Raw genomic sequence first — 230,686 nt, forward strand, 5'->3', positions numbered from 1 at the left:
CAGGAATTTGTAGATAGTTTGCACCAAGGCGATAACGCTGTGTATCTGGATAAGAGAATAAACGACCTTGTAATAATTTATCTTCAGATGGTTCAATACCATTTACAGTTGCACTCGGAGTAAACGCCGCTTGTTCTACTTCCGCAAAGAAGTTTTTCGGGTTACGATTTAACGTCATTGTCCCTACTTCTATTAATGGGAAGCGATCTTCTGGCCATACTTTCGTTGGATCTAGTGGATCGAAATCTAAAGAATCCGTTTCATCTAGTTGCATTACTTGTACGTGTAAATCCCATTTTGGATAGTTTCCTTTTTCGATTGCATCGAATAAGTCACGAGTAGCATGATTGAAATCTTTCCCTTGTACTTGCTCCACTTCTTTCGCACTCAAGTTACGTACGCCTTGCTGTGGTTTCCAATGATATTTAATGTATACAATTTTACCTTCTGCATTAATCCATTTAAATGAATGTACGCCGAAACCTTCCATTTCACGGTAGTTTGCCGGTGTACCATAATCAGAAAATACCCATGTCATCATATGTGTAGATTCTGGAGTTAACGTCATAAAATCCCAATAACGATCTGGTGTTTGAACGTTTGTATCAGGTGCTGGTTTTAAAGAATGCACCATGTCAGGGAATTTAATTGCATCACGAATGAAGAAAACAGGCAAATGGTTACCTACGATATCGTAGTTTCCTTCTTCTGTATAAAATTTAACAGCGAACCCGCGCGGATCACGTGCTGTTTCTGGAGAGCCTTGACCATGAATAACCGTTGAGAAACGAACGAATACAGGTGTTTCAGTTCCTTCATTTTGTAAAAATGCTGCTTTTGTATATTGCTTCATGCTGTTTTTCGTTACGAATACACCATGGGCACCTGCACCGCGTGCATGCACAACGCGCTCTGGAATACGTTCACGATCAAAATGCGCAAGTTTTTCTACTAAATGATAGTCTTCTAACAATACCGGTCCACGTCGACCTGCTGTACGAGAATTTTGGTTATCTCCAACTGGAGCACCTTGGTTTGTTGTTAAGCGATTATTTGGATTCATCAAGGGAGATCCTCCTCTTTCTTTCATAGTAATTATTATTTATTTAAAATTATTATAAACTAATTATTATTCAAAACTAAATTCTTGTCAACTATTTCCTTCATTTTTTTGGAAACAATTTCAGTTAAACAATCGATAAATGCAGGCTGAGTGTTCGGCATATTTGGTCTAAAGTATGCAACATTTAATTCATCAGTTACAACTTTACATTCATAATCGTTATCATATAAAACTTCTAAATGGAGCAATATGTTTTAACCCTAAGTAACAAACAAATTCATACTCTGTATACATTTTATTCAATGAATCTGTTAATTTATGTGCCTGCTCTTTCGTAATTTTTGCAAGTGGCGAAATTCCTCCAATTGCTTTATAACGCTCAATTAAATCTTGAAGCGCTTCTTCAGACGGCTTACGCCCGTGGCGAATGTGAGTGTAATATCCCTCTACATCATCTAATGATTCTGGCGTTCCATACGCCATTACAAGCAAACCTATTTTCTTTTTCGTCATCTATATAACACCTCAATTTTGGAAATGAGAATCTTTTTCAAGAACGTTTGTTTCAAATTATAACAAGTAATAATAAGTACGTCAAAATAATAATTCTAATTAAGTATTATTTATAATATGATTTTAAATTTTATATGACAATTTATTTAATATTAATTGTCATATTCTCGTATTATTCTTAATCACTGTGGAACTTCACAACAGCTTAAAAAAATCTCAATATTCCGGTTATTATTTCTCAAAATTTGTACTTTACTATTTATCTTAGAAAAGGAAACAGAATTCCGTTGAATTCTAATTAAAGGAACATATAAGGAGGATTTAAAATGACACAGCCTTTTATTAAAAAAGCAGTACTGATTTCTACACTTACCATGAGTACAATCCTATCCACAACAATTCCATTTAACGTTTTAGCAGCACCTAATCCAGCAATACAAATGCAACAAGAAAATCTCACTGACGAAATTATGAAACTATCGTTCGAGGAAAATCTAAATGATAGCTCCGCATCCAATCACATAATTTCATATAAAAATGGTAATCCTTCATTTACAGACGGACGCATAAATAAAGCTCTCAAGTTTAAATCAACCTCACAGAAAAATGCTTCCTATATCGACTTAGGAGATACTTCACAATTAAAATTTGGAGAACGCACAGACTTCACAGTAGCCTTTTGGGTAAAATCTTCCGGAGTAAATGCTGATCCAGCCATCATTTCAAATAAAGATTGGAATAGCGGTGGAAACTTAGGGTGGTTTATCGGTTTAAAGGATAAGGCTCTCCTTTGGAATTTCAAAACATCCGGTAGCTCCCGCCTGGATGCCTCTATTCCAAATATCGCTGATAACGTTTGGCATCATATTGTGATTTCTCATGCCCGCGATGGATATGCAACTATTTATAAAGACGGAAAGCTAGAACAACAAATTGATATTAGTAAAATGGAAGGTACAATCGATACAAATTACACAACAAAAATTGGAGTTGATGGGAAAGGAACTTTATTTGGAAACAACTTTGACGCAACACTAGATGAAGTATCTATCCTAAGAAAAGCAGTAACGGCTACAGATGTTCAAAAAATGTATCAATCCGCTCCTCCGATTGCTGTTACTGACATTTCCATTGACCAACCAACTATTCATTTAAATGTTGATGGTTACACCTATTTACAAGCCAATATCCAGCCTTTAGACGCAACAAATAAAAAAGTAACTTGGACAAGCAGTAATAAAAACATCGCAGACGTTGAAGCGATAGATGGAAAAGTCAAAGTAATTGGAAAAGTCGTTGGGAAAACAACAATTCAAGCCATTTCTGAAGACGGAAAAAAAGCCGCTACAGCAGAACTAACTGTTGGAAATTCTTTAGATATAACACGTGATGGTTTACTTGAACAAAATGATTTAAACTTTGTAAAACAATACATCGGATCAGATGTAAATAGTCAAAACTGGAATGAAATTAAGCGGGCTGATTTAAATGAAGATGGAAAAATTGATGAAAAGGACATACTTCCTCTTCAAGAACAGCTAAAACAATCTACAAACTATCCATACAAACATGTCTTTATTATCGGGTTAGATGGAGCTGGTATTGCTGTTAAAGATGCTAATGCCCCTAATATTAAAAATTTTATCGCTAATGGTGCCAGCACTTATAATGCGCAAGCTCTTTCACCAACGATTAGCGCTCAAAACTGGGGCGGAATCTTACATGGTGTAACACCTGATAAAACAAAACTGGATAATACAATCGCAGGGTCAATAGCATTCCCTGAAAATTCACCTTATCCATCCTTTATGAAAGTACTAAAACAAGAACGACCTTACGCAAAAATGGCTTCATTTGCTGGATGGAGTCCAATTAATAAAGGGATTATCGAACAATCCGTAGGCGCTCACTTAGAGTCTGTCCCGGATGACCAATTGGCACCAAAAATCTCAAATTATATTAAAACGGAAGGAAAAGATACTGCGGTCACATTCATTCATTTTGACGATATTGATGGAGCTGGTCATTCTAAAGGCTACGGCAGCCCCGCATATATGCAACAAATTGAAAAAACAGATAAAAATGTAGGGATTGTATTAGATGCAATTCGTGACGCTGGTTTATTAGAAGATAGCCTTGTTATTATGACAACGGATCATGGAGGAAAAGACTACGGACATGGGGGAGAATCTCCTGAAGAAAAGACAATTTTCTGGGCGGCGAACGGCCCTGGAATTCTAGCAAAATCATCTATTACAGCTCCTATGACGAATATGGATACAGCGGCAGTTGTAGCACAAGCACTACGCTCGAATAAACCTATGACTTGGGATGCAAAAACACCTGAAAATTTACTAGAAACATTCCCTACTAGCCTTACACTTAACAAATCAGAACACTCTTTAAGAGAAAGAGAAACCTTTGAACTCGTTGCGAAGATCACTCCAAACGTTACAAATAAAAAGTTAATTTGGAAAAGTGACAATCCAACTGTTGCAACAATACAAGCAACGGATGAAAAAGCAATTGTCCATGCTGTACAAGCTGGTACTGCAACACTTACTGCAACAACTGCTACTGGCGAATATGTAGCAACATGTCTAGTAACTGTTGAACCAAATCATGTACCTGTTACAGGCATCAAAGTAGACGAACGATCTTTTGAGATCAAGCAAGGAGATGAAAAACTTGTATCTGCCTCCGTTCTTCCAGAAAATGCAACAAATAAAAATATAGTTTGGAAAAGCAGTGACGCAAGCATCATTGCCCTGGAAAACAAAAGTAATACGACTCATGTGAAAGCTTTAAAAACTGGACGCGTTGTTTTAACCGCAACAACAGATGATGGAAAATACAATAGATATATTTATATTCAAGTGAAATAGAAGAAAGGGCGGCTTACACAACATGCAAGCCGCCCTTTCCCTATTCTTTAATATTTACCCCATACTCTTTAAACCAAACATGAATTTGCGCTAAATGAGCTAAAAGTTGTGGCCCTGTCATTAATTGACCGAACCATGGCGTTTGAAATGCACTGCCGCCAGACTCGATCAATCCACTCAGCTGCTCTTTATCGAACAGTTCATGTAAAATTGATCCTTTATCCGTTAATAAATCTTGGAGCCATACTGTTACTGCTTTCGTATAGTGCGGATTATGCGTTTTCGGATACGGGCTTTTCTTTCTATACAATATATCATTTGGAAGTAATCCCTCTAACGCTTTACGCAATAGACCTTTTTCGCGGTTTTTATACATTTTCATTTCCCAAGGAATATTCCAAGCATATTCGACAAGTCGGTGGTCCGCAAACGGAACGCGTACTTCTAAGCTTGCCCCCATACTCATACGGTCTTTTCTGTCTAATAGTGTTGTCATAAACCAAACCATGTTTAAATAAAATAACTGTCGTCTCTTCGCTTCTAGCGCACTTTCCCCTTCTAAGATCGGTACTTCTTGAATGGATTCTTCATAGCGACGCTGTACATATTGTTGCAAATTTAGTTTCCTTCTCCACTCCTTCTTTAGAAGTTGTTCACGCGCTTCTGTAGATCGCATCCATGGAAATGCACTTGATTGTAAATCATCTTCTCTATAAAACCATGGATAACCACCGAATATTTCATCTGCACATTCTCCGGATAAACCAACGACAAAATCTTGTTTTATTTCACGACAAAACCATAATAATGAAGAATCAATATCTGCCATACCAGGCAAATCGCGAACGAGCACTGCTTCTGTTAAATACTGTGCTAGTTGTTCATTTGAAATGACGCAACGATGATGGGTCGTTCGAAACGTTTCCGTCATTAAATTAATAAAAGGTGCGTCTGAATTTGGCTGAAATGCATTCGCCTTAAAATATTTTTCGTTATCTTCATAGTCAATAGAATACGTGTGCAATTGCCCTTTCCCTGATCTTTCATATTCTTTTGCGGCAATTGCTGTTATAGCACTTGAATCTACACCACCCGATAAAAATGTACATAGCGGTACGTCAGAAACTAATTGTCTCGTAATCGCATCCTGTAATAAAAAACGTGTTTTCTCTACTGTTTCTTCAAATGAATCTTCATGTTTTTTACTTTCCACATTCCAATATCTCCATATGCATAAACCGTCTTTTGAGAACGTCATTGCATGGCCCGGGCGCAGTTCTTGAATACCAGCATATATACCGTGACCAGGAGTTCGAGATGGCCCTAAACCGAATATTTCTGACAATCCTTCTAACGTTACTTCAGTCTTTACATCTGGATGTGCCAATATCGCTTTTAACTCTGAACCAAATAATAATCGGCTGCTATCATATTTATAAAATAGTGGCTTTACACCTAATCGATCTCTGGCAATAAAGACTCTTTCATTTTTCTCATCCCATACTGCAAACGCATATATACCGTTTAAATGATCGACACATTCTTCCTTCCATTCAATATAAGATGCCAATAGTACTTCTGTATCAGAATGCCCTTTAAATGTATAACCTCTTCTTAATAACTCTTTCCGAATATCTTCTGTATTATAGAGCTCTCCGTTATAGCAAATCGCATAACTCGTTTCGTCTTTTAAACAAGTCATTGGCTGTTTACCACCTTCAGGATCTACAACGATTAACCGCTTATGCCCAAATGCGACGTTCCCTTTAATCCAAACTTTGTTATCATCTGGTCCGCGTTTCGCTAGCGTTTCCGCCATCTTCGTCACGACGTCCCTTTCCCCTTCTAATGAGCGTTTATAATCCACCCATCCTGTAATCCCGCACATAAGAATCATCCTTCCTAATCTAATATAAGTTTCTGAACGTGCAGTAATCCCCACCCTATGAGTGCGGATACATAAAAACAACAAACTTGACGATAACTAACTATCCATACATGGAATAGCAGTTTCACTGTGTGTAGCGTGTTTTATTGTATGCCCATCTATCTTTAGGTGTGTCTAGTTATAAAGAACGTACGAACTGTCCATAACAAGAATAACTACTTCTATAAAAGGAGAAATGAACTATGGCACAACGCAAACATATTTTGTATAACCAACCGCGCGCCCATACAATCGGTAATGTGGAATATATAAACAATGAATGGGTATTCTTTGATGATGAAAATGATGAAGCTTTTTTATTAGAAGATATCGCCGATGATGGTTTTGAAATTTTATATAACAACAATTGGCTACCAGCGCGTTTTTATGAACAAAACATATTACAAATTGCAAATGAACAACATCCTCTCCAAAACGGGGAAATGATACGAATTCGAAAAAAATTACTTCTTAGCTATAATGAATGGCTTGAGGAGTTACCCGACTCTGTCTTTACATTGTTAACCGACTCATTGCAATCGCTTAATTACTCTTTATATGATTGCATGTATTGTCATAATTATTTATCATTCTTACCGAAAGATGGACCGTGCGAAGGAGTAAATATTCTTTTGTTCGATAACGAAGAAATGATTTGTACATTGCAACATCATTTCGTGCGCTACTCTTCCTCTAATAAGAATATTTTAAGATTTACGAAGGTAAGCGGAGAAGAGCTACATATCGATGCAACATAAAATAAAAAACCACCTTATCTCCCAAATATTTGAGATCATAAGGTGGTTTTATTTTCTTTATTAGAATACTTTCCAGCCCAATGGCAATTTCAGTCCAAGATAAAATACCGCTACAAGCGCGACAATAAATAAGCCCCAAAACGCCCCTGTCGGTTTGTTTTTGCTCATTTTTACAAGAACCATTTCCATTCCACCGATAACTAAAATACCAGCTACCATTTTTAAGCCATACCACATGTGCATGCTACCTGTTGCTGTCTTCATAATACTCATATACAACATGAAACCTGTCACAATAATGATAATATACATAAGGCGAAGCCCCATATGTACACCTTTACCTTTTCTTCCTGCCGAATAAAGTGAATACGCCACGAAGAATAAAATTAATCCTAACGCCCATGCTGTAATATGCATATGTATCATCGTATCCCTACCTCCTCTTTTCACACTTTTTCACTCTATATGATAACATGTTCATTTATTTTCAGGAAATGTTTCGCTTTTTTATATTTAAATGCTATAATATTTAGAGTATTTACAAACTTCTTGTAATAACAAAAGGGGGAACAATCATGATTCAAACTAAGGATATTATCGAACTTACAGACACATACGGAGCAAATAACTATCATCCACTTCCAATCGTTATTTCTAAAGCAGAAGGTGTTTGGGTAGAAGATCCAGAAGGAAACCGCTATATGGACTTACTAAGTGCATATTCTGCAGTTAACCAAGGTCATCGTCACCCGAAAATTATTAACGCTTTAATCGATCAAGCAAATCGCGTTACGTTAACTTCTCGTGCTTTCCATAGCGACCAATTAGGTCCTTGGTACGAAAAAGTTGCGAAACTAACTAATAAAAATATGGTACTTCCTATGAATACAGGTGCAGAAGCTGTTGAAACTGCAATTAAAACAGCTCGTCGCTGGGCTTACGATGTGAAAAAAGTAGAAGCAAACCGTGCAGAAATCATCGTTTGTGAAGATAACTTCCACGGACGTACGATGGGTGCTGTTTCTATGTCATCAAACGAAGAGTACAAGCGTGGATTCGGTCCTATGCTTCCTGGCATTATTGTAATTCCTTACGGTGATTTAGAAGCGTTAAAAGCTGCGATTACACCAAATACAGCTGCATTCATTTTAGAGCCAATCCAAGGTGAAGCAGGAATTAACATTCCACCAGCTGGTTTCTTAAAAGAAGCTTTTGAAGTATGTAAAAAAGAAAACGTTTTATTCGTAGCAGATGAAATCCAAACAGGTTTAGGCCGTACTGGTAAAGTATTTGCTTGCGACTGGGACAATGTAACTCCTGACATGTACATACTTGGTAAAGCACTTGGCGGCGGTGTGTTCCCAATCTCTTGCGTTGCAGCAAACCGCGACATTTTAGGCGTATTCGAGCCAGGTTCTCACGGTTCTACATTCGGTGGTAACCCACTTGCATGTGCTGTTTCTATCGCAGCTCTTGAAGTATTAGAAGAAGAAAAATTAACAGAGCGTTCTCTTCAATTAGGAGAAAAATTAGTTGGGCAATTAAAAGAAATTGATAACCCAATGATTACTGAAGTTCGCGGTAAAGGTTTATTCATCGGTATCGAATTAAACGAGCCAGCTCGTCCTTACTGTGAACAACTAAAAGCAGCTGGTCTATTATGTAAAGAAACACATGAAAACGTAATTCGTATCGCACCACCTCTAGTAATCTCTGAAGAAGATTTAGAGTGGGCATTCCAAAAAATTAAAGCTGTATTATCTTAATAATAGCGAGGCTGTCCTATATTTTAGGACAGCCTCTTTCCTTTTTCAATAATTTAAAGTAAGATAAAATTGAATATTCTGTTTTTTATCAAGAGGAGGACAACTGTATGCTGTTGAAATATGGTAAACACATTAACTATTTAGCTACAATTTTTATTTCTATTACATTCATCGGCTTCATATTATCCACAACGTTACTCAGTCACTATTCAACTCCTCATACATTCACACTACTTAAAGCGTCATTTTGGACTGCTGTTTTTCTTACAATTATCGGTTTTGGTCGCGAAAGAAGCGCACTTGCGGTAATGCTAATTGGGATTTGTACTTTAGCACTAATCGGATTGTATATTTTCGCTATTTTAGATTATTCCAATAATCCACGCCCATAATAAAGAGCTATCTTTTCACAAGATAGCTCTTTTCTTCACTTCACTATATTTCTCAGCGTACCAATTCCTTCTATCGTAATAACAACTTCATCACCAGCATGCAAAAACTTCGGTGGCGTAAAACCTTTCCCAACACCGGCTGGTGTCCCCGTCGCAATAACATCGCCTGGCTCTAATGTCATGCCTTTACTTATAGTCGAAATAATTTCTTCCACTGAAAAAATCATTTCTTTCGTATTTGAAGTTTGTCTTACCTCTCCGTTTACTACTGTTTCAATGTGTAATGCATTCGGCATTTCAATCAATGATTTATGGACTAAATACGGTCCCATCGGACAAAATGTATCGAAACTTTTCCCTAGGAAAAATTGTTTATGTTTCCTTTGAATATCCCGAGCAGTTACATCATTTATAACTGTATATCCAAAAACGTGGTCAAGGGCCTTTTCTTTTTTGATTTGTTTTCCTCGCTTACCAATAATAATTGCTAGTTCTCCTTCGTAATCTAGTTCATTTGTTGCATGAGGATGACCATTAATTTGCTCATCAATTCCAATAACTGTTGTTGGCGCTTTCGTAAAGATCATTATATTTTCTGGGATAGACTCTACTCCTCCCATTTCTACCGCATGCTCGCGATAGTTTTTTCCAACACACAAAATATTCTTTCTCGGCCTTGGAATCGGCGCTAAAATTTTCACCTCTGTTAACGGATAATACGCCGCTCCCGCATTTTTCTTCGCCCAATTTACAATATCACACACTTTTTCAAGACATTCGCTTCCTCTTTCAATGCATTCTAACATTGTAATCGGAATGGTAACTTTTTCACCCTTTTGTCTTTGCGCTTCTCTTAAATGTAATACTCTTTCTTCCTCTTCGTCCACAATACCAACAAATACCTTTTCTTCCTTCTTCGCCGTTACAAAACGCAATATTTCCACTCTCCATCCTAAAACTCATACCCTTTAATTGTATTCGCATCCTTAAGAAAAAAACCTTCTCATGCACGCTAATTTTTACAATATTCCTCCCTTCTTATATTCGTTCCTCATCCGTGATTTGACATAAAATGTAGAAATTATACTTTTTTTAGCGAAGATGTTTCTTTTTTATGGAATTTTTGTATAATATGTACTACATATATAGTTAAAATTTATTGAGAGATGGAGCCGATTTCAATGTTTGAGCAAGCAATCGAAAAAAAACGCGAAAAAATGATCTATTTTGCTGAACGCTACGGAATGACTTCTCAAAAAACAGTGGATTGTAGCCAGGAACTGGACAGGCTCTTAAATGTTATTTGGCATATACATACGGATTACATGCACACTCAAACGCTCGAAACACATACGCAATAACGTGTGTGTTTCTTTTATTTAAAAAAAGTACACATTTTATTGAAAACGCCCATACAATAGTAGAAAAGAAAATTTTAAAAATGAAAGGTGTTTTGTATGCCAGCTATGGTCGGACATATTCGTATCGTTAATATTGGATCAAGTGGTATTTTTCATATTGGAGATGTATTTGCGATTAGACCTATTAGTTATTCACGTGCTTTTGCCGGGGCCGGCTCCTTTAATGTTGGTGATAATATCTCTGTCTACAATTATCAAAGTTCAACGACTGTAAATGATTCCGATGTAATCGATCAAGCAATAATCGGTTCTACCTAAAGGAGGCGATTACATTGAATTTCTATGTAAACCAAAGTATTATCATTAACAGTATTAAAATCGATAGCATTACGACATCTTCTGTTTTCCAAATCGGAACTGCAGGTAGTATTAAGGCTCTTTCTAAATTCTCAAATACCGGCGGGTTTACAGCACCTCTTCGCCCTTTAAATGCAAAAGGACAAATTATTTCCCTTAAGCCTTTCACTAGTTCTTCTTAGGCCATCCTTATCATAAATATATAGCAGTAATATACCCTCCCTATTGAAAAGGAGGTTTCACAAAATGAATCAAGATATATATACTTATTTACACCAACTTCAGCAAGCTCTCCAAATGCAGCAAGAAACCATTCTCAATCTTGAAAATCAAGTTCGCCTATTACAAGAAGAGCTTAATGAATTAAAAAGTCGCCCCTCCTCTTCTATAGGAAAAGTGGAATATAAATTCGATCAATTAAAAGTAGAAAACTTAAATGGTACTTTAAATATTGGCTTGAATCCATTTGCGAAAAAAGGGCAGCAAATTGAAGATTTTGAAGTGGATACAGAAACGCTGAAAGTAAATCCTGAAACAGAAACAAATCCAGACTTTTATCAAGGTATCCTTCAAGAAATGCATCGCTACTTAGATGAAGAAGCATATAATCGAATTCTCCATTTTGAACACGAAGAGCGAACACCACTTGATGAGATGTATCGACAAATGATGATTGATGACATAAAAAAACAGATGGAACATAGACTTCCTTATTATTTATCACAAGTTCAGTCATATGAAGGTATTTCAACAGATCCAGAGTATTTGCGCGAAGTCATTATTCAAGCGATGAAACAAGATATTGACAAAGCCTTCCTATCTTTTATTCAACACATACCGGGCAATTTCCGAAAGGAGTGAGTATGGATGAATTTAAATGTTGTAAACCGTGAGTTAAAAGTAGGGCAAATTAAAATGAACGGGGTTTCTTCTTCCGCATTATTTTTAATTGGAGATGCAAACCTTCTCATCCTTACTTCTATTCTTGATACGCCATTCGAATCCGTTACAGAGGGACCGTTTGTACCATTAGTATCAGCTGTCCCTACGACTCCAGGTTGAGGAGACTCAACATTATGTTACATCATGTTCCAGTTGTCCAAAATGTTTCTATTATTTCTTTGGGGATTGCTGCAGTATTTCAAGTTGGTGATGCAAATCAAATGGAATTAAAAAGCAGGGCGCTTTTGGTTCATCGGGAAATTCCTTATTATTTAAAAGGAGAAGGTCATTTTGATGCTTTTGAAGTTTTCACAGATGAATACATTACTATGCCAAAGCGAACAACAGATGTAAAAGTAAATATTATAAATGAACGTCCTTTTATTGAAGTAAACAACGTTGAAGTGCGAACACTTTTAACTTCTGGTTGCTTTCAAATTGGAAATGTTGATTATGCTTTTAATAACTCTCGTATTATGCAAATTCGACAATACATTACTGACGAACCTTCTTCTAAATAATTCATATAGTAATTAAAAAGCTTAGTGAAGTAGGTGAATGGTATGCCTTCAGTTGTGGGGAATCTCGTCGTTCAAAATAGTAATGGCTCTTTCAATTTAGGGGATTTTTATAACGTATCTCCGAAAGAAAATACGAAAGCTTATAACGGGTCTGGGGCTTCCAATGTTGGATTTGTCGTTAATACTTTTAGCGGCGTTAGTGCAACAAATACATTTGATTCGGACGTTGCAGACCAAGATCAAATTGCAACAGCGTAAAAAAAGTAGGAGAATGCTCTCCTACTTTTTTCTTATTGATATTTCGTTATACTATCCACTATATCACCTTTCATCTAGCTGTTTAAAAAGCCGTTTATATAAACTAATAATCAGTGAAGATGCTAGTCCCCACTGATTACAGTTTCATTTTATTTAAATGATAATCCCTTTTCCTCTAAAGCCATTCTCAATTTAGGCAAAGATGCAGGTCCCATACCGTGCAGTTTCAAAATTTCTTTTTCACTATACTTTGAAAGTTCTTCTACAGTCGTTATCCCATGGTGCTCTAACGCTCGCCTTGCTGGTGCTGAAAGAAAAGAGAGAAAGCCTTCTTTCGGCTTCCTCTCTTTCTCGCAAGTCGGGCAAGTTGGGCAATGGCTACTTTTATAGTACTCGTGTCCTTGATCACAAGTTCTTAACGTTGCCATACTCCATAACCCCTTTCCAAACTCTATTCATCAATATTTACAAGATGATTCCCATCAAAGAAGTATAAACACTTTTCTTTCACAGGATGTTTCAAGCTTTTCTCTAACGCTTTTGCATATAGTGAAAGCTGCACTTTGTATCGGTCTTCTAAGATTGGTTTCGCTTGATCAAATCCGCCTGGGAACTTTCCTTCAATCGTATCTGTTTTAAAGTCGATTAAAGTAATTCCATCTTCCTCTTCAATCATGCAGTCGATAACCCCTTGGACAAGTATTGTTTCTTCGCTCTTACCTTGCCAATCTTGATACGCTTCTTCTGCTGAAAGCATCATCGTAAATGGCACTTCACGCTCAACACTTTTCGCTGCTAATACCCTTTTACCTAAGTCACTGTCAAAGAATGAAATCACTTTTTCGATTGCTATTTCTTCAGCTTGTTCGAATGTTAATAATTCTTTATTTACCATTCCTGCAATTTGTTCCTGAAGAACTTCAATCGAAATCGGTTTCTTCAAATCTACATGTTGCATAACGGCATGGACTGCTGTTCCTCGCTCGGCATACGTTAATCCTTTTTTCTCCATAAAGCGCGGACGTGTTTTAATTGGGGCACGAAGTTTTTTAATAAAGGCGTTATCGCTTCCTTCTTCAGATTGATAATTTCGCTTTATTTCTGTTACAGATTGTTTCGCACGGTGAGATGTTGCTTCCTCATATCCGTACTCCCACATTAATCTGTCGTACACTTCTTCTTTCCGTTCACTTTCTAACGGAACAGCCTTTTTCTCACGAAGTGCTTCTAACAATTCTTGTTTCTCTTCTTGAACTGGTTCTGGTGCAAGTAAATCTTTTCCTTCAACAACTTCTACTTTCCAGTTCGTATCATATTCATAAATTTCAGCTGGAATATTCCCTTGCCCTAACTCAAGAAGCATCTCACTATCACGGTGCCTGTATAGTGAAGGGGCAATCCAATCTAAATAACATGACGCTCCAGCACGTATGTGGTCTGGTAATAACCATTCTCCATGTTCCCGTGCATCAAGCCATTTTTCCATTTCTTTATTGGCATCTTTAACCGTTCCAATTAAAATTAACTTCTCTTTCGCACGGGTTAAAGCTACGTATAGTACACGCATTTCTTCCGCAATTAATTCCATTTTCATTTTACGTTTAATCGCTAGTTGCGATAATGTCGTATATTTAATCCGTTTGCGAGGATCGATAAATTGTGAACCAAAACCGAAATCTTTATGAAGTAAGAAACGCTTCATTAAATCTTGTGTATTAAAACGGCGACCGAGTCCCGCTACAAATACGACAGGGAATTCAAGCCCTTTACTTTTGTGAATCGTCATAATGCGAACTACGTCTTCTTGTTCTCCAAGGGCTCTTGCCGTTCCCATATCATCACCACGTTCTAAAATACGCTCAATAAAACGTAAGAAGCGGAATAATCCTCTAAACGATGTTGCTTCATATTGTCTTGCGCGGTCATATAGTACACGTAAGTTCGCTTGTCGTTGCTTTCCAGCCGGTAAGCCACCAACGAAATCATAATAACCTGTCTCACCGTACACTTTCCAAATTAAATCTGAAAGGGATTGTTGGCGTGCAAATTCACGCCATCCTTGCAGTAAATTATAGAACCATTCTAATTTATCATGTAGTTCTTTCTCTTCTTCAAGTGGTGCTCCTTTTAAGAATGAGCTCATTACTTCATAAAACGAACCTTTCTTTCCATGAGCACGAAGCGTCGCAAGTTCTTCATCATTTAGTCCAACGATCGGCGAACGAAGTACAGCAGCAAGCGGAATATCTTGCATCGGATTATCAATAACGCGGAATACGTTCATCATAATATTTACTTCTGTCGCTTCAAAGTAACCAGTCGCAAGATCAGCATATACCGGTATTCCTTGTAACTTTAACTCTTCCATAATTTGCGGCGCCCATGGCATTGAGCGAAGTAAAATAACGAAGTCGCGGTATTGTACTGGGCGCATACTATCAGTTTTACGGTCATACACTTCATAACCTGAATCGACCATCGCTTTAATTCGCTGCGCCATAAGACGAGCTTCAAGCTGCGCTTTTTCTACTTCTGTACCTTCTTCTCCATCTATTACTTCTTCTTCCGTTTGCTGGATGCATAATAGTTCAGCCGCTACATCCTCACCTTCTGGATAGCTAGCACCTAGCTTTAATTCAGCATCAGCGTCGTAATCGATTTCCCCAACTTCTTCGCCCATAATTTGTTTGAAGATAAAGTTCGTACCAGCTAACACTTCATGACGACTACGGAAGTTTTTCGCTAAATCAATCTTCATTCCGCCGTCTAATCCTTCTGATGTAAAACGTTTATATTTTCCTAAGAATAGGCCTGGTTCTGCTAGTCGGAAACGATAGATCGATTGCTTCACATCACCAACCATGAACAAGTTTCCTTCACTCTCAGAATCTTTCGTTACGAATTTAATAATCGATTCTTGCACAAAGTTCGTATCTTGATATTCATCGACTAATACTTCAGCAAATTTATTACGATATTGAAGTGCTACTGCTGATGGACGCATTTCACCATCTTCATTTGGCTCACTTAAAATTTGTAAACAGAAATGCTCTAAATCTGTGAAATCGACCATTCCTTTATCGCGTTTTATCGCTTGGAAACGACCTGTAAATACTTTTACAAGCTGAACAAGCTTTTCTAATACAGGATGCATATCTTGAAAATCTCGTAAGAAACTTTCTGGTCTGCGGCTAAATAGTTCTTCTTGTAATTTCTTCACTTCATCTTTCGCTTTATTACGAAGAGAATCTACTTGTTTTACAATATCTTCATTATAATCACTTTTCTTAATACGCTTTAACGTTTGCCACGATACATTTTGCATCGCTTCATAAACACCTGTCCACGACTCACGAGCTGCGCCTGATAACGTTCCAAGTAAAGCTAAATCTGCTTGTAAAGTTTCAGTGCGAGGTGCTGGACCGTCAGGAAGCATTGCTAGTTCTGTCGCTTTACGAATATGCTCTTCCGCCGTTTCAAGCTGGAATTTCACATCTTCTAATAAGTAAGAAGCGTACACTAAGTCTTCAATCGTCTTTCCTTCAACGTCGTATGCTTCTACTAATTTATCAAGCCATTTCTCTGGGTTTGGATGCGCTCTTGATTCTGTATGAAGCGCTAAAATCATTCGTTGTAAGTCATCGTCACTACGGTCGCTCGTATAACGATCAACGAGTTCAAAGAAAATATGATTATCTTCGATTCCATACTCTTCTTCTAATATGTCATCTAGCACTTCTTCTTTTAATAACTCATTTTCTGTTTGATTCGCAATACGAAAACGAGGATCGACATCAAGCATGTAATAATATCCTCTAATGACTTGTAAACAAAATGAGTGAATTGTCGAAATGGAAGCTTTATTTAATAAGCTAAGCTGTTTTCTTATGTGCTGCGAGCCTGGCTCATCAATTAATACTTTTTCTAACGCTTCCCCAACTCGGTTTTTCATTTCTTGCGCTGCTGCATTCGTAAACGTTACAACGAGCAGGCGATCGACATCTACCGGACTTTCTTCGTTAATAATCTTTTTAATAATACGTTCAACTAATACCGCTGTTTTCCCTGATCCAGCTGCTGCTGCAACTAAAATATCACGTCCATTCGCTACAACCGCTTTCCACTGGTCATCTGTCCATTGACTACCCTCTGGTTTTTTAGGCCAATTTTCTATCATTCTCCGCCGACCTCCTCTCTTATTTTCTCCATCGCTTCGCTATCTTTCATATCTTTTAACGTACGGAATTGATTATCTTCAAGTGATTCATCAAATTGACAAACAGACTTGAAGTTACAGAATGTACATGCCGCTTTATTCCCCATTTTGTACGGAGCAATATCAATAACACCTTCTGTAATGTCCTTACCGATATTTTCAAACGTATGGTGTACATATTTTTGAAGTACGTTAAACTCTTGCTCACTTGCAATGCTAGAACGCGCACTAAAACTACCGTCTTTTTTCAGACCAGCAGAAATAATATCAGAGCTTCCTGTTGAAAGTTTATTATCCATTAAACGAACAACGTCAGCATCTCCTAGTACAAGTCCTTTCATTTTAAATTTCTTTAAAATTTCTTTTTCAATTTCTTCTTCAGATGCATCGCCTTTCATCTCAACGATCGGGTTATGAATATGGAAATACAATACGCCCGCAGGTGATGCAGTACCACCCTTTTTCATCCACGTATGTGCATTTGAAGTAACAACATCCAAATACGTTAACATTTGAAGTGCTAATCCGTAATACACTTCTGTTAAGTCTAACGCCTTTGAACTTGATTTATAGTCAATAATACGAAGGAACGTACCACTCTCATCTTCCGCCTTATCAACACGGTCAATACGGCCAACTACTTCCATCTTCACACCATTTGGCAATGCGAATTCCATTGGCGGAAGTGATCCAGTACCACCCATACCGAATGGAACTTCTAAATCAACTGGTACAAATCCACTCGACTTCGCATGTTCACGAAGAATAAGTGACGTACGGAAAATGATTTGTTGTAGTTTTTGTTTTAAATAAAAATGACGGTTCGAACTTAATAAAATTTGTCTTTGTAATAACGGTGCAATTTCTTCTATTACTAAAGCAGAAAGGTGCTCGCACTCTTTTATTGATAAATCCGCCCAAGTACGATTTTCACGTAATAGCTTGTCTGCAATTCTCTTCAGCGCCGCATGGAATAGTTCACCAATATCTGGCGCATCAAGTTTGAAAATATCACGCTCTCTTAGCGATAAACCGTGCTGTGCGAAATGAGCGTACGCACAACGATTAAATAGCTCCATACGAGAGACGCTTCCCTTAATTGTATCTCCATATAAATCTCTACTTACATCTGTACTCAATTTCTGTGCACGATTTCGATAGAATAAGCTTGATAACACACGGCTACTTTTTTGCTTCCATTCATCTGAAGTAACGTAGAAGTTATATACGTCCCACCAAAAATCTAAATTGCCTTCAAATCCGTAGCGCTTCCACGTTTGCAGTTGCTGCATTACGTAAGACAACGTTACTTCTGGCGTGGCTACGTATGAGATTTGTTCCGAACGTGATAAGTCATTTACATCATTTGTTATAAACGCTTCTTTCACATCAGGGAATATTCTTTTTATTTTCTTAATAAAGCTAGAAGCAAGTAACGTCTTGCCTTCTTCATCCGCAAGCGGACAAGATATATATAATTTCTCAGACGCTCTCGTCACCATTTGGTACATAACGAACTGTTCTTCTAATAATGTTTGTCTCGTTGTTGGTGCTAATTCGATACCCGCAGCGGTAAGAACATCTCTTTCTTCGTCAGAAAGCATACCTTCATCCATAGGTGCTGCTGGAATCACTCCTTCATTTACGCCAATAACGAATGTCGCTTTAACATTTGATAATCTAGAACGATCAATATTAGCAATTAACACTTGGTCTAGTGACGGTGGAATGTTCGCGAATTGAAGCGCCTCAAGACCTGTCGTCATGACATCAGTAAACATAGAAAGGGACATCTTCTCCTCGCCAAGCATCTCAACGAACGTATCAAGAAGACTCATCACCTCTTCCCACACTTGCTCGTGGTCTGTCGCAAATAAGAAATCTCCGCTTTCTTCTGCACGAATACGTAACTCTTCTAACTTTTTCGGAACGTCAAGCTCCTCTAAAAATAAGTATACTGCTTCGCACATTTGCATAACTGTTCCAGCACGCTTCAGTCTTTTTTGCATACGAATAACTGGCGTTCTTACAATGTCACGAAGGCGATTAATTTTCTCTTCCATTTCACGTTCACTATCTGTTATCATTCCGCTTGCATCATCAAGTGAACGATAACGTCGATACATCCATGGATCTTCAGAAGTCCATCTCTTTCCTTGTATACCGTACGCTAAACAGTAGTTTTCAAATTCATCCATCTCTTCACGCATCGCTTCTTTTCTTACGTCTAATGGATATAAAAGCTCTGTTTTTATGCAGCGAAACACCGCATCATAGCGCCAATTCCCGCTAATGATCTCTAAAGCAGAACGAATGCATTCTACTAGCGGATGATGTGACATCGGGCGTTTTTCATCAATGAAATGCGGGATATTATAATCCATAAATAAAGTTCGCATTACATCGTAATAAATTTCTCCGTTACGAAGAAGTACTGCGATATCTCGGTAACGATAATCTTCATCCGCCACAAGTCTTCGAATTTCACGAGCAACGCCTTCTACTTCAGCTCGTAAATTAGCCGCTGTACTAATCGTTACACTCGCCTCTCCGTGAAACTTTTCATTTGGACGCGCTTCATAATGAGTTTCTAAATGCGCTAATGCTGGCGAATGAAAACGCTGCTGTTCCATAAGTGGAACCGTTTTTTCAATTTCCATTTTCTCTTCACGCGCTACTTGTTTTATTTTTTCATACGTTAACGTCGTTTCATAAAATAAATCCAGTTCATTCACTGGCTGTGCTAGCGTTTTTTCATCCAGCGTTAATGTTATTGTTACTCTAGTTCCTAATCTCATTAACCCTCTAACAATTTCTAGCTCTTGAGGAGAAAATGAATGGAATCCATCTATATAAATTTCCGCGTCTTTTACATACTCAGAGTCTGGAAGCTTCTCAACCAATAATTGTAAGTAGTCTTCTGAATCTAAATATCTTCCAATTAAAGCACGTTCAAAGTCATCATATAATAACTGTAAATCATACACTTTATTCGCGAGCAACTTTTGCTCTGCACTACTGCTGTGCGCATCTAATTGTTGCCACATTTCATATACGTTAGACGGCGTCACATTATAACGTTTAAACTCCGCAATCATACTACCAAGGTGTTCAAAGAAACCGTTTTGCTCTGCTGCTTTTTGAAACACAGATAGTCCATCTTTACGGGATTCTACAATTTTACGAAGTAACATATGCACACCAGCTTCATCAATATGAAGACGACTTGCTCCGCCCACTTCTTGTAGTACCTTCCACGCTAATCGCGAAAAACTAAAAACTTGTGCCCGAATAGAACCTCTTACATCCTCGCTCCCAATTAACGCCTGCTGCGTTTGGAATGTCATCTGTTCTGGCACAAGATATAATATTGTTTTCCCTCGTGGACGCTGTTTTAACTCTTCTTGCACTTCACGTAAACAAAGTGCACTTTTTCCACTTCCAGCTCTACCAATCACAAATCGAAGTGACATGTAACCCCACCTTTCACTTACATAACGAACGTTAGTTTGCTATCATAATTGTATTATAGGACACGAAAAAAGACAAACTGAGCTGTTTGTCTTTTCCTATACTTCTATTTATTATATCAACCTTTCGAAAAATTCGTTTGTACCTCTTGAATTGGCCAATATCGTAAATCAACTTTCCCGACAACTGTATCAGCTTTCACAAAACCAAAATACCTACTATCCCAGCTACCAAGACGATTATCACCGATTACAAAAATATATCCGGGTGGCACAAATTTTTCATTCGTTAATTCTTCTAATGTAAAATCACCTGTTAGTTGCCTTCCATTTACCTCTTTCTTATACTTCTCTAAATAAGGCTCATCAATAAATTGACCATTTATATACAGCTTATCATGCTTATATTCAATATGATCCCCAGGCAAACCGATAATTCGCTTTACATAGTCCTCTTTTTTATTCGCATGAAAAACGACAACATCAAATCGATTCAAGTCCCCTACTTGATAACTCACCTTATTCACAACGAGCATATTGCCATCTTGCAATGTCGGCATCATAGACTTCCCCTCTACAACGTACGTTGAAAAGAAAAACGTTCGAAAAAATACAGCTAATAGTACACCTATTAAGATTGTTCTCATCCACTCTAGGCCTTCTTTTTTCAAAGTTTTCTTCATTCGCTTCTCCCCTCGCCCTTTAATAATGAAGCTTGCCTTTACAAGAAGACTATTCTTAATGTAGTTCTAATTTCACTTCAATTTTTTTACCGACATACCATAAAATAAAAATAACAATCCCAACGATAATTGATTTCACCGGATTATGAATAAACGAAGTTAAATCATGACCGATATAAGTTAAAATAAAGATCATAACAAGCTTTCCAAATGCTAATGCTAGTCCAAACTGTTTCACACTAATACGTGATAAACCCGCTACAACATTAATAAGCGCAGACGGTGTAAATGGAAAACAAAATATGACAAAAATTGGTGCAAACCCTTTCCTTTCAATCCACCCCATTGCTTTTCGTACTCTCTCATGTTTATTTACAAAAGAGAAAAAACGACTTCTTCCAAAGCGGCGGATAATGAAAAATACAAGTAACGCTCCTATTACTGATCCAAGCCATGAATAAAGAAATCCATACCAAAAGCCAAATGCAACAGCATTCGCCAACACAAACACAATGAGTGGCAATGCTGGAATGAGCGCCTCTATCATCGGTAAACCAATACCAAGAAGTGGTCCGAACGCTTTATAACTTTCAACAATATGATCCATATTTTCTGGTGAAAAATACTCTTTGATTGTCTGAAAATCCATTCTACACTTTACCCCTTTACTCTAATTACTCCCTCTACTGTATCATTGCCTATAGGAAAGAGGAAATGGTAGATATGACATATGGAGATGTAATTATTAAGGTTCCATATCTTTCGTTAGAATTCCTTCTTTATTAAACTATAATAATCTTTCAATATTCGACAGGATATGAAGATAATTTAGACACCACGCACAGATTATGAAAAAGAAGAATATATAGAAAGTGATAATCCGTATGTTCCCAAAAAATAACCTTACTACGCGTAAGGTTATTTCTACTAGCTAGTTCTTACAAAAAACTTTTTTAGCAAGCGTATACTATCAATCACGATAAGTATTAATAAATATAAGAAAGATAGTATTAATACTGTACTCTGAATTGGTAACATTCGAAATTTATATAGAAACCTATCAATCATATATATATCTTGCTCATTCTTTATAGTAGTAGGAGTGAATATAAGGTAATCTTTCCAATTATCTATCCAAGTTAAATCAACTGTGGAAAATTTCATCGTTCCTAACCACAAGTAAAGAAAAATTGGTATAAGAATCATATATTGCAAGCTATGTAATATCTTTCTTTGCTTCTTACATTCAATAATTTGAAAGACAATAAGTGTCAGTACGTACACGATCGACAGAAGAAATACTATGGTGACAAATGGTTGAATTGAAAAAGCAAATAGCAATTTATCAATTTCATTAATTTGACTATAGTCTGTTGCATTTTGAGGCGTAAAAACAAAATGCTGTTTAGCACCTATCATTAACTGACTACCAACGAAACCAGTAAACATAAAGGTAATAAATAATATAGGCAAAACAAGAACATATTGCGCCCAAAATAAAATGTTCCTTTTCAACATAACATCCCCCTTTTTTATACAATAAGGAAAGAACTATCATGTCTGCCTTGAATATAAAATGATATGCAATCACACTACATTAATTATATATAGGAAAATAACCTTTATATTGTAATTTTACACCATTTAAAATTATTAGAGAACTAATAATTCAATAATTTGGCAATTAAATGAAATATATAAGGAAATCAAAAAAGGATGAGTCCCCCCATCCCTTTCCTTTTACACCTCCTCTTCCCTAACAAAATACACTTTCTCATAAGCTGGCCTTAATGTTGATTCATCCCTTTTATCAATCTCTTTAAAGCAAGGATTTCCTTGTTTTTTCTTACGATCTTCATACTCTGTTCGCAATTTCGCTGTACGATTTTGCTGATTTTCAAAACTACTTTTTGATATTTCTAATTTCACAGCAAAACCATTAATAAATCTAATAATTAGATTTCCATCCTTTAGCTCTTTATTACTTTCAATATGAAAATGAGACAACCACGCACACTCTTTTCTAGAATAAGAATACGTAGGGAAAAAATAAAGTTGATCTGTCGGGCTAATTGCGATAGGAGCTTTATGTGTAATACGAGTTAACTCCTTCGTTCCTTCTTTTCTACCAAAAAAACTAGAACCATGTTTCCGACAACTTCTTTCTATAATATCAAGTGGCTTTTGAAATACGAAAAAAGAATCTTCCATTTCAACAATTCGCGTAACAACCTTTTTTTCACTTAGAACAACAGGAAGTAAGGCCATCGTATTTTTGCTTACAACATAGTTTTCGACATAACGCTCTACTTTACTTTCCATAGTCTACTGTCTCCTTTTTCATTTTCCATTTATAGTAGCAGCTGCATAAATAATTGTAGCATCTGCAAAAAGGAAATGGTTTACATTCTAAAATTCTTTACAAATACTTATAATTTATCAAACACACTATAAATTCATTAATAATAATATGCAGATAATGACGAAACAACCTATATAAAAAGAGAATTCTATATGTAAAAAAAAAGAATTCATGCCATTTGTAATATGCAATACATTCCTTTTTTCATATAATTACAGCAGTTCTTTTTGCTATAATTGAAGTATAAATTCGATATGTGGAGGTTTCTCATGGAAGAAAAACACAATTATCCAACGATCCAAATGAAAAATAGCAGCATTGTTATCGTAAAAAATTCAGCTAGTATTATATTTGGTTTATTTTTTATATTGCTGCTCTTTGCGAAACCTTTTCGTAAATCTAAATGCCCTGAATGTAAGAAACGTGAAAAGAAAAGAGCTGTAAAAGAACACTAAAAGGCCTTCCTTTATTCACCAGAAGGTTCGTCTTTATTACCAATATAATAGTCACGTACATATATCTCAATAAAAAAAAGGATGGCATAAGCCATCCTTTTTTCCATCATAAACTATAAAATTATAGTTTGATTACGTTTTTAGCTTGAGGTCCACGGTTACCTTCTTCGATTTCGAAGCTAACTTTTTGACCTTCTTCTAAAGATTTGAAACCTTCAGTTTCGATTGCAGAGAAATGTACGAATACATCGTTTTCGCCTGGAACTTCGATGAAACCGAAGCCTTTTTCGTTGTTAAACCATTTTACTTGTCCTGTTACTGCCATGATTATTTCCTCCTAAGAAAATACAATTTTTTTAGTCTTCCTGTATAAAAAAAGAATCCACACATTATCAAACACGAAACATAAACTAGTTCTCACATACTTTTTCTCGTTCGTTTTCGGCACTTGATAATATATGGATTGCTTAATTTAACTATTCAACTGAAATTATCATAGCATATTTAAAATAAAATGTACAAGCTTTTTTGAAAATAAAATTTCAAATTTTTAGTATTTCTTATAAAAAAACTATGCCAATTTCAATAAAATAGAAATAGGTGCCTATAATCGGCACCTATTTCTATCTTTATTTCGTAAACTGCGCTTCTTCCGTAGATCCTTTTAGAGCTGTCGTTGATGAAGTACCGCCTGTAATGACTTGTGCTACTTCATCAAAGTAACCTGTTCCAACTTCGCGTTGATGGCGCGTTGCAGAGTAACCATGTTTTTCTGCTGCGAACTCTGCTTGTTGTAATTCAGAATATGCAGCCATACCACGTTCTTTATAACCGCGCGCTAATTCAAACATGCCGTAGTTTAATGCATGGAATCCAGCAAGCGTTACAAATTGGAATTTATAACCGTATGATGCGATTTCTTTTTGGAAGCTCGCGATTGTTTCTTCATCTAGTTTTTGTTTCCAGTTAAATGAAGGAGAACAGTTGTAAGCAAGTAGCTTTCCTGGATATTTCTTATGAATTGCGTCCGCAAAGCGTTTTGCATCTTCTAAATTCGGCTCAGACGTTTCACACCAAACGAGATCTGCATACGGTGCATACGCTAAACCACGCGCGATTGCTTGATCAAGTCCTGCTTTCGTACGATAAAATCCTTCTGGCGTTCTTTCCCCTGTAATAAACTCTTGATCAACAGGATCGATATCGCTCGTAATTAAATCTGCCGCATCTGCATCTGTTCTTGCGACGATAATTGTCGGTACCCCCATTACATCCGCTGCAAGACGTGCCGAAATTAAATTACGAACTGCCGTTTGTGTCGGTAATAGTACTTTACCGCCTAGATGTCCGCATTTTTTCTCTGAAGATAATTGGTCTTCAAAATGCACGCCTGATGCACCCGCTTCAATCATACCTTTCATTAACTCAAATACGTTTAATTGTCCGCCAAATCCCGCTTCTGCATCAGCCACAATTGGTACGAAATAATCTGTATCACCGCTTCCTTCCATATGTTGAATTTGATCAGCACGTTGAAGTGTTTGGTTAATTCGTTTTACAACAGCTGGTACACTGTTCGCTGGATATAAGCTTTGGTCAGGATACATATGTCCAGAAAGGTTCGCATCTGCCGCTACTTGCCAACCGCTTAAATAAATTGCTTTCAATCCAGCCTTCACTTGTTGCATTGCTTGGTTTCCTGTTAATGCCCCAAGTGCATTAATATAATCTTCTGTATGAAGTGATTGCCAAAGCTTCTCTGCACCGCGGCATGCTAACGTATGTTCAATATCAATAGATCCGCGCAGACGAATTACATCTTCAGCTGAATACGGGCGCGCGATCCCTTTCCAGCGCTCATCTAACTCCCAGCTTTCCTGTAATTTCTCGATTCTTTCGTTTTTCATATGTTCCATCCCCTTTTCTTTTTTTTATAAAATTTCATAACCCGGTAATGTTAAAAACGGTACGAACTCATCGTTACGAACAAGGTTTGTAAACAGTTTTGTAGCTTCTTCAAATCTCCCTTTCTGAAACGCTTCCTTACCAATCTCTCTTTCTATTTTCGCTAATTCTTCTTCTTTCAATTCTTCCATCAATTTAAAAGTAATATTACGGCCATCATTTAGCTTTCCACCCTCATGGCGAATCCACTGCCATACTTGTGCTCTTGAAATCTCCGCTGTTGCCGCATCTTCCATTAAGTTATAAATTGGAGCTGCTCCCCGTTCACTTAACCAAGATGCAATATATTGAATACCGACACTAATATTCATGCGAAGGCCACCTTCTGTAATCGTTCCCACTGGCACTTCTAATAAATCCTTTTCTGTTATACGTATTTCTTCACGTTTTCTAAAAATTTGATTTGGCGTTTTCATAATGTAATTAAATACTTCCATCGCTACCGGTACAAGTCCCGGGTGGGCAACCCAAGTCCCATCATGACCATCTAAAGCTTCGCGCTCCTTATCAGCACGCACTTTTTCAAAAGCTGCTTCATTTGCCTCCGGATCATTTTTAATTGGGATTTGTGCTGCCATCCCTCCGATTGCTGGTGCATTACGACGATGACACGTTTGAATAACTTTCAAAGAATACGCGCGCATAAATGGCGCTGTCATCGTGACTTGCGCTCTATCCGGAAGTAAAAATTCATTATGATTACGGAAGCTTTTTAAGAAACTAAATATATAATCCCATCGTCCACAGTTTAAACCAGCAGAATGATCTCTTAGTTCATACAAAATTTCATCCATTTCAAATGAAGCGTGAATCGTTTCTATTAACACAGTCGCTTTAATCGTTCCATTCGGAATGCCGATATACTTTTGAGCAAATACGAAAACGTCATTCCATAATCTTGCCTCTAAGTAACTTTCCATTTTTGGTAAGTAAAAGTACGGGCCACTTCCTTTTGCTAAAAGCTCCTTCGCATTATGGAAAAAGTACAGACCAAAATCTACTAAACTGCCAGACATGTTCTTCCCGTCAACTTGCATATGTTTTTCCTCTAAATGCCACCCTCTCGGACGCACAATTAATACAGCTGTTTTACTATTTAAATGATATTCTTTTCCATTTTCATTTTTATGTGAGATCGTTCCCTTAGCAGCATCTCGTAAGTTAATTTGACCTTCGACAGCATTTCTCCAAGTCGGTGAATTCGAATCCTCAAAGTCTGCCATAAAAAGATGTGCTCCTGAATTCAAAGCGTTAATGACCATCTTTCTATCTACCGGTCCAGTAATCTCCACACGACGATCCTCTAAATCTTTCGGAAGCTGGGCGATTGTCCAATCCCCTTCACGTATATGCTTTGTTTCTTCTAAAAACTTCGGAAACTCCCCTGCATCAATTCTTTTTTGTTTCTCCACACGTTTTTGCAAAAGTTCCGTGCGGCGTTCATTGAAATTTTCATGTAGTTCCTTTAAAAAACTAAGCGCCTCAGGTGTCAATATTTCGTTGTACGCTGGTAATATTTCTCCGACGAGTGTAACCCGTGAAGTTTGCGTCGACATATTAGCATCCCCTTCTTAAACTGTTTTATAACAGATTTGATTTTATGTTTTATATTATATAACAAATATTCAGAAAAGGAAGGTTTTTTTGAAAATTCAACTCGTTTTTTTGTAAAACTGTCTAACTTCGCTATCATTACATACAAAAAAGCCAGTGTTATACAACACTGGCTCATTTACTAATTATTTGTTTTCTTATTCAAAAATTGTTTTAAATAAGAACTGCGCATATTGTTCGCGTGTTACTTTCATACCTGGAGCAAAGTTACCCTTTCCATCTCCTACTGAAATACCATTTGAACCTACTGCATTAATCGCATTGTATGCCCAATGTCCTTTTGGTACATCTTTAAATCCTGGTATTCCTTTTACTTCTAAATCATATGCTTCTGTAAGAATTTGAGCCATTTCTGCACGTGTTAGCGTGTCTTTCGGTCTAAAGTTCCCAGTTCCATCACCGTTAAAGATACCTAATTCTGTTAATACTAAAATTTCTTCTAGGAACATTGTTGAATTTTCATTAATATCTTTGTACGGGTTCTCAATCATGTCGCCTTCCTCAAACGCTTCGCTAAAATCAATAGTACGATAAATTAAAGCCGCCACCTGCTCACGCGTTATATTATCCCCAAAACCAAATTTTCCATTTCCATAACCATGCATAATTCCTTCTTCTGCTAAAGCTTGGATCGCTTCAGAAGACCAATGTCCTTTCGGTACATCTTTAAATACAACAGAATTTGCTTGTTGTTGCTTCGCAGCTACTTCCGCATTTGCTGTAGTACCTTCTGCACTTAATACAACTCCACCCATAATTGTTAAAGCCGTTGCTACTTTTAAAATCTTTTTCTTCACCGCATTTTCCCCCTGAAAACATACTTTTTTTCTAATATAAAGAATTAATGATAAAGTAACAATATACTTATCTGTATAAATTTTGTCTAATTTATGAACTATATTTCACATACTTCTCTTTACACTTCATTGATAATAAAGTTACTAAATAATATCTATTTATCATAAAATGTCACTTTAACAAACCAAATTTCCCCATCTACAGTCAATTCCTATTTTGCATTAAGGTGAATAAATATACGTAAAATATATAAGAAAAAAGCGCAAAACTTTTGCGCTTTTTCCAAAACAACATATTACTATAATTGAAATATTTCCACCTTACTATTTTCTTTTTTTACCTCTTTTTGATTATATTGAAAACTCCAAAACCTTACAATATTATTCAATTATCAAAATAAATCATGCCTCTGAGTACACTTTCGCTCTTTCATCCCTCGGCTTCCAGAAAGTAAGCGCCATTCCTACAAATATAAGAACAATCCCTACAATTTGCATACTAGTCGGTTTGAATCCAGTAAAGACGGTATCTAATAAAATTGCGACGCCAGGATCTAAAAATACTAATACAGAAATAAGTCTCGTCGGTAACTCTCTTAAACTGTCAAAAAATAAGTAGTATACGAACCCTGTATGTATAAGTCCTGTCGCGAGAATCATTGTCCAGTTAGTTTGTGATAGTCCTTGAAACGCCCCGAAATCTATAAATGGTAATAATAAAAATATACCTAAAAATGTTTGTAAAAATGTCATCGCATATGCACTCGTATGCTTAATTCCTTTTCCTAGCAACGTTGTAAAAGCATAAAATAGCGCTGCAAGAAGTGCCCACACCATTCCAGATGACATTAACTTTTCTAACGATACATTCCCATCTACACCAGCTACTAAAACTGTACCGATAAAACAAATAACGATCGACATAACCGCAAATACTGTTAGCCTCTCTTTAAATACGATACTGCCAATCATTAATACGATGATTGGGGCAAGATGATAGACAGAAATCGCAATTGTAATCGACATTACTTCAAATGCTTTAAATAAAAATACCCAGTTAAAAACGAGAAATACACCACAAGCTAATATTTGTATAATTTCTTTTTTGTTCCATTTCTCACTTTTATATTGCCCTGTTACGAACCAACATAATGTTAAAAATAAAGTCGCACAAATACAGCGAATAAACACTAATTCAAAGGAAGGTAAACCTGTTTGTACTGAAAAAAATCCAATCGATCCGAAAATAGACATCGAAAGAATCATTTTTATAGCCGGCATTGATTTTTTATTAAACAACCTTCTCCTCCTCCAATTGTTTTTTATAAACTAAAAATTCTAAAAACATTACATATTATTATATATTACAATTAAAAAACTGTAAAAAAAGAGAATGTCAAAGGTAGGATCTATAAAAAAATCCCATGAAAGAATCATCCTTTTTTTCTTACAAAGGATGATCTTTTATTATTTATTGAGAGGAGTTTCACCAATATATATACTTAAATACACCACTACTTTTGAAGAGTAAATTGGGAAACAATCTGTTTTAATCCCCCTGCTACGCTGTGCAGATGTTCAATTGAAACCGAGATTTCTTGAACAGATTTTTAGAATTTTATAGCTTATTATTTACAAAATCACAATAAAAAGCAATGATAAATATTCCTAATATCAAACTTATATTTCTATAAAAAAGAAGTAGCATAATCGCTACTTCTTTTTGTTTTGTTTCCCATATTGTTCAAACGTATGAATTCTTTCAAAAATCGGCGGATGCGTGTATAAGAAAAACTTCACTAATGCCGGCGGATTTACTTGGCTTAAACTTGTTTTTGATAAGTATTGAAAAGTTTTCACCCCTGATTTACCATCTTTCGTCATGTCTAAAGCATATTGATCTGCCGCTCGTTCTTCTATACGAGATACGTAATTTGATGCAGGGCTTACCGCAAAAGATAATATAGAAGAAATTAAGAAAAATAAAGGTAAAATTGAGAAACACGCCAATTTTGAAATTTGCAATGTATCTCCCCATTTTCGAATACACATATTTAAAATACGACTAATTAAATACATACCTATAAACGATATCAAGACATAACTCGCAACGCCCCAATATATATGTTTCATCACATAATGTCCCATTTCATGGGCCATTATAAATAAAATCTCTTTATCTTTTAATTGCTGAAGTGTTGTATCCCACATTACAATGCGAGCATTAGGGCCAATTCCTGTTACATATGCATTTAACGCATTCGTTTTTTCCGACATATTTACTTCATATACGTGTTTAGCTGGAATGTCTGCTTTGTCTGCTATAGCTAAAATTTTCGTTTCCAATTCTTTATTTTTCAGCGTCGAGAAGTCGTTATAAAGCGGATCAATAATAACAGGCTGTATGAATGTTAAAAAGATTGTAAATGGTACAGAGAGTGCCCATCCTGCTAACCACCATCTCTTCGGGAATTTACGGATGAGCCATAAAAGAACAGAAACAATGAGTAACATCGTAGCATAATTCACCCAAAAATCGATGACATGATCTTTTATCCAGCTTTGTGTACTTTGCGTTGAAATTCCGTAATCAACAGATACTTTACGCCCGATCCATTGTACTGGTAATGATAGTGCTGTTGTAAGTAACGATAAATAAAAGAAATAAATCGCGACTTGCAAGACGCTTATTTTAGTCGTTTCCTTCGACCATTTCTCAAATCGTCTTGAAATGCCGAGCACGAGCACAAACAGTAAAATAATCCATTCAAGAGGTGTTGCTAAAAAGAAAAGTAAATTTTTCACGCGCGAATAATCTTGGCTTAGCGTAAGCTCCCTTGCATTCATAAATGTTTGTGGATCTGCACTCGTTCCTTTATACATGTCCGGAATAATTTCATGATTCCATCCAAATAAATACCAGTATATAAATAGCGCAAAACCAACGTACAAAAAAAGCGACCACCTAATAACTTTCCTCACGTTATTCCCTCCTCTATGCTGCCTGTCTATTATTATTGTAAGTTCGTACTTTCTAAATTAGAACAAGCTAATCGTTAGAATTGTTCTAGCTCCTTCTATTTACATAAAAAAACTCTTCTATTACAAGAAGAGTTTCACCTATTTTTAGACACTTTCTTCGGTTCATAATCTGGTATAAGAAACGCACTTACAAACCAACATATTAAACCAGCACCTTTTATATAACGTACATATTCATAGTCTTGGAAAAATAGCGTCGTTATAGTAATCGTAATAAAACCGACTAAAACAAATATATATCCTATTTGCTTCTTCGATAACATAGATAATTATCCTCCTTAAGGAAGCACATCTATTAATAAACTAAAATCTTGCAAAGAAAAAGAACTATATTTCATAATACCTTGTACAGCTAAAAGTAAAATAAGACCGGTCACACACATGTAGTTAACACTTTCTTCTTGCTTTTTCTGAGCAACTATTCCACCACTTATACATAAAATCCCTAATAAATGGAGCGCTAAATACATGAAAAAGTAAGCTTCCTCCCAGCGAAGAACAACATTTACTGTCGTAATCAACACTAAACTAAGTAGAATCAAATAAAAAAACTTATTTGACGATATCGTTCCATTCATATAATTTTATACATCCCTTTCAAATTTCGAATTAATGATGCTTTAGTTTTCATAAAATAAAACAAAATGAAAGCCCCCATTACTTTTCAAAAATTTTATGAACCCTAACATACTTCTCTTCATTTTTCACATACTGTCTGAAGATGCGTTTCATCATTTCTTCTACAATAAAATTGACTATTATTAATGTCCCTAAAATAAGACTCCTGAAAGACGATTGTATCTACTACAGGATCTCTTCACAAAAGCTTTTACAATTTCCTTCAATATTTTCTCAAACGTCTGCTTCATCTTATTTATCTCCCACTACGTTTGAAAAACTTCTTGCCTTCTCCGCATATATAGCCGGAACTTCTTTACTCCAATATTTGCGATTAACAAATAAAAAGATGAGTACTAAATTCAATCCCGCTATAAAAATAATTAGTCCCGGAAAGAATGTCGTATAGTTCGAAAAATCTGCAAAACTCATTATCTTTTCTCTGCTTACTAGAAAAGAAGCACCAAGCACAAACGCATTGTTTAACATATGAATAGCAATTGGCATGAGTAAGCTTTTCGTACGAATATATACAATTGATAGTACGATGCTAAACACGACTGCACCGAGGAAATCAACATGTAAGCAAGCAAATAAAAGTGCTACAGCAATCATCGCTATGCTAGTTCCCCATTTTGCTGCAAAACGCTGAAGTAAAAATCCTCGAAAAACAAATTCACCAATAATAGGTGCAATAAATACAACCATAATAACTTGGTATAAATATTCCCCTGTACTATCTATAATTGGTTCATGTAGTGCATTCATAATAAAATCTGGTGTAATCCATGCAAAGCTGTACATGTACAAAATAAGATAGCCGTAACTAAAAGCACATAGCATAATCGCGATATACAAAACTTGTACCAGGTTAAATGCTTCGTTTTTATTAATAAAGTGTACAAATGAAACACGGTGCTTTCTATACTCATAAAAGAGCCACATTATCGGAAGGATATAAAATATAAGAATACTTATAAAAGAAGAATTCTGTATATGAAATGTACTTTCTAGCAATTCATTACTACTTCGTGCTACCAAAATTAATAGTACAAATACAATTAAAAAATATCTAGCTCGCATCGTTTGAAACGGATTCACACTCATCTCCTCCCCATGTTACTTTTATCATATCATTTGAATCTTAATTTTTTGTGAAAGAAAACCTTAAAATTTCCTTAAAAATTCCATAAGTTACAAAAAGATGATATGATATTCGAGGAAATTAGGAGGGATTCATATGTATCATGCAAACATTTTACTCGTTGATGATGAAACAGCAATTTTACAATTACTAACTACCATTCTTGAAAAAGAAGAGTTTTCTCATATTACAACTGCAACATCTGCGGAAATAGCTTTATCTCTCATTGAACAAAATGAATATGATTTAATTATTTTAGATGTAATGCTTCCTGGACAGTCCGGCTTCGATATTTGTCCTATCATTCGCCAAAAGACAGATTGTCCTATCTTCTTCCTAACAGCGAAAACATCTGATTTAGATAAAATATCTGGATTTTCATACGGTGCGGATGATTACATTACGAAGCCATTTAATCCGCTAGAAGTAGTGGCTCGTATGAAAGCCCAACTTAGAAGACATATGAAACAAAGCATACAAGAACAAAAAACACACTCCATTTCATTTGGGAGGTTTGAAATCGATCAACATTCTGCGGAACTAACAGTAGATGGTAGCATTGTCGAATGCTCCGCTCAACTCTTTCAACTACTACTCTTCTTTTGTGAGAATCCGAACTACGTATTTTCGAAGGAAGAAATATATGAAAAAGTTTGGGGAGCGCCTGCCTATAATGGAGATGATAATACTGTTATGGTTCATATTCGAAAACTACGTGAAAAAATTGAACAAGATCCAAGTAAACCAGAATACATAAAAACAGTTCGTGGACTTGGCTATAAGTTCATTACAAAGTAGGTTAACGATATGAATTTTAATAAGCGACTTATAATCCAGTTTATCTTACAACACGTTTTCGTTTTATTTACGCTCCTTATCGCTGTAGTTGCTTCTCTTTCTTATTTAATTTTCCTTCTTACTAGCACTTTATATGCACCTAACATTTCTGATTCTGATAGCTTTACAATTTCCGAATATATTTCTTCCAAAAATAATGACATAACCTTAAAATCTGAGGTGAAAGATTTAATAGTAGAAAAAAATGATTGGCTTCAAATTGTAGGTGAGGATGGAAAGGTCCTTTACAACTTCAATACACCTAGTGATGTTCCGACCTCTTATACAAAGACATCCTTAATTGCATATTTACAAAATAGTATAGAGAATCCTTATAAATTTACTTATTGGGAAATTAAATTAGAAGAGAAACCAGTACTCATTATTTACGGTGCCAAACTAAAAAGTAATACATTACTAAAAACGATACAACAAGGACATCCTTCTTTATCATTAAATGAATTTGCATTAACTGAACAAGAAAAACAATTACTTTCTAAAGAAAAAGCAACACTACAAATATTTAATAACAATGGCGAAGAAGTTTTTTCCTATCCAGATGGAAAGAAAAAAACATTTTCAGCGATAAAAACTGCTCTTAATGAAAAAGAACCGTGGAATCATAAAGAAAGGACATCTAGTTTTTACGATTCAAATAGCAGTCATCTCGCCGTTATATCAGCAAAAAATGATCATTACTATCCAGATGATGAAATAGATGATGTATTTACTAAGAAATTTCTAATCGGATGCAGCTTAATCCTCCTTATTGTGTTTGTTTATTTAGTCATTCTTTCAATTTGGTATGGAAATAAGTTTGGAAAGCCTTTATTACACACGATGCGCTGGCTTAAAAACATAGCCGGAGGAAAATATGAAGAGCCTGTTAGTAAAAAAGGAAAACCTATTCGATTCCGGCGCTCAGGTAAAGAAAAATGGTCGTTCCGCCTATTTAAAGATGTTACAAACTCACTAGAGCACCTTTCTATTACTTTGAAAAAGAACGATGCAATGAGAGAAGTACTGCAACAAACACGTGAAGAATGGATTACTGGTTTGACGCATGATTTAAAAACACCGCTTAGCTCTATATACGGCTATGCATTATTACTAGAATCGAAGCAATACAATTGGACTGATCAAGACATTCAACAATTTGGTCATGTAATGAAAGAAAAATCTCAATATATGACTACATTAATTGACGACTTAAGCTTAACGTATCAACTAAAAAATGATACTCTTCCTGCGCAACACGTAAATGTTGAAATTAATCAGTTCGTCCAAAAAGTACTATTACAATTTATTAATAACCCGACACTACAAAATCAAAACATTGAATTTGTGCCAAGTTCAAGCAAAATCCAATATTTTATTGAAGAAAAATGGTTCCAGCGTATTATCGAAAACTTATTAGCAAACGCTGTAAAACATAATAATGAAACGACAAACGTAATCGTAAAACTTTCGCAAAATGCAAATTCATTTACACTATCTATTTCAGATAACGGAAAAGGAATGGATGATAAAACGAAAGAACTTTTATTCGAAAGATATTACAGAGGAACAAATACAGAAGAAAGCAACATAGGAACCGGGCTTGGCCTAGCCATTACAAAGCAACTCGTTCATGCTCATAACGGAACGATTTCCATTGATAGTGAACTTGGGAAAGGAACGACTATTATACTTGTGTTTCCGTTTCATTCGTAGGAAAAGGTGCTTTTATATAGCACCTTTTTTATATTTTCTCTTTTCAAAGTAGTATGTCGGTAAGTGAAATTATATTAGCGATTTTTCGAATATATCGACCGCAACTCTAAATATATCAGCGATTTTCCGACAAAAGCTGACAATAGCAACCTTCTCCCACACAATAAAAAGCGAACCATCTCTCAATGATTCGCTCTGCTCCTATTATTTCTTCTTCACCGGTATCCAAAGCTCCACTTGAGCGAACTCACTCTTATCTTCATGGCAACGCTCATCGTATAGTTCGAACTCTGTAACTCCGCAATGTTCATATCCTGAATGCGGGAACCATTCTGAGAATACTGCATTCCACGTTTGATGGATAGAAGATACCATTTCTTCATGAGGAACTTTCGGTGTTGTAAATACTGCATATGTTGCTGCCGGGAAAGTGCGCTGTGCAATTGTACTCGGTACATTCTCAAAATCTGTAACTTCCATTCCGATAATATATGTGAAATCCCCTGTTTCTAAATTAAAATCTGTACATAGTCCAAGCTCTACCCATTGGCTCGTATCTTTACGATTCGGAATCGTCGTTCCAAGATCCTTTTGTAAATACTCCTGCCAAAAAACCGGGATATCTTGATGATTTTTCCCTTCTTTACTTGTCGTCTTCAGTTCATAACCTGCCACTAAAAATTCCGGTTTATTTACAATACGATATTCCATTTGTATGCCCCCTAAATATGGATTTAATTTTCGTTGTTTTACATTGACTCTATAATACATCGGTGTTTCAATTTCTTGTTTTCGATACTCACTTGGTGTCATTTGAAATAATTTTTTAAAGGCTCTCGTGAACGTTTCATGAGATTGGAAGCCATGTTCAAATGCGATATCAATAACTTTTTCATCCGTATGAGAAAGTTGATAAGCTGCCCGGGCTAACCTCCTCTTCCGAACATACTCCATTACTGTATCACCTACTAACGCCTGGAATACTCGATGAAAATGCGATTCAGAAAAACCTGCAATACGAGCTAAATTACGCAGCGTTTGTTTTTCCATTACATCTTCTTCAATATAATCAATTGACCTTTGAATTTGTGTTTCATAGCTTTCCATCTCTGTTCACCCGCCTTATATGTATTATGATAAAAGAGAACGTTATCCAATTCTTGACGTTTTTTACTATAATTCCATAAAAAATTGTAACTTTTTTATATGTATTTCGTTGTTATTTATGAAGGGAGGGAAATGTAGTGAAACAAAGTCAAACATTAGAAGAAATTTACTCAGAGCACATGCATGATTTATTTCGCTATCTTCTCTCCCTAACCGGAGATTCCCACTATGCAGAAGATCTCATGCAGGAAACATTTTACCGAATGCTCGTCCACATTGAATATTATAAAGGAGAAGAAATTAGGCCGTGGTTGTTTACAATCGCCTATAACGCCTTTATCGATTGGCACCGAAAAGAGAAAAAATATAAAACAACTACAGTTGAAGAATTCCATTTACCAAACGTGCCAAGTACAGAGCATGCATATTTCATAAAACATAAGATTACTAGTTGGTTACAAAGTTTATCCTCTCTTCCGCTCGAAAGACGAAATGTGTTACTACTACGAGATTACTACGGATTCTCCTATAAGGAAATAGCAGAAATGACAGGTCTCTCCTTAGCGAGAGTAAAAATCGAATTACACCGCGGGCGAAAAGAAACGCGAAGCATAAAGGAGTGATACAGGTGGGTTGTGCAGAGTTTAAAAAACTATGGGAGAAGTATGAAAAAGGAACGCTCACACATGATGAACAAGAACAGTTAGAAAGTCATATTGAGATATGTGAAGAATGTGAAGCTCATTTGGATGAATTGTTAGCAAAAACAGAGCCAGTTAAGAAAAAGTTACCGCCAAAAGATCTTAAAGTTCCTTTTTGGAAAATTAAGTGGAAACATCGTTTGCAAACGTTTGGTTTTATATTATCAATTTGTATCGTTATATATATAATCGGCGGGGTATTATCCGCCTTTTATTTTCAAGCTGATAATGACAAAAGGCTAGAAGAAATTAGAGAGGTTCCTTCTCTTGCACTTGAAGCGACCATTCCAAATAGCCGTGTTATGGGGGGCGGAACAAGTGTAGAAGCTTTCTTTCGCACAAATAGCCACTTTGATTTAGTAAAAACCGTCGGTAAAAAAGAAATGCCACTCGGTACAGTAGAAACAAAAAGCTTCTTATCATCTGTAGATGTCACGAACCAAGCTTGGATGAATCCATTCTATCAACCAAGACTATTCTTTGTTCATCCCAAAACAGAGCAAGGCGATTATTTAAAGGCATCTTCAAAAAAAGTATGGGATACACTTACAAAAGTACATGATGGAACCGTTGCAGAAATAGCAATATCTTTTGATAAAGCTTACACTTTAAAAGAATTAGAACCACTTTTATATAGCGTATTTGAAGCACAAGAACTCTCTCCAACTCCTGTATGGTACGCTTTAGATACTGGACAAGAAAAAACAAATGTAGAAGACTACATCCTACATGGCGGGGAAGCTATAGGGTTTCCAGAACACGTAAGATTCCTGGATAGTGACACAGACAGGAAAAAAACGCCAGAAGATAAAGTAATCGAAATGATGCGTATTCTTTCTACACATAAAAAAACGGTAAGCAAAATAGCTGCGCTTCCTGAGAAAGAACTAAAATTAGATAAACGCTATAAATACGTAAAGGATAACGGAGTAAAAGTATACGGAATTGTCATTACTGGACCGTCGAAAGAGTTATTAAAATTACAAAATTCACCGCACGTACGTTATGCTACTCTTGGAGATATTGAAGTTTGGAATTGGTTTGATCATTAATGAGAAAGAAGTAGCGCATTAAAAAGCGATGTGCTACTTCTTTTTCATTTACTAATAGCTGAGGGCTGTGCTTCCCGAAACCGTAATGATAAACATTCATGCTATATTAGCCAACGTAATACTGACTAATAAAAGTGCCATCATAACTACTCCTATCCTATTATTATATATAATTAAATTTATATAAAATTTATTAAGTAAGTTTGTTCTTTGGCTCGTTAGAATTTCCAGAATTAATAATATATAATGTAAGATAAGACAATTCTAACTATAAATATTGATATTTAATTAATGGAGGTGCCAAGTATGCTTAAAGAAACTATTAAAACATTAAATATCGAATGTATTGGGGGCTTTACTGCGAAATGCGCCGATCCAATCATTGCCCATATAAACCCAAGTGAACTGAGCAAACGTGATATTTTCGTAATAATAAAAAACGATAATACAATATGGGCCACAAAAGCAATCCAAGAAAATATAGATTCAAATAATATTAAGTGGCTAGAAATTACAAAAAACAATATAAAACAAAGAAAAAGTTTTTTAGCAAGAAAGGCATGTTATTTTGAGGTTACAAAGGGTGATTTGTTTGGAGTTTATTTAATTTCCGAAGATTTAATTTTAAACAACCAATTTGTTAATGCTCAGTCTTATATTAAATTTATATCAGTATAGAGACCACCTTTAATAGCAATTCTAAATTCAAATTCCTTATCCATAGGAACAACCTATACAAAAAAAGGTGTCATCGTATTTGATGACACCTTTTCTCTATATAAAAGTAAATTAATTAGAAATTACTTTCACATACATCCCTCTCACCGCTTTTTCATAAGCGATATCACTCATCTGTTTTATTTCTTCTGATATGGCAGACGACTGAACGATTTTCCCTTCACAAAGTAATGGAGGGTCAATGAGACGTACTTTATTTTTCTGTTGTAAATCATAATCATTTCTATCTTCTTTTACGTCTATACTTGGATGAACTTTGCTTAATAAAGCATCGACTTCTTGGTCTTTACATTGCTGTAATTTCGATATAAGCTCATGATCTTCAAGAAGGAAATGATCTGGATGGATTATCTTTTTATGAAGAGCTAATTTTAACGTTTTAGCTAACATATCATTTCCATAAATATTAATTGGCTTCATAAAGAAATCGATTACTTCTTTGTAATACGTCTTCGTAAACCATTCTGCAATTTCAATGTTTTGAAGAACCATTTTCCCATTTACTGCGATTAAGTCCTCTAAAAAATTTTGAGCTTCTTCTAAAGAAATATATCCATATGTATACATATCCCTCAATGTGTAATCAACTCGGTCAGCACATAACTCTGGTGCTGATCTTTCAAGTAATGTCCACTTCGAATCGTCTAACAAAATATCTTCATAGCGATAGCCATGTTTTGAAAGAATCGCTGGAATTTCTGAATTTTTAACGACAGAGCTAAATATCTCTTCATGATAACTTTCATTTTCGTTATCAAAAACGTAATCAATCACATGAGAAAAAGCGGTATGCGATACATCATGTAATAATCCAGCAATCTGTTCTTCTACTGAACCACCAAGTTTTTTAATTAACAACATAACACCAACTGAATGATCAAAACGCGTTACATTCCATTTCTCGTTCATTAAGTAACTCGCTCCGGCCTGATGAATCCCTTTCAGCCTTTGTACAGGTTTACTTAAAATTAATTCTTCTAACACTTGATCTACTTTAAACTCACCGTATATTACATCTGATATGACCACTTATAATCCCCCTTTTTCAAGCAGAGTCTTCTTATAGTATCCCTTTTTCCAGGGAGAGTAAATATAACATTTGGAAATCCCAATACGAACGTTCTGTTATAATTTATAATTAGAAATATAATAATATTACACTTATTTTTTTTATATATTATAAATGTCGGTTATTTATTTTAATTCATTTATTATACTTTTATTGAGCGCTCCATATGTGGAGCCTTTTTTATTTTAAAAAATAGAGAGCACTCAGCTCTCTATTCCATACAACTATTCAAACGTAACTTCCACCTGCACAATCTCAGATCTACTTCCAAGTCTTAGCGGTGGTCCCCAAAATCCGAATCCAGAAGAAACAATGGCGTGGAATGCACCTTTTTGTGCGTATCCCCAGTCTAGTTCGTACATTCTTCTCGTCACAATATGATTCGGCGCCATTTGTCCGCGGTGCGTGTGACCGGATAATAGTAAATCGACGCCGGCATCCGCTGCCTGCTTTAATTCAAATGGCTGGTGATCCATCGCAATAACAGGAAGTGATAAATCCACCATACTCATTAAGTTTTCAAAGCTTTGACGATCACGCTCTGTTTTATCTCTTCTTCCAACGAGATAAAAATGATCTTCGATTGTAATCACTTCATCTAAAAGAATACGAATATCAATCTTATCCATTTCTTGCAAAAATTCAGGAATCGCTCGTCCGTAATATTCATGGTTCCCTAACACACCATATACGCCCAATGGAGCTTTCATTTGTTTCATAATGTGTCCCATGTTTTTTTGAATGAACACACCTGGATGATCATCAATAATATCACCTGGCAGTAAAATAATATCTGGCTTCATTTCATTTACATGGTGGACTAGTCTCTTTAAATGAGAAACACCAGATAGTTTACCGAAATGCATATCAGAAGCCATCGCAATGCGTAAACTTTTACGACCCTCTACTTTTTTCGGTATGTGTACATCATACTTTCTTACAACCGGGCTATATGCATTAAATACCCCATATGCGAAGATCAAGACGAACACGAGTAAAACGACCATTCCTGTCCAAATAATTGCTGTTTCTTTCTCCACTGAAAACTGTAATAATAAGACGGCAATATCGGCTAACGGCAATAACATAAGCGCGTATTGTATAACCGCAAACCAAATGGAACCGATTGTTCGTAGGAATGGAAGAAACTTAAACACTTGTACGAGAATATACGCATATGAAATGAAGCCAACTACGAAAGCGTAATATCCCCAAGCTTCCCAGCCGAATACTGTACTAAGCCAAACCCATCCGTTCCAGCCGATGTAAAACATAAGTAGTGTGTATACTATTAACATGGTAAATATATTGAGATAACGAAGATTTTTCACTGCCAGCCTCCTTATTGATTTCTTCTATTATAACTTGTTATGCACTTATAACGTAAATATTAAGCACTTCAATCTTCACAATAAAAACCCCTAACTGCTAGATGCAAACCTAACAATTAGAGGTGCAATTCAAAACAAAATTACTTTTACATATTATTGATAAACACATTGTTTTTTAATTTTTAGGGGCCGCTGTAATGGGGATTTTAGAATCTTACGTGTTAGAAGAAATTGATAGTGATGTTGAATATGTTGCAACGCAGGCTGGGGAGCTGATGAGGCGGAATATATAGTTTTATTATAACCGTAATAAGGAAAGCCAAACCGCCACTCTATGACGGTTTGGCTTTTATTTAAATCACAAAATCCTCCGGAATAAACACCTTTACTTCTTTCGGATGTACGTATACAGACTCACCCGTTTGAATGTTCAGTTGTCTAAACCGTTCTTTACTAATTTCTGCTTCTAAATATTCCTCTGTTCCCTCTCGTTTTAATTCTATATATACGACAGGGCCAACTACATGAGAATATGTTACTTTCGCCGGGATTGCCTCTACACTTTGCTCCGTACGAGAAATCGATAAATGATGTGGCCTTACATACGCTACTCCGTCTACGTTAGAAACGTGTGTATGCTCTGGTGCTTCTAGTTCTACAGAGCCTAAATCTAGTTTTCCTTTATGAACACGGCCATGAAATAAGTTTACGTTTCCTAAAAAGTCATATACAAACGGGCTTGCTGGATTTTCATACACTTCTTCTGGCGTTCCCATTTGTTCGATTCGCCCTTCATTCATCACAACGATGCGGTCCGCAACGTCTAACGCTTCCTCCTGATCATGTGTTACGAATACGCTCGTAATTTGAAATTCGTCATGTAATTTCCGGAGCCATCTTCGTAATTCTTTCCGTACTTTCGCATCAAGTGCACCAAACGGTTCATCTAGCAATAAAATTTTCGGTTCTACTGCAAGTGCCCGGGCTAATGCAATACGTTGGCGTTGTCCGCCAGATAATTGCGCCGGGTAACGTTTTGCAAAGCCATCCATTTTTACAAGCTTTAATAATTCTGTTACCTTTTCTTCTATTGCTTCTGCTGAAGGCCTTACGCTTTTCTTCCTTACTTTTAAACCGAAAGCGACATTTTCAAACACATTCATATGTTTAAAAAGCGCATAGTGCTGGAAGACGAAACCGACTTGCCGATTTTTCACGTGAATGTCTGTTAAATCTTCCCCATCAAATGAAATAGAACCTCCATCCGCTTCTTCTAGCCCTGCAATAATTCGTAATAACGTCGTTTTTCCAGAACCTGACGGGCCTAATAAGGCAACAAGTTCTCCTTTTGGAATATCTAAACGAATGTCTTTTAACGCTTGAAATGTACCATATTGTTTTGATACGCCGTGAATTTGAATACTCATCGCAATCCCCCCTTATTGTCGTTTTTCCATTCGCCATTCGATCCAGTTTTTTATAACGAGCGTAAGAACTGCGATGAATGACATTAAAGTTGCCACAGCGAACGCAGCTGAAAATTGATATTCATTGTATAAGATTTCAATATGAAGCGGCATCGTATTTGTAACGCCGCGTACGTGACCAGACACAACGGAAACAGCTCCGAACTCACCAATGGCGCGGGCATTACATAAAATCATGCCGTATAAAAGACCCCATTTTATATTCGGAAGCGTAACACGCCAAAACATTTTCCATCCGCTTGCACCAAGTGACAGAGCTGCCTCTTCTTCACTTTTCCCTTGTGCTTGCATAACCGGGATTAATTCACGTGCAACGAACGGGAACGTTACGAATATCGTTGCAATGATAATGCCTGGGACAGAGAAAATAAGTTTCACACCATGTTCCAATAGCCATCCGCCAAATGTGGCTCTCGGTGTGAAAAGTAAAACGAACACTAACCCTGCGATAACCGGTGACACTGCAAACGGCAGTTCAATAAGAGATAATAATAACTGCTTTCCTTTAAACTGAAACTTCGTAATAAGCCATGCTGCTGCTATTCCGAATATCGTATTAAGCGGCACAACGATTAACGCAACGAGAAGCGTTAATCGAATTGCTGAAAATGCTTCTGGATCTGTTACAGCGGCAATGTATACATCTATTCCCCGTTCAAAAGCTTTCATAAAAATTGTCACGAGCGGGAGTAATAGAAAGAGAGATAAAAATAAAACTGTTATCGTAATTAATAGACCCGGTACAAATTTAGATTCTTTTTTAGCCGATATGCTTTTTACTATTTTCTTCTCTAGTAATGTTGGTTCCATTTTCTCCCCTCCTATTCATTTCTCAGTTCATGCCTTCTACTCCAATTTTGAATCATATTAATAAGGAGAAGGAAAAGGAGAGAAATAATAAGCATAACAGCCGCTACAGCTGTTGCCCCTGCATAATCATATTGTTCTAGTTTCGTCATAATCATCAGCGGTGCGATTTCTGTTTTCATCGGCATATTACCAGCGATGAAAACGACAGATCCATATTCCCCTAACGCCCGCGCAAAAGCGAGTGAAAAACCAGCAAGGAGAGCTGGAAATATTTCTGGTAAAATGATTTTCACAAATATTTGGAAGCGTGAGGCTCCTAAACTAGAAGCTGCTTCTTCTACTTCTTTATCAATACTTTGCAGCACTGGTTGCACCATTCGGACGACAAATGGTAAGCCGATAAACGTAAGTGCAACAATAATTCCGAGCGGGGTAAAAGCTACTTTTATATGAAACACACTAAATATTTTTCCGATCCAACCATTTTCCGCATAAAGCGTCGTCAGTGTAATACCAGCTACAGCAGTCGGAAGAGCGAATGGTAAATCAATTAGTCCGTCTAATAATCGTTTCCCTGGAAAGGTGTAGCGAACGAGCACCCATGCAATTAATAAACCGAAAATAGCATTTACAACCGCTGCTACAAGTGAAGTCGTTAAACTCACTTGATAGGAATGCAACACGCGCTCACTCGTTATAACTTGTGCGAACTTCTTCCAGCCTAGCTGCGAAGTTTGAATAAATACGATAGAAAGTGGTATAAGTACGAATAAACTCATATAGAGCATTGTAAATCCAAGAGATAACCCAAACCCTGGTAAAACACGCTTCTTCCTCATATTCTGTCACCTCATCCCCCCTTATTTTTGATAAATTTTATCGAATACGCCTCCGTCATTAAAATGCTTTTCTTGCGCTTTTTTCCAGCCACCAAACAGTTCATCTACTGTAAATAATTGAACTTTCGGAAATTGTGATGCGTACTTTTCCGCTACTTTTTCATTACGAGGGCGATAAAAGTTTTTCGCTGCAATTTCTTGCCCTTTTTCTGAATACAAATATTCAAGATACCCCTCAGCTACTTTTTTCGTTCCTTTTTTATCAACTACTTTATCTACAACAGCTACTGGTGGTTCTGCAAGTATACTAATCGAAGGCGTTACAATTTCGAATTTATCTTTTCCAAGTTCTTTTTGTGATAATAATGCTTCATTTTCCCAAGCAATTAACACATCACCAATTCCTTTTTCAACGAAAGTTGTCGTTGCCCCGCGTGCCCCTGAATCTAGTACTTCTACGTTTTTATAAATTTGACCGACAAACTCTTTCGCTTTATCTTCACTATTGTTATACTTCTTCAGTGCGTATCCCCACGCCCCTAAATAGTTCCAACGTGCTCCTCCAGATGTTTTTGGATTCGGTGTAATGACAGACACACCTTTTTTCGTTAAATCATCCCAATCTTTAATCCCTTTCGGATTTCCTTTTCGAACGAGAAATACAATTGTCGATGTGTAAGGCGTTGAATTATCTGCAAGTCTCTTCTGCCAATCTTCTGCTAACTGTTTTTTCTTACTAATTGCGTCAATATCATAAGCGAGTGCTAGCGTTACAACATCTGCTTCTAGCCCGTCAATAACAGAACGCGCCTGGCTTCCAGATCCGCCGTGTGATTGTTTTACATTTACTGTTTGCCCATGTTTCTCTTTCCAATACTTCGCAAAGTCTTTATTGAAATCTTGATATAACTCACGCGTTGGATCATATGAAACATTTAAAAGTTCGACTGTCTTCTTATCTGCACTTCCTTCAGAATTGTTAGTAGAGGTTGCCGAACCACACCCCGATAAAAGGACAACTGCTGATAATAAAACACCTGTACTTTTCATTAATGCTGTCTTACCCCACTGTTTCATATATAAAGCCCCCTTAGTTTGTACAATAGAAAAAGGCACACAATTCATTCACAAAAGTGAACGTTGTGCGCCTTCAGTTTCTCTGATTAGCTTCTATTGTATTCTATTTGATTTCTTTCCATTTTAATTCTGCAATTCGCATGTGTCAACTTGGAATTTATTTTTTATTACTTCGGAGCTTTATACAAATATCCTCAACAATTCACTTCATCTTTCGCAAGTTAAAACTACTCCTGCTGCTGTAACAAATGAATATATTAATACTCCTTCTACATGATAACCATTATCAATATGTAAGAAAATAAAAAACCATCTATTTTTATTTTCTACATAAGTACGCTTTCCGGTCATTTTTAAACAATAAATAATGTGCTGTATGAACTTTCCTCTCTAAATAATCGATTGAATACGTACTGGATGGATCTACTAAATCCCCGATTGCCCCTGAAAGATGATCAATTACTTGTTGCAATGTTTCTAAATTCTTCTTTTCACTCTCCGCATTCATTTCATCCATAATGTCACAAATCAAATATTGTACGTTCCGTAAGCGCAATTCCTTTTGTTCCATGCATATATCCCTCCGTATTAGTTATATTACGGTTTAAATATATAGGGTTATAGCTTAGTCAATTCTAAAAAACAAAAGATATCCCCCTATTTAGAGGGATACCTTTCTTTTTACACTTGCATCGCTTTCTCTCTCAATGCTCTTCTTAACAACTTACCCGTTGTATTCTTCGGCAGCTCTGTTAAAAACTCGATGCTCTTTGGTACTTTATATTTTGCTAAATGTAACGTGCAGTAATGCATTAGTTCCTCTTCTGTTACGTTCGTTTGCTTCAGAACGACGTAAGCTCGTACCGCTTCTCCTAAGTTTTCATCAGGAACGCCGATTACGACAACTTCAGCTACTGACTCGTGCGTATATAATACTTCCTCTACTTCACGAGGATATACGTTATAACCGCCAACTAAGACGATATCTTTTTTACGATCAACGATATAGAAGTAACCTTCTTCATCCATTTTCGCTAAGTCACCTGTATATAGCCAGCCATCTTTTAGTGTCGCTGCTGTATCTTCTGGAGCATTATAGTATCCTTTCATAACGTTAGGACCGCGAACAATTAATTCACCAACTGCGCCGACAGGTACTTCTTCACCAAGTTCATTCACAATTTTATTTTCGACATGCCAAATATTTGTGCCGATTGATCCTGGTTTACGAGGACGATCTAACGGATTGAAACAAGTAACTGGTGATGCTTCTGATAAACCGTATCCTTCTGAAACAATAACGTCAAAACGTTTTTCAAAGTTTTGCAGAAGGGCAACAGGCATTGACGCACCACCTGAAATACAGAGACGAAGTGTCTTCACGTCTTCCGCGCTTGCTTCTTCAAATAAATATAAGTAATTGTACATCGTCGGTACACCAGCAAAAATCGTCGGCTCATACGTACGACAAATACGGAATACTTCTTTCGGACTAAATTTCGGTAACATTAAAATGGTCGCTCCGTTCACAATCGGTGCATTTACCGCAACTGTTAAACAAAATACATGGAACATCGGTAGTGCCGCAACGACGCGATCATCGGCAGTAAATTGTAAATACGACGCCACATCGTTAGCGTTACTATATAAATTTTTATGCGTTAACATAGCACCTTTTGGCTTTCCAGTTGTACCTGAAGTGTATAAAATAACGGCTACATCTTCTTCGTCTAGTTCAGGACCTTCGTATTGTAAATCTCCAGCCCCCACAAAACTAGTAAACGTTTTCATTTTTTCGGTTTCTATATGGTTAAAATCTGATGAGGTTTCGCATATGATGATGTTTTCTAGTGAAGGAAGTCTTGTTGTAAGAGATTGTATAACAGGTAGAAGGACGTCGAGTACGATGATTGTTTTTACATCTCCATTTTGTAAAATATAATGCATTTCGTCTGCTGTATAAATTGGATTAACCGGTATGACAGTTGCTCCAGCTTTCATTGTTCCGTATAAACCGACCAAAAAATGTGGTGAATTCCCAACAACTAATGCGACATTGTCCCCTTTTCCAATGCCCATTTCTGCTAAATTGCCAGAAAACCTTGTGACCATTTTGTTTAATTGGTCATATGAGACCGACTGATCCATAAAAACATAAGCCGGTTTATCCCCCTTCTTTTTCGCCGTTTCAGCCAAAGATTGAACGAGATTCACATAAATCCCACCTTTATAAAATTTAGAATATTTAAAAATTCTAAATTAATTATATTAAAAGAAAATTAAAGTAGCAAGTGATATTCCATTAACTGAATATACAATAACTACTTTTCCCAGAACACTTTGGAAGGATAAGGGAATTATCTATACAAGAAAAGGGTGCAAGCATATAGTTACGCTATTGCTGAAATCATTTTAGGATAATATGCACTCACTTTTTCAGATATATCGACCGTAACTCAATTTTTATCAGCGATTTCTTAAATATATCGATTTACCGACAAAAGACGACAATCTATACAAAAAGAAAGAGGCTGTCTTTTATGACAGCCCCTTCACTTTTAGAAGAATAAATGTAAGAAATCTTCTGTTGTTATATTACCGAAATAGCGTGCGATATCTACACCTTCTAAAGCTACAGTAAATGCATCTTTATCAAATTGTATGCCTGTTAAACGTTCTTCAATATCATGAACATCTAGTGAGCCAAAGAAATCGCCGTAAATTTTACATTCTGTTACTGTTCCTTTTTTTACTTCAAGACGAACGTCAACTTGTCCAACTGGGAAACGGTGTGAATGTTGCAAGTTGAACTTCGGAGATTTTCCGTAGTTCCAATCCCAATTGCGATAACGCTCTTCAGAAATTTTATGAATTTCTTTCCAATCCGCTTCTGTTAATTCGTACGTTGGAATTTCTGTTTCACCTTCGAAAATTGTCTCTAATAGAAGTTGTCTAAACTCTTCTGTCGTCATTTTTTCGTTTAAGAACTCTGTAATATTCGCAACGCGGCTACGGATTGATTTAATTCCTTTTGATTGAATCTTATCCATCTTCACTTTTAGTGCTGATACGACGTGATCGATTTCAGAGTCAAATAATAGTGTACCGTGACTAAACATACGACCTTTCGTTGAGAACTGCGCGTTACCTGAAATTTTTCTGCCTTCAGCTAGAATGTCATTACGACCACTTAGCTCTGCATTTACACCTAATTTACCAAGCGCCTTCGTTACAGGTTCTGTGAATTTCTTGAAGTTGCTGAAACTATCTCCATCATCTTTCGTAATAAAGCTGAAGTTTAAGTTTCCTAAATCGTGATATACTGCACCTCCACCTGATAGACGACGAACGACGTGAATGCCTTTTTCTTTTACGTAATCAGCATTAATTTCTTCCACCGTATTTTGATTTTTACCAATGATAATGGAAGGTTCGTTAATATAGAACAGTAAATATGTTTCGTTAATATCTAAATTCTTCACACAATATTCTTCAATAGCTAAATTTATAGTAGGATCTGTAATCCCTTTATTATCAATAAATAACATCGTATCACCTCATGAATTCCAAACGTAACCACTATGTGCAAGCGTAATGTGGCCACTGAAAATTTGTTTTGCTTCTGTTACTAAATCAGATGGATTGCCAGTATGCGGCAAGTGCGTTAATAAAAGTTCTTTTACATTCGCATCTTTTGCAATACTTGCTACTTCTGTACTATTCATATGCCCTGCTTTCGCAGCTTCTTGATGTGCATACATATTACACTCACAAATGAAAAGATCAGCATCTTTTGTGAACGGAATAAATTCAGGAATATAACTTGAATCAGCGCTGTATACAACGACACCATCGCCAGCTGTAATACGCATCGCAAAGCATGTAACAGGATGAACAGTTTTTAAGAATGAAATGGAGAATGGTCCAATTTGAAGTGTTTCTTCTGGATTGTATGCGATTCCTTTCGTATGCGGTGCATGCGTTAAAGAATTAAATCCATTCTCATCAAACGGATGACCGTAAATTGGTAATTCCGGTAGTTGTCCTTTCGTTGCACTCGTAATTAATCTCGCATATTGCAACACCCCAATGTCTGCAACATGATCGTGATGATAGTGCGACAGTACAACTGCATCTATATCAGATGGTGTTATATATTTTTGAAGCTGTGCTAGTACACCACTACCACAGTCAACGAGTAAACGAAAACCATCGTGTTCAAACAAATACCCCGACGTTGCTTCTCCCGCTTCTGGGAAGCCGCCCCAAAAGCCGACAACAGTCATTTTCATATGTATCCATCCTTTCTAAAACCGAGTAGCAATGCAGTTTTTCTCCGTACTTGAGAAAGTTTTTTACTTACACCCTACATTGTTAACTATAATCCATTTCCTAAACTTTTTCATTAATTTTCAATTTTGTTATAAAACAGTTATTGACTTTTGTTTTTTGTACTAATACAATGATAGTAAGAAATGGAAATGGAGGGATTGACATGATCGATCAACCAATGGAGTTTTTCAGAAATTTACCGACGAAAACTTGTGCTCATTGCGGGAAGGAAATTGATGAGCAACACGAAGCATACCATAACAAATGTGACGATTGCGTTCACGAAGAATAGTAGTTTGTGAACATAAAAAAACCTAGCAGACATAGTCTACTAGGCTAATAACATCTTATCCTTCATCGTTGAACCTTTCACCAAGAGCTCCAGTTCAAACTCATACAATTCTTTTTTTCGATAATTTTTCGTATGGATTTTATCCATCATTAAGTCGACAACTTTTCGGGCCATTTCATCAATTGGCTGTTCAATTGTCGTAATACCTGGCTCTGTAATCTGCGCTAAAATTTGATTATCAAAACCGATAACAGCGAGATCCTCTGGAATGCTCCAGTTATGGCGTTTCGCCTCTGAGATAATTCCAGCTGCAACCTCGTCGCCTCCTGCCAAAATCGCGGTAGGATTTTTTTTGTCCTTTAATACTTCATGGAATATTCTTTTTCCATCATCCCAAGAGAAAGCGTTTTCAAGAAAATCGATTGCTTCCACTTCTCTACTCTTTTCAGTAATAGCGCGTAAAAAGCCCATTTTTCGCTGTTGGCTCACTACTTTCGTTTCGTTACCACGGCAAAAAATAAGATTACGATATCCTTGTTCTAACACATGATTGGCAGCTATGTATGCTCCTTGCGCATGATCAAATTTCACTGTTGGAACATTTGCTTCCTCAATATATTCATTACATAACACGATTGGACCGTGTTGTAAGTATGGCTCTACATCCTCCCACGGATTTTCTAGTGAACATAGAATAATCCCATCTACTTGTTTCGTAGATAATAATTGTAAATACTCCATCTCTTTTTCTGGTAAATATCTTGTTTGACAAATAATCAGTTTATATTTATGTTCAGAAGCAGCAATCTCGATTGCTTCAATAAATCTACTAAAAAAAGGATTTGTAATCCTTGGAACAAGCACCGCAATTGTTTCTGTTTTTTGTTTACGAAGCCTTCTCGCCGCAGAATTAGGAACGAAGCCTAAATGCTTCATCGCTAATTGAACCCTTTTTTTCTTCTCATCTGAAACATATGGATGATTATTAATCACCCTAGAAACCGTTGTCCTTGATAACCCCGCTAATTTCGCCACGTCCTCGATAGTCGACACGAAATTTTCCCCCTTTGCATGAAAACGTTTTCTTATTTTGATTATATAGTATATTATTGGAAACTGCAATACAGGTTCTTATGATTTTACTATATTAATATTATACATAGGAAAAAGTCTGTTAATTGCAGAAAGATATATACTACTTTTAGAATTTCACAGTACGAATATTTATAAAATAAAGGATGATATTTCATGAATCGGACGGATCGTTTATTAGCTATATTAATTGAATTACAAAGAAAACAAACTGTTACAGCACATAGCTTAGCCGAAAAATTTGAGACAAGTAAAAGAACAATTTATCGAGATATGGACGCACTCAGTGAATCCGGTGTTCCTATTTTTTCAATGCCTGGTCACGGCTATTCCTTAATGGATGGTTATTTCTTGCCACCCATTCGGCTTACGTCCGAAGAAGCCGTTACTCTTTTATTAGGCGTTGATTATATTGAGAAAACTTTCACTTCTTCTTTTTCTATGCATGCGCAATCAGCAAAAGAAAAACTTGAGGTTGTCCTCCCCACTGATCAACAAAAGAAAATTGAAGAGCTGCGAGGAACTTTCCGTTTCCTTTCTCCTATATTTTCACATCAGCAACCTGAGCGAGAAAAATTAGAAAACCTACTTTTCTTATTGCAAGAATCTATTCAGAAAGAGCAAGCTATCTCTTTTTCGTATCTTAAGCCGCGTGAAACTACGAAAATAAAACGAACTGTTCATCCTTATGGCTTAGTCAATATTTCAGGAATTTGGTACATCGTTGCTCATTGTTTACTTCGAAAACAAATACGTAATTTTCGTTTAGATCGTATGGATGAATTGCAACAAGAACAAGCATTCTTTACAAAGCCTGAGAACTTTTCTTTACAAGACTATCAACCTGAAAACAATCGAACTGTTACGATCCATTTATTATTCCCACCCCATATTGCACATAAAATTATTGAATCACGATACTTTTTTATAGATTCATACGAACATCAAGATAATGGTTTTCATGTCTTTTTGAAATCAAGAAATATAGATGAAGTCTTTCAATGGATATTAAGCTGGGGGAGCCAAGTGCAAGTACTAGAGCCAAAAATTCTTTCTGAAAAAATACGTGATGAAGCAAAAAAAATGTTAAAACTTTAATTTTTTTATTTTACTACTGACATAATGTTGTCAGCATCCCTCCTTTATAGTAGGTATTAACAAATACATTTTTATAAAAAGGAGCTAACAATATGAACAGATTTGAGGATTTAGCAACGTATTACATAGGGGAATTAGAAAAGTACTCTCTCGAACAATTTAGAATGAAACCTTCTACAGAAGAATGGTCTCTGGGTCAAATGTATAATCATTTGCTTTCGGCCACATATATGCAGTTAGATGCAATCGTGAAATGTAAAACTGAAACGCCATCTGTAACTAACAAAAAAACGGATATGGGTGAAAAAGTATATATAATGGGAGCTTTCCCTGACATACAAATAAAAGTACCAGATCATCCGAGATATACACCCGAAAATCCAACTAACAAAGAGGAAGTACAAGAACGTTTTCTGGAATTAATTACTGTTGTTAAAAACATTGAGCCAACACTTACTTCTATTCCAAATGATTGTAAAGTAGAGCACCCCGGGCTTGGTTACTTAAATGCGACAGAATGGTTCCAGCTTATTTCTATGCATTTTGCACATCATCTTCGTCAGAAAGAAAGATTGGAGACAAAAGTTTTAGTGTGAAAAATTATAAAGTGAAACTTTAATCAGTGGGGGGTTTTGTTCATCCCCCACTGATTATCAGCCTTCACCAATCGGGCTTTTACGGGCAGTTGATCTCCCACCTAACTTCTTTGCTCCAGCCGAATTTTGAGGTGGGAGTCTTACTGCCCACAAATAGCGGGATAAAAGGTGGTTTGTCCATACCCAAACCACCTTTTTCATACAAGCTTATAATTATACTTCCCACATATCCTTACGGTTTAGATATTTCCTGCATCAATCCAGCCATGCTCGCTAATAAACTAGTGAAAACGAAAAGTACAAGAATAAGAGGAATCAGTTTGTCTTTATTTAAATTAGTTATCGTTTTTAAACCTATTCCCAATAAAACGTAATACCAAATATTAAATATATCTATTCTTTGAGCGATTGTATGTAAAATCATATTATCTGTTGCTATTGCACCTAAACCTGTATAAGATATCTCATATCCACTTAGAAAAAATGCAATTAATCCGTTTAAAATCATCCCTAATCTTAATATAAACGAAGCATAAATAATTATCGGGAATATTTCTTTATAGTTAATATCAACTCCAAAGAAAATCATAATGTTCTTATAGAATATAGGTGCAAAAAGTATAGCTACGATTCCGCTGACTGCTGAAATTCCAAATGTAGTAAAGAAAGTTATGTATTTTGGAACAGTAAATCCCGTTTTATCATGAAACGCACTAAGTGCAGGATTATTTAAAGAATTCCAAGACATTAAGGCACTTGAAATTATAATAAGTACAATTAAAAGAGCTAATGGGAAGAATATATTTCTTTGATTCTTCATCCTTTTGAATTGCAGTGTTGGCGAAGTGAATATCCCAAAAATCGATGGTTTTCCCGAAATCTCTTCATGCATAAGACTACTAGCTTGCAAGAAAATTCCCCTTCCTCATTACATTTATAACTCTTCCCACTTCGTCCACACTTCTCTCTCATTTACACGATACATATTATCCTCGCGATCCATAAACCCATGCACGATAAACTCTCGTCTAATTGTACAAAAATCTTCATGATATTGTTTAATGAATGTATTAATTTCTTTCTCTGTATATTGATTCTCTGTATTTAATTTACTAACTAAATGCTCTAATAGTACTAACTTTTTCTTTTTTTGACCTGGAATCGATTTTAAGCGATCCTCTTTATCAAAAAAGTTACGAATGGTCGTATCTCGAAATTTCATTTCGCTTTCGGTCATTTTGTTACCCTCCATCAGTTTTTATATAATAAAATTTTACTATTTTTCTTTACCGTCTTTCTTTATTCTTTCACTTAAAATATCAATAAAGCAATATCCACTAATTAACACATAGTAGAATGCAAGCATTCCAAATATATCTTTCATACTTATATATTCTTTTTTATGAAACAAGATCGGAGATAGTGTATAAACTAAGAAGCAGACTAGCGAATATATGATGAAATAGAAGTGAGATTTTTGTCTCCTACTATCAACTCACCTGTAATATGATTCTATTCAAATTGTTGTGATTCCTTTCTTTCGTTTAGTCTACACATAAAATATAGTAAAATTAAGGAAAAGATATTCTTTGGAAAGTAATAACAATGCTGCGTAATATTCAAAAGATCATACACCAAATATGCAATGTTGCATATTTGGTGTATGGTCTTTCTTGCTATAATAATATCCATATAGATTGTATTTTAAATAAAAAAGGATTATATGCAATGAATCAAATTTTAGAGGATGTAAAACAATTATTACATCATGAAGAAAACATTTTATCCACTTTAAGATGTTCACTTACTGGCTATATTATTACGCATAATGTCCCTCGTTCCGGATTGTTACTTGCCACTAATAGGAGGGTTATTTTTTATGGACAATCATTCAAATATTGTAAAAATGCATTGATTGCGGAATTTGAATATAAAAAAATTCTATCCATAGAGACGAAAAAAACATTCTTTGATAAAAAACTAATATTTTACTATGAAGACGAATATATAACGGTGGGACAAATTTCAAGCTCGAATATTGAAGGGTTTTTAAATGTAATACAGAGAAAAAGAATTCAATAAAGTGAGACTTTAATCGGTGGGGGTTCATTCATCCCCCACTGATTATTAGCCCACACCAATCGGGCTTTTACGGAATAAAATACTGTTCAGCTAAAAGAGAAGTACAGTTCACCTTTCTTACAACTGTATTTCTTTTTCATTTTTACTCCTCTCATCCACACTTCTCTTAATTTACTTATCACTCTTATGTCTGTAACCTATTATTCAAATTGAAAAATTCCATATGGAAAATTATGTTATAATTAACTTATACATATTTTGGAGGGGAAATAGTGAAAAAAGCTATTATAGTATTAAGCATCCTATATCTTATTTTAACTGTACATACGGGAGCTGTTCTGTTAGGAAAAGAGGATTATAGAGGTGCTATCAATACATTAAAGGAAACGAAGGAAGTCTCTTCCTTTCAATCTGCAAAAGACGGTGTGATCTTATTAAAAGGAACATTAACTACTACACAACCTATTACAGAGGAAAAACTTCAAAATAAAGAATTCGCACTTCTTGAAATTAATACATATAAACGACGAAAGGCAAATTGGAAAAACATTGATACCGAGCAGCATATTGCAAAGCAGCTCTTACTAAACAATGAAGCTCTTCCTGCATTAAAAGAAATCCGCTTCTCAATGGAACCAATTACACTGTCAGGCAAAGATATTTCCGCCGAAGACTACACACTAAAAAAAGATGATACTCAATTAACAATTAAAGGTAAAGGATACCGATACACAGGAATAGAAAACAAATCAGACACTCTTATTTTTGGTATAAAAAAAGGAGATACACTTGAAGGTTATAGTGGCTCTGAAATTCTAATAGGAAAAACAAAAGAGGACATTGCCAGCAACATGAAACTATATACTTTTGCTGAAAGATATGGCCCATTTATTTGGATTGTAGCTACAATTATTCTTATAAGTATTGTTATATACTTGTTCCGTAAAAATAGAAAAACAAATGAACTTTCTCAACCAATAAAACAAGACCAATAAAAAAAGCACCATTTCGGTGCCTTTTTTATTTTCCTTATTTAAGCTTCAACCGATTGATTTTCAGCAATATTTCTAAATTGTCGTTTATGCATCCAAGTTAACGAAGCGATTGTACCGAGTGATAATAAAACGATAAAGATCATTAATATCCCTATATTTTGCCACATGAAGTTAAAATCTCCGCTCGATACTACTGCTTTAAAGCCTGATACAGAGTATGTCATCGGTAACCAGGCATTAAAGTGTTGTAAAAACTTCGGAATTAATTCTAGTGGGAATGTTCCAGCACTTGTTGTAAGCTGCATAATTAATGTTAAGATAGCGATGAAACGCCCTGCGTCACCAAACGCTGTTACTAAACATTGAATTAATGAAATAAATGCTAAACTCGTAACAATACTAAAGAGTATGAAGTATGGAATACTTTGTACTTCTACACCTAATCCGAAAAGTAATATAAAATCTGCCATTAAAGCTTGAATAATCCCTACCGATAGTAAAACCCCAAACTTACTAATAAACCAGCTAAATCCTGATTTCGGAACGCCTACTGTATCACGTAATGGATATACGATAGATAATAGTAGTGCCCCAACGAATAAACCGAGCGATAAGAAGTACGGTGTAAATCCTGTTCCGTAGTTTGGTACTTCCGCCATTTTCTCTGTCTTCACTTTTACTGGGCTTGCAAACATATCATACGTTTTATCCGTTCCTTTTACTTCACCTGTTTTTTCTGCCCCTTCACCAAGTTTCTCAGCAAGTTCACCTGAACCGTCGTTTACTTTTACGAGTCCATCTGTCACTTTTCCTGAACCGTCTGCTAATTGATTTACTCCGTCGATTAGTTGGGTTGAGCCAGTTGATAATGTGCCTAAGCCTGTTGTTACTTGGCCGGAGCCATTTGCTAACTTGCTTACCCCACCAACTAATTGGCCTGTTCCTCCTGATAATGTGCCTAAGCCTGTTGTTACTTGGTCGGAACCGTTTGCTAACTTATTTACTCCATCGACTAATTGGTTTGTTCCTCCTGATAATGTGCCTAAGCCTGCTGTTACTTTGCCGGAGCCTTCTGTGACCTGACTAGATCCCCCCGCTAACTGATTTATCCCCCCTGCCATTTGATTGGTGCCGATAGATAATTCACCTAAGCCACCATTTAGTTTTCCTAAACCACTTGTCACTTTTCCAGAGCCATCTGCTAATTGATTTACACCTGTAATTAATTGATTTGATCCTGTAGATAATTCACCTAAACCACCACTTAGCTTACCTGCTCCATTTTTCAATTCATTAACTCCACTTACAAGCTTCGGCCCATTTTCAGCCAATTTGCTAACTCCATCATTTAATTCTTTACTTCCTTGTGCTACATTATTTGCTCCAAGTTTTGCTACCCCTAACCCTTGACCAAATCCTTGGAAATTTGCAAGAAATTTATTTTGCTCTTTTGCTAATTTTTCGATACCAGCTACTAAACCATTTAGGTTTTCTGGAGTTGATACCTTTATTTGTGCACCCTCTCTCTCTTCATTCATTACACTTTTTAACTGTGATACATTTTTATTTGCTGTATTTGTTGTACCGACAAATTCTGATGATTTCTTTTGAACTGCATCTGTGCTTTTCTTAACATTTGCTATAAATGGTTCTAACTTCTCTTGATATTCTTGTGGTAGACTTGCAATTTGTTCTTTCAAAGCTGCAACATCTTTTGTTGTTTGATTTGCATTCTCTGCATTAGATAGAGAATCTTCTTTTAGTTGTCCAACGCTTGCCACTGTTTTATTTATCTCTGTATTTACTTGTTGTACTGTATTAGACGATTTCTGTTCATTTGATTGATTAGTTACAACACTTTGTACTTGATTGTTTAAATCTTGCAAACCTTGCTGAATTTTTTGCGCCCCTTCTTCTAGTTGATCTTTTGCACCATCTAGTTTCTCTAGACCACTTGAAAGTTCGCCTGTACCTTTTTGTAATTTGTTAGAGCCTGCAGAAGCACTTTTCAAGCCATTATTTAATTCAATAGATTTATCCTCTAAATCTTTTAAACCACCATACAATTGACCTGAGCCATCAGAAAGATTTCCTATCCCTTTTTGTAACTCACCCGATTTATTAACTAGCAAATTTAAACCACTATTAACTTGACTAGAACCACCGTAAAGCTGTCCTGCTCCATTTAATAGCTCAGTAATTCCAATCTTCATTTCTCCTGTTTTACCGTTTAACATATTTAAGCCCTCGGTTACTTTACTTGAACCATCTGTTACCTGATCAGATCCATCTAACAATTTATTAATACCTGTTGTCATCTCTCCTGACTTCCCTTGCAACGTATACAAACCATCTGTTACCTGACCAGATCCATCTAACAATTTATTAATACCAGCTGTCATTTCCCCTGACTTTCCTTGCAACGTATCAAGACCGTCAGTTACTTTTCCAGAGCCCTCTAACAACTGACCAACTCCATCCTTCATCTCCCCAGACTTCCCTAGCAGCGTATGAAGTCCATCCGTCACTTTACTTGAACCGTCATGCAATTCACTAGCTCCGTCATGTAATTTATTTGCTCCCTCCGCCCCATCTGCTAATCCTTTTGAAACATCTTTTATGGAATCAAACATTTTCTCTGCATATGTTTTCGTTAACGTACTTGATACTTCACCTTTAATTTTTTCGATTGCTGTCCCGCCAATTTGCGAAGACAAGAAGTTTAAACTTTCATTTGGAATATATTCTAAGTTTAATGGTTTCGGATCGTCCTTTAATAACGTTGTAGCATTGCTAGAGAAGTTATCAGGAATACGTACTAACATGTAATACTTCCTGTTTTCCATTCCTTCTTTCGCTTCTTTTTCACTTACAAATTCCCATTTAAAACTTTTATTATCTTTTAAGTTATCAACGAGCCCTTTCCCAACTTCAATTGGTTTCCCATCAAATACTGCACCTTTATCTAAATTGACTACCGCGACCGGTAAATCTCCTAACTGTTCATACGGATCCCAAAAAGCCCATAAAAACATACCCGCATATAAAATCGGCACAAATAAAACCGCAATAATTGGGATTAATATTTTTTTGCTTTTTATAATCTCTGCAAATTCTTTACTAAGCAACTTATACCCTCTCATAATTTCTCCCCCTTTTCAAAATGACCAAAATCTTAATTTGGTCATTTTCACGCAAACAAAAAGGCTATATTCTGTTCATACATATGCCTTATCCCCGAATTTATACTATGCACATTTTCATCTACTCAATTATTGTACTTAACTTCCCACCTCCAAAAACCATTGACCATTTTGTTCAATTGGTCATTTTTTTATAATATTAAAAGGATTATCTTAATTTGACAATCCTTTTAGTAAATAAAGTTCAAATAATTCTGCGATTTTTTCTTTTTCTAACGGTTCATGATTCTTTTCCCAATCAAAAATAAGGGATACGTATAAGCGAAGCATAATAAATGCTGTAATTTCTGGATCACATTTGCTAATTTCACCTTTTTCAATCGCAATCTCTAAATAAGATTGAATGACAGAAACGATTTCCACATCTACTTGTTGCATCACTTCTTGTACTTCTTTCGTTCCCATATCACGCTCTTCTTGAATTAGTTTAATCATGAGCTGATGTTCTTTTCTAAATTCTAAAATGCTATATAATGCCTTATGTACATTTTCAAAAAATGAAATATCTGAACGAATTGCGTCTTTTGCAACTTGCTTCATTTCTGTAATTAAATTAGAAATAATTTCGCCAAATAGTTCTTCTTTATTTTTGAAAAAAGTATAAATTGTTCCTTTTCCTACATTCGCTAACTTCGCAACTTGATCCATCGTCGTCGCCTTATAACCGAATGCTGAAAAAGACTTTGTTGCAGCTTCAATAATAGAACGTTTTCGATCTATAGCCACATCGTCACCTCCAAAAATGACCAATTGGATAATATAGTCAACCGGTACATATTTGATATTACCACACGCTTACATTCTATACAAGTTCTCTTTTTAGTTATTCCCAGTATAAAAAAATTCCAGACAATTTATATAACATTGTCCATAGTGTACCAAAAAGAATGCTTGTTTGGAAAGCTAGAATATCCTCATAATATTTTCTAGTTTTTTTACAATTATATTATCTAAATTGCTGGTCAGATTACACTAGAAATCTAAATAAATAGACAGTGTTCTTAAAACCAAAAGTTTAAGAACACTGTCTTTTATTTTGACATAGAAAGTAATATTTTCTCCATCTCTTTCTTAGTTAGCTCATCGTCGATTATTTCTTTGTATATCTTTGTATCTCTTGTAAAAATATCATTCACTATGACAATTTGATATTCACTATTCTTTCCTCGTTCGGGTACAAACATTTTTATCCCTTTTAACTCACCCTCTCCTCGAGGAGATTTAGTAAAGAGCATTTGTTTCCCGTCTAAATTATAACTTTCTAGATTCTCTTCTCCAGGCATCATGTAGTGTAGTGGATCCTTATTACCACCTACATAAATCCTTGACTGGTAAATTGTAAAACCATATTTTCCATTTGTATATTCTGATTTAACAACTAATTCTATATCTCTTCCAAAATATGAATCAGCCCATTCTCTCTTCAACTCATAACCTTCAACCATATAAGACGGGTGCTTAATTTGAAATGGCACATGATCTTTCGCTTCTTCTATAGTATATGTTAAAGACTTCTCTACCTTTTCCGAAAGTGGAATTAATTCCTTCTCAATAATAGCTAGTCTTTCTTGATCAGTTTTATTCAAGCGTTCACGTTTAAATTCCTTTGTATCTCCATCATAATTCTCAGGTACTTTTTTCTTAACCATTGCTTTTTTATGAATTTCTTTAGCTTCCTTAAATAATTGAATATATTGCTCAAATTCTTCTTTTGTAAAATTCTTTTCTGCCAAATACAAAAAATCTGTATCCCTTTTATATGACTTTATTGACATACCCCATTCTCTACTTGCATTCTCTGGTGTACCTAATACTGTTTCTATCGCTTTTTCAAATGCTGCTTTAGATTGTTGTTTTTTTTCTACAACCTGTTCTTTTTGTCTTTCATCTCCCTCAGTTATTCTTGCATTTAATAAAAATCCACCTGCTATAGCAACTATAGCAATGATCCCAAGTAAAGAAAGACGATACGATTTCTTTTGAAACTTTTTAATCATAACGATTCTCCTTTTGAGTGTTCGTTTATTTCTACTTAAATTCGCTAGACTTGGTGCTTGATAGGAATAATGTTCTAAAAGGGTAATAATTGTATGTCCATATGCAATTTGCTCCTCTTTATCTATAAAAGTAAGCGCAAATGCATCACAGGCTAACTCTTGATCTTCTCGCATACAGAAATAGGCGTACCAAAGAATCGGATTGAACCAATTTAACAGGAGCAAACTGTACATAATCCAATTTACAGCTACATCTTTTCTCTTAATGTGTGCTAATTCATGGTAAAAGACATATTGTAATTGTTGTTCATTTAATACTTTCAGATGTTTTTTTGATAGTAATACTTTCGGCCGAAAGAAACTAAAAACAGTTGGACTCGAAATCTTTCCAGCTAGACGTAATGAAACTGCCTTCTTCATTTTCATAGACTGCTTACAACGATTAAACGCTTTAACGACCTGTTCATCCGTAATATCCGGTTGTTTCTTTATGTAAGAATATAAACGTCTATTTGTAATAACGGTTATGGCTGCTAATACGATTACCCCAGCTAGCCAAACATATAAAGCCAGTTTGTATAAAGAAAATGTAGTTTGTTGTTCCGCACTCGCACTTACTTTATGTTCATTATTTTTTGTCACCGTTTCATAATTTGATTCCAATTCTACTGTACGATCGCTTTCTATGTTCACTATATTCTCAGTAGACGTCGTATTTTTTTGAATAACTTCCGATACACTAGAACTATAGGAAAGTAATGAATAAATACTATAAGAGCTATCTGGTGACCATGGCAAAAGAAGTCTTATCATTAATACGATCCACAGCATATATTGCCACCGGGGCGTTAACTTGTTTCTAAATAGAACTTTTATACATAAAATAAATCCAACTAATATACTAGCCATAAGTGACGTTTCTATAAGCCAATCAAAAAAATGAGGAAGGTATACATTTATAAGCATGTCTATCATTTTTATCTATCCTTCCTCTTATTCTCCTCTGTCTTCTCGTCTAAAATACGTTTCAGTTCATTAATATCTTCTGAAGACAATTTTTCTTCTTTTAAGAAATTAACAAGTAATGGCTTAAACGCCGCACCACAAAAACGCTTTAGCAATGATTTCGTTTCAACTTGTAAATAATTATCTTGTGATACTAACGGATAATAGGCGTACATACGCCCTTTATCTTGATGGTAAGAAACGGCTTCCTTTTGCACTAATCGATTAATTAATGTACGGATTGTTTTCGGTTTCCAGTCCATTGCATCTTCCAGTTCCTCTATAATTTCATTCGCTGTTTGTGGAGAATTCGACCATAACACTTTCATAATTTCTAATTCTGCTTCAGATATTTTAGGTAATTTATTTGTCATATTGTTTTCCACCCCTTGTATTACATTTGTAATCTACTTTTCAAGATTACAAATGTAATACTTAATTGTCAACCATATTTTAGAAAAACAAACTTTTGTACTTTTTGCATTTAAACCTTACTTAACAGCACATAAATTTCTCTTTTTCTAATAATCAAATAAAAAAACAAGAAAATCTTTACAATTAATAGTAATATAGAACATAGACATATTTATAAAAATAGTGGAGGCTTTTTCAGTCATGGTGCGTGCGCTTCGTTTAAATATAAAGCAAGCTTTTGGTAATCGTGTTTCTTTAATTATTATGTTTAGTGGATTAGCTCTTATTTCTATTTATCATTATTATTATGTTGTTCGTTATTTAGGAGACGCAGCGAATGGGTCGATAACAACAGCTGTTAAATGGATTGGATTTAGGGATAATGAAATGGATGTTTATTTATTATTAATGCCAGTTATTGCAAGTTTACCATTTAGTACAAGTTATAACTCCGATAAATCCGATGGTTTCAAAGCTTTTATAAGTAAGGAAGTTTCCATCTTCTCGTATTCCTTTACAAAGTATATCGCTACATTTTTCTGTGGGGGATTTCTTTATACTTTACCATTCATTCTTTCTTTATTATTTTGCAAATTAACAATTCCAAATGGAAAACCAGCCGCCGGTACTGGCATGATAAACGACAACGGGATGTTCGCAGAGTTATATTATTCTTCTCCCCTCACTTATATTTCTATATATATTGGGATTAATTTTTTATTCGCTGGTTTAATGGCCCTCTTAGGTTTAGCAGCGTCCACATGGTCACAAAAGGATTATATGGCAATTCTGTTTCCATTTGCAGTTACTTCCATTCCTTACGTCCTAATAAATACAATATTCCCTACAATTGGCGGAGCACCTATTCATTTGTATGATCCGAAACAACCATTACAGGGAATGTCACCGTGTATTTTAATTATGCAATGTGTATTTTTCTTCCTTGTCGGCTTATTCATGTATATAAAAGGTTTACAACGGGACAAAAAAAGGTATATGAGAAGACTTCAAAGGCGAGATCGATGTAGAAAGGCGTTTCAGCCATTATAAAAACCTAGTTTCCTTATGTTACATAGGAAATTAGGTTTTATTATTTTATAAAAGCTAAATGCGATACTGCACTTTTAAGGTGTACCAGCCAAACTCCACAGAATAACAATCGCTGCATAATAAATTGCTCTAGCACCTACTACTAAACATAATAAAATAATTGCGTATTTACTTAATTCCTCTTTAGCACCTAATACAGTAAAGATAACTGCCAAACCAAAGGTTATATAAGAAATTGCGTTGTTTATTGCAAAATACAACGTATCTAAATGCTGCATAAGCCCTGTTATATCTGCTACAAACTGAAACAGTACAACAAGACTGAAAAAAATACCAAGCTGATTCATTAATCTCCCATTTAATCGAGCTAACATCTTTTGTCCCCTCCTCCCACAAAAACTAAATATTCAATCAATTTTATCATAAAACTTACAAAAAAAGGATTTTCTATATATAATCCTAAAAATTAGTTATATACTATTAATTTACTGCTCGGGCCTCTTTCCACAAAATAAAGAACGCTTAGATACCTAAGCGTTCTCTCACTTTAAGAAGCCTTCTTCAAATCAATTTGAGCAAGTACTGGATCGTGGTCACTTACACGTCCATGTTCTTTCATAATGTTTGAATTTAAGTGTACAGGGTCTATAATTGTGTGCGGTGCGATATTATTCGTTACTAAAATATGATCTAGCACTTGTGCGTTCCCCTCATGAATGTACGTGTAGCGGTTCTCTTTCGGCACTGTGTTTAACATATCTTTTAATATCGTTCCTTGCAGTTCCTTTAGTGGTTTTGAGAATTCGAAATCATTCATATCACCTAGGACAACAACTGGCGCATTTGTGTTCTTTTCTTGAATACCTTTTACAAAACGATTCACTTCTTGTGCTAATTGTACTCGCTTCTCTTCACTCTTTAATACGAGCGGCTGTACTTTTCCAAATGGCGTTGCATCTCCTAATTTTGAATTTAAGTGATTTGCAACTACAACGATGTTTTGTCCTTGGAACGTAAATTCTGCCGCTAATGGTTTACGTGTACTTTCAAACAATGCATTTTCGTCTCCGACGCGAACTACATTTTTATCTAGCAACTTCGGTACTGTCGCTAATTTTACACGTGATGGGTTATAGAAGAAACCGACGCGAATGTTCGCTCCAGGCGCTCCTCCGTCTTGATTGTTTTTCGGCGCAACTTCTACATACTCATACTTCGGTCCACGAATTTCTAATACGGCATCAATAATACGTTTTGCACTTAAAGTAGCATCTGTTGTACCGTCATTTATTGTTCCATTATTATCTTGCATTTCCTCTACACCGATAATATCTGGCATTTTTAAATTGTATTTAATAGAATAAGCTAACGCTTTTACTTTCTCATCTGATGTTTCTTTTTTATTCGCTGAGAAGTTTTCAATATTATATGTAGCAACTGTTAACTTATCAAGACGTGGCTGAATATTTGCCCCTACTTGCTTAAATCCACCGTCCGTTACAGATGGTAATTCCGTTACTGGCGAAATGCGGTATGAACCGTAGTCATATCCTACTACTCCTGTTATATCTCCAGTGAAAGTATCTCCTACTTTCGCTACATAATCACGAGGTACCTTTACAGAAAGACGTTCTGGGTTTAATTGGTCTTCATCTAAAAGTGGTGTACCAAATTGTGTTACCACCTTATTGCCACCATTTTTAACCGTTACGTATAAGTTACCATTTTTCTGAGGAGCGATAATTTTTGGTGTTGGCATCGTCACGCGCATACCTTCTAAGCTCTCATAAAAATCAATCGCATCTTCATTCGGATCAAATAAACCAAATCCATCATTATCAATAATTTGATCTGGGATTTTCACTCCGTTTTCTCCTAATACAATCGCTTCTGGCAAAGTTTGATCTTTTGCGATTACACCAATGTGACTCGCCTTAATTTCTGTCGTCGTTAAATCTGTTTCAAATCGTTCTGCATATCCAGGACCAACATATTCTTCTACTTCTCCATCAACTTGGACAAGATCTCCTACCGCTACATTCGCATCTTTTTTGTATACGTAAATACCTTCTGAAGTAGCTGGATCATCGTCTGGCTGATTGTCTTGCATATAAAAACCATTTTTATCGAGCGCTGTTACAATACCTTCAACATTTCGTACCTTTTTCCCATTGTAAGGAGAAATATGTGATTTCCCTTGAATATCATGAATACGAACTTGTTCATTTTTTACTATTATAAATGAAAATGTAGAAACTGCTGAAGAAGTAAGACCGTCTTTTTCTGCAATTGCTTTAATAACACTATTTTCATTCACTACAATCGGTCCATTATAACGAATGCTTTTATTCGTAGGAACGGAACCGTCTAACGTATAATAGATTGTTGCCCCTTCTGTATTCGTCGTTAATGTTACAGCTGTTCCTTTTGCAACTTCCCCGCCATTTGGTGATGCCACTACATCGCTAACGCGGTTTTGTTCTTCTCCTTGAAACTTATGAGCTGTTACTGATTTTAAACCTGGGCTACTAAAATATAATTCAAGTGTCCCTGTTAATTGAACTTTCTTCCCAATATTTTCAGGATGATCCTTCACGTTTACAGCTGTCCTCACATCACCTTTCGGCAATTGAACAGGCATAATTTTATCTGGATTTGTTTCGTTTGGCGAATCAGCAATCGCTACATTTGTGTCGTCAAACTTAGTCGGATCTTTCGTGTATTTAGAAGGACTTTGCGTATACCCGACAATATATCCTTCCACTATCCCCTTCGTTTTCCCTTGCTGCTTAAATACTTGAATTGCATCTTGCACTGACAGAGAAGTATTTCCTTCTGCGCGTGCTAAAGTACTAGTAAATGAAATCAGTAGTATCAATGATAAAAAGATACTTACGACTTTCTTCACAGCCATCTCCCTCTCTTTATTTCATATTTTTTCGGCATTTCTATCATAACAAAGAGTTCTTTATAAAGAACTCTATTTCGACAAGTTTTACAAAAAATTTATTTAATTTACAAGTTTTCAAACTATAATACAAAATAATAATTTTACACCTTCCACGAATGCGATTTATAATATTAAAGAGATAAAAAACAGAAAATATCGAAAGTTCATTGGCATGTAAAATGGATTCATTTGAATAGGAGTGATTGGATGCAAGCACAAACTGAAACATACCGCGCAGCTATGAATGGAACATTAGAACGTCATTTTTCAGATATGATTGCTGTTATACCCACTAGAATTACAATTGATCAGTTAAAACAACGGCTAGAAACTATCTCTACTAAAGTTGATGAGTTAAAAATTGTCTATAGTGATGAGACAAGCCTTATTGTAGAGTTACATCTAGATGAAAAAGTCATACCATATGAGCTACACATAGATGAAACGGATGATCCAGAAGAATATAAAATGTACAATAGACAAGATTCCACAATCGTAGATCGTACTTTTGAAGATGCTGCTTTTGGCACTGAGATTTTCACACGTACACTATTTGTAGGCGATGTACTCAGCTGTTTTTTCCATCAGTTGCAATTTTTATGGCACCTTGCACCGGACTTGTTATTTGTAATCGATTCTAGTGCAGCCATGAAGGTCATATCTAGAAACTATATTGAATATCACGTTGAGAATGAATTATTGCCTGACATTCCTGACTTATACGTTATTCATTCTGTTTATGAAGACGATACAGAAGGCGAGCCTACGCAATATTGGTTTCATACACACGGCCTTTTAAGAACAGGCGTAACAGAAATAGAATTAATTATTCCAAATCGCATTTCTTCCTACTACGGCATTGGCGATCTTTTTCAAACATTTGCTAATAATGCCGTTGAGAATGGCCAAGTCCCAATGAATGAGCCTATCGTTATCGCACATAGTCAGCAAGGTTCCATACATACAGTAGCCGTTCCGTGGGAAAAAGGTTTATCTTACATGGGACATAAAACGAGTATGGATCAATTATCTTCAATTGAGAATGAAGAAGTGAAGCTACAGCCAATCGATGCACAAAACGTATTTCTCGGGGGGATGGATGACCGAGATGAATACCATCAATCTCCATCTGTTCTCTTGTTTAAATGTAATACTACAGAAGAATATATCGAAAGCTTTTTCAAAGAACACGAGGAAGCTACAGGGCTCATGTTCTATAAAACAAATAGTGAAACGGATCGTATGGCTTATAATGCGAAAAATACTTTCGGGTATTTCAGCAACATTTTTCACATTGAGCAATCGAATGAAGATTTTCGTTTTCTCGCTAAGTTTGGTGTCTCCTACGAAGAGGGAAAAAGTGAACATATGTGGTTTGAAATGCAAGACATTACGGAAGATATGATTCAAGGAATACTCATTAATGAACCGTATTTTATTGAAGATATGAACGAAGGTAATTCTTATCATTTAGATTTTGAAAATTTAAATGAGTGGGTTATATATGCTGGAGATGCAGTTATAAAACCAAATAACTTATATATGTTTATTGGCTAACAGGTATTTTATTCAATAAACAAAACGCCTTCAATATAATTGAAGGCGTTTTGTTTGAAATATTTCACTGTGCGACTAATTCAGTCTCCATTACTTTCTCCAAATGAGATAATACATGCTTTGCCGCTAATTCTCCTTGATTAATACACGCAGGAAGACCAGAACCAGCGTAAGAACTTCCGGCTAAGTATACACCTGGTAATTCTTTCTCCATAAATGTTGTGAGCTTTTTCATTCGCTCTTTATGGCCTACTGTATACTGAGGCATCGCTTCTTTCCAGCGGCTCACAATTGTGAATTCTGGATCTGCTGTAATATCCATCGTCTTTTGTAAGTCCTCTAATACGAGCTGCACAATTTCCTCATCCGTTTGTTCGACGATCGCTTCATCACCAGGGCGTCCGACGTAACAGCGAAGGAGTGCTTTTCCTTCTGGTGTTGTATGCGGCCACTTTTTATGAGTCCACGTACATGCTGTAATGGAGAAGTCACTATTACGTGATACGACAAATCCCGTTCCGTTAATGTCACGCTGAATTGCAGACATCGGAAAAGCTAATGCCACATTCGCAACTGATGTAGACGGAATGTTACGGAAGAAACGAAACTGCTTGTACTGCGCAAACATAGACGACAATACTTTATGCGGAGCTGCGACTACAATCGCATCTGCTTCCATTTCTTTTCCGTTACTAAGAGTAATCGTATAGCCATCACCAAGTTTTACAACTTTCTCAATACGCGTTCCCTTCATTATCGTACCTTCATGAATCTTTGCTTCAAGAGATTCTACTAAAGATTCTAAACCGGTTTTTACAGTTTGGAAGATTCCTTTTTTCAGCTCAGCCTTCTCTTCTTTCGGAGCAAGCGTACGCATACCGAGTGAAATACTACGGTGCTCCTGTTCAATTTGATAAATTTGAGGGAATGTTGACATTAAACTCATTTCATCAATATCCCCTGCATAAATACCAGATAATAATGGCTCAATTAAATTTTCAACCACTTCATTTCCTAGACGGTGTCTGAAAAATTGCCCGAGTGATTGATCAGAAACTGGTTTTGATCTAGGCATTAATAAGTCAAAACCAGCTCTTAATTTACCAATTGGGGAGAACAATCCGGAAAATAGAAACGGAGTAATTTGCGTTGGAATTCCCATCATTGATCCGCTCGGCATTTTATGTAACCGATTGTTTACGAGAACGAACGATTGACCGGTCGCATTATTTACAAGTCCATCGCCTAGTCCTAATTCTTTCACTAACCTAGCTGCGCTCTCTTTTCTCGCTAAGAAAGAATCCGGTCCACGTTCAATTGTAAATCCATCTTTTCGAACGGTTTGAATTTTCCCGCCAAGTTTACCCGACGCTTCTATAAGCAATGTATCGAACGGCAAGTTTTTTTCGCGAATTTCTTTTTGTAAGTAATACGCTGTCGATAGGCCTGTAATGCCACCGCCGACGATCACAACCTTTTTCCTCAAAATAGTTTCCCCTTCCCTTTTAGTATTACAATACTTCTTCTTTTTTCTTTAATACAACATCTGTTAAGCAATCAATAAATGCTGCTGATGCGTTTGGCATTTCTGGACGATAATATTTCGCGCCAATTTCGTCTGTTACAACTTTACACTCGAAGTCATTGTCATATAAAACTTCTAAATGTTCAGCAACAAATCCAACTGGTGCATATACGAATGAATTGTAGCCGTACTTTTCATTTAGTTCTCTCGTTAAATCTTGTACATCTGGACCAATCCAAGGATCTGGTGTATTTCCGGCACTTTGCCATCCCACTGCATAATTTGCTATTTCTGCACCACGTGCAATATAGTCAGCTGTTTCATTTAATTGATCTGGATATGGATCGCCGAGTGCGATAATCTTTTCTGGTAAGCTATGTGCAGATACGATTAACACTGCTTTTTCACGTTCTGCTTCTGACATACCGTTATATATACCTTTCACTGCATCGACCCAATACTGAATGAACTTCGGTTCTTTATACCAGCTATCAATGCCGTGAATTGTTAAGTTTCCAAGTTTTTCTGCTTCTTCTTGCGCTCGTCCTACATACGATTTCACGCTAAAAGTAGAATAGTGAGGCGCAAGAACTAATGCGATTGCATCTTCTATTCCATCATTATGCATAGCTTGTACTGCATCTTCAATGAACGGCTCAATATGTTTCAAACCAAGATACATATGGAATTCCACTTCATCCTGCACTCCATTTAAACGCGTCTCTAACTTCTTAGCTTGCTCTAATGTAATAGTAGCTAAAGGAGAAATACCACCAATTGCACGGTAACGCTCTGTTAAATCTTCTAGCATTTCAGGACTTGGCTTTCTTCCTCTACGAATATGTGTATAGTAACGTTCAATATCTTCTTCTTTATACGGCGTTCCGTATGCCATTACAAGCAAACCAATTTTCTTTTTCATACAGCTGTTCTCCTTTACTTCGCTAACTGTTCTTTAGAGTATTCATGAATAAATGTAGTTAAACGTTTTAATGTATCTGGATTTACTTCTGGGAATACACCATGACCTAAGTTAAATACGTAACCTGGTTGTTTCATCCCCTGGTCTAAAATACCTTTTACATGTTCTTCAATGACAGACCAAGGCGCTAGTAAGAACGAAGGGTCCATATTTCCTTGTACCGCCTTATGAACACCGCGTGCGCGTGCTTCTTCGATCGGTAAGCGCCAATCTAAACCTACTACATCAAGAGGTAAGTCGTTCCATTCATTCACTAAGTGTCCTGCACCAACACCGTGCATAATCATTGGAACACCCATCGTGCGAACTTCCGCAAAAATACGCTCCATCGCTGGTTTAATAAATACGCGATAATCTGCTACATTTACTGTTCCAACCCAAGAATCGAAAATTTGAACAGCTTTTGCTCCTGCGTTAATTTGCGCTTTTAAATATGTAATAACCATATCTGCAAGCTTATCCATTAAAGCGAACCAAGCTTTCGGCTCTGCATACATGAACGCTTTCGTATTATGATAGTTACGTGAAGGACCACCTTCAATCATATAGCTCGCTAACGTAAATGGAGCTCCTGAGAAACCGATTAACGGAACATCTAACATTTCTGTCGTTAATAAACGAATTGTATCTAGTATGTACGGTACGTCATCTTCTGGATTGATTTCCCCTAATTTTTCTACATCTTGTAAAGAGCGAATTGGCTTATCGATTACTGGGCCAATACCAGATTTAATTTCAACATCAACACCAATTGCAGGTAGTGGTGACATAATATCTTTATATAGAATTGCTGCGTCTACGTTATATTGATCAACTGGCAATTTTGTAACATAAGCGCACAACTCTGGATTATGTGTAATTTCAAATAAAGAATATTTCTCTTTTATCTTTCTATATTCCGGCTGTGAACGACCTGCTTGACGCATATACCATGCTGGTACATACTCTGTGCGTTCCCCCCTACATGCTTTTAAAAATGTCTCATTTATATTTCTTACCAAGACCCTTGCTCCCTTCCTTACCGATGCTTTTACTTTAAATATGTTCTATTCCGATATTTATCTTTTTTTACTATACAGCTTGTAAAAACAAAATGCATAATATTATGTACGTTGTTCATTAAATTGACACAAACGTTCGTAAAACCGCTTACTATTTTCATAACATTCTTATTATAGCACAGAGAAAAACTACGGTTTAGCTACTTTTGACTTTTCTCCTTCACGATTCGTTTGTGTGTTATATGGCACAACGTAAAAACTCGGTTTTGAGAATATATTAATAAACTTTTCCTCATATTTCCCCGTTCCTTTTACTGTTCCAACATGAGTATGAATTCCTTTTTCCACTTTATAAATTCGATACATAATTCGCTCATCAGGAAGTGGTGTCCAACTTAGTTTCATCGCAAATAAACCGAAAGGACTAAATGATAGTTTTGCTTCCACGTTTTTAATCTTATGTAAGCGAATCGGTAGTCCGATTGTTTCAACGCCTTTTGGCCTTTGAAAACTTGCTGTATCTTGTATGTTGGCTTTCGTTAAAATCTTCTTAAATAACATCGTTGCAGATGCATTTCCATCTTGTAATTGATGCTCTTTATCAGTGCGATCATAGCCAATCCAAACCGCTCCAACTAAATTCGGCGTATATCCAACAAACCACATATCCCTTGCGCCATGATCGTCATTCGGAAGCGAAGTTGTACCCGTCTTTCCTGCTAGCGCTCCGTTATATACACCTGCTTTCGCTGTACCTTCTTTCACAACTCCTTCAAGCATCTTTGTCATATACCATGCCGTTTGCTTTGAAAAGACTTTCGTTTCAGATTTTGATGATTCACCAATGACTGCCCCGTGTCTATTTAGCACTTTATCAATAACGTGCGGTTCGATTATATTCCCATTCGCTAAAAAAGAGCGGTACATTTTAACAAGATCAAATGGAGAAACGCCATTTTTCAAACCGCCAAGTGCTGTGCTTAAACCAGAGTCCGCAATATGAACATTCCCTTTCTCTAAATATTGCTTTCCTTCTTCTACCCCTAGCTCATTTAATAAAGATACAGCTGGTACATTGGCCGATTCTAACACTGCATCATACATCGTCATTTCTTTCGTATATTGATGATTATAGTTTCGAGGTTCATAGCCTTCGAAAGAATTTTTTTCATTCGTTAATAAAGAATACGGATTATATTTTTTCGTCTCTAAAGCTGGTCCATATACGATAAGCGGCTTTAAAACAGAACCAGGTTGCCGCTTTGCAAAGACACGATTAAACCCTCTCGGAACATACTCTCTTCCTCCAATCGCCGCTTTAATTCCTCCAGTCCGATTATCCATTAATAAAAATGCACCTTGCGCCCCATTTTCTTTACCAGGGAAATTACTTACATCTTGAAACTGGTTATATGCTACCTTTTGAACTTTTTCATCCATCGGTACGACAAATGTATATCCTCCGCGCAGTACTTCTTGATGAGACAAACCATATATACGTGCCGCTTCATCGACAACCATATCGATATACGGCATATATGCAAGTTCACGTTCATCTACATTTTTATAAAGAGCGATTGTCTTCCCTTGATAACGAACACTATCTTCCGCTGTTAAATAACCTTGTTTATGCATAAGTGACAAAACAAGATCACGGCGCTCTTTACTCTTTTCCGAAGATAAGTACGGCGAATAGCCATTTGGTGCTTTCGGAAGACCAGCAAGCATCGCCCCTTCTTCTACTGTTAAATCCTCTACATTTTTATTAAAATACAATTTGGCCGCCGCTTGAATACCGTAAGCTCCATGGCCGAAATAAATATGGTTCATATACATTTCAAGAAGTTGCTGTTTCGTATATTTTTGCTCTAACTGAAGAGAAATTGCGACCTCTTTCAATTTGCGCGTAAATGTTTTTTCTCGAGTTAAAAAGACATTTTTAGCTAGTTGCTGCGTAATCGTACTACCACCTTCTACCTTCTCTCCAGCTAACGTGTCTTTATAGAGCGCCCGAAATATAGAAGGATAATCAATTCCTTGATGCTCATAAAAACGAGAATCTTCCACAGCAACAAATGCTTGCTGCACGTACTTTGGAATTTGTTCAATCGGTACGAGTTCTCTATTTTCTACATATAATTTCGTAATTTCTTTTCCTTTCTGGTCAACGATACGTGATGAAGAGTGGAAAACGAGCTGCTTTTCATCCATCATATAGCCACCAGCTAACACAATAAGTTTATAGAGTACAATCGCCACTACAAACGTTGCTATCCCGCCTAATAAAGTCCACTTTACTTTCTTCATACATCGGCCTTCTTTCCAAATGATGGTACATTTATTATTTGAAAAAGGACTATCTTTATGTATATAATCTTCGAAGTTTTTTAAGGGAATTGATATAATAGAGACAAACCAAAAAGGGGGCATTAAAATGAAGGCTATTATTTCATACGAAACACCTCTAGAACAAGCACATTTCACTGCAAAAAATAATGAAAAAGATATGTTTTATAAAGAAAATACAGAAGAATCTGTAGAAGGTTCACTTAAGTATGACGTATTAGACGCTGTTGGAGAATTTAAAGGACAACCTGGCTTTATCGTTTGTAACAACATTTCTGTAACAGACGAAGGTCGCCCTGTATTTGAAAACCGTTTTAAAAACCGCGCAGGCCTTATCGAAAACGAACCTGGTTTCCAGGCAATCCGCGTTCTTCGCCCATTAAGTAATGATACATATGTCATTTTAACGATGTGGGAAACAGAGCAAAACTTTAAAGACTGGACAGAATCACGTTCATTCGAAAATGCTCATAAAAAACGCCCTGCACAAGCAGAAGCGCAGGCGCATCCACATGCCGAACAGCAAAAAAGCATTTTCTCTCGCCCATCTTTCGTGACTACTTTTGATGTGTTAGTTTAGGTTTTGAGTACGTGATTTGGGGTACAGAGACCGCGGTACATGAAATTATATTAGCGATTTTTCGAATATATCGACTTATCAACAAATCACGACACACAAAAAGGAAACACCATTACACACCGGTGTTTCCTTTTTCTTTGTACCAATTATATATACGAAGTGCATCTTCTTTTCGCATATGCTTCACTTCATAACCGCGCCCAGCTACCGCTACGGGAGTTGAACATAATTTATCTTTTCTTTGAAAATACGATTGATTATAGCCTACTGCTTGAACATGTCTTCGTCGCATCATTCCTGTATATTTCGAAAAATCACGGTACACGACCGTTAGTTGATTTTCTCTTATTGCATAACCGCCACTTTTATATCTAGCATACGCAAGTAACGAAAACACGATAAATAACGGTAAAAGAACAAATAACGCAATATATTGTTTAAAATATATACTCACACCGACAATTGGAACAGTGAGCATGATACTTATTAACCAACCCATAATGACATAACGACGCAACGCTGTTTTTGGTAAATGAACGATCTCCTCTTCGATTTCATAAGGTAACTCTAAATATGTGAGCAGGTGCTGTACATATTTTTTCTTCATAAAAGGATGTAGCATCACTTCGTTACTTGCTGCTCCAATACTTTGAATTACTTCCACTTCAACAGCACAATAACCAAATGGCTGGCGAAGAATACCTTCTTTCACAGTAATCGCTTGAATGCGGTGCAATTTTAAGACAAACTCTTTCTTTTCAAATAACCCTTGAACGATACAAATCTCTTCCCCTTTTCGCTCAATTTTAAAGTTTGCATATTTTAACACATATCCAGCCGTAGAAATAATCCATGAAATCGCCATTAAAATTACTGCAATCAAAATTAGTTTATAGACACCATTCCCCATCACATACGCTTCTATTTTATTTGTGAACCTTTCCGGAAGAACATAATCAAACTTTGTGTAAAGAAGTACTAGTCCAGAAAACACTAGTCCGAACCGACCAGATGTAATCGCTGCTGCTAAAACTTCTTTCGATGTTAACTGATAAACCGTCTTGCTTTCTTCCTCTTCTATTTCTTCATTTACGGTAATTTCTTTCTTATGTAATAAAGAGATTAAATGTTTTGCTTCATCTTCCTTAATACCCGCTAACATCACTTCTGGCTCACTACCGCCGCCCGCTACTTCTATATTTAACTTCGTAAGTCCAAGTATTTGATAAATGATGTTAGAAGACGTACTGATATTTTGCACACGGTCTTTATTTAAGTAGCTTTCCTTCTTTACAAAGACACCGTGCTTTATATGTAAAATATTATTCTCAATCCAGTACACTTTAAAATACCATTTAATTGCTGAAAAAATAGCCATAATGCATAAAATAAACAAAAGGAAAAGATAAAATAAATACCAAGGTTCCACTTGTTCATCAGGTTTAAATAAAACAAGAATAATAAGTGGCAACAAACTCGCAACCCTAATACCTAATAGTATCGTGATTGGATGTTGCCTCTTATACATCCTCATCACTCACCTTCGCCAGTTCTCCAATTTGTCTTTTCAACTGTTCTGCTTCTTCTTTCGTTAAACCAGGAATACTATGAGAAGTTGCCGCTGTTGAAATGTGTAATTCTGCTAAATTATACTTTCTCATAATTGGCCCCTGTTCAATCGTAACGTGCTGCACACGAATCATTGGAATAAGTACGCGCTTTACAACGAACATGCCCTTTTGAATTTCAATCTCTTCTTCATTTAACCTATAACTATAATAGCGTTGACGTAAATTTGGAAATACAAAATAATCAAGCGGTATGTATATAATGGCTCCCGTTACTAGCAATCCAAACAACCAGCCCCACCAATGAAAATTAATCATAAAAAAGAAATACGCAATTACGACTGCTAGTATAACTGCAGCTCCAATTAAAGCGTGAATTCTCCACACTTTAAGCATATTAGAATGAATCTCTCTTTCTAACGGTTGCATGACATCACTCCAACTATATGAATTTATTAATTATATATTAGTTGTTATATACATTTTTGTAAATTTACGGTTTTCTACATCGTATCAAGAACTTCTTTAAAATTCCCTTCATTAATGGTATACACTTGAAACTGAATATAATCTATCTCATTCGTATCCGGATTAGCAAATGGTAAAATGGTAAACCTAGCTGCCGACCTTCCTAACATATCTACAATCATAAGAGCAACGTCAATATGCTCAAAGTCTACACGGAATGCTACCGCTTCTCCCGTACATTCGTAATCTTTAATCGCATCATATGACTTATTTGCACTAATCAGCATCACTTTTAATAGTTGGTTTAAATTTTCCGGTTTAAAATTAATCATTTATATAGCTCATTTTTCAATAAAACACTACGAAAACAGTATAATCTTATAATTTCATAGCCTCACACATAAATTATATTAAAAATAAAGCTAGTTTTTTATAATTTTTTTGATATAATTACTTACGGGAAACGGGAAGAACTTTATCTTCCCTTGTGTTTTTATTTGCATCTAGTTCTTTTGCTAGATGCTTTTTTTATATCATTTTACATAACTTATATAGTAAGAGGATGATCCCATTGAAAAAATTTGCCGTTAGTTATTTAACATGCTTACTAGTTTTCTCTATTGTTGTGAATGTTTTACAGTATACACTAATTCCAAATTATGCAGATTCATGGGGGCCGATTTGGGTATCCATTATTATGTATGTCATTCTTGGAAGTATTCCTGTTCTTATTGGTTGTTTATTAGGGGAGTTTTGTTATAGAAAAGTAAAAAGAAGTCACGAATTAAAAGTTGGAATTCCTGTATTTATACTGTTAGGTATTTCCTACAATCATTTATTCTTTATGTGGTTTAACAACAGAGATTTTCTATCCTTTAATTTAGAAGCCTTTTTGGACACCGGCCTTCCTATTACTTTATCATCTTTAATGTTTTACCTTATAAGACGGCGGTAATTCTTTATTCACTAAATAAAAAAATGTTATTACTTCTCTTTATTTAAGTAATAACATTTTTATTTATAAACTACTTAACAAATTTGCTTCCAACTAGCATCCTTTATATCTTCACTAGTCGGTTTTCTAACTAATCCAGCACATCGCTTTTCACAAGCACCAAACACAATGAAATTTTTCTGCGCTTGTCTTAACGAAGCTTCATTTGCGCCGCCTTCAAGGTCAGGATCTTTAAACTGAACAGGATCATCTTCCCAAAAACATATTTTACAAATTTCATATGTACCTGGTGGTTCTTCTCCTAATGTTTTATATCCGCAGCATGGACAAGTGTATTTCATTTGACCACTCCATTATCAACTTATTTTTCCTCCCATATATTCCTACTCACAAAAAATGTAACAGCGCAAATCATAGTTAGCCCCATGAGACACATCACTTGAAAAGTACGAGAATCTTCATATACAGTTGGAATTCCTATCGTTAAGAAACAAAAGATAAAAACAATACTAAAGGCTAAAAGAAGATATAATAGTAAGGATATAATATAGCTTAATTTAAATGGTAAAATGATCCATCTAAATAATAACTCTCCAAGAATACATCCACCTAAAATAATAGGTGCTCCAAAATACAATGTAAGGACTCCCATTTGCGAAGTAGCTTGAATTAAATTTCCAAGTATGGTCGAAGTCTCCTCATTAAATCTTTCCATTCTATCATATAACTGAAGTACCATTATTGAAACGAATAAACTTAATACAGAATATGAATACGGTATTAAAAATTTGCTCAACCTCAACTTCATTCACCTCACTTTTTTGCTTCACATATATTATTAATTATTTTCTTCCATTTTTACATAGAAAAATAACCCGTCTTCCGCGAAAGACGAGCCATTCAATTAACGCTCACTTATTCTCTTCTTATACCAATCTTGCATTCTCTCCGCATCTTCTACTCTTATATGCTCTAATTTATAACTCGATGATGCACTAGAAAACTTGTACGTACATAAATGTGCTCGGCGCTGGAAATATGATTGTGTCTTCTCAATTGATTGAACGTGTCTTCTTCTTACAAGCCCTGTATATTTCCCGACACTACGATACACAATTGTAATTTGCTCTCCGTTGACGCTGTAACCATTTGTTTTAAATGTTGCATATCCAAGTATAAAGATGAGGATAGCGAGCGGTAATAAAGCCCACATAATGACGTACTTTTCAAAGTATATACTTATTCCCGTAATCGGAATTGCCAGCATGGCGAAGAGTAGAAAACTATCTATTAAATAACGACGCAATGCCGCTTTTGGTAATGATGTAATGTTTGTATTCAGTTCATATGGTAATTGTAAATGCGCAAGTAAATCTTGCACACGATCTTTTCGAATAATCGGATGCAGCGTAACCTTTTCCTCTTTTCCCTCACTTTGAATTACTTCTACTTGCACAGCACAGTAACCGAACGGTTGGCGTAAAATACCTTCTCTTATTGTAATCCCTTGAATGCGGTGTAACTTTAGTACAAGTTCTTTCCTTTCAAGCAAACCTTGAGAAATACGGACTTCATCATTTCTTCGATTCACCGTGAAATTCCCATGTTTTAACGCGTAACCGATTGTGGATATAATCCAAGAAACGACGAGGAAAATGGCTACCATGTAAATCCAGCCATATATATCATGATCCATTACATACGACTCTACTCTATTTTTTATCCATTTCGGAATGTACTCATCCACTTGGTTATAAACGAAAAGTATTAAAGAGAATAGTAATCCAAATTGGCCCGATGTAACAGATGCTAACAAAATTTCTTTCCAAGTTAATTTGTATTCTGTCGCTTGTTTTTCCTCTGTAATGATTTCTTTTTCTACTACTTCTTCTGATGTTTCTTCTGTTTCTGCTGTTTTTACTGCCTTAGCTGGCTCATTTAACATCGTAATGAGCTCTGTCGCCTCTTCTATCGTAATACCAGCTAAACTAACTTCCGGATCATTTCCTCCGCCAGCTGTTTCGATTTTAATTTTCTTTAAACCGAGTATTTGATATAAAACGCTCGAACTTGTATTAATCGTTTGAACACGTTCTTTATTTAAGTAACTCTCTTTTTTCACAAAGAGGCCTTGCTTAATGTGCAATACGTTATTTTCGACCCAGTATACTGTGTAATACCATTTTTCAATCACTGAAAAAATCGTAATTAAGGCGAATCCAGCGGGAACTAAATACCAAAATGGGAACTTTCCGTTTAAACTAAACATGAAAATAATTAATGGTAAAAAGTCTGTTACTTTTAATTCTAATAACATCGTGATGGGATGCTGCCTCTTATACATCCTCATCACTCACCTTCGCTAATTCTGCGATTTTCGTTTTTAGCATCTCTGCTTCATACATCGTTAAGCCTGGGATGCTATGAGAAGTTGCCGCCGTTGAAATATGCAGTTCTGCTAATCCGTATTGTCTCATAATTGGCCCTTGCTCAATCGTTACGTGCTGTACACGAATCATCGGAACTAATACACGTTTTACAACGAAAAGACCGTGTTGAATTTCAAGCTCTTCTTCATTTAATTGATAGCTATAATAACGCTGACGCAATTTCGGAAACGTAAAGTAATCAAACGGCGTATACACGATTGTTAATCCGATGAGCACATAGAAAATCCAAGCCCACCAATTAAACTTAATCATAAGGAAAAGATATGCCAAAATGACTATAATACTAATTCCTAGCTCAATTAAGGAACGCGTTTTCCACACCTTGACCATGTCAGGGTGAATTTCATTTTTCAATGGCTGCATGTAACCACTCCAAATCTAGTAATCTAATATATGAATTCTCTCAAGTTACATTTTACATAATTTCACAGAAAATGAGAATGCTATTATTTCCCTTCTTCCTTGTCTTTTTTCTCAGGAATAAAATATCCGAACCAAAGTAGCCAAATGAAACCAATTAACGAAAACCAACCTTTATCACCTTGAAAAGCATCAATCATACTTGGGATTTTATAAACCCCAATAAATCCAAGAAAACCGAGCCACCAATTTTTTTGCATTCTCATCTCTATTCCTCCTTCATTACATTTTTCACATTTTGAATCCAAATTTCTTTATACTTTAAATTGAATCCCATTAACATGTAGTTGTTCATATTATCAATAACGAGCGCTAACGTATGAGCATTCTCTTCTGTTGCATTTTCTGATACAACTCCAAGTTCCACACCTTTTTTCAATAAATCGTGAAATCCATTTAAGAACTCTTCTTGTATTTCAAATAAGCGTTTCTGATACTTTTCATTTCGCGTCGCAGTTACCATAAATTCATTTATAACGCGGAGTATTTCTTGTTCCCCTTCATACTCAGACAACATATGTAAGCCATCTGCAATTAACTTTTCTTCAAATTTTTCTTTCGTATATTGTTCTTTATCGAAGTAATTGGCGAAATGATACCCAGAAAAAATCTCTTCAAATAAAAAGTCTACTAACGCCTCTTTAGATGAAAAATGATAATAAATAGCTGGCTTTGATATGCCAACTTCTTTCGCAATCATTGAAAGACTCATCTTCTCGATTCCATGCTCTGCCATTAGTTTAAATGATGCATCTACAATGCTCTGCGATGTTTGTAAATTTTTTGTCATAACGTACCTCTCTTTTTTACTTATCGGTCGGTAAGTAAATTGTAAAATGAACATGAATGATTTGCAAGTTAATCAGAGTTTTAAAAGGAACTTCTTGATGAGCCTAGAAAATTATAAAGTAAAAACAACATATAACAATAAGGGGGACATTCATATGGGATATGGCGGTGAAGATGGCAAAGATGGTAAGAGCGGTGGTAGCGGATTTATATTACTCATTGTGCCCTTTATCGTATTAATCATAATTGGAGCCAGCTATAGCGGACTTAGTTTCTAAGAAAAGACACAATTCAGTTAGTTATAACAACAAAAAAGAAGGCATCCTAAATTACATATTTAAGGTGCCTTCTTTTTGTAAAGCAAATCAATTCCTATTAATCAACCGCATACGATAACAATTCACCGTCACTTCCCCAAGCCTTTGCAATAATTGATAATTTGCATATGCTCCGACTGGGGCACCGATGATTGGGACGAGCTGGAGCATTTTTGCTAAATCAATATAGTCTCGGTACTCTGTTTGGAACCTTTCCCAGTCCATATGATTTTCTTCTTTTGTATCCCACGTTTCAATTGCTTTCCATATTTCTTTTCTATGATCATCACTAGAAAAAGCAAGTTGGAAAACGTGAAGAATAAAGAGGCGTTCTTCTTTTTTACTCGTATCAAATCCGTACAATGTTGCCGCATCAAATAAAAACTTAATTTTAATGCTGAGGAGTAGCGGAAAATCAGCAAGGCCAAGGAGAATACCACCTGCTCCTGTTCCTGCCCCTTCTGCCGCTGCGACTTTTTTATATTCATCTAATTTTTTACGTACTTCATCGTCTCGTCTTTGCAGTGACCAGTTCGTTTCTTTTAGCTTCGGTTTTATGAAGTTTGATCCAGCACTAATAGTTTGCACCATCATCCGAATCGTTTCTGTTAGTACCTTTTGCACTTTCGCGGGTACTAGCTGTTGCACTTTCACCTGCACTTTTTTAGAGAACCGTGTCATCATAGAAGAATCTTTCATGAATGTAGCTTTCCACTGCTCCAATTCTTTTATAACCTTCTCTTCATATGTAATCATAGGTTCATTCCTTTCAGTTTAAACGCTCAATGCGTTTCGCCCCGTACTGGTAAACGAAACCGATACTAAATAATATGCTTGCGACAAATAAAATGACTGTCATCATGAAATCTTTCGTCGCAAGTGCAAATGTAATTGTAAATACACCGCTACCAATGATGAGAATCGCATTTAATAAAGTAAGAAAATCTTTCTTCTTCTCCTCTACCCCTACTGGATATAAATCAAGCCAAATTTTCATGCGGTGATGTTTCCAAAGAGTTAATAGCTGGTAACCGATTAAGTATAAGAAAACAAGACTTACGATAAAGCGTCCATATAAAAATGGGATAAAGTAAAGAATGACTCCTCCAAGAACGAGTAAGCGCATATATAATCCGAAATAGTTACCCGATCTTAAAAACGTTCTCGTATATAAGTATAAATATGTACGTTTCTCACCGATCATCGAAAGAATGAAATCAAGCCATTTTCGGCGTGATACTCTCTCTTTTAATGCTGGTACATCAACGAACATATTCGCGATGCGGTATAATAGCATCATTTTTTTACCTTCTTCAGAAATTAAATACTCCCAGTTCAGCGGCTTTCCTTTTACTTTTTGATGCATAACAGCAAGGTATAGCACCATTAAAAAGACAATTACGCCGATAAAAATGATTGAAGTACGTTCTATAAGGAAGTACACGAATAAGCCGTTTAAGATAAAACGAACGAACCAATCTGCTTTTTGAACAGTTTGATCTGTTAAAAATGATTTTTCCCACGCTACGAATAAATTCCACGCTTTTACAATGACAAACGCGATTACAATCCATATGTAAGCCGCTCCTGTTTGCTTCATTTGCTGGAAGTATAACGGGGCAAGCGCAGCTGCTACGATTGCGATTATGTATAACTGAATCATAAACGTAAAGAGAAATGCCTTTGTAAAATAAGGCTTTAACTTTTCTTCAACTGGCAGCAAATAAACGAGATCCGCTTCTTTTAATAACGTTTGTATGGATCCGGCTGTTAATACGAGACCAAGTAAGACTGCCATAACGATCGCCGTAGGAAACGAAGGTGTTAACGTTTGTAACCATTGCTGGTAATAATACGCTCCTGCACCGATGATAAATACGAAAATAAATTTCAAATGATCGTTAAATACGTATTTACTATATGTACGAACTTCTTTTAGAAAGTGCCGGAATCGTTCTTTCCATAACGCTGTGCTATTCATAATCTTCTTCCTTTGTTAACGCAATGTAAATATCATCTAACGTTGCACCAGGCATGTTAAATTGTGATTGCAGTTCAGATAACGTTCCGTTCGCTCTTACTTCACCTTGATGCAGAATAATGAACGAATCACAATAGCGCTCTGCTGTCGCTAAAATATGTGTACTCATTAATATGCCTGCACCGCTCTTTTTCATTTGATCCATCATTTGAAGAAGTGATTGAATCGCTAAAGGATCAAGCCCAACGAAAGGTTCGTCCACAATGTAAAGAGATGGTTCAACGAGAAATGCACTCATAATCATTACTTTTTGTTTCATCCCTTTTGAGAAATGAGACGGAAACCATTTCAAACGATTTTTCATGCGAAACTCTTGTAATAGTTGTCCTACGCGTTCTTCATATTGTTTTTCATCTACACCGTACGCCATCGCTGTTAATTTCAAATGTTCTTCTAACGTTAACTCATCATATAATACTGGCGTTTCTGGAATGAAGGAGAAACTAGAACGGTACGCTGTCATATCATCACGTATTGTTTTCCCGTTAATTGTGACAGTTCCTTTTTTCGGTTCCATTAAACCGATGATATGTTTAATTGTCGTACTTTTACCAGCTCCATTTAAACCGATTAAGCCAACAAGTTCGCCTTTATTAACGGAGAACGAAACATTTTGCAGTACAGGTCGTTTCGTATATCCTCCTGTAACATTTTCTACACGCAATAACTCGCTCATACGACACCACTTTCTTCATTTATATTCATTCTCTTTTCTAAGAAATGTATATATTCATCTTACCAAAAATCATCGTGCACTACATAGTATCGATGTTTTCAAAAAAAAATTAAATTTCTTGGCATATATTTTTACGAAAGCGGACATCATAATTAGTGAAGAAGGAACACATTGAAAAAGCAACCACCAATTGATGAGTATAACAACATAGTGAAGTCATCATGAAATGGGGTGTCCATGTTGGACAAAGAAATTTACACATAACCAGATTATTTGTTTCATTTTCGAAACGGGGTGTCTCCGAAAGAGCATATACTGTTTTAAAAAATAAACAATTTCATTTTAAAAAAGATTGCAATATCATTTCACTTGAAAATGGGGTGTCTACGGCAGAAACTTTAGCCGATTTACCATGCATTTCTTAAATAAATGAGGTGTCTGCGAACCGTAAATTATAAAAAATGCTTTTTCAATCCCTCTTCAGAAAACAGGAAGCTGAGTCAGCTTCCTGTTTTTCGTGTTTGTTCTCCTATGTAATTATGGTAAAATACGGCTAAGGCTATTTGAAAGGATGAGATCGATGAATCATACAGCGGACAATTGTATTTTTTGTAAAATCATTGACGGGCAAATCCCTTGCTCAAAAGTATACGAAGATGAACATGTACTTGCATTTTTAGATATTAGTCAAGTAACAAAAGGACATACTCTTGTTATTCCAAAAGTACACAAACAAGACATTTTTGCGTTAACGCCAGAAATCGCATCACATATTTTTGCTGTCGTTCCAAAAATCGCAAATGCAATGAAAGCAGAATTTAATCCAGTTGGCTTTAACCTACTTAACAATAACGGTGAAAAAGCTGGACAAACTGTATTCCACTTCCACCTTCATTTAATTCCACGCTACGGTGAAAACGATGGTTTCGGTGCTGTTTGGAAATCACACCAAAATGAATACACAATGGAAAATTTACAAAACATCGCAAGCACAATTGCAAATAGTGTGAAATAGTGCCACTATAAAAAGACGTAAAACATAACTGTACATAACAAGCTAATTCCTCCGAAAGAAATATATTGCATAGCTTGTTTCTTCATCCAAAATGCCGGAGGATATAACCTTTTCTGTTTTACGAAAAAAAGTAAATGCATAGCATGTACAAGGAAGAAAAGAATTACGATAAAAATAAATTATCGCTAATAACCTCCTTGTCTTAAGCATATGCACACTTTTATACATCATGAATACGAACGAAAAATAAGGAGGTTTCCTTTTATGTCAAAAGCTAAATCCTTTATTACAGGTGTAATTTGCGGCGGAGCAGTTGCTGGACTAGCCGTTCTTTTCTCAACTCCTTCTTCTGGTAAAGATATGCGCGGTAAGCTGAAAGAAAAAGGAACTGATATTAAAAAGACTTTAGCTGATATTACAGCTGATACAAAGTTATTAAAGCGTCAAATCGTTGAAACTGCTTCAGAAGGTAAAGAAGTATTTCAAGAGCTAAAAGATGATATGCACGACACTCTTTCTAACTGGAAACAAGATATTTCTCAAAATAAGCGTCATATTGAACAAGAAATTTTAGACATTCAAAAGTCAATTGAGAAACTACAAGATGCTGTTCCAGAAAAAGCGTAAACATATTCACGCTTAGTTTTTTGCATATAACAAATATTTTTCATACGAATTGACCTTAACACGGCATATCACATAGATATGCCGTGTTTTTATGCATTTACAATATATGTTATCCCTTAACATGTACAGACAACACATGTATTCTCGACTCATAAAACGTTTCCATAGATATGCATGATTTGTATAGAATGTCATTTTTCCGAAAAATTTTCACAATTCTCACAAAAAGACTTTATTAATTTTTATTTTACTGGCATAATAGATAGTAATGAAAAAGAATGTTAAAGTGGGTGAGTAAATGAAAAGTGGAGAAAAAGATTACTCGGTAAAAGAAGCGATGATTTTCAGCCAACGCATTGCTCAATTATCGAAAGCGTTATGGAAATGTGTAGAGAAAGATTGGCAACAGTGGATTAAACCTTACGATTTAAACATTAATGAACATCATATTTTATCAATCGCTTATCATTTAAAAGGGGCTTCTATTTCTGAGATTGCTAAGTTTGGAGTTATGCACGTATCAACGGCGTTTAACTTCTCTAAAAAGCTAGAAGAACGCGGCTATCTTGTATTTTCTAAAAAAGAAGATGATAAACGAAATACGTACATTGAAATTACAGACAAAGGGGAAGAATTACTACTTCGCTTAATGGAGGAGTATGAACCTGAAAATAATTCTGTATTTAATGGGGCACTTGCTCTTCGTAATTTTTACGGTAAGTTCCCAGAAAATATCGAACTTATTGCGATCCTGCGCAATATTTACGGACAAGACTTCATCGATATTTTTGAGAAATCATTAGACAATATTGAGGAGAACTTTACGGAGTCCGATCAAAAATTAGTTAAGAAATAATCTATTTATCCTTTCGCAATCATGCCTAAGAATTCATTCATAAGTGGCACAAATAAGCCTTGTTTTGCTAGCGCTTCCGCAGTTTCGTTTACTTCGAGCTGATGTGGAAGCGCTTTTTCAAATTGATCTAACAGCGCATCGAACAATAGAAGGCCTTCTGCTTTCTCCGTTACGTATTGTTCGTTCAGCTTTTCACAAAGATTTAGTATACGTTCAATATCTTTTTTACGAGCTTTTTTCTTTATGATTAAAGAATAAAATGGACACTTTTCTTCATCAATCATTTTAAATAGTAGGTCTACGTAATATTCAGCTTGTTCTAGTCTTCTTACAACGTCCATTTTCTCCCTCGCTTTCTAACACAAAGTCTTCTATTTCTGAATTTTGTAACACGAACAAAATATCGTATGATACAATATATAAAGTATATGTATTTTAGCCAAAAGGAGGTCTCGCCTCATGACTCTTATAACCGTTGTTTTTGTCGCATTCGCACTTCTTGTTATATTTTACACGAATTTCATGACACATACACTGTGCGAGCGAAAACAAATATCTGCGAGCCGCCAGCCCGGTGTCTTTCGAGTTATTAATGTATGTATTACCATTCTATTAATTTCTAGTTATATAGAAATTATATTTCATGGAAAGTGAGGAAGGAAAGCCCCTTCCTCATTTTTTTCCTCTATAAACAAATTATACCTACAATAACTAATAAAATAAACAGTACAAGTAATAAAATAAGTTTTGAATTCATCCCCCATCCCCTCCTCTTTTCTGTATATGCGACATGCGCCCAATATGGTACCCTTTCAAAATCTGACACTAACTGGTTAAATTTTCTTTATCAATAGGAAAACAAGTCGAAATATGATATATTAAATTTTGTACATATTGCTTATACTATGAAATAAACGACACGCATCTAAACTTTATCTCCAAGCCTCGGTAAGCCCTGTTAAGCGTGCTTTTACATATTAAAAAGCAAAGACATCAGTGAGACTTAATCGGGCTCTTATGAACGAAAATAACCTATCATAAGGCGTTTCTTCATTAGTGCGGGATAAATTAAAAATACATAATAGTAGGAGTGTTTATTGAATGAAGAAAGCTATGCTTGCCTTAGCCGCAACAAGTGTAATCGCATTATCAGCATGTGGAACATCATCATCAGACAAAATTGTTACATCTAAAGCTGGTGACATCACTAAAGAAGAGTTTTACAATCAAATGAAGACACAAGCTGGTAAACAAGTACTAAATAACATGGTTATGGAAAAAGTACTTATTAAAAACTACAAAGTTGACGACAAAGAAGTAGATAAAAAGTACGATGAAATGAAAAAACAATACGGTGATCAATTCGATACACTATTAAAACAACAAGGTATTAAAGAAGAAACTTTAAAAAGCGGTGTTCGTGCTTCATTAGCTCAAGAAAAAGCTGTTGAAAAAACAATCACTGATAAAGAATTAAAAGACAACTACAAGCCTGAAATTAAAGCAAGCCACATTCTTGTAAAAGATGAAGCTACTGCGAAAAAGGTTAAAGACGAGCTTGCACAAGGTAAATCTTTCGAAGATTTAGCGAAACAATACTCTGAAGATACTGGTTCAAAAGAAAAAGGCGGAGACCTTGGCTACTTTACAGCTGGTAAAATGGTTAAAGAATTCGAAGATGCTGCTTATAAGCTGAAGAAAGATGAAATCAGCGAACCTGTAAAATCACAATTCGGTTACCACATCATTAAAGTAACAGACATTAAAGAACAAAAACCATTTGATGAAGTAAAAGGCGACATCAAAAAAGATCTTGTTCAGAAGAAAATGCAAGATGGACAATTTATGAACGATCTTATGATGAAAGAAATCAAATCTGCTGACGTAAAAGTTGACGATAAAGATTTAAAAGATCTTTTCGCAGAACCAAAAGCTGATGCTAAAAAAGACGAAAAGAAATAATGAAAAGCTCGGGCTAAGCCCGAGCTTTTTTTGTACTACCTGTGCGGTAACTAAAATTATATCGGCGATTTTTCGAATATATGATTACAATCCCCTCCTAAAAAACAAAAAACCTCGATTCCACCACACGGAACCAAGGTTTATCTTATTATCATTGATTAAATTAAAAAACTATGTTAAATTAGTACAGAAACACGTTTTCTAAAATACAAAGAACGTATTTATCCTTATCTTAATTGTACACCAAAACATATCTTCAGTCAACCTCTATTTTTCACTTTTAAAGGAGTGCTTACGTATGAACAAAAAATTAGATCAAGAGCAAAAACGATTGGATAGCGTAATAGAAACTATTACGGAGCAAATTGATAAACTTGAAAACGAAACTGGCAGACGCCGAGCAGAAGTAATCAACATCCGTAAACACTTCTGGGATGATGTGAAAGTTAACACTGATACTTTTGACGATTATCTCGAAACAGTTATCAACTTAAGACAACAAGCTCAGTCACTAGCCGTAACACAAATCACCCATAAACATACCTTCAACCGACTTGCCGCACTACGACGTATGCATAAAGCACCTTACTTCGGGCGAATTGATTTCAAAGAAGAAGGAGAAACAGGCGCAGAGCAAATTTATATCGGCGTCGCTACCCTCACCGATGCAAGCGGAGAAAACTTTCTTATATACGATTGGCGCGCACCAATTTCAAGTGTCTACTACGATTATCCACCAGGCCCTGCCGAGTACAGTACACCAGGAGGCGTAATCCGCGGCAATGTAGAAAAGAAATTACAATATATTATTCAAGGCGGCGTTATCGATTCAATGTTCGATACGAGCTTAACGATTGGAGATGAAATTTTACAACAAGCGCTCGGAAAAGGTACAAACAAACATATGCAAAGTATAGTTGCTACTATCCAACGTGAGCAAAATGAAATTATCCGTCACGACGAAGGGCGACTACTTATCGTTCAAGGAGCTGCTGGTAGTGGTAAAACATCGGCTGCCTTACAGCGAATCGCCTACTTACTATATAAATATCGCGAATGGCTAAAAGCTGATCAAATCATTCTCTTCTCCCCTAACTCCATGTTCAATAGCTACGTATCTAACGTATTGCCAGAACTCGGTGAAGAAAATATGCAGCAAGTTACATTCCAAGAGTACTTAAACCACAGATTAAGTAAGTCATTTGACGTTGAAGATCCTTATGAGCAATTAGAATATATGCTAACCGAAACGAATAGCCCTGCCTATAAAACTAGAAATGCGAGCATTCGATTTAAAGCATCAACTCACTTTTTCGAGACCATTCAAACGTACAGACAATCTCTCGAAACGTCCGGTATGTTATTTAAAGGAATGAAATTTAGAGGAAAACCAATTGTCTCTGCTAAACAAATTGCAGAACAATTTTATAATACTGATACCTCCCTCCGCTTCCATAATAGAATTGAAAAATTAACGGAGTGGCTAAATAAACAAATAGATGAAATCGAAAAAACAGAACTGAAAAAACCTTGGGTAGAAGAAGAAATTGAATTACTTAGTAAAGATGAATATCAAAAAGCCTATAAGTATTTACAGAAAAAAGGTGAGTTTGACGAAAACTCCTTTACTGATTATGAGAAAGAAACGAAAGTACTCGGACGTATGATTGTCCGTAAAAAATTGAAGCCGTTGCGTAAAGGTGTTCAAACGCTACGCTTCATCAATTTCACAGGAATATATAAACAACTCTTCACAGGTGCATCATGGGTTACGGGAGAAAAACCGAAAGAATGGGACGATATTTGCTCACTAACGGTGAACATATTAGATGAAGGAAAACTATATTACGAGGATGCTACTCCATTTTTACTTTTAAAAGAATTAATTGAAGGGTTCCAAACAAACAGATCAATTAAACATATACTCGTAGATGAAGCACAAGATTATTCTCCGTTTCAGTTCGAGTTTTTAAAACGTCTCTTCCCTGCCGCAAAAATGACGGTACTCGGAGACTTTAACCAAGCGATATTCGCTCACGCAAGTGAAACAGTTGATTTCCATACACTCACTAGCTTATATGGACCTGATGAAACATACGGTATTAACTTAACTCGTAGCTATCGCTCAACAAAACCGATCATTGAATTTACACGTAATCTGGTACCGGAAGGCAAGAATATTAACGCCTTTGAACGAGGCGGCGAGAAACCTACATTGACTAAGGTTTCTGATTACAGCGAACTGCATGACCATATCACTTCCAAAGTCGCTGAATTACAAAAACAAAAGCACAATACGATCGCAATTATATGTAAATCCGCAGCTGAAAGCGCCGCTGCGTACGAAGCACTCAGCCATATCGAGAATATTAAACTCGTGAAAAGTAACTCAGCCGAGTACGAGCAAGGTATCGTCATCATACCTGCTTACTTAGCGAAGGGTATCGAATTTGACGCTGTCATTATTTACAATGCAAATAATGAAGTATATAGCGATGAGAGCGTTCGTAGATTGTTTTACACTGCTTGTACGCGCGCGATGCATGAATTGCATATGTATAGCGTTGGTGAAATTAGCCCTTTTGTAACCGGGGCTGATTTGGAGAGTTTTGAACTTATTACACCTTGATATGAATCAAGGTGTTTTTTTACAACAAGAGGGTTATTTTTCATAACCCTCTACATACTATCTATTTACGTTTTTGAAATAAAACAATTAAGACTGGTAATATTGTTAAAGCGCAGAATAAAGAAAGCGTTGTATCAATAACAGTTGTAATACCAAATTCACGTAAAACCGGGAAGCCAAATAAAAGTTTATTGTTTGATTGATTTCCACATGAATATCCGATTTAGATGTTTTTAATATCAAATTAAAAATTGTTGTTTTCCACACAAAAATCCGAATACCCTAAATGTTTAACTAACCAGCCCGTTAATTCAATAGCAAAAACAGCCACCAAAATGGCAGCTGTACAGGATTGGCCTTCGTCTTTATTCTTACTACCATTATGTTTACTAATCCGTTTCGAGTGTTGATTCGATTTTAATGAATCTATCTTTATGCTTTTCACCCCAGTCTTTCATGAGTAAAATAATAGGTTCCAAAGTTCTTCCAAACTCAGTTAATGAGTATTCTACTTTTGGAGGAACCTCTTTATAAACCTCACGATGAATCACACCATCCCGTTCCAGTTCTCTTAATTGTAAAGTAAGCATACGTTGAGTAATTCCAGGATATAGCTTTCGAAATTCATTAAATCTCTTTTTCCCGTCAATGAGATGATAAAGAAGAATACCTTTCCATTTACCACCAATCACATCCAATGTTGTCTCCACTGGACATCCTTCCTTGTGAGAAGGATAATCAAATCCAACTTTTCGATTCCTCATGTCTTTCACTCCCATTAGTATATTTTTTGATACTATATATAATTAATGTGCGTACTTTTCATTATACATAATACAATATAAGATAAATTCATGCGAAACATATTATATGAGTAGTAAGCAAAAACTAGATGGAGAGTGAAATCATGAAGAAGAATATTATGATTGTTTATGCGCATCCCGAACCAACGTCGTTGACCCGTGAACTCGTTGAGGTGTCTGTGCAGACGCTTCAGGAGCAAGGGCATGAAGTCACGTTGTCGGACCTGTACGGTATGGATTGGAAGGCAGTGTTCGATGAACGCGACTTCCCGGCCAGAGCTAATCCCGGTCGACTGTCCTTCGTAACAGAGTCGGGGCACGCCTACTCAACTGGCCAACAGACAGCAGATGTTACATCTGAGCAGCAAAAGCTGCTTGCCGCTGACGCCGTGATATTCCATTTTCCGCTTTGGTGGTATAGCATGCCAGCCATCCTCAAGGGCTGGGTGGACCGGGTGTTCGCTTACGGGTTGGCTTATGGTTACAAAGATGAAGGGAATCGCTATCGCTACGGCGACGGTGGCTTGAAAGGAAAGCGGGCAATGCTGTCAGTGACCGTCGGAGGACCGGAGATAGACTATTCGCCGAGAGGCATCAACGGGCCACTAGAACAACTATTGTTCCCTATCACCCACGGTACTCTCTTCTTCTCCGGCATGAATGTGCTACCTACCCATGCGGTCTATGGAACAGGTCGAATCACGGCAGCCGATGTAGACACAGCGAAGGCAGCTTGGCGCTTACGTCTCGAGAATCTCTTTGAGGACGAGACCATCCCCTTCCGGCGTCAAAATGGCGGGGACTATCCGGATCACCACGTACTCGCAGACCATGTCGCTGTTGGAAAGACTGGATTGTTGGCTCACATTGCAGAATAGCGTAGTGCCCTCGAGAAAGAGAGTAATGACGATTTTTAAACAAATTTAATTTCGTTTTAAAAAGAGCACAACACCACTAAGAAGTCGAATTATAGAGGTTACAAATAAACCCACTTGTCGGTTGACAAGTGGGTTTGACTTTGGAGATTCTTGTAAAAATAGTAGATTGGATCAAGGCACAAGAATATACTCATGTTCCAATGGAGAGGCCAGAGTTCCCTGCACTTTATTTTTCATTTTTTTCTCCTCAGATTTTAAGTGTTACCTAATGTCAGATGAAAGAGAATTACAGATCCCCACTTCCCACCAATTATCTCCAAGGTTGCTTCTACCGCCGTGCTGTAAATCTTTTGAGAATCCTTCATTACACACCTCCCCCTACTTTTATAAATATTTCAACACATGTACTGGTAAATATCCAATGAATCGGATCCATTTTTACTATACATGCTCTAGAGGATTGATTTGATAGGCATCAGAAAGAATTGAATTTAATCTGGGATTGATCGAAAATTCGTAATCATCAATACTTGACACTGCTTGCGAGCCTATTGAAGAATTAGTAATAAATGCAGATTTAAAATCCAGTAAATCTTTAGGATAAATTTCACACGTAACTGTCTTAATGTTATTTTTATCTAAACCTGCTTGAATAAGTTGCATGGCTATACCAGGGAGAATTTCAGCCTTAGGCCAAATAATTCGATCTCCATCGAAGAAACCAATATTCCATATTGATCCTTCCGAAATGCGTCCTAATGAATCTAAAAAAAGAACATCATCGAATCCATTCATTCTTGCCATACGACCACGGTAAATTTGTCCAAATGACCCTACGTTTTTCACCTGGGGGATATCCCGTTCAAACTCAGTTATTTGTAAACGTAACGAAGATAATGTTGGAATTTGGGCTTTCATTATCGTTACTAAAATGTCTGGTTCTATGGTTTTGCCTACATTCACTAAATCGGTTTCACGAGAAAACACATTAACTCTTACAATTACTGTTTCATTAATATTTTTCATAGCGTGTCTTATGTATTCACGAATGCGCTGTTTATCAATACCATATCCAAACAACAAACGAGAACTCTTATGAAGTCTTTCTAAATGAAAGTCTATTCCTCTAATCTTTCCATTCATTGCAATTGTAGAGGTAAAGTGACCATAATTAAACAGACTAAGAATTTGAAATTCTTCAATCTGGGCAGGACGTCCATTGACTTCCACGCTTAAAATATTTTCCATATTATAACATCCCCCTTTATAAATTTAAAGAACTAATTCCAATATTAAAAAACATTATAATCTTGAAGTATTAAAGCCAAATAATCTTACTCATACAATACCATCGAACGAACAATTTTACTTAATTATAGGTAGATGGCTTAGAAGAAAAATGTGAGATTAATACTAGTTATTTAAGAAATTCAATTGAAATTTGGATAGCTTAGCAAGAAAGCATTAAATAAACTACCATAAATGGTGAATTCGCTACCTATAAGTCACCATTTGTGTGGAGTAATAACAAGAATTGATAAATGTGTATTTGAAAAAAGACACGATGTTTCTAAAAAATACGATGCTTTATCTCTTGAATCAAAGACTCCTATATGAGTTTTGATCAAACTTTATTCAAAATGCGTGGGTTTCTTCTATTATAAAATCAATGTTTGCAGTGTCCTCTACTAAACGGTCTCTTTTTTCAATTATTTAAACCCTGCTGATTATTTCTTTTTTGTTGCTGAGCACCCCATAACGTGAACAGTACTCCAACAACCGTTACCAGTGATGCAACTACAGGAACAGCAGGAAGCCCGCCACCAATTTTCAGATCAATTACTACTCCCCCAATATATGCACCAAGTGCATTACCAAGATTGAAGGCAGCGATATTTAAGGTAGATGCTAAAGTTGGTGCTTCTTTAGCAGTATTCAACATATGCAATTGCAATCCGGGAACAGTCCCAAATGCAGCGATTCCAAATATGAATACCGTAAACAGTGTCAGAATTTTATATTGATCTGTTATGCTAAAGAGAGCAAGTACAATTGATAGCATTAAAAGAATACCAATAAGTGAAGATAATAACTTTCTGTCTGCTAATTTACCCCCATAAATATTTCCGATTGTAATACCGATACCGAAAAGTACTAGTATATAAGATACCGATTTAGGTGAGAATCCAGTGATATCTACCAGAATTGGAGAGATGTAAGTAAATGCAGTAAATACTCCACCAAATCCAAATATGGTCATTAATAGTGCGACATGAACAGCAGGTCGGCGTAAAACTTCCAATTCCTGAAGTAAACTTGATTGGGCCGCTTTAACCTTTGGTACTAAAATTGCGATTCCAATCAATGCAATAACACCGATGATGGTAATTGACCAAAATGTAGACCTCCAACCATATGCTTGTCCTAAGAATGTACCCATGGGAACACCTAAAATATTGGCTAACGTTAAACCAGTAAACATGATGGCTATAGCCCCTGCTCGTTTTTCTTTTGGAACTAATTCTGCTGCGATAACCGAACCAACTCCAAAGAAAGTACCGTGTGTTAACGCTGCTAAGATACGTGCCAGCATTAAGATAGTATAATTAGGCGCTACAGCCGCTAATGCATTTCCTGCAATAAACAGAATCATAAGAAATAGCAAGAGTTCCTTACGTTTCATTTTATGAGTTGCTACTGTAATGATCGGAGCACCGATAGCAACTCCTAGCGCATATCCAGTAACTAGAAAGCCAGCCATCGGAATAGAGACTTGCATACTTTCAGCCACCTCTGGAAGTAGTCCCATAATGATAAACTCCGTTAAGCCAATGGCAAATGCACCTAGAGTGAGGGCATACAGAGCAACTGTTGAACTTTTAATTTTAGAAAGACTTACTTTATTATTGTTGAGTGAGTCCATATGGAACCCTCCTTATATTTTCTATGTTATTAATGCGAATTTAACAAGTAAGAAGGAGACTGATTATTCTTTCATCAGTCTTTAGTAATAATGTCTAATCAGTACTTCTATAAATATACTAATAATTCATTTAATTTGGTATTTGATTTGAATCCAACACTAAAGCACACTTCTTAATTAGAAAAGCGCTAGATTAATGAGGCTGATGCTTAGCATCAGCCTCATCTAGTCGATATCTATTCATATTGATTGGCTTGGGTCCTGTAGTTACCTTAAAATAGCATTCAGATCCATCGAATCTGCTATCACTTTGTTTCCTACATCACCAGGGTGAAGATGGTCACCTGAATCATACTTAGCTAATAAACGTGTTGGATGTTCAGGATCTTTCATGATAGCATCTAAATCCACTACACTATCAAATTCTCCACTGCGAATCCAACTGTTCACTTTTTGGCGCAATTCATCTTTGTCTTTACTATAGTAATTATCTAGGTTTGTTCCGGACAATGCTCCTTCAAATGGAGTCAGAGTTAGACCAATCACTTTGATATGACGAGCATGTGCTTGGGCAATCAGTTGACGATAGCCAGCGACCAATTCATCAAATTTAGGTCTTGTTTCGGTAGGAGCAAAACCTGTACCTGGCCAACTAATATCATTAATGCCAATAAGGACAATCACTGATTTTACATTTGGCTGACTTAGTACATCTCGGTTAAAACGAGACAACACACTAACTCCCATACCATCTCTTAACAAGCGATTTCCGGAAATTCCCGCATTGATTACCGAAACTTTTTGTGATACGAGCCGTTCAGCAAGGAAATTGGTCCAACGGGTATCTGCATCAACGGTTGCACCATCGCCATCTGTAATCGAATCCCCTATTGCGACAACTGTACCGTTGTTTTTAGGAGCATGAACTGAGATTCCTGTTATAAACATACTTGCATCGGTAGTGGAATCAGCTTTCATCCTTGTCGTAGAGGAAACATTTCCCTTTCCGATATAGGTTGTTTGACGCGCATCCCAGTGAAAGGTTGTTGGTGTCGTTGTTTTTGGTAAATACAAACTTATACTTACTTTGGCTAGTGCTTTAACTTTAAAAGGAACGGAGTCACTTACAATAGATGATCCTGCTGGAATGACAACTGATGTTTTCCCACCAAATGTTAGTTGTCTGTCTGTATTTTTCACAATATTGGAGCCATTATCCGTTAGTGCAACATGTGCTTCCCCGATTGTTAATGGCTCTTTCCCATATTCATTGGAAATAGAGATACGGATTTGATTTCCGCCAAGGCTAACTTTGGCGACTTGACGAATCGTTTGTTTTTCGATTTTCGCTGGTAATTTTGTCGGTAGAGGAAAATTAGCTCCCCAAGTTGGCTCCGGACTAGCGTTCCAAGTCGTCACCCAGTCCTTTTGTTCCTTCTTGGAAGCACTCCTATCTTTATTAACATTTGCAAAAACAGTTGATTGGACAAAGGTAAAAACCAAAAGAACTGCAACAAAACTACCAATGATAAGGGATTTAAATCTTTTCATTTCTTTTTCTCCTCTACATAGATTGATTGATAGAAAAGACAGAAAGTCTAGTTCTATCGATAGAAAATTGTTTGATTATAGTTGTTTTAAGGAACCACCATTAACCATGTACTCTGATCCAGTGACAAACGAAGACTGATCAGAAGCGACAAAGGCAATAACGGCTGCTACTTCTTCCGAAGTTCCTAATCGTCCAAGTGGTAAAGCTCTAACGTTTTTCGCAAAATGTTCAATTGCAGCTTCTTTTTCTAATCCAAATGTTGTCGCAAGACCATCCGCGAAGCCATCTGGGCGATCCCATAATGGAGTTCTGGTGGGGCCAGGGGATACAATATTGGAGCGGATCCCCTTTGGGCCAAATTCTTGGGCAACGGATTTAGAAAGACTTAACATTGCGGCTTTGGATACACTGTAATCTGGGAGCATAGCATCTGGTAGCTGCCCTACTTCAGAAGAAATACTTACGATTGATCCTTTTTGTTGCTGAATCATATAAGGTAGGACAGCACGAGTTACACGAACCATGCTCATAAAGTTGGTGTTAAAAACGTTCTCCCATTCTTCGTCTTTGATTGAAAGTAATCCATTGCGAATAGGAGCAATTCCCACATTATTAATCAAAATATCGACTCTACCAAACGTATCGATTGCGGTTTGAATGACTAGCTCGGCCCCTTCCCGTTTACTTAAATCAGCAGATATGGCGATGAGCTTATCGTTTTGTAAACGCGATAGGGTATCAATACTTCGACTTGCTCCTACTACTTTCGCCCCTTGGTCTAAAAATAATTGGGTCGTGGCCAAACCAATGCCAGAATTTGCTCCAGTGATTACGACTACTTTATCAGTGAGTTGTAAATTCATCTTAATTGCCTCCTTATTTATGGAAATAAATTTCTACTTTTCTCCTTATGAAAAGCTTACATTGGCAAACTTTTAAGCAGAAAATTAGGACACTTGTTTTTGCTGATAGATTGCTTTTTTCGGACTGTAGATCAACGCCCGTAATACGATCGTGATAAGACTGAGCGCTAGGAATAAGATGCCAGCCCACACTACGGAGTGGGTTCCCATGCTGGAAATAAACCATCCTCCAAAAAATGTTCCGATAGTAATACCTAAGTTAGCAAACGTTACAAACAAACCATTTGAAAATTCAGGTGCTTCTGGCGCAGCAGATGTGATCCAATATTGGGAGATATTGAGCCCTAGAGTAAAGAGGACACCCCAGATTGCAATCAGGAACATCACCAGACCAGAAAAGTCAGCCAACCAATACACGAGCAAATAAATAACTGTAAAAATAAATGGATACACAAGTGCTGTAGGCATTGCTTTTTTATGAAGCGCTCTTCCTGCGATCATGTTTCCAATGATTCCTGTTAGACCAAATAGCACTAACATCAGACTGATTTGTTTGCCTGACATATGGATGACTTGATCCAAATACTCGGCAAAGAAACTATAAACGGCATACATCGCAGAGTTAATAAAAATGACGGTCAAAATACTTAACCATACCAATGGTTTTTTTAAAACGCTTAGTTGTGATCCATACGAAAGTTTTTCTTTTACTGGCATTGATGGAACAAAGAGCAAAAGGAATAGAAATGCAATCGCATTTACGATGGCAAAGAACCAGAGGGAAGCCTCCAAAGAGATAGAGTCCGCGATCAGGGTTGCAATTGGTGTTCCAATCACCATTCCGGCAGTAACACCCATAAAAATTCTGGCATTTACTTTGGTGACCTGATCCTCACTTACTGTATTTGCTGCCGCAACAAAAGCAACAGAGAAATAAACCGGGTGAAGAAACGCCGGGATGATTCTAGCAATTAACAGCAAAGGAAAATTAGTTGCATAGACGGAAATGATATTGGTAATGACGAAAAGACCTACGACCAATAGCATGGTTGTTTTCCGGTTTATCCCCGAGAATAATAAGGGCATAATTGGTCCTGCAATGGCAACTGTTAGTGCGAAAAGACTGACAAGTAATCCCGTTTGGGATGCACTAATGTGAAAACGTTCCGCAATCTGAGGTAATATCCCGATTACCCCCATTTCTGTATTAATGATGCCAAAAACTCCAAATGCAAGAATGAAAACGATGAATGATTGGTATCTTGTGTGATTACTCATTTTTTCTTATTTACCTCTCTTCTTTAGTGTAATAAAGATCTAGTTGGTAGATGGATATGTTTGGAGATAACCCTAAATGATTAGCTTCTCAGTTAAAACAAATTTACCACCAACAAACTATTGTACTAGTTTTTTAGTACAATAGGATAATAACACATAGAGAGAAATAGAGTCAACGTTTTATTGTACTAGTTTTTTGGTACATCAGTAATTTGAATTCTATTAGTTGATATGTTATCCTCTTTTTATGAGAAAACCATTTCAACCGTCCAGAAACGATATTCGCTTACCTTCTGTTTTACATGCTCTGAGTGATCCGAGGCGATTACAGATTGTCATGAGTTTAGGGAAAGATGGAGAGAAGAACTGTGCAATTTACCATGATTTGATGCCCAAATCGACGTTAACTCACCATCTAAAAGTTCTGCGAGAGGCAGGTGTGGCACAAGTAAGGATTGAAGGAACGCAACATTTTTACTCGTTACGTTATGACGATCTAGAAGAACTTTTTCCAGGGATGCTCAAAGCTATTTTACAGGTGAACTTAGAAATGATTGAATAAGGTGCTAATGATAAAAGTAAGGGTTGAACCATTTTCTGTTCATCCTTAATATCAGTCCTTATCGATTGCATGTGTATCATTACATCACTTGGATGATATCACATGCCTACCAAACTAATGCAAAAAAAATCGTAAAAAAAGCCGATTTCTTTGAACTGCCCCCCCAATTGTTAGACTGTGTCTAACAATTAGGGGGGCAGTTTTTTATGTCTAAATTTCCCTCTAGTGATACGAATTTTATACCGTCTGATTCAATCGTTTGAGTCATTGTAAGACTCTTGCTATTAATTCTCTAGATTTTCGCTATAAGCCACTGGTTCCCACTCATTGGGTTCATATTATGTAGTTTAAGTAGAGAGAGGCACTTCAAGAGGGGTGTCTTTTCTTTATGCGTTAATAAGCCCACCTATTTCCGTAGGTGGGCTTTATCTTTTATACTCTCTTAAAGTTACTAGTCTTTTCGTTCTCTATATTTTTGTAGATTTTATATTAGAATTTATTTTAATAAACCAATCTTTATTCAAAAGCTACATTTCCCTAATTACAAATGACTTCCACCAGTTACATCCATATTATGCCCAGTAATAAAACTCGCTTTTTCACTCGCTAGAAATGAAACAACATTTGCAATTTCTTCTGGTTGACCCTCTCTTTTTAAAGCACTCATGTTCTTTGCATTTTCTTGACCTTCTTCTGTATGCAGCCAGTTAGCAGTTGAATCCGTATCAATGATTCCAGGCATTACGGAATTAATCGTAATGCCTTTTTCACCCAATTCCTTTGCTAGTGTAAACGTCATTGTATTAATTGCGCCTTTTGTCATACTGTATATCATCATATGCGGAAATGCGATACGTGTCACACCGGATGATAGATTTATTATCCTACCATTGGATGCTATAAATCCGATTAGAGATTGTGTGATAAAATATGGCGCTTTAACATTTGCATTAAATAGACGATCGAACTCATCATAGTCCACTTCTCCAAATCCATTTGATGTAGCATGTCCAGCATTGTGAACAATTGTATGCAGCGATACATTACTATCTTGGATTAGCATTTCCTTGGTTTTTTCGATGAATTCGTTAATCCCCTCACTGGAATTGAAATCACCTTGAATTAAATGTGCTTGTCTGCCAATTGATTCAATTTCTGCTTTGACTTGATTAGCCTTTTCAATATTTTGATTATAATGTAATAATAAATTGAATCCATCATTTGCAAGTTGGATTGCGATTGCCTTTCCTATCCCTCTAGAAGCTCCTGTTACCAATGCATAATTATTTTTTTTCATGTATTATACCTCCCTTTAAAGAGAGTATAAGGGTTAACCTAAGGGATAAGGTCAATACTTAGATGGAAAAATAAATTCCGAAAGACGTTTGGAGGAATATAGATAATCATCCGGGCTTAGTATACGTTCATAAATATATGGTTCGGATAATTCTATTTCGTTATTTTTCATTATCTCATTTATTTTTAATACTGATTCTTCTTGATAAGGATCAATTTCATAGAAAAACTGTTGCGATTGAAAACCAAAATAACTTGTGATTCCCAATTGATTCAATTCTTGATTTTCCAATTGTAAGGCGATACGAATAGGGTAAATTTTATTATCTATCAGTTTATATTTTATGATTTTTTCATTCTTTTTAACATTAATCCCGCTAACTAATTCCTCTAGTTTATTCAGCGCTACACATATATTTTCATTTGGTAATAATTCATATTCATATACGAACAATGATTCTAGATACTCTTTTTTGACTTCGTTATTTAAAATCGTAATTGTAGGATTCAGGCCTTTCAATTTATTTATTGTTTGATTTGCATCTTTTATCTTATTTATTTCCAATTGAAGCTTTTCTTCTATCAAATTACTTATTTCAGTATCTGATAACTTTCTATGAATGATTTTGCTGATTTCATTTAAGCTAAACCCTGCTTGTTTTAACAAATTTATTCGTTTAGCAGTTAATAACTGATTCTTATCATAATATCTATAATCATTATTCGGATGAATAAACATAGGATTCAAAATATTATGTTCATCGTAAAGATACAAAGCTTTTCGTGATAAGCCCGATAACTTGCTAAAGTCTTTTATCAGAAGCAAATTATTATTCACTTATGAATCACCTACTATCAATTTTATTTAAATTTATAATATACATTATAAGATTTAAGTTCAATTTATTAAAACGTGAATCTTCCACTTGAAGAGACGTTCTGAATAAATACAATACGAAAAATAAAACCCATTCATATACAAATAGGTTTCAGTTCACCCTTTTTAAAATTGTTTTAAATCTGTATTTAGAAAGAACAACGTTTTTCTTTGGGGTAGTTGATATTCTTAAGTTGATGAGCATGGGATGCTACCCCAATTACTACTTTGACATCATTTACCGTATTCGTGTTTCCCCTACAATTTAGCCCATTGGTTGAAGAGTCCTGATTGATTTTCGTTCCACAAAAGGGCCATATAATTGAATAAATCTAACCGTTTCTAAAGGAAACGGTCAGATTGACGAGAGAAAGTTTATTCACTCGTAATTCTTTAAAACAATAGCTGCATTATGACCTCCGAAACCAAATGAGTTAGATAGACCTATATTTATTTTCACTTGGCGAGCAACAGATGGTACATAATCCAGATCACATAATGGATCAGGATTTTCTAAGTTAATTGTTGGAGGAACTATCCCTTCCTTTAAGCTCATTGCTAAAGCAATTGCTTCAACTCCACCAGCTGCCCCTAACATATGTCCAAGCATAGATTTATTAGCTGTTACTGGAATCTGATAAGCTTGTTTTCCAAACAGCTGCTTAATAGCCATCGTTTCAGAGATATCCCCCACTTTTGTACTTGTTGCATGGGCACTAATAACATCAATTTCTTCAGGCGATATATTGGCATTTTTTAAAGCTGATCTCATTGCAAGATAGGCACCTCTACCTTCCGGATGTGTAGCTACGATATGGTGTGCATCTGAACTTGCACCATATCCAATGACTTCTGCATAAATCTTTGCCTCTCTATGTAAAGCATGAGATAAAGATTCTAAGATTAGAATTCCAGCTCCTTCTGACATGACAAATCCATCTCGATTTTCATCAAATGGACGACTAGCCTTAGTGGGATTATCGTTTCTTGTTGATAATGCTGTAGCGTTACCAAAGCTTGCTATTGATAAGTCTGTTATAGCTGACTCTGTTCCACCCGCAAATATAACGTCAGCTTCCCCAGAACGAATTAGTCTAAAGGCTTCTCCGATAGCTGTATTTCCAATTGCACAAGCAGAAACAGGTGACATAGAAGGTCCCATCGCATTCCACTTGATACTAATTTGTGCTGCAGCAGCATTAGACATTATGGCAGGTACTAGAGTTGGGCTGACTCTTCTTGGCCCCTTCTGCCTAAGCGCATCAACATTTTCAATCAAGGTTTCAATCCCTCCGATACCTGAACCTACGTATACGCCTAACCTTTCTACATCTATACGATCGAGGTCTAACTTAGAATCTGACCAAGCTTGTTCAGCTGCAGCCAAAGCAAATTGAGAAAAACGATCTAAACGTCTTGCTTCTTTCTTTCCTAAAACTTCATCTGCATCAAAATCTTGGACGATACCCGCAATTTTTGTTTTATGATTGGTAACATCGAAAGTATCGATATTGACTATACCCGATTCCCCTTTAATTAGATTGTTCCAAAATGTTTTGATGTCGTTTCCTATAGGAGAAACTACTCCCATCCCAGTAATCACAACTCTTTCCACTTTGCATTCCCTCCAATCAATAATATACTTGTATTTTACAGTCATTTTATCCTATTACAAGGGGGGATTTATCCTAGTATAACTACTACTAGGTTAAATTGATAAGATAAGGAGGTTTAAAAATGAATAATAAAACTAGGCGTGAAGCTCTGTCGGCATTCTTAAAAGCTAAGCGCGCCCAAATTAGTCCAGAGTCTATTGGTTTGCCTGCCGGAACCCGGAGAAGAACACCGGGGTTACGAAGAGAGGAGGTTGCACAGTTAGCAGGTGTAAGCACCACTTGGTATACATGGCTAGAGCAAGGAAGAGATATAAAGGTTTCTACAATCGTACTTGATTGTATTTCTAAAGCTTTGCAATTAAATAATGACGAAACAGACTACTTATATGACCTGGCATTAGAAACAAATTCAGAAATTACAAGTCCAAAAAAGGATCAATCAAAGCTTAGCCCTTCTTTAATACGAATACTAGATGAATTAACATATTGTCCGACTATCATTACGGATCGATATTGCCATATTGTAGGCTGGAATTCTGCAGCTGCTCATGTTTTTTTAGATTTTGAACAAATACCGAATGATCAAAGAAATTTGATTCGTTTAGTGTTCACTAGAAAAGAATTAAAAGCATTGGCCGTCAATTGGGAACATTTTGCGAAAGGTTTTCTTGCTATTTTCCGTACCTATTATGGACGCTATTTAGACGATGAATGGTACAGCCAGTTTATTAAAGAAATGAGTCATTCATATTCAGAATTCCAGGATTTATGGCAAGAAAGTCAAGTGAGTAAGGCTCCAGACATGATAATTGAATTCAGACATGCTAAAGTAGGCAAAATGTTGTTTAATTTAACTTCTCTTCAAGTTCAAGGTGATATGGATTTACGGTGCAGTATCTATACGCCAGTAGGGGAAACAGATACAGAAAATAAATTAAAGCGATTAATGAAGAGGGTTTCCGTTGAAAATTAATAAAATAAGTTCATTACATTAGCAAAATGATACTGATTACTGAACAAAGTCATTATTCCTTATGGGAAAAAGTGTTAACTTTACTATTTCCTTTTTGTTCCATGGGTGGATGGCGTTAGTTGAAGGAAAATAAGCTAATTTGCATTCGGATTTCTATTTTCGGTATTCCATTATAGGGCGCGATTACTGAGCAAGAAGTAAATGTTCAGTTTAAAAAATGTTTTAGACTGTATAGTGAATATCACTAATTTACAAACTGATTTACAGTAGTCTTTAATAACATAACCATTAGCTTAAAATTATAAAGTATCGGGTGAAAAAATAATGAGGAATCATTCATGGAGATTTGAACATGAGTAATGTTCTTGTTACAGAACTAGGAGACGTTACTTTTATTGATTACAGTCTATTTAGGTATGAGTATTACTTGTTCATTACTTCATCCACATCATTTCCCCCTTCCCATATATGAGACGGCGTACTCTATGGAAAAGTTTTATGAATATTTATTTGCTTATTGTCCTCTCACACTAATGCTCTGCTTAAAGGTAGGAATTTTCATCCATATGTCTTGTTCCCTATTTTAAAACATAATACAATTAAAATGTAACTTAATAAGCTATTACTAGTAGGTGTGGTAATCATCTCTTCCATTTCGAAAAAAGGGGGAGGTGATAGAATGATCGCGATGTTTGTAATCAAATTAGTGTATGGTATCCTAACCGGAGCTGGCGTTGTCATCGGTAGAAGATACGTCGGTCCGTGGCTAATTTCTGTATACAAAAAAGCGAGAACCACCCTGCTTCGTGGAAAAGGTAAGGGCGGTTCTCGGCTAAAACGTTAATGTAATTGTCTCATAACCGCACCTACTACCACCACAATAGCAAGTTAGGTTACACAAGGCAGAAGTTTCTCAGGCTTCTGTCTTCTTTATTTTATGCAAAATTCATACTAAATACTCTATCATCATTGTAACACATTATATTTATTTGTAGTCAAGATAAAAAACACCTGAAGGGCTCTCCTTCAGGTGTTTCTCTATTTTATGCTAATGCAGCTGCCTGCTCCTGTTGATCTACAGGAATTACAGCGTCTGTTAATGCTTTTTCTAGTTCAGCTGTGTATTTCATTTGCTCTTCTTTACTCCAGCCTAGTTTCGCAGCCATGTAATTGATTACTGCTTCTTTCCACTCATATACCCAGTGAATGTTGAAGAATACAGCACCTCTGCGGCGTACGAAGAAGTCAACTGGTTTCGCTGTCATTTCGTAGTCCATCGCGTATACAAGTGGGATAAGAACGTCTAACGGCATGTTATATTCTTTCGCTTCATCTTTATGTTTTTTCACTAAGTCGAACAGCACGTCAACGTTAGAGCCGTAGAATTTCGTGAATTCTTCAGCTTGAGCTGTTGTTAAACCGTATTTCGTACCTTCTCCTGCTTTTTTAGCAATGAATGCCGGGAATCCGTGTGAACCACTTACATGACCACCAGAGATTGGCATATGTTTCGTATCACTCTTCGGATATGCACTATGCCCTTCTTTTTGTAATAGATTCGTTACGTAGTCTACTACCATTTCAGCCATTTTGCGGTATCCTGTTAATTTTCCGCCTGCGATTGTAATTAAGCCAGATTCAGAAGTCCAAATTTCATCTTTACGAGAAATTTCAGATGCATTCTTACCTTCTTCATAAATTAACGGACGCACACCAGCCCAGCTTGATTCAATATCTTTTTCCGTAATTTTCACGCTTGGGAACATGTAGTTAATCGCATTAATGATATATGTGCGATCCTCTGTTGTCATTTGTGGTACAGCTGCGTCTTTATCATAGAACGTATCTGTTGTACCTACGTATGTTTTTCCTCCGCGAGGAATCGCGAACACCATACGTTTATCTGGTGTATCGAAGTAAATTGCTTGCCCTAATGGGAAACGTTTTTGGTCAATTACTAAGTGAACACCTTTTGATAACTGAAGTACTTTCCCTTTTTTCGAGTTATCTTTTTCACGAAGTGTATCTACCCACGGACCAGCTGCGTTTACAATTTTCTTACCGTAAACTTCATATACTTCTCCGTCTAGTAAATCGATTACACGAACTCCACATACTTTTCCATCTTTATATAAGAAACTGTCTACTTTTGCGTAGTTAACAGCTTTCGCACCGTGTTCAATTGCTTCTTTCATTACTTCAATTGTAAGACGCGCATCGTCTGTACGATATTCTACGTAGTAACCGCCGCCTTTTAATCCTTCTTGTTTTACAAGAGGTTCTTTGTTCAGCGTTTCTTCACGGTTAAACATCTTTCTGCGCTCGCTTCGTTTTACGCCTGCTAAGAAGTCGTATACACGAAGACCAATTGATGTACTGAATGATCCGAACGTACCACCTGTATGGAACGGAAGTAACATCCACTCTGGTGTTGTTACATGGGGACCGTTCTCATATACGATCGCACGCTCTTTCCCCACCTCTGCTACCATTTTCACTTCAAGTTGTTTTAAATAACGTAAACCGCCGTGTACAAGTTTCGTTGAACGACTTGATGTACCTGCTGCAAAGTCCTGCATTTCAAACACAATCGTTGATAACCCGCGTGTTGCTCCATCTAATGCAATACCAGAACCAGTAATACCTCCACCAATTACGATCACATCTAACTCTTGTTTATTTACTCCGTTTAATACGTCTTTACGTTGTTTACTTGAAAATTTCATGGTAATTCCTCCCTTTGATAACGAAAAAAGAGACCCCAAACTCCGCTATAGATTTCGCCTCTATAGCGCGTTGTGGTCTCTCCAAATCTCCTACCGAATTATTAACTTGTCACCATTATAACACTGTTTATGATTATTTGAAAGCTTTTGTTGCTTCAATTGCTTTTTTCCATCCAGCATATAGCTCTTCGCTTGTTTCCGCTTCCATCGTTGGTTCAAAGCGTTTGTCCATATGCCACTGTGCTTTAATTTCATCTTGGTTTTTCCAATATCCAACCGCAAGACCAGCTAAGTATGCTGCACCTAAAGCTGTCGTTTCATTGATCACTGGGCGCTCTACAGGAACGTCTAATATATCACTTTGGAACTTCATTAAGAAGTTATTCTTAACTGCCCCGCCATCAACGCGTAATGTGTTCAGTTCAATACCTGAATCTGCTTCCATTGCGCATAATACATCTTTCGTTTGGTACGCTAAAGATTCTAGCGTTGCACGAATGAAATGCTCTTTCGTCGTACCGCGCGTTACACCAAACATAGCACCGCGTACTTCACTATCCCAATACGGTGTACCTAATCCTACGAATGCTGGTACAACGTATACACCTTCAGTTGATTCAACGCGTGAAGCATACTCTTCACTCTCACTTGCATCTTTAAACATACGCATTCCGTCACGTAGCCACTGAATTGCAGAACCTGCTACGAAAATACTTCCTTCTAATGCGTAGTTTACTTTACCATCTATTCCCCATGCAATTGTTGTTAATAGGCCATGCTCAGAAGCTACCGCTTTTTCACCTGTGTTCATTAACATGAAGCAACCAGTTCCGTATGTATTTTTCGCCATACCTTCACCGAAACAAGCTTGTCCAAATAATGCTGCTTGTTGGTCACCAGCTACACCTGCAATCGGTACATTTTGGCCGAAGAAGTGATAATCAATTGTTTCGCCATATATTTCAGATGATGGACGTACTTCTGGAAGCATGCTCTTTGGAACTGTTAACATATCTAGAAGCTCATCATCCCACTGTAAATCATGAATGTTAAACATTAATGTACGTGATGCATTTGAGTAATCTGTTACGTGCGCTTTACCACCAGACAATTTCCATACAAGCCACGTATCAATTGTTCCGAATAATAGATCGCCGTTTTCCGCTTTTTCTCTTGCACCTTCAACGTTATCTAAAATCCATTTTACTTTCGTACCAGAGAAGTATGCGTCAATTAAAAGACCTGTTTTTTCGCGAACCATATCGCTATAACCTTTTTCTTTTAACTCATCACAAATTTCAACTGTTTGACGAGATTGCCATACGATTGCGTTATAAATTGGTTTTCCAGTTACTTTATCCCATACAACCGCTGTTTCACGTTGGTTCGTAATACCGATACCAGCGATTTGTTCTGGTTTTACATCCGCTTCACTTAAGCAAGTTGCGATAACTGCTAAAATAGATCCCCAAATTTCTTGCGCGTTATGCTCTACCCAACCTGGCTTTGGAAAATGTTGTGTAAACTCTTTTTGAGCTGAATGAACAATTTCACCTTTTTTATTGAAAAGAATTGCGCGTGAGCTAGTTGTTCCTTGGTCTAATGAAAGAATATATTTTTTCATATCGGTTTCCCCCTTATGCTACTTTTCTACTATTTGTGTTACTTCCGCTTTTTTTACTTGTCATATAAGAGATTGCTAGTACAATCACAGTTACAATAATCACATAAATAAGTGCTGAATTTTGTTTTCCTTCAAATACAACTTGATGGAATAATCCTGCAAGTGATCCACCTAGAATTGGACCAACTACTGGAATCCATGCATACTTCCAGTTTGAACCGCCCTTTCCTGCAATCGGAAGGAAGAAGTGTGCAATACGCGGGCCTAAATCACGAGCTGGGTTGATTGCGTACCCTGTTGTTCCACCTAATGATAAACCAATACTTACAATTAAGAAACCTACGATAAATGGATTTAAACCATCTGCAAATTTATTTGCTCCAATTGCTAATATACCAAATACTAAAACGAATGTTCCAATCATTTCACTTAAAAGGTTTGCAAATGTGTTCGGAATTGCTGGACCTGTTGCAAATACACCTAACTTCGTTCCTGGATCTTCTGTTTCTTTCCAATGTGGTAAGTAATGTAAATATACGATAACTGCCCCGATAATTGCTCCAATCATTTGTGCTGCGATATACATAGGTACATCACTCCATGGGAACGCTCCCTTAAAAGCAAGTCCTATTGTTACAGCTGGATTTAAATGTGCCCCACTAATTGATCCAACCGCATACGCTGCCATAGCAACCGCTAGACCCCAACCCATTGTAATTACAATCCATCCAGAATCTTTAGCAAACGACTTCTTTAAACTTACACCAGCACAAACGCCGCCACCAAGTACGATTAACAACGCTGTCCCTATTAATTCTCCTAAAAATGCTGACATAAAATCCCTCCACAATCAATTTAAACGCTTCCAAATGTGATAGAGGTAAAATGAATGGCCATTCGTTTTTTCCAAAAGAAAAAGATCCACAGCCTACATGCTTCTATATAAAATATATAGAAACAATGAAATGTGGATCTCTTCTTTTCTCCGTCACGTTTATTAACTTGTCTCTAATGTTAACCCCAAATGAAAGCGGTGTCAACGGAAATATTCACATTTTCGTCACTTTTTTTGATAATGTTTCCATAGTTCTTTTTTCGATGTCGTAATTGCTGTCGCACCAGCATTTAAAGCTCTTTCCACATCATCGACAGTACGAATGAAACCACCTGCTAAAATTGGCACCCCTGTACGCTCTTTCACTTCAGCGATCACATCTGTTAAAGCACCAGGAAGCACCTCTATATAATTCGGCTTCGTTTTTTCTAGCAAATTACAGCTCTTTTCCATCGCGCTAGAATCAATTAAAAAGATGCGCTGAATTGCAACAACACCTTTTTGCTTCGCCTTCATAATTACGCTCGCCTTTGTTGACAATAACCCGTACGGTCTAAACTCCTGACATAAATACTCCGTCGCATGCCCATCACTCTGCAAGCCATGGATTAAATCCACATGTAAAAACACCTTTTTACAATATTGCTTCGCAAGTGACACAACACTCTTTAATTGACCGACATGAATATCTAAAATAACGATATACTCATACGAACTATGTAATAACTTTTCCAAATCTTTAATTTGCCTCACTGCCGGCAAAATCTTTTGTTCATGAAATTCCATTCTAACTGTCCCCTTCTTTATGTCATCCTATCCTTTATAGTACACAATTTGAGTGAAAAGAACAGCTAGTGTAGGGAATTTCTTTCGATTTACGAACAACAGACAAAAACGCTATTCTTCATTTCAGAGGAAATTCATCATAAAAATAGTCGATTCATTTTCATCTATCTGTTTTTCGGATTGTATGAAAACCCCGGATACTTCACAACAGGCCATTTCTCCTTGCGCAAGGAATCCATCAATTCTGATCCAACATGTAAATTACTTTTAACTATTTCTGCAGGAGTCAATGCCATCCATTGATTTAACGATACATCTTCAAAGCGGTTACTTTTGAACATCTCTAAAAACCATAATGTTTCGGTACCAGTGTTTTGAATATAATGTCCAGTAGCAAAAGGTACATATCCGACATCACCAGCTCTATAATCAAATGTACGAGCTACACCATTCCCAAGAAACACAGTCATTCTTCCCTGTCCAGTAAGATAATATTGCCACTCATCATTGTTAGGATGCCAATGAAGTTCTCTCATTCCACCAGGCTCAATTTCAACGAGCGCTGCTGCAATTGTTTTTGAAATAGGAAAGTTAGTAGAGTCGACAATTCGAACGCTACCACCAGGGGTCTTAATAGGTGTTTGTTTTAACAGTTCGTGCTTGAAGGTTAAAGGAACTGCCCCGTCTGGTGACTGGACTTCCTGACTTTCAAGCGAACCCGGTACCTCTCCTTGATAAATATAAACCTGATCTGAAGGAATAGAGTTAAAAGCACTTTCTGGTACCCCGAAGTTAGCCGACAACACTTCTTTTGGCGTATGCGCAAACCAATCGGAAATGGCTAAAGTAGATAGATCAGAAAAATGTCCATCATCGAAGACGAGAAGGAATTCACAATGTTCCAATCCTTGAATGGAATGTGGGATTCCTGGTGGGAAATACCACAGATCGCCTGGTCCAACATCGGCAATAAAGTTTCGTCCATCTTGGTCAACCGCAGTTATTCGTGCCCGTCCTAAAAGCATATAAGCCCATTCTGCCTCTTTATGCCAATGAAGTTCACGTACTCCTCCGGCCGTTAAACTCATATTTACACCTGCAATTGTAGTCGAAACCGGAAGTTCCCTAACAGTAATCTCCCGAGACCACCCACCTTGTTTTAAAATCATAGAAGTGTCTGAGAATGAAAATTTCAAGTTAGGAACCAAGCCAGCATCTGTAATAGGCGGAACGAGCATATTCGGATTTTGAATATCCCGCATAATATTACGTGGCCCAGAATCAATCGCACCAGCCCCATCACTGCGAATTGGTTGTGGTATGCTCCCTCCCGTTTCATTAACAGTACGTTTTTTCATCATTACGCTCCTCTTTCATCGGATTATTAAGTAAAAAACCTTTATCATAGTGTATGAATTGGGCTTTAAATGGTTACTGTGCCTATTGATACAATGATTTCTGCCTTAACAATCCGCAAACCCTTGATGCTTTCGCAGTTTAAAAAACGCGCAGCCAATACACTAACATATAAAAAAGAAGAGAAATATTTTTCTCTTCTTCAAACATTTTCTATTAAAGCAGTACCGAATCTTTATCACTATCCTGATTGCGTTTCTCGCGTTCTTCTTCTAAGCGCTTCATATAAACTTCGCCTTCTTTTTCGATAAACTCATTATCCATCTCTTGCTCTTTTTTCGAAGTATATAAAACCATGTAGCCACTCAACACAATCCCAATGATTACAAGATAAATCCACCATGGTAAAGTTTCCACTCTATTTCATTCCTTTCCTTAGACAAGCCTTATTAGTTTCACTGTATGAGGAAAGAAGTGGATTTATGCTTAAATTTTTCATTGTGGATTCTTCGCGAAGAACGCTTGTACATATTCCATAAACTCGATCGGCTCCTGACGGAACGGTGCGTGGTATCCTTTTTCAATGATATGAAACGTACTATTTGTAAATAACTGATGGTACAGCTCACCGTTTTTCCAAGAAACACTCTTATCGTGCCTACCCCATATAATTAAAGTTGGCACCTTAATTTTATCTGCTTCCATCGCAATGCGGCGCTCTTTCATTTTCGTAAGCTCATCATAATGCTTTTTATCATCTCGACTATTCTTCACTTCATTTTTATTATAATCTGTAATCGCAGTCACAGTTTGCAGATCTGTTGATAACTGCGGCATTTCATAACCTTCTTTTTGCTGGAAAGACTCTATCCCTGTAGAATCTGCCAAAATAAGATGCGTAACTGCGTCCGGGTATAAATATGCTAAATTAAGGGACATCTCTCCCCCCATCGAATGACCAAGTACCGCAAACTGATCGTATCCAAGCTTCTTCATTAACTTATAATATAAATTAACTTGCGCAGGAAACGAATACTGAAAATCAATCGGCTTAGAAGAACGCCCAAATCCTAAAATATCAACCGCAATAATCGTATGATCCTTCACGAGTTCCGGATAAATATCACTAAACCCATCTGAAGAACCACCAAACCCGTGAAGCATAAGTAAAGGCGGCTTCCCCACGCCAATTTGCTTAAAATAGATCGTCTGTCCATCGATTTGCGCCATACTCTCTTTCGTATTTATCTTCATCATCACAGTATCTTTCACTTCTTCAACCTTCGCAATCGGCTTATCAACGAAGTTACAAACTACTAATAAAACAAGAACAATACCGCTAATGATATAAAACTTAAACCGTTTCAAAGTTCCCGTCTCCTTTCTCAAGTTGCTATTTAAAGGTTTTACATTTTTTGGTTGTTTTATGTTTTCTTTTTGTTGTAACTAAGAAAGTTACAATTATATTAAAAAAATATATCTCATTCCTATTACAGATGGTTATTTGTAACCATTATAGTTACAAATTAAAAGTAAGTCAATTCTTTTTCATCTACTAAAATGAAAAGAGGAATCTCACATTTTGAGATTCCTCTACTTTTCATTAAAATTGTTTGCTGATGCCGCCGTCGCCTCTATTGAAATCTGCTGGTGCTCCACCGTCGCCTTTATTGAAGCTGATATAGTCTGGTCTTGCTGGCGCTCCACCACCATCACCTTTATTAAGAGCAACTGAATTAAAATCATGAGACCCTAAAAATGATAAAGTAAATGCAAACCCTATTACTGTGAACACAATCTTTTTCATTATTTTAACGCTCCTTTTATCATTTGTTTTTGCCTAGCTTCTTTACTCATGTGATAATATTTGCTAGCTTTTTCATGATTGTTTTCATTATAAAATTTATCTGCTAAACGTTCTGTATACTCTTGAATACAATCAAATAATCCTTCTTTTTCAAAATAAGAAATCCCGTCTAAAACAACATTTTCTAACGCATCAGTAGTTTTATTCATTTTATTTAAAATCATGAATCGGTATTGATACTCTTGATTTTTCAACTGATTACAAATATGTAACCCTTTATTTATTAATGACTCTGCTTTTTCTAATTCATTTAGTTTTAAGTATTCATCTGATTCCAAGTATAAAGCTCGAAAATGATTAGGAGATTTCTTTGTTACTTCTGATAAGTGACGAATCGCTAACTCAGATAAATTTTGATTTGCATATAATAAACCTAAATTATTTCTAACCATTAAAATATATTTTTCATGATTAACTTGCTGGAAAACATTCAACGCTGTATTAAATGTTTCTTCAGCGAACTCAAATTGTTTTAAATCAATATAACACAACCCTAACATGTTTTCGCACAACGCAAGATTAATTTCATATCCTGGTTGTTTTACAAAGTCCGATTTTGCTTTTTTTATTTGATCAATTGCCAACATTTGTTGATAAGATTGATTATAAAAATATCCGTAACGATAATTAAACTCCGCATGCTCTATCGGATCTACAATATATTTTAATAACTTCTCAGCTTGTTCATACTGTTCTTTCGCTTCGTTATAATTTGAAATTAATGTGCAATGAAATCCTTTAAAAAAGTGATAGTAATACGCTAGAAAGCCTTCTGCTGGAATTTCAAAAGATTCCACTTTATCAAAACTATCTTCTCTAATTGAAATCCAATCAACTAATGCATCATACCTGAAATTCAATAACGCATGATAAAGTAATACATCCTGATCCACTTCCAAACCACTAATCTTACTATCAATCTCCTCTTTCATTTCCGTAGCTTTCTCTATATGCTGCTGCAACATTACACGATACCAATCATCTAAAGAATGTTTCATTTGCTCCCGTGTTACTATATCTGCTCCCATACCTTCGCATCCCCTTTTCTCCCAGCTTACAAAATTAGGATATTTATACAATTATCCAAATTGTATACTACCACCCCTTTTCTATATATTGAAAAATAATTATCAGAAAATTTATAATTTAAATTAATTATACCAAATATTTCTTTTTCAAAAACTTGAGAAACATTTGTCAGAATATTTATCAATCCAATAAAAAAGCAAGCAATTCCAGCTATCAGCTAAAACCACTTGCTCTTCTACTTATTATCTCTAAACAAAAACGTATTCCAAATCGCACATTTTACTCTTTAATGAATTCCTTCGTACTTCTCACTGTATCAATTGGGCGAACTAATTTTTCAATTTCTTCACGCTTTGGCTCTAGGAATGGAGGTAAAGATAATTTTTCTCCAAGTGTTTCGTATGGCTCATCTCCCATAAAACCAGGGCCATCTGTTGCAAATTCAAATAAAATTTGCGGTGCAACTCTTGCGTATAATGACTCAAAGAAATGACGATTTACATAACCAGATGAAGGGAGTCCAACACGACTCATTCTCTCAATCCATTCTTCTAATACAGAACGATCCTCTACGCGGAATGCTGCATGGTGCACTGTACCAAAACCTTGTTGTGCTTCAGGAAGAACCGTATTGTGTTCTACAATGACAGAGGCACCATTTCCACCTTCACCCACTTCGAATAAATGGAATTCTCCTTCTTGATCAATCTCATTAAATAATAGAACTTTTTCTAACATTTCTTTGAAATAACTAAAGTTCGCGATACGAATAAATACAGGTCCTAAGCCAGTAATTGCATATTCCAATGGAACTGGTCCATCTTGCCAAGGTGTACCTGATTCCACACCTTTATCAAATTCATCTGAGATTAATTGATAGTGTTGATCATCAAAATCAACGAAAGAAAGAGTTTTCTTACCAAATTGCTCTTTAATTCCTGTATGTTCCACTTCAAGACGTTCAAAACGGTTCACCCAATATTCCAATGCTGCATCACTTGGAACTCGGAACGAAGTTTTTGAAATTTCATTTGTACCGTGTACACCTTTCGGAACACCTGGGAAGTCAAAGAATGTCATATCTGTTCCTGCACTACCTTTATCATCTGCAAAGAATAAATGATAAGTTTGAATATCATCTTGATTTACCGTTTTTTTAACGAGACGCATTCCTAAAACATAAGTGAAAAATTCATAGTTCTTTTCTGCACTACTTGTAATCGCTGTAACGTGGTGTATCCCTTTTAATTGGTTCATTTTATATTCCTCCAATAATTTTAATTTATATGTTAAAGTTGTATTTTTTCTTCTATTACTTCTCTTCAACCGGAGCTAAATTTGCTTCAATTTCTGCTCGCTGACCCTCTAAGAACGGCGGTAAATCAAGTTTTTCTCCTAAATGTTCCACATCTCCATCAACTGTAAATCCTGGTCCATCTGTCGCAATTTCAAAAAGGATTCCGTTTGATTCACGGAAATATAAGCTTTTAAAGTAGAAACGGTCGATAATTCCTGAAGAATGAAACCCTCTTTGTTTCACCTGCTCCTCCCAATAGGCAAGCTCTGTATCGTTTTTCACACGAATTGCTAAATGGTGAATGCTACCGCGGCCCGGCTTTTCAGAAGGACCATCCAAATATTTCACAACTATTTCTCCAAAGGCTTCTCCCTTAATAGACTGAAAAATTGCTTCCTCGTCACTTCGGCTAACCTCTGTATAACCAAACATATCTGTAAGTGTACTCGCCATTTTATCAAGCCTACGCACCGTCATTTCCACAGAACCCATTCCTTGAATTTGATGTTCGACCGGAACTTCGGATTTCTTCCATGTTTCCCAGTGCTTCACTTTTTCTCCGTTTGAAACGATTAGCACTAAACGAAGACCTTCAGAATCCTCAAATTTCAAAGCAGGACGATTTGCATATGTTGTAATTTCACTATGTTTCACACCAAATTTCTCAAATCGTTCTTTCCAGTAATGCAGGCTGTCCTCTGAAGGAACGAGTAATCCAATTCGAGTAATCGCATTCGTACCGCGATATGTTTTTCCTACTAAAGGAATTTCAAAAAACGATAGCTCCGTACCTGGGCTTCCTGTTTTATCTCCGTAAAATAAGTGATACATTGACGGATCATCTTGGTTTACCGTCATTTTCACACGACGTAAACCAAGCACGTTTTTATAAAAATGATTATTTTCATTTGCGTTTTTTGTAATCATTGAAATGTGATGATGTCCTTTAATTTCATACATCGGTGATTCCTCCGTTTCATTTTACTAGTCAAGTGATGACTAAAAAAATAATATGCTTCTTAACTTTTCACTATATTTTCATTATGTTTTTGTAGCTTAATCTTAGTTTTTTACTGAATAAGTTGCATTGATAGAAAACTGTTTTAAAAATTCATCCATAAATTACTTTACTGTGTAAACCGAAAGTAACTGAGTGTATGTTTTTCATATGACTCAATCACTTTCGTTACTATCACTTTACATCTCAAGTGATTAAAAAGCAAGTAAAAAATCTCAAATTCGAGATATTTCTTTGATTAAATAACATTTTAGGTTGGAGAATAGTTAATTTCTATCTGTTATTGAATTTGATTTTTAATAAAAAAACAGCCTCACTAAGCTTTTTAACACTTAATGAGGCCCTTCTATTTACAATTTTAATTATGGAATGTCGGCTTATAGAACGAACGATTATCAAGGGCAAAGACACGCTCTGTATATTCGCCTGGTTTTGTGCGTCCTAATGCGCGGTCCATCATGTTCATTTTTGCATCTAAGTTATCGATGTAGTGCAGAATTTCTGCTTCTTTTACTAATGGTGGTTTTGGGCTACCCCATTCTGCTTTTCCGTGGTGGGAAAGGACGATGTGCTGAAGGATTAATACTTCTTCTGCATCGATTTGTAGTTCATCTGCTGCTTTACCAATTTCGTTCACCATAATTGAAATGTGGCCAAGTAAATTTCCTTCTAACGTATACGTCGTAGAAATCGGGCCAGATAGCTCAATTACTTTACCAAGGTCGTGTAAAATAACGCCCGCATACAGTAAATCTTTATCTAACGATGGGTATAGTGTAGAAATTGCTTTCGCTAAATCTAACATTGATACGACATGGTAAGCTAGTCCAGATACGAACTCGTGATGATTTTTCGTCGCTGCTGGATATTCTAAAAATTCGTTTTGATGCTTATTTAATAAATGTCTTGTTAGACGCTGAATGTTTGGATTTCTCATTTCAAATATGTACTGCGTAATTTTTTCAACCATATCTTCTTTTTTCACTGGAGCTTTTTCTACAAATTCCGAGATGTCGGTTACTTCATTTTCATTAGCAACGCGAATTTGTTTCACACGTAATTGAATACGTCCTTTATAGTTTTGAATATCCCCTGCTACTTTGACGATTGTTTCTGCTACATATTGTTTCTCAACTTCTGGTGATACATCCCATAGCTTCGCTTCAATATCTCCAGTTTGGTCTTGCAAGATTACTGTTAAAAACGGCTTTCCATTGCTTGCGATACCTTTTGTCGCTGTTTTAATTAACAAGAAAATATCGACTTGTTCACCAACTTCATACTCTGCAATTTTCTTTTTCATTCGAATTCCTCCACCAAATCAATTACTTTTAGTATAGCATACTACAACTCATTTTCTTTACGCTTACGTGTTAATTTTATAATCTGATTTTCTTTAAAATATGTTAATAAATGCTCATGACATGTAAAGAAGATAACTTGTCTATCTTTCGCAATTTCCTTTATAAGTTCAATCGTTCGATTCGTCCTTACCGCATCAAAATGCACGAAGCTATCATCAATAATAAATGGATAATCATGCTCAAATGTTTTCGCTAGCGCAAATCGTAACGATAAATATAGCTGCTCTGCTGTCGCCTGGCTCAGTTCATGACTGTAAAAACGCATACCATCATTACGTTCCACAATAAACGATTCTGTTTCTGACGGTGAGAATATTTTACTATATCGTCCGCCTGTTAAATAAACGAAATACTCTTCGGATTTTTGTAAAATACGCGGAAGATGCACTTCATGATAATATTGCTTCGTTTTCGTTAGCACTGTCTTTGCGGCCGCATATGCAGCCCACTTCTTCACTTGTTCACGCACTTGTGATTTTTTCATTTCCCACTCATGTAGTAAATCACCGTACGTACTACCTTCTTCTAAATTCACAATTTCTATTCGATGCTTCGCAATACGCTCTGTTAATTCTTTCTCTTTCGCAAGACAGTTTTGCATCGTTACTATTTCTTGCTTTAACTTTTCTTCATATCCTTCAGCCTCATAATTTTCAGCTAATGATAAACTCGTTAAGCGCTGTTCTAAAAGATCAATTTGAGGCAATAGACGCCCCACTTGCTTCTCGGCATCTTCACGTTTTTCCGCCAATCTTCCTGCTTCTAAAAACATCTCTTCATTTGTAGATTCTGCAATATGCCATAAACCATCTCGTTCTACTAGAAGTTGCTTTAATTGCTGCTGCAAGAATTCATATTCCTCTTGCCACTCCGCAAGCTTCTCTTCCTTTTGCTTACAAGTCTGCCTCTTCTCTTTCTCATTTTGCATACGACTTTGCGCCTCATAGAGCTTACTATACTCTGTGCTACCGATAACAGTTTCTAGTTTATGTTCAAAACGAGAAATCATTTCATATAATGAAGATTTTCGCTCACCTTGTTTCTCTAGCTCACGATATAATTGCTGCATTTTTTCAATACGCTCAAACGCCGGCAATATGTGCGCATACGTATAAAATTCCGGGAACATATAACGCGTTTTATAAGCATCTACTTGTTCTCCTGCATGGAAAGTTTCTCTTTCCCATTCCTCATACGATGAAACGACTTTATCATACGCACGTTCCATTTGCTGCAATTTATAAGACTCTCGCTCAAATAACTTTCGAATCTCTTCATCTTTTTCTAATTGATAACGAACTGACATCGCCTCTTCACTTTGACGCCCGCCAGCACTTTGCTGAAGAGTAAGTAGCTCTTCTTGTAATCCACCTGATGGATCTTTATATAAAACGAGCGCTAAGACAATTCCTACAAAAACAATAACACTAATAAATAACATGGCGCGGTTATCTATAAATAAACTCGTTACTAAAACGCCCGTGTTAATAAGGAGTAACAGAAGACAAACTCTTTGCCACTGCTTTTTCTTTTGCTTTACTGCCCCTGCTTTCTCTTCATACTTACGCTTCATTCTCTCTGCGCCCATACCTAGAAACGCCGCATCTTGAAATGATTTTTCTTTCTCAACTAACGTATTTCTCTCTTCATCAGCTAACATTTGCTGGCTTATTTGTCTTATATTCTCTTCTTGTTCTTCTAATTGCTCCTGAGCCGTTTTAAAACGTTCATCTAGCTGCGTTTTTTGCGTTTCTAACTCTCTCGCTTTTTGCACCGTTTGTGTAATTAATTCTTTCGTCGCTAAACTTATATCAAATGAAAGAACAGTCTCTTTTTCAAAAGTAGCACCAATTTGTTGCTCTAGTTCTGCAATTTCTTCTTTTATATTCGCAATATTCCCTGTAATATCACGCATTTCTTGGCGTGCATTTTCATAAGACATATGCTGCATGCGAAGCTCTTCTACATAACTTTCCTTTTGTAAAAACACTTCATCTATTTCTGTGGCATCAATTTCTAATTGCACAGTTTCTATCTTTTTCTGAAGCGAATCTACTTGTACTTGCAGCGGTTCTATCTTTGCTTTTAGCGCCTCATAGCGCGCCGTACCATTTACCGGAAACTGTCCTTTTTCGTTTTCTAACACTTTCTCGTACGTACGTTTTTCAATAACGAGAGGCTCAAGCGCTGATAATATTTCATAGTCTTGCTTTCGTTTTTCCGCACTCTCTTTTTCAGCGCGAACGAAAGCGAGTTTCTCTTCACTTTCTTTTAACTGCTCAACCTGTTTTTCATACGTGCCAATTTTCCCTTGCCACTCTTTCAGCTTCTCTTCAAGCTTCTTCATTTCTTGCAATGACACGTTAATTTCAGGCTTACGACCACTCGGCTTAAAGCGCTGATCCATTTCTTTTTCTAGCTTTTTATCTAATTGTAATAACGCATCGCTTCCGACTGCGCTTGCAGAAAATAAATAATTGCCGATATCCGCCTCGCCAAGTTGATGAATATTTTGAAGGCCATGCATATCAAATGAAAAGACAGAATCAAATAAGCTTTCATTCATTCCGCTTAATATATCATTTAAAATATCTTCGCCGCCAGTTTTCCCGTCCTCAAAATAAATCGTCACTTCACCAGATGCCGTCTTTGGCAAACGCTCAATTTTCAAACGGCCGTACTTCTCTGTTTGCACAGTGACCGCTCCGCCATACTTCCCGCCTTCTTTCGGTTCATAACGGCGCTGTCCTCTCGTCGGAAAACCGAATAAAATACTTTTCATAAATGAGCGAATTGTTGATTTCCCCGCTTCATTTTCACCGTACAACACCGTCAGCAATGAAAGATCCATTTCCACATTTTCTAGTTTTCCATAGCCATAAATATGGAGTTTTTCAATTCTCATTTTTTATCCCTCTCTTGCTGGAATAATTGCTCTAAAATAATATTTTCCGCTTCCTTTTGAATCTCTTTCTTTTCTTCTTCCGTAAAAGATTCAATACTATTACGTGCCACAGGAGATGTCCAAATCGTGCGCAATACTCCGTCCATATTTGTAAAAGCTTCTAACTCTTGCAGTACACTACCGACGAAATGATTTTCCGCTTTCAAACGTTCAATTTCTGCAAAAGAAACTGTCTCATTTTTCCACTTCATCGCATACACAAAGTCTTTTCGCTCTTCTCCCGCTGCTAAAATATGAAAAATCTCTTCCACACGCTTTTCATCACGTAAATAAGGAGAAAGCGGCCCCTGCCCTGTAAATACGACGGTTAAAAGAGTGCCTTCCTCTTCTCTTCGGCACTCATTCATTATTTCTGCCGCTACTGTCATAAGATCATCAACAGTTTCAAGTCCATCAATATTAACTTCTATCTCATCCCATACAACATCCGCAGTATGGAAAAACGAACAATGCGATCCTTGTTTCGTTAACTCGATAAGGTACGCACCCTTTTCCCCTGTTTCCTTACGATGGCGCCCTTGTATATTACCTGGATAAATAATGTACGGCTCTTCCGATAAAACTTCTCGTTTATGTATATGGCCAAGAGCCCAATAATCAAACTGCTTTTCCTTCAGCTCACGAATTTGAAACGGTGCATAGCGATTATGCTCCGCATCCCCTTCCACACTTCCGTGAAGCATTCCAATATGAAAAGGCGCATCACTCATTTTCGTATACTGCGCTGTCATATTATCCGTTACTGCTTGCTGCAAATAACTAAACCCATAAATAGAAGCTACAAGCTCACCATTTTTATAAAATGATTTCTCTTCTACATAAGGCTCCGTAAACACATGAACATTTTCCGGAAACTCAATTGCTGCCCAGCTTCCGCCTAAATGATCGTGGTTACCGTGAATAATAAAAATGGGAATATCGTACTGCGAAAGTCTCTTCATTTGCTCACGCACAAACACTTGCGCTCTCAAACTTCTCGTCTCTGCATCATACAAATCCCCAGCTAGTAATACAAAATCAACGCGCTCTTGAATCGCTTTATCAACAATACGCTCGAACGATTCAAACGTACTTTGCTTCATTCTCTCCCAAACAGACGGTGGTACATTCATTTCCATCCCTTTAAACGGACTATCCAAATGCAAATCAGCCGCATGTATAAACTTCACTTGTTTCACAAATAACGATCCTTTCTATATTTCAAAAGTTTCATCTTATCAACATTAACTATTCAATTGCTGAAAACTAATAATCAGTGGGGATAAAAAAACTCCCCACTGATTAAAGTTTCACTTTATCCCGAATTAACGGGCAGTAGGGCAAAGAAGCTAGTCTGAAAGTAAACTGCCCGTAAATACCCGATTGGTTCAACTAATAATCAGTGGGGATAAAAAAACTCCCCACTGATTAAAGTTTCACTTTATTGTAACACGCAATGTCATATATTTCTTTGCATATTCTAGCGATTTATGACAAAATAGTTATAAGATTCTGATTTTAATTATTGGAGGGAATTTTCATGGGAGTATACGTTCTAACAGTCTTTGAAAAAGATGGTTCAAAAGCATTAGACGAATCATTCGAGGCGGCAACTGAAAAAGAAGCGAAATCGAAAGGCGAATCTATTTTACAAGAAAAAGGATTGTACGAAAAAACACATCGCTGCACATCTTCTGCAGGCAAGCTCGTTTTATTCCAGCGCTAAAAAAAGAAGCGTCATCCGCTTCTTTTTCACTCTACTATATCTTCGTCACACCACGTAAACACTACATCTAGAATGCGATTACCGATACGTACGCGCTTATTCCATTTTCCTGTTTGGATCTGATGTTGCAATTCTGTCTTCATCTTTTCCGTCCAGTCGTGAATCGTTTCACTACCGTTATATGGATATACGCTCGGAAACTCTTCCTGCAGAAGATGCAAGCTCTCTGCATCAAAATGAAAATGGAAGAAGTAGTTTGCTGTAAGCGATGGTTCTTGCAATCGTAAAAAATGATCATCGATTTGCTTTCTATTTCTGTAGAAAGTAAAGATGTTCACTTTTCCGCTCGTAATTTGGTCAATTTGAATTTCGTGCTTCTCTATAATCACGTCTTGCTCACCTCGTTATATACTACCTTTAGTATATATGTCTTTTGCAACAAAGTTAACCATTTTCGCGCGAAATTCATTTCCTTCATTATAATCCCGTACCTCCAAGTACGATCAGAACAAATAAAAAAACAAAGTTGAAGGGGAGCGATCACATGTATTTCGGAAGCAAAGGTTGGTATGTAAAAGAACTTAAAAAATTAGGTATCCGTACTTACGAAGGCAAAAAACTAGAATCTTATCGTACGCATGTTTTATCTAGTTTACTTGAGAGAATGAAGAAAGCTTCGGCTTAATAGAAAATGCAAGAAGCTACTTTTAAAGTGGCTTCTTGCATTTGAACAATTCACTATCCTTTGTACCAATCATAGCCTAAACGAACAACATGCTCTTCCATATTATTGTTTAAAGTCATTACGACTTAAGCCATATATACTTTAATTATTTTTTGTTTTTTTCTTTTATCTTCTCAACTTCATTTTTTATATCCTCAGATACAGCTACATCTATATTCCCTTTATATTTCTTGTATTCTTGGAATAACATATTTGCATTTTGATTAAATGTCATTAGGGTTCCACTAGGAGATTCGGTTTGTTCCTTTAAAGATGTAATGGTTCCATACATTTTTTTGTATTCATCATAAAGTTCTTTATACTTATCTGGATTTTCTTTTGCAGCTTCAGAAACAGTTTTTAATTGACCTTCCATATCACTATATATTACAGAAGATTGAGCCACCATTGAATTAAGAGATTTTTTCTTAGCATTTACAGCTATGTTAAAATCTCGGCGATTATCAATAGCTTGAGACCAAGCCTCTGAATATTGCGGTAAAACAAAATTAGCAACAAACCCCATTAGTTCGATATTATTATAAAATTCCGCTGCGGCTTGGACATAGCTAGCTTCACGTTTCTTCTTTTCTTCCGCTTCTTTAGCATTTTTTTGTAATACATTCATACTCACAAGGGCTATAATAATTACAATAACCCCTAGAATTCCCCCGATTATCTTTTTATTCATGCTGATTCCCCCATTTATCCATAATTGTTAAATTGTATTTGGAAAGGCAAAATAAAAGCACTCTTTCGAGTGCCTTTAACTATTCAACTTTTAATTTAATTTCTTTGCCTGTCATGCCGCCACGAGCTTTTAAAACTAATCCTTGTGCGTCAGCAGGAACATCAAAGATGATTTTACCTGTTTGAGATAAACCAGGGTTAAGTTGTTTTAAGAAGAAATCAGACTGACCGCCGTTACCTACATCGAAAGCTGTTTGAGCTTGTGTAGAGTACGTAAATTCACGATCTTTATTATCAACTAATTTGAAGCTGTTAGCATCAACAGTGATAGCATCTTTTTGATTGTTTGTAACCGTAACTTCAACTACTTTAAACACACCTTGTGCTTTTTCTTTTAAATATTCGCCACCTACAGAATCTACTGATTCAACAGATCCTACAGCGATTTTAACTTTAGAAGACTCACCTTCTTTAGAAAGTTCTTTTTTAGGTTCTTCTTTAGTAGCTGGAGCATTAGTTTCTTGTTTTGGCTCTGTAGAAGATTTTTCTTTTTGATCATCCCCGCCACCTAATGCCGATACAATGATACCTAGTACGATTAAACCGATAAATCCTAAACACCCAAACTTAAAAATTTTACCCATTAAATATTTCCTCCAATGATAATATGTAAGATTTAGAAACTCATCATATCAGATGACCTGTCTTCTTTGTGTCGTATTTTGTCGAATGAAAACAAAAAATAAAAGAGAATTTTTCCCAAAATGTCGTTAAAAAATGGAATTTCAGAGGTTATTCCTTCCTTTTCGTCTTTACATGGAAGAATAAATACTTATTTGGAAAGAAAATCTATTAATTACCTCCTATAACTATATTTTTCTACCCACTTCTCCCTATTTAAAACTTCTCTCTCACAATTCCATCAAATGTATACATAGCACCTTTCTGTTCACTTTTATCTAGTGTCAATGCGATAAGCAACCAAGCTAAAAATGCTATAATAAATCTAACTACACTAAGGGGGAACATTTATTTTGTTCGGAAAATACATTCAATTTCATAAGTTTGGCAATCCGAAAGATGTATTAAACGTTGAATATAAAAATATAGAACCACCAAAAGATAACGAAGTGCTCGTTCGCATGCTAGTTAGACCGATTAATCCATCTGACTTAATTCCAATAACCGGAGCGTACGCACATAGAATTTCTTTACCTAATATACCTGGTTATGAAGGTGTTGGTATTGTAGAAGATGTGGGTGCGGGCGTTTCTAGAGGCCTTATCGGTAAACGTGTTTTACCTTTACGCGGGGAAGGTACTTGGCAAGAATTTGTTACAACATCAGCTGACTTTGTAGTCCCTATACCTGATTCAATTGATGATTTCACAGCGGCACAAATGTATATTAATCCCCTTACAGCATGGGTCACTTGTACAGAAACTCTAAATTTAAAACAAAATGACGTTTTATTAGTAAACGCTTGTGGATCTGCTATTGGTCATCTATTTGCTCAGTTATCGCAAATTTTAAACTTCCGATTAATTGCAGTTACAAGAAATAATAAGCATACAGAGGAATTACTTCAGCTTGGTGCGGAATATGTAATAGACACTTCCATTACTCCGCTTTATGAAACAGTTATGGAGTTAACAAACGGGATAGGCGCAGATGCTGCGATTGATTCTATTGGCGGCTCAGATGGAAATGAATTAGCGTTTTGTGTACGTCCCAATGGACACTTTTTAACTATAGGTCTTCTATCAGGAGTACAAGTAAACTGGGCAGAGATTGTCACTAAAGCAAAGGTGCATGCTAATATATTTCATTTACGACATTGGAATAAAGACGTGTCAGCATATAAATGGCAGGAGACGTTTCGTCACTTAATTCGTTTAGTAGAAGCTAAACAATTACGTTTCATGACGGCACATTCTACGCATGACTTAGTAGATGTAAAGAATGCGGTTGATGTTGTTCAGTCTGCTGAGAAAGCAAAAGGGAAAGTGTTTTTAACGAGCTAATAAAATTATAAAGGATAGATTAACAGTATAAAATATACTCTATCTATCCTTTTTGTATCTTATTTAAACTTAATTTCCCAAGGTTTTTTCAAAATAGAAGCCTGTCCCATTAATTTGTGGAACAAACCCTTCTTGAGTCGAGCTGTTTTCCACCATATTTTGTTCTTCTGCTGTTATAACAGTGATCACATCTTTCTCTTCTACTACTTTTCTTTCTCTTTGATCTTGTTCTTCTTTAGTAACAAGCTTATATTGATCTCCATCAGTCTGTGCAAATACCTTTGTACTTTGAACATCTTTTACAAATCCAGGTGATAATGCTAATACACTCGAGAAGGCAATAGATAATACTAATTTTCTTTTCATAAGTACCCCCTATTTTCCCATTATATTTATTATGAATATAATACCATAAATAACTTATTAATCCAGTTCGACAGAGATAAGTCGATTTAAAAATTTTCGTTTGGATAATCCCTTATAATTTATAGGATCTAAACGTGTATTTGCCCCTACGCAACGTTATCACCTCGTTTCAACTACCTAAAAAATAACATTGTCAACCGAACTTAAATTGGTTATCATAAAAGCGAATATAACAGGAGATGAGCAGATGAATATAAATGAAAAGAAATCTTTTTCAAAAGTTTCTCGTCGTAAATTAGTCGACGAAGTATTGGAACGTCTACAAGAAAAAATCTTTTCTGGTGAGTATGAAGTAGGTGATCGCCTCCCTACAGAGCCGCAATTAATGGAAGAGCTAGGTGTAGGGCGTTCAACGCTGCGAGAAAGCATAAAAATATTAGTACATGCTGGCATACTAGAGGTTCGACAAGGACAAGGTACTCGCATTGTCTCACTAAATACAGCACAAGATTCATTTGAAAAACGATTGCAAGAAGCTAATATTAGTCATGTGTATGAAGCACGTAATATGTTGGATAAGGAAGTAGCTATGTTGGCGGCACAACGCCGAAATGAAGAAGATCTTTTATACTTAAAAGGACATTTGAATAAAAGAAAAAATGCCCTTAAAGAAGGAAATTATGTAGCATACATAGATGCAGATATTCAGTTTCATCTAGCAATTGCAAAGGCGAGCAAAAACGAAGTTCTACTTGATATGTATCAATCTTTCGTACCTGTTCTTCGTCACATTTTAAGCCAATTAATATTAAATACAACTGACTATGAAGATAACTCTGAGGTTCATGAAAAATTATTCCAAGCTATTTTAAAACACAATGCCGAAGAGGCTCAAACATACGCTGTTCAAAATTTGGAGCTGAAATAAGCTCCTTATATATTACACTTAAACATCAGATGATGTTATGAATCAAGAAAGGAGAATGAAGAAATGCCACAAACGACTTTTCAAATAAAGTCCATCAACATCGGAAAAATAGAGCAACTACCTTATGGAAAAACTCTTATTTCAACAGCAATAAGAAAATACCCTATCCAAGGTGATATATTTTTAACGAAAAATGGTTTACTTGGGGATGAACAAGCTTATACAGATCATGGCGGACTAGATAAAGCATTATGCGTTTACTCTTACGATCACTACGCCTATTGGAGCAAAATAATCCCTTCTATGATAGATGATTCACTCTTTGGAGAAAATATTACCGTATACGGATTGACTGAAGAAACTGTTCATGTTGGCGATATCTTTTCTTTCGGAGAAGCAATTATACAAATATCAGAGCCAAGAAATCCATGCTATAAACTTGCGAAGAAATATAACGTCCCTACCCTGCCACTTGAAATGCAACAAACTGGATTTACGGGTTTCCTCTGTCGCGTGTTACAAGAAGGAAAAGTTTCTACAAGTGATTGTTTACAACTTATTAAATCACATCCTAAACGGGTGTCTATTGCACAAATTAACCGTGTTAAATTTCATGATAAAGATGATATAAAAACAATAAAAAACATTATTGAATTGGACGCATTGTCAAATAGCTTACGCGAATTACTATTACAACGTTTAAATAAATAATCATGTCATTAAACATCAGATGATATACCCAATAACATCTGATGTTTAAGAGAGGAGAAAAAGCAATTGAAACATCGAGAACGAACTTATTTGTATGTATTAGCACTATTTTTCGTTTCAATTAATTTACGCGTCGGAATTACATCCGTTTCACCTTTATTAGAAACAATCCGCCAAGACTTAAATATAAGCAACTTTTCCGTTAGCTTTTTAACAGCTATCCCTGTATTTTGTATGGGCGCATTCGCTTTACTGACGGGGAAAGTAATTAAAAAATATGGCGCAGAAAAAGCAATTATGGCTTGCCTTATTTTAATCGGCTTTGCAACATGTATGAGAGCCTTTACCTCTTCCCTTTTTACATTATTCACAAGCTCTCTATTTATCGGTATTGGAATCGCACTTGCAGGACCGTTACTATCAGGGTTTATTAAAGAAAAATTCCCTACGAAAATTGGCTTAATGATCGGAATATATTCAGTAGGCATGGGAACTGGTGCTTCTTTAAGCGCAGGTTTAACGATTCCTTTACAACATGTGTTAAAAGGATCTTGGAATATGGCACTCGCTTTTTGGGGTGTACTTACTATCGTAGCCATTATATTTTGGTATCCGGTCATGAAACGAAAAAAGAATACGGGTATAGAAGATAAAAAGAATAATAGTTTACCTTTAAGAAATAAAAAAGCATGGTTATTTACAGTCTTTTTTGGACTACAATCAGGAATCTTTTATTCTATTACTACTTGGCTTGCACCAGCAAACCAAAGTATGGGGATAAGCAGCCAACAAGCCGGTACTCTTATAACTGTATTTACAGTTATTCAAATGATATGCAGCTTTTTAATTCCAACGTTAGCAGATATTTATAAAAACCGAACACTTTGGTTATTAGGGAGCATATGCTTCGTACTCATAGGTTTATCGCTCATGATATATCCATTAACTACACCTTGGGTTCCTTCTATTTTACTAGGGATCGGGCTCGGCGGTGTATTTCCACTCGCTCTAATGCTACCGTTATATGAAACGAAAACTTCAGAAGATGCGAGTGCATGGACTGCTATGATGCAATCAGGAGGATACATTATGGGTGGCTTCATTCCTGTCTTAGCAGGCTTCGCTCGTGACTATTTTAATGGTTATACGCAAGTTTTTATTATAATGGCACTTCTAAGCTTAATTTTGTTCATTCTAACTTTAGTCATGAACAAAAGAACGATAGAAACGAAAGATCTTATAGCTTAAATAAAAAGAATGGGCCTTTTCCTAAAGGATAAAGCTCATTCTTTTTACTTCTAACTCGAAAACAAAAAAAGCCCCTCAAAGCATACAGCCCACTTGGGCTTCTAGAATGATATCATGTGCAAGCTTCGTAGCGAGTGCACTTGCTACGAACTGGTGATGTGCTGCTTGATAGCCAATCTGCTCCTTAAGTGGCCCGTGAAATGATTTCTTGTTCATCAAGTACTAGCTTCAAGCTTGATAAAGAGATTGTTTGAAAGTTCTCTTTCGACATACGTTTTCGATAATGCGTAGGTGTTTCTCCAGTCACTTTTTTAAACATGCGGCTAAAGACTACTAAACTATGAAAGCCAACTTGATAAGAAATGTTTTCTACTGATTCATTTGTCATCGAAAGTAAATGCGCTGCGTGATTAATGCGCACCCTTAAAATCCAGTCCTTCATGCTCATCCCGAAATGATTGTGAAAGACTCGATAAAGATGGCTTCGATTGACCGCAAGATGATCTGCCACATCATTTACTGTAATCTCCTCTACATAGTGCTCTCCAATATATTTCATCGCCTCAATTGCGAGTCGTGAAGACTTTTGTTTTATTCCTGGCGAAAATTCGCCACCATCTGTAAGTAATAATCTTAAAAACCGATAAATCAACTCGTTCAACTTTAATTCATCTTCTAATGTATTGTGAGAGCAATTCATACACTCCAATATAATTTCCAAATATTGTTGAATATTAGTTGAGGTAACAGAGTAGTTATCTTTTTTAAAACGCGAATGATGAATAATATCCTCTGCTACCTTCCCACCAAATGCCAGCCACGCATACAGCCATGGTTCTTCTGCATCCGAGCGATAAAAGGTCGACTCTCCTGGGGGAATGAGAAAAACATTGCCTTTCTTTAATGAATATTTTTTATCTTTTACATGATACGCTCCTTTACCATCCAACACGACATGAATAATGTAGCTGTTGCGTACAGCTGGTCCAAAAGCATGTAAAGGCAGTGTTTTTGAAAAACCACAAAAATCAAAATAAAGTTCGCTTGAGAAGTAATGCTGTTCTTTTTTAATAAAGATTGCCTGTTCCATAGGCCCTCTTCCCTCCTCGCGATTTCTATAACTTAATTTTCCTTTTGATGAGAAAAACGCAACAAAAAGTTAAATCAAGGTCACAAAATGATATAAAACTGAAAGCGCCTTCTTGTTAAAATATACATGAAATAGAAAACAATAGGAAGGATATTAATGTAGTTAGTTAGCCTTTTTACACTTAACTTTATAAACGTTTTCTCGTTGTGATTTAAATTAGGTCGAGAGGAAAATTATAAAACAGGAGAATAAAAATGAATGGAAAGGAAACGTGAACTAGCCTTAAAATTCGCTATGGTATTTGGGTCTCAAGAAACAACTCAATATTTTTCTCCAGGACGTATCAACTTAATCGGAGAACATACAGACTACAATGGCGGCTATGTATTCCCCGCTTCTATTACCTATGGAACTTACGGAATAGCTAGACGTCGCGAGGATGATAGAGTATTAGTTTACTCAACGAACTTTGAAGAACTTGGAGTAATTAGCTTCACGTTGAATGAACTAGATTACGATAAAAATGCTAATTGGGGAAATTACGTAAAAGGAGTTATCTTAACACTGAAAGAAGCAGGTCATGAAATAAACTGTGGTTTTGAGCTATTAGTTAAGGGCACAATTCCGAATGGAGCGGGACTTTCAAGTAGTGCTTCACTGGAATTACTTGTAGGCGTAGTATTAGAAAACTTGTTTAGCTTAGAAATAACACGACTTGAATTAGTGAAAATGGGTAAAAAAGTTGAAAATGAATTCATTGGTGTAAATTCCGGTATCATGGATCAATTTGCCATTGGATTTGGTGAGAAGGAGAAAGCAATTCTCCTTGATACCAATACGCTAGAGTATGAAATGGTTCCAGTAGTTTTGGACGACTATGCGATTGTAATTATGAATACTAATAAACGTCGTGAACTGGCAGATTCAAAATATAATGAGCGCCGGGCTGAATGTGAAGAAGCACTCGCACGTCTCCAAACGAAGTTAGAAATTCATGCACTTGGAGAACTAAGCGAAACAGAATTTGATGCAAATCAAAATCTTATTGGAGATGAAATCTTAATTAAACGCGCGAAGCATGCCGTTTACGAAAATGAACGTACAAAAAAAGCCAAAGCAGCTCTTATTGCAGGTGATTTAGAAGAATTCGGAAAGCTATTGAATGCTTCCCATACATCTTTAAGAAATGATTATGAAGTAACCGGGCTTGAATTGGATACATTGGTGGCCACTGCACAAAAACAAGAGGGTGTGCTTGGAGCCCGTATGACTGGAGCAGGATTTGGTGGGTGCGCCATCGCATTAGTAAAAGAAAGTGAAATCCACACTTTTAAAAATAATGTTTATGATGAATATCTCAAAATTGTTGGATATGCGCCTGTCTTCTATGTGGCACACATTGGTAGTGGAGCTACAGTGATTGGATGATGAGTGAGGTGAAAACGATGAACACATGTAAAGCAATTTACGATTTTACTACACTTGCGATTGAGAATGGAGCCATTGAGAAGAATGACCGAATTTATATGCACAATCAACTATTACGTTTGATTGGCGAATCGGAAATGGGAGAGATTACTAGCGAAGTTGAAGTGGACCCACATGTGCTGTTAGATACACTTATGGATAAAGCGACGGAAAATCTTATTATCACTAAAAACCAAGCCAATCGTGATATGTTCGAAGCGCTTTTAATGAATGTGATTACACCACTTCCATCCAAGGTCAATGAGAATTTTCAGGAGGCATATCGCAAAAGTCCCGAACAGGCAACAGATTATTTCTTTGAAATAAGTAAACGCAATGATTATATAAAGACCCGTGCAATTGCAAAAAATATTTATTATTTAGCAGAATCAAAATATGGTGAACTTGAGATTACTATTAATTTGTCCAAACCAGAGAAAGATCCAAGAGAGATCTTAGCGACTAGAAATACACCGAGGGGAAATTATCCAAAATGTTTACTTTGTATTGAAAATGAAGGGTATTTCGGCCACTTGAATCACCCAGGCAGAAGCAATCACCGAATCATTAACATCGAACTAAATGGAGAAGAATGGGGTTTTCAATATTCACCATATGCGTACTTTAACGAACATTCCATCGTACTATCTAAGGAGCATCGACCAATGAAAATTTCTCGTGAGGCATTCTCTCGTTTATTCAGTTTTGTAGAAATCATGCCACACTATTTTATTGGTTCAAATGCGGATTTACCTATTGTAGGAGGATCTATCTTAAGTCATGATCATTATCAAGCTGGACGCCATAACTTTCCGATGGCCAAAGCTAAAGTTCTTAAAACATTTGAACTATGTGACTATCCAAATATTTCTTGCGGTATTGTCAACTGGCCAATGAGTGTGATTCGCCTCTCTTCTTTAAACAAAGAGGAACTAATTAATGCCAGCACCTACATCCATGAAAGTTGGAAGAACTATTCGGATGAATTCTTACAAATTCGTGCGCAATCAAAAAATGGTGCACAACATCATACGATTACACCAATTGTGCGGCGTCGCGAAGAAAAGTATGAAATTGATCTTGTACTGCGTGATAATAATGTGAGTGAAGAATACCCTGATGGAATTTTTCATTCACACCCAGATGTACAGCATATTAAGAGAGAAAATATCGGGCTTATTGAAGTCATGGGCCTAGCGATTCTCCCTTCACGTTTGATTGAGGAGCTTCATGAAGTTGAGCTGTACTTGTTAAATAAAGAAGCCAATGTTTCTGAAATCCATCAAAAATGGGCAGATGAATTAAAAGCCCAGGGTGGCTATGCGGAAGAGACCATCCAAAGCTTTCTTCAAACTGAAGTTGCAAAAAAATTTGAATGCATATTAGCAGATGCTGGTGTCTATAAAATGAATAAAGATGGTAGAGCAGGATTTGATCGCTTTATCAGAGAATTACAAAGCGCGAATAGAGAGCTTATCGTTTTGGAATAAAGTGGCGCATTATACGACATCATTTTTCTATTCCAGGATGTGTTGAATATAAAATTCATATTCAGGAGGTTTTATAAATGTCAAAAATTACATTTCTAGGTGCTGGAAGTACGATTTTTGCTAAAAATGTATTGGGTGACTGCATGTTAACACCTAGTATCCAAGGTTTCGAGTTTGCTCTGTTTGATATTGACCATCAACGCTTAAAAGATTCTGAGAACATACTGCAAAACCTAAAGGAAAGTTCCGGTAGTAACGTACACATCAAGACTTATACGGACCGAAAAGAGGCGTTAAGAGGAGCAAAATACGTCATTAATGCCATACAGGTCGGTGGCTATGAGCCTTGTACAGTGACTGATTTCGAAATTCCGAAAAAGTACGGGCTTCTTCAGACGATTGGAGATACAATCGGCATTGGCGGCATTTTCCGCGCATTACGAACTATTCCGGTGATGCTTGATTTTGCCAAAGATATTCGTGAAGTTTGTCCGGATGCTTGGTTTTTAAACTATACAAACCCGATGGCGACGTTAACGGCGGCTATGATTCGTTACGGTGGCGTAAAAACGGTCGGATTGTGCCACAGCGTCCAGGTGTGTGTGCCGTACTTATTTAATTCGCTCGGAATGAATACAGAAAATGTCCAGTGGAAAATTGCCGGAATCAATCATATGGCCTGGCTTTTAGAAGTGACAAGAGATGGAAAAGACTTGTACCCGGAAATCAAGAGACTTGCGACTAAAAAGCAAAAAGAAAAACATGAGGATATGGTTCGTTTTGAACTGATGAACCGTTTCGGCTATTACGTAACGGAATCGTCCGAGCATAACGCCGAATATCACCCATACTTCATCAAAAGGAATTATCCGGAACTCATCGATAAGTTGAATATTCCTCTTGATGAATACCCGCGCCGCTGTATCAATCAAATTAATGATTGGATGAAAATGCGTGAAGACCTTGTTAACAACAAAAACCTTACGCATAAACGTACACATGAATACGCTTCTTATATCATTGATGCAATGGAAACCGATAAAGCATTTAAACTCCACGGAAATGTATTGAATACAGGAAGCTTAATCAGTAACCTTCCGGAAAAAGCTGTCGTTGAAGTTCCGTGCCTAGTTGATCGAAGTGGAATTACACCTTGTTATGTAGGAGAACTTCCTGAACAGTTGGCGGCGCTAAACCGTACTAACATCAATACCCAGCTTCTTACCATTGAAGCAGCTATAACAGGTAAGCGAGAGCACATTTACCAGGCTGCAATGCTTGATCCACATACTGCGGCAGAACTATCTATCGATGATATCGTCTCATTATGCGATGACCTTATTGAAGCACATGGTGACTGGCTGCCTCAATTTAAAGGGGAAGCAGTTGTGGAGACAATCTAAATAACGTGAATGAATACTACAGAATAGACTGAGTTCCAAACAGTTTTAGTCTGTTCAGGTGAAAACATGTTCACTAGAACCTAAAAGCGTATATGTTTGCAAAAATAACAGGCTTCTTCCAATTACGAAGAAGTCTGTTATTTTTCACCGTTTTTATAGTACATAATCACTTTCTGCGTGTACGTTGAAAAATGAGGTTCTAATTAATACACTAATTCTATTGTCTATTAAAAGATATTCTATACAAAAGAAAACAACTTGAAGTTATCAAACTGCTAAAAAACATTTGGAAGCTAAAATGCAACGAACACTTTTTAAAACAGAAGTATCGTTTAAAACCAATCAAATTATAGATAAAAAAAGCCCCTCAAAGTATACACTTCAAGGGGTGAGCCTGTTTTTCATTCTATTATATACGTACAGCTGTACCACTTACAGCAACCATTAACATCCCATCACGAACAACTTCGTAATCTACGTCGACACCAACGATAGCGTTCCCACCTTTTTGTCTTGCAAGTTCTTTCATTTCATTCATTGCAATATCACGAGCTTCTTTTAGCTTACTTTCATAAGCACCAGCACGACCACCGACAACATCACGAACTGAAGCGAATAAATCACGGACAATATTAGCACCCATAATAGCTTCACCATTTACAATATCAATATACTCAATAATCTCTTTACCTTGAATTCCAGACGTTGTTGTTACAATCATGACTGACACTCTCCTAATAACTTATAGTTTTTGATTAGCTTTCTTATGTCTTTATTATGCCATGGAAAAAGTATCTAATCTATTGAATTACCTTACAGGAATGTGACAGTTTTGTAAGGATAGAAGTTTATTTATTGATTCCTTTACAAATACTGTCTAAATTTACAGAAAATTGTTATAATTAATATTAAGGAGGGATAATATGAAAAAAATCACATCTATATGTGCTCTAACCGTTCTATCTTTCACTTTAATTGGTTGTACAAGCACCTCGACTACAGATAAGACTTCACAAGCTAAACAAGAACATATACAAAATACCATTCAATTAAACTCCGTAAACATTACAGACATTGAAATACTTAAAACAACAAATAACAATGTTTCAAAATCTCAAACAGACAATGAGGAAATGATAAAATCTATCGTATCGGCAGTTCAAAATGGAACTCCTAAAACAATCACACTAGATCAAAACAAGAAACAATCTGCCCATTCTACTATAACCGTTACATATAAAGATGACTCGAAAGAAGAATTTCTTGTGTGGGTTGATAATAAAGATCAAATTACGATTGCTAAGGATGTAAATGGAGATAAGACAGAAGGTGTAACAGTGGGCATTGAAAGTTCTAAAATAATGAAGGATTTTTTTAAATGACAAACGAAAAAAACAACCTGATTCCCTATAAAAAGGACCCAGGTTGTTTCTCTTTTTAATATGTAAACGTAATCGTCACCAAAGAATATCCTTCTTTTGCATTATACGGCTCCGCCTTATATGACACTCGATTGGCTCCTTTTGGATAACTGATTTCTCCAATTGCCTTTTTCACATCTTGCAATGCACCGTCCATTGATTGCTTATAAAGAACTTCAATCTTTTCTGGTTTTGCACTATAGCGCTGCTGCATTTTATTTTTCAGTTCATTATAATTATTTGCAACGTACTCATTTCCTAAATAATTTAGTTTTGTATCTTTTAATATTTGTTCATATGCAACTGTTTTAGAGCTACCCGCTGCAATTTTATTTGTAAGTGTATCATAATAATTTGTAGTAGCCTGTGGGTATTCCCCACGGTTCCACTCGTGATTTCTTGCAATTTGCTCGTCCGATAGATTGAAATAAGAATACGTTACTCGTCCTTGTTCATCCGGTATTGGATCATCGAATGTTGTATCAAGGTGGTACCATTTATTATCGACTTTAACTAAATTCCAAGCATGAGGTTGTCCGTCTCCAGTTCCTACTACAAAATGATTCTCAATTCCAGCTTCTTTTAACAATTGATAGGTTAATAGTGCGTAACCTTGGCAAACGGCAGAACGATTCACTAACGCCTCATATGCTGTATACGCTTTATAAGACGTATCATAAGAAACATGCTTCACTACGTAATCATGAATCGCCTTCACTTTTTCGTGATCATCCATTCCCACTTGAATAATAGAGGAAACGATCGCTTTTGCTTGTTTCATTACATATTCCGTTTGTTCTTTCGTTTCACGATATGTAATATGTAACGTAAACGTATAATTTCCAGGTGATCCAGAAAGTGAATATGAAGCATTCGATCTATTATAATTTGTATACTCATTTTTATTTGCAACTTCTTTATATGCGTTAAAAAGTGTATTCATCACTTCTTCTGTATTACTATTTTTCGTTTGATACGGAAGTGTAATGTTCGTTTCGTATGTATTAATACGCTTTTGTACTTCATCTTTAAACGTTGTTAATAAAGCAGCATCTCCTGTACTTTTCACATCAGAGTTTTTATATTCCAAAGCTTTATATAAAAACTGTGCATATTGTTCACGTGTTACTGTAGTATACGGCCCAAACTTCCCTTCACCTGTACCAGCTGCAATCCCGTTTGACTGCACCGAACTAATCGCGTTTTCTGCCCAAAAACCATTTGGAACATCGTTAAATGTATGTTTTTTCGTTGCAGAGACTTGAAAAGCAATTGTAAGAATTTGTGCCATTTCCGCACGACTAACAGAATCTTTCGGTCTAAAACCGCCATTTCCATCACCTTTAAAAATCCCTAATTTCGTTAACGTTAAAACCTCTTCAGGAAACAGTGTAGAACCTGAGCGAATATCACGATAAGGATTGTTTAAAGTAGATCCATCTTTTAATACATAACGAGTTCCATCATTACTAAACGAACCGCCTTGCTTATTCGGTACTAACACTCGATAAACTAAAGCCGCAACTTGCTCTCTCGTCGCAACATCACCAAAACCAAACTTCCCATTTCCATAACCTGAAATAATATTTTTACTCGCTAAATCTTTAATCGCAGGATAGGACCAGTGCGATGTTGGCACATCAGAAAAAATGCCTGCTTCAGCAGCTTTAATCTCATCAACATTTGTATATAATAAAGCACCACCAATAAGTGATAATGATGTAATTGATTTTAATAGTTTTGTATACATAATGCCTTCTCCCAATACGTCTTCTATTTTTGTTATTTTTTGTCGAAAAATCTAAATGAATATGACAAAACACATTATACAATTAAAACTTTTCGGAGGATATACTAAATTTTAAAATATGCAAAAACTCATATTACTATAGATATTCATATTGATATTATGCTACTTTGCTTGCGAATATATAAATATAAACGAAACCGCAGTCTGGGACTAGACTGCGGTTTTTCGACACACAATGAATTACAGAAATCACCAAGAGTTGCATAATCTTTCATTGTAATTAACTTAACTTTTTATTTGCTCAGAAACATTGCAATAGAACCTAGTAAAGTCTCAAAAAACAACTTATTATCAATCAATATTTAGTAAAAACATATTAATACTTTAGAATTTCTTTAATTTTCATTATTTTTTATTTAATATTATCCTTTATATTTATAATGTATTTATTTGAATTTATCGTATTGAAGCGGATTTCCACATGACTATGAGCCATTCGGAAAATGGAAAAAATAAGGTCCCCATTAAATTAATTACACTGTTCTTTTGCGTCTTTTATCTATTTATATTAATTATTATGCAGCTAAGAAAAGTATAATTTATCGATAGATATATATAAGAATGTAGTTAACCAACGAGAGAATTCGACAATTAATATTACAGTTCTGTGCGGGAAAACTTGGGTAAATTCAAAGTCATTCATACGGCAATTGATTGGGAGCGTAATTACGGAAATGGTATCATATGAAAACGATGGAGAGTGGAACTAAAATGAATTTAGTGAACTTACGTCCTAAACAGCGGTCTAAGTATCGCATTCTACTAGGGACATGGTATTACTCTACAAAGAGGTACATTCAGTGGTTAACAGACGGAAAAACATATGCAAAAACGTTTCAACAAGAAAAGTTACCCTGTACAGCGATTCAGCACCGAACGATACTACTTCGTAAACTCAAAGATGTAGATATGTGGTATCAACAAAATAAAGTTGTTAATTTAAAGATTGCTATTAGACAACTAAATGGTATCGTCATTAGACCGGGAGAAACATTCTCTTACTGGCGTTTAATAGGTAAGCCTACTAGGAGAAAAGGGTATGTAGAAGGTATGATACTACACTATGGATCTTTTCAAGCAGGCATTGGAGGAGGGCTTTGTCAGCTTTCAAATTTAATATATTGGATGACTTTACATACGCCATTGACAGTAACAGAGCGATATCGTCATAGTTTTGATGTCTTTCCTGATTCCAAGCGGACCCAACCATTTGGAAGCGGAGCGACTTGTTCTTATAACTATTTGGATTTACAAATCAAAAATGAAACGGACCAATCGTATCAACTTCACCTTTATATTACGGATAAGCATTTAGTCGGTGAATGGAGAGTTGCCCATCCACAGCTTTATCAATATGAGGTTTATGAAAAAGAACACTCCATCCAATCTGCATACTGGGGTGGTTATATACGACATAATGTTATTCAACGTAGAGTATATAATCAACAGAAACAGTTTATAGAAGACCAATATGTAACGGAGAATCACGCTATAATGATGTACGAACCACTATTAGCTTATAATAATGAGGAAAGTGAGTGACTTATCATTGCTTACAATCAAGTCTGATAAGTATTTTGTAATTATATGTAACATGCGCTCATCTCTTACTATTTGATAGTCTATATATTTTTTTACTATAGTCTCTTTCACTTTAAAAGAATAGGCAATTCTCTAGCAATATCATTTCTCGTTTTTAGTGAAAATGTAGTTTATATCTTCCTTTCCAATGAACTGGTTCCTAAACTAAACTGCCCCGTTTCCACAACAAGAAGAGAGCTGTCCATAAGTCGGTTTCATCGACTTATCGGACAGCTCCTCTTAGTTTCACCTTATTCTATCGATGAATCCAAACTGCACCTGCAGACTTGTCTTCAGCTTGACCTACTACTTCAAACTTTAATCCTAGTCTCGGCAACTTACGTCCTGCATCTGGAATCGCGCTGTTGATGTACTGCTTAGAGTCATCAAATTTTGCAACGCCTGGTAATCCTTTATAGTCAAAGATACCGCGAGTTGGCGAATCTACTTTCCATGCTGGCGTTTGATCAAATGAGAATGCCGCATCGGCAATTTGATAACGCGTACTGCTCTTCACAGTCGGCTGTCCGTTTAATGTCCCTACGATTGCCTCTGGATGAGAATCTACTACTCCTAGGAATCCTTCACCTGGATGAACGCCTACCCAGTTATCTGTAAAGCTTTGATCCGCATACCATACAACCATTCCTGTATTAAATACTGGGCCACGCGCATGTTGTAACGCCGTGTCAGAACCAGCGTAATTTCTCCACTCTAAATAGTAGTTATGTTTTTTCTGTTCAAATCCGTTAGACACAGTAAATCCTTTTAACGTCATTGCTGGTTGACCTTCTGCATCATCCGAGAAAACAACTTTGCCATCTACAGTTAATGCAGCATTATCTAACGCAAATCCTCTATAAGCTACTGCAACATCTGTTAAATACTCAAATTGCAGTTTTACTTTTTTCCCTTTGAATTGGCTTAAATCGTATGATTTATCAACCCACTTACCATCCGTTGTATCCATACCGCCTTTTACATCTTTTTCTCCCATTCTATCAATACGTGTCTTCGTTCCATCTTCTGTAATTGCATTTACGTCAAGAAAATCATACTTCGCTTCAAGTTCGTAGAATGCCTTATAATCGAACTTAGCATCTTTTGCATTTGTTAAATCAAATACTGGTGTTTCAAGTGTTGTATGAATGTCATTCCCTTTTGTACTGTAATAAAACTTCTTACCAAATGCCGCTTCGATATTTTTTATATCTTTGTCCGGCAAGTTAACACGAACGATTCCTGGTCGTTTTGATTTTGTAACACTTTGATCTAAATATGTTGCAGCACCGATTCCCGTGCGAAGTTTATCATAATCTACCTCAACGATATTCGCCCAGTTACCATTCATATTCTTTTGGAAAAACTCTTTATTTTGTGGTGAGAAACTTGTTGGTTCTGTTCCTGCAATTTTTCCAGCCCAGCTGCCGCCGCTCATAATAGACCATGACTCAATAGGTTCACCTTGTCCGGAGTACTTTGTATCGTACTCATCTGGTAAACCTAAATCATGACCATACTCATGCGCAAACACACCAACCGCTCCATCTTCAGGCTCGATTGTATAATCGTATGCAGCCATCTTTCCGCCCCAATTCGGAACAGAAGATTTTGTGCCATCAATCGCATACGGTTTTGATCCAAGTTTTGAACGATGAGACCAAATCGCATCATCTTTCAATTTACCACCGCCAGCTTCTTGCCCCACGCCAGCATGTACAACCATTAAATGATCAATAATGCCATCTGGCTCATTTTTATTTCCATCACCATTTTGATCGTACTGATCATATTGATCAAAGTCTGCTAAATTGATCCCTTTTGCTACCGCTGCTTTTAATGCTTCTTTCACAAGATCGCGTGGCCCTAAAGGACCTTTGTTATCATGACCAGTACCTGCATCCGCACCATAATCTGAAGCCTTTCCTGGAACAGTAAGCCATTCTGTTACAGTTCCATCAACTGTGTAGCTACCACCAGATTGTTCTTCATAATATTGCTTAAATGTGTTAATCTTCGATCCATCAAATAACGTAAATGGTTCATCACCAAATAACATTTTTTGATAATGTTCACGATTAAAGTCCTTAGAATACATGTATCCTGGCTCTTGATCAATATTGTTATGCTTAAAATCGCTAAATTCTACGAGTAAAACAAGTACTTTATCTTTTCGAACAGCTCCATTGTAATCAGCTTGCTTCGCTGGTGTAGTAGGTACTTTTCCATTTAATTTCCCAGGATTCAATCCTGCATCTTGTCCAGCTACTGGCCCCGCCGCCTGCTGCTGCGCCTGTTCATTTTCCTTCATTTTTGCATCTTTTACTTTTTTCATAAAATCAGAAGCTTCTTGCGTAAGACTATCTCCTGTCATGATTTCTTTCCCAGGGTTTTCCCCTTTCTTTTTCTCAACATATTTTTCAACAGCCTTTGATGTCTCAGCTTGTGATGCAGATTGATCAATTACGCCCCGCTGTTTTAGCGCTTCTGCCAAACGCTCATCCGGTATTAAATGCTCATCTATTGGTAGAGATGATGTTGGTGTCTCAGCATACGCTGCATGACTTCCAAAAGCAAAAGTACTACTTAGCACTGCCGCTGTTGCTAATACTGATAAAGGTTTTAACTTCTTATTCTTTTTCAATGCATTTCCTCCCCAGTGTCTGCAAATTATCGTTTTTTTGTCGATAGCAACATAATATTCGTTATAATACGAATATTCAATCTTTTTAGGCGAATAAAATGTTGAGAAATATTTTATTATGCAGGGTGAAATACAACATACAAACAGCCCAACCCGTTGCTATTATTAGTGCAATAGTCATATTTGCTCGATTCACTTATTTTTTGACAATAAATAAATGATCACCACCTAAGGAATCCTATTGAATCCCTTTTCTATTTATATTCTAATTCCCTCTTAAATTATCAGAAAATTATTGAAAAAGTTTTTTCTTTCTATATATAACTCTATCACACTTAATTTCTTGCTAGTATATACATACCAATATACAAACTAAATATAGTAGAAATTGGGGAGAATTATCTTGGGAAGCTATCTCATTTTTCGATAAGCAACAACTATATAATTACACACAAGAATATGCTGAACAATTAGCAATCAAGTTTTACGAAGAAAGCGACACTGTAAAAGTTAGTAAATATTTTTATACTAGTCATCAAGCTAAAGAAAAAACTTTCGAAAAAGGAGCGTTAAAATAATGAAAAAACTTTTTGGAACGATTTTAGGTTTATCACTTTCAGCTGCTTTATCTATAGGGTTAGCATTCCCTTCACAATCAGATTCTAAGGAACAAGTTGATTCGACTAAATCTAGTACAATTATGTACATGCAATCCAGCCACGGTGACTCATGGTAATACAAAGAGTTTTTTATCCGTTAACATCATTAATTACGAAAAGGGTACTCCCTCAATGGAGTACCCTTTCTTAAATTTCAATAGACAACATATAGCATACTACTTATTAACTTCAGCCCATTTACACTTAAATTCTGCACCGAAATCATTTGCAACTAAGTAATTGGTTTGCTTCTAAGCCACATTAAAATATCATTCAACTAAATTAGAAGATCCCCTCTACCTTAAGGTAGAGGGGATCTTCTAATTTCTATTTCAAACTATCCGAAATCTCCGTAAAGATAACCCCAAGCGCATGTGCACCGGCATCAGGATATCCTAAGCTTCTTTCACCAACTGTACCAGCGCGGCCCATGCGAGCGACGATTTCTTTCGTATATTCCGCTCCCTTAACCGCTGCTTCTGCTCCTTTTTCAAAGGCAGTTTTCACGTCTACTCCGTTTGAAGAGCTGTCGATCCAAGAATCTACACAAGGAGCAAGTGCATCAACAAGCGTCTTATCACCAACTACCGCTCCTCTACCGAACGATCTTTCACCGATAGATTGTATGCCTTGAAGTGCCGCTTGCAGCATTTCAGCGAACTCTCCAACTGTTAGCTCACGTTTTTCGCCGGCAGCTTTACTTGCTGCACGGAATGCTCCGCCCCAAATCGGACCTGAAGCGCCACCGCAATGTTCCATAATAATCATTGAACAACCGTCAAGGAACGACCCGATCGTTACATTCTCTTGTTCTAAAATAGAACTCCACTCACGTTTTAATTGCTTAAATCCTTTTGCAACACTCATTCCGAAATCGCCGTCTCCAGCATGTGTATCTAGCTCACAGAACGGTACTTCATTTTTAATAATAATGTCGCTCATTTTATCAACGAGATAGATCATGTTGTTTAATGTAATGACATTATCTTTAATAACAGCGTGCTCTTCCGCTGTCTCTAGTTCAAATGAAACTTCCTTCTCTTCTACATCTTCAAGCACATTCACGTACTCTACACTCTCAACTGGTCCATCTACTTTAAACGCTGGTGTATTACACTCTTTCGATAATAATGTTTTCAGTTCATCATCTAACTTCATTACCGTTAAAGACATACCTGCCATATCAATACTCGTCATATAATTACCGATGAACACTCTATTAATTTTAATGTTTCTAGCAGCTAATTCTCTCGTAACTGCATTGTTAAATAGATAAAGTTCTTGAAGTGGTGTACCGCCAAAACCATTTACAAGAAGCGCGATTTCCTCGCCATCTTTTACTCCTAAATCTTTTATTAAATCATTTGTCATACGGTTAGCCAATTCATCTGCTGACATCATTTTTTCGCGCTTAATGCCTGGTTCGCCGTGAATACCTACGCCGTATTCCATTTCATCTTCACCAAGTGTAAAAGTAGGTGATCCACTTGCTGGAACTGTACAAGAAGTTAACGCTAAACCGATTGTGCGCACATTAGCCGCTGCTTTTTCTGCGACAGCTTTCACCGCTCCTAAATCCATACCTGCTTCCGCAGCTGCGCCGGCAATTTTATGAACGAATATAACTCCCGCAACGCCGCGGCGTCCTACTGTATATAGACTATCTTCTACCGCAATATCATCGTCCACTTTTACGTAGTCTACTTCAATTCCATCTTCAGTCGCTAAATGCGCCCCGTTCTTGAAATTCATAATATCGCCGCTGTAATTTTTAATAATTAATAACGTACCTTTTTTACTAGCTGTCTCTTTAATCGCTTGATATACCTGAATTTGCGAAGGAGAAGCAAACACATCTCCGCACACTGCCGCATCTAACATTCCTTTTCCGACTAGTCCTGCATGTGCTGGCTCATGACCACTACCGCCGCCACTAATTAACGTTACTTTATTTTCATTCATTTCTTTCTTCTTAATGACTTTATATTTTTTCAAAAGCTCAAGCTCTGGATGAGCCATAACCATTCCGTTGCACATTTCCATTACTAATGTTTCTGGTTTATTTATAATCTTTTTCATTGTGATTCTCCCTCAATTCCTTTAATATATTGTGATATATTTGAAATCTTCTTCTTACTACTCATGTTAAAATGAAAGCGTTTTATAGTAAACGGACAAAATGGACAATCTGTCTAAAGACACCGCTCTCATTTATAGATAGGATTTGTATATTACTAACATTCTAGGGATGATTAAGATGACCTCTTCTATAATTTCTAAAAAGATAATCGCTAACTCATTGAAGCATTTAATGGAAACGGAATCGTTTCATAAAATATCAGTGAGCGATATTATGTTACACTGTCAAATGCGTAGACAAACTTTTTATTATCATTTTAAAGATAAATTTGAACTATTAAGCTGGATTTATAGAGAAGAAACGAAAGAAAATATTATAGACTTTCTCGACTATGAGAAATGGGAAAATATTTTCGATTTATTATTTGATTACTTTTATGAAAATCAAAAATTTTACCGCAATGCTTTTAAAGTCATTGAACAAAACTCGTTTAATCACTATTTATTTGAGCATACGAAAAACTTATATATGAAGATTATTGATGAACTATCAATGAGTTGCAGACTAACTCTTTCTAATGAAACGAAAAATACGATTGCCTCTTTTTATAGTCACGGCTTCGTTGGGACAATAAAAGATTGGATTGAAAGCAAATGTGAAGTAGATCCCTCCATTATGTCTTCTCTCATGAAAAATATGATAAACAATCAATTACTACTTTTACTCGAGCAATCAGCAAACAAATCATAAGGTGGCAAGAACAATGAAAAAGATTATGAATGATGTAGAAAATATTGTTCAAGATATGCTGCATGGCTTTTATTTTGAACATAACGACAAAGTAAATTACGACGAAACAAATAACATCATTTATGTAAAAGATATCGCAGACATGAAGCAAAACGTTGTCATTATAAGCGGCGGTGGTAGCGGACATGAACCAGCTGATATTGGCTATGTAGGAAAAGGAATGCTTACAGCGGCAGTAAACGGAAACATCTTCACTCCGCCTACAGTCGAACAAATTGTAACAGCAACTCGCCTCATGCCAAAAGACAAAAGTATTTTATTCATCATTAAAAACTTTAAAGACGACGTAGAAAACTTTCTAGCAGCAGAACAAATCGCAAAAGAAGAAGGAAGACAGATTGACCACGTCATCGTAAATGACGACGTTTCAATTGAAGATGATGCTTCTTTTAATAAAAGAAGACGCGGCGTAGCTGGCACCGTTTTCGTGCAAAAAATATTAGGCGCGGCCGCTCTTGAAGGCCATTCTTTAGAAGAAATAACAGCACTCGGTCGTTCTGTCACCCAAAACTTACACACATTAGGAGTCGCCCTTTCCCCTGCAAACGATCCAGTACAAGGAAAAGCTTCATTCACATTAAACGATGATGAAGTATTTTACGGAGTCGGTATCCACGGCGAAAAAGGATACCGTAAAGAAGCGCTATCCTCTTCTGAAATATTAGCAATTGAACTTATGAACAAACTAAAAAGCATTTACCGCTGGAGAAAAGGTGACAACTTTGCGATTCTCATTAACGGATTAGGTGCGACACCATTAATGGAACAATATATTTTCGCAAATGATATTCGCCGTTTATGCGAGCTGGAAGGCTTACAGATTAAATTCGTAAAGGTCGGTACTCTGCTAACTTCTTTAGATATGAAAGGGGTTTCGTTGAGTTTGCTTAAAATAGAGGATTTGGATTGGGAGAAGTGGTTGAAGTTAAATACTGAAGTGGCTAATTGGTAAACACTTCAGTACTTTCCACCAGAAATATTAATAAAAACAGCCACAATCTGTTTATGAAAAGATTGTGGCTACTTTAAGTGAACCCCAAAAATTTTACGCTCATCTATTTCTTCGCATCTTTCATGCTGTAATATCCCAAATTAATCACAATTAAGAAATAGCCACCCATAATTCCAGCAGCAAATGTCCACATGAAATTATGGTGTTCAATTTCATACATAATAATCGCACCGAGTATTGCGGCTGCAAATCGATTAACCATTCCAAGCATCGGTGCTTTTTCTTTTTTTACAATGCTATCTCCAAACTTTTCAATACGCCTTCCTAAAATCCAAACACAGTACATACTAACCAAAAGGCCAATGCTTATCCCTACAAAATGGGCTGGAAAAGGTGTCATAAACCACCCCAATAACATTACGCCTAGCAAACAATACATTTGTATGTTAAATGATCTTAGTGCCATACGAATCATGTTATGCTCCTTTATCTTTCTCATTGTAATTCCGTATCATCAATTCCATCTTTCAGACTTCAAGTTTTCTGATATATCCTTTTTAAAATGAGGAAATTTTATTTTGCTCACCATTAAATAAGAAAGTACACATGTGCCAAGCGCCAGGAGAACGGGATTATTTAAAAAGCACAAAATGATGAGACACATTGCTGCAAATGGAATTGGCATTCCGATAAACGTCGGGAGTTTGCTTTGTTGCGTGTTAAATCTCGCAAGCCGAAGCATTCCGCAAATACTGTAAGCTAGCGCACATAGCATCCCGATAGACTGCAGATCTTTTAAAGCGACACTATATGCAAGAATAGACGGAGCTACACCAAAGGTAACTAAATCCGCAAATGAGTCTAATTGTCCACCTATTTCCGAAACAGAATCAAGTTTCCGAGCAATCATGCCATCAAAAAGATCAAATAACATACCTGTAATAATAAAAACTAATCCCAAATAAATATCGTGAACAAAAACAGAGTAAATAGCCAGAAGTCCACATACAAAATTGGCTATCGTAATAGTATTTGGTATATAACTCATAACGTGCTTTTCCTCCTTTTAACTAACCGCTTTATATAGACTGTATATTACTTCTTTATACGATCTAGTCCTAGCATTCTTCCTACAATCATGCTGTTATTAAGTTTCAATATATAATTTAGTTAACTTAACTTAACTAAACTATATTATACCTTTATGTTCGTGTAAAGGGAAATATATCTCCATACTTTCTTATCGCATTCAAATTATACAAAAAAGAAGACATCTTAATTGATGCCTTCTTTTTATACTTAAGATTTCAGACTTTCACCATTCGTCTCAATTACTTCTTTATACCAATTGAAACTATTCTTCTTCGATCTTTTTAATGAACCGTTTCCTTCATTATCTTTATCAACGTATATATATCCATAACGTTTCTTCATTTCTCCAGTAGAAGCACTTACAAGGTCAATTGGTCCCCAGCTTGTATACCCAATAATATCTACTCCATCTTGGATTGCTTCTGACATTTCAATCATATGCTTTTGCAGATAATCAATACGGTATTCGTCGTTTACTTCGTCTTCAGCATTTAATTGATCGATTGCGCCAAGACCATTTTCCACGACAAATAAAGGTTTTTGATAGCGATCGTAAAGTTGGTTCGCTGTAATACGGAACCCTTTCGGATCAATCGTCCATCCCCACTCTGATTTTTCAAGATATGGATTTTCAACAGAACCAAATACATTTCCGCTCGTTATACTTTTTAACACTTCTGGATCCGTGCTTGTTGCTCTGCTTGAATAATAGCTAAATCCGATATAATCAACTGTATTATCTCTCAAGATTGACTCATCTTCTTTTTCCATTTCAATCGTCAAATTGTTATCTTTAAAGAATCGTTTCGCATATCCAGGGTACTCTCCTCTTGCTTGCACATCAATGAAGAAGAATGATTCACGATCTTGTTCCATCGCACGAAGAACATCATCTGGATTACATGTATATGGATACGTTGCACCAGCAGCAAGCATACAACCGATCTTTGCATCCGGAATAATTTCATGACACGCTTTCACAGCTAACGCACTTGCGACAAGTTGGTTATGCGCCGCTTGATACTGAATTTGTTTTTTATTCTCGCCTTCTTTAAAGGCTATCCCTGCTCCCATGAAAGGTAAATGTAAAAGCATATTAATTTCATTAAACGTCATCCAATATTTCACTTTATCTTTATATCTATTAAAGATCGTTTTTGCATACGTCTCAAAAAAGTTTATAAGCTTTCTATTTTTCCAGCTTCCATACTTTTCTACTAAATGAACAGGAACATCAAAGTGAGCCATCGTAACGACCGGTTCAATCCCATGCTTTAAAAGTTCGTCAAATAAGTTATCATAAAACTGTAATCCTGCTTCATTCGGCTTTTCATCATCACCATTTGGGAAAATACGTGTCCAAGCGATAGATACGCGTAAAGCTTTAAAGCCCATTTCCGCAAAAAGAGCAATATCTTCTTTATAACGATGATAAAAATCAATTGCTTCGTGTGATGGATAAAACTCCTCTTCTACCGGTGTAAAAGAATGAATATTTCCTTTCATAATGTCCCAACGTTTTTCACCAGTTGGTAATAGATCAACTATCGTTAATCCTTTTCCGTCTTCTAAATATGCGCCTTCAGCTTGATTGGCTGCAATCGCTCCACCCCATAAAAATCCTTTAGGAAAAATAACTTTAGACATATATAAAAACTCCTTTATATAAGAATTAACGAGGAAAGGCATTGCCATTTTCAAAGAATACCTTTCTTCGTTTGAACCTGTATGAAATGTAACTACTATTTAACTCCTAACTCTAGTAAGGAATCTCCTGCTTGAATCTTTTCTACTTCAGTTTTCTTAATGCTATATTTATCATAATTTGTAACAACAACTGGTGTTGTCACAATATAACCCGCCTTTTGAATTTCTGCTATATTAAATTCAATAAGTAATTGCCCTTTTTCTACTCTCGCTCCTTGTTCAATATGAGAAGAGAAAAATTCGCCATCTAGTTTCACAGTATCCATCCCAATATGGATTAAAATTTCAGCACCTGAATCCGCCGTAATTCCTACTGCATGATTCGTTGGGAAGAGCGCAGATATCGTACCTGAAACTGGTGAAAACAACTTTCCTTCTGAAGGCTCAATCGCAACTCCTTCACCTAATGCACCTGATGCAAATGCAGCATCATCAATATCTTGGAGCGGCTGAACAATACCATGAAAAGGACTAAAGATTACTTCATCATGGTTTGATGCAGCTATTTTATCAATTGTTTCAGTCGTTTCTGTAGATGTTTGCTTTTTAGTAAAACCGAATAAGTAAGTAAGAATAAAACCTAATATTAAAGAGACAACCATCGCAACAATTGCTCCCCAAAATCCAGCTGTAATCCCATCTTTCGGGCTAATGAATGTTGGAAGCGCAAATATGCCAAGTCCACCTGTCATAAATCCTTGTGTACCAAATACGCCAAGTATTCCGCCGCCAATTCCTCCAGCAATACAGCTCATAATAAACGGCTTTTTAAGAGGAAGTGTAATACCATAAATCGCCGGCTCTGTAACGCCGAAAATACCTGAAATAAAAGCTGGAATACTAAGCGTTTTTAATTTCTGCTCTTTCGTTTTCATCCAAACGCCAAGAACAGCACCAATTTGAGCAAATGAAGCAGCAAATATGAGTGCTAGTATCGGATCGATACCGTGCACTGCTAAATTATTAAACCCAATCGGAATAATTCCCCAATGAAGACCGAAAATAACAAGTACTTGCCAGAAAGCTCCAAGTAAAACACCTGCCACTAATGGACTTAACTGATACATCCAAAGTGTAGCCTGTCCTAAAAACTGTCCTGCCCACGTCGCAATTGGGCCAATAACAAGAAATGTAACTGGTACAACGATTAATAATGTAAAGAATGGTACTAAAAATGTTTTCACAACATCCGGAATAACTTTCTTTAAAGACCTTTCTACTTTCGCTCCAAAATAAGCAGCGAGAATAATTGGAATAACAGATGATGCATAACTCATTAATATAACTGGTATTCCTAAAAACGTAATATGAATGGGTGATTCAAACATCGTTCCTGCAAATAGCGTATATAATGGCTCATTTGCTGTTAAACCCGATAAAGCTGGATAAACTAAAGCTCCCCCAATTGCCATACCAATGAATGGTGATCCTCCAAATTTCTTACTTGCTGTATATCCTAAGAAGATTGGGAAGAAATAAAATAACGAATCACCAACTGCATTTAATATTTGATACGTTCCTGATTGAGTACTTAACCAACCTAACGCTATAAATAAAGCATTAAATCCTTTAATCATCCCTGTTGCCGCTAATACTCCTAAAATAGGAGTAAAAATACTAGAAAGAATATCTATAAGACTACTCTTCTTCTTCTCACTAGTAGCTTCTTCCTCTGTTTCTTGAAACCCTCCAGCCGAAACGACCGCTTTATACACATCAGACACATGGTTACCAATAACAACTTGATATTGTCCACCGCTTTTCATAACAGTAATGACATCTTCCATATTTTTCAGTATCTCTGTATTCGCCTTTCCCTCATCCTTTAATTGAAATCTTAAGCGAGTCACACAGTGCACCACACTATTTACATTTTCTTTTCCGCCTACATTTTTCAAAATATCCTTTGCTAATTTTTCATATTTCATAATAGGTTCCCCCTCCTTACAATCATCCCATTTATTATTTATAAAAGAAAAAACCTAAACCAACCCTATCCGCGTGATATGTATTAACCACTCAAATAGAAATTAATTTAGGTTTTGCCTGCCAACCAGTAACAATCCCGTTTATTCAATTACATAATTCATTGCGTTTCGTTACACGATGAATGTGCAACGTTAAATACACTTTTTCATCTTTTGAAAGATGATTATTATGTGCTTTTTGTAAGTATGCCTCAATTTTTTCTGTACAACAATATGCTTCATGATACTTACTTTTCACTTGTTCATATAGAAAATCATCGTCTGCCGAATTTAATTCCTTCTGCATTAAACGCTGGGAAAAATATCGTAAATGCGTTACAAACCGACTATAATTAAACGAACTTTCATCTAAGTTCATCTTATAGTGGTACTTTACAACATTTAAAATATCTTGGACGATTTTCGTCATCGCCACCGTTTGCTGCATCGCCGGCTCTCCTTGCTGCGCATTAACGAAATGTAGTGCAATTGACCCTGCTTCATCTTCTGAAAGTCTAAATCCAGTCTCTTCTTCAATAATATTTAAAGCTTGTAAACCGATTTCAAACTCTTTCTGATAGAACCTCTTAATTTCCCAAAGCAAAGTATTTCTGAGATCCATTCCTTCCTTATGCCGCGTTAAGGCGAAACTTAAGTGATCCGTTAATGTAAGATAAATATAATCACTTAAAGCTCCCGGCAAAACCGTTTTAGCAAACTGAATAATTCTCTCTGTAATTTCTAAATTCTGCACAGGAATTTCAGTTAACAATCTAGCCAGTTTCTCTGATAATTCTTTTGTTTCTAAAACAAAGGTTTTTTCTATCTTAGATTCATCAATTGTATCGCCTACTTTTTTCTGAAATCCCAAACCTCTGCCCATAAGCACAATTTCCGTCTCATTATCCTTCGTCGTACAAACAACATTGTTATTTAAAATTTTGTGGATCTTCATATTGTTCCACCTTCTTTTTCTTATAAAGTCACAAAAGGTAATAAAAAAACCTAAACTGATTCCCAAAAACTACACATGTAGTCCCTTTGGATCAATTTAGGTTTTGCCTGCCGAACAGTAACAATCCTTTTAATTATTAACTTAACTTTATTATACACAACAAGTAAGCGTTTGCAATAACAAATTATTGAACATTTTTTTACAAGGGAAAACAAGTACATAATAATTTTTCAGTTTTTTCTTAAATTCCATAAAGGACTTCCCTTTCTTAATCCATATACTACACCACATGTATGATTCTGAATAATCAAGCATAACTCATTACAAAAATTCCATATAGACCCATTATTGGTTAAAATGTTATAATTGAATCACCCTACATAGTTACTCATAGTCAGACTGAGAAACTAACGTCTTATTAAGCAATGCGCATAACTCAAATAAAAAAGACACTTTACAGTGTCTTTTTTATTTACATTCTATTCATTATTTTTTCATAGGAATTATCTCTTTTTCTTAAAATTCAAAGGTCCTATTTACAAATCTATAAAAGTAGATATAATATCCTTATGGAACCTTCATTAATTTATAAAGCATTGTCAAATGAAACAAGATGTCAAATTTTATCATGGCTAAAGAATCCAGAAGACCATTTCGACGAAAAACCTTATTTAGAACAAGGGATTAATTTTCAGATTGGAGTGTGTGTAGGAGATATCCAGCTTAAAACTGGCTTAGCCCAATCGGTTATTTCTAGTTATTTATTAACTATGAAAAAGGCAGGACTACTAGACTCTGACCGAATTGGAAAATGGACATACTATCGTCGAAATGAAGAAACAATACGAGAGTTTTCTGAATACGTCCAAAACGAATTATAAAAGTAAAAGCTAATAATCAATTAGCATACCAATTGATTATTAGCTTTACACCTTCTGCTTTTTTACAGGTATCCAATTACTTTTTTATAAAATTGCACTACCTATAAAAGCAAGAAACATAGAAAGGAGAAATTTTTTTAACATATCATATCTAGTTATTTAGATATCTGTTATTGTATTTAAAATTACATAATCCTGATAATATTGACATCCAATCATACTTGTAATGCACATTTCTTTGTTAATGAATTTACTTTCAAAATACTAATACGAATGGAGAGTTGTATAAATGAAAAAAGTAAATCCTTTACTTATTCTGACACTCGCAATAGGTGTGTTCGGAATTATTACTACCGAGATGGGTATTGTCGGTGTATTACCACAAATCACTCAGAAATTCGGTATTTCAACTGCACAAGCCGGATTTTTAGTAAGTATATTCGCACTAGTTGTTGCTATTTCTGGTCCGTTTTTAATTCTGCTCGTCTCTAGTATTAATCGCAAAATAATTTTATTAACAGCAATCTTTATTTTTGTTATTTCAAATATAATCTACGCTTATACAACACAATTTGAAATCATGCTTATTTTTCGTATTTTACCGGCAGCACTTCATCCACTCTTCTTTTCAATTGCTCTTGTAACCGCTGCTAAACTTGTCCCACCAGAAAAGAGTGGTCAAGCAGTTACAAAAGTTTTCATGGGCATTACTGTTGGATTTGCTCTAGGTGTACCATTAACCTCTTACCTTGCAGACCAGTTTTCACTAGAAATTGCTTTCTTATTCGGAGCGCTGGTTAACGCCCTTGCATTCATTGGAATATTAATCTTCCTTCCTTCTATGCCTGTTAAAGAAAAAATGTCTTTCGGCAAACAAATTCGTATACTCGGCAAACCAGGATTATGGTTAAATATTTTAACCGTCACATTCCTTTTTGCAGCCATGTTTTCTGTATACAGCTACTTCGCCGAGTACCTTGCAAAAGTAACTTCCATGAATGGATCTCTCATCAGTATCATGCTATTTATATTTGGTATAGTTATGATTTTAGGTAATCATTTATTTGGTGGTCTCCTGCAAAAAAGCATAGTAAACGCCGTAATATCATTCCCTATTCTATATTCTGTTGTTTACATATTGGTTTATTATTTAGGTTCCTACCTTGTTCCAATGATTTTTATGGTATTCATTTGGGGAATCATACATGCTGGTGGATTAATTGTTGGTCAAACATGGTTAATAAGCGAAGCAAAAGAAGCACCTGAATTTGGCAATAGCCTATTCGTCTCGTTCTCAAATCTCGGAATTACTTTAGGAACAACTATTGGAGGCTGGTTCATTTCAAACTTAGGTATTCACCAGCTTATTTGGAGCGGATTTATATTTACACTACTTTCATTTCTATTAATTATAATAAAACTAAAATTTTTCAATTCTAATAGCCAGGCTTCATTATCGAGCTAGTACATTTTCAATTCAAAATTTGAATTTTATTCATAAAAAACATCATCAATTCTTCTCGTAAGATTTTTCCTTATAGGAAAAATCTTATTATAAAGTGAAACTTTAATCAGTGGTGGTTTTGTTCATCCCCCACTGATTATTAGCCCGACTCCCACCTAGCTTCTTTGCTTCAGCCAAATTTTGAGGTGGGAGTCTTACTGCCCGCAAATAGCAGGATAAATTTTTATAAACTAAAAAGTATGATGATCGAATCCTTTAGCCATAATTATGACTAAAGGCTTTTTTGTATAAAAAATAAACAACTATAAATCTAAAAGGAGCTAGTTTTATGGAACATAATAGAAATGGAATACTTGCTTTAATTGTTTTTGTTTTAGGATTAGTGTTTTTTGTTAGTGGTATGGTCTATTTCTTATGGGGATCAGTTTAAAGCATAATGGAATTGTATTATTGTAGACGTTTATACAATAAATCTACATACACAAAACCCCTCAAGTATATCATTCCGTACTTGAGGGGTTTCTACTTTCTGATTTAAAACATGTTAGTCTGTTTCGGAATAATTTGAAGATATTTTAAATTTACGATAGCTCAAGTCGGAGTGTGGGCACCTTATGGTGTCTTTTCTTTTTTTTAAATCTCTACTCATTCAAATTATACAAACATAAAATACGTCCATTCAACTAGCTATGTGTATATCCACTCGAATATGAGAGTGTGAACTCAAGGTGTTAAGACAGTAAATTGGGCTGCTAAAAAGATTGTTTTTCTGTATAATTTCCGAGTAAATATGAACATGTAAGTAGATCCACATTCCCATTGATAATGAGTATCCTTTTACAAAAAAGCTCCATTGCTGAAGCACTCAAAAAATAATATAAGTAAATGAATTAAAACAAATAACAGACAACAAAAATATACAATTAAATATCATAAAATTTATATATATGCAACATTACATAGAATTCCTGATTATTAAATGCTATACTAAAATAGGAGTCGACAATTGTTATTTTCTTCTTATTTTTAAAGCACTAGGATATACCTTATTAACTCATTTGGATTGTATAAGAAAAGAAGACATCTTAATTGATGTCTTCTTTTCTTATGCTTTTATTAATCCTTTTGAGTAGATGCTCTCCAATCACGAAAAGATGTTGGGCGTCCAGAATTAGCCATAAAGATCTCCCTTCTCCCAATTCACAGAATAAAATACAATATGTAAACAACATAGCACCCGTGGCAAAAGCAAGACCGTCAATTCTCTTAAAATGCCGAGTGCTTTTATTTTTTCAAAAGGACCTGCTCCATTAATCCGTAAAAACATAAAGTGAATTAAGTCCATTAACGTACATGTGTGACCTTAATTCTCTTTATGAAAGGAGGGATTGATATGGGCTATGGTGGTAGTTGCGGCGGAGGCTGTGGTTTTGGTGGCGGATTCGCCTTACTTGTTGTGCTCTTTATCTTATTAATTATAGTTGGAGCTAGCTGTTGTGGCGGCGGATTCGGCTGCTAAGAAGAGGCACTCTTGAGAGTGTCTTTTTTTTATTTCTCAATATGCAACTAACATATATATGTTACTATCAAAATGCGAGATTCCCAAAGCGTAATATAGTAGTTTACCAACTATAAAAGCCACTGTCATAAGAAAGCAGTAGGCTTTTATTTTTTTATCTAACAAAATTAGAAAAGGAATCACCAATTGCCCAATTATACTTTCCCCCTAATATTTATTGTTATTTCCCCCTCGGTAACATTTGAAGTGCACATTTTATAATTGACATGGCATTCTATTCACCATATACTGTCATTAACAGTATACTGTTAATGACAGTATAAATTCAAAAATTACCTTGAGGAGGTATATCCATGAAACATACAGGCAGACATACAGGTGCATTTCTTTTGTTATTTTTAGCAGAGGGAGATAACTATGGCGGGCAACTATTACAGAAATGCGAAGAAGAACTTCCGGTCAATCCAATCGATAGTGCGATCCTATACCGCACGCTGAAAAAATTAGAAAACGAAGGCGCTATTGAATCTTATTTAAATGCATCCGTTCAAGATAAGCCGAGAAAGATGTACAAAATAACTACAGCAGGAAAAGAACAGTTGGCAGATTTCCAAATGGATATTGAAGAAAAAATGAAAAACTTATCATTTTTCTTGGATAAATATAAAGACTTAAAGGAATCCGATCATGATTAATGGTGTCATCCTTTACACTTTAGCCATTATTCTTACGGGGATTTCTTTTATGAAGGATCGTAGTAAAACGAAAGATGCTCTATTTAAGTCATGGAAAATATTTCGAAACCTTCTACCCGCCATGCTCTCCATTATGCTTTTCGTCGGACTATCACTTTCTATATTAACGCCATCCTTCATCTCTTCCATCATTGGAGAAAAGTCCGGATTTCTAGGTATTGTTTATTCAGCACTACTTGGCTCCGTTGCACTCATTCCAAGCTTTGTCGTGTTCCCACTTGGTAATACATTAGTCCAACATGGTGCAGGCCTCCCTCAAGTTGCAGCACTCATGTCTACATTAATGTCAGTAGGAATTACAACCTTGCCGATGGAACAAAAGATATTCGGACGAAGTTTCGCTTACGCTCGTAATGCATCTGCATTACTCATGTCCCTCTTATTCTCATATATCATTTGGGTGGTGATGGTATGAATGAACTAAAAAGATATCGCTTCTTTTTCATATTACTGTTCGGGCTTCTCTTATTAACTTTTATAAACCAATCTTTAGGATGGAGCGCATTACAATTAACGGGGAATAGTATTTTAGATATGCTATTTCTACTCCCCCCTGTCCTAGTATTTGTAGGATTACTTGATCAGTGGGTGAAGAAAGAAACGTTAATTAAATATATGGGAGAAAAATCCGGTATATATGGAATCTTATTCTCTCTATTATTAGGAGGAATTGCAGCCGGTCCACTCTACGTCGCTTTTCCGATTGCAGCACTACTATTAAAAAAAGGCGCAAGCATTAGGTACATCGTATTTTTCTTAGGCGTTTGGACAACTGCAAAATTACCAATTATGGTGTATGAATTTTCTTCATTCGGAACTACATTTACACTCATTCACATTTGCTTCGGTCTATTGTTCTTCTATGTAATGGGCATCATTTTTGAGAAGTTTTATGATCAACGGCAATTGTTGCAGTATGATATAACGAAAGAAATGTAAAAAGACATCTTTAATCATAAAGATGTCTTTTTTTACATTAACCTTCAACTACATACCCTATTAATTCTCGCTCTGTAAAACCCCCGTTGCTTCTACTCCCTTCTTCTGTTCTTTTAAAAATAGCGATACGATAAAAGCAACAACAATAAAGATCAATCCAAGTGTAAATGCACCTTGGAAGCCGGATGTTAAACCGTTTAACTTCTCTACTGGATCCATTGGATTTGCGGAGCTTTCCATATACTGAGTTGTTCCTGAAGACATTTTCGAAATAAATATAGCCGTACCAACTGCGCCAGCTACTTGCTGTAACGTATTAAACAGTGCTGTTCCGTGCGGATATAGATCTGGTGTTAATTGATTTAAACCATATGTTTGTGCTGTCATTACAAACATGAGTCCAACCATTAATACGCTATGCATAATAATAATTTGTAGCATTGATGTGTCAGGAGTAAGGCCTTTAAATAAGAACATTGCAATCCCTACTAACACGATGCCGGGAATGATAATAACTTTCGGACTAAATTTATCAAATAGTTTACCGGCAATCGGTCCCATTATGGCACTAATAATACTTCCCGGAAGCATTATAACTCCTGATTTAAAGGCTGTAACAAGTAAAACTGTTTGCAAGAACATCGGTAATAAAGTCATCGTTGAAAATAGTGACATCATAACAATGACGATTAATCCAACCGATAACGTAAACATCGGAACTTTAAATGCGCGTAGTTCTAAAATTGGATTCTCGATTTTTAATTGGCGAATGACAAAAATGGATAGTGATATAAGCCCAACAATTAAAGAGCAATACACTTTCGCATCTGACCATCCTAAATCACCTGATGCACTAAAGCTATACACAATACCACCGAATCCTAATGTCGATAAAAGAATGGATGGATAATCAACTTTTGGCCTTGTTAGCTCTGTCACATTTTGAATGTACTTCATTCCAATTACAATGGAAATGATTACGATAGGAATAACAATGTAGAATAACCAGCGCCAGTTAAGTGAATCAACGATTATTCCTGATAATGTAGGACCAATTGCTGGAGCGGACATCATAACAAGTGCGATTAAGCCCATTGTGGCACCACGTTTTTCAGGTGGGCAAATAATTAAAATCGTATTCATTAATAACGGTGAAATTAACCCCGTAGCTACTGCTTGGACAATACGGCCGACTAATAAAACAGAAAATGTCGGTGCGAATCCCGCAATTAATGTACCGACTAAAAACGTTACCATAGCAATCAAGAACATCTGTCTCGTTGTGAGCCATTGCTGAAGTAAAGCTGTAATCGGCACTAAAACCCCAACCACTAACATGTAAGCTGTAGAAAGCCATTGAATTGTTGAAGCTGTTACATCAAATTCTTTCATTAATACGGTTAATGCATTACCAAGTAATGTTTCGTTTAATAATGCAACCATTGCCCCTAAAAGTAATGCAATTAAAATGGGGGCATGTTTCATATTAGAAGTATCAACTTTGCCACTTGTAGGGCTCTTAGTTGTCATATTCATTTAGTAATTCTCCTCCTGTTTTTACTTAAAAAGCTTTATATACACCGGAACACATGTAATATAATATACATATGTAGATTAAAAAGGGAGAATCAATTTTCAGCCATTGTATATTTAATCTACAAAAAAGGAGAATTGTAGATGAACGATAATGAAAAACAACTTGATTTACGTATTAGACGTACACATAAATTACTATGGGATTCCTTATTTGAATTAATGACACAATCAAAACAAAAATATAGTTCCATCACCATTAACCAAATTTGTGATCGTGCGATGGTACATCGAACAACATTTTACAAGCATTTTGAAGATAAAGATGCTTTATTAGCATTTGGATTTAAACGATATGGCGAGACGATTGCTGAAATACCGCTTTCTGATCGATTAAGTAAGCCATTTCAAGTGATGGAACAATTTCTGCATCATGAAGAAATCGGTAAAATATTAGAATCGCAAATGTCTGACGAACAATTTATTAACCGTATACATTATTTAAGCCATGGGACAAGAAAGCAGGAAACGGAAGCATTAAATCGCCTTTGCAAAAATCATACGATACCAAACGATTTAATAACGGAATTTTATTCAGGAGTAATCGCCGCATTAAGTGCGTGGTGGTTTCAAAACGGAAGAAAAATTTCTGCAGCAGAGATGGATCAACATTTCCATCAACTCATTAATCAAAATATTTTTCAGTTTGGAAAGGAATAATTTTATCAATAAAAAAGCCCATATGAAATGGGCTTTTTTACATATTATTTATTCTCTTTTAACTTCTCTAACTCCCGCTGTACTTCTTCTTGCAAATTTTGATCTAACACTTCTTGCTGATTAGGAGACTTCAAATTGTAAAAATAGTTACTAGCAGCTGTTTCTGCTTCTAGTTTCTGCACGTAAGATTCAATGCGTGCAAAACCTTTTGCTGTACTTTCTGTATGGAACGAATCAATCGCTCTGTTGCTTTCTTTTATCGCTTGCGCCGCATTTAACCGCGAAACAAGAACTAGTTCTTTATATTGCAACTCTTCATATTTCTTTTGCAGTTTGTCAATTTGTTCATAAAGCGTCGCTGTTTGCTCTTTTGTTATTTCGTACTGCTTGCGATACAGTTCCGCTTTTTTCTCATTCACAATTTTTTCTTGCAGGGCTAACTGTGCCATTTGATCTTCTTCGCGTGATACTGCGAGCTCAGCTTGGCGAGTTCTCTTCGCAATAAGAGCATCCGTTTCTGAAATTAATGCTTCATATTTCTTTTCTAAATAATATTGATGCGAAAGTGCTTTTTCAGCCTTCGTAATTTGCTGTTCTGTTTCGCGAAGATATTGCTTTAACATGTTAGTAGGTTTTTCTAGCTTATCTAACGTTTGATGCACATCCGCCACTACAATATTTTTAATACGTTTTAAAATACCCATTATTACTTCTCCTCCTTACGAATATCACGTTCCCATTGATCTAAAATATCTACTTGTTTTTGTACTTGAAAGTCGCTGTATAAATCTATATCAGTTGCCATTCTTTTTTCTTTTAATTTTTTATATGCCCAAACAATCGTTGCAACAAATGCAAGCATTGGAAGGACCGGTAATAAACCAATAACTAGGAGCAATATGCCTGTCCACTTTTTAACCATATTCCCTTCAGACTTACGAAGCATGAACCAGCCGAAAAGAACAAATCCAAACGCTAACAGGAATGGTATGAAGAATAAACCTTCAAACTCTTTTTCATGGTGTTTTTCATGATGCTGATTTCGCTCAAAGTTATTAAACTTTTCTTTTTGTGTAACGAAAGCTTCCCTTTCTTTATCGTGAGAAACAGTATACGCCGCTTGCTTATGCTTCTCATGATCCCACCTGTCAAACTTCATACTATGTAATCCAAACAATAGTAATGCCAGAAGTAACGGAAGGATCAAAATCCATTTTAACCAACGCAATTTTTTACGTTTATTCTTTTTCATCTGTTCACCACCATCTATCATTTGTTTTGAAATAAGTAAAAAATGTATTACCTCCCTTTATCTTTGATACATATGAGTGTAAAACTTAGACGTGAGAAGAGGATGAAAGGAAAATGATGAATATATGAGAAATATCTAAAAAATTTCTCATAATTATTCCAAAACTAAATAACCCAACTTCTCCATATAAAATAGAGAAATTGGGTTCTTCTTCATTATTTCTGTTCACTTTAGAAACTCACATCTAATTTCTTAGCTACTTCTTCTATTTTATCATCCACTCTCCACAAACCGCCCAAACTTCTTCAAAAATCTCAATTTAAAACTACCTACAGGTCCATTCCGATGCTTTGCCACATGAATCTCTGTCATCTCTTTCTGCATCGTTTCCTTATCGTAATAATCTTCACGATACATAAGCATAATGACATCCGCATCTTGCTCGATTTGTCCTGTCTCTCTTAAATCAGATAAAAGCGGACGCTTATCTTGACGTGATTCTACTGAACGAGACAATTGCGACAACGCTACTACACATACATTTAAATCACGCGCTAATAACTTGAGTTTACGTGAAATTTCACTTATCTCTTGAAATCGGTTGCCCCTATACTTCGGATCACCTGTAATAAGCTGCAAATAATCTACAATGACTAAAAGCTTTTTATCGCCATGCTTCCTCTTTAACTTACGAGCTTGCATCCAAATCTCCTGCACCGTCACGCCAGCTTTATCGTAAATCTCAAGCGGCAATTCACCAATCTCCGCAAATGCCTTACTCACTTTTTCCCAGTCCTCTATCGTAAAACGATGCTTCGGATTTTTCAGCCTTCCCCCTGACACCTCACCTACACAAGACGCCAGCCTTTTTAACAATTGCTTACTACTCATCTCTAACGAAAACAATCCAACCGCCGCTCCAGACTTCGCCGCGTGCAATGCAATATTTAACGCAAACGCCGTCTTTCCCATAGAAGGACGCGCACCAAGAACGACAAAATCACCTTCCTGCAAACCGCACGTCATCTTATTTAACGATTTATAACCAGTCTCAATACCAGTATTCTCTTTCGTATCTTGATGAAGCTCCTCATACAACCCAACTAAAGCATCCTTCAAATCAAAATCACATACGTAGTCCTTTTCCTCTAACTCACAAAGTTCCGTAATCGTCTCACCAATAATTTTCTCGTCCTTCTCCGCAATAAGACGCTCTCCCATCTTGTGCCCGAGAACGCCAGCCTGATACATTTTCCACGCACCTCGAACAAGCCCCTCATAATAAGAAAAATTGGCAATCGTAGGCACGCCATCTATTAACCCTATAAAATACTCCATTCCCCCGATCTGTTTCAAAAAATTAGGATCCACCCTGGAAACGAGCGTCACAAGATCAATTGGTTGCCCCTCCTCTTCAATTTTCCGCATTAACCGAAATATAGCCTTGTGCACAGGCAAAGAAAAATAATGCTCCGTCAAACGGCACTCCTTAATAAGCTCTCCTTCCATTAAGAGAGAACCTAATACCGTCTTTTCCGCCTCCACATTTTGAATACTCATGGCCGCCATCCTCGTTCCGTTAAGAACCGCTGCAACTCTTCCTCAGATGGCGCATTCTTCTCCCACTCCTCACACTTCGCCAAAAAATTCTCCGTCTCCCCTATGCTAACAGACGACTCCTTCTTCCGAAAATTTGCCGTATCCACCTCAACCTCAGACACTTTCGTAAATCCCTTCCCGTGCCAATCCCGCAAAATCCCCTTCACATAAGCAATCGTTCGCTTATTATTTTCATACGCAATTTGAAGAGCCTTAAGCACAAGCTCCTCTGACAAATCAACCATCCACTCACTCAGTTCCTCTGCCACATAAGGAGACAAACTACCGAAATTTTGCTCATAAAACGTGTACACCTTACTTCCCGTCTCTTCCTCTATAACCTCCTCTTCTTCCTCCGTTTCACAAACAGGATTAGGATCAACATCAACAGCCAAATCACCAGGCATACCGAAATGTGCTAAAAGCATCGGAACACTCAGCTCCTCCTCCACGCACTTACGAAGAAACATATGTATAAACTCCTTATTCTTCACACCCTTCAGCTCACGAAGTACACACTTCTCCACATTCGTATTCGTCACAGGATTATAACGAAGCCAATTTAAAATAAATAACTCCCTCGTCTCCGCATCATAAAGAATCTTTCCATAATCAATAAAACGCTGCACCAACTTATCAACCGTCCCCCTGTTATAACCAGTCTCCATCTCAGCTAACCGCTTCGGAAACGGAAAAATCCCGCACTGCGTCGTCTTCGAACAAGTTAACAAATACACATAAAAATACCGCTCCTCCGGCGTCAAATCCAAAACAAAATCATCCTGCCAAAAATTCACCTGCACATTACGATACACCGCCATCCCAATTCCTCCCGTCCTCATTCAAAAATGAAAATTTCCTCTTTGTACTATATATAGGAAGGATGAATGGTTTTTTGGCGTGTTATTTCAAAATTTTTTTTGACTACTACTACGATGTTTGTTCTTGTAGTTGTTTTTGTTTTGTTTTTTCTTAGTGATTTATTACTTGGTAGGGGCTTGCAAGGGGTATGGAAGGGGCTAGTTGTCGGTTACTTCGATTAGGAAGGTTCTGTTTTGGAAGCCACCACGTTCGGTTGATTTCTTTTTACGGATTTTGTTGATTTCTTTTAGTGTTGTGCCTTTTTGTTTGGCTAGGGCGTTTTTAGTTTTAGGTGGTTGGCTAGTTCTTCTAGTTTGTGGGGTTTTGTTTTTGCTTCTAGGTATTCGGTTAGTTCTTCTTGTGTTTTTTTGCAGATTTCTTTTATGTATTCGTCTTCGGGTAGGGTTCTTGTTATGGGTATTTTTCCGTTGTTTTTTATTATTTGTGGGATTTTATCTCGGATTAGTTTATTGTAGGCTGGCATGGGATTCCCCTCCGTTAGGTTTTTCTTCTATTGAAAATTAAATACTTTTCCCACTATCCCCCATTTAATGATTTATACTCGTATAGGAAGTAAAGCAACTATTCACCAAAGCCTTAATACATTAGAAGACATTGGACTAATACAGCGAGGTAAGACAAATAGAGGGAATAATATTTATGTTGTTTACAAACCATTAAGTAAAAATGAATTATCTAGACTTTTTCCTGACAATGCAAAAAAACTTAAAGCAGATGAAGAAAAGCTAATGAACATGAATGAATATGATAAGGAACGCTACCATCTACACCAGTTAAATAAACAGGTACAGCAACAACAAATTCAAGCTAAACAAGTAATTCCTAAGGTGGAAACGATAAACTATGAAGAACTGGAGAATCTTTCACTTAAAGAATTAAAAATGTTCCTGAAAGAACGTGGTGAAATGTGATAGTTTAAAATATGTACTTCAAAATACCAATATTGCGTATTAACCAGTTCAGCATATGAACTCCCATAGTTCAGAAAATGTACTTGAAATAGTTCATATAATGAACGTTATACATACTTACTTTAAACATATTTAATTATACAGACTTAAAATATACTCTCTAAAAGAATACTATCAAAGGAATAAAAGAAGTCTGTTAAAAGAAAGAAGTAATTAAAGTAAAGAAAGTATTAACGTTCATTTTTTGAACTATGCCCTTCTTCTCCCGCCCCTAATAGTTTGAAAAGATCGCAACAATAGACGTTTATTTTTGAATCAAAATAACGAAAAAATAATATAGAATGCCTGTGCTAAAATGTGCGATTCAATGCTTGGTCACCCTCTATACACATAGCCCTCATAATATTTTTTCAGCACAGTTCTAATAGTGTCAAGGCGTTACGACATATCATAAACGGTAGAACAGTTAGATACATAGAAACACCAGCACAGTACCAATGTTTAGCTTTGTCTGTTAACTAGTTCAAAGAAATTGAAATAAAAAAGATGACTTAATTAGCAGCCTTCATTTTTACACATATTAGCGTACTTTTACTTATTCCTGTCATGTTCTCCACTTCTTTATATGAATGAGTTTCTAGTAACCCCAAAGCATGATCAATTTGCTTATGTGGTCCGCCTTCCCTAAAATCATTACGTTGCTTAGCAATGGCTTTTCCTTCCTGTGTACGTTCAACTATCATATCTCTTTCAAATTCTACAAAAGAACTCATAATATTAAAGATTAGTCTCCCTATTGGTGTATCTGCAAATAATCCCTTATTAAGTATAGATAGCTTTATCCTTGTATAAATAAATCGTTTACTATTTTAATAGCGTCACCAGTTAGTCTTGTGAAAAAAGAGAAGAAAACCGTTTAAGTGTCGCCTTATACTACGAAATTAGATAGGTAGTTTTTTATTTCCTCGTTAACAATTCTGACATGTCGTAAATTACAGATTTATTTTCAATGGTTAAAGATGGGAATATATGATATTATTGCTTTGTTTTACTATCATTATTTCTATATAAAAAAGGAGAATAGTCATGGCACTTGAAACACTTAGTTATACAAAAGTTGAGTTATTAGATTTATTTCGTACAGTCGGTGCAAACATTTATGAAGAAATAAAAGGGAAAAAAGATGCGACCACAAAGTTGAATACAGAGTTAAAAAAAATCACTCGAAAATTAGTAAAACCAGTAGTAGAAAATGCCGAACTTACAAATGAGGAACGCTTAGACAAAATTTTAATGGTTTATTATTGTTCGTATATTGTAATGATTGAGTTTAGAAATAGAATGAGACCATATGAATATATGGATTTCACTCGTAGAATAGGCGAACTATGGGAACCCTTTTGTAAACTTTGTTGGAGTTATACTTCTGAAGAAGGGGTTACAGATATTATCCCACCGACTTTTGATGAAGCAAAATTAAAATTGTTAACAGACTTAAATTCTTTTATTGATACAACCTCATTACTAGACGCAGAAAAACGAGAATTAGATAAATACTTAGAACTAATGTGGGAACTTATTGCTTCAGGCGATATTAAATTAAAAAGTGATCTTCACTTTGAAAAAGATGGAGTTAAATATAACGTTGATTTTAAAAGTGGATTCAATTCAAATGAAAAGGGTAATACCAATAGATTGTTAATGGTTGGTATTATTTATAAAAAGCTAGATCCTGAATATGAGAACATTATTTTGGTTAGGGCTGAAGAAAATGAGAATAACCACTATCTTCAAACCCTAAAGAATTCAACTCAATGGAACGTTTATTGCGGTCAAGAAACATATGATAAAATAGAAGAACTAACTGGTTTTCCACTAAAAAGTTGGATTAGACACAACATTGATTGGGAAAATGATTTAGATAGTGAAACTATCAAGTATTTAAGAGAAAACAATTTAAACCAATATCTCCGTTGGTAATTTTTCTACTGAATAAAGTTTGCTAAAAATAGTATTTATTTCTTTTTGAATTTCTTTATTAACGGTATTTGTCTTTTCCATGTGACTTATCATTTGTTCTACTAATGAATTAACATAAGCAATCTCTTTTTCATTAGCTGGAAGAAATACAGGTACTTTTTTAAGGTAATTTGCAGAATTATTTGCCGTATGGTTAATCGTTTGAATAATTGTATTTACTATATCCGAATTAAGTAAAGCTAAAAGATAGTAAAGGTATTTTTCTTCCTTTGGAAAGATTCCTACTACTGATTGATCAAATACTTGATTATTTATTAAATTAGCTTTAATTTTCTTCGATTTAACCATCGGCACTGCAATGCCCTTTTTAAAATAGTATCTTGCATTTTGTAATCGTGCTTTTTTATCTGTTTTATAATGGTGTAATGCATCTTTACCCCAATCAATAAACCATTCATTTTTTCTATGATACATTTCTGCATTTCCTTTAGTCACAGGAATAAAATGTCTTTCGTCTTCAATTCCCTCGAGTAAATTATCATATTTAAGGTAATCGTACTCTATTTTATTTACATCTACAATGTCACATTTAGTTGGGTTTTTAACTGTTGAATTTAAAGCTTTAAAATATGCTTTATTATTCCCTGTGTAAATTCCCGTTACACAATTCGCTATATCACCTAAAGTCATTTGCGGATTGTTAATAAGATTTCTTATTTCACTTCCAGATTTGATTAAAAATGCCATGTCTACTGATTCAAATATTTCTCTTTGTGGAATATCCATAACATTATATTTTTCTAAATTGGTTCTATTAGTAATATCTTCAATATCTGATACTTTCTTTAAGTCGCTTATAATTCTTACAGTATTGTTTAAGGCGTTTTCCTTATCTGTTTTTTCAACAGTAATTATAGTTAAATTAGCGTAACCAAAATTAACACCAGGAAAGAATTTAGAAGGAAACATAAGAATTTCATGTATTTTAGTGTTAAGCAAGATATATTCACGTAATTTACTATGCATGTGAAGGTTAAGAAAAGTATCAGGAATGATGAATGTTAATTTCCCATTTTCTTTTAATAAAGATATACAGCGTAATAAAAATAAAGCGTATGTTTCCTTAACATAGAACCCTTTATAAATATTTTTTAAATTTGCACGTTTATCGTAATCTTGCCATGCACCATAAGGGGGATTACCAATAACCCTGTCAAAGTAACCATTCATAAATACTTTCATGTTAAGGTCAACATCAAGCAAAGTATCAGACTCGATTACTTGAATGTTTTCATGATTATTATACTTTGCATTAAGTACGACTATTGCTTCTGGGTTTAAATCGTAAGCAGTAATATTGGTATTAGGATTCTTCTTAATTAAAGCGTCAATGAATACGCCTTCACCAGCAGAAGGTTCGAGGACTATATGATCTTCTTTTAAGCCCAGCATTTTAACCATATAATCCGTTATGTATTCAGATTTAGTGTAATAAGAACTATATAGATTTTTTTCTTCCAAAGTAAATTACTCTCCTTTTAGTTGCTTATGTTTAACTTATGTTTAACTTATGTTAATCATAAGTTAAACATAAGCAAAAATCAACCAAAAGAGAATAATTTAGTGGAATAATACATACCTCAAGTTTTCACTATGCTTAAAAATAGAAGTTTATTTTAGATGTTTTACCTTTTGAAATATAGTAATTTTATATATTAGCCTCATATTCTTTCACTTTTTTATAGAAAGTCGCCTTCTTCATTCCAATAATTTGAATAAGTCTTTAAACATTTTAAATGTACTAACACCCCATGTATAACAACTTTATACATGGAAGGAAAAAAGTCCCATATATGAACTACCGGTATCCAACTATATAATGTTTATTTCAACTTATAAAATATCCACCATGCTAATAAGAACACATAGTGGATATTTATAATCTCGCTTATTCAACTGTGCCTACCAGAAACTTCAATAAATTGACTAACTCTTCTTTACTATGTCTTTCAGAAATTTGCGTCAAACTTATCTCAGTATTATTAATATATAGATCCTTTGAAAAGCCCTTTAATAGGATTTCATTAATATTTCCATAATCAATAAATTTAGTTTTTTGTAACATGGCTTTAATATGTATACCTTTGTTCGTCAATAAAAAACCATTCTTAGCACTTCCAAAAATTGTATCATCATACCCCATAATTATTTTTTCATCAAAATCTAACTTTGCATAAGTAGTAGTGATTTTGGTTAACTTTGAATCAGCTTTAAGATTTTGGTTTACATAAAATAACTTTTTCTTTAACTCTTCACTACGTATGCGATTATAAATACTTGCTGGATCATCAAAAGTTAAATGATCATTCTCTGAAATAATAATTTCTTCCGTTGCATCAAATTCAGTATGATGTTTAATACTTGGAATAATTACTAAGTAAAATTGTATTAATTGTATTATTAATTCCTTCTCTTCTTGTTCAAGAGACTCAATTGAAATGTAGAAATCTTTATTTAAAATTATGTATTGGGTATTTGCATCAATACTATATATTTCATCAAATAAAAATGCCATTTTTCCTTTTCCAAATACATCTGCATGTATCTTTTTATTAGTAATAAGAAATCCTGATCCACCAGATTTTAGTAAGGAAGAATCGTGTACAACTAATGGGGTTTCATCAATCTCTAAGAATGCGAATTTTTCAAAAGCCTGGTTAAACTTCTCAAGCACAGCAACCTCAGTAGAATAAATAAATGTCCTCTTTTTCCAAGTACTACTTAGTAACTCTAAAGTGGCATTTAAAACATTTGCTAATCCGTTTTCTAATTGCCCCTTTAAATAATGATAAATAAAATTATCTTTTAATATATTGTCTATATGTGATTTATTATCCCCTAAAGCCAGAGCAGCACTAGTTTCTGTGGCTTTAATACTTTCTATGTCGATAGACAGCCCCACAAATTCAGCTAACCTTTTCAATTCACCATTTTCATCTCCAAGCAACTCAATAGCTAACAGATAAAATTCTATTTCTAACGGCCAAGTTTCTAGCATTTCTACACACGCATCAATCCTAAATTGCTCTGGCACAAGTCTATCATATAAATTTCTATAAATTTGATATGCATTGTTTCTCGTATGAAGGTCAAATGGAATAAGAACTGGCCCTTCAAATTCCTCTAAATAGGCTAAATAGGCCTTATGCATATATAAAATATCATTATATAAAGCACCTATAATTTCTTCTTTAGTTTCCTCATTCCTATAGGTTAAAATCATATTTTGCACATCATTATCTCTTGATAATTGCTGATATAATTCTTTCAATTCCTGGATGACTTTATCACTTCTATAACTATATTCAAGAACATATGGAGTAAATTGTTCTCTAGTTGCAGAATACAGACCTTTCTCATGTAACTTTGAGTAATACTGCTCACTTATACCATTTAATCCATTATAAATTTGGTCAAATAGTTTTCGTTCCATGTCCCTTAGTGATGAGCATTGATTATCATATATATCTTCTATGTACTTACATACTTCCTCAGCTAAATTTTGACCTTCTAAGCATAATTTTATATAGAATAAATCTTCATCATCAAATTCAATATCTTTTCCCCAAAGTGTAAAATTATAATCCACACCCTATTCCTCCTAATAATAAGTATAATTTTTAAAATTTAACATTAGATTATCACTATTATACAATAAAAATCATTCTATTTTCTGTATTTTATAAACCATCATAAATTTAATTAACTAACTTCCCCAAGTGTTCTTTCTTGATTAAAATAAACTATCCCTGAAATAAATAAAAACGACATGCCTATTAAAACATGTCGTTTAACTTTAGTTTGCAGTTACTTATGATACGGTTCACCGTAACGTATCTAAATGAGGTTTTCTGTAAATAAGCCTAATTTAAATAAAGGCTTTACTATTTGATTTTATTCAGCAACAGTAGCCAAGAATAACTTTATGTTTTTAAAGTCATCATAGCGCATATCCCACTGTCCGACACGAACTCTATACGAAATCCGATTATATATTGTTTTAAATTTTACAGACCTCAACAAGTAATGAATATATTCATGATTTAAATCCCCTATAAGCTTACAAACTATATAAGCTGGACTAACTATCCCTCTATACCTTGAAACACCAATGGAAATTATAGTAAAAAAGGACGCCTATTGACGCCCCTTTCCATCAAAACAACTCTTCTAAATTTATGGAATTAATTAGTTCACTCATTTTTTTAGGATTGGTTGAAGATGCATTATATTCAGGGTCTTCAAGATATGATTGCTTAAAAAGAGATGAAATATAGTTTAGGAACTTTTCAAGAGTTTTTTCGTCTTCTAAGGTATTTAACGAAATACCACCATTAACCATTTTATGAATAATACCAGCTAATAACATTCCGATTGAAATTTGAAACTTATAATTCCTACTTGAAATACCATATATTTCCTTAGAAAATGGAAATTCAACTTTTTTCCCTATTAATTCAATAACTTTATTAAAACTTTCAAAGATATCTTTAACAAATAGAAAATTATCATTAGCATTTTCTAAATTACTTTTCTCTAACTGAGACTTTTGCTTCATATATTCTTCAGCATAAATAGAAGATTTAGAGTAATTTTCATTCACTCCATTTTCCAATATATTAATAACTACAAATATGCTCTCTTGAATTTTCTTCTTTTGATATCTATCTTTTGTTGCATTATAAGCATTTTGAAGCTCTTCAGAGGTCTTCTTGTCTACCATATCTTTTGCGAATTTATTCACATAGTTGTTTAAATTAGAATTATAAACTGCATGTCTAATCTCCTGTGGAGTTAATGGTTTAGTCCCTTTGTTATATCTATTAAAAATCTCCAACTCAAAATCAAGTCCAGGAAAATCAGTAAAAACTATAGCCGCTAGTTTATGTGTTAAAATTTTTTCTTTTATGCTAAACTCTAAATCACTAAATTTACTTCCATTTAAATCTTTTAATAACTTTAAACCAGATAAACTAAATTTATTTTCCTTAAACCTATAAAAAGCTCTTAGTCTATGTTGACCATCTACCACATTTAATACTTGTAGTCCCTCAAATCTATCATTAGCTAAAAAGACTGGGGGGACTGGAATCCCAACTAAGATAGATTCTATTAAGGAACTTTCATCCATAATAGAAGCTCTATAATCCCTCTGATAGTCTGGAGCTATAATAATAGAATCTGATAACTCCAACTTTAATTCTTCATCTAATTTACTAATATCCTCTATATTCTGAAGCTTAAATCCATTAGAAATTTGGTTTATTATATCTTTAATCGCTATATCTTGTGACTTATGGTTTGCTGCTGTAAATTCTGTCATCCTACTCATCACCTGCTCTCAAATAGTCTTGAATATTTAGCTTCATTATTATATCCTTTGAAACAGACTGCAGTTCTGGATATAGTGTAGTAAAGCCTATTCCCATTGAATATAAAGAAGAAAGAATATCCTTTTTGTATTCACCCTTAATTACTAATCTCCTTAAAATACTTTCATCAACAATTTTATTTAGTGGGGACTCAACAGGGTTAATAACATCTTGAAAATAAACAAATAATCCATTTTGGGCATTAATTCTTTCATTTAATTTCCTAGATTTAATAGCTACAGGTCCTTCATAATTTTCCAAGTTTAAAGTTTCACCATTAGCAATATTTAATATCTCAGAACGATTAGCAAATTTGTTATTCAACTGTATCGGATTTAGAAACCATACTTCGGCATCTCTATTATCTTCATCTTCAAATGCATTTTCTACTGCAAACATGAGTGATACTACATGAGAAAATGTAAAGTCTAATAATCTCGTGGGTATACCATAGTGTTGTGCATAGACCATCCACTCATATTCACTATTAATATCTGTAGGAAATTTCATATAATTATGTGAATTGATTTTAAATTCATTTAGAAAGTATTGAGAAGCAGTACGTGAGTATTTTCTATTATTACTTTTATCTAATCTTAGTGAGCTTGGTAATAAATCATATTCACCACCTTGTCCTCTTGAAAGCATAAATTCATTTGGTAACGACTCAACAAATCCTGTAAATTCACTCAACTTTTCAATTGGTTTATAGCTAATCACTTAAATCCCCCTTTTAACAAGAACTCTATTAGCTATAGTACCATATTTTCCAAAATATACATTACATATTTCAACAAAAAACCTCATTTACTTATGATACGGTTCAGCCTGATTAATACTAAACGCCCTATTAATCCTCCTATGTGACCCATTCAACATGATTAACTTTAGAATTTGGGATAACTTTAGGAACATGAATAAACATTTCCCCTTAGTTAGCTTCCACGAAATCTAATGTATTCAAAAAGTAAGCCAGCTACATCAACATCTCTAAACTCCATACGTTATAATCTGAAACAATATCTATTTCTGGCAGCATAGAGAGCACATCTGTATGGAGTAGCTTATTTCCCTTTAATTCAATAAAAATATTCCTAGGAATTTATTGGGGTTTATCTGGGGTTCAAATCTAAAAAATGAACCCCAACACATCATATTCCATCAACTTAATCCAACGACAAACCCAATAAAATCAGGCTTTTTCAGATCAAACCTGTTATAATCCTACGACCACCACGGCCTTGATAGAATGGAGGTCATCATTGAAACTTTCACATCCACTTTATTTAAAAATAAAAAGAAGAGTATATACCTTATATGCTCTTCTTCTCATAGCTAACAATACACTTTATCCAACTAATATTTATCTATTATATTTAAAAATTTCTCCACTTCACATAAACTCATTTGTTCCATGCAAAAATAAACTTTGCCCCTTATCCATTACTTAATCCCCTTTGTATCTAAGTGCTATTCTCTAACATTTAGTACCTCTAAAACTCCCTTAAACAACACCGATCCTCTCCCAACAACCAACTCTAAAGGAACTTCTTTAACTCGCCCATCTCTCCCCACCATAACAACCTCATTCTCATAATCCACCCAAATCTGAACATCCTGCACATAATAGCCCTTAATAGAAGAAGCCTCATCTAAATTACGATGATCCAACTCAACCTTAACTTGTTTCGTAAAGCGGCGTAATGTTTTCCAAAGAGTTCGTTCTTCCTTTGATTTCATGAAGAGTTCTGGGAGTTCTTGTACTTCTTTTAATAACGACATAGTTGTTATGGTGTATGTTTGAATTCCATAGCCTACTGGGCGGATAAAGTGGTCTAGTTTTTTCCATGGCTCTAATTCGAAATGTACATACTCGGCTTTTTGTTGCATTTGAATGTGTTTGATTTTGGCTACGTATTGAATGCCGCCTTTTTCTCCATGCCATTTTTTCGGTGCATATAATGCTATGTACTTCGCTTCTTGCCATCCTGGTTTTAGCTGTGTGACTGGTAGCTGGTATATGCCATTCTTTCTATATGTTTCATAGTCGATTTCAGTTTTTACGCTGCCTACTAATACTTTTTCTTCTAGTGAAGAGTGCCATTCTTCTTTTGTTCCTCTTGGAAGAATGCCTTCTCTTATAATTTCTTCTGGGCTTTTTTCGATGAGATGGTCTAAAAATTGTTCGACTAGTCTTGTTGCGTTTGGTAAGAACGGGAAGCCACCGATATTTACTTTTTCTATACTTTTATAAAATGGGTGATTCTCGTACTCTTCCTCTTGGTTCCACGGGAATAATACATACGCTCCGTAAGCCGTACGCTCAAAAGGTCCTTCTTGTTCTATCACTAACGCGTCTCTATAACGATGCATTGTGTTAATGTCTTCTTCCATTGGACCAGGGGTACCATACTGCCTTTTATAATGAGCTTTTTCAGCAAAATCAATTCGATATTTCGCATCAAAAATGTATTGGTATTGATAGCTTTTTCCCTTTTTCTCAATAGCGAGCATCGTATCTGGCTTTTGTGTAACTGTTGGTAATCCGTTGTTCCTTTTTTGGAAGTAAAGCGCTATTACTTCATCTGTTTCTGGATGTTTGAACGTTCTTTTTGCAGTTTTACTTTCATCTAACGTTACATATAAACCATCTTGCTTCACTTGAATAACATCTTGCTGAAGCGGTATATATTTTTTAGATAGAATTTGTCCGAGCTTTAAATATGTCCAGTATTCGTATAACCTAGCAACATCTTTTACCGACATTTTGAAAATTTGTCCTCGTAATGTTAGACCTCGTGATAGCATTAAGAAAATTTGATACGCATCTCTATAGCCTGCAGCCATTTGAATAACGAGCGAAAAGACTGAGCGATCTAATTTTCCGATTCCTCTCCAAAATGGATCGTTCAATTCATTTTTCATTCGATACTTCATATTTTTTACACGTTCTAGCAAATCTTCATCAGTTACACCGCGCCCAAATCGAGATTTTGGTTCTAGTGCCTTAAGTAAATCATCTATTTTATGTATGACTCTTTGAATCATCCATTTAACAAATCGATTTTCCAACGTATCATATGACACTTCCTTATAAGCTGTAATCCCTTTAGTTGGTATACTGTTTTCTCCTTGCAGCAAGTGTGGTCGCTTTCGCAAATAGTTCATTCCGACAGAATCCAATTTACGAATTTTTTCTCCTCGTACAAGTTGATGCCTAGTCATAAGCGTATGATGCGGTTGCCTTTTAATATGAGAGATCGACTTCATAAATCGCTCAAAAGAATCATTTAAAATACGATAAAACTCACTCTTCGACGGATTTGTAGCGTAAATTGCAGATGCTCCTAAGTATGTCCTCTTCAGTAAATGAAACGCTAAATTATAAATTTCATCATTTACTTCATCTAATAAGGCTCTGTAATCATCCTTATAATCAAGTTTTGATGGAAACACTTCAAATGTAACTGTTAATACAGTGTCTTTATCATCTTTAATTTCAAATGTTGTATTTCCTACTTCATTTGGAAACGAAAGATTCCCCATTAACACATGAAGCGAACCCATTTGAATAGAACTAACTTGCTTGCGAAAACCCGGATGTTCATGATAAAAGGAATGCTGATTGTTATTTTTAGGAACAACAACAAGCTGATAACTTCTATTCTCAAAAAAGATTGGCGGATGCTCGTTCCATTCATCTAATCTCTGCAATCTCGCATCAAATACAGAAACGGATTCTACCTTCCCATCTACATGAAAATACATCATTTCATCTGCGTTCATAGCGTGATATTCTTTTAAACTCTCGTATTTTTCATGATAAGGATTTCCTTTAATCGTCAATGATAGCTCCTCTGTTTCAATCTTAACTAGCTCTATCTCATTATTAGATCCAGAAAGAGGTGAAGCCATCATACTCGAACCTCCTTAACATATGAGACAGCTTGTTAGCTGAACGAGGATACTTAGCATACGAAGCGTCATTATTGCCACTATCATATTCTTCATTTGCACATAATACATACAACTGCTTCAATACCTCTTCTGTTCTTCCATCGCTTCCCGCAATACGAGGTAAAATCTTTTGATATATTTGATAATCAAGCGCTTCATCAAACGACAATAACTTTCCTTGTTCGTTGTATGCCATATAGAAACAAATTTCATCTCGTATACGATATCCAACTTGAGCTCCAACTGATTCAAGTGTTTTATTTATTTCTATTAAAATAGTCGATATATTTCTTACAAGATCTTCGTTTTCTTTAAAACACTCTTTCAAATGAAGATACTCGGTTGCTAAAGAGCGATTAGAAACAATTTCAGCTTCCTTCTCCTCCATGTCCATTAAGAAATTAAAATAATCTAAGTTAACGGTATTAAATTCAATTGTATTCGCACGATCTAATACTTTTTTACTTAAAGGATGTGTCGTTTCGTCCATGTTTACCGTTCCGATAATATATACATTTGATGGGATCGTAATGTGCTTATTAGTAATTGATTCTGGAAGCACCGGTGAAGTAATAATCTTCCCATCTTTCCATTTACGACTCTCAATTACACTTAAAAAATCACTAAAGTAGTATTCAACTCGAGCTAAGTTCATCTCGTCCAACACTACAAAATAAGGTCGATTTGGATTGTTGTCTGCATCTTCAAGAACTTTAATTAAAGGTCTTTCTTGAAATTCTCCTTGAAGATTCACATAACCAAGCAAATCAGAACTATCACTCCAATCAGGTCGAACCGGAATGAGCGTAAATTGTCCATTCTCTTCCGTAGCCCCTAAACTCTCCGCAAACCACTGAACAATTTTCGTTTTCCCCGTACCTGAAATACCTGATAAAATTACAAACGGCTTCGTCTTTAACGAAAGGAAGAAATTAATTAGATCCTTTTTCTCATAATAGAAACCTTTACTTTGAATATAAGAAGATACATGATCGATAATTGATTGTTGGTCTAAATACACTTCTTTCCTCTCATAAATCATTTCATATTTCGTTCCTTCCTCTTTGTAAGCGATAAATCCCTCATAATAGCGAAGCATTTCTTCCAAGTCTTCAACTAATTCTGCTTCGCTTGGCATTTTATTCACCTCATAAGCAATATAAGCCGCTGTTGAATTCGCATATCCTTTCGCTTTTGGACTTGTCCCTAGGAAGATCTCATCATCTTTTTTCACCTTTTGAGACATATGTATTTGCTCGCGAATCTCTTCTTTAATTTTTTGCATTTCCTCTTTAGTTGTTTCTGTTACACCTTGTCCAATGGTCAAATATAATCGTTGCATATCTTCGCTAAATAAATAGACGATATAATACCCTCTCTGTGTCGATGTTGTGATATCTCTATGCATTAGCGCAATCCACGGAACTGTTGCCCAATTCCCTTTCCCAACCGATCCTATCACGCTGTACTGCTTCTCATTTATAAAAGGTAAACGAATGATTTCTGTTGCCATATCATTTCGGACTGTTAGTCCTAATTTATGTCCTGCAAATTTTTCTGTTTTTGCATCCAAATATTCCTTCATTATCTTTAAAAAGCCTTCACGTAAACTACTACTCATATTACCGCCCTTTTCTTCATTCTTTTTTATGTATTGTTCGGCTGGAATCCATTCAGCATTAATTATTTCCAATTTCTCAGACCACATTAAGAGGTTATGCGTACGCTCTTTTGCTAATGATTCTAGCATTAAATTATTTCCTCTAGAGTTCCGGACAATTGTCATCGCTAAATCCACTAAAGCCGCTTTCTTTTCGCCCCTCTGATACGCTCTTAAAAGATTAAGTACAAACATGACAATGTGAAAATATTCCTGCTTTAAAACTAACTTCCGAATAACATCATTCTTACTTTTCGCCTCAATATATTCGGTTAATAAAGACGTATCGATATTATGATTATCATTTAAAAATCCCAGTAATCTTAAATCTTGTCTTCCTTTAGATTTAACTCTATACAAATTACCATTGGTTTGATCACTTAAATTTTTCGGATCGTATGTATTGTTTATTACCTCTTCCAAAAATCCAACAACTTTATGATACTGCTCACATGGCAAATTATCAGTTTGGAATTCTTTAAATGTAATAGCTTGCACTCCAGTCACATTCACAAATGGAAGCTGTGAAAAGAAAGCTAACAAGAAAGCATTACATTCACTGACTTGTCCGAAATCCTCACTCTTTACCGTGCGCATAGCGATAAATTTCCCCCAAGCATTCTTAAGAAGTTCAAAGCTCACTTTAAAATAAGACGATGCTTCCTCTTCCTTTTCATATTGCTCACGTGAAAGTTTAGTTTCAACGTCTAATCCTTCATCATCCTTGTTTATAATCAAATAAGTTTTATCACCTTGGATATCTTCAACTTGCTTCGTTGATTCAGCCAATTCAATTATGAGTTGATCTAACATTTTCATCCCCACCGTTACAATTAATTACAATTACTACTATTTTACCAAACTATGTATAAAAGAAAAATCATACGCCATACCGTATGATTTAATAATTCCTATTATTCCCCACTAACTCCCTATACTCCTGACTACTCTCCTCAAGAAATATCATACTCTCCCCACTCCCCTTATAAAAACTCTCCCAACCCCGCTCCCTCAAAATCCCCTTCCAAGTATCACTCTGGGCCATCCTCTTAATAACCTCATCCCAATAAGCAACATCTTCCTCCGTCATATCTTTCGGCCCCATAATTCCTTTCCAGTGCTGGAAGACAACATCGATTCCTTGTTCTTTCCAAGTCGGAATTTCTGGTAGTCGGTCTAGGCGTTTTGGTGCGGATACGGCTAATATTTTTATTTTGCCGGCTTTGTATTGTTTTTCGGCTTCGGATAGGGTCATTGTTGCGGCGTTGATTTGTTTGTTCGTTAGGGCGTTTATGATTTTCTCTTTGTTTTCGTAGACGAAGAATTCTAGTTCGGCAGAGTTTATACCGAATGCTTTACTTACTTGTACGAAGGATAGGTGATCGTCGTTTCCTAAGCCGGGGGCAACGCCGATTTTGAAGTTTTTCTTGTCTTTTTTTAGTTGTTCCATTAGTTGGTTTGCGCTATCTATGTTTGAGTCTTTGGATACGACAACGACTTCCCAATCCGATGCGAGTGTTGCGAGCGGTGTGAAGTCTTTATATGTTAGTTTACTGTGGCCTAGTAGGTTGTTCGTTATGAGTAAGCTTGAGTTAATCGCAAGTACGTGACCGCCTTTTTGTTTCGTATATTTCCATCCGACATCACCGCTACCGCCTACTTTGTTTATGACAGTAATTGGTTTTGTGAAGATTTTTTCTTCGGTAAGTGCTTTTTGCATCGCTCGTGCCGTTAAGTCCCATCCAGCACCTGGAACGTTCGGTGCAACAATTTCTACTTTGTCTATGTTTACTTTATTCGTGTGAGGTTTTTCTGAAGAACAACCGGCTATTACTACTATGATGATCCATATACATAGTAATAATCGTTTTTTCATAATCCTCTTCCTATTCGATACTTACGTTCTGGTCGCCCGATAATGCCGTATGTGTACTCTACTGTGCATTCATTTGTGGCTACTAAGTATTCTAAATATCTTCTTGCGGTTGTTCTGGAGGCACCCATCTGTTCTCCCATTTCTTCTATTGTAATTCCGTCTTCAAATCCTTTTATAATTCCTTTCACCTTTTGTAGTGTTAACGGATCCACACCTGTCGGTAAGTTTTTCATGTCTGTTATTTGCGACATGCCGAAGAAATTATCGATAAGTGTTTGATTCACTTCATTATGACTATGTAATAATTGCTTCTTTCTCTTATAATCTTCAATAGTGCGAACAAATTTGTCTAACGTAACTGGTTTTATAAGATAATTGCTTACGCCATTTCGAATTGCTTTTTCTAACATATGTTTTTCATTCGCCGCTGTAACCATAATTACGTCAACGTTTGGAAAGTCAGCATGGATTTCCGGCAACAAGTCTGTTCCGATTCCATCTGGTAAGTAAATATCTAATAGAAGTAAATCGACTTTTTCCTTTTGTAATAGCTCCATCGTTTCTTTCGCATTCAATGCTTTCCCAATAACTTTTACGTCCTTTATTTTTGATAAAAACTCCTCCTGAATTTGCGCTACGCGGAAATCATCTTCTGCAATTGCAACCTTCAACATATGTCCATCCCCCTGTTTGTCATTTACTTTCTCTCAATGCTTTCGGAAGGTAAATTGTAAAAATAGCTCCCCCGTTTTTCTCGTTCTGAATTTCAATTGTTCCTTGTAGTAGATCTACCATTTCTCTCATGTTTGCTAGCCCGTAACCACGATCTGTTCCTTTCGTTGAAAATCCTTTTTGAAAAATGGTACTTATTTTTTCTACCGGTACTCCTGCCCCACTATCTATCACTTCAAAAACAATATCGTGTCCAATATCAGTAACAAAGAAAGTAACACTCTTCTCCTCTTGCTCACTCACCGCATCAAACGCATTATCGATCATGTTTCCAAGAATCGTAATAAGGTGCGAAACTTTTATATGGTCTGGTAACGGATTAAGCGCACTATCCCCTTCAATATGAAAATCGATTTTCTTCTCAGACGCTGTCCCTAGTTTTCCTAATAAAATGGCTTGTACTTTCGCATCATGAATTTGATGGAATAAAATATGGTTTTGACTTTGATGAATATTAGATTCTTGTTGGATAAATTCAATAGCTTCTCTATAATGTCCTAACTGAAGTAAGCCCGATAACACGAAAAGCTTATTTGTGAATTCATGTGTTTGAGCACGTAAATCCTCTGAATACTTTCTTACCTCGGATATCGTATTAACTAAGTTCTGCAATTCCGTTTTATCTCTAAAACTACATACAACGCCTACCGTACTGTTATTTTCGAGTATCGGTGTCATGTTTAAAATAAACACTTTATCTTGAAATGCGATTTCTTGATCGTTTTCTAACACTCTCTCCATATTAAATTCCGGTAAAACTTTTGAAATATGCTGATGCACATATTCATCATTTACATGCAGCATCTCTTCCGCAGAAATGTTCATCATAGTAATAAAGCCGTTTTGATCAATAGCGATGATTCCTTCTTTTATAGATAGCAGTATTGCGCTTCGTTCCCGATATAACGCTGCGATTTCATTCGGTTCCAAACCAAGTGTATCCTTTCTGATGCTACGCGCTAAAAGTATACCTCCAACGATTCCAACTAGTAACACCGCTAAGGAAAAGAGTATAATTTCTTTCGTTCTGTTCAATATGTTAGATTCAATACCTTTTATTAAAAATTCTACTGTAACAACGCCCACGACTTGATCATAGTCTCCGTTATGAACAATAATTGGCGCCTTTGCCATTAAGGCAGGACCGCTTGCACCTTTCCCTTCGAGCGTATAATAGCCACCAAAAGTGAGCGCTTCATAGTTATATAGATTATTGCTCTTTGTACCAATCAACTTCGAATTAGAATGTGAATAAATAACCCCATACCGATCTTCTACAATTACATAATCTGCATCCGCTTGCTCACGAACTTGTTCCGCAATTGATTGAACGGTACTTTTACCATCATTATTTTGAAAGGCCTCCTTTATAGCTGGCATAAAAGAAAGAGATTTAGCCGTTTGCAGAGCTAACTGTTCCACTTGGCGCTTCGTATCAACGGACTGAATGTAAACAAATATTCCCGCTAAAAGGAGAACGACAAATAAAATTAATGTAATGACTAATCCTAATATTTTCGTTTGTAGTGACACTTTTCGTGATTTTTTCATGCTTCATATCCTTTGATTAAATATTCAAAAATATCAATCTCCTATTCAATTATTATGACAAAACTCAATATTAATCAACTATTAAGATAAAAATGTCATGTACATAAAGTACAAAAAGAATAAAATTGTCATAATATTGAGATTACTATCTGAAAACAGTACAATTCAACTACAATGAACACGCTTTCATATATAACTTTTATTTATAAGTAGGAGGGGATTTTTATGGCTCAAGTAAAATCTAGCCGAGTCACCGGAAACATTTTCAAAGGTTCTGTCGGCAATTTAATTGAATGGTACGACTGGTACGTTTACTCTGCTTTCGCTGTATATTTTTCAGCAGAGTTCTTTCCTAAAGGAGATCCAACTAGTCAATTGCTAAACACAGCGGCTATTTTCGCAGTCGGATTTTTAATGCGTCCTATCGGAAGCTTACTAATGGGACGTTATGCCGATCGTCACGGACGCCGGGCGGCATTAACTCTTTCTATTACGATTATGGCCGGTGGTTCTTTAATCATTGCCTGTACACCTAGTTACGAAAGTATTGGTGTCATGGCCCCAATTATTTTAGTTCTTGCCCGTTTACTTCAAGGATTGTCACTCGGCGGAGAGTACGGAACTTCCGCAACGTATTTATCTGAAATGGCTAGTAGTGGTCGCCGTGGTTTTTATTCAAGCTTCCAATATGTAACGCTCGTTGCTGGACAGATGGTTGCGTTAGGTGTTCAAATTGTTCTTCAGCAATTACTAAGTGAACCAGATATGAAGGCTTGGGGATGGCGTATTCCGTTCATTATTGGAGCGATGGGGGCAGTAGCTGTATTATGGCTTCGCCGCACGATGGATGAATCGGAGCAGTTTTCAAAAATGGAATCTAAAAATCGCGAAAGTGCCGGAACAATCGGTGCTCTTATGAAACACCCGAAAGCAGTATTAACAGTAGTCGGCCTAACTTTAGGAGGCACTGTTGCATTTTATACGTACACAACATATTTACAAAAGTTCATGGTAAACACAGTTGGTCTTCCGAAAGAAGTTGTAAGCTGGATTAACTTTGTCGCACTACTTATATTCGTCGTACTTCAACCAATTGCGGGGCTATTATCCGATAAAATTGGACGACGCCCACTATTAATGGCTTTCGGTATTCTCGGAACGTTACTAACAGCACCACTATTCTTCTTCCTGGAAAAAACAACAGAACCAATCGTAGCATTCTTACTCATGATGGTCGGTCTCATTATCGTTACTGGTTATACTTCCATTAACGCAATTGTAAAAGCGGAACTTTTCCCAACTGAAATTCGCGCATTAGGCGTAGGCTTCCCATATGCACTAACAGTTGCGATATTCGGCGGTACAGCAGAGTTCATCGCATTATGGCTAAAGAGTATCGGACTGGAATCATTATTCTACTTCTATGTAGCTGGATGTATCGCAATAAGCTTTATCACGTATTGGCGTATGTCAGAGTCTTCGAAGACTTCGCAGATTGAGGCGGAGTTGGGTGGTGGAGATAAACTAGCTAATAATAAATCTAGTTAAAATTATGTATTCTATGTTCTTCGTTTACCTGAACCCGATTTGCTTTATCTAAAAAAGCATAATTCATTAATATACAATTTAAAAACCTCTACTTATATGTAGAGGTTTTTAAATTGTATAACAGAAAAGATATTCTAATTTACTTATCTACAATTGCAACGTTCGAAATTACCTAAACATTGCGCCAATTGGTATAACCCTCCAATTTTTCCAATTCATCTTGTATAATGACAAAAGGGTATTTATATATATATTTATATTAAACAAGAAAACAACAGGAGAGAGTCTCCTAGACTATCGAACTTTATTCATAAATTACTTCAAGATTAACACGAAAGAATATAGAAAGTAGGTTATTGTATTGAAACAAAAAATTCTAGCAATGTCACTCCCTATCCTATTACTAGCGGGAGTTGGATGTTCAAACAGTGATAAGGAAAAAAAGCCAGCCGTAGCCGAACAACAAGAAAAAAAGTCGTTCATTTTAACATTAGCGCATTCTTCTGAGGATTTAGAAAAGCTCATGAATAATATGATAGATTTATATGATAAAGATAATACTTTAAGTTCTGTGAAATTTTCTTATATCAAATCGTTAGATGAATCTAATGAGTTACTTTCAAACGTATACGATTTAGAAGTTGATCAAAAGTTTAAAGGGCATGAAGAGGAGTTAGTTAAGTCGATTCAGGAGTACTACAAAGCTATTATGTATCAAAAAGGAGTTGTCGAAAAAGGTATGGCAACCCAAGCCTTGAACGGTAAACAAAAACTAGAAAAGGCTGGAGACAACTTTGTCATTGCTGTAAATAAAATGATAGATATTCAAAACGGTGATGCGCCTGAAAAGGAAGTTGAAGTGAAGGAAATAAATAAACCGAAATTAGAGGATCTACCAATCGAACCACCTAAGCCAGCCTATACAGAAAACTACATGGGTAAGTTTGGTATGGCAATGAAACAATTACTGCCTGAATTGCAAAAATTGATTGCAGTTGGCGGAAATGAAAACCTCCCATCTTCAGATAGAGCGATGAAAATTATTGAAAATGAAGCAACTCTAAGAGGTATCGCGAACGAACTGAGAAGTTATAATCCAAGTGAAGAATATAATGAAGTACAAGCAAAAGTGGAAGAAGTACCACCAAAAATAGACAAATTTATAGACTTACTAACAGAAGGTTTATTAAGCGAGGACCCTGCTAAAGTTCGCCAAGCTAGTGAAACGTTTGATTTTATAATTAAAACAATGAATCAAGCAGCTCAAATGTTACTTGAAGTGGACAAAAATAAACAAAAATAAACAAAAATAATATGAAAATTACATATATCTCGTAATCAAACAGCTTCAAAACCTCTAACTATGCTCAATGTTTTTTGAAACATATCAACTAAAATTTAATTTCCCTCTCCATATGATAAGCAGAGTGGAAAAAAGAAAGTTGATTCATGGTAGCATGATATATATCAAATATATGGAGGTTAGTAGATATGAAAAATACAATTGAATTAGACAGACTAATGGATCTATTCAAAAATGACAATGAGGGTGTATATGATTATCTCGAGTATTTATTAGAAAGTGAACGTTTGCAAGCTCCTGATGCCATCGCTTTGATCAAGTATGCTATAGAACACGACATTGAGGCACTAAGTGAAAAAGAATTACGCATCATTGTAATTGATATTTTAAAAAATGACGCATTTATTTTTGTGTGTGAATGGTGTACAAATAGTCTTGGTTTTGAAGACATGATTACTGTACTCGAAATTACAAGAGACAAGCACAAAAATTGCTATGAAGAGATGGAAGAAGCATGCAATTAAATATCTTATGAAAGATCAATAGAAAAAGGACCACTTGTTTTCAAAACCGGTGATCCTTTTTATTTTTACTACGACACTAGCATTCTTACTTTGTATATCGATTCGCATAGGAAGAAGCCACAAACGAGTCAGGCTTGATTTTGGGATCAAACCCCATACTTTCAATGCGGTGAGCGATTCACCTAGAGGTTCTCTAGTTTTTTGATTTACAGGGATAAAAATATCCGTATCGAGTGTAGTGATATGATCCCTAAAACGTTTTAGAGATACTTCCTCAATTCTTCCTTTCCCGTTTAACTGAACGATTCTTTGATTTCCTAGATAAATACCAGAGTGTTCCACATTTGCTAATTGACAATAAACTAATGCACCGCGGGCTGGTTCTACATTTTTGTGAATCGTTGAATTAAAGATTGATTCTTCTCTTCTATGAGAATGAAACTCTCGCATCCTATCATAAGGTATCTCCTGCTGTATAGTCGTTTTCCCTATTGTTATCGCCATTTTAAGAACATCTTTCCACATATTCTACACCCCTTTTAATTCGGTTAAGATTTGTAAAAAATGGATACCCCTAGAATTGTAGCACTGATATAATAAAGCACTATTCTATCCGAGTTACGGAACGTAGAAGCGGAAAAGAATTTGATTTAGAAAACTTTGTAATGGAAACAGATTTATATTCTGAAAGCGAAAAAGAACAGAAACAAAGAAAAGTTCATGAATATTAAAAAACACTGGATTATCTAAAAAAACGCAGAAATGAATTAAATCTAGAATAAATTCAACTCCCCCGCTGCCTAGTTCAGGTGTTGGGGGAGTTTTTTATACGTCTTTATGATATTGTTCTACAAGTTTATTAATACACGATAAGCAAGCAGTTGAACCTGTAATGGGATGTTCTTCATGACAGATCGAACACCACATCCATAAGTCCCCTCCTGTTTCACCATTACGGTTTGTTATGCGTCCTTCTTTACTTGTTCGTTCTTGGTTTCTTGCAGTTCGAATGAGACGGTGTACAACACGCTCTGGTTTTATGTAATCTATTGGCTGCGAATCATTACTTAAATATAAAGGGTGTCTTGGAAACCCCTCCCTTGTTTTCCCTAGGCAGTGTAGATGGTAACCTTTAAACAACTCATGAATATCTTTGTGCCGATTGTGATATCTACAATTTTCACCCCATGCAGCAATCACCATATCCGCACGGTTCAATGCACGAATTACATGATTTTCATTTTCAGGACCAATTGCATCTTCTTTACTTACTTGAAGCAACTCCTCACGATTTGTTGCAATATAGGCAAACAAATTTACAATTTCCAAGGAACCAAAACCAAGGCTCTTCGCAAAATTGAAACAACGCCTGGAAGTCGCATCTTCGCTATCTTGATTCGCTGAACTTGGATTTAACATAATAAACAGTACCCGTTCTTTATGTGGGTCCCAAATACGTTCTAACGAATAACGATATGTTTTAGAATCATCAAATAAAGCCATACTTTCCATCTCTTCTCCCCCTTTGAATCTATCATACTAAATTATGCCCCTCGCTACGAGACATAAAAAAGTAGAATGCACAAATGCACTCTACTCCTTACCTCAATCTTCTGAACAGGAATCCACCTGTAGCCTCTTCTCCATCGTTAACTTTCTAGAGAGCTGTAGAGATTAGGGATTATTAAGACGTTTATAAATAAAAACATCAAGTTATTAATCTCTCAATAAAAGTTGTCATAGTCAGATATATTTACTTGATTAATTTAAATTACCAAAGACTTCATTCATTCTATATCCATAATGTTTTTCCATTCTTCATCAATCCTACTTCTATTTCTCACTATTTTTTCACCAGTAGAATCTCTTAACTGAATAAGTAACATCTGTACACTTTGTTTAGCAAATACTAACCACTCAGAAAAATTAAACGCTAATGGATTTCCATGATACATCATAATTTTACCTATGTTTCCACTGACCGCCACAGAATGGGCAATAAAAATCATTTTTTCTAACCTAATATTATTTTGTATAGATTTTAATTCTTGTATATAGATTGGAGATAAAAATTCATCTTTTGACAAAGTAAATTTAAAATACATTTTAGTACACATTTCTATAACCGCTGGTACCGTACTCATTGTTAGAAAGTGCCTTATATCATATCCTTCCACATACATCCACCTTGTTACATCTGCAATTGTTTTATTATTCTCACCGAATTTTCCAAACTGTAATAACTGAGTAAATCCCCATCCTGGAATTGGTATTCCCATTTTAGTACATACATCTGATAAAATGTGTCCCAACCAAATTAACGGTGCGAACATTTTATTATCCATAGGAAAATCTTGATATTTTTCAATTGGAATACAATGTATGACCCCTTTCGAATCAATTAAGGTTGTCCTACCATTAAACATATCAATTAATCCGAATATCAAACCAAACAATGGATCGTGACCTAAATTCATCATTCTGTGCGTTTTAGGATAAAAACCATTTACTTGATTTGCATAATCAGGAAAGGCTTTTGTTGTACTAGCATCAAAATTTACTTTGCACTTTTCTTCTAATAACTGAAAGAAATCATTTAATTTACCATTCTCATCTATACCTAAAGTACGAAGCCATTCAGTAAATGGACTTCCACCTTGTTGGTACTTTTTTAAATAATTGATATCTTTTGGTGCTTTTACTAAAAATAAATCGACTATTGTTCCAACAAGACCAATTACAACAGAAATAATTATATCTAATTTTGTTAAAGATGGGATAAGGTCTGCACGATTGTTCACATCACTTAACAGTTGTTTTTCTAATTTGTCAGATATGTTTTTAAAATATTCTTTAGAATAAATTCTTAGATTACTATCTATATGATTTGTTTTTTGATTAAAAATCTCATTTTGCTGTAGATTCGATTTAGAAAACAGATTTGAAATTTCTTTTTCAAGTCGTTCTATTTCTTCTAAGTTCTCCTTATTCATTCTATTAACACGTAATAGATCAGAACTGAGAGGACTTATACTATCCTGTATGGAAGAAAATTCTACATTAAAATCAATGATTTTCTTTTTTGACATTTTTACCTTCCTTTATTTATACAGTAGTTTCAATATCATTTAACGCTTTATAGGAGCTATTAAGAGAATTACGTAAATACTCAATGGATTTAGCTAACGTTTTAATTCGCTCTTTATTCTCTTTTTCATTGAACTTCAAATCACATAGTTGTTTCTCTAATTCTCTAATAACATCTTGTTGACTTTTAATCACCTCTTGAGCAAGTCGAACATCTTTTTGAGCAAGAAGTATAATTTCCTTCATCACTACTTCCAATTTCGCACCTTCACGTAAAGCAAAATCAGATGAACTACTTAAAGCCGCACCCATAACACCTCCGCTTAGCACTCCAAAAATAGTACCACCTCCAATAATCACGCATAATCCACCTGCTATTCCAAATCCACCTGCTGCAACAGCTCCTCCTCCTAAAGCTGCTAATCCTGCATTTACCGCTGCTGCCCCATAAAGTCCAAGAGGGGCCGCTAAACCTCCAATAAAAGGAGCTGCAAAACCTGCTGTGATTGCTAATAATACAGCGCCTACTCCCGCACCAATTAACATTCTTGTATAAAATCCAGATATGGAACGAATTGAATTTTTAAATGTCTTTCTATAACGTTCAATAAATTCTTTATCAACTTCTAACATACCAGCAAATTTCTCCAATAAAAAATCTGCATACTTGGTGTCTAAATTTACTCTTTCATAAAATTTTGTTTGAAATTCTCCTATTGGAAAATAAGGGACAAACAAAGACAACTCCAATAGAATCAAATACTGAGATATGTTAAAATTTTCGTTTATATTAATAATATGATTACATCTTTTTCTAAGTTCTTCTTCTCCTGTAATAAAATCTAGATTGGTTTTATTATCTGCATTGTTTAAAACCTGAAGAATCCCTTTCTCCCAAATATGTAACCATTGAACTTTCTTTTCTTTATATTTTTCATTTTTTTCAATACCGATATCTTGTTGTACGATGTAACGTTGCATGCTAAATAAAAGTCTAGTTTGTTGAATATCTAAACCAAATTGTTCTAATACATCCTTGTTCATAAAAAATCTCTCCCTTTCAAAACTGCTGCTTCATTTTAATTATACCAGGAATTTTTTTCATAAACAGGTACGTGGATTGTTTACAAACCCGTCATAACTACTTCTAAGACTATTTGCTCAATTTCTTAATTGAATTCGTTTATTTGTAAATGCTACACTTCACATAATTGATGGCGACGGATAAAGTTTTTAGATATCTTTTTACGCTCGGCTTTTACACCTGCTTGTTCAGTTTCTGCTAGCTTACGAGTTTCTTCTAATTCTTCTTCAAGTTTTTTTACTTTTTCATCATATTCTTGTTGCAGCTTTGTAGAATCGATTTCTTCTTTCTGTTCGGGTTCTATATACTCTGGTTCTTGAAAATCCCAGTCACCGTACACTTCCATAAACCAAACAGACAAACGAAATGCTAAACGTATCAGCAGCTTTGCCTCTTCTGTTTTACCATAACCAGCTTCATGTACAGCATGGTTTCCTTTACGAAGAAGTATCTCAAACACATCCATTAACTCAAGCTCTAATAATCCTTCTCTACGAAAAGTATTAATGCGGTCCACTTGTGTCGTACTGTAGCTTCTCGAATATTTTCAGATGCTAAAATAAACTTCGTCAGTGTTTCTCCAAACAAACGAAGCTTCATTAATGTTGTATGTGGGTCATGATATACGTTGCTCTCCGCTGTCTCTCCCAAGTTAGCAAGTACATCCCATTTCCCACGAAAAAATGAAAAGTTGCTAGTCATATTTATCACCGTTTTCTTAAATATTGTTTAAGTATATTATAATACAAAAAATGGTAACTAAGAGGAAATTCATTCCTTTTAGCCACCAACATAAGAATTAAACAAGTAATTTAAACTTTTGGTATAACTGCTCTCTTCTCTTCTCAATAAATTCTTCGAAATTTGTGAAATCCAAACTAACCATTGGTATATAGTGCTTTATCATATAGTCATTTCTGGCATTAATATCTTTATATGTTTCATTCAACCATTTCTCAAAATCTATATCTGATTTTTCTATATTAGGTATTCCTTCTAACAATTGAAGATTAACTATAGAATTTACATTTTCAATATAAAATTCTACCTTATCTTGAGGAATGCCTTTCTTAGACAAATTTCTTTTGGTAAATAAACTTTTTGCGAATATGTGGTCTAAATGAAACTTATTTCTAAAATCTAAGTTTGGATAAAGTAATGATAGAATAGAGAATGTGTACTTTTGACCGTATTGATAAGATAGCAAATTATCAATCTCATCATCAGTGAACGTAAATGATTTTGTTCCACCTTTAAATTCATCAATAATTGTTTGTAGTGGAAATTCATTATTATTAGAATCAAGGATTTTCCTTAATGGACGTAACACATTATCAGGTTGTCCACTGAAAACTCGTTTTAATAACCCTAGAACCAACCACTTCTTCACGAGATTTCGGTCATTTTGATAGTTTTTTGATTGAACATAATTTTGCGGGATACCCTTTTTTAATAAATAATATGCTATAGGAATAATAGCATTACTTGATGTTAAAGTGTCTTGATTATATCCAAAACTAGAAACTAAGTTAATGGCTAGCCTAATCGCCTCTTTTACATTATCCCAATTGTACTCAATTTTTTGCATTGTCTCAGCATTAAAATTATCTACTTTGAAAGCAATATCTTTAAAATCGCAAAGAACCAAACATGCCTTCAAGACAAAATCTTTATCGAACTTAAACCCATTACCAATTTGATTAATTTCATCGACAAACTTTGTAATTTCCTGTCTAGCGTCTTTATTTTTCCATTGTGCTGTTGCAATTGATAACAATAAATCCGAATAACTTAATGTTGTACCACCACTATTTACTCGAATAAAAATATTTAGGACCTTATCCAATTTTTGCTCTTCTTCTAAATAATAATTAATACTCGGAGTTTCATTAATTGCTTGATAGAGCTTAAACAGAGTTTGATTTGCAAATAATGCTTTCTCTCTTTCAATTGAACTTAAACCTTTTTCAATTAGATACTGGTTTACTTCAAAATGGTCATTAATGTTTAGAATGTCAGAGACCTTAAACCAAAAAGCAACCTCATCCACATTATCACTAGCTGCTTTCTCTGGTGTTAAAAATCTAAAATCATAAATTGTATCAAAATCCTCTGATGGTCCTAATAAATCAACATAAAGGTGCTGTTCAGGATACGCTGAAGGATTTTCACGTCTCATACGTGGTAATTTGTAAGCATACGTACCTTTTAAAGCAATATACATTGACGTCAAACGTTGTTGACCATCTAATATTGCAATAATATCTTCTTCACCGCTAATACTAGCCGATGGATTATGTCTATTATTCTTTTCATGATAATTTCTAATAAATTCGTAAAACTGAAAGTCCTTACTCTTTTCCTTCTTAACATCCCAGAATAAAAATGAGCCTACGGGATAACCTTGCATTAAAGAATCGAACAATCTTTCAATTTGGTCTGTTCCCCAAACAAATTCACGTTGAATAGCTGGTAATAAATACTTCTTTTTATGTATGTTTTCAATTACTTTTTTAATTGTTAATGGTGTTTGAAAAGCCATAAATATCCTCCTCTTAGCCCCTATAATAACCGAAATATTCCAAAATAATCATAACACATGTAATAATACCCTGGCATCAAAATTAGGTTTAATATCCTATAAAAATAGCGTTATAAAGCAAGATCCCAAATTCAAAAGTAAAAAAATTCAGTTAGTGGACCATAGTGTTTATTTTACCATTTACACCAAAAATAAGACTCTTAAACCATTAACATATTAGCGACAATTCACATTAAATGTTAACCATTAAAAAACTGTCCACTTTACAATAAGTAAAACAAGAAATATTTAGGTAATATTTTTTAAGATTGGGGACTCAAACAAACATAGTAAAATAAACCCGTACATATATTTGATAAAAGAATTTTACAAACTATATAGATTTTTACTATTTTCAGTCTTTATCGGTAAATCGATAAATTTAGAGTTCCAGTCCCTTAATTTAACTTATACCCCCAATTAAAAAGACCACCAAAAGGCAGCCTCAAAACTCAATCATATTCCCCACCCCACGCTCCACCGCTTTCTCATACAAATACTTCGCAACGATAATATCTACTACCGCCAAACCAACTGATTTGAAAATAGTAATCTCTTCATCATTCTCCCTACCGGCTTTTTCCCCGCTTATAATTTGACCAAGTTCGGCGTGTATGTTGTTTGCCTTGAATAAACCTTCTTTTATTGGAACTTGGAGATCGCCTGTTTCTTCTATTGCTGCTTCTTTGGATTCGACTACTACTTTATTTGCAGTAGTGATGGCGTGGGATGGTAGTTCTTGCATGCTCGGTTTGAATGAGCCGACGGCGTTTACGTGGACGCCTTTTTGTAGTGTTTCTGAGAAGACTGGTGTAGATGCGTTCGTTGTTGTGACGATGATGTCTGCTTCGCTTATTGCTTCATCTGGACTTGCATAAACGTAAGCCGGTTTGTTGAATGTCTCTTGTATATATTGTGCGAATGCATAGGCTTTTTCTTCTGTTCGGTTGTATAGAATGATTTTTTCAATGTCCCTAACAGCAAGTACAGCTTCAGCAATTCCTTTCGCCTGTTCACCTGTACCGATAATACATAAAGTCTTTGCGTTATGACGAGCTAAATGTTTTGTCGCTACTCCTGATAAGGCACCTGTTCGAATCATCGTTAAGTAGGACCCTTCTAAAAGCGCGAGCGGTTCTCCCGTTTGAAAGTCTGATAGCATAACGATTCCGTTTATCGTTTTCTTTCCTATCTTCTTATTATGAGGAGCCACCGTTACTACTTTTAAACCGAGTGCTTCAAGTCCTTCCGCTACTGAAGGCATAATTAATGCGGTATTTTGCTCGTTCGCAAATGGTAATGAGCCACGAATTGGTGTAATTGTTCTTTCTGCGGAAAACTCTCTTAAAGCAAGCGCCGCGTATTCAATAACTTCGTTCATATTTACTAAGTTTCTTTGTTCGTTCGCGCTTATGACTAGCATATTTGTTCACCCTTTTCTAAGTTCTTCTCCTCACTAGATGTGATATTTTCGTTCACGACCTGTGCCCCTACTAAATCACCTGTAATATTTACAACTGTGTGGCCCATATCAACGAGCGGAGAAACAGCCGCAATGATTGGGATAATTGTTAACGGCAGGCCGAGTGTAGAAAGTAAAATGGTCGCAGTAATAACGTCTGCACCTTTTACTCCGGCACAGCCCGCTGCAAGGACGATTCCTAAAAATACAGTTTGCATAATAAGCCCAAATGTAATTGGAATACCGTATACGTTTAATGCGAAAACCGCTAAAACACCGAGCGCTGCGGATAGTCCATTCATGTTAACAGTAGCTCCAAGTGGAATGGTGAAACCAGCCACCGATTCAGGGATACGAAGTCTTTTTTGCGCTACTTCCATCGTTACTGGAAGAGTTGCGCTACTTGATGTCGTACTAGCAGCTACGATCATAGCTGGACTCACTTGTTTGTAAAAATGAATTGGGCTTATTTTCCCGAAAACTTTCAATATAATTGGGTACATAATGAACACAATGAGTAGCAATGATAAATAATCAGCTACTACATAGCTAACGACCGCAGTAAGCATGTCTGCTCCAAATGTACCAACTACATGAGCAATTAACGCCATAATTCCGTATGGAGCAAATCCAATAACGAGCTCTGCAATTTTAATCATGACTCCTGATCCTTCATGCACTAATTTACGAATTCCTTTCGCTTGGTCGCCAAGAAGAATAAGTGCCATGCCGACAAAAATAGCAAAGATAATAATTTGAAGCATACTCGTTTCTGCAGCTGCTTGAATAACGTTAGAAGGAAACCATTGCACAATATTATCTATAAAACTAAACTTCTCTTCTTTAAAGCTCTGTCCACTCGCAAGAAGACCTTCTACTCCTTTACCCGGATTGATAATAAAAGCGATTACTACGCCAATACTAGTCGCTAATACAGCCGTGATTGCGTAGTAAATGAAAATTCTTCCGCCAATAGCCCTTAACATTTTCGGATTTTCTAGTTGTGCGATACCTGAGACGATACTTAAAAAAGTTAAAGGAACGATAATCATTTGTAATAAACGAATAAATATATCCCCAATCGGTTTTAAAACCGCTACTTTCGGTCCAAATGCTCCCCCTAAAGCAATACCGATTAACGCCCCTATTAAAATTTTCACAGGCAACTTCTGTTTTCGCCACCATTTCATCCAAAGGTCCCTCCCTTAAGAAAACATTAAGCTAACAAAAATCCCCGATTCAAAACATCTCTCGGATCTACAACAAACTGATGAAATCCTGTCATAAACGCCTGCCCCGTCACTTTCGGAACAACTGCTTCATATTTATCTACCGCTGTTACGGATAATACTTCCCCCTCAAATTGGCCGTCAGTGATGCATTCGTGGATGAAAGTTTCTCCCTTTTGTAAGGCATCTTTTTCAAAAAGGGTCGCGATTCTTGCGGAAGTTCCTGTGCCGCAAGGGGAACGGTCTACTTGCCCGTCAGCAAAGATCGTTACATTTCGTAAAGTGGCGTCTTTTCCTTTCGGTTCATCTGAGAAAATAACGCCGTATATTCCTTTTAAATCTTTTTCAAGTGGATGTTTTACTTCCATTTGGCTCTCGATATAATGTTTAATTTTTCCGCCCCACGTTTGAATAGCAGATAAATCTTTGAAATCGACTTTCAAACCAAATTCTTTACTATCCACAACAGCGTAAAATGCTCCGCCAAACGCGATATCTACTTGAAATTCATAGTTATCTATTTTGATAGGAACATCTTTTTTGTATACAAATGAAGGAACGTTTTCGAACGATACCGACTCTACTTCGCTTCCGTTATATTTTGCGTACGCAATAACTTCCCCAGCAGGACTATCAATAATGAATTTTTGTTTTTCTCCATTCACTTCAAACATTCCAGTTTCAATTCCAACTGTAATAACAGCGATAATGCCGTGTCCACACATCGTACTCCAGCCTTCATTGTGCATAAATAATACGCCAAAATCAGCGTGAGCACTTGCTGGCGGAGTAATAATACAACCGTACATTCCGTGATGCCCTCTCGGTTCATACATCAGAACCTCGCGAAGATGGTCCAAATGTTCCATACAGTATGCGCGTCTTTCAAGTTGCGTTTCTCCCTTTATATCTGGCACCCCGCCCGTAATGATTCGAAGTGGTTCTCCAGCTACGTGAGCATCAATTGTTGTGTATATTTTACTAATCTTCATTTCTATCTCTCCTTCATATCTTTATAACATTTTCATTGCAAGTATCATGCCAACATGCCAATCGTTAATTTGTTTACATTTTTCTGAAAAAGGTGTATCCTTTTGGCAACAAATCTGTATACCACTGTCTACTTTTTTATAAAGTGAAACTTTAAGTAGTCCGCATCAATTAGGATGATCTTCCGCTGAATTTTGATGTGGGCACAAATTTCTGGAGGCTACGTTATGAAACAATTCGATAACTTTGCAGTTCCAACGTTGCATACACTCCTCTCTTACGTGGAAGAAGCGATTTCTATCGTAAATACGAAAGGCGTTATGTTGTACTGGAATGAAGCAGCAGAAAAAATGTATGACATAAGAAAAGAAGATATTATCAGTAGAAATGTGCAAGAGTTCTTTTCAAAAGAAGATATTATGAATTTAAAAGTTCTTGAGAGCGGGCAACCGGTCCGAGATATTTATCATCTTCCTCGGCCAGATAAGCACGTATTAATTAGTACGACTCCTATTTATGACGACAACAATGAATTAATTGGTTCTATGTCTGTAGAAAGAGATATTACCGCGACGATTAAGTTAAATGAAAAATTATCCTCTACTTCTGAAGAATTACAGCAATTAAAGCAAATGATTCAACATCAGCAAGATGACCCCTTCAGCACGATTAAAGGAAATAACGCAACACTTCAGCACATTATCCACAACATGAAAAAGGTAGCAAAAACGGATGCGACGATTTTAATTACAGGAGAAAGCGGCGTTGGGAAAGAGCTCTTTGCCCAGGCCATTCACGAAGCAAGCCTTAGAAGCAAGCAATCTTTTATTCCGATTAATTGCGGCGCCATTCCTGCCGCTCTCTTTGAAAGTGAGTTATTTGGTTATGAATCCGGAGCATATACTGGAGCTGCTAAAGGCGGAAAAGCAGGAAAGTTAGAGTTAGCAAATGGCGGCACTTTATTTTTAGATGAAGTAGGAGAACTACCGCTTGATATGCAAGTGAAACTACTTCGCGCTTTACAAGAAAAAGAGATTTACCGAATTGGTGGGCAAATGCCGAAAAAAATTAACGTCAGAATCATTGCCGCAACGAATCGTATTTTAGAAGATATGGTGCTGAACGGGACATTTCGATCTGATTTGTTTTATCGATTAAATGTTTTCACAGCGCACATCCCGCCGTTGCGAGAGCGAACGGATGATATTTCTTTTTTAGTACATCATTTCTTAAAGGAATTTTCTTTTAAATATAACAAGCCCGCTCCATTCGTTCATCAAGAAGCAATGAATCGACTACACACGTATTTTTGGCCAGGTAATATTCGTGAACTTCGCAATATAATAGAAAGATTGATTGTCCTTCATGACGGTAAAGAAATACATGAAGCAAATATTTTGCAGCTATTGCCGTCGCAGAAGTCTGTCCATCAAACGGAACGTTCGCTTACTGATGAGAAAAAGAACTTAGAGAAAACTAGAATTATACAAGCTCTCGAAGACACGTACGGAAATAAAAGCATCGCTGCGAAAAAGTTAGGCATGTCCCGTGCTAATTTATATAAGAAGCTGAAGAAGTATGGGATTACTTATGAAGTAGAGCGTTAATAAAGTGAAACTATAATCAGTGGGGTGTTTATCCTCCACTGATTATTAGCCTACAACCAATCCCGCACTCCACAAAAAATATATCGGCGATTCGACACAACATATCGACTTACCCACAAATTTCGTATTTTCATACCCGATTACCACCAACTAAACACAGAATAAAGTCCGAATTCACCAACCAATTCAACAACCGAGCATCCACCAAACCCCAAAACCAAAAAATCCCCCAAAAATCGGAGGTGTATATTTAAAATAAAGTTTAATCAAAACATTTCATAAACTCACATTTTATTCGAAATAAAAAGAATCCATCTTGAAAAAAATTAATCAAAACGGACTCCTAATTTTTGAAGTACTATACAATATTTATAAAACATTTTGATTACTTTCTAATTTTTATCTATTACCCTTTACGATAGTATCCATTTGCAATATAGACATATAACATTCCAAAAGGTGCAATAAGCGGGCTAAATGTATAAAGTACAAGAATCTTAAATCCCTTCCACATCAACATAAATAGTAAGGGTATAATAATAGAATGCCCACCCATAAGTGTATCTATTAAGTCATCCCAAATAATTGTTGCAAAAGGAAATAAAAATCCAGCTAACACAACATATATTGTCATTGTAAATGACATCTCATTCATATGTAGTAAAAATCCGGATACAGCTATTGAAATAATATATGATTTTACCAAATATTGAGTATCCACACCATGAAACATTTTCTTAATAAATTGTATCATTTTGGACCTAGCACCTCCTAAACTTCAATTTTATTCCTTATTTTAACATATAAAGGTTATTTTGTGGCATTTTTATACAAAATTTTCGGAATATTTGATAAAAAATACATCAGTTAAATAACTATTGAGCTTTGAAATAAATTTTCATCAAAATTTTTTAACAAACTCATATTTTATAGCATAAAGAAGGAATCCATTTTGATAAAGGATTATCAAAATGGATTCTTATCTAACAGATTTAATTTTTCATTTTAAAAAATTTAATCAAAACCCAATTATTTTTTTGAAGTAATAAAATATCGCATCTTTTTTATAAACGTCACAACTTTTTTCAAAACTTCGCGTTTTTCTTAAAAACATCGTGACTTTATTTCAAACCCACAGGGGGACCCATTAAACCCTCACCGCCACCACATCCGGCACTTGCTTAGCAATCTCCTCACCAATCTTTATGCTTGCTGTTGCGGCTGGGGACGGTGCGTTGCAAATATGTAAAGAATTTATGCCAGGGATAATGCAGAAGTCATCAACCATATTTCCGTTTGATAAAATAGCTTGTGCCCTTACACCCGCATGTGTTGGTACGATATCTTTCTCTGTAAGTTCTGGTATTAAGCGCTGTAAGCTTTTTAAGAATGATTGTTTACTAAATGAGCGCACCATCTCTTTTATGCCTTCTTTCATATTTGGCATCGCCATTTTCCAAAATCCTGTGTATGTCATTGTTTCCATGAAGTCTTTTATGTTGAAGTCTGTTTTCGTATAGCCTTCGCGTTTGAAGCTTAATACTGCATTTGGTCCTGCATGTACGTCTCCGTTTATCATTCTTGTAAAATGAACACCTAGAAATGGGAATTCTGGATTTGGAACTGGATAAATTAAATGTTTTACAAGATGGCGTTTTTCTGGGACAAGTTCGTAATATTCACCACGAAACGGAACAATTTTCATATCCGTTAATATTCCTGTCTTTTTCGCAATACGATCACTATGTAATCCAGCGCAGTTAATGAGAAATTTCGTTTTGAATACGCCTTTATTCGTCTCAATTGTTACGACATCTTTTTTCTCAGCAATATATTCTGCGGCTGTTCCTAAATGTACTTCTCCCCCGTTTTCCTGAATTAGGCGAGCAAATGCATAACTTACTCCTCTATAATCAGCAATCCCGCAAGAAGGAACACGGATTGCCCCAAGTCCTTTTACATGAGGCTCAACTTCTGCTAATTCTTCCTGGCTAATTTTGGAAATTTGCAAGTTGTTTTGTAAGCCTCTCTCATATAAATTATGTAAAAGAGGAAGTTCTTCTCTTTCTGTAGCGACAATTACTTTCCCGCACATGTCATAAGCGATGTCATTTTCTTTACAAAATTGAACCATAGCTGCGTTTCCTTCTTTGGCAAACTTTGCTTTATAACTCCCTGGTTTATAGTAAATTCCAGAATGAATTACTCCACTATTATGTCCAGTTTGATGATGTGCAAGTTCCTTTTCTTTTTCAATGATCGCGATTTTCGCACGAGGGAATTTTTTCGTTAAAGCCATTCCAGTTGAAAGTCCAACAATTCCTCCGCCAATAATTATAAAGTCATACATCCTACTTCCCCCTTAATATGATGAAAGGCAGGCCTTTTTTAAGACCCGCCATACAAACTTATTTAGAAAAACAACCTCGCTGACGCATTAGTTCTCTATATAAATCTTTATTTTTCTCAAATGCAGCTCTTCCGTGCATCCAAAATAAGTTATTTAAAAGAACTAAATCACCAACTGGTAATTTTAATGCATGCGTTGCTGGTGAGTTTTCAACAGAATACGATAAATCTTTAAGATAGTTTGCTTGTTCAATATTATCTGGATACGCGAACTGATCAATAAAGCAAATACAAGGTGCGTTATTTACATCAAAAAATGTTTCACGATAGACGATTTCTTGCGCATTTTTACTTGGTGGTGCTTTATACGTAACCTTAACAGATGCGAGCGAATGATCTCTAAATTTATGAAGATCTTCCCAATCATCTAAATGTAATAAACGGGATTCTCCCCCTACTGCATTTTGTTCTTCAATTTTCATCATAAGAAGCCAATCGGTCGGCTCATCAACGAATGTACCATCTGTATGAAGTGTGAATAAACGGTACGCTTGGCGAAGGTAAGAATCACTGCTATCCGTATCTTTCACATTAAACCTAGCATAATACGTTCCCGTCATTGCATCAAAATTCGGCGTCCCGATTAAATGTGTTAATGCCGTTGCAAATTTCACGTAGTCTGCTGGATCTGACGTTTCACCTTGCACCCCAATTGTAAATCCGCCTGTTTCACGATCATGAATAATGCCGCGGATGTTATCCATAAATGATTGCCCAAAAATCTTTCTCATTCCATCCGCAAGATTAAATCGAGAATACGGAATGTATTGTAATGATTGCTCCGAATGCTCTTTTACCTCTTCAAAAAACTGTTTAAGCAATTGCTGATTTAATAAAATATGATATAAACGTTTATGCTCTGGATGAGGAACAATCTCATATCCCTCATATTTTTTTGCAAATTTCATCTTCGTACTTTGTTCTGTAATAATCGACATTTCAATTCCTCCTAAATTTAAATATGAAGAACTTATTGACGCTTTTTACAGACAGTTATCCTTATCTTCTTATGCCGAGATACGGTCTTACTGCCCTAACATCGAAAAAGCCAGTCATACGCATCCACGACATAAAACCGTGAAAACGTACAACTGGCTAATAATTACGAGTGTTCTTTAATCTCTTAAAGTACAATAATAATAGACAGTTTATATGAAAATATGTGTAAAACAGGAAAGCAAGATCGGATATAGAGAAGGCTAATTTCTCGTATGGATCTTATTAATTAAATAATAATTCAAAATATTCTAACTGTCAATTCGTTTTTTATTATTTTCTCTACAAACTTTACACATTTTACAAATCCCCTTACTTTCCGCACATCCTCTTTTTTTCTCCTCTTGTTTCACAGCTTGCACTTCATTTAATTTTTTCATGTTCCTTTCCTCCTCAATATAAAAAGCCAGTCGTATCCCTTTAAAGGAAATACAACTGGCTCTTGTTTATGGACATAAATGCGATAAACTAGACAGTTATTATGGAGTTGTTTCCTCGTACTCACCTTGAGGCTGTTCATCATTTAAATAACTTACATATTGGCGATGCAAATCTTTTACCGCACTAACGATAGCATTTTGCGCTTTTCCTTGATAATGATCTGTAATATCTTGAACGATTTCTTCAATACCATCTCGCAAACTATGTCCTCTCAAAATTTGAGCGACGAAGTCTCTACCGTGCTCTGTCGCAAGCGTACATGACGCTTCAATAATGACATGGTATTTATGATCTGCCTCAATTGTAATTGTTAATGTTTCATACATACTGCGAACAGCCATCCCTTTCGGAAGTCTCGAATGTCCCGCCATAAAAAAAGTCCCTTTACGCATATTTCATCCTCCGTTACTATGTTTTTTATCCCGAATTAACGGGCAGTAAGACTCCCACCTCAAAATTCGGCGAATGCGAGGGAGTTAGGTGTGAGATCCACTGCCCGTAAAAGCCCGATTGGTGAAGGCTAATAATCAGAGGGGGATAGACAAAACCCCCTCTAATTAAAGTTTCACTTTATCGCTTATACTTGATCTACGTATACTGTCTTTATTCTCGTATAAAATTCTTTAGCCGCTTTTCCTTGTTCACGCGGTCCAGCACTAGAGTTTTTCATTCCGCCAAACGGAACTTGTGGTTCTGCTCCTGCAGTTTCTGAATTCACATGAACCATTCCAACTTCCATATCATCAATAAACCTTTGCGACAAACTTAAATTATTTGTACAAATAGATGCGCTTAGCCCATATTCTGTATCATTCGCTAAAGAAACGGCTTCCCCATAACTTTTCACTTTAAATAAACATATAACAGGCCCGAAAATTTCCTCTTTCGCAATGCGTGCATCTTGATCTACACTTTCAAAAATAGTCGGTAAAACATAACACCCTCGCTGCAATTCTGCTTCTTTCGGCACGCTGCCCCCATAAAGTAAAGAAGCCTCCGCTTTCCCTACTTCAATCATCGATAAAACAGATTGCTGCTGCCCCTTTGAAACACATGGGCCCATAAATGTATTACTGTCTAACGGATTCCCAACTGTAAGAGCCTCGGTGCTCCGCAAAAGTTGATTGCGAAACGCTTCATAAATTTCCTCTTCCACTATCACTCTACTTGTTGCTGTACATTTTTGCCCTGTTGACATAAACGCACCTTTTATCGCAATATTTACCGCCTTTTCAATATGAGCATCTTTTAATACAACTAACGGATTTTTCCCGCCCATTTCTAACTGTACTTTTTTCCGGGTTTCAACGGCTGCTTTTTGAATGATGTTTCCAACGTGATTAGAACCAGTAAAGGATACCGCTTGTATATCCGGATTTCCCGTTAATTCTGCTCCAACTTCAGAACCTTTGCCGAACACACAATTTATAACGCCTGCTGGAATACCTGCCTCATGAAAAGCATTTACAAGATGGTACACCGATTTTGGCGTAACTTCAGCCGGCTTAATTACAATCGTATTTCCGTAAATAAGTGCCGGCGCCATTTTCCACGCTGGAATCGCAATTGGAAAGTTCCACGGCGTAATTAATCCAACTGGCCCTACTGCCACTCGTTTACTGTAAAGCATTGTACTTTCATTAGCAGACGGAATGAGCTCTCCTATCGGCTGATTTGCTTCCCCTGCATAATATTCAAGAATGCTAATAGCACGCTTCGTCTCTCCTATTCCTTCAGCAATCGTCTTTCCCTCTTCGCTTGTTACATCTTGCCCAATTTCATTTACCTTTTCTTTTAAAATAGCTGCCGCTTTCCATAAATAGCTTGCTCTTTCTTGAAACGATAACCGTTGCCATTTTTGAAAAGCTTCTTTCGCTGATGCAATTGCTACTCGTGTATCTTCTACTGAACTAAACGGGAATTCACCTAGTACTTCCCCGTTATGCGGATTATAATTTTTAACGTATGCATTCGTGGAAGGTTCTTTCCACTCACCGTTTATATAATTGAAAAACCTCATTCCCCTGCCCCCACCATTTTTTTATTTTGATAGTTTCGCAATAGCAGCTTCAATAATAGTAAGCCCTTCTTCAAGTTGTTCATCTGTTATAACAAGAGGCGGCAAGAAGCGAAGTACATTACTATAAATACCAGCGCTTATTGTAATGACCCCTTTACTATGCGTTTCCTTCATAATCGCTTTAACCTCTTCTGTTGCTGGCTCTTTCGTTTCTTTATCCTTTACAAGCTCAATTGCTGTCATAGCGCCAATACCTCGAACATCGCCAACTACTTCATATTTATCTTTCCAACTATTAAATACTTCCATCATACGTTCACCAATTTCTATCGCACGCTTTACTAAATTCTCTTCTTCGATTATATCTAAAACAGCTAATGCAGCAGCGCAAGCGACTGGACTTCCTGAAAAAGTACCACCAAGTTGACCTGGGCCAGATGCATCCATCAAGTCAGCTCTTCCTGTTATTGCGCTCAGCGGCATGCCGGCAGCGATTGATTTTGAAAATGTCATTAAATCAGGAGCTACACCGAAATGATCCATTGCAAATAAGCTACCCGTACGAGCGAAACCTGTTTGAATTTCATCCGCAATCATAACAATTCCATATTTATCGCAAATATTTCGTACGCCTCGCATGAACGTAGTCGTCGGAACGATAAATCCACCTTCTCCTTGAAGCGGTTCCAAAATAATCGCAGCAATATTATCACTTGCCACTTCCTCTAACATAAAACGCTCAAAATATGCTAAAATTTGTGCGTCTACTTCTTCTTGTGTCAGTCCTTCGTCAGCACGGTAATAATACGGATATGGCAATTTGTATACTTCTGGTGCGAACGGTCCAAATCCGTGCTTGTACGGTTTCACTTTACTTGTAAGTGACATCGTCATAAGTGTACGCCCATGATAAGCGCGCTCAAACGAAACGATAGCGCTTCTTCCAGTTGCTTTTCTAGCAATCTTCACCGCATTTTCTACTGCTTCAGCTCCGCTATTAGCAAACATCGTTTTTTTCTTAAAATCTCCTGGCGTTAATTCATTCAGTCTTTCAGCTAATGCAATATAACTTTCATACGGCGCTACGTGAAAACAACTATGAATAGAAGATTCTACTTGATCTTGAATTGCCTTCACTACTTTCGGATGACAATGCCCAACGTTTTGCATACCAATCCCGCCCGCAAAGTCGATTAGTTCATTGCCATCTACATCTGTAATAATTGCGCCTTTTGCTGATTGCACATACAACTCTGTAATATTGTAAGGCCCTTCTGGCACCGCATTTTTTCTTCTTTCATGTAATATGCTAGATTTTGTAGTTGTAATATCTTTCTTCTCTTTCAACATGGAACATACCCCTTTTCTTATTCTTTCTCTAAACTAACTTCCGAATCTTGTATAATCGTAAAATCATTCAACCTTTGCTTATCTAACTTTCTAACTCTTAGAAAATAACTTATTATTACTAGGGTAGTAGCTAGTAATGTCATGTAAAATTGCATACGCATATCTTCTATAAACGCTTGTGAAGCAAATATCGTAATAATCATCAAAAGCGTTGCATATGTGAGATAAGGGAATAACCACATTTTCACTTTTAGCTTTCCAGCCCCTTCTCTTTCCCTTTCTCGTCTTAACCGAATATGTGAAACTGCAACGAACATATACATAAGCATCGTTACACCACCTGAACTATTCGCTAAAAACGCAAACAGTTTATCAGGAGATATAAATTTCAACATCGCGCAAATAAATGCAAATACGATACTTGCAAATATCGCTATAACTGGCGTCCCTCTACCATTTAACCGTGAGAAACTAGCCGGAGCATCACCTTTTTTAGCAAGTGAGAATAACATACGTGAACTCGTATATATACCTGAGTTCATAACGGAAAGTAGCGATAGAAATACAACACCATTCATAATTTCTGCGGCTGCAGGTATTCCTGCCATATTAAATAAACTTGCATACGGAAGTTTTAATAACTCCTTATCCGTCCAAGGAATAAACATAACTAAAATCGTTACCGAACCTACGAAAAAAAGCATAAGGCGCCATACTACACTATTAATAGCTCGTATAACATTTTTCTCTGGATTTTCAGATTCCCCGGCTGCAATAGCGGCTACTTCACTCCCTGATAACGAGAAAGAAATAAACACTACGCTCAGTAATACAGGGACAATCCCATTTGGAAAGAAACCTCCATTTTCCGTAATAATAGCAAGACTCGGTCTCTCCACTCCTGGAACAAGTCCAAAAAACATCGAAACTCCTAAAATTAAAAACGCAACAATCGCCACAACTTTAATAAACGCCAACCAATATTCAAACTCTCCGTACAATTTTACTGAATATACATTCGTCATTGTCATTAAAAGAATCATACATAAACTCGCAATCCATGCCGGAACCGAAGGAAACCAATTGTTAATCATCACACCTAAAAGCACTGCTTCAATTGCGATAATAATGACCCAATTAAACCAATATAACCAACCGATCGTATACCCTGCCCACGGTCCAATTGCTTTATTCGCATACGTTGCGAAAGAACCGCTATCAGGATTTTCGGCTGCCATCTCTCCTAACATTCGCATCACGAGCACAACCATTAAAGCGCCGATAATATAGGACAAAATCGCTGCTGGCCCCGACGCTTGAATAATCGTTCCACTTCCTACAAACAAACCTCCACCGATAACCCCGCCGATCGAAATCATTGTTATATGCCTAGTTTTTAAATCCTTTTGTAACTCCTTTTTCGCTTTAGCCAAACCATTCACCAGCCCCTCCATTAGCGTGGACACGCACTATATTCCATTACCCCTTGGACTTGATAGTGCTTTCTTTAAATCTCCTCCTGCTTTAAAAAAAATAAAAAGAGCCAGAAAAACAATGTACACATTTACATTGGATTTTACTGTCTCTATCCTTATGGCTCGTCCTCCTGCTAAGGAAGCTCAAGTGGAAAGAAGCTCCGCTATTAAATTGAACAAAAGTAACTTCGGGCTTACAGAGAGGCTAATCACTGTCATCCGATAATAAGTTAATCATAATACAAATAAACTGAATATTCAATGTTCAGTTTTGGTAAATTTCCTTAATAAAAAAAGAAAATTACCCGCGGCCGAAACATATACTGTTCAAAAGCAAAGAAGGAAGTGGTCTCATGTACTACGGAACAAAAGGCTGGTACGTAGCTGAATTAAAAAAATTAGGTGTTCGTTATCATGAAGGACGAAAACTAGAAAGTTACCGCGGACACGTCTTACGCAATTTATTAACCGAAGAGCAAGAGAAAATAAAAGAAAAATAATTTACTAGTAAAATGATATCGACCGATTCTCTTAATATATCAACGATTTTTCAAATATATCGATCACAACTCGGAATATATCGACTTATCGACAAATCCCATCAAACTCACCCTCTATTCTGCCAACCAATTACACATCATACTAAGATAATGCAAACCAAAAAAGGTCACCCAATCGTTAAATTTAGATAACAATTTATAGGATAGTTAGTCCATTATGAGGGCTGATTATCCTTTTTTATTTACATAATGAGGTGAACCGAGATATCAATGGCTATCGTCAATATTCGGAAGCTGATATTTCTTGGATCAATTTCTTAATCCATTTAAAAGTAACAGGAATGTCAGTCACAAACATGAAACTTTTTTCTGATTTACGAAGTCAAGGTGAACCTACAATAAATGCTAGACGAGAATTGTTAGAAATACACCAAAACAAAATCCTTAAAGAAATTAAAGAGTTGAAGGATAACCTGGTGAAAATTGAAGAAAAGATTGATTACTATAAGAGGATGGAGGAACATAGGGAATAACCATTTTACATTATCATTTATGTCAAAAGTTTAGGGAAGTATCTACTGAAAAAACGCTATTCTTTCGGAAGAATGGCGTTTTTTTGTTTTAGGGGTATTAATTTTTTCTTAACTTGATGGGCATGTGGGGGACCCCTTATACAAGATTTTTTAACGAATTTACCGAAAGAATTCTCCTTCCTCAAGCGTGTGAAGGGCGCTAGCCCAACGGTAAGTGGGAGATGAATTTCGGTTTGGCATAGCCAAAAACTTTTGATAAACTAGCTATATGAAGTTCTTTGATAACTTGATATATGAGGTTGCAGGAAGAAAATAGAGTGCGAAAACCAAGCCATTCGGTTCCTGCGTAAAATATCAACCGTACCAAAAGAGCGTCCAAGCGTTGGACATCTAGGGTTGGAACACTCCGAAGTAACGCTCAGGGAGATGAAAGGTTGCTTTCGTCATGGAACTGAGAAGCTCCCACTTCAAGCTTTGCTAAGTGGCGAGTAGTTCACACTTTATCTAAGTTTTTTAATAATAATACTAAGATTGTAGAATTCCATTTTTCCCCTTCAAATGTAACAATTTATGAGTATAAGAATATTCTCCAACTTTTAATGTAATGTAAAATTAGCAAGGAGCTTATTTTATGAAAAGATGTTAACTAAAAAAGAGTTAGAAGTGGTTATTTGAAGAAATCAATATTATCGTTTTTATTGGCTACATTCTGTCTAAATATTGTAGGATGTTCTAATGATATGGCTACACTAAGGGATAAGCCTAAACCTTCAACACCTGTGAAGGTTAAATGTATCAATAAAGCGTGGTACAAAAAACATATGTTATGTAATAATTTAAAGAAACTTTAAATAGTTGATGATAAAGGGGAATCGGCTTGAAAATGGACCTAGCGTTGTAAATCCGCATTTTCCTGACTGTACCCCATAAAGGTCATAAAGAAAAGACACCCTAAGGTGCCTTCCTCCGACTTGAACCATCTTAATTTTAATAATATGTATTGGACTCCCATCCAAATAATATTTTACCACGTTAAGTTATATTGTTCATTGAGGGGTGCTGACGGCAAAAAGCGGATCTTATACGCTAAGACAGTTTTTAAAAGTGAAATCTCATCTTTGCTACTGTAAAAATACAACTAGCCCTCTGCAAGAGGTGCTAGTTGACGTAAAATTCGTTATCAAAAGTTATAAATGAAATTCCTAATATCGGTTAATCTTTTTTCTTGTAAATATACTTGTAACCTAAAAATATAACGACGATGGCTAAAAAAGTAACTAATACATGCCCTAGTGGAGCACATATTCTATTTACACACATTTGATCAGGTTGATTTGGTATACCGTAGGACACAAAGTAATACAATGGATTTATTAGAGCGGACAAAAGTTTCATAGACCCACAAACCTTTCTGGTTTTGGTAAAACATTAGTTAATATGAACACAGAAGTCACACAAATAACAATGAATTTTTTTAAATATTCACCCCCTTTTTTTGAAATTTTACCATATGGTGATTATTTTAAGTGAGAAAGATTAGTTGTATATCCTATTCATGTGAGGTTAACATAAAGTAACATTATCAGCAGTAACCAAATCCCAGAAATCCATTCATAACAAGAGTTTGCCAGCCTTCTGCTCCCTACGCTTTACGCAGGATTTTATACATCCCTGTCACAACAGCATTTGTCAGTTCAAACCGTTCTCGCAACCTGCATAAAATCCTTAAGTTGATGGGCATGTGGTGAGCCCCCTCATAGCAAAAAATACAAGAAGCTACTACCATCCATGTTCTTCTTCATATATTCGCACCAAAACCCAATAATCTATATGAAAATAAACAGATTTAATTAGCAGCTAGGGAAATGTCGAATTTATCGGAATCTTGTATTTTTTTGTTGTTTTATCTTGTTGTTAATGTTAAGCTTATACTCACAAAGAAAGAGATTAAAGAGGAACCTTTACCGAATTAATTTTCTGATTTTTCTGTCTTTACCGATTTTCCTCCACTCCGTTTGATTGGCATGTTTGTGTATTGCTTCCCTACTCTTTCTTTGTTGTACCCTTCAGAAGAAAACAATTTGTTCCTATCCAAGTTGTTTTCTTCATTAATATAAAAATAGCAAATTTGTTATTTTTATATTAATGAAGAAAATATTTTGAATTACTCACCACTTAACGGCCTAATGGCTGTTTGAAGCGGGAGATTCCTAAGTACAGAAAACTATCGGTTTCTAATCCATTAAGCTATTCCCGTAGTTCCTACGGTTAAGAGACGAATGCACCCAATGGTTTTAGCAATTAATATTTCTTATCGCTTATTTAGATAGATACGAAACTTCTATACTTTATTTACCAACATGGGATGTACCTCGCTTTCTTGCATGATGCCTTCATTATATACGCCTACCAACATTCATTTCCCACCTGAAATTAGTGTTTCATATATTCAAATCTTCGAGGAAAGGAGCTTCTGTTGAAAAGAGATAAAAAGGAGCTAAATTTTCATCACTGCTCATCTCCCATTTCCGAATAAAAAGTCTAATCACCGTATAATTTGTAGAATTCTCGTACTTTTTTCTAATACATTTAATAAGGGGGAATGTGACATGCTTTTCACAGGATTCTTCATTAATCTATCTATTTTTGCTTTCTTAGTTAGTTCAGCTATTTTTATCCAAGTATTTATAAGAAAAATGGATTCCAAATCAATCAAGTTATTTGGAGGCATATTTGCAGGTATCATAGCTGCTATTTTGATGATTTTTAATTTTAAGCACATGGGATTGTTTTATGACCTTCGAGCGGTTCCTCTTATAATGTCGTTTATTTATTTTGGTCGTAGAGCCGGCTGGATTACATTAATGTTTATTTTATTTATGCGTATCTTTTACCTTGACGGTGATTGGGTACCTGCCTTGATAGCTGCCTTAGGAATAGCTACTATATATACCATATTTCAAACATATCTCAAAAATATCCATGCTTTTAAAAGTATCTTTCTTTATCTAGCTGTTTATATAGCTATAATCCATTTGGTATTTGGATTCTTTTTTCCTTCTATACCACTTATACTTCTTGATATCCAAGGTACGTTATTTATATCGTGCGGACTCTTGATTGGTGTTTTTCTTATAGAATCCTATCAAAATTTATATAGCTTAACACAAAATTTAGCTAAAGCGAATGAAACATTACTAGAATCAAAGCGAGAATTAAAGGATACCGTACATCAACTGCAAGGAGGTATTTTCAAATTTAAAAAAGTGAATGGGAATTTTATTCATACTCTGTGTGATGGACAATTATTTTATCAACATGGGTTTCACTCTCAGCAAGTGGTGGGTAAAAGTTTACCTACTATAGATTCTTCTATTGTTTCACTCCATTTAGTTCCTCGACTATTAAAATATTATCAACAGGCATGGGATGGCGAGGAAGTAACTTTCGAACTACCATGGCCAAATGATGAGACTATTATACTTTTCTCTCTTAGGCCTGTTAAAAGAGAGGGAAAAGTGATTGAAGTAGTTGGTTCTACTGTTGATATAACGCAGAGAATAAATGCGGAAAATGAGTTAAAGGTAACTAAGGAACGATTAGAATCATTTATTGATCATAACGTAGATGCTATCACTATATTTGATTTAGATGGTCATATGTTGCAAGCCAATAAAGCTTATGAGAGGATATTTGGTTGGTCAGAAAAAGAATCCGTAGGAAAAAAATTACCTTGCGTACCTGAATTTTTAATAGATCAAACTTTTGAATATATAAACCACATTAAAAATACCAATATGAAAGACCCAATTATCACCTGTTTAGAAACTGTTAGACAAAAAAAAGATAAAACTCTTATTGATGTCAGCCTGACGATTTCACCTATTCTAGATTTTAGGGGTAATGTAATTGCTTTATCAGGAATTTGTAGAGACATTTCTGAAAGGAAACAAGCAGAAAGAGAACTACATCAATTACACCAGCAATTAAGTGACAGTGAAATGAAATACCGTGCACTCATCGAACAAGCAACTGATGCAGTATATGTAGTAGAGCTGAATGAAGATCAATTTCCAACCCGCTTTATCGAAGTAAATCCTGTTGCGTGTAAAAGATTTGGATATAGTAGAGAAGAGCTTCTTTCGATGCCATTTTCTAGTAAAGTTCCGCCAGATTCTCCATTGGTCCAAAGAATCATAGAAAAAATTAGAGAAGGGCAAACTGCCTTCACATTACAAGATGAATTTGCTTTTCCTACAGGAAAGACCATGACAACCGAATTTTCTGTTCGTGTGTTTAACTTGAATGGCAAAAAAGTTTTCTTGAGTATCTCTCGAGACATCACCGAACGGCTAAAAACAGAGGAATTATTACGAAAATCGGAGAAACTTGCTGTAGTAGGTCAATTGTCTACTGCAATTGCTCATGAAATTAAAAATCCTTTAACAGCAATGAAAGGATTCATGCAGTTATTAAAATCAATGGAAAATAAGAGCACTGAGCATTATATAGATATAGTTTCATCAGAGATTGAACGTATAGATAGTATTACTAATGAATTTATGACATTAGCAAAACCCGAGGCATTAGAAATCAAAACTAATGACCTGAATGTATTAATGAAGCAAATTGTAATGTTACTTGAACCTCAAGCGACAATGAATTGCATACAAATTAAAACTGAGTTTACATCTGATACTTCATTCATACTTTGTGAATGTAATCAATTGAAACAAGCTTTTATAAATATCTTAAAAAATGCAATTGAGGCAACTTCAATGGGAGGGGAAATCTTGATTCAAATCGAATATGTGCCTGATCAAAACCAGGTAAACATTCGATTTACCGATTATGGGTGTGGAATTGAACAGGAACGTATACCTTACCTAGGAGAACCATTTTATAGTATCAAAGAAAATGGTATCGGTTTAGGGTTAATGATCTGTTATAAAATTATTGAGAAGCACCAAGGAAAGATATTGATTGAAAGTGAAGTAGGTAAAGGAACAACAGTTAATATAAATCTTCCTATATCTACTCTCGAAAAAGAAAACTCTTATTCAACTTCTTAGATATATCCTAGAATCATGAAGTACAGTTATACAGTTTATAAAATTTCCCCCTTTAGATTTAAGTATAGGAGCAAGTATTAAATTTCTAGCTGATGGTGTATTGAATGAAAGTAAACATAAAAAAATAATTGATTTTGAAGTAAACCGAAGATTAATCATCTTAATAAGATGATTAATCTTTTTTATAAAAACTTAAGGAATATAAAATTAAAACCCACACATTTTGATCAAACTTTTTTCAAAATGTGTGGGTTTCCTCTATTTATAAAATCAATATTTGCAGCAAGACTTTGATCAGACTATAATTCAAACCAACATAACCAGTCTTTTTATCTCTTTCGTTGACGAGCAAATACGAATCCACCTAAAGCCACCAACAACATTCCAGCAATATATGAAATCATATCCATTGATGTTCCACCTGTTTTAGGAAGCCATACTGATTTCTCAGCATTTTCTTTAGTAGGTAGAACTTTTGACTCGCTATTTTTGTCTGTATTTGTGTTTGGATCTGTGCTTGGTTTTTTTGGATCTGTACTTGGATCTTTCGGATCTGCACTTGGTTCTTTTGGACTTTCCTTGACTTTTATATTCGTAATGTCATAACCTTGAACCTCAGATTTATATCCAGCCACCGGTTGTTCTTTCACTTCATACTTGTATGCTTTTCCATCTGCATCGTATGCTGCTAAATCTGTAAACGCGTATTTCCATTCACTTGCTTTACTTACTTCTTGTGTTGCGATTACTTTGCCATTTTGTAGTAGATCTACTTTGATCATTTCTGGACGATCTGTTGCGTTATCATCTTTCCATGTCTTCGTTCCTTCTACCTTTGTTTGGCCTACTTTTGTATTCGTGATGTCATAACCTTTTACTTCAGATTTATATCCAGCTACCGGTTGTTCTTTTACTTCATACTTGTATGCCTTACCTTCTGCATCGTAAGCTTGTAGTTTTTCAAACGTGTACTTCCAATTTGTTGCTTTACTTACTTCTTTCGTGTCAATTACTTGACCGTTTTGTAGTAAGTCTACTTTGATTGTACTTGGACGATCTGTTGCGTAGTTATCGTTCCACGTCTTTGTTCCTTCTACTTTCGTTTCGCCTACTTTTGTATTTGTGATGTCAGTACCTTTTACTTCGGATTTGTATCCGTCTACCTGTTGTTCCTTCACTTCATACTTGTACGCTACTCCGTTTGCATCGTATGCTTGGAGCTTGTCAAACGTATACTTCCAGTTTGTTTCTGCTGTTACTTCTTTTGTGTCTACTACTTGACCGTTTTGTAGTAAGTCTACTTTGATTGTGCTTGGACGATCTGTTACGTTATCGTCTTTCCATGTCTTCGTTCCTTCTACTTTTGTTTCGCCTACTTTTGTATTTGTGATGTCAGTACCACTTACTTTTGATTCATATCCTGATACTGCTTGCTCTTTCACTTCATACTTGTATGCCTTACCTTCTGCATCATACGCTGCTAAATCTTTGAATTCGTATTTCCAGCCTGTTGCTTTGCTTACTTCTTGCGTCGCAATTACTGTACCATTTTGTAAAAGGTCTACTTTAATCATTTCCGGACGATCTTTCGCGTTATCGTCGTTCCATGTTTTCGTTCCTTCTACTGTTGTTTTGCCTACTTTTGTATTTGTGATGTCATAACCATTGACTTTTGATTCATATCCAGCTACTGGCTGTTCTTTCACTTCATACTTGTATGCTACTCCGTTTGCATCGTATGCTTGTAGTTTTTCAAACGTATACTTCCAGTTTGTTGCCGCTGTTACTTCTTTTGTATCTACTACTTTACCGTTTTGTAGTAAATCTACTTTGATTGTGCTTGGACGATCTGTTGCGTTATTATCGTTCCACGTTTTTGTTCCTTCTACTTTCGTTTCGCCTACTTTTGTATTTGTGATGTCAGTACCATTTACTTTTGATTCATATCCTGGTACTGCTTGTTCTTTTACTTCATACTTGTATGCCTTACCTTCTGCATCGTAAGCTTGAAGTTTGTCAAACGTATACTTCCAGTTTGTTGCCGCTGTTACTTCTTTTGTATCTACTACTTTACCATTTTGTAGTAAGTCTACTTTGATTGTGCTTGGACGATCTGTTGCGTTGTTATCGTTCCAAGTCTTTGTTCCTTCTACTTTTGTTTCGCCTACTTTTGTATTTGTAATGTCATAACCGTGTACGTCAGATTGGTATCCCGCTACCGGCTGTTCCTTCACTTCATACTTGTACGCTACTCCATTTGCGTCATATGCTTCTACATCCGCAAATGCATATTTCCAGTTTGTTGCCGCTGTTACTTCTTTTGTATCTACTACTTTACCGTTTTGTAGTAAGTCTACTTTGATTGTGCTTGGACGATCTGTTGCGTTGTTATCGTTCCATGTTTTTGTTCCTTCTACTGTCAATTTCGCTACTTTTGTATTCGTGATGTCAGTACCACTTACTTTTGATTCATATCCTGCTACTGGCTGTTCTTTTACTTCATACTTGTACGCTACTCCATTTTCATCGTATGCTTGTAGCTTTTCAAACGTATACTTCCAGTTTGTTTCTGCTGTTACTTCTTTTGTATCTACTACTTTACCGTTTTGTAGTAAGTCTACTTTGATTGTGCTTGGACGATCTGTTGCGTTGTTATCGTTCCAAGTCTTTGTTCCTTCTACTTTTGTTTCGCCTACTTTTGTATTTGTAATGTCATAACCGTGTACGTCAGATTGGTATCCCGCTACCGGCTGTTCCTTCACTTCATACTTGTATGCTACTCCGTTTGCATCGTATGCTGCTAAATCTTTGAATTCGTATTTCCAGTCTGTTACTTTGCTTACTTCTTGCGTCGCAATCACTGTACCATTTTGTAAAAGGTCTACTTTAACCATTTCTGGACGATCTTTCGCGTTATCGTCGTTCCATGTCTTCGTTCCTTCTACTGTTGTTTTGCCTACTTTTGTATTTGTGATGTCAGTACCATTTACTTTTGATTCATATCCAGCTACTGGCTGCTCTTTCACTTCATACTTGTATGCTACTCCGTTTGCATCGTATGCTTGGAGCTTTTCAAATGTGTACTTCCATTCTGTTGCCGTTGTTACTTCTTTTGTGTCTACTAATTTACCGTTTTGTAAAAGATCTACTTTGATCATTTCCGGACGATCTTTCGCGTTATCGTCGTTCCATGTTTTCGTTCCTTCTACTTTTGTTTCGCCTACTTTTGTATTTGTAATGTCATAACCATGAACCTCAGACTTATATCCATCTACCGGTTGTTCTTTCACTGTATAGATGTAAGCTACTCCGTTTGTATCGTATGCTTGAAGTTTTTCAAATGTATACTTCCAGTTCGTTGCCGCTGTTACTTCTTTTGTGTCTACTACTTTACCGTTTTGTAGTAAATCTACTTTAACTGAGCTTGGACGATCTGTTGCGTTGTTATCGTTCCAAGTCTTCGTTCCTTCTACTTTTGTTTCGCCTACTTTTGTATTCGTAATGTCATAACCGCTTACGCTAGATTGATATCCCACTACTGGTTGTTCTTTCACTTCATACTGATAAGCTACTCCATTCGCATCGTATGCTTCTAAATCTGCGAATGTATATTTCCAACCCATCATTGCTAGTACGTCTTGTGTTTTGATCACGTTTCCGTTTTGTAGTAAGTCTACTTTGATCATCGCTGGACGGTCTATTGCATTTCCGTCCTTCCACGCTTTTGTTCCTTCTACTGTTGTTTGTGCTACTTTTGTATTTGTAATGTCATAACCATGAACCTCAGATTTATATCCATCTACTGGTTGTTCTTTTACTTCATACTTGTACGCATTTCCTTCGGCATCATATGCCGCTAAGTCTGTAAACGCATATTTCCATTCACCAGCTGCGCTCACTTCTTTTGTTGCGATCACCTTGCCATTTTGTAGTAAATCAACCTTGATCATTTCCGGACGATTTGTTGCGTTTCCATCCTTCCACGTCTTTGTTCCTTCTACTGTTGTTTGCGCTACTTTTGTATTTGTAATGTCATAACCTTTTACTTCGGATTTGTATCCATCCACCGGTTGTTCTTTTACCTCATACTTATACGCGTTACCTTCGGCATCATATGCCGCTAAGTCTTTGAATCCATATTTCCAACCTGTTGCTTCACTTACTTCTTGCGTCGCAACTACTTGGCCATTTTGTAGTAAGTCTACTTTAATCGTTGTCGGACGATTTGTTGCGTTTCCATCCTTCCACGTCTTTGTTCCTTCTACTGTTGTTTGCGCTACTTTTGTATTTGTAATGTCATAACCTTTTACTTCGGATTTATATCCAGCTACTGGTTGTTCTTTTACTTCATACTTGTACGCATTTCCTTCGGCATCATATGCCGCTAAGTCTTTGAATCCATATTTCCAGCCTGTTGCTTCACTTACTTCTTGCGTCGCAACTACTTGGCCATTTTGTAGTAAGTCCACTTTGATCGTTGTCGGGCGATTTGTTGTGTTTCCGTCCTTCCACGTTTTTGTTCCTTCTACTGTTGTTTGGCCCACTTTTGTATTTGTAATGTCATAACCTTTTACTTCGGATTTGTATCCATCCACCGGTTGTTCTTTTACCTCATACTTATACGCGTTACCTTCGGCATCATATGCCGCTAAGTCTTTGAATCCATATTTCCAGCCTGTTGCTTCACTTACTTCTTGCGTCGCAACTACTTGGCCATTTTGTAGTAAATCTACTTTAATCATTTCCGGACGATTTGTTGCGTTTCCGTCCTTCCACGTTTTCATTCCTTCTACTTTTGTTTCGCCTACTTTTGTATTTGTAATGTCATAACCTTTTACTTCGGATTTGTATCCATCCACCGGTTGTTCTTTTACCTCATACTTATACGCGTTACCTTCGGCATCATATGCCGCTAAGTCTTTGAATCCATATTTCCAACCTGTTGCTTCACTTACTTCTTGTGTCGCAACTACTTGGCCATTTTGTAGTAAATCTACTTTGATCGTTGCCGGACGATTTGTTGCGTTTCCGTCCTTCCACGTCTTTGTTCCTTCTACTGTTGTTTGGCCCACTTTTGTATTTGTAATGTCATAACCTTTTACTTCGGATTTATATCCATCTACCGGTTGTTCTTTCACTGTATAGATGTAAACTACTCCGTTTGTATCGTATGTTGGGATTTTTTCAAAAGTATACTTCCAGTTTGTTGCCGCTGTCACTTCTTTTGTATCTATTACTTTACCGTTTTGTAGTAAATCTACTTTAACTGAGCTTGGGCGATTTGTTGCGTTGTTATCGTTCCAAGTCTTTGTTCCTTCTACTTTCGTTTCGCCTACTTTTGTATTCGTAATATCATAACCGCTCACGCTAGATTGATATCCCACTACTGGTTGTTCTTTCACTTCATACTGATAAGCTACTCCATTCGCATCGTATGCTTCTAAATCTGCAAATATATATTTCCAACCCATTATCGCTAGTACGTCTTGTGTTTTGATCAAGTTTCCGTTTTGTAGTAAGTCTACTTTGATCATTGCCGGACGGTCTATTGCATTTCCGTCTTTCCACGTCTTCGTTCCTTCTACTGTCATTTTCGCTACTTTTGTATTTGTAATATTGTAGCCATTTACTTCCGTTTTGTATCCCGCTACCAGTTTTTCTTTCACTGTATACGTGTAAGCAACACCGTTCGCATCATATTGTGCTAAGTCTGCAAATGTATAATTCCAACCGGTTGCTGCTGTTACGTCTTGTGTTTGAATTACGTTTCCATTTTGCAATAAATCTACTTTGATTGAGCTTGGACGATCTGTTGCATTGTTGTCATTCCAAGTTTTCGTTCCTGAAACAGATGTTTTTGCATCTTTTGTATTCGTAATGTTGTAACCATTCACTTCCGATTTGTATCCCGCTACCGGTTGCTCTTTTACTGTATACGTATAAGCAACACCATTTGCATCGTATTTTGCTAGATCTGCAAATGTATATTTCCAACCGGTTGCCTCTGTTACGTCTTGTGTCTGGATTACGTTTCCGTTTTGTAGTAAATCTACTTTGATTGAGCTTGGACGATCCAGTGATGCGTTATCCTTCCAAGTTTTTGTTCCTTCTACTGTTGTTTTGCCTACTTTTGTATTTGTGATATCATAACCGTTTACTTCCGATTTGTATCCCGCTATCGGTTGTTCCTTCACTGTATACGTATAGGCAACACCATTCGCATCATATGATTCTAAATTTGTAAATGTATATTTCCAACCATTTGCCGCTGTTACGTCCTGTGTCTCGATTACATTACCATTTTGTAGTAAGTCTACTTGGATCGTTGCCGGACGGTCTGTTGCATTTCCGTCTTTCCACGTCTTCGTTCCTTCTACTGTCATTTTCGCTACTTTTGTATTTGTAATATTGTAGCCATTTACTTCCGATTTGTATCCTACTACCGGTTTTTCTTTCACTGTATAAGTATAAGCAACACCATTTGCATCATATTGTGCTAGGTCTACAAATGTATAATTCCAACCGTTTGCTGCTGTTACGTCTTGTGTTTGAATTACGTTTCCATTCTGCAATAAGTCTACTTGGATCGAGCTTGGACGATCTGTTGCATTGTTGTCATTCCAAGTTTTTGTTCCTGAAACAGATGTTTTTGCATCTTTTGTATTCGTAATGTTGTAGCCATTTACTTCCGATTTGTATCCTGCTACTGGTTTTTCTTTTACTGTATACGTATAAGCATTACCATCATTATCATATGCAGGTAGATCTACAAACGTATAGTTCCAGTTATTCGCTGCTGTTACGTCTTGTGTTTTGATTGAATTTCCATTTTGCAGTAACTCTACTTGGATTGAGCTTGGGCGATCTGTTGCATTGTTGTCATTCCAAGTTTTCGTTCCTGAAACAGATGTCGTTTTCACTTTATTCGGAATAGTAAGCTTTACGCCTTTTTCAGCATTTGCATCAATTGTAAAAGGCACTTTTACTTGAGGATCGAAATCCAAATAGTTTGGACCTGCAATCTCCTGTACATAGTAATTACCTGGGTCTAAATCTGGGACCTCCACCATACCTTGTCCATCCGTTATATACGTACCGCCTATTTGCTGACCTGACCCTGTATATAAGTTAAATGAAACATTCGGTATAAATTTCGTCTCATCCCCGGCAATGTGCTTCACGATTCTTAACGTTCCTTTAGGAGGTAAATCACCTTGTGCACCGCCGCCCTGATCTATATTGTTAACTCTAGCACTACCCGACGTTGATACAGGATTTTCATTCGTAATCTTGTAATCAACCGTATATTGATTATCAAAATATGGTTGACTCTTTCCACTTGCAGTTATAGTAGATGTATAGGAGAAAGCAAAAGTAATACCACTTGCCTTATCCTTATTAATCACAACTTTAAACGCGTTATCACCGATAAAAGTAACCGTTCCATAACCTTGGTCTTGAAATTCTTGAGGTGGCATTGGAGCGGCAAATCCTCCAATACGGAAACTATCTTGATTAAGTGTTTGTCCCGGCCCCAAAGTATCTGTCAAAACAATATCTGTATCTACATTTTGCTTTGCACCATTTATATTTAACCACCAATTTACTATATTGGTATCTTCAGGTTTAATACTGCCCCCTTTAGAGTGAAATGTTCCAGGGCTACTCCCCCCATTATTAGTTGGACCAGTAATCGTTACTTTTTGAGCCTCTAAATTTGTACCTAGGTCCGTATTGATTATTTTCTTTTCCCCCGCTGCTACATCCTGAGTCGCTTCAACTTGAAAATAGAAATCCCCTCTAACATTTAGAAGTTTCTCAGCTACATCACTAAATGTACATACCACATTAGTTGTATTTATTTGACAAGTACCAAAATTTTGCCCTTGCTCATTATTCAATGGAATCGTTCCTTTGAATCCTTTTAATTCCGGGGGCAACGTTAATGCTAATGTGTCTCCCGTTTTTATTTTCAATCCAGGTTTTTCACTAAAATTAACGCGTATTTTCGTCTGTTCACCGACACCTAGTTCCGTTTTATCGAATATAAAACTATCAACTAGTCCTGTTTTATTTAATTCTTGTGCACTTGCTATTATGGATGTGAAACTCTGACCTATAGTAAATATAAAAATCATTAAAATCGAAAAAATCGAGGTTACTCTCTTTATCATGTCATTCTCCTATCAATTATAATTAGATGGCTCCTAATATGAATATGCAATGACAATGACTTAATAGGTTGATGGCATTTTTCTCTTTTAATTGTTATACACTTAAAAACTTGAAAACAGATTTCTATAAACGATCCCTCTGTTCTCTATTAAACTTCATTTTTTCTAATGTAACATTAAATTCACCAAGTTTAATGTTTACAAGTTTAACAATTATTGATATTATTGTAACTGGCGAAGTTACGTTCTTTTCATCATCCCTATAAAATCTTGGGATTTTATATCATATCTACCATCTTATGTTGAGCATAAATCTCTGATTAATAATGTTTTCATTTCAATGCTATTAGTTTATTCATATTATTTTCCATTGTTTTCAGATTCATAACATCAATATGTCCAAATTTGATAGCACCTTTTTAATGATTCACAACTTTATTTACCAGAATCTTTTTCCCCCTCCTATAGGCATTTTTTTCATGCTCTCATCCGTAATATAGGACCTTTTAGATACCAAAGATAGTTTTTGTAACTTTTGTAATTGATTTTGTAATTAAAGAAACCAAACATAAATTAATACCTCTTTTGGGATAAACTTCTTATTTTATACTTCCTCCTACATACACCGAAACATCATCCCTAAATGCTTGTTCTAAATCTCTACCTAATTCTTGATTCATTCAGTAAAAATATAAAATCACAAACAATTTTGTTTATCCATATACCTCTTGGAAATCATTTCTCAGATTTGTAATTAGATAGTCTTATACTTTGTAAAAGAATGAACAGCAACGTTCACCAATTTGGGTCAGCTTATGCATTTAGAATCTTAATCACAATCTACATGACTTGTAAACTTCATGGTTGCATCTCGCTATTCCAAGTCTTCAATTAAATCCTCAGCTTGATGACTAGATTCATAATTACTTGTAGTTGCTTACTTCTTTATTTGTATGAAACTAAATTTTTCGTTGCTAGGTCGAAACAACGGTCTCAATTTCCTTTACAAATATTTGTAATAAGTGTGCAATTAATTGATTAAGGTTTCATAAGAATAACAGAATGCTTACACTCTACTTTTACCAAATAATCACATCTCAGTCACCTCGCTATCTCTTTATAATGCTCGCTATAATATATAAAATAAAACAAAGAAAGAGTAGTAAGCGTAAATATGAATCAGACGAAAATTAAACTGAATTTTCAGTCTTTTTTGTTTGAAGGAGGATATTTTCAGCTACTCTTTCTTTGTATTTTGAGTTTAGCACTAAATATAAAGTATAACAAGACAAAAAAATGCAAAATTCTCATAAATTCGACATTTTTTTCACAAAAAAATAATACTGATCCTTAATTAGTAGAGATCAGCCGAAATACGTTGTACTTTCATAATTAGCTTTTTAGGTAAGAATCCTCTCCATCAAGAAAACAAGTTCCTGTACGTTAAAGAAATTGGCTTATTAATGTAATTCATTGGTTACGTTTGTTTTTTTGAACGCTGAAATAATAGCCATAAAAGTATTCTTATCTCTTTTTAACTTATACAATGAAGAAAGGAATTGTATAAAAATTCAAACAAACGTTTGTTTAAAACATTTTGGCGATGAGGGGCATGTAAGGTGACCCCTAAAACAAAAAAAGAAAACAACTTGTATAAAAACAGGTTGTTTTCTTTTATAGGGTAAAACAAAGAAAGAGCGGAAAAGCAATACTCAAACTTATGAATCTAATGGAGTAAACTAACAAATAAGACTAAAGATTCAGAAAATTTAATCGCTAAGGGTTTTTGTTTACTCTTTCTTTGTTGTTATGAGTATAACATTAAAAATTTGATGAATCAACAAAAAATTACATAATTCTTATATTTTCGACATTTTCCGCAAAATGATGCTGGTTGTTAATTAGTGTGGGTTACCACACATCTCCATGGTTCTGATGCAATGATTGCATCTATTTGAAAGAGGTATATAGATTCCTAATGGAATCTATTCTTATGCAGCCATTCCGAATAGTTGATGGATGTGTGGCGGTACCCCATAATAAAAAGGCAGGAACATTTTGTACATATCAAATATGTTCCTACTTTTGATTTTATTGAGTTTAACATCTATGACCTAAATATAACGATCGGGTGACCTTTCCTATTCACAAATAAGAATTTGTCTAGAGAATGTTCCTTTTTTTGCGACGCCACGATCTGTGATTTCGAATCCGGCTTCATGAATCATGTCGTCCATTGTTTCCATCGTTACAACGACTACTTTTTTTGCGATACGGCGCGCACTTGAGAGAATTGAGAGTTGATCTTCTGGTGTTGCGTGCGTAAATAGGTCGTACGGCATGTCGATAATTGCAACGTCGTAGCTCTCAGTAATTTCTTCAATTGGGCCTTTTGTTACTGTTCCTTCAAACCCGAAATGTGCGATGTTTTTTCTCGTTCCAAGAACCACAAGTGGATTTATATCTCTACCGACGATGTTAATCCCCATAGAAAGTGCTTCTACTACTACCGTTCCAATGCCGCAGCACGGGTCAATTGCTCGTACTCCCTCTGGATTTGGTACAGCGATATTTGCAACAGCTCTAGCAACACGTGTGCTCAGTGATGTCGAATAACTATGCGGTTTTTTTATGTGATGGTACCAAACCGGATCACTTTCTACATAGTGTCCGAAGTACCAGCGTCCTCCAAGGGGAACAATTCCGAATACACGCTCTGGATTACGAACGTCTGCTTCTCCCTCAATATGCATACCAAGGTCTCGCTCAATGAGACGTCTTTCTCCATATTCAATTTTATTCTCTCCAACAAGGTCATTAATTTTAACAAAGATAACTTTGAACGTTGCTCCTGCCAAGTCGATTTGTTCCACTTGTTTCAAAATGCTCTCCAAGTCGTCTCCTTCATACATAACTTCAATTCGTTCTTTAATAAACGGGCTTCTACTCGGATCAATTTTGACATCACTTTTCAAAATGTTAACGTGAGACTCCATTCCAAACAATGAGCGCATTTCCAAGTAGCATAAAGAACGCTCATCCTCACGGAATGCATACGTATATATACATGCAGGTGTTTTACTATGATTACTCAATCTATTATCATCCTTTATCGTTTAAAATTGTTATTATCACAATTACTCAAATGCTTTTTCACGTAAAGTGAAACTTTTATCAGTGGGAAGCCTTATCCCCCACTGATAATTAGCCCTCACCAATCGGGCTTTTACGGGCAGCCCGACTCCCACCTAACTTCCTCGTGTTCGTCTAATTTCTGGGTGGGAATCTTACTGCTCGTAAATAGCGGGATAAAATTAAATGATATCATATGCTCGAAATAAAGAGAAACCTTTATAATTCATTTATTGAACTCCCCCCTTTACCTTCTAGACAAACTTATTCTGTTACCTCGTAGCAAATCTTTAACAAGAAGAACCTTTAGGATTCTGCCTAACCACCAGTCATCTCTCACCTATTCATCGGACCATGTCCTATCCATTCCTTGAGGTGGGAGTCTTACTGCCCGCAAATAGCGGGATAAATTAAAAGAGACTGCCTCTCGGCAATCTCTTCCATATTTACATTCTAAAGTTATCTCTATTATTAACGGTAAGAAGATACGTCTTTACCTTGCCATTCATAGTAATCTAGAATACCAGCATAAATTGCTTCTGCTGCGCGTTGTCTCCATTTTTCTGAAGATAATTTTTCACCTTCGCCTTTCGCATCGATGAAACCTAATTCAGCTAAAATAGCAGGCATTGTATTATATTTAACTACATAGAAGTCATCTGTTTTTACACCTCTATCATTTGATTGAAGTGCGTTCACTAGACGTTTTTGTACTTTTTCTGCTAGTACACGGCTTTCTTCTGAGTTTGGATTTGTTGCTGATCTATAGTAGTATGTTTCCGTTCCTTCTACTTCGTTATTGAAGCCATTTGCATGGATACTTACGAAAATATCACCGTTATTTTCTTGCGCAAATTCTACACGTTTCTTTAAAGAATCACTAGCAGTATTTCCTGGTCTTGTATCATTATTACGTGTTAATAAAACAGTGAATGGAGTCTTTTGTTCAAATAATTTTTGCACGCGTAAAGATGTATCTAGTACAATAGCACTTTCATCCATGTTTACACCAGCATGTCCAGGATCAACTCCACCATGACCTGGATCAATAATAATCGCTTTACCTTCTAAGAAATTACCTTGTTTCACTGGGTTTAATTGATTTTTATCAACCCATTGGAAACCAGCGCCCACACGGATACGAATCCAGCTACCATTCTCTTCAATAACAGTTACTTTTTGTGCATCATATGTACCTAGCACTTTAGACTGATGTGAAGCTTCTGCATACGCAGTAAACCCTTCATTAATAACATCTGTTTTCTCTGTTAAAGGTGTCCACTTGTCACCTTTACTTGTTGCAATCTTCATCCATCCATCCGCTCTTTGCTCTTTCACTTCAATCATTTGCGGTTGATGTTGAACGTCAGTAATACCAGATGATAATGATGCTTGATGATATGTAATAAAGTTTCTATTCATATACATTCTTTTCGATGTATTTGTTTTATTTTTATCTGCCATTGCGATAAACTGAGCTGCTTCGGCACGACTTACAGTACCGTCAGGATTCCAGCCATTTCCTGTACCCTTTGAAATCTCTAAAGCTACTAAAATATTAGCTTTTTCCTTACCCCAATGATTTTCCAAATCTTTAAATTGTGTTGGAAGTTCTCCAATAATTTTCTTATCTAATGAATATGCTTGTACAAGCATAGCTGCCATAGATGCACGGTTAATTGGGCTTGATGGGTTGAAATTCCCAGTACCATCTCCACTAACTACACCTGCTTTTTCTACTGCAGCAATATATGGTGCTGCCCAATGATTTTGTGAATCTTTAAAAGATGGTTTCGCTTTTGGATCAATTGGTAAACCAAGAACGATCGCCAATAACTTTGCAGCTGATCCTTTATCTACCGCTTCAAATGGAGCGAATGTTCCATCTGGTTTTCCATCAAGCGCATTTTTACTAACTAAATAGTCTACTGAACTTTGCGCCCAATCTGGAACATCTGTAAATTTTTTCTCTGCTGCGAAACTACTTAATGGAGACGATAATAAACTTGCGGCTAAAATACCTGCCGCGACTGCACGATACTTCATAAATAATAATACTCCTCTCGAAAATCAACGTTAAAAACGCGAAATCTTAATATACAAATTATGGATAAAACAAACAAAAAAAAATTAGCGCACCTCTATCATTTTATAATACTAGAATTCTGTAGTAAACCTACTTTCTTAATATTGTACAATAAAATGCAATTAAATTATTTTTTATGCACAAAAAAGTGGTTGATTCATAGAAATCAACCACCCTCTCACTATTCTACTATCATCTCTGATAATACATATGCATAAACAAGCGCTTCTGTATGTGCAATCGAGCTTTCATGCGTACGCTCAAACGCATGAGAAGAGTCAATACCAGCTCCAATTAACGCATGCTTCACATCAAATCCAGCGCGAATCGCAGCTGATGCGTCTGATCCGTAGTATGGATAAATATCCACTTTATATTCAATAGCATTCGCTTTCGCCAGTTCCACTAAATGTTTACGTAAAGCGTAATGGTATGGACCACTAGAATCTTTCGCACAAATAGATACTGTATATTCATCAGATGCTTGTCCATCACCTAACGCCCCCATATCAACTGCTAAATATTCTACAGTTTCCTCTGGAATGTTAGAGTTTCCACCGTATCCGATTTCTTCATTATTAGAAATTAAGAAATGTGTTGTATATGGCAATGTTACATTCTCATCCTGCAATCTTTTAATTAATTTTAATAAAATTGCCACACTTACTTTATCGTCTAAATGACGTGATTTTATGTATCCACTCTCTGTAATTTGAACGCGCGGATCAAATGAAACGAAGTCTCCTACTTCAATTCCTAACTCACGTACTTCATCTGCTGAAAATACACGCTCATCAATACGAACTTCAATATTTTTCTCATCGCGCTTCGCTTCGCCTGCATCTTTATATACATGGACAGAAGTTTGATGCATTAAGATTGTTCCTGTATACGTCTTACCGCTTGATGTTTCAATTTCGCAATATTCCCCTTCTACAGAGTTCCAGCGAAATCCACCAATCATAGATAAACGAAGACGACCGTCAGGCTTAATTTCTTTCACCATCGCACCTAACGTATCAACATGAGCAGTTAATAAACGATGCTGCTCATCATTCTTCCCTTTTACCGTTAAAATAAGAGCGCCTTTATTATTACGCTTCGTCTCTACATTCCACTCACTCACATAGTTTTCAATGAAATTAATAATTTTCGTCGTGTTTCCAGATGGACTCGGAATAGAGACAAGCTCTTTAATTAATTCCATCGTTTCTTTTGCATGATGTGCCATTGTCGTTTTCCTCCTCATTTTCTCTACTATTCAGTATACAAAATTTGCTATGAAACCTCTACTAATATAGTTTAATTTTCTAAATTATAGTAAAATTTAGTTTAGTACGTAAAAAGGAGCTAGCAAAAATGACCGTAACGAAAAAACATGTACATATTGCACTCATTTGGTTTTTATCCTCATTAATTTGTTTACAAGTTTCTTATGTCGTCCACACTACTACTTCTATTACAATCGGCTGGACATTAACAGTTATCTTCTTAATCATTAGCCTACTTGCAGCAAAAAAGCACAGCGCCACTAAGTAAGCTGTGCTTTTTCTATGAAACTACTCTTCCGAAACGTCCATCAAGTAAATCCCTCTTGTAAAGCCGCCTCGTTCTTCTTCTTTCTGCTTACGAAGACGTTCTATATCTTCAATTGTTGCACCTTCTGCACGCGCTAATGAAATAATAACTTCAAGTGCATCCGCAAGAGAATCTAACGCATGCTCACGCTCTTTCATTGAAGCAAATTCGCGAATTTCTTCCGTACCAATTTTCGCTAACGCTTGTATGTAAGCTTGTCCTGTTAATTTTTGCGCTGTATATGTTTTTCCAGACATTAAAATTTTCTCTGGGACACGATCCCTTACTAACTTGTTATAAGTTGACATCACTTACCCTCCTATTTTTAATAACACCCGAGCTCTGCTTTATAGAAAAACCAATCTTTTTTCACACAAGCACTTAACATATCAATTCCTGATCCATGTGCTCTTACTGTCGGAAAGAAGTAATGCTCTGGCTCCTCTTCCTTATCACTATATAAAGTCGCATACTCAGCAGGAATCGCCTCTTTTTTCACATCCCGTTCTTTCGTCACTTCACTAGAGAAAGCAACAATTGGATGTCCCTCAAAGAATAATGCAGTCCGTACTGCAAGAGATGGTGTACTATGCAAAGCATAATATGTAAGTAAAATAATAGCGATAACACCGATAATTTTCTTCATTTATTACTCCTAAAAAAAGTGCTAACACAATTATACTAAAATGTGTTAGCACTTTCTTCACTTTATTCCCCTTTAAACACCGGCAAACGTTTTTCTAGAAAAGCAGCAATACCTTCCTTATGGTCCGCTGTTTGTCTCATCGCATATTGGCCACGCTTTTCAAGTTGCAGCGTTTGTTCTAAATTAGAGCGATTTACTTCACATAAAATTTGCTTCGTTTGAATCATCGCCTTGATAGGTTTTTGTAACCATTCATTAATTTTTTGCTTCACAGCCGTTTGGAAATCCTCACCGATTACTTCATCAATTAAACCGATATCTAATGCTTCTGTTGCCGATAACTTCTTCCCTTCCCAAATAATTTGCTTCGTCATATTTTCACCGACGCGCTTTTGAAGGAAGAAATGGCCACCACCATCTGGAATTAAAGCGATTCCAATAAAGTTCATCGCAATAACTGACGAACTATCGGCCATTACATAATCAGCTGTTAACGCAATGCTTAGCCCCAGTCCTGCAGTCGGCCCATGAATCGCACTAATAACAAGCTTTGGCATCGTATATAACGTCACAACAATTTCAGAAATTGTATTCATAATGCCTTCAAACTTGCTTTCATCATTACTTGAAAGCATGGATTTAATGTCTCCACCCGCAGAAAAACCACGGCCATTTCCGCATAACACAACAACATGAGCAGAACTTGCCGCTACTTCTTTCAACTTTTGTAACAACTCTTTTAACGTTGGTTCATCTAATGCATTTAAAACCTCTGGACGATTGACCATAACCGTTGCTACGCGCCCTTCATATTTCACAACAACAGATTCTGTTTTACTTGTTACTTCCATTATATATACCCCTCTTTTCCACATAAAGATTATACTTCTATAATTATAGAAAGTATGTCAAAAACCCTTCTTTTTTCTTAATTTTCTGTCTAATATTCTCGTAATTTGTATATAACTCCGTATAAAACATACAATTTCGTTAAAAAATATAGAAATTAAAGTCGGTTTATCGATGCTTTTCATCTATTTACCATTGTAATGAAATGGTGTATTCTTAAGTTTGTTACAAAAACAAATATGGAAATTCATTCGCCTTACTATGTAAATAAGGCTTTTATCCCCATCTCTTGGGTATTGAAATAAAGGAATGAAGAAATGGAGGAACATATGGTTACTAAGTTGAAACAAACGGATAACTACTTCCCGCATTTCCTATTGCTATTCATTGTGTTTCAACCAATTTTAGATTTATTAACATCTTTTTCAATCTATGTATTACACATGAGTGCAACAGTTGGAATCGTAGTCCGTTTCGCCTTTATGCTTCTCGCATTAGGGTATCTACTTCTTCATAGAAAACAACATGGAGCGAAAAAGTACATTCTCTATTTATGTCTACTTGGGGTCGTACTAGCAATTGGCCTTGTAAATAATATGATGGTCAAATCTCCA

197 protein-coding genes and 10 pseudogenes (2 of these 207 only partly in view) are annotated in these 230,686 nt (G+C 35.9%); 68 read left to right on the forward strand and 139 right to left on the reverse strand.

What is annotated here, in order from left to right; genetic code table 11:
• Together katB and ACTFQM_RS09695 are read right to left on the reverse strand one after the other, a co-directional pair.
• Positions 1 to 1,063, reverse strand: the 5' portion of a protein-coding gene (gene katB, locus ACTFQM_RS09690; protein ID WP_440034408.1) for a catalase KatB. It extends 404 nt beyond the left edge of the window; 1,063 of the gene's 1,467 nt are visible here — the first part of the coding sequence; its start codon is at positions 1,061 to 1,063; its stop codon lies off the left edge, out of view.
• 59 nt (positions 1,064 to 1,122) lie between these two features.
• Positions 1,123 to 1,576 (reverse strand): annotated as a pseudogene (locus ACTFQM_RS09695) (ferrochelatase).
• Between the two features lie 326 nt (positions 1,577 to 1,902).
• On the opposite strand from ACTFQM_RS09695, the gene ACTFQM_RS09700 reads away from it, so the two are divergent.
• Positions 1,903 to 4,461, forward strand: coding sequence for an Ig-like domain-containing protein (locus ACTFQM_RS09700; RefSeq protein WP_440034155.1), 2,559 nt, complete (start codon positions 1,903 to 1,905; stop codon positions 4,459 to 4,461).
• Between the two features lie 40 nt (positions 4,462 to 4,501).
• Here the strand turns inward: ACTFQM_RS09700 and asnB are convergent, their stop codons facing one another.
• Positions 4,502 to 6,349, reverse strand: coding sequence for an asparagine synthase (glutamine-hydrolyzing) (asnB, locus tag ACTFQM_RS09705; protein ID WP_440034156.1), 1,848 nt, complete (start codon positions 6,347 to 6,349; stop codon positions 4,502 to 4,504).
• Between the two features lie 242 nt (positions 6,350 to 6,591).
• Between asnB and ACTFQM_RS09710 the strand changes: the two genes are divergently transcribed.
• Positions 6,592 to 7,146, forward strand: a complete 555-nt coding sequence (locus ACTFQM_RS09710) for a DUF2777 domain-containing protein (protein WP_002170797.1) — start codon at positions 6,592 to 6,594, stop codon at positions 7,144 to 7,146.
• Positions 7,147 to 7,206: 60 nt separating this feature from the next.
• On the opposite strand, the gene ACTFQM_RS09715 is transcribed toward ACTFQM_RS09710, so the two are convergent.
• On the reverse strand, positions 7,207 to 7,572 hold the full coding sequence (locus ACTFQM_RS09715; protein ID WP_440034157.1) for a YisL family protein: 366 nt from the start codon (positions 7,570 to 7,572) through the stop codon (positions 7,207 to 7,209).
• A 149-nt stretch (positions 7,573 to 7,721) separates the two neighbouring features.
• Between ACTFQM_RS09715 and rocD the strand changes: the two genes are divergently transcribed.
• Together rocD and ACTFQM_RS09725 are read left to right on the forward strand one after the other, a co-directional pair.
• Positions 7,722 to 8,912, forward strand: coding sequence for an ornithine aminotransferase (gene rocD, locus ACTFQM_RS09720; protein ID WP_071717650.1), 1,191 nt, complete (start codon positions 7,722 to 7,724; stop codon positions 8,910 to 8,912).
• Between the two features lie 107 nt (positions 8,913 to 9,019).
• Positions 9,020 to 9,304: a hypothetical protein gene (locus ACTFQM_RS09725; RefSeq protein ID WP_440034158.1), complete on the forward strand. Its 285-nt coding sequence runs from the start codon at positions 9,020 to 9,022 to the stop codon at positions 9,302 to 9,304.
• A 35-nt stretch (positions 9,305 to 9,339) separates the two neighbouring features.
• Here ACTFQM_RS09725 and ACTFQM_RS09730 read toward each other — a convergent pair whose 3' ends face one another.
• Entirely contained in the window at positions 9,340 to 10,239 is a 900-nt protein-coding gene (locus ACTFQM_RS09730) for a fumarylacetoacetate hydrolase family protein (RefSeq protein ID WP_440034159.1), read from the reverse strand.
• A 246-nt stretch (positions 10,240 to 10,485) separates the two neighbouring features.
• Between ACTFQM_RS09730 and ACTFQM_RS09735 the strand changes: the two genes are divergently transcribed.
• The 7 genes from ACTFQM_RS09735 to gerPF all read left to right on the forward strand — a co-directional run bounded on the left by ACTFQM_RS09735 (position 10,486) and on the right by gerPF (position 12,743).
• The gene (locus tag ACTFQM_RS09735) at positions 10,486 to 10,665 is read left to right on the forward strand and encodes an aspartyl-phosphate phosphatase Spo0E family protein (protein ID WP_002170792.1); all 180 of its coding nucleotides are present in this window, start codon (positions 10,486 to 10,488) and stop codon (positions 10,663 to 10,665) included.
• 96 nt (positions 10,666 to 10,761) lie between these two features.
• Positions 10,762 to 10,983 carry a spore germination protein GerPA gene (gene gerPA, locus ACTFQM_RS09740; RefSeq protein WP_002170791.1) on the forward strand — a complete coding sequence of 74 codons (222 nt, stop codon included), beginning with the start codon at positions 10,762 to 10,764 and terminating at the stop codon, positions 10,981 to 10,983.
• Positions 10,984 to 10,997: 14 nt separating this feature from the next.
• Positions 10,998 to 11,204, forward strand: a complete 207-nt coding sequence (gene gerPB, locus ACTFQM_RS09745) for a spore germination protein GerPB (protein ID WP_025150339.1) — start codon at positions 10,998 to 11,000, stop codon at positions 11,202 to 11,204.
• A 64-nt stretch (positions 11,205 to 11,268) separates the two neighbouring features.
• Positions 11,269 to 11,883 carry a spore germination protein GerPC gene (locus tag ACTFQM_RS09750; RefSeq protein ID WP_048369736.1) on the forward strand — a complete coding sequence of 205 codons (615 nt, stop codon included), beginning with the start codon at positions 11,269 to 11,271 and terminating at the stop codon, positions 11,881 to 11,883.
• A gap of 6 nt (positions 11,884 to 11,889) precedes the next feature.
• A complete protein-coding gene (locus ACTFQM_RS09755; protein ID WP_328063676.1) occupies positions 11,890 to 12,084 on the forward strand; it encodes a spore gernimation protein GerPD in 195 nt (64 codons plus the stop codon).
• 14 nt (positions 12,085 to 12,098) lie between these two features.
• Positions 12,099 to 12,485, forward strand: coding sequence for a spore germination protein GerPE (locus tag ACTFQM_RS09760; protein ID WP_071717655.1), 387 nt, complete (start codon positions 12,099 to 12,101; stop codon positions 12,483 to 12,485).
• A gap of 42 nt (positions 12,486 to 12,527) precedes the next feature.
• A complete protein-coding gene (gene gerPF, locus ACTFQM_RS09765; RefSeq protein WP_002170786.1) occupies positions 12,528 to 12,743 on the forward strand; it encodes a spore germination protein GerPF in 216 nt (71 codons plus the stop codon).
• A gap of 149 nt (positions 12,744 to 12,892) precedes the next feature.
• Here gerPF and ACTFQM_RS09770 read toward each other — a convergent pair whose 3' ends face one another.
• The 7 genes from ACTFQM_RS09770 to ACTFQM_RS09800 all read right to left on the reverse strand — a co-directional run bounded on the left by ACTFQM_RS09770 (position 12,893) and on the right by ACTFQM_RS09800 (position 23,434).
• Entirely contained in the window at positions 12,893 to 13,171 is a 279-nt protein-coding gene (locus ACTFQM_RS09770) for an RNA polymerase alpha subunit C-terminal domain-containing protein (RefSeq protein ID WP_440034160.1), read from the reverse strand.
• A 23-nt stretch (positions 13,172 to 13,194) separates the two neighbouring features.
• A complete protein-coding gene (gene addA / locus ACTFQM_RS09775; RefSeq protein ID WP_440034161.1) occupies positions 13,195 to 16,920 on the reverse strand; it encodes a helicase-exonuclease AddAB subunit AddA in 3,726 nt (1,241 codons plus the stop codon).
• A complete protein-coding gene (gene addB, locus ACTFQM_RS09780; RefSeq protein ID WP_440034162.1) occupies positions 16,917 to 20,432 on the reverse strand; it encodes a helicase-exonuclease AddAB subunit AddB in 3,516 nt (1,171 codons plus the stop codon). The genes addA and addB overlap by 4 nt, the downstream gene beginning before the upstream one ends.
• Positions 20,433 to 20,548: 116 nt before the next feature.
• Entirely contained in the window at positions 20,549 to 21,112 is a 564-nt protein-coding gene (gene lepB / locus ACTFQM_RS09785) for a signal peptidase I (protein WP_440034163.1), read from the reverse strand.
• A 55-nt stretch (positions 21,113 to 21,167) separates the two neighbouring features.
• Entirely contained in the window at positions 21,168 to 21,761 is a 594-nt protein-coding gene (locus tag ACTFQM_RS09790) for a TVP38/TMEM64 family protein (protein WP_002170780.1), read from the reverse strand.
• Positions 21,762 to 22,039: 278 nt separating this feature from the next.
• Positions 22,040 to 22,630: a DUF4306 domain-containing protein gene (locus ACTFQM_RS09795; protein WP_440034164.1), complete on the reverse strand. Its 591-nt coding sequence runs from the start codon at positions 22,628 to 22,630 to the stop codon at positions 22,040 to 22,042.
• A 222-nt stretch (positions 22,631 to 22,852) separates the two neighbouring features.
• On the reverse strand, positions 22,853 to 23,434 hold the full coding sequence (locus ACTFQM_RS09800; RefSeq protein ID WP_002170779.1) for a competence protein ComK: 582 nt from the start codon (positions 23,432 to 23,434) through the stop codon (positions 22,853 to 22,855).
• A 309-nt stretch (positions 23,435 to 23,743) separates the two neighbouring features.
• On the opposite strand from ACTFQM_RS09800, the gene ACTFQM_RS09805 reads away from it, so the two are divergent.
• On the forward strand, positions 23,744 to 23,929 hold the full coding sequence (locus tag ACTFQM_RS09805) for a hypothetical protein (RefSeq protein ID WP_440034165.1): 186 nt from the start codon (positions 23,744 to 23,746) through the stop codon (positions 23,927 to 23,929).
• Between the two features lie 121 nt (positions 23,930 to 24,050).
• On the opposite strand, the gene cspA is transcribed toward ACTFQM_RS09805, so the two are convergent.
• The 10 genes and pseudogenes from cspA to ACTFQM_RS09855 all read right to left on the reverse strand — a co-directional run bounded on the left by cspA (position 24,051) and on the right by ACTFQM_RS09855 (position 33,066).
• Positions 24,051 to 24,254, reverse strand: coding sequence for an RNA chaperone/antiterminator CspA (cspA, locus tag ACTFQM_RS09810; RefSeq protein WP_000301522.1), 204 nt, complete (start codon positions 24,252 to 24,254; stop codon positions 24,051 to 24,053).
• Positions 24,255 to 24,558: 304 nt separating this feature from the next.
• Positions 24,559 to 25,836, reverse strand: coding sequence for an isocitrate lyase (gene aceA, locus ACTFQM_RS09815; protein ID WP_440034166.1), 1,278 nt, complete (start codon positions 25,834 to 25,836; stop codon positions 24,559 to 24,561).
• Between the two features lie 24 nt (positions 25,837 to 25,860).
• Positions 25,861 to 27,450: a malate synthase A gene (gene aceB / locus ACTFQM_RS09820; protein WP_327919318.1), complete on the reverse strand. Its 1,590-nt coding sequence runs from the start codon at positions 27,448 to 27,450 to the stop codon at positions 25,861 to 25,863.
• A 195-nt stretch (positions 27,451 to 27,645) separates the two neighbouring features.
• Entirely contained in the window at positions 27,646 to 28,305 is a 660-nt protein-coding gene (locus ACTFQM_RS09825) for an S-layer homology domain-containing protein (protein WP_440034167.1), read from the reverse strand.
• A 402-nt stretch (positions 28,306 to 28,707) separates the two neighbouring features.
• Entirely contained in the window at positions 28,708 to 29,604 is an 897-nt protein-coding gene (locus tag ACTFQM_RS09830; RefSeq protein WP_440034168.1) for a DMT family transporter, read from the reverse strand.
• A gap of 414 nt (positions 29,605 to 30,018) precedes the next feature.
• Positions 30,019 to 31,287: a M48 family metallopeptidase gene (locus ACTFQM_RS09835; RefSeq protein WP_440034169.1), complete on the reverse strand. Its 1,269-nt coding sequence runs from the start codon at positions 31,285 to 31,287 to the stop codon at positions 30,019 to 30,021.
• A 134-nt stretch (positions 31,288 to 31,421) separates the two neighbouring features.
• Positions 31,422 to 31,610: a hypothetical protein gene (locus ACTFQM_RS09840; protein WP_440034170.1), complete on the reverse strand. Its 189-nt coding sequence runs from the start codon at positions 31,608 to 31,610 to the stop codon at positions 31,422 to 31,424.
• Between the two features lie 15 nt (positions 31,611 to 31,625).
• Positions 31,626 to 31,925, reverse strand: coding sequence for a hypothetical protein (locus tag ACTFQM_RS09845; RefSeq protein ID WP_440034171.1), 300 nt, complete (start codon positions 31,923 to 31,925; stop codon positions 31,626 to 31,628).
• Positions 31,922 to 32,216 (reverse strand): annotated as a pseudogene (locus tag ACTFQM_RS09850) (malate synthase). The gene ACTFQM_RS09845 and the pseudogene ACTFQM_RS09850 overlap by 4 nt, the downstream one beginning before the upstream one ends.
• Position 32,217: 1 nt before the next feature.
• The gene (locus ACTFQM_RS09855) at positions 32,218 to 33,066 is read right to left on the reverse strand and encodes a lysostaphin resistance A-like protein (RefSeq protein WP_440034172.1); all 849 of its coding nucleotides are present in this window, start codon (positions 33,064 to 33,066) and stop codon (positions 32,218 to 32,220) included.
• Positions 33,067 to 33,205: 139 nt separating this feature from the next.
• Between ACTFQM_RS09855 and ACTFQM_RS09860 the strand changes: the two genes are divergently transcribed.
• Both ACTFQM_RS09860 and ACTFQM_RS09865 read left to right on the forward strand, forming a co-directional pair.
• Positions 33,206 to 33,907 (forward strand): response regulator transcription factor, encoded by a 702-nt coding sequence (locus tag ACTFQM_RS09860; protein WP_440034173.1) that lies wholly within the window; start codon positions 33,206 to 33,208, stop codon positions 33,905 to 33,907.
• A gap of 9 nt (positions 33,908 to 33,916) precedes the next feature.
• Complete coding sequence (locus ACTFQM_RS09865) at positions 33,917 to 35,659, forward strand: sensor histidine kinase (protein WP_440034174.1); 1,743 nt, start codon at positions 33,917 to 33,919, stop codon at positions 35,657 to 35,659.
• 204 nt (positions 35,660 to 35,863) lie between these two features.
• Here ACTFQM_RS09865 and ACTFQM_RS09870 read toward each other — a convergent pair whose 3' ends face one another.
• Positions 35,864 to 36,766 (reverse strand): AraC family transcriptional regulator, encoded by a 903-nt coding sequence (locus ACTFQM_RS09870; RefSeq protein WP_002170763.1) that lies wholly within the window; start codon positions 36,764 to 36,766, stop codon positions 35,864 to 35,866.
• 137 nt (positions 36,767 to 36,903) lie between these two features.
• Here ACTFQM_RS09870 and ACTFQM_RS09875 point away from each other — a divergent pair, with 137 nt between their 5' ends.
• The 3 genes from ACTFQM_RS09875 to ACTFQM_RS09885 all read left to right on the forward strand — a co-directional run bounded on the left by ACTFQM_RS09875 (position 36,904) and on the right by ACTFQM_RS09885 (position 39,197).
• The gene (locus tag ACTFQM_RS09875; RefSeq protein ID WP_002170762.1) at positions 36,904 to 37,389 is read left to right on the forward strand and encodes an RNA polymerase sigma factor; all 486 of its coding nucleotides are present in this window, start codon (positions 36,904 to 36,906) and stop codon (positions 37,387 to 37,389) included.
• Positions 37,390 to 37,394: 5 nt separating this feature from the next.
• A complete protein-coding gene (locus ACTFQM_RS09880) occupies positions 37,395 to 38,519 on the forward strand; it encodes an anti-sigma factor (RefSeq protein WP_440034175.1) in 1,125 nt (374 codons plus the stop codon).
• 306 nt (positions 38,520 to 38,825) lie between these two features.
• Entirely contained in the window at positions 38,826 to 39,197 is a 372-nt protein-coding gene (locus ACTFQM_RS09885; RefSeq protein WP_440034176.1) for a hypothetical protein, read from the forward strand.
• Between the two features lie 111 nt (positions 39,198 to 39,308).
• On the opposite strand, the gene ACTFQM_RS09890 is transcribed toward ACTFQM_RS09885, so the two are convergent.
• Positions 39,309 to 40,286 (reverse strand): HD domain-containing protein, encoded by a 978-nt coding sequence (locus ACTFQM_RS09890; protein WP_440034177.1) that lies wholly within the window; start codon positions 40,284 to 40,286, stop codon positions 39,309 to 39,311.
• A 264-nt stretch (positions 40,287 to 40,550) separates the two neighbouring features.
• Positions 40,551 to 41,657 carry a metallophosphoesterase gene (locus ACTFQM_RS09895; RefSeq protein WP_440034178.1) on the reverse strand — a complete coding sequence of 369 codons (1,107 nt, stop codon included), beginning with the start codon at positions 41,655 to 41,657 and terminating at the stop codon, positions 40,551 to 40,553.
• A gap of 155 nt (positions 41,658 to 41,812) precedes the next feature.
• On the opposite strand from ACTFQM_RS09895, the pseudogene ACTFQM_RS09900 reads away from it, so the two are divergent.
• Positions 41,813 to 41,950: pseudogene (locus tag ACTFQM_RS09900) on the forward strand (TetR/AcrR family transcriptional regulator); the annotation flags it as partial.
• A gap of 60 nt (positions 41,951 to 42,010) precedes the next feature.
• Here ACTFQM_RS09900 and ACTFQM_RS09905 read toward each other — a convergent pair.
• The 8 genes from ACTFQM_RS09905 to ACTFQM_RS09940 all read right to left on the reverse strand — a co-directional run bounded on the left by ACTFQM_RS09905 (position 42,011) and on the right by ACTFQM_RS09940 (position 50,162).
• The gene (locus tag ACTFQM_RS09905; RefSeq protein WP_002170752.1) at positions 42,011 to 43,084 is read right to left on the reverse strand and encodes a sulfate/molybdate ABC transporter ATP-binding protein; all 1,074 of its coding nucleotides are present in this window, start codon (positions 43,082 to 43,084) and stop codon (positions 42,011 to 42,013) included.
• A 12-nt stretch (positions 43,085 to 43,096) separates the two neighbouring features.
• The gene (gene cysW / locus ACTFQM_RS09910; RefSeq protein WP_440034179.1) at positions 43,097 to 43,954 is read right to left on the reverse strand and encodes a sulfate ABC transporter permease subunit CysW; all 858 of its coding nucleotides are present in this window, start codon (positions 43,952 to 43,954) and stop codon (positions 43,097 to 43,099) included.
• A gap of 11 nt (positions 43,955 to 43,965) precedes the next feature.
• Positions 43,966 to 44,793 (reverse strand): sulfate ABC transporter permease subunit CysT, encoded by an 828-nt coding sequence (gene cysT, locus ACTFQM_RS09915; RefSeq protein ID WP_327908342.1) that lies wholly within the window; start codon positions 44,791 to 44,793, stop codon positions 43,966 to 43,968.
• 21 nt (positions 44,794 to 44,814) lie between these two features.
• Positions 44,815 to 45,870, reverse strand: a complete 1,056-nt coding sequence (locus ACTFQM_RS09920; protein WP_327908343.1) for a sulfate ABC transporter substrate-binding protein — start codon at positions 45,868 to 45,870, stop codon at positions 44,815 to 44,817.
• A gap of 319 nt (positions 45,871 to 46,189) precedes the next feature.
• On the reverse strand, positions 46,190 to 46,441 hold the full coding sequence (locus tag ACTFQM_RS09925) for a hypothetical protein (RefSeq protein WP_193411708.1): 252 nt from the start codon (positions 46,439 to 46,441) through the stop codon (positions 46,190 to 46,192).
• Between the two features lie 110 nt (positions 46,442 to 46,551).
• Positions 46,552 to 48,084, reverse strand: coding sequence for a fatty acid--CoA ligase family protein (locus ACTFQM_RS09930; protein ID WP_440034180.1), 1,533 nt, complete (start codon positions 48,082 to 48,084; stop codon positions 46,552 to 46,554).
• Positions 48,085 to 48,428: 344 nt separating this feature from the next.
• Positions 48,429 to 49,418 carry a lipoate--protein ligase gene (locus ACTFQM_RS09935; protein WP_327908345.1) on the reverse strand — a complete coding sequence of 330 codons (990 nt, stop codon included), beginning with the start codon at positions 49,416 to 49,418 and terminating at the stop codon, positions 48,429 to 48,431.
• A gap of 9 nt (positions 49,419 to 49,427) precedes the next feature.
• Positions 49,428 to 50,162: an MBL fold metallo-hydrolase gene (locus tag ACTFQM_RS09940; protein ID WP_327901541.1), complete on the reverse strand. Its 735-nt coding sequence runs from the start codon at positions 50,160 to 50,162 to the stop codon at positions 49,428 to 49,430.
• A gap of 203 nt (positions 50,163 to 50,365) precedes the next feature.
• Here ACTFQM_RS09940 and yhfH point away from each other — a divergent pair, with 203 nt between their 5' ends.
• Positions 50,366 to 50,494 (forward strand): protein YhfH, encoded by a 129-nt coding sequence (gene yhfH, locus ACTFQM_RS09945; RefSeq protein WP_000567010.1) that lies wholly within the window; start codon positions 50,366 to 50,368, stop codon positions 50,492 to 50,494.
• A gap of 39 nt (positions 50,495 to 50,533) precedes the next feature.
• Here yhfH and ACTFQM_RS09950 read toward each other — a convergent pair whose 3' ends face one another.
• Positions 50,534 to 51,547 (reverse strand): LacI family DNA-binding transcriptional regulator, encoded by a 1,014-nt coding sequence (locus tag ACTFQM_RS09950; RefSeq protein ID WP_002170743.1) that lies wholly within the window; start codon positions 51,545 to 51,547, stop codon positions 50,534 to 50,536.
• A 195-nt stretch (positions 51,548 to 51,742) separates the two neighbouring features.
• Between ACTFQM_RS09950 and ACTFQM_RS09955 the strand changes: the two genes are divergently transcribed.
• Both ACTFQM_RS09955 and ACTFQM_RS09960 read left to right on the forward strand, forming a co-directional pair.
• Complete coding sequence (locus ACTFQM_RS09955) at positions 51,743 to 52,684, forward strand: helix-turn-helix transcriptional regulator (protein ID WP_440034181.1); 942 nt, start codon at positions 51,743 to 51,745, stop codon at positions 52,682 to 52,684.
• A 92-nt stretch (positions 52,685 to 52,776) separates the two neighbouring features.
• Complete coding sequence (locus ACTFQM_RS09960) at positions 52,777 to 53,280, forward strand: DinB family protein (protein WP_440034182.1); 504 nt, start codon at positions 52,777 to 52,779, stop codon at positions 53,278 to 53,280.
• Positions 53,281 to 53,512: 232 nt separating this feature from the next.
• On the opposite strand, the gene ACTFQM_RS09965 is transcribed toward ACTFQM_RS09960, so the two are convergent.
• Genes ACTFQM_RS09965 through ACTFQM_RS09975 form a run of 3 tightly spaced genes read right to left on the reverse strand, consistent with a single transcriptional unit; the run spans position 53,513 to position 54,739 of the window.
• Complete coding sequence (locus ACTFQM_RS09965) at positions 53,513 to 54,190, reverse strand: Yip1 family protein (protein ID WP_440034183.1); 678 nt, start codon at positions 54,188 to 54,190, stop codon at positions 53,513 to 53,515.
• A gap of 24 nt (positions 54,191 to 54,214) precedes the next feature.
• Entirely contained in the window at positions 54,215 to 54,517 is a 303-nt protein-coding gene (locus ACTFQM_RS09970; protein WP_440034184.1) for a DUF2087 domain-containing protein, read from the reverse strand.
• 39 nt (positions 54,518 to 54,556) lie between these two features.
• Positions 54,557 to 54,739, reverse strand: coding sequence for a hypothetical protein (locus ACTFQM_RS09975; protein ID WP_440034409.1), 183 nt, complete (start codon positions 54,737 to 54,739; stop codon positions 54,557 to 54,559).
• Positions 54,740 to 55,008: 269 nt separating this feature from the next.
• On the opposite strand from ACTFQM_RS09975, the gene ACTFQM_RS09980 reads away from it, so the two are divergent.
• Together ACTFQM_RS09980 and ACTFQM_RS09985 are read left to right on the forward strand one after the other, a co-directional pair.
• Positions 55,009 to 55,362: a PH domain-containing protein gene (locus tag ACTFQM_RS09980; RefSeq protein WP_440034185.1), complete on the forward strand. Its 354-nt coding sequence runs from the start codon at positions 55,009 to 55,011 to the stop codon at positions 55,360 to 55,362.
• A 272-nt stretch (positions 55,363 to 55,634) separates the two neighbouring features.
• Positions 55,635 to 56,357, forward strand: coding sequence for a hypothetical protein (locus tag ACTFQM_RS09985; RefSeq protein ID WP_002170734.1), 723 nt, complete (start codon positions 55,635 to 55,637; stop codon positions 56,355 to 56,357).
• Between the two features lie 38 nt (positions 56,358 to 56,395).
• On the opposite strand, the gene ACTFQM_RS09990 is transcribed toward ACTFQM_RS09985, so the two are convergent.
• The 4 genes from ACTFQM_RS09990 to ACTFQM_RS10005 all read right to left on the reverse strand — a co-directional run bounded on the left by ACTFQM_RS09990 (position 56,396) and on the right by ACTFQM_RS10005 (position 62,936).
• A complete protein-coding gene (locus tag ACTFQM_RS09990; protein WP_440034186.1) occupies positions 56,396 to 59,500 on the reverse strand; it encodes a YhgE/Pip family protein in 3,105 nt (1,034 codons plus the stop codon).
• A gap of 213 nt (positions 59,501 to 59,713) precedes the next feature.
• Positions 59,714 to 60,286, reverse strand: a complete 573-nt coding sequence (locus ACTFQM_RS09995; RefSeq protein ID WP_002170730.1) for a TetR/AcrR family transcriptional regulator — start codon at positions 60,284 to 60,286, stop codon at positions 59,714 to 59,716.
• A 305-nt stretch (positions 60,287 to 60,591) separates the two neighbouring features.
• Complete coding sequence (locus ACTFQM_RS10000; protein WP_440034187.1) at positions 60,592 to 62,532, reverse strand: M56 family metallopeptidase; 1,941 nt, start codon at positions 62,530 to 62,532, stop codon at positions 60,592 to 60,594.
• 2 nt (positions 62,533 to 62,534) lie between these two features.
• Positions 62,535 to 62,936 (reverse strand): BlaI/MecI/CopY family transcriptional regulator, encoded by a 402-nt coding sequence (locus ACTFQM_RS10005; RefSeq protein WP_341307462.1) that lies wholly within the window; start codon positions 62,934 to 62,936, stop codon positions 62,535 to 62,537.
• A gap of 241 nt (positions 62,937 to 63,177) precedes the next feature.
• Here ACTFQM_RS10005 and ACTFQM_RS10010 point away from each other — a divergent pair, with 241 nt between their 5' ends.
• Positions 63,178 to 64,026 (forward strand): hypothetical protein, encoded by an 849-nt coding sequence (locus ACTFQM_RS10010; protein WP_440034188.1) that lies wholly within the window; start codon positions 63,178 to 63,180, stop codon positions 64,024 to 64,026.
• 74 nt (positions 64,027 to 64,100) lie between these two features.
• On the opposite strand, the gene ACTFQM_RS10015 is transcribed toward ACTFQM_RS10010, so the two are convergent.
• Together ACTFQM_RS10015 and ACTFQM_RS10020 are read right to left on the reverse strand one after the other, a co-directional pair.
• Positions 64,101 to 64,400, reverse strand: a complete 300-nt coding sequence (locus ACTFQM_RS10015; RefSeq protein WP_071717693.1) for a hypothetical protein — start codon at positions 64,398 to 64,400, stop codon at positions 64,101 to 64,103.
• 173 nt (positions 64,401 to 64,573) lie between these two features.
• Complete coding sequence (locus ACTFQM_RS10020; RefSeq protein ID WP_440034189.1) at positions 64,574 to 66,940, reverse strand: DUF6359 domain-containing protein; 2,367 nt, start codon at positions 66,938 to 66,940, stop codon at positions 64,574 to 64,576.
• 243 nt (positions 66,941 to 67,183) lie between these two features.
• Between ACTFQM_RS10020 and ACTFQM_RS10025 the strand changes: the two genes are divergently transcribed.
• Positions 67,184 to 68,533 (forward strand): DUF4026 domain-containing protein, encoded by a 1,350-nt coding sequence (locus ACTFQM_RS10025; RefSeq protein WP_440034190.1) that lies wholly within the window; start codon positions 67,184 to 67,186, stop codon positions 68,531 to 68,533.
• 64 nt (positions 68,534 to 68,597) lie between these two features.
• On the opposite strand, the gene hemY is transcribed toward ACTFQM_RS10025, so the two are convergent.
• The 4 genes from hemY to ACTFQM_RS10045 form a co-directional block, all read right to left on the reverse strand.
• The gene (gene hemY, locus ACTFQM_RS10030; protein WP_440034191.1) at positions 68,598 to 70,019 is read right to left on the reverse strand and encodes a protoporphyrinogen oxidase; all 1,422 of its coding nucleotides are present in this window, start codon (positions 70,017 to 70,019) and stop codon (positions 68,598 to 68,600) included.
• Between the two features lie 25 nt (positions 70,020 to 70,044).
• Entirely contained in the window at positions 70,045 to 70,980 is a 936-nt protein-coding gene (gene hemH, locus ACTFQM_RS10035) for a ferrochelatase (RefSeq protein WP_440034192.1), read from the reverse strand.
• 14 nt (positions 70,981 to 70,994) lie between these two features.
• Entirely contained in the window at positions 70,995 to 72,041 is a 1,047-nt protein-coding gene (hemE, locus tag ACTFQM_RS10040; RefSeq protein WP_440034193.1) for a uroporphyrinogen decarboxylase, read from the reverse strand.
• A gap of 189 nt (positions 72,042 to 72,230) precedes the next feature.
• On the reverse strand, positions 72,231 to 74,348 hold the full coding sequence (locus ACTFQM_RS10045) for a transglycosylase domain-containing protein (RefSeq protein WP_440034194.1): 2,118 nt from the start codon (positions 74,346 to 74,348) through the stop codon (positions 72,231 to 72,233).
• A gap of 127 nt (positions 74,349 to 74,475) precedes the next feature.
• Here ACTFQM_RS10045 and hmoB point away from each other — a divergent pair, with 127 nt between their 5' ends.
• Complete coding sequence (hmoB, locus tag ACTFQM_RS10050; RefSeq protein WP_002170722.1) at positions 74,476 to 74,967, forward strand: heme-degrading monooxygenase HmoB; 492 nt, start codon at positions 74,476 to 74,478, stop codon at positions 74,965 to 74,967.
• A 112-nt stretch (positions 74,968 to 75,079) separates the two neighbouring features.
• Here the strand turns inward: hmoB and ACTFQM_RS10055 are convergent, their stop codons facing one another.
• The 3 genes from ACTFQM_RS10055 to ACTFQM_RS10065 all read right to left on the reverse strand — a co-directional run bounded on the left by ACTFQM_RS10055 (position 75,080) and on the right by ACTFQM_RS10065 (position 77,335).
• Positions 75,080 to 76,495, reverse strand: coding sequence for a PH domain-containing protein (locus ACTFQM_RS10055; protein WP_440034195.1), 1,416 nt, complete (start codon positions 76,493 to 76,495; stop codon positions 75,080 to 75,082).
• Entirely contained in the window at positions 76,488 to 76,964 is a 477-nt protein-coding gene (locus ACTFQM_RS10060; protein WP_002170720.1) for a PH domain-containing protein, read from the reverse strand. Before ACTFQM_RS10060 ends, ACTFQM_RS10055 begins: the two co-directional genes overlap by 8 nt.
• 74 nt (positions 76,965 to 77,038) lie before the next feature.
• Complete coding sequence (locus ACTFQM_RS10065) at positions 77,039 to 77,335, reverse strand: protoporphyrinogen oxidase (RefSeq protein ID WP_440034196.1); 297 nt, start codon at positions 77,333 to 77,335, stop codon at positions 77,039 to 77,041.
• A 239-nt stretch (positions 77,336 to 77,574) separates the two neighbouring features.
• Here ACTFQM_RS10065 and ACTFQM_RS10070 point away from each other — a divergent pair, with 239 nt between their 5' ends.
• On the forward strand, positions 77,575 to 77,958 hold the full coding sequence (locus ACTFQM_RS10070; RefSeq protein WP_025149432.1) for a hypothetical protein: 384 nt from the start codon (positions 77,575 to 77,577) through the stop codon (positions 77,956 to 77,958).
• Between the two features lie 74 nt (positions 77,959 to 78,032).
• Here the strand turns inward: ACTFQM_RS10070 and ACTFQM_RS10075 are convergent, their stop codons facing one another.
• From ACTFQM_RS10075 to ACTFQM_RS10100, 6 genes are all read right to left on the reverse strand, one after another.
• Positions 78,033 to 78,299, reverse strand: a complete 267-nt coding sequence (locus ACTFQM_RS10075; RefSeq protein WP_440034197.1) for a CPCC family cysteine-rich protein — start codon at positions 78,297 to 78,299, stop codon at positions 78,033 to 78,035.
• 20 nt (positions 78,300 to 78,319) lie between these two features.
• The gene (locus ACTFQM_RS10080) at positions 78,320 to 78,754 is read right to left on the reverse strand and encodes a hypothetical protein (RefSeq protein WP_440034198.1); all 435 of its coding nucleotides are present in this window, start codon (positions 78,752 to 78,754) and stop codon (positions 78,320 to 78,322) included.
• A gap of 108 nt (positions 78,755 to 78,862) precedes the next feature.
• Positions 78,863 to 80,302: a PH domain-containing protein gene (locus ACTFQM_RS10085; protein WP_440034199.1), complete on the reverse strand. Its 1,440-nt coding sequence runs from the start codon at positions 80,300 to 80,302 to the stop codon at positions 78,863 to 78,865.
• Positions 80,295 to 80,771, reverse strand: a complete 477-nt coding sequence (locus ACTFQM_RS10090; protein ID WP_025149436.1) for a PH domain-containing protein — start codon at positions 80,769 to 80,771, stop codon at positions 80,295 to 80,297. The genes ACTFQM_RS10085 and ACTFQM_RS10090 overlap by 8 nt, the downstream gene beginning before the upstream one ends.
• 83 nt (positions 80,772 to 80,854) lie before the next feature.
• Entirely contained in the window at positions 80,855 to 81,034 is a 180-nt protein-coding gene (locus ACTFQM_RS10095; protein WP_048369833.1) for a hypothetical protein, read from the reverse strand.
• Positions 81,035 to 81,036: 2 nt separating this feature from the next.
• Positions 81,037 to 81,618 carry a TetR/AcrR family transcriptional regulator gene (locus tag ACTFQM_RS10100; RefSeq protein WP_440034200.1) on the reverse strand — a complete coding sequence of 194 codons (582 nt, stop codon included), beginning with the start codon at positions 81,616 to 81,618 and terminating at the stop codon, positions 81,037 to 81,039.
• A gap of 154 nt (positions 81,619 to 81,772) precedes the next feature.
• On the opposite strand from ACTFQM_RS10100, the gene ACTFQM_RS10105 reads away from it, so the two are divergent.
• A complete protein-coding gene (locus ACTFQM_RS10105; protein WP_440034201.1) occupies positions 81,773 to 81,895 on the forward strand; it encodes a YjcZ family sporulation protein in 123 nt (40 codons plus the stop codon).
• 87 nt (positions 81,896 to 81,982) lie between these two features.
• Here ACTFQM_RS10105 and ecsC read toward each other — a convergent pair whose 3' ends face one another.
• The 3 genes from ecsC to ecsA are packed head-to-tail and all read right to left on the reverse strand — an operon-like array spanning position 81,983 to position 84,651.
• The gene (gene ecsC / locus ACTFQM_RS10110) at positions 81,983 to 82,690 is read right to left on the reverse strand and encodes an ecs operon protein EcsC (RefSeq protein WP_440034202.1); all 708 of its coding nucleotides are present in this window, start codon (positions 82,688 to 82,690) and stop codon (positions 81,983 to 81,985) included.
• Positions 82,691 to 82,703: 13 nt separating this feature from the next.
• On the reverse strand, positions 82,704 to 83,915 hold the full coding sequence (locus tag ACTFQM_RS10115; protein WP_440034203.1) for an ABC transporter permease: 1,212 nt from the start codon (positions 83,913 to 83,915) through the stop codon (positions 82,704 to 82,706).
• Positions 83,908 to 84,651, reverse strand: coding sequence for an ABC transporter ATP-binding protein EcsA (gene ecsA / locus ACTFQM_RS10120; protein WP_440034204.1), 744 nt, complete (start codon positions 84,649 to 84,651; stop codon positions 83,908 to 83,910). Before ecsA ends, ACTFQM_RS10115 begins: the two co-directional genes overlap by 8 nt.
• Before the next feature lie 580 nt (positions 84,652 to 85,231).
• Here ecsA and ACTFQM_RS10125 point away from each other — a divergent pair.
• From ACTFQM_RS10125 to ACTFQM_RS10135, 3 genes are all read left to right on the forward strand, one after another.
• Entirely contained in the window at positions 85,232 to 85,666 is a 435-nt protein-coding gene (locus ACTFQM_RS10125) for an HIT family protein (protein ID WP_001016832.1), read from the forward strand.
• Positions 85,667 to 85,930: 264 nt separating this feature from the next.
• Positions 85,931 to 86,293: a YtxH domain-containing protein gene (locus ACTFQM_RS10130; RefSeq protein WP_002170707.1), complete on the forward strand. Its 363-nt coding sequence runs from the start codon at positions 85,931 to 85,933 to the stop codon at positions 86,291 to 86,293.
• 298 nt (positions 86,294 to 86,591) lie between these two features.
• Positions 86,592 to 87,149 (forward strand): HTH-type transcriptional regulator Hpr, encoded by a 558-nt coding sequence (locus ACTFQM_RS10135; RefSeq protein ID WP_002170706.1) that lies wholly within the window; start codon positions 86,592 to 86,594, stop codon positions 87,147 to 87,149.
• Positions 87,150 to 87,154: 5 nt separating this feature from the next.
• Here ACTFQM_RS10135 and ACTFQM_RS10140 read toward each other — a convergent pair whose 3' ends face one another.
• The gene (locus tag ACTFQM_RS10140; protein ID WP_002170705.1) at positions 87,155 to 87,490 is read right to left on the reverse strand and encodes a DUF1878 family protein; all 336 of its coding nucleotides are present in this window, start codon (positions 87,488 to 87,490) and stop codon (positions 87,155 to 87,157) included.
• Positions 87,491 to 87,608: 118 nt separating this feature from the next.
• Between ACTFQM_RS10140 and ACTFQM_RS10145 the strand changes: the two genes are divergently transcribed.
• The 3 genes from ACTFQM_RS10145 (at position 87,609) to helD (ending at position 91,740) form a co-directional block, all read left to right on the forward strand.
• Entirely contained in the window at positions 87,609 to 87,803 is a 195-nt protein-coding gene (locus ACTFQM_RS10145; RefSeq protein ID WP_000172692.1) for a hypothetical protein, read from the forward strand.
• A 447-nt stretch (positions 87,804 to 88,250) separates the two neighbouring features.
• Positions 88,251 to 89,111 (forward strand): peptidylprolyl isomerase PrsA, encoded by an 861-nt coding sequence (gene prsA, locus ACTFQM_RS10150; protein ID WP_440034205.1) that lies wholly within the window; start codon positions 88,251 to 88,253, stop codon positions 89,109 to 89,111.
• A 298-nt stretch (positions 89,112 to 89,409) separates the two neighbouring features.
• Positions 89,410 to 91,740, forward strand: a complete 2,331-nt coding sequence (helD, locus tag ACTFQM_RS10155; protein WP_440034206.1) for an RNA polymerase recycling motor HelD — start codon at positions 89,410 to 89,412, stop codon at positions 91,738 to 91,740.
• 389 nt (positions 91,741 to 92,129) lie between these two features.
• Here helD and ACTFQM_RS10160 read toward each other — a convergent pair whose 3' ends face one another.
• Positions 92,130 to 92,504: a winged helix-turn-helix transcriptional regulator gene (locus ACTFQM_RS10160; RefSeq protein ID WP_440034207.1), complete on the reverse strand. Its 375-nt coding sequence runs from the start codon at positions 92,502 to 92,504 to the stop codon at positions 92,130 to 92,132.
• A gap of 143 nt (positions 92,505 to 92,647) precedes the next feature.
• On the opposite strand from ACTFQM_RS10160, the gene ACTFQM_RS10165 reads away from it, so the two are divergent.
• Positions 92,648 to 93,421, forward strand: coding sequence for an NAD(P)H-dependent oxidoreductase (locus ACTFQM_RS10165; RefSeq protein ID WP_440034208.1), 774 nt, complete (start codon positions 92,648 to 92,650; stop codon positions 93,419 to 93,421).
• A 263-nt stretch (positions 93,422 to 93,684) separates the two neighbouring features.
• Here the strand turns inward: ACTFQM_RS10165 and ACTFQM_RS10170 are convergent.
• The 6 genes and pseudogenes from ACTFQM_RS10170 to ACTFQM_RS10195 form a co-directional block, all read right to left on the reverse strand.
• A pseudogene (locus tag ACTFQM_RS10170) lies at positions 93,685 to 93,786 on the reverse strand (winged helix-turn-helix transcriptional regulator); the annotation flags it as partial.
• Positions 93,787 to 93,862: 76 nt separating this feature from the next.
• Positions 93,863 to 94,669 carry an aminotransferase class IV gene (locus tag ACTFQM_RS10175; protein WP_440034209.1) on the reverse strand — a complete coding sequence of 269 codons (807 nt, stop codon included), beginning with the start codon at positions 94,667 to 94,669 and terminating at the stop codon, positions 93,863 to 93,865.
• A gap of 457 nt (positions 94,670 to 95,126) precedes the next feature.
• On the reverse strand, positions 95,127 to 96,344 hold the full coding sequence (locus tag ACTFQM_RS10180) for an MFS transporter (RefSeq protein ID WP_440034210.1): 1,218 nt from the start codon (positions 96,342 to 96,344) through the stop codon (positions 95,127 to 95,129).
• Positions 96,345 to 96,611: 267 nt separating this feature from the next.
• Entirely contained in the window at positions 96,612 to 97,895 is a 1,284-nt protein-coding gene (locus ACTFQM_RS10185; protein ID WP_440034211.1) for an SGNH/GDSL hydrolase family protein, read from the reverse strand.
• A 75-nt stretch (positions 97,896 to 97,970) separates the two neighbouring features.
• Positions 97,971 to 98,759: an SDR family NAD(P)-dependent oxidoreductase gene (locus tag ACTFQM_RS10190; RefSeq protein WP_440034212.1), complete on the reverse strand. Its 789-nt coding sequence runs from the start codon at positions 98,757 to 98,759 to the stop codon at positions 97,971 to 97,973.
• Between the two features lie 84 nt (positions 98,760 to 98,843).
• Positions 98,844 to 100,037, reverse strand: a complete 1,194-nt coding sequence (locus ACTFQM_RS10195) for an MFS transporter (protein ID WP_440034213.1) — start codon at positions 100,035 to 100,037, stop codon at positions 98,844 to 98,846.
• Between the two features lie 247 nt (positions 100,038 to 100,284).
• Here ACTFQM_RS10195 and ACTFQM_RS10200 point away from each other — a divergent pair, with 247 nt between their 5' ends.
• Positions 100,285 to 100,599 carry an ArsR/SmtB family transcription factor gene (locus tag ACTFQM_RS10200; RefSeq protein WP_042984237.1) on the forward strand — a complete coding sequence of 105 codons (315 nt, stop codon included), beginning with the start codon at positions 100,285 to 100,287 and terminating at the stop codon, positions 100,597 to 100,599.
• A gap of 541 nt (positions 100,600 to 101,140) precedes the next feature.
• Here ACTFQM_RS10200 and ACTFQM_RS10205 read toward each other — a convergent pair.
• From ACTFQM_RS10205 to fabF, 3 genes are all read right to left on the reverse strand, one after another.
• A complete protein-coding gene (locus ACTFQM_RS10205; RefSeq protein WP_440034214.1) occupies positions 101,141 to 101,896 on the reverse strand; it encodes an SDR family NAD(P)-dependent oxidoreductase in 756 nt (251 codons plus the stop codon).
• A gap of 51 nt (positions 101,897 to 101,947) precedes the next feature.
• Positions 101,948 to 102,733 carry a MerR family transcriptional regulator gene (locus tag ACTFQM_RS10210; RefSeq protein WP_440034215.1) on the reverse strand — a complete coding sequence of 262 codons (786 nt, stop codon included), beginning with the start codon at positions 102,731 to 102,733 and terminating at the stop codon, positions 101,948 to 101,950.
• A 418-nt stretch (positions 102,734 to 103,151) separates the two neighbouring features.
• Positions 103,152 to 104,387 carry a beta-ketoacyl-ACP synthase II gene (fabF, locus tag ACTFQM_RS10215; protein WP_440034216.1) on the reverse strand — a complete coding sequence of 412 codons (1,236 nt, stop codon included), beginning with the start codon at positions 104,385 to 104,387 and terminating at the stop codon, positions 103,152 to 103,154.
• Positions 104,388 to 104,509: 122 nt separating this feature from the next.
• Here fabF and ACTFQM_RS10220 point away from each other — a divergent pair, with 122 nt between their 5' ends.
• On the forward strand, positions 104,510 to 105,361 hold the full coding sequence (locus ACTFQM_RS10220; protein WP_440034217.1) for a helix-turn-helix transcriptional regulator: 852 nt from the start codon (positions 104,510 to 104,512) through the stop codon (positions 105,359 to 105,361).
• A 1,043-nt stretch (positions 105,362 to 106,404) separates the two neighbouring features.
• Here ACTFQM_RS10220 and glpD read toward each other — a convergent pair.
• The 14 genes from glpD to ACTFQM_RS10290 all read right to left on the reverse strand — a co-directional run bounded on the left by glpD (position 106,405) and on the right by ACTFQM_RS10290 (position 123,406).
• Positions 106,405 to 108,087, reverse strand: coding sequence for an aerobic glycerol-3-phosphate dehydrogenase (gene glpD / locus ACTFQM_RS10225; RefSeq protein WP_002170698.1), 1,683 nt, complete (start codon positions 108,085 to 108,087; stop codon positions 106,405 to 106,407).
• Positions 108,088 to 108,220: 133 nt separating this feature from the next.
• Positions 108,221 to 109,711 carry a glycerol kinase GlpK gene (gene glpK, locus ACTFQM_RS10230; protein WP_440034218.1) on the reverse strand — a complete coding sequence of 497 codons (1,491 nt, stop codon included), beginning with the start codon at positions 109,709 to 109,711 and terminating at the stop codon, positions 108,221 to 108,223.
• Positions 109,712 to 109,724: 13 nt separating this feature from the next.
• Positions 109,725 to 110,546: a glycerol uptake facilitator protein GlpF gene (gene glpF, locus ACTFQM_RS10235; protein WP_440034219.1), complete on the reverse strand. Its 822-nt coding sequence runs from the start codon at positions 110,544 to 110,546 to the stop codon at positions 109,725 to 109,727.
• 225 nt (positions 110,547 to 110,771) lie between these two features.
• A complete protein-coding gene (gene glpP, locus ACTFQM_RS10240; RefSeq protein ID WP_178940632.1) occupies positions 110,772 to 111,332 on the reverse strand; it encodes a glycerol uptake operon antiterminator GlpP in 561 nt (186 codons plus the stop codon).
• A 164-nt stretch (positions 111,333 to 111,496) separates the two neighbouring features.
• Complete coding sequence (locus ACTFQM_RS10245; RefSeq protein ID WP_440034410.1) at positions 111,497 to 112,690, reverse strand: oxalate decarboxylase family bicupin; 1,194 nt, start codon at positions 112,688 to 112,690, stop codon at positions 111,497 to 111,499.
• A 214-nt stretch (positions 112,691 to 112,904) separates the two neighbouring features.
• The gene (locus ACTFQM_RS10250; protein ID WP_002170693.1) at positions 112,905 to 113,105 is read right to left on the reverse strand and encodes a sporulation YhaL family protein; all 201 of its coding nucleotides are present in this window, start codon (positions 113,103 to 113,105) and stop codon (positions 112,905 to 112,907) included.
• A 78-nt stretch (positions 113,106 to 113,183) separates the two neighbouring features.
• Positions 113,184 to 114,056 (reverse strand): alpha/beta fold hydrolase, encoded by an 873-nt coding sequence (locus ACTFQM_RS10255; RefSeq protein ID WP_440034220.1) that lies wholly within the window; start codon positions 114,054 to 114,056, stop codon positions 113,184 to 113,186.
• A gap of 235 nt (positions 114,057 to 114,291) precedes the next feature.
• A complete protein-coding gene (locus ACTFQM_RS10260) occupies positions 114,292 to 114,495 on the reverse strand; it encodes a hypothetical protein (protein ID WP_440034221.1) in 204 nt (67 codons plus the stop codon).
• Positions 114,495 to 115,583: a hypothetical protein gene (locus ACTFQM_RS10265; protein ID WP_440034222.1), complete on the reverse strand. Its 1,089-nt coding sequence runs from the start codon at positions 115,581 to 115,583 to the stop codon at positions 114,495 to 114,497. Before ACTFQM_RS10265 ends, ACTFQM_RS10260 begins: the two co-directional genes overlap by 1 nt.
• Before the next feature lie 280 nt (positions 115,584 to 115,863).
• The gene (locus ACTFQM_RS10270; RefSeq protein ID WP_440034223.1) at positions 115,864 to 116,841 is read right to left on the reverse strand and encodes a ring-cleaving dioxygenase; all 978 of its coding nucleotides are present in this window, start codon (positions 116,839 to 116,841) and stop codon (positions 115,864 to 115,866) included.
• 55 nt (positions 116,842 to 116,896) lie between these two features.
• Positions 116,897 to 117,841 (reverse strand): ring-cleaving dioxygenase, encoded by a 945-nt coding sequence (locus ACTFQM_RS10275; RefSeq protein ID WP_440034224.1) that lies wholly within the window; start codon positions 117,839 to 117,841, stop codon positions 116,897 to 116,899.
• A gap of 416 nt (positions 117,842 to 118,257) precedes the next feature.
• Positions 118,258 to 119,202: a 3'-5' exoribonuclease YhaM gene (gene yhaM / locus ACTFQM_RS10280; RefSeq protein WP_002170685.1), complete on the reverse strand. Its 945-nt coding sequence runs from the start codon at positions 119,200 to 119,202 to the stop codon at positions 118,258 to 118,260.
• Between the two features lie 41 nt (positions 119,203 to 119,243).
• Positions 119,244 to 122,168, reverse strand: coding sequence for an AAA family ATPase (locus ACTFQM_RS10285; RefSeq protein WP_440034225.1), 2,925 nt, complete (start codon positions 122,166 to 122,168; stop codon positions 119,244 to 119,246).
• Positions 122,165 to 123,406 carry a metallophosphoesterase family protein gene (locus tag ACTFQM_RS10290; RefSeq protein WP_440034226.1) on the reverse strand — a complete coding sequence of 414 codons (1,242 nt, stop codon included), beginning with the start codon at positions 123,404 to 123,406 and terminating at the stop codon, positions 122,165 to 122,167. The genes ACTFQM_RS10285 and ACTFQM_RS10290 overlap by 4 nt, the downstream gene beginning before the upstream one ends.
• Positions 123,407 to 123,747: 341 nt before the next feature.
• Between ACTFQM_RS10290 and ACTFQM_RS10295 the strand changes: the two genes are divergently transcribed.
• Entirely contained in the window at positions 123,748 to 123,933 is a 186-nt protein-coding gene (locus tag ACTFQM_RS10295) for a YhzD family protein (protein ID WP_002170682.1), read from the forward strand.
• A gap of 26 nt (positions 123,934 to 123,959) precedes the next feature.
• On the opposite strand, the gene ACTFQM_RS10300 is transcribed toward ACTFQM_RS10295, so the two are convergent.
• Entirely contained in the window at positions 123,960 to 124,322 is a 363-nt protein-coding gene (locus ACTFQM_RS10300; RefSeq protein WP_002170681.1) for a hypothetical protein, read from the reverse strand.
• A 155-nt stretch (positions 124,323 to 124,477) separates the two neighbouring features.
• Between ACTFQM_RS10300 and ACTFQM_RS10305 the strand changes: the two genes are divergently transcribed.
• The gene (locus ACTFQM_RS10305) at positions 124,478 to 124,618 is read left to right on the forward strand and encodes a YflJ family protein (RefSeq protein WP_000273536.1); all 141 of its coding nucleotides are present in this window, start codon (positions 124,478 to 124,480) and stop codon (positions 124,616 to 124,618) included.
• Between the two features lie 145 nt (positions 124,619 to 124,763).
• Here the strand turns inward: ACTFQM_RS10305 and ACTFQM_RS10310 are convergent, their stop codons facing one another.
• Positions 124,764 to 125,348, reverse strand: a complete 585-nt coding sequence (locus ACTFQM_RS10310; RefSeq protein ID WP_400487014.1) for a hypothetical protein — start codon at positions 125,346 to 125,348, stop codon at positions 124,764 to 124,766.
• Between the two features lie 79 nt (positions 125,349 to 125,427).
• On the reverse strand, positions 125,428 to 125,991 hold the full coding sequence (locus ACTFQM_RS10315; protein ID WP_400487013.1) for a DUF4352 domain-containing protein: 564 nt from the start codon (positions 125,989 to 125,991) through the stop codon (positions 125,428 to 125,430).
• A 390-nt stretch (positions 125,992 to 126,381) separates the two neighbouring features.
• Between ACTFQM_RS10315 and ACTFQM_RS10320 the strand changes: the two genes are divergently transcribed.
• Positions 126,382 to 127,371 (forward strand): zinc-dependent alcohol dehydrogenase family protein, encoded by a 990-nt coding sequence (locus ACTFQM_RS10320; RefSeq protein WP_440034227.1) that lies wholly within the window; start codon positions 126,382 to 126,384, stop codon positions 127,369 to 127,371.
• A gap of 69 nt (positions 127,372 to 127,440) precedes the next feature.
• On the opposite strand, the gene ACTFQM_RS10325 is transcribed toward ACTFQM_RS10320, so the two are convergent.
• Positions 127,441 to 127,737 (reverse strand): hypothetical protein, encoded by a 297-nt coding sequence (locus ACTFQM_RS10325; RefSeq protein ID WP_440034228.1) that lies wholly within the window; start codon positions 127,735 to 127,737, stop codon positions 127,441 to 127,443.
• A 247-nt stretch (positions 127,738 to 127,984) separates the two neighbouring features.
• Between ACTFQM_RS10325 and ACTFQM_RS10330 the strand changes: the two genes are divergently transcribed.
• From ACTFQM_RS10330 to ACTFQM_RS10340, 3 genes are all read left to right on the forward strand, one after another.
• Positions 127,985 to 128,665: a FadR/GntR family transcriptional regulator gene (locus tag ACTFQM_RS10330; RefSeq protein WP_440034229.1), complete on the forward strand. Its 681-nt coding sequence runs from the start codon at positions 127,985 to 127,987 to the stop codon at positions 128,663 to 128,665.
• Positions 128,666 to 128,728: 63 nt separating this feature from the next.
• The gene (locus ACTFQM_RS10335) at positions 128,729 to 129,376 is read left to right on the forward strand and encodes an MOSC domain-containing protein (protein WP_440034230.1); all 648 of its coding nucleotides are present in this window, start codon (positions 128,729 to 128,731) and stop codon (positions 129,374 to 129,376) included.
• A 66-nt stretch (positions 129,377 to 129,442) separates the two neighbouring features.
• Complete coding sequence (locus tag ACTFQM_RS10340) at positions 129,443 to 130,624, forward strand: CynX/NimT family MFS transporter (protein WP_427287089.1); 1,182 nt, start codon at positions 129,443 to 129,445, stop codon at positions 130,622 to 130,624.
• Positions 130,625 to 130,702: 78 nt separating this feature from the next.
• Here ACTFQM_RS10340 and ACTFQM_RS10345 read toward each other — a convergent pair.
• A pseudogene (locus tag ACTFQM_RS10345) lies at positions 130,703 to 130,804 on the reverse strand (hypothetical protein); the annotation flags it as partial.
• Between the two features lie 4 nt (positions 130,805 to 130,808).
• The gene (locus tag ACTFQM_RS10350; RefSeq protein WP_440034231.1) at positions 130,809 to 131,714 is read right to left on the reverse strand and encodes an AraC family transcriptional regulator; all 906 of its coding nucleotides are present in this window, start codon (positions 131,712 to 131,714) and stop codon (positions 130,809 to 130,811) included.
• 258 nt (positions 131,715 to 131,972) lie between these two features.
• On the opposite strand from ACTFQM_RS10350, the gene ACTFQM_RS10355 reads away from it, so the two are divergent.
• The 3 genes from ACTFQM_RS10355 (at position 131,973) to ACTFQM_RS10365 (ending at position 136,074) form a co-directional block, all read left to right on the forward strand.
• A complete protein-coding gene (locus tag ACTFQM_RS10355; RefSeq protein WP_440034232.1) occupies positions 131,973 to 133,142 on the forward strand; it encodes a galactokinase in 1,170 nt (389 codons plus the stop codon).
• Positions 133,139 to 134,671, forward strand: coding sequence for a UDP-glucose--hexose-1-phosphate uridylyltransferase (gene galT, locus ACTFQM_RS10360; protein ID WP_440034233.1), 1,533 nt, complete (start codon positions 133,139 to 133,141; stop codon positions 134,669 to 134,671). The genes ACTFQM_RS10355 and galT overlap by 4 nt, the downstream gene beginning before the upstream one ends.
• Positions 134,672 to 134,748: 77 nt before the next feature.
• Positions 134,749 to 136,074, forward strand: a complete 1,326-nt coding sequence (locus ACTFQM_RS10365) for an alpha-glucosidase/alpha-galactosidase (RefSeq protein ID WP_440034234.1) — start codon at positions 134,749 to 134,751, stop codon at positions 136,072 to 136,074.
• 409 nt (positions 136,075 to 136,483) lie between these two features.
• On the opposite strand, the gene ACTFQM_RS10370 is transcribed toward ACTFQM_RS10365, so the two are convergent.
• The gene (locus ACTFQM_RS10370) at positions 136,484 to 136,795 is read right to left on the reverse strand and encodes a heavy metal-binding domain-containing protein (RefSeq protein ID WP_098386528.1); all 312 of its coding nucleotides are present in this window, start codon (positions 136,793 to 136,795) and stop codon (positions 136,484 to 136,486) included.
• Between the two features lie 202 nt (positions 136,796 to 136,997).
• Here ACTFQM_RS10370 and ACTFQM_RS10375 point away from each other — a divergent pair, with 202 nt between their 5' ends.
• Positions 136,998 to 137,456: a hypothetical protein gene (locus ACTFQM_RS10375; protein WP_440034235.1), complete on the forward strand. Its 459-nt coding sequence runs from the start codon at positions 136,998 to 137,000 to the stop codon at positions 137,454 to 137,456.
• A 55-nt stretch (positions 137,457 to 137,511) separates the two neighbouring features.
• Here ACTFQM_RS10375 and ACTFQM_RS10380 read toward each other — a convergent pair whose 3' ends face one another.
• Positions 137,512 to 139,245, reverse strand: coding sequence for an S-layer homology domain-containing protein (locus ACTFQM_RS10380; protein ID WP_440034236.1), 1,734 nt, complete (start codon positions 139,243 to 139,245; stop codon positions 137,512 to 137,514).
• A 771-nt stretch (positions 139,246 to 140,016) separates the two neighbouring features.
• Here ACTFQM_RS10380 and ACTFQM_RS10385 point away from each other — a divergent pair.
• Entirely contained in the window at positions 140,017 to 140,847 is an 831-nt protein-coding gene (locus tag ACTFQM_RS10385) for a VanW family protein (RefSeq protein ID WP_440034237.1), read from the forward strand.
• Between the two features lie 295 nt (positions 140,848 to 141,142).
• Here the strand turns inward: ACTFQM_RS10385 and ACTFQM_RS10390 are convergent, their stop codons facing one another.
• The gene (locus ACTFQM_RS10390; protein ID WP_440034238.1) at positions 141,143 to 143,530 is read right to left on the reverse strand and encodes an immune inhibitor A domain-containing protein; all 2,388 of its coding nucleotides are present in this window, start codon (positions 143,528 to 143,530) and stop codon (positions 141,143 to 141,145) included.
• A gap of 577 nt (positions 143,531 to 144,107) precedes the next feature.
• Between ACTFQM_RS10390 and ACTFQM_RS10395 the strand changes: the two genes are divergently transcribed.
• The gene (locus ACTFQM_RS10395) at positions 144,108 to 144,266 is read left to right on the forward strand and encodes a general stress protein (protein ID WP_440034239.1); all 159 of its coding nucleotides are present in this window, start codon (positions 144,108 to 144,110) and stop codon (positions 144,264 to 144,266) included.
• A gap of 250 nt (positions 144,267 to 144,516) precedes the next feature.
• Here ACTFQM_RS10395 and dhaK read toward each other — a convergent pair whose 3' ends face one another.
• Complete coding sequence (gene dhaK, locus ACTFQM_RS10400; RefSeq protein WP_440034240.1) at positions 144,517 to 146,268, reverse strand: dihydroxyacetone kinase subunit DhaK; 1,752 nt, start codon at positions 146,266 to 146,268, stop codon at positions 144,517 to 144,519.
• Positions 146,269 to 146,446: 178 nt separating this feature from the next.
• On the opposite strand from dhaK, the gene dhaS reads away from it, so the two are divergent.
• Together dhaS and dhaQ are read left to right on the forward strand one after the other, a co-directional pair.
• The gene (dhaS, locus tag ACTFQM_RS10405; protein ID WP_440034241.1) at positions 146,447 to 147,019 is read left to right on the forward strand and encodes a dihydroxyacetone kinase transcriptional activator DhaS; all 573 of its coding nucleotides are present in this window, start codon (positions 146,447 to 146,449) and stop codon (positions 147,017 to 147,019) included.
• Positions 147,020 to 147,032: 13 nt separating this feature from the next.
• Positions 147,033 to 148,031, forward strand: a complete 999-nt coding sequence (dhaQ, locus tag ACTFQM_RS10410; RefSeq protein ID WP_440034242.1) for a DhaKLM operon coactivator DhaQ — start codon at positions 147,033 to 147,035, stop codon at positions 148,029 to 148,031.
• A 103-nt stretch (positions 148,032 to 148,134) separates the two neighbouring features.
• On the opposite strand, the gene ACTFQM_RS10415 is transcribed toward dhaQ, so the two are convergent.
• The 5 genes from ACTFQM_RS10415 to licT form a co-directional block, all read right to left on the reverse strand.
• Positions 148,135 to 148,506, reverse strand: a complete 372-nt coding sequence (locus ACTFQM_RS10415; protein ID WP_400486995.1) for an ATP synthase subunit I — start codon at positions 148,504 to 148,506, stop codon at positions 148,135 to 148,137.
• Between the two features lie 39 nt (positions 148,507 to 148,545).
• Entirely contained in the window at positions 148,546 to 149,079 is a 534-nt protein-coding gene (gene pssA / locus ACTFQM_RS10420; protein ID WP_400486994.1) for a CDP-diacylglycerol--serine O-phosphatidyltransferase, read from the reverse strand.
• Between the two features lie 251 nt (positions 149,080 to 149,330).
• Positions 149,331 to 150,770, reverse strand: coding sequence for a 6-phospho-beta-glucosidase (locus ACTFQM_RS10425; protein WP_440034243.1), 1,440 nt, complete (start codon positions 150,768 to 150,770; stop codon positions 149,331 to 149,333).
• Positions 150,771 to 150,865: 95 nt separating this feature from the next.
• On the reverse strand, positions 150,866 to 152,758 hold the full coding sequence (locus ACTFQM_RS10430; RefSeq protein WP_440034244.1) for a beta-glucoside-specific PTS transporter subunit IIABC: 1,893 nt from the start codon (positions 152,756 to 152,758) through the stop codon (positions 150,866 to 150,868).
• Positions 152,759 to 152,903: 145 nt separating this feature from the next.
• Entirely contained in the window at positions 152,904 to 153,752 is an 849-nt protein-coding gene (gene licT / locus ACTFQM_RS10435; protein WP_440034245.1) for a BglG family transcription antiterminator LicT, read from the reverse strand.
• Positions 153,753 to 154,321: 569 nt separating this feature from the next.
• Between licT and ACTFQM_RS10440 the strand changes: the two genes are divergently transcribed.
• The 6 genes from ACTFQM_RS10440 (at position 154,322) to ACTFQM_RS10465 (ending at position 159,311) form a co-directional block, all read left to right on the forward strand.
• Positions 154,322 to 154,633 carry an ArsR/SmtB family transcription factor gene (locus ACTFQM_RS10440; protein ID WP_002170651.1) on the forward strand — a complete coding sequence of 104 codons (312 nt, stop codon included), beginning with the start codon at positions 154,322 to 154,324 and terminating at the stop codon, positions 154,631 to 154,633.
• A 289-nt stretch (positions 154,634 to 154,922) separates the two neighbouring features.
• Complete coding sequence (locus ACTFQM_RS10445; protein ID WP_400560192.1) at positions 154,923 to 156,098, forward strand: MFS transporter; 1,176 nt, start codon at positions 154,923 to 154,925, stop codon at positions 156,096 to 156,098.
• Positions 156,099 to 157,491: 1,393 nt separating this feature from the next.
• The gene (locus tag ACTFQM_RS10450; RefSeq protein WP_002170647.1) at positions 157,492 to 157,617 is read left to right on the forward strand and encodes a YjcZ family sporulation protein; all 126 of its coding nucleotides are present in this window, start codon (positions 157,492 to 157,494) and stop codon (positions 157,615 to 157,617) included.
• Between the two features lie 353 nt (positions 157,618 to 157,970).
• On the forward strand, positions 157,971 to 158,312 hold the full coding sequence (locus ACTFQM_RS10455) for a PadR family transcriptional regulator (RefSeq protein WP_071720533.1): 342 nt from the start codon (positions 157,971 to 157,973) through the stop codon (positions 158,310 to 158,312).
• Complete coding sequence (locus ACTFQM_RS10460) at positions 158,305 to 158,787, forward strand: hypothetical protein (protein ID WP_002170645.1); 483 nt, start codon at positions 158,305 to 158,307, stop codon at positions 158,785 to 158,787. Before ACTFQM_RS10455 ends, ACTFQM_RS10460 begins: the two co-directional genes overlap by 8 nt.
• Positions 158,784 to 159,311, forward strand: a complete 528-nt coding sequence (locus ACTFQM_RS10465; RefSeq protein WP_440034246.1) for a permease — start codon at positions 158,784 to 158,786, stop codon at positions 159,309 to 159,311. Before ACTFQM_RS10460 ends, ACTFQM_RS10465 begins: the two co-directional genes overlap by 4 nt.
• Before the next feature lie 60 nt (positions 159,312 to 159,371).
• Here ACTFQM_RS10465 and ACTFQM_RS10470 read toward each other — a convergent pair whose 3' ends face one another.
• Positions 159,372 to 160,847: an MDR family MFS transporter gene (locus ACTFQM_RS10470; protein ID WP_440034247.1), complete on the reverse strand. Its 1,476-nt coding sequence runs from the start codon at positions 160,845 to 160,847 to the stop codon at positions 159,372 to 159,374.
• Positions 160,848 to 160,988: 141 nt separating this feature from the next.
• On the opposite strand from ACTFQM_RS10470, the gene ACTFQM_RS10475 reads away from it, so the two are divergent.
• Positions 160,989 to 161,564 carry a TetR/AcrR family transcriptional regulator gene (locus tag ACTFQM_RS10475; protein WP_440034248.1) on the forward strand — a complete coding sequence of 192 codons (576 nt, stop codon included), beginning with the start codon at positions 160,989 to 160,991 and terminating at the stop codon, positions 161,562 to 161,564.
• Between the two features lie 44 nt (positions 161,565 to 161,608).
• Here the strand turns inward: ACTFQM_RS10475 and ACTFQM_RS10480 are convergent, their stop codons facing one another.
• The 5 genes and pseudogenes from ACTFQM_RS10480 to ACTFQM_RS10500 form a co-directional block, all read right to left on the reverse strand.
• The gene (locus ACTFQM_RS10480) at positions 161,609 to 162,268 is read right to left on the reverse strand and encodes a PspA/IM30 family protein (RefSeq protein ID WP_440034249.1); all 660 of its coding nucleotides are present in this window, start codon (positions 162,266 to 162,268) and stop codon (positions 161,609 to 161,611) included.
• 2 nt (positions 162,269 to 162,270) lie between these two features.
• Positions 162,271 to 162,816: a hypothetical protein gene (locus ACTFQM_RS10485; protein ID WP_440034250.1), complete on the reverse strand. Its 546-nt coding sequence runs from the start codon at positions 162,814 to 162,816 to the stop codon at positions 162,271 to 162,273.
• 273 nt (positions 162,817 to 163,089) lie between these two features.
• Positions 163,090 to 164,376 carry a replicative DNA helicase gene (dnaB, locus tag ACTFQM_RS10490; RefSeq protein ID WP_440034251.1) on the reverse strand — a complete coding sequence of 429 codons (1,287 nt, stop codon included), beginning with the start codon at positions 164,374 to 164,376 and terminating at the stop codon, positions 163,090 to 163,092.
• On the reverse strand, positions 164,373 to 165,236 hold the full coding sequence (locus ACTFQM_RS10495) for a DnaD domain-containing protein (RefSeq protein WP_440034252.1): 864 nt from the start codon (positions 165,234 to 165,236) through the stop codon (positions 164,373 to 164,375). The genes dnaB and ACTFQM_RS10495 overlap by 4 nt, the downstream gene beginning before the upstream one ends.
• A gap of 198 nt (positions 165,237 to 165,434) precedes the next feature.
• Positions 165,435 to 165,760, reverse strand: a pseudogene (locus ACTFQM_RS10500) (nucleoside triphosphate pyrophosphohydrolase).
• A 67-nt stretch (positions 165,761 to 165,827) separates the two neighbouring features.
• Here ACTFQM_RS10500 and ACTFQM_RS10505 point away from each other — a divergent pair.
• Positions 165,828 to 166,208: a hypothetical protein gene (locus ACTFQM_RS10505; protein ID WP_440034253.1), complete on the forward strand. Its 381-nt coding sequence runs from the start codon at positions 165,828 to 165,830 to the stop codon at positions 166,206 to 166,208.
• A 551-nt stretch (positions 166,209 to 166,759) separates the two neighbouring features.
• On the opposite strand, the pseudogene ACTFQM_RS10510 reads toward ACTFQM_RS10505, so the two are convergent.
• Positions 166,760 to 167,106 (reverse strand): annotated as a pseudogene (locus ACTFQM_RS10510) (recombinase family protein); the annotation flags it as partial.
• A gap of 188 nt (positions 167,107 to 167,294) precedes the next feature.
• Between ACTFQM_RS10510 and ACTFQM_RS10515 the strand changes: the two are divergent.
• On the forward strand, positions 167,295 to 168,188 hold the full coding sequence (locus ACTFQM_RS10515) for a hypothetical protein (RefSeq protein WP_440034254.1): 894 nt from the start codon (positions 167,295 to 167,297) through the stop codon (positions 168,186 to 168,188).
• Here the strand turns inward: ACTFQM_RS10515 and ACTFQM_RS10520 are convergent.
• From ACTFQM_RS10520 to ACTFQM_RS10560, 9 genes are all read right to left on the reverse strand, one after another.
• Positions 168,165 to 169,709: an HsdM family class I SAM-dependent methyltransferase gene (locus ACTFQM_RS10520; RefSeq protein ID WP_440034255.1), complete on the reverse strand. Its 1,545-nt coding sequence runs from the start codon at positions 169,707 to 169,709 to the stop codon at positions 168,165 to 168,167. The genes ACTFQM_RS10515 and ACTFQM_RS10520 overlap by 24 nt on opposite strands.
• A gap of 427 nt (positions 169,710 to 170,136) precedes the next feature.
• Entirely contained in the window at positions 170,137 to 171,837 is a 1,701-nt protein-coding gene (locus ACTFQM_RS10525) for a hypothetical protein (RefSeq protein WP_440034256.1), read from the reverse strand.
• A gap of 567 nt (positions 171,838 to 172,404) precedes the next feature.
• A complete protein-coding gene (locus tag ACTFQM_RS10530) occupies positions 172,405 to 173,571 on the reverse strand; it encodes a DUF262 domain-containing protein (protein ID WP_440034257.1) in 1,167 nt (388 codons plus the stop codon).
• Between the two features lies 1 nt (position 173,572).
• Positions 173,573 to 174,340, reverse strand: coding sequence for an FRG domain-containing protein (locus tag ACTFQM_RS10535; RefSeq protein ID WP_440034258.1), 768 nt, complete (start codon positions 174,338 to 174,340; stop codon positions 173,573 to 173,575).
• A 750-nt stretch (positions 174,341 to 175,090) separates the two neighbouring features.
• On the reverse strand, positions 175,091 to 177,535 hold the full coding sequence (locus ACTFQM_RS10540; RefSeq protein ID WP_440034411.1) for a DUF2357 domain-containing protein: 2,445 nt from the start codon (positions 177,533 to 177,535) through the stop codon (positions 175,091 to 175,093).
• Positions 177,510 to 180,050: an McrB family protein gene (locus tag ACTFQM_RS10545; protein ID WP_440034259.1), complete on the reverse strand. Its 2,541-nt coding sequence runs from the start codon at positions 180,048 to 180,050 to the stop codon at positions 177,510 to 177,512. Before ACTFQM_RS10545 ends, ACTFQM_RS10540 begins: the two co-directional genes overlap by 26 nt.
• Before the next feature lie 88 nt (positions 180,051 to 180,138).
• Positions 180,139 to 181,113, reverse strand: a complete 975-nt coding sequence (locus tag ACTFQM_RS10550) for a tripartite tricarboxylate transporter substrate binding protein (protein WP_440034260.1) — start codon at positions 181,111 to 181,113, stop codon at positions 180,139 to 180,141.
• A complete protein-coding gene (locus ACTFQM_RS10555; protein WP_440034261.1) occupies positions 181,110 to 181,787 on the reverse strand; it encodes a response regulator in 678 nt (225 codons plus the stop codon). Before ACTFQM_RS10555 ends, ACTFQM_RS10550 begins: the two co-directional genes overlap by 4 nt.
• A 19-nt stretch (positions 181,788 to 181,806) precedes the next feature.
• The gene (locus tag ACTFQM_RS10560; RefSeq protein ID WP_440034262.1) at positions 181,807 to 183,396 is read right to left on the reverse strand and encodes an ATP-binding protein; all 1,590 of its coding nucleotides are present in this window, start codon (positions 183,394 to 183,396) and stop codon (positions 181,807 to 181,809) included.
• Positions 183,397 to 183,621: 225 nt separating this feature from the next.
• Here ACTFQM_RS10560 and ACTFQM_RS10565 point away from each other — a divergent pair, with 225 nt between their 5' ends.
• The 3 genes from ACTFQM_RS10565 to ACTFQM_RS10575 all read left to right on the forward strand — a co-directional run bounded on the left by ACTFQM_RS10565 (position 183,622) and on the right by ACTFQM_RS10575 (position 186,771).
• On the forward strand, positions 183,622 to 184,944 hold the full coding sequence (locus ACTFQM_RS10565) for an MFS transporter (protein WP_440034263.1): 1,323 nt from the start codon (positions 183,622 to 183,624) through the stop codon (positions 184,942 to 184,944).
• A gap of 361 nt (positions 184,945 to 185,305) precedes the next feature.
• Positions 185,306 to 186,247 (forward strand): hypothetical protein, encoded by a 942-nt coding sequence (locus ACTFQM_RS10570; RefSeq protein ID WP_440034264.1) that lies wholly within the window; start codon positions 185,306 to 185,308, stop codon positions 186,245 to 186,247.
• Between the two features lie 188 nt (positions 186,248 to 186,435).
• Positions 186,436 to 186,771: a hypothetical protein gene (locus ACTFQM_RS10575; RefSeq protein WP_440034265.1), complete on the forward strand. Its 336-nt coding sequence runs from the start codon at positions 186,436 to 186,438 to the stop codon at positions 186,769 to 186,771.
• Between the two features lie 85 nt (positions 186,772 to 186,856).
• Here the strand turns inward: ACTFQM_RS10575 and ACTFQM_RS10580 are convergent.
• The 9 genes and pseudogenes from ACTFQM_RS10580 to ACTFQM_RS10620 form a co-directional block, all read right to left on the reverse strand.
• A pseudogene (locus ACTFQM_RS10580) lies at positions 186,857 to 186,940 on the reverse strand (ribonuclease H-like YkuK family protein); the annotation flags it as partial.
• 656 nt (positions 186,941 to 187,596) lie between these two features.
• Positions 187,597 to 188,283 (reverse strand): DUF1643 domain-containing protein, encoded by a 687-nt coding sequence (locus tag ACTFQM_RS10585; protein ID WP_440034266.1) that lies wholly within the window; start codon positions 188,281 to 188,283, stop codon positions 187,597 to 187,599.
• Positions 188,284 to 188,558: 275 nt separating this feature from the next.
• Complete coding sequence (locus ACTFQM_RS10590; RefSeq protein WP_440034267.1) at positions 188,559 to 189,860, reverse strand: hypothetical protein; 1,302 nt, start codon at positions 189,858 to 189,860, stop codon at positions 188,559 to 188,561.
• A 16-nt stretch (positions 189,861 to 189,876) separates the two neighbouring features.
• Complete coding sequence (locus ACTFQM_RS10595; protein ID WP_440034268.1) at positions 189,877 to 190,902, reverse strand: hypothetical protein; 1,026 nt, start codon at positions 190,900 to 190,902, stop codon at positions 189,877 to 189,879.
• Between the two features lie 158 nt (positions 190,903 to 191,060).
• A pseudogene (gene hsdR / locus ACTFQM_RS10600) lies at positions 191,061 to 191,644 on the reverse strand (type I restriction-modification system endonuclease); the annotation flags it as partial.
• Positions 191,645 to 191,741: 97 nt separating this feature from the next.
• Positions 191,742 to 193,484, reverse strand: coding sequence for a GmrSD restriction endonuclease domain-containing protein (locus ACTFQM_RS10605; RefSeq protein WP_440034269.1), 1,743 nt, complete (start codon positions 193,482 to 193,484; stop codon positions 191,742 to 191,744).
• Between the two features lie 484 nt (positions 193,485 to 193,968).
• Entirely contained in the window at positions 193,969 to 194,946 is a 978-nt protein-coding gene (locus ACTFQM_RS10610; RefSeq protein WP_440034270.1) for an ornithine cyclodeaminase family protein, read from the reverse strand.
• Positions 194,940 to 196,175, reverse strand: a complete 1,236-nt coding sequence (locus tag ACTFQM_RS10615; protein ID WP_440034271.1) for a dicarboxylate/amino acid:cation symporter — start codon at positions 196,173 to 196,175, stop codon at positions 194,940 to 194,942. The genes ACTFQM_RS10610 and ACTFQM_RS10615 overlap by 7 nt, the downstream gene beginning before the upstream one ends.
• Positions 196,176 to 196,201: 26 nt before the next feature.
• Positions 196,202 to 197,206 (reverse strand): proline racemase family protein, encoded by a 1,005-nt coding sequence (locus tag ACTFQM_RS10620; protein ID WP_440034272.1) that lies wholly within the window; start codon positions 197,204 to 197,206, stop codon positions 196,202 to 196,204.
• Positions 197,207 to 197,431: 225 nt separating this feature from the next.
• Here ACTFQM_RS10620 and ACTFQM_RS10625 point away from each other — a divergent pair, with 225 nt between their 5' ends.
• Complete coding sequence (locus ACTFQM_RS10625) at positions 197,432 to 198,811, forward strand: sigma-54 interaction domain-containing protein (protein WP_440034273.1); 1,380 nt, start codon at positions 197,432 to 197,434, stop codon at positions 198,809 to 198,811.
• 406 nt (positions 198,812 to 199,217) lie between these two features.
• Here the strand turns inward: ACTFQM_RS10625 and ACTFQM_RS10630 are convergent, their stop codons facing one another.
• The 8 genes from ACTFQM_RS10630 to ACTFQM_RS10665 all read right to left on the reverse strand — a co-directional run bounded on the left by ACTFQM_RS10630 (position 199,218) and on the right by ACTFQM_RS10665 (position 207,469).
• Positions 199,218 to 199,565, reverse strand: a complete 348-nt coding sequence (locus ACTFQM_RS10630; RefSeq protein ID WP_178940720.1) for a hypothetical protein — start codon at positions 199,563 to 199,565, stop codon at positions 199,218 to 199,220.
• Between the two features lie 393 nt (positions 199,566 to 199,958).
• Positions 199,959 to 201,161, reverse strand: coding sequence for an L-2-hydroxyglutarate oxidase (lhgO, locus tag ACTFQM_RS10635; RefSeq protein WP_440034274.1), 1,203 nt, complete (start codon positions 201,159 to 201,161; stop codon positions 199,959 to 199,961).
• Between the two features lie 58 nt (positions 201,162 to 201,219).
• Positions 201,220 to 202,158 (reverse strand): glutarate dioxygenase GlaH, encoded by a 939-nt coding sequence (gene glaH, locus ACTFQM_RS10640; RefSeq protein WP_265621516.1) that lies wholly within the window; start codon positions 202,156 to 202,158, stop codon positions 201,220 to 201,222.
• Positions 202,159 to 202,467: 309 nt separating this feature from the next.
• Entirely contained in the window at positions 202,468 to 202,596 is a 129-nt protein-coding gene (locus ACTFQM_RS10645; RefSeq protein ID WP_002170613.1) for a hypothetical protein, read from the reverse strand.
• Between the two features lie 99 nt (positions 202,597 to 202,695).
• Complete coding sequence (locus tag ACTFQM_RS10650) at positions 202,696 to 203,049, reverse strand: DUF3870 domain-containing protein (RefSeq protein ID WP_002170612.1); 354 nt, start codon at positions 203,047 to 203,049, stop codon at positions 202,696 to 202,698.
• Between the two features lie 185 nt (positions 203,050 to 203,234).
• Positions 203,235 to 204,677, reverse strand: coding sequence for an aldehyde dehydrogenase family protein (locus ACTFQM_RS10655; RefSeq protein WP_440034275.1), 1,443 nt, complete (start codon positions 204,675 to 204,677; stop codon positions 203,235 to 203,237).
• A 21-nt stretch (positions 204,678 to 204,698) separates the two neighbouring features.
• Positions 204,699 to 206,027, reverse strand: coding sequence for a 4-aminobutyrate--2-oxoglutarate transaminase (gabT, locus tag ACTFQM_RS10660; protein WP_440034276.1), 1,329 nt, complete (start codon positions 206,025 to 206,027; stop codon positions 204,699 to 204,701).
• A gap of 17 nt (positions 206,028 to 206,044) precedes the next feature.
• Positions 206,045 to 207,469 (reverse strand): amino acid permease, encoded by a 1,425-nt coding sequence (locus ACTFQM_RS10665; protein ID WP_440034277.1) that lies wholly within the window; start codon positions 207,467 to 207,469, stop codon positions 206,045 to 206,047.
• Positions 207,470 to 207,758: 289 nt separating this feature from the next.
• Here ACTFQM_RS10665 and ACTFQM_RS10670 point away from each other — a divergent pair.
• A pseudogene (locus ACTFQM_RS10670) lies at positions 207,759 to 208,002 on the forward strand (YflJ family protein).
• Positions 208,003 to 211,144: 3,142 nt separating this feature from the next.
• Positions 211,145 to 213,607 (forward strand): PAS domain S-box protein, encoded by a 2,463-nt coding sequence (locus ACTFQM_RS10675; RefSeq protein WP_440034278.1) that lies wholly within the window; start codon positions 211,145 to 211,147, stop codon positions 213,605 to 213,607.
• A gap of 329 nt (positions 213,608 to 213,936) precedes the next feature.
• Here the strand turns inward: ACTFQM_RS10675 and ACTFQM_RS10680 are convergent, their stop codons facing one another.
• The 4 genes from ACTFQM_RS10680 to ACTFQM_RS10695 all read right to left on the reverse strand — a co-directional run bounded on the left by ACTFQM_RS10680 (position 213,937) and on the right by ACTFQM_RS10695 (position 228,230).
• Entirely contained in the window at positions 213,937 to 221,781 is a 7,845-nt protein-coding gene (locus ACTFQM_RS10680; protein WP_440034279.1) for a Cna B-type domain-containing protein, read from the reverse strand.
• Between the two features lie 2,141 nt (positions 221,782 to 223,922).
• A complete protein-coding gene (locus ACTFQM_RS10685; protein ID WP_048373476.1) occupies positions 223,923 to 224,876 on the reverse strand; it encodes a TRM11 family SAM-dependent methyltransferase in 954 nt (317 codons plus the stop codon).
• Between the two features lie 508 nt (positions 224,877 to 225,384).
• A complete protein-coding gene (locus ACTFQM_RS10690; RefSeq protein WP_440034280.1) occupies positions 225,385 to 226,959 on the reverse strand; it encodes an N-acetylmuramoyl-L-alanine amidase in 1,575 nt (524 codons plus the stop codon).
• Between the two features lie 221 nt (positions 226,960 to 227,180).
• Positions 227,181 to 228,230, reverse strand: a complete 1,050-nt coding sequence (locus ACTFQM_RS10695) for a M42 family metallopeptidase (protein ID WP_098475394.1) — start codon at positions 228,228 to 228,230, stop codon at positions 227,181 to 227,183.
• A gap of 128 nt (positions 228,231 to 228,358) precedes the next feature.
• On the opposite strand from ACTFQM_RS10695, the gene ACTFQM_RS10700 reads away from it, so the two are divergent.
• Positions 228,359 to 228,538 carry a hypothetical protein gene (locus tag ACTFQM_RS10700; RefSeq protein ID WP_002170588.1) on the forward strand — a complete coding sequence of 60 codons (180 nt, stop codon included), beginning with the start codon at positions 228,359 to 228,361 and terminating at the stop codon, positions 228,536 to 228,538.
• Between the two features lie 20 nt (positions 228,539 to 228,558).
• Here ACTFQM_RS10700 and ACTFQM_RS10705 read toward each other — a convergent pair whose 3' ends face one another.
• The 3 genes from ACTFQM_RS10705 to ACTFQM_RS10715 all read right to left on the reverse strand — a co-directional run bounded on the left by ACTFQM_RS10705 (position 228,559) and on the right by ACTFQM_RS10715 (position 230,074).
• On the reverse strand, positions 228,559 to 228,885 hold the full coding sequence (locus tag ACTFQM_RS10705; RefSeq protein ID WP_016119674.1) for a nucleoside triphosphate pyrophosphohydrolase: 327 nt from the start codon (positions 228,883 to 228,885) through the stop codon (positions 228,559 to 228,561).
• A 17-nt stretch (positions 228,886 to 228,902) separates the two neighbouring features.
• Positions 228,903 to 229,223, reverse strand: a complete 321-nt coding sequence (locus ACTFQM_RS10710) for a hypothetical protein (RefSeq protein WP_327919468.1) — start codon at positions 229,221 to 229,223, stop codon at positions 228,903 to 228,905.
• A 62-nt stretch (positions 229,224 to 229,285) separates the two neighbouring features.
• Positions 229,286 to 230,074, reverse strand: a complete 789-nt coding sequence (locus ACTFQM_RS10715) for an enoyl-CoA hydratase (RefSeq protein WP_098789860.1) — start codon at positions 230,072 to 230,074, stop codon at positions 229,286 to 229,288.
• Positions 230,075 to 230,401: 327 nt separating this feature from the next.
• Here ACTFQM_RS10715 and ACTFQM_RS10720 point away from each other — a divergent pair, with 327 nt between their 5' ends.
• Positions 230,402 to 230,686, forward strand: the 5' end (the start) of a protein-coding gene (locus tag ACTFQM_RS10720) for an O-antigen ligase family protein (protein ID WP_440034281.1). 1,101 nt of this gene lie beyond the right edge of the window; 285 of the gene's 1,386 nt are visible here — the first part of the coding sequence; the start codon lies at positions 230,402 to 230,404; its stop codon lies off the right edge, out of view.

Origin of the sequence: Bacillus cereus group sp. MYBK30-2 (assembly GCF_051915945.1) — a bacterium.
GTDB lineage: Bacteria > Bacillota > Bacilli > Bacillales > Bacillaceae_G > Bacillus_A > Bacillus_A paramycoides.

Coding starts and splice junctions, on each gene's coding strand:
- ACTFQM_RS09700 (WP_440034155.1), top strand. CDS start 1,903: ATGACACAGCCTTTTATTAAAAAAGCAGTACTGATTTCTACACTTACC.
- asnB (WP_440034156.1), bottom strand. CDS start 6,349: ATGTGCGGGATTACAGGATGGGTGGATTATAAACGCTCATTAGAAGGG.
- ACTFQM_RS09710 (WP_002170797.1), top strand. CDS start 6,592: ATGGCACAACGCAAACATATTTTGTATAACCAACCGCGCGCCCATACA.
- ACTFQM_RS09715 (WP_440034157.1), bottom strand. CDS start 7,572: ATGATACATATGCATATTACAGCATGGGCGTTAGGATTAATTTTATTC.
- rocD (WP_071717650.1), top strand. CDS start 7,722: ATGATTCAAACTAAGGATATTATCGAACTTACAGACACATACGGAGCA.
- ACTFQM_RS09725 (WP_440034158.1), top strand. CDS start 9,020: ATGCTGTTGAAATATGGTAAACACATTAACTATTTAGCTACAATTTTT.
- ACTFQM_RS09735 (WP_002170792.1), top strand. CDS start 10,486: ATGTTTGAGCAAGCAATCGAAAAAAAACGCGAAAAAATGATCTATTTT.
- gerPA (WP_002170791.1), top strand. CDS start 10,762: ATGCCAGCTATGGTCGGACATATTCGTATCGTTAATATTGGATCAAGT.
- ACTFQM_RS09750 (WP_048369736.1), top strand. CDS start 11,269: ATGAATCAAGATATATATACTTATTTACACCAACTTCAGCAAGCTCTC.
- ACTFQM_RS09755 (WP_328063676.1), top strand. CDS start 11,890: ATGAATTTAAATGTTGTAAACCGTGAGTTAAAAGTAGGGCAAATTAAA.
- ACTFQM_RS09760 (WP_071717655.1), top strand. CDS start 12,099: ATGTTACATCATGTTCCAGTTGTCCAAAATGTTTCTATTATTTCTTTG.
- gerPF (WP_002170786.1), top strand. CDS start 12,528: ATGCCTTCAGTTGTGGGGAATCTCGTCGTTCAAAATAGTAATGGCTCT.
- ACTFQM_RS09770 (WP_440034160.1), bottom strand. CDS start 13,171: ATGGCAACGTTAAGAACTTGTGATCAAGGACACGAGTACTATAAAAGT.
- addA (WP_440034161.1), bottom strand. CDS start 16,920: ATGATAGAAAATTGGCCTAAAAAACCAGAGGGTAGTCAATGGACAGAT.
- addB (WP_440034162.1), bottom strand. CDS start 20,432: ATGTCACTTCGATTTGTGATTGGTAGAGCTGGAAGTGGAAAAAGTGCA.
- lepB (WP_440034163.1), bottom strand. CDS start 21,112: ATGAAGAAAACTTTGAAAAAAGAAGGCCTAGAGTGGATGAGAACAATC.
- ACTFQM_RS09790 (WP_002170780.1), bottom strand. CDS start 21,761: ATGGATTTTCAGACAATCAAAGAGTATTTTTCACCAGAAAATATGGAT.
- ACTFQM_RS09795 (WP_440034164.1), bottom strand. CDS start 22,630: ATGTTGAAAAGGAACATTTTATTTTGGGCGCAATATGTTCTTGTTTTG.
- ACTFQM_RS09800 (WP_002170779.1), bottom strand. CDS start 23,434: ATGGAAAGTAAAGTAGAGCGTTATGTCGAAAACTATGTTGTAAGCAAA.
- ACTFQM_RS09805 (WP_440034165.1), top strand. CDS start 23,744: ATGGAAGAAAAACACAATTATCCAACGATCCAAATGAAAAATAGCAGC.
- cspA (WP_000301522.1), bottom strand. CDS start 24,254: ATGGCAGTAACAGGACAAGTAAAATGGTTTAACAACGAAAAAGGCTTC.
- aceA (WP_440034166.1), bottom strand. CDS start 25,836: ATGAAAAACGAAAGAATCGAGAAATTACAGGAAAGCTGGGAGTTAGAT.
- aceB (WP_327919318.1), bottom strand. CDS start 27,450: ATGTCGACGCAAACTTCACGGGTTACACTCGTCGGAGAAATATTACCA.
- ACTFQM_RS09840 (WP_440034170.1), bottom strand. CDS start 31,610: ATGTTATCGAAGAAGCAAATAGGATATATATTTGTTTTAGTCGGTTTT.
- ACTFQM_RS09845 (WP_440034171.1), bottom strand. CDS start 31,925: ATGAATGGAACGATATCGTCAAATAAGTTTTTTTATTTGATTCTACTT.
- ACTFQM_RS09860 (WP_440034173.1), top strand. CDS start 33,206: ATGTATCATGCAAACATTTTACTCGTTGATGATGAAACAGCAATTTTA.
- ACTFQM_RS09865 (WP_440034174.1), top strand. CDS start 33,917: ATGAATTTTAATAAGCGACTTATAATCCAGTTTATCTTACAACACGTT.
- ACTFQM_RS09870 (WP_002170763.1), bottom strand. CDS start 36,766: ATGGAAAGCTATGAAACACAAATTCAAAGGTCAATTGATTATATTGAA.
- ACTFQM_RS09885 (WP_440034176.1), top strand. CDS start 38,826: ATGCTTAAAGAAACTATTAAAACATTAAATATCGAATGTATTGGGGGC.
- ACTFQM_RS09905 (WP_002170752.1), bottom strand. CDS start 43,084: ATGAGTATTCAAATTCACGGCGTATCAAAACAATATGGTACATTTCAA.
- cysW (WP_440034179.1), bottom strand. CDS start 43,954: ATGGAACCAACATTACTAGAGAAGAAAATAGTAAAAAGCATATCGGCT.
- cysT (WP_327908342.1), bottom strand. CDS start 44,793: ATGAGGAAGAAGCGTGTTTTACCAGGGTTTGGGTTATCTCTTGGATTT.
- ACTFQM_RS09920 (WP_327908343.1), bottom strand. CDS start 45,870: ATGAAACAGTGGGGTAAGACAGCATTAATGAAAAGTACAGGTGTTTTA.
- ACTFQM_RS09925 (WP_193411708.1), bottom strand. CDS start 46,441: ATGGAACAAAAGGAATTGCGCTTACGGAACGTACAATATTTGATTTGT.
- ACTFQM_RS09935 (WP_327908345.1), bottom strand. CDS start 49,418: ATGTTATTTATTGATAATAAAGGGATTACAGATCCTACTATAAATTTA.
- ACTFQM_RS09940 (WP_327901541.1), bottom strand. CDS start 50,162: ATGAAAATGACTGTTGTCGGCTTTTGGGGCGGCTTCCCAGAAGCGGGA.
- yhfH (WP_000567010.1), top strand. CDS start 50,366: ATGATCGATCAACCAATGGAGTTTTTCAGAAATTTACCGACGAAAACT.
- ACTFQM_RS09955 (WP_440034181.1), top strand. CDS start 51,743: ATGAATCGGACGGATCGTTTATTAGCTATATTAATTGAATTACAAAGA.
- ACTFQM_RS09960 (WP_440034182.1), top strand. CDS start 52,777: ATGAACAGATTTGAGGATTTAGCAACGTATTACATAGGGGAATTAGAA.
- ACTFQM_RS09970 (WP_440034184.1), bottom strand. CDS start 54,517: ATGACCGAAAGCGAAATGAAATTTCGAGATACGACCATTCGTAACTTT.
- ACTFQM_RS09980 (WP_440034185.1), top strand. CDS start 55,009: ATGAATCAAATTTTAGAGGATGTAAAACAATTATTACATCATGAAGAA.
- ACTFQM_RS09990 (WP_440034186.1), bottom strand. CDS start 59,500: ATGAGAGGGTATAAGTTGCTTAGTAAAGAATTTGCAGAGATTATAAAA.
- ACTFQM_RS10000 (WP_440034187.1), bottom strand. CDS start 62,532: ATGATAGACATGCTTATAAATGTATACCTTCCTCATTTTTTTGATTGG.
- ACTFQM_RS10005 (WP_341307462.1), bottom strand. CDS start 62,936: ATGACAAATAAATTACCTAAAATATCTGAAGCAGAATTAGAAATTATG.
- ACTFQM_RS10010 (WP_440034188.1), top strand. CDS start 63,178: ATGGTGCGTGCGCTTCGTTTAAATATAAAGCAAGCTTTTGGTAATCGT.
- ACTFQM_RS10015 (WP_071717693.1), bottom strand. CDS start 64,400: ATGTTAGCTCGATTAAATGGGAGATTAATGAATCAGCTTGGTATTTTT.
- ACTFQM_RS10020 (WP_440034189.1), bottom strand. CDS start 66,940: ATGGCTGTGAAGAAAGTCGTAAGTATCTTTTTATCATTGATACTACTG.
- ACTFQM_RS10025 (WP_440034190.1), top strand. CDS start 67,184: ATGCAAGCACAAACTGAAACATACCGCGCAGCTATGAATGGAACATTA.
- hemH (WP_440034192.1), bottom strand. CDS start 70,980: ATGAAAAAGAAAATTGGTTTGCTTGTAATGGCATACGGAACGCCGTAT.
- ACTFQM_RS10045 (WP_440034194.1), bottom strand. CDS start 74,348: ATGAAGAAAGTAAAGTGGACTTTATTAGGCGGGATAGCAACGTTTGTA.
- hmoB (WP_002170722.1), top strand. CDS start 74,476: ATGAAGGCTATTATTTCATACGAAACACCTCTAGAACAAGCACATTTC.
- ACTFQM_RS10055 (WP_440034195.1), bottom strand. CDS start 76,495: ATGTATAAGAGGCAACATCCAATCACGATACTATTAGGTATTAGGGTT.
- ACTFQM_RS10060 (WP_002170720.1), bottom strand. CDS start 76,964: ATGCAACCGTTAGAAAGAGAGATTCATTCTAATATGCTTAAAGTGTGG.
- ACTFQM_RS10065 (WP_440034196.1), bottom strand. CDS start 77,335: ATGATTAATTTTAAACCGGAAAATTTAAACCAACTATTAAAAGTGATG.
- ACTFQM_RS10075 (WP_440034197.1), bottom strand. CDS start 78,299: ATGAAATACACTTGTCCATGCTGCGGATATAAAACATTAGGAGAAGAA.
- ACTFQM_RS10085 (WP_440034199.1), bottom strand. CDS start 80,302: ATGTATAAGAGGCAGCATCCCATCACGATGTTATTAGAATTAAAAGTA.
- ACTFQM_RS10090 (WP_025149436.1), bottom strand. CDS start 80,771: ATGCAGCCATTGAAAAATGAAATTCACCCTGACATGGTCAAGGTGTGG.
- ACTFQM_RS10095 (WP_048369833.1), bottom strand. CDS start 81,034: ATGAGAATGCAAAAAAATTGGTGGCTCGGTTTTCTTGGATTTATTGGG.
- ACTFQM_RS10100 (WP_440034200.1), bottom strand. CDS start 81,618: ATGACAAAAAATTTACAAACATCGCAGAGCATTGTAGATGCATCATTT.
- ACTFQM_RS10105 (WP_440034201.1), top strand. CDS start 81,773: ATGGGATATGGCGGTGAAGATGGCAAAGATGGTAAGAGCGGTGGTAGC.
- ecsC (WP_440034202.1), bottom strand. CDS start 82,690: ATGATTACATATGAAGAGAAGGTTATAAAAGAATTGGAGCAGTGGAAA.
- ACTFQM_RS10115 (WP_440034203.1), bottom strand. CDS start 83,915: ATGAATAGCACAGCGTTATGGAAAGAACGATTCCGGCACTTTCTAAAA.
- ecsA (WP_440034204.1), bottom strand. CDS start 84,651: ATGAGCGAGTTATTGCGTGTAGAAAATGTTACAGGAGGATATACGAAA.
- ACTFQM_RS10125 (WP_001016832.1), top strand. CDS start 85,232: ATGAATCATACAGCGGACAATTGTATTTTTTGTAAAATCATTGACGGG.
- ACTFQM_RS10130 (WP_002170707.1), top strand. CDS start 85,931: ATGTCAAAAGCTAAATCCTTTATTACAGGTGTAATTTGCGGCGGAGCA.
- ACTFQM_RS10135 (WP_002170706.1), top strand. CDS start 86,592: ATGAAAAGTGGAGAAAAAGATTACTCGGTAAAAGAAGCGATGATTTTC.
- ACTFQM_RS10140 (WP_002170705.1), bottom strand. CDS start 87,490: ATGGACGTTGTAAGAAGACTAGAACAAGCTGAATATTACGTAGACCTA.
- ACTFQM_RS10145 (WP_000172692.1), top strand. CDS start 87,609: ATGACTCTTATAACCGTTGTTTTTGTCGCATTCGCACTTCTTGTTATA.
- prsA (WP_440034205.1), top strand. CDS start 88,251: ATGAAGAAAGCTATGCTTGCCTTAGCCGCAACAAGTGTAATCGCATTA.
- helD (WP_440034206.1), top strand. CDS start 89,410: ATGAACAAAAAATTAGATCAAGAGCAAAAACGATTGGATAGCGTAATA.
- ACTFQM_RS10160 (WP_440034207.1), bottom strand. CDS start 92,504: ATGAGGAATCGAAAAGTTGGATTTGATTATCCTTCTCACAAGGAAGGA.
- ACTFQM_RS10165 (WP_440034208.1), top strand. CDS start 92,648: ATGAAGAAGAATATTATGATTGTTTATGCGCATCCCGAACCAACGTCG.
- ACTFQM_RS10175 (WP_440034209.1), bottom strand. CDS start 94,669: ATGGAAAATATTTTAAGCGTGGAAGTCAATGGACGTCCTGCCCAGATT.
- ACTFQM_RS10180 (WP_440034210.1), bottom strand. CDS start 96,344: ATGGACTCACTCAACAATAATAAAGTAAGTCTTTCTAAAATTAAAAGT.
- ACTFQM_RS10185 (WP_440034211.1), bottom strand. CDS start 97,895: ATGAAAAGATTTAAATCCCTTATCATTGGTAGTTTTGTTGCAGTTCTT.
- ACTFQM_RS10190 (WP_440034212.1), bottom strand. CDS start 98,759: ATGAATTTACAACTCACTGATAAAGTAGTCGTAATCACTGGAGCAAAT.
- ACTFQM_RS10195 (WP_440034213.1), bottom strand. CDS start 100,037: ATGAGTAATCACACAAGATACCAATCATTCATCGTTTTCATTCTTGCA.
- ACTFQM_RS10200 (WP_042984237.1), top strand. CDS start 100,285: ATGAGAAAACCATTTCAACCGTCCAGAAACGATATTCGCTTACCTTCT.
- ACTFQM_RS10205 (WP_440034214.1), bottom strand. CDS start 101,896: ATGAAAAAAAATAATTATGCATTGGTAACAGGAGCTTCTAGAGGGATA.
- ACTFQM_RS10220 (WP_440034217.1), top strand. CDS start 104,510: ATGAATAATAAAACTAGGCGTGAAGCTCTGTCGGCATTCTTAAAAGCT.
- glpD (WP_002170698.1), bottom strand. CDS start 108,087: ATGAAATTTTCAAGTAAACAACGTAAAGACGTATTAAACGGAGTAAAT.
- glpK (WP_440034218.1), bottom strand. CDS start 109,711: ATGAAAAAATATATTCTTTCATTAGACCAAGGAACAACTAGCTCACGC.
- glpF (WP_440034219.1), bottom strand. CDS start 110,546: ATGTCAGCATTTTTAGGAGAATTAATAGGGACAGCGTTGTTAATCGTA.
- glpP (WP_178940632.1), bottom strand. CDS start 111,332: ATGGAATTTCATGAACAAAAGATTTTGCCGGCAGTGAGGCAAATTAAA.
- ACTFQM_RS10245 (WP_440034410.1), bottom strand. CDS start 112,690: ATGAAAAAACGTACTGTTAATGAAACGGGAGGGAGCATACCACAACCA.
- ACTFQM_RS10260 (WP_440034221.1), bottom strand. CDS start 114,495: ATGAAAAAGATTGTGTTCACAGTAATAGGGTTTGCATTTACTTTATCA.
- ACTFQM_RS10265 (WP_440034222.1), bottom strand. CDS start 115,583: ATGGGAGCAGATATAGTAACACGGGAGCAAATGAAACATTCTTTAGAT.
- ACTFQM_RS10270 (WP_440034223.1), bottom strand. CDS start 116,841: ATGAACCAATTAAAAGGGATACACCACGTTACAGCGATTACAAGTAGT.
- ACTFQM_RS10275 (WP_440034224.1), bottom strand. CDS start 117,841: ATGTATGAAATTAAAGGACATCATCACATTTCAATGATTACAAAAAAC.
- yhaM (WP_002170685.1), bottom strand. CDS start 119,202: ATGAAAAAGAAAATTGCAGAGTATGAAGTTGGTGAACAAGTCGATATT.
- ACTFQM_RS10285 (WP_440034225.1), bottom strand. CDS start 122,168: ATGAGAATTGAAAAACTCCATATTTATGGCTATGGAAAACTAGAAAAT.
- ACTFQM_RS10295 (WP_002170682.1), top strand. CDS start 123,748: ATGGGAGTATACGTTCTAACAGTCTTTGAAAAAGATGGTTCAAAAGCA.
- ACTFQM_RS10305 (WP_000273536.1), top strand. CDS start 124,478: ATGTATTTCGGAAGCAAAGGTTGGTATGTAAAAGAACTTAAAAAATTA.
- ACTFQM_RS10310 (WP_400487014.1), bottom strand. CDS start 125,348: ATGAATAAAAAGATAATCGGGGGAATTCTAGGGGTTATTGTAATTATT.
- ACTFQM_RS10315 (WP_400487013.1), bottom strand. CDS start 125,991: ATGGGTAAAATTTTTAAGTTTGGGTGTTTAGGATTTATCGGTTTAATC.
- ACTFQM_RS10325 (WP_440034228.1), bottom strand. CDS start 127,737: ATGAAAAGAAAATTAGTATTATCTATTGCCTTCTCGAGTGTATTAGCA.
- ACTFQM_RS10330 (WP_440034229.1), top strand. CDS start 127,985: ATGAATATAAATGAAAAGAAATCTTTTTCAAAAGTTTCTCGTCGTAAA.
- ACTFQM_RS10335 (WP_440034230.1), top strand. CDS start 128,729: ATGCCACAAACGACTTTTCAAATAAAGTCCATCAACATCGGAAAAATA.
- ACTFQM_RS10350 (WP_440034231.1), bottom strand. CDS start 131,714: ATGGAACAGGCAATCTTTATTAAAAAAGAACAGCATTACTTCTCAAGC.
- ACTFQM_RS10355 (WP_440034232.1), top strand. CDS start 131,973: ATGGAAAGGAAACGTGAACTAGCCTTAAAATTCGCTATGGTATTTGGG.
- galT (WP_440034233.1), top strand. CDS start 133,139: ATGATGAGTGAGGTGAAAACGATGAACACATGTAAAGCAATTTACGAT.
- ACTFQM_RS10365 (WP_440034234.1), top strand. CDS start 134,749: ATGTCAAAAATTACATTTCTAGGTGCTGGAAGTACGATTTTTGCTAAA.
- ACTFQM_RS10370 (WP_098386528.1), bottom strand. CDS start 136,795: ATGATTGTAACAACAACGTCTGGAATTCAAGGTAAAGAGATTATTGAG.
- ACTFQM_RS10375 (WP_440034235.1), top strand. CDS start 136,998: ATGAAAAAAATCACATCTATATGTGCTCTAACCGTTCTATCTTTCACT.
- ACTFQM_RS10380 (WP_440034236.1), bottom strand. CDS start 139,245: ATGTATACAAAACTATTAAAATCAATTACATCATTATCACTTATTGGT.
- ACTFQM_RS10385 (WP_440034237.1), top strand. CDS start 140,017: ATGAATTTAGTGAACTTACGTCCTAAACAGCGGTCTAAGTATCGCATT.
- ACTFQM_RS10395 (WP_440034239.1), top strand. CDS start 144,108: ATGAAAAAACTTTTTGGAACGATTTTAGGTTTATCACTTTCAGCTGCT.
- dhaK (WP_440034240.1), bottom strand. CDS start 146,268: ATGAAAAAGATTATAAATAAACCAGAAACATTAGTAATGGAAATGTGC.
- dhaS (WP_440034241.1), top strand. CDS start 146,447: ATGACCTCTTCTATAATTTCTAAAAAGATAATCGCTAACTCATTGAAG.
- dhaQ (WP_440034242.1), top strand. CDS start 147,033: ATGAAAAAGATTATGAATGATGTAGAAAATATTGTTCAAGATATGCTG.
- ACTFQM_RS10415 (WP_400486995.1), bottom strand. CDS start 148,506: ATGATTCGTATGGCACTAAGATCATTTAACATACAAATGTATTGTTTG.
- pssA (WP_400486994.1), bottom strand. CDS start 149,079: ATGAGTTATATACCAAATACTATTACGATAGCCAATTTTGTATGTGGA.
- ACTFQM_RS10425 (WP_440034243.1), bottom strand. CDS start 150,770: ATGTCTAAAGTTATTTTTCCTAAAGGATTTTTATGGGGTGGAGCGATT.
- ACTFQM_RS10430 (WP_440034244.1), bottom strand. CDS start 152,758: ATGAAATATGAAAAATTAGCAAAGGATATTTTGAAAAATGTAGGCGGA.
- licT (WP_440034245.1), bottom strand. CDS start 153,752: ATGAAGATCCACAAAATTTTAAATAACAATGTTGTTTGTACGACGAAG.
- ACTFQM_RS10440 (WP_002170651.1), top strand. CDS start 154,322: ATGGAACCTTCATTAATTTATAAAGCATTGTCAAATGAAACAAGATGT.
- ACTFQM_RS10445 (WP_400560192.1), top strand. CDS start 154,923: ATGAAAAAAGTAAATCCTTTACTTATTCTGACACTCGCAATAGGTGTG.
- ACTFQM_RS10450 (WP_002170647.1), top strand. CDS start 157,492: ATGGGCTATGGTGGTAGTTGCGGCGGAGGCTGTGGTTTTGGTGGCGGA.
- ACTFQM_RS10455 (WP_071720533.1), top strand. CDS start 157,971: ATGAAACATACAGGCAGACATACAGGTGCATTTCTTTTGTTATTTTTA.
- ACTFQM_RS10460 (WP_002170645.1), top strand. CDS start 158,305: ATGATTAATGGTGTCATCCTTTACACTTTAGCCATTATTCTTACGGGG.
- ACTFQM_RS10465 (WP_440034246.1), top strand. CDS start 158,784: ATGAATGAACTAAAAAGATATCGCTTCTTTTTCATATTACTGTTCGGG.
- ACTFQM_RS10470 (WP_440034247.1), bottom strand. CDS start 160,847: ATGAATATGACAACTAAGAGCCCTACAAGTGGCAAAGTTGATACTTCT.
- ACTFQM_RS10475 (WP_440034248.1), top strand. CDS start 160,989: ATGAACGATAATGAAAAACAACTTGATTTACGTATTAGACGTACACAT.
- ACTFQM_RS10480 (WP_440034249.1), bottom strand. CDS start 162,268: ATGGGTATTTTAAAACGTATTAAAAATATTGTAGTGGCGGATGTGCAT.
- ACTFQM_RS10485 (WP_440034250.1), bottom strand. CDS start 162,816: ATGAAAAAGAATAAACGTAAAAAATTGCGTTGGTTAAAATGGATTTTG.
- dnaB (WP_440034251.1), bottom strand. CDS start 164,376: ATGAGTATTCAAAATGTGGAGGCGGAAAAGACGGTATTAGGTTCTCTC.
- ACTFQM_RS10495 (WP_440034252.1), bottom strand. CDS start 165,236: ATGGCGGTGTATCGTAATGTGCAGGTGAATTTTTGGCAGGATGATTTT.
- ACTFQM_RS10505 (WP_440034253.1), top strand. CDS start 165,828: ATGATTTATACTCGTATAGGAAGTAAAGCAACTATTCACCAAAGCCTT.
- ACTFQM_RS10515 (WP_440034254.1), top strand. CDS start 167,295: ATGGCACTTGAAACACTTAGTTATACAAAAGTTGAGTTATTAGATTTA.
- ACTFQM_RS10530 (WP_440034257.1), bottom strand. CDS start 173,571: ATGACAGAATTTACAGCAGCAAACCATAAGTCACAAGATATAGCGATT.
- ACTFQM_RS10540 (WP_440034411.1), bottom strand. CDS start 177,535: ATGGCTTCACCTCTTTCTGGATCTAATAATGAGATAGAGCTAGTTAAG.
- ACTFQM_RS10545 (WP_440034259.1), bottom strand. CDS start 180,050: ATGTTAGATCAACTCATAATTGAATTGGCTGAATCAACGAAGCAAGTT.
- ACTFQM_RS10550 (WP_440034260.1), bottom strand. CDS start 181,113: ATGAAAAAACGATTATTACTATGTATATGGATCATCATAGTAGTAATA.
- ACTFQM_RS10555 (WP_440034261.1), bottom strand. CDS start 181,787: ATGTTGAAGGTTGCAATTGCAGAAGATGATTTCCGCGTAGCGCAAATT.
- ACTFQM_RS10560 (WP_440034262.1), bottom strand. CDS start 183,396: ATGAAAAAATCACGAAAAGTGTCACTACAAACGAAAATATTAGGATTA.
- ACTFQM_RS10565 (WP_440034263.1), top strand. CDS start 183,622: ATGGCTCAAGTAAAATCTAGCCGAGTCACCGGAAACATTTTCAAAGGT.
- ACTFQM_RS10575 (WP_440034265.1), top strand. CDS start 186,436: ATGAAAAATACAATTGAATTAGACAGACTAATGGATCTATTCAAAAAT.
- ACTFQM_RS10585 (WP_440034266.1), bottom strand. CDS start 188,283: ATGGAAAGTATGGCTTTATTTGATGATTCTAAAACATATCGTTATTCG.
- ACTFQM_RS10590 (WP_440034267.1), bottom strand. CDS start 189,860: ATGTCAAAAAAGAAAATCATTGATTTTAATGTAGAATTTTCTTCCATA.
- ACTFQM_RS10595 (WP_440034268.1), bottom strand. CDS start 190,902: ATGAACAAGGATGTATTAGAACAATTTGGTTTAGATATTCAACAAACT.
- ACTFQM_RS10605 (WP_440034269.1), bottom strand. CDS start 193,484: ATGGCTTTTCAAACACCATTAACAATTAAAAAAGTAATTGAAAACATA.
- ACTFQM_RS10610 (WP_440034270.1), bottom strand. CDS start 194,946: ATGCTAGTCATAAGCGCGAACGAACAAAGAAACTTAGTAAATATGAAC.
- ACTFQM_RS10615 (WP_440034271.1), bottom strand. CDS start 196,175: ATGAAATGGTGGCGAAAACAGAAGTTGCCTGTGAAAATTTTAATAGGG.
- ACTFQM_RS10620 (WP_440034272.1), bottom strand. CDS start 197,206: ATGAAGATTAGTAAAATATACACAACAATTGATGCTCACGTAGCTGGA.
- ACTFQM_RS10625 (WP_440034273.1), top strand. CDS start 197,432: ATGAAACAATTCGATAACTTTGCAGTTCCAACGTTGCATACACTCCTC.
- ACTFQM_RS10630 (WP_178940720.1), bottom strand. CDS start 199,565: ATGATACAATTTATTAAGAAAATGTTTCATGGTGTGGATACTCAATAT.
- lhgO (WP_440034274.1), bottom strand. CDS start 201,161: ATGTATGACTTTATAATTATTGGCGGAGGAATTGTTGGACTTTCAACT.
- glaH (WP_265621516.1), bottom strand. CDS start 202,158: ATGTCGATTATTACAGAACAAAGTACGAAGATGAAATTTGCAAAAAAA.
- ACTFQM_RS10645 (WP_002170613.1), bottom strand. CDS start 202,596: ATGAAAAAATTAAATGAAGTGCAAGCTGTGAAACAAGAGGAGAAAAAA.
- ACTFQM_RS10650 (WP_002170612.1), bottom strand. CDS start 203,049: ATGCGTAAAGGGACTTTTTTTATGGCGGGACATTCGAGACTTCCGAAA.
- ACTFQM_RS10655 (WP_440034275.1), bottom strand. CDS start 204,677: ATGAGGTTTTTCAATTATATAAACGGTGAGTGGAAAGAACCTTCCACG.
- gabT (WP_440034276.1), bottom strand. CDS start 206,027: ATGTTGAAAGAGAAGAAAGATATTACAACTACAAAATCTAGCATATTA.
- ACTFQM_RS10675 (WP_440034278.1), top strand. CDS start 211,145: ATGCTTTTCACAGGATTCTTCATTAATCTATCTATTTTTGCTTTCTTA.
- ACTFQM_RS10680 (WP_440034279.1), bottom strand. CDS start 221,781: ATGATAAAGAGAGTAACCTCGATTTTTTCGATTTTAATGATTTTTATA.
- ACTFQM_RS10690 (WP_440034280.1), bottom strand. CDS start 226,959: ATGAAGTATCGTGCAGTCGCGGCAGGTATTTTAGCCGCAAGTTTATTA.
- ACTFQM_RS10695 (WP_098475394.1), bottom strand. CDS start 228,230: ATGGCACATCATGCAAAAGAAACGATGGAATTAATTAAAGAGCTTGTC.
- ACTFQM_RS10700 (WP_002170588.1), top strand. CDS start 228,359: ATGACCGTAACGAAAAAACATGTACATATTGCACTCATTTGGTTTTTA.
- ACTFQM_RS10705 (WP_016119674.1), bottom strand. CDS start 228,885: ATGTCAACTTATAACAAGTTAGTAAGGGATCGTGTCCCAGAGAAAATT.
- ACTFQM_RS10710 (WP_327919468.1), bottom strand. CDS start 229,223: ATGAAGAAAATTATCGGTGTTATCGCTATTATTTTACTTACATATTAT.
- ACTFQM_RS10715 (WP_098789860.1), bottom strand. CDS start 230,074: ATGGAAGTAACAAGTAAAACAGAATCTGTTGTTGTGAAATATGAAGGG.